The organism is Roseobacter insulae, from assembly GCF_019375555.1.
Lineage (GTDB): Bacteria > Pseudomonadota > Alphaproteobacteria > Rhodobacterales > Rhodobacteraceae > Roseobacter > Roseobacter insulae.
In genome coordinates this window covers 1-230686 of sequence record NZ_JAHXDN010000006.1, presented here as the reverse complement: position 1 = coordinate 230686, position 230686 = coordinate 1, and the positions used below count along the sequence as shown (strand labels likewise).

General features: G+C 60.8%; 198 protein-coding genes and 1 pseudogene (1 of these 199 cut by a window edge). 77 read left to right on the top strand and 122 right to left on the bottom strand.

Going from position 1 to position 230686, the window contains the following annotated elements; genetic code table 11:
• Positions 1 to 1048 carry the 3' portion of a beta-galactosidase gene (locus KX928_RS20325; protein ID WP_219506327.1) on the top strand. The gene continues 851 nt to the left of window position 1, outside the view, so the window shows 1048 of its 1899 coding nt (coding positions 852–1899); its start codon lies off the left edge, out of view; its stop codon occupies positions 1046 to 1048.
• Here the strand turns inward: KX928_RS20325 and KX928_RS20320 are convergent.
• From KX928_RS20320 to KX928_RS20295, 6 genes are all read right to left on the bottom strand, one after another.
• Positions 1045 to 1974 (bottom strand): glucokinase, encoded by a 930-nt coding sequence (locus KX928_RS20320; RefSeq protein ID WP_219506325.1) that lies wholly within the window; start codon positions 1972 to 1974, stop codon positions 1045 to 1047. The genes KX928_RS20325 and KX928_RS20320 overlap by 4 nt on opposite strands.
• A 12-nt stretch (positions 1975 to 1986) precedes the next feature.
• On the bottom strand, positions 1987 to 3291 hold the full coding sequence (gene xylA / locus KX928_RS20315; RefSeq protein ID WP_219506324.1) for a xylose isomerase: 1305 nt from the start codon (positions 3289 to 3291) through the stop codon (positions 1987 to 1989).
• Positions 3288 to 4727, bottom strand: coding sequence for a xylulokinase (gene xylB, locus KX928_RS20310; protein ID WP_219506323.1), 1440 nt, complete (start codon positions 4725 to 4727; stop codon positions 3288 to 3290). Before xylB ends, xylA begins: the two co-directional genes overlap by 4 nt.
• Positions 4728 to 4731: 4 nt before the next feature.
• Positions 4732 to 5496: an ATP-binding cassette domain-containing protein gene (locus KX928_RS20305; RefSeq protein WP_219506322.1), complete on the bottom strand. Its 765-nt coding sequence runs from the start codon at positions 5494 to 5496 to the stop codon at positions 4732 to 4734.
• Positions 5497 to 5507: 11 nt separating this feature from the next.
• Positions 5508 to 6830 (bottom strand): sugar ABC transporter permease, encoded by a 1323-nt coding sequence (locus KX928_RS20300; RefSeq protein ID WP_219506321.1) that lies wholly within the window; start codon positions 6828 to 6830, stop codon positions 5508 to 5510.
• Between the two features lie 131 nt (positions 6831 to 6961).
• Positions 6962 to 7990, bottom strand: coding sequence for a substrate-binding domain-containing protein (locus KX928_RS20295; RefSeq protein ID WP_219506320.1), 1029 nt, complete (start codon positions 7988 to 7990; stop codon positions 6962 to 6964).
• A 202-nt stretch (positions 7991 to 8192) separates the two neighbouring features.
• Here KX928_RS20295 and KX928_RS20290 point away from each other — a divergent pair, with 202 nt between their 5' ends.
• Both KX928_RS20290 and KX928_RS20285 read left to right on the top strand, forming a co-directional pair.
• Complete coding sequence (locus KX928_RS20290; RefSeq protein ID WP_219506319.1) at positions 8193 to 9452, top strand: ROK family transcriptional regulator; 1260 nt, start codon at positions 8193 to 8195, stop codon at positions 9450 to 9452.
• Positions 9449 to 10921, top strand: a complete 1473-nt coding sequence (locus KX928_RS20285) for a CRTAC1 family protein (protein WP_219506317.1) — start codon at positions 9449 to 9451, stop codon at positions 10919 to 10921. Before KX928_RS20290 ends, KX928_RS20285 begins: the two co-directional genes overlap by 4 nt.
• On the opposite strand, the gene KX928_RS20280 is transcribed toward KX928_RS20285, so the two are convergent.
• The 24 genes from KX928_RS20280 to KX928_RS20165 form a co-directional block, all read right to left on the bottom strand.
• Positions 10918 to 12225, bottom strand: coding sequence for a cytochrome-c peroxidase (locus KX928_RS20280; RefSeq protein ID WP_219506315.1), 1308 nt, complete (start codon positions 12223 to 12225; stop codon positions 10918 to 10920). The genes KX928_RS20285 and KX928_RS20280 overlap by 4 nt on opposite strands.
• Positions 12226 to 12381: 156 nt before the next feature.
• Positions 12382 to 14013, bottom strand: coding sequence for an alpha-D-glucose phosphate-specific phosphoglucomutase (locus tag KX928_RS20275; protein ID WP_219506314.1), 1632 nt, complete (start codon positions 14011 to 14013; stop codon positions 12382 to 12384).
• Between the two features lie 11 nt (positions 14014 to 14024).
• Complete coding sequence (malQ, locus tag KX928_RS20270) at positions 14025 to 16034, bottom strand: 4-alpha-glucanotransferase (protein ID WP_219506313.1); 2010 nt, start codon at positions 16032 to 16034, stop codon at positions 14025 to 14027.
• Positions 16034 to 18121 carry a glycogen debranching protein GlgX gene (gene glgX, locus KX928_RS20265; RefSeq protein ID WP_219506312.1) on the bottom strand — a complete coding sequence of 696 codons (2088 nt, stop codon included), beginning with the start codon at positions 18119 to 18121 and terminating at the stop codon, positions 16034 to 16036. Before glgX ends, malQ begins: the two co-directional genes overlap by 1 nt.
• 5 nt (positions 18122 to 18126) lie before the next feature.
• Positions 18127 to 19581: a glycogen synthase GlgA gene (gene glgA / locus KX928_RS20260; RefSeq protein ID WP_219506311.1), complete on the bottom strand. Its 1455-nt coding sequence runs from the start codon at positions 19579 to 19581 to the stop codon at positions 18127 to 18129.
• Position 19582: 1 nt separating this feature from the next.
• Positions 19583 to 20842, bottom strand: coding sequence for a glucose-1-phosphate adenylyltransferase (glgC, locus tag KX928_RS20255; RefSeq protein ID WP_219506310.1), 1260 nt, complete (start codon positions 20840 to 20842; stop codon positions 19583 to 19585).
• Between the two features lie 39 nt (positions 20843 to 20881).
• Positions 20882 to 23080, bottom strand: coding sequence for a 1,4-alpha-glucan branching protein GlgB (glgB, locus tag KX928_RS20250; RefSeq protein ID WP_219506309.1), 2199 nt, complete (start codon positions 23078 to 23080; stop codon positions 20882 to 20884).
• 13 nt (positions 23081 to 23093) lie between these two features.
• Positions 23094 to 25517: a glycogen/starch/alpha-glucan phosphorylase gene (locus KX928_RS20245; protein ID WP_257883979.1), complete on the bottom strand. Its 2424-nt coding sequence runs from the start codon at positions 25515 to 25517 to the stop codon at positions 23094 to 23096.
• Between the two features lie 92 nt (positions 25518 to 25609).
• Positions 25610 to 26539: a carbohydrate kinase family protein gene (locus KX928_RS20240; protein ID WP_219506308.1), complete on the bottom strand. Its 930-nt coding sequence runs from the start codon at positions 26537 to 26539 to the stop codon at positions 25610 to 25612.
• A gap of 105 nt (positions 26540 to 26644) precedes the next feature.
• The gene (locus KX928_RS20235; protein WP_219506306.1) at positions 26645 to 28165 is read right to left on the bottom strand and encodes a mannitol dehydrogenase family protein; all 1521 of its coding nucleotides are present in this window, start codon (positions 28163 to 28165) and stop codon (positions 26645 to 26647) included.
• Between the two features lies 1 nt (position 28166).
• Positions 28167 to 28940 (bottom strand): L-iditol 2-dehydrogenase, encoded by a 774-nt coding sequence (locus KX928_RS20230; protein ID WP_219506304.1) that lies wholly within the window; start codon positions 28938 to 28940, stop codon positions 28167 to 28169.
• Entirely contained in the window at positions 28937 to 29935 is a 999-nt protein-coding gene (locus tag KX928_RS20225) for an ABC transporter ATP-binding protein (RefSeq protein ID WP_219506301.1), read from the bottom strand. Before KX928_RS20225 ends, KX928_RS20230 begins: the two co-directional genes overlap by 4 nt.
• Positions 29936 to 29947: 12 nt before the next feature.
• Positions 29948 to 30778: a carbohydrate ABC transporter permease gene (locus KX928_RS20220; RefSeq protein WP_219506299.1), complete on the bottom strand. Its 831-nt coding sequence runs from the start codon at positions 30776 to 30778 to the stop codon at positions 29948 to 29950.
• A gap of 10 nt (positions 30779 to 30788) precedes the next feature.
• Positions 30789 to 31655, bottom strand: coding sequence for a carbohydrate ABC transporter permease (locus KX928_RS20215; protein WP_219506298.1), 867 nt, complete (start codon positions 31653 to 31655; stop codon positions 30789 to 30791).
• 114 nt (positions 31656 to 31769) lie between these two features.
• Positions 31770 to 33074, bottom strand: coding sequence for an ABC transporter substrate-binding protein (locus tag KX928_RS20210; RefSeq protein WP_257883978.1), 1305 nt, complete (start codon positions 33072 to 33074; stop codon positions 31770 to 31772).
• Between the two features lie 112 nt (positions 33075 to 33186).
• A complete protein-coding gene (locus KX928_RS20205; protein WP_219506296.1) occupies positions 33187 to 34137 on the bottom strand; it encodes a sugar-binding transcriptional regulator in 951 nt (316 codons plus the stop codon).
• Positions 34138 to 34153: 16 nt separating this feature from the next.
• Positions 34154 to 34861: an HAD family hydrolase gene (locus KX928_RS20200; RefSeq protein WP_308342415.1), complete on the bottom strand. Its 708-nt coding sequence runs from the start codon at positions 34859 to 34861 to the stop codon at positions 34154 to 34156.
• An 82-nt stretch (positions 34862 to 34943) separates the two neighbouring features.
• Complete coding sequence (eda, locus tag KX928_RS20195; protein ID WP_219506293.1) at positions 34944 to 35585, bottom strand: bifunctional 4-hydroxy-2-oxoglutarate aldolase/2-dehydro-3-deoxy-phosphogluconate aldolase; 642 nt, start codon at positions 35583 to 35585, stop codon at positions 34944 to 34946.
• Between the two features lie 30 nt (positions 35586 to 35615).
• The gene (gene edd, locus KX928_RS20190) at positions 35616 to 37421 is read right to left on the bottom strand and encodes a phosphogluconate dehydratase (protein ID WP_219506291.1); all 1806 of its coding nucleotides are present in this window, start codon (positions 37419 to 37421) and stop codon (positions 35616 to 35618) included.
• 50 nt (positions 37422 to 37471) lie between these two features.
• Positions 37472 to 38479: a type I glyceraldehyde-3-phosphate dehydrogenase gene (gene gap / locus KX928_RS20185; RefSeq protein ID WP_219506290.1), complete on the bottom strand. Its 1008-nt coding sequence runs from the start codon at positions 38477 to 38479 to the stop codon at positions 37472 to 37474.
• Between the two features lie 221 nt (positions 38480 to 38700).
• Positions 38701 to 39345, bottom strand: coding sequence for an AAA family ATPase (locus KX928_RS20180; RefSeq protein WP_308342414.1), 645 nt, complete (start codon positions 39343 to 39345; stop codon positions 38701 to 38703).
• Entirely contained in the window at positions 39342 to 40118 is a 777-nt protein-coding gene (locus tag KX928_RS20175; protein ID WP_219506520.1) for an ATP-binding cassette domain-containing protein, read from the bottom strand. Before KX928_RS20175 ends, KX928_RS20180 begins: the two co-directional genes overlap by 4 nt.
• Positions 40118 to 41191: an ABC transporter permease gene (locus KX928_RS20170; RefSeq protein ID WP_219506288.1), complete on the bottom strand. Its 1074-nt coding sequence runs from the start codon at positions 41189 to 41191 to the stop codon at positions 40118 to 40120. The genes KX928_RS20175 and KX928_RS20170 overlap by 1 nt, the downstream gene beginning before the upstream one ends.
• 125 nt (positions 41192 to 41316) lie before the next feature.
• Entirely contained in the window at positions 41317 to 42345 is a 1029-nt protein-coding gene (locus tag KX928_RS20165; RefSeq protein WP_219506286.1) for a sugar ABC transporter substrate-binding protein, read from the bottom strand.
• A gap of 191 nt (positions 42346 to 42536) precedes the next feature.
• Here KX928_RS20165 and KX928_RS20160 point away from each other — a divergent pair, with 191 nt between their 5' ends.
• Positions 42537 to 43736 carry an ROK family transcriptional regulator gene (locus tag KX928_RS20160; RefSeq protein WP_219506519.1) on the top strand — a complete coding sequence of 400 codons (1200 nt, stop codon included), beginning with the start codon at positions 42537 to 42539 and terminating at the stop codon, positions 43734 to 43736.
• Between the two features lie 3 nt (positions 43737 to 43739).
• Here the strand turns inward: KX928_RS20160 and KX928_RS20155 are convergent, their stop codons facing one another.
• The 9 genes from KX928_RS20155 to glpD form a co-directional block, all read right to left on the bottom strand.
• Entirely contained in the window at positions 43740 to 44891 is a 1152-nt protein-coding gene (locus KX928_RS20155) for an iron-containing alcohol dehydrogenase (RefSeq protein WP_219506283.1), read from the bottom strand.
• The gene (glpK, locus tag KX928_RS20150) at positions 44888 to 46375 is read right to left on the bottom strand and encodes a glycerol kinase GlpK (RefSeq protein WP_219506282.1); all 1488 of its coding nucleotides are present in this window, start codon (positions 46373 to 46375) and stop codon (positions 44888 to 44890) included. Before glpK ends, KX928_RS20155 begins: the two co-directional genes overlap by 4 nt.
• Positions 46376 to 46468: 93 nt before the next feature.
• Entirely contained in the window at positions 46469 to 48190 is a 1722-nt protein-coding gene (locus tag KX928_RS20145) for an ABC transporter substrate-binding protein (protein WP_219506280.1), read from the bottom strand.
• 72 nt (positions 48191 to 48262) lie between these two features.
• Complete coding sequence (locus tag KX928_RS20140; RefSeq protein WP_219506278.1) at positions 48263 to 48535, bottom strand: DUF2160 domain-containing protein; 273 nt, start codon at positions 48533 to 48535, stop codon at positions 48263 to 48265.
• 15 nt (positions 48536 to 48550) lie between these two features.
• Positions 48551 to 49432: a carbohydrate ABC transporter permease gene (locus KX928_RS20135; RefSeq protein ID WP_219506275.1), complete on the bottom strand. Its 882-nt coding sequence runs from the start codon at positions 49430 to 49432 to the stop codon at positions 48551 to 48553.
• A complete protein-coding gene (locus KX928_RS20130) occupies positions 49432 to 50304 on the bottom strand; it encodes a carbohydrate ABC transporter permease (protein ID WP_219506272.1) in 873 nt (290 codons plus the stop codon). Before KX928_RS20130 ends, KX928_RS20135 begins: the two co-directional genes overlap by 1 nt.
• A complete protein-coding gene (locus KX928_RS20125) occupies positions 50304 to 51389 on the bottom strand; it encodes an ABC transporter ATP-binding protein (protein ID WP_219506270.1) in 1086 nt (361 codons plus the stop codon). The genes KX928_RS20130 and KX928_RS20125 overlap by 1 nt, the downstream gene beginning before the upstream one ends.
• Positions 51389 to 52477 carry an ABC transporter ATP-binding protein gene (locus tag KX928_RS20120; protein ID WP_219506269.1) on the bottom strand — a complete coding sequence of 363 codons (1089 nt, stop codon included), beginning with the start codon at positions 52475 to 52477 and terminating at the stop codon, positions 51389 to 51391. The genes KX928_RS20125 and KX928_RS20120 overlap by 1 nt, the downstream gene beginning before the upstream one ends.
• Before the next feature lie 14 nt (positions 52478 to 52491).
• The gene (gene glpD / locus KX928_RS20115) at positions 52492 to 54111 is read right to left on the bottom strand and encodes a glycerol-3-phosphate dehydrogenase (protein WP_373274814.1); all 1620 of its coding nucleotides are present in this window, start codon (positions 54109 to 54111) and stop codon (positions 52492 to 52494) included.
• Positions 54112 to 54390: 279 nt separating this feature from the next.
• Between glpD and KX928_RS20110 the strand changes: the two genes are divergently transcribed.
• A complete protein-coding gene (locus KX928_RS20110; protein WP_219506266.1) occupies positions 54391 to 55170 on the top strand; it encodes a DeoR/GlpR family DNA-binding transcription regulator in 780 nt (259 codons plus the stop codon).
• A 10-nt stretch (positions 55171 to 55180) separates the two neighbouring features.
• On the opposite strand, the gene KX928_RS20105 is transcribed toward KX928_RS20110, so the two are convergent.
• The 19 genes from KX928_RS20105 to bhcA form a co-directional block, all read right to left on the bottom strand.
• Entirely contained in the window at positions 55181 to 55951 is a 771-nt protein-coding gene (locus KX928_RS20105) for a creatininase family protein (protein WP_219506265.1), read from the bottom strand.
• Positions 55948 to 56580, bottom strand: a complete 633-nt coding sequence (locus KX928_RS20100) for an NAD(P)H-dependent oxidoreductase (RefSeq protein WP_308342412.1) — start codon at positions 56578 to 56580, stop codon at positions 55948 to 55950. Before KX928_RS20100 ends, KX928_RS20105 begins: the two co-directional genes overlap by 4 nt.
• Positions 56577 to 57983 carry an FAD-binding oxidoreductase gene (locus tag KX928_RS20095; RefSeq protein WP_219506263.1) on the bottom strand — a complete coding sequence of 469 codons (1407 nt, stop codon included), beginning with the start codon at positions 57981 to 57983 and terminating at the stop codon, positions 56577 to 56579. Before KX928_RS20095 ends, KX928_RS20100 begins: the two co-directional genes overlap by 4 nt.
• On the bottom strand, positions 57980 to 59245 hold the full coding sequence (locus tag KX928_RS20090; protein ID WP_257883977.1) for a cytosine deaminase: 1266 nt from the start codon (positions 59243 to 59245) through the stop codon (positions 57980 to 57982). The genes KX928_RS20095 and KX928_RS20090 overlap by 4 nt, the downstream gene beginning before the upstream one ends.
• Positions 59242 to 60099 (bottom strand): ABC transporter permease, encoded by an 858-nt coding sequence (locus tag KX928_RS20085; protein ID WP_219506261.1) that lies wholly within the window; start codon positions 60097 to 60099, stop codon positions 59242 to 59244. The genes KX928_RS20090 and KX928_RS20085 overlap by 4 nt, the downstream gene beginning before the upstream one ends.
• Positions 60096 to 60881, bottom strand: coding sequence for an ABC transporter ATP-binding protein (locus KX928_RS20080; protein WP_219506259.1), 786 nt, complete (start codon positions 60879 to 60881; stop codon positions 60096 to 60098). Before KX928_RS20080 ends, KX928_RS20085 begins: the two co-directional genes overlap by 4 nt.
• Before the next feature lie 60 nt (positions 60882 to 60941).
• A complete protein-coding gene (locus tag KX928_RS20075) occupies positions 60942 to 61943 on the bottom strand; it encodes an ABC transporter substrate-binding protein (RefSeq protein WP_219506257.1) in 1002 nt (333 codons plus the stop codon).
• Positions 61944 to 62138: 195 nt separating this feature from the next.
• A complete protein-coding gene (locus tag KX928_RS20070) occupies positions 62139 to 62933 on the bottom strand; it encodes a hypothetical protein (protein WP_219506255.1) in 795 nt (264 codons plus the stop codon).
• A gap of 3 nt (positions 62934 to 62936) precedes the next feature.
• Positions 62937 to 63320, bottom strand: a complete 384-nt coding sequence (locus KX928_RS20065; RefSeq protein ID WP_219506253.1) for a hypothetical protein — start codon at positions 63318 to 63320, stop codon at positions 62937 to 62939.
• 91 nt (positions 63321 to 63411) lie between these two features.
• Entirely contained in the window at positions 63412 to 64344 is a 933-nt protein-coding gene (locus KX928_RS20060; protein WP_219506251.1) for a dynamin family protein, read from the bottom strand.
• Entirely contained in the window at positions 64341 to 66419 is a 2079-nt protein-coding gene (locus KX928_RS20055; RefSeq protein WP_219506249.1) for a dynamin family protein, read from the bottom strand. Before KX928_RS20055 ends, KX928_RS20060 begins: the two co-directional genes overlap by 4 nt.
• 170 nt (positions 66420 to 66589) lie before the next feature.
• Entirely contained in the window at positions 66590 to 67732 is a 1143-nt protein-coding gene (locus KX928_RS20050) for a GTPase domain-containing protein (RefSeq protein WP_219506246.1), read from the bottom strand.
• Positions 67722 to 68567 carry a PP2C family protein-serine/threonine phosphatase gene (locus KX928_RS20045; RefSeq protein WP_219506244.1) on the bottom strand — a complete coding sequence of 282 codons (846 nt, stop codon included), beginning with the start codon at positions 68565 to 68567 and terminating at the stop codon, positions 67722 to 67724. The genes KX928_RS20050 and KX928_RS20045 overlap by 11 nt, the downstream gene beginning before the upstream one ends.
• Entirely contained in the window at positions 68551 to 69720 is a 1170-nt protein-coding gene (locus KX928_RS20040) for an FHA domain-containing protein (protein WP_257883976.1), read from the bottom strand. Before KX928_RS20040 ends, KX928_RS20045 begins: the two co-directional genes overlap by 17 nt.
• Before the next feature lie 91 nt (positions 69721 to 69811).
• Positions 69812 to 71485, bottom strand: a complete 1674-nt coding sequence (locus KX928_RS20035; protein ID WP_219506242.1) for a serine/threonine protein kinase — start codon at positions 71483 to 71485, stop codon at positions 69812 to 69814.
• 252 nt (positions 71486 to 71737) lie between these two features.
• Positions 71738 to 72715, bottom strand: coding sequence for an iminosuccinate reductase BhcD (gene bhcD / locus KX928_RS20030; RefSeq protein ID WP_219506240.1), 978 nt, complete (start codon positions 72713 to 72715; stop codon positions 71738 to 71740).
• An 85-nt stretch (positions 72716 to 72800) separates the two neighbouring features.
• Complete coding sequence (gene bhcC, locus KX928_RS20025; protein ID WP_219506238.1) at positions 72801 to 73964, bottom strand: 3-hydroxy-D-aspartate aldolase BhcC; 1164 nt, start codon at positions 73962 to 73964, stop codon at positions 72801 to 72803.
• 12 nt (positions 73965 to 73976) lie between these two features.
• Positions 73977 to 74948, bottom strand: a complete 972-nt coding sequence (gene bhcB / locus KX928_RS20020) for a beta-hydroxyaspartate dehydratase BhcB (RefSeq protein ID WP_219506236.1) — start codon at positions 74946 to 74948, stop codon at positions 73977 to 73979.
• Positions 74949 to 74962: 14 nt separating this feature from the next.
• The gene (gene bhcA, locus KX928_RS20015) at positions 74963 to 76153 is read right to left on the bottom strand and encodes an L-aspartate--glyoxylate aminotransferase BhcA (protein WP_219506235.1); all 1191 of its coding nucleotides are present in this window, start codon (positions 76151 to 76153) and stop codon (positions 74963 to 74965) included.
• A 204-nt stretch (positions 76154 to 76357) separates the two neighbouring features.
• Between bhcA and KX928_RS20010 the strand changes: the two genes are divergently transcribed.
• The 7 genes from KX928_RS20010 (at position 76358) to KX928_RS19980 (ending at position 83210) form a co-directional block, all read left to right on the top strand.
• On the top strand, positions 76358 to 77206 hold the full coding sequence (locus tag KX928_RS20010; RefSeq protein WP_219506233.1) for an IclR family transcriptional regulator: 849 nt from the start codon (positions 76358 to 76360) through the stop codon (positions 77204 to 77206).
• A 301-nt stretch (positions 77207 to 77507) separates the two neighbouring features.
• Complete coding sequence (locus KX928_RS20005; protein WP_219506232.1) at positions 77508 to 78602, top strand: TRAP transporter substrate-binding protein; 1095 nt, start codon at positions 77508 to 77510, stop codon at positions 78600 to 78602.
• Positions 78603 to 78709: 107 nt separating this feature from the next.
• Complete coding sequence (locus KX928_RS20000) at positions 78710 to 79300, top strand: TRAP transporter small permease subunit (protein WP_219506230.1); 591 nt, start codon at positions 78710 to 78712, stop codon at positions 79298 to 79300.
• Positions 79301 to 79330: 30 nt separating this feature from the next.
• Positions 79331 to 80698 carry a TRAP transporter large permease gene (locus tag KX928_RS19995; RefSeq protein ID WP_219506229.1) on the top strand — a complete coding sequence of 456 codons (1368 nt, stop codon included), beginning with the start codon at positions 79331 to 79333 and terminating at the stop codon, positions 80696 to 80698.
• Positions 80695 to 82035 (top strand): amidase, encoded by a 1341-nt coding sequence (locus KX928_RS19990; RefSeq protein ID WP_219506227.1) that lies wholly within the window; start codon positions 80695 to 80697, stop codon positions 82033 to 82035. The genes KX928_RS19995 and KX928_RS19990 overlap by 4 nt, the downstream gene beginning before the upstream one ends.
• 17 nt (positions 82036 to 82052) lie before the next feature.
• Positions 82053 to 82247, top strand: a complete 195-nt coding sequence (locus KX928_RS19985; protein WP_219506226.1) for a hypothetical protein — start codon at positions 82053 to 82055, stop codon at positions 82245 to 82247.
• 3 nt (positions 82248 to 82250) lie between these two features.
• Positions 82251 to 83210 (top strand): 2-hydroxyacid dehydrogenase, encoded by a 960-nt coding sequence (locus KX928_RS19980; RefSeq protein ID WP_219506223.1) that lies wholly within the window; start codon positions 82251 to 82253, stop codon positions 83208 to 83210.
• 3 nt (positions 83211 to 83213) lie between these two features.
• Here the strand turns inward: KX928_RS19980 and KX928_RS19975 are convergent, their stop codons facing one another.
• From KX928_RS19975 to dctP, 5 genes are all read right to left on the bottom strand, one after another.
• Entirely contained in the window at positions 83214 to 84728 is a 1515-nt protein-coding gene (locus KX928_RS19975; protein ID WP_219506221.1) for a malonate--CoA ligase, read from the bottom strand.
• Positions 84729 to 84738: 10 nt separating this feature from the next.
• Positions 84739 to 85983 carry a malonyl-CoA decarboxylase gene (locus KX928_RS19970; protein WP_219506219.1) on the bottom strand — a complete coding sequence of 415 codons (1245 nt, stop codon included), beginning with the start codon at positions 85981 to 85983 and terminating at the stop codon, positions 84739 to 84741.
• Positions 85980 to 87296, bottom strand: a complete 1317-nt coding sequence (locus tag KX928_RS19965) for a TRAP transporter large permease (RefSeq protein WP_219506216.1) — start codon at positions 87294 to 87296, stop codon at positions 85980 to 85982. Before KX928_RS19965 ends, KX928_RS19970 begins: the two co-directional genes overlap by 4 nt.
• Complete coding sequence (locus tag KX928_RS19960) at positions 87296 to 87844, bottom strand: TRAP transporter small permease (RefSeq protein WP_219506214.1); 549 nt, start codon at positions 87842 to 87844, stop codon at positions 87296 to 87298. The genes KX928_RS19965 and KX928_RS19960 overlap by 1 nt, the downstream gene beginning before the upstream one ends.
• Positions 87845 to 87907: 63 nt before the next feature.
• Positions 87908 to 88894: a TRAP transporter substrate-binding protein DctP gene (dctP, locus tag KX928_RS19955; RefSeq protein WP_219506212.1), complete on the bottom strand. Its 987-nt coding sequence runs from the start codon at positions 88892 to 88894 to the stop codon at positions 87908 to 87910.
• Between the two features lie 133 nt (positions 88895 to 89027).
• Here dctP and KX928_RS19950 point away from each other — a divergent pair, with 133 nt between their 5' ends.
• Positions 89028 to 89684 (top strand): GntR family transcriptional regulator, encoded by a 657-nt coding sequence (locus tag KX928_RS19950; protein WP_219506211.1) that lies wholly within the window; start codon positions 89028 to 89030, stop codon positions 89682 to 89684.
• 2 nt (positions 89685 to 89686) lie between these two features.
• Here KX928_RS19950 and KX928_RS24150 read toward each other — a convergent pair whose 3' ends face one another.
• The 8 genes from KX928_RS24150 to KX928_RS19915 form a co-directional block, all read right to left on the bottom strand.
• Entirely contained in the window at positions 89687 to 89815 is a 129-nt protein-coding gene (locus tag KX928_RS24150; protein WP_257883975.1) for a hypothetical protein, read from the bottom strand.
• On the bottom strand, positions 89812 to 90993 hold the full coding sequence (locus KX928_RS19945; RefSeq protein WP_219506209.1) for a formate dehydrogenase subunit gamma: 1182 nt from the start codon (positions 90991 to 90993) through the stop codon (positions 89812 to 89814). Before KX928_RS19945 ends, KX928_RS24150 begins: the two co-directional genes overlap by 4 nt.
• A gap of 84 nt (positions 90994 to 91077) precedes the next feature.
• On the bottom strand, positions 91078 to 91674 hold the full coding sequence (fdh3B, locus tag KX928_RS19940; RefSeq protein WP_219506207.1) for a formate dehydrogenase FDH3 subunit beta: 597 nt from the start codon (positions 91672 to 91674) through the stop codon (positions 91078 to 91080).
• Positions 91675 to 91688: 14 nt separating this feature from the next.
• Positions 91689 to 94571 (bottom strand): formate dehydrogenase subunit alpha, encoded by a 2883-nt coding sequence (locus tag KX928_RS19935; protein ID WP_219506205.1) that lies wholly within the window; start codon positions 94569 to 94571, stop codon positions 91689 to 91691.
• Positions 94572 to 94670: 99 nt separating this feature from the next.
• Positions 94671 to 94862, bottom strand: coding sequence for a twin-arginine translocation pathway signal protein (locus KX928_RS19930; RefSeq protein ID WP_219506204.1), 192 nt, complete (start codon positions 94860 to 94862; stop codon positions 94671 to 94673).
• 53 nt (positions 94863 to 94915) lie between these two features.
• Complete coding sequence (locus tag KX928_RS19925; protein WP_219506203.1) at positions 94916 to 95524, bottom strand: TorD/DmsD family molecular chaperone; 609 nt, start codon at positions 95522 to 95524, stop codon at positions 94916 to 94918.
• The gene (locus KX928_RS19920; protein WP_219506202.1) at positions 95521 to 96123 is read right to left on the bottom strand and encodes a DUF3306 domain-containing protein; all 603 of its coding nucleotides are present in this window, start codon (positions 96121 to 96123) and stop codon (positions 95521 to 95523) included. The genes KX928_RS19925 and KX928_RS19920 overlap by 4 nt, the downstream gene beginning before the upstream one ends.
• On the bottom strand, positions 96120 to 96695 hold the full coding sequence (locus tag KX928_RS19915) for a DUF3305 domain-containing protein (protein ID WP_219506201.1): 576 nt from the start codon (positions 96693 to 96695) through the stop codon (positions 96120 to 96122). The genes KX928_RS19920 and KX928_RS19915 overlap by 4 nt, the downstream gene beginning before the upstream one ends.
• A gap of 323 nt (positions 96696 to 97018) precedes the next feature.
• Here KX928_RS19915 and KX928_RS19910 point away from each other — a divergent pair, with 323 nt between their 5' ends.
• Positions 97019 to 98971, top strand: a complete 1953-nt coding sequence (locus tag KX928_RS19910) for a 4Fe-4S binding protein (protein ID WP_219506200.1) — start codon at positions 97019 to 97021, stop codon at positions 98969 to 98971.
• On the opposite strand, the gene KX928_RS19905 is transcribed toward KX928_RS19910, so the two are convergent.
• Positions 98965 to 99696, bottom strand: coding sequence for a c-type cytochrome (locus KX928_RS19905; RefSeq protein WP_219506199.1), 732 nt, complete (start codon positions 99694 to 99696; stop codon positions 98965 to 98967). The genes KX928_RS19910 and KX928_RS19905 overlap by 7 nt on opposite strands.
• A 107-nt stretch (positions 99697 to 99803) precedes the next feature.
• On the opposite strand from KX928_RS19905, the gene KX928_RS19900 reads away from it, so the two are divergent.
• From KX928_RS19900 to KX928_RS19885, 4 genes are read left to right on the top strand one after another with little or no spacing between them, the layout of a single operon-like run.
• Entirely contained in the window at positions 99804 to 100004 is a 201-nt protein-coding gene (locus tag KX928_RS19900) for a DUF6494 family protein (RefSeq protein WP_219506198.1), read from the top strand.
• Positions 100005 to 100010: 6 nt separating this feature from the next.
• Positions 100011 to 101078: an Mrp/NBP35 family ATP-binding protein gene (locus KX928_RS19895; protein ID WP_219506197.1), complete on the top strand. Its 1068-nt coding sequence runs from the start codon at positions 100011 to 100013 to the stop codon at positions 101076 to 101078.
• On the top strand, positions 101075 to 101779 hold the full coding sequence (locus tag KX928_RS19890) for a biotin/lipoate--protein ligase family protein (protein ID WP_219506195.1): 705 nt from the start codon (positions 101075 to 101077) through the stop codon (positions 101777 to 101779). The genes KX928_RS19895 and KX928_RS19890 overlap by 4 nt, the downstream gene beginning before the upstream one ends.
• Positions 101776 to 102273, top strand: a complete 498-nt coding sequence (locus KX928_RS19885; RefSeq protein ID WP_219506193.1) for a DUF6505 family protein — start codon at positions 101776 to 101778, stop codon at positions 102271 to 102273. Before KX928_RS19890 ends, KX928_RS19885 begins: the two co-directional genes overlap by 4 nt.
• 143 nt (positions 102274 to 102416) lie before the next feature.
• Here the strand turns inward: KX928_RS19885 and KX928_RS24145 are convergent.
• The 3 genes and pseudogenes from KX928_RS24145 to KX928_RS19875 all read right to left on the bottom strand — a co-directional run.
• Positions 102417 to 102581, bottom strand: a pseudogene (locus tag KX928_RS24145) (dihydrofolate reductase family protein); the annotation flags it as partial.
• 15 nt (positions 102582 to 102596) lie between these two features.
• Positions 102597 to 102944 (bottom strand): dihydrofolate reductase family protein, encoded by a 348-nt coding sequence (locus tag KX928_RS19880; RefSeq protein ID WP_257883974.1) that lies wholly within the window; start codon positions 102942 to 102944, stop codon positions 102597 to 102599.
• A gap of 330 nt (positions 102945 to 103274) precedes the next feature.
• Complete coding sequence (locus KX928_RS19875; protein WP_219506191.1) at positions 103275 to 104621, bottom strand: IS1182 family transposase; 1347 nt, start codon at positions 104619 to 104621, stop codon at positions 103275 to 103277.
• Positions 104622 to 104729: 108 nt separating this feature from the next.
• Between KX928_RS19875 and KX928_RS19870 the strand changes: the two genes are divergently transcribed.
• A complete protein-coding gene (locus KX928_RS19870; RefSeq protein ID WP_219506189.1) occupies positions 104730 to 105386 on the top strand; it encodes a hypothetical protein in 657 nt (218 codons plus the stop codon).
• Positions 105387 to 105623: 237 nt separating this feature from the next.
• On the opposite strand, the gene KX928_RS19865 is transcribed toward KX928_RS19870, so the two are convergent.
• The 12 genes from KX928_RS19865 to KX928_RS19810 all read right to left on the bottom strand — a co-directional run bounded on the left by KX928_RS19865 (position 105624) and on the right by KX928_RS19810 (position 117233).
• Positions 105624 to 106430: an ABC transporter substrate-binding protein gene (locus KX928_RS19865; RefSeq protein ID WP_219506187.1), complete on the bottom strand. Its 807-nt coding sequence runs from the start codon at positions 106428 to 106430 to the stop codon at positions 105624 to 105626.
• Complete coding sequence (locus tag KX928_RS19860) at positions 106427 to 107143, bottom strand: ATP-binding cassette domain-containing protein (protein ID WP_219506184.1); 717 nt, start codon at positions 107141 to 107143, stop codon at positions 106427 to 106429. The genes KX928_RS19865 and KX928_RS19860 overlap by 4 nt, the downstream gene beginning before the upstream one ends.
• Complete coding sequence (locus KX928_RS19855) at positions 107137 to 107841, bottom strand: ABC transporter permease (RefSeq protein ID WP_219506182.1); 705 nt, start codon at positions 107839 to 107841, stop codon at positions 107137 to 107139. The genes KX928_RS19860 and KX928_RS19855 overlap by 7 nt, the downstream gene beginning before the upstream one ends.
• A gap of 80 nt (positions 107842 to 107921) precedes the next feature.
• Positions 107922 to 109901 carry a thiamine pyrophosphate-dependent enzyme gene (locus KX928_RS19850; protein ID WP_219506180.1) on the bottom strand — a complete coding sequence of 660 codons (1980 nt, stop codon included), beginning with the start codon at positions 109899 to 109901 and terminating at the stop codon, positions 107922 to 107924.
• Entirely contained in the window at positions 109891 to 110175 is a 285-nt protein-coding gene (locus tag KX928_RS19845) for a hypothetical protein (RefSeq protein ID WP_219506179.1), read from the bottom strand. The genes KX928_RS19850 and KX928_RS19845 overlap by 11 nt, the downstream gene beginning before the upstream one ends.
• Entirely contained in the window at positions 110175 to 110936 is a 762-nt protein-coding gene (locus KX928_RS19840) for a hypothetical protein (RefSeq protein ID WP_219506178.1), read from the bottom strand. Before KX928_RS19840 ends, KX928_RS19845 begins: the two co-directional genes overlap by 1 nt.
• Positions 110933 to 111994 (bottom strand): Rieske 2Fe-2S domain-containing protein, encoded by a 1062-nt coding sequence (locus tag KX928_RS19835; protein WP_219506177.1) that lies wholly within the window; start codon positions 111992 to 111994, stop codon positions 110933 to 110935. The genes KX928_RS19840 and KX928_RS19835 overlap by 4 nt, the downstream gene beginning before the upstream one ends.
• Positions 111991 to 112368: a hypothetical protein gene (locus tag KX928_RS19830; protein ID WP_219506176.1), complete on the bottom strand. Its 378-nt coding sequence runs from the start codon at positions 112366 to 112368 to the stop codon at positions 111991 to 111993. The genes KX928_RS19835 and KX928_RS19830 overlap by 4 nt, the downstream gene beginning before the upstream one ends.
• Positions 112365 to 113975, bottom strand: coding sequence for a glutamate synthase-related protein (locus KX928_RS19825; RefSeq protein ID WP_219506175.1), 1611 nt, complete (start codon positions 113973 to 113975; stop codon positions 112365 to 112367). The genes KX928_RS19830 and KX928_RS19825 overlap by 4 nt, the downstream gene beginning before the upstream one ends.
• Positions 113976 to 114164: 189 nt before the next feature.
• Positions 114165 to 115679: a tripartite tricarboxylate transporter permease gene (locus tag KX928_RS19820; protein ID WP_219506174.1), complete on the bottom strand. Its 1515-nt coding sequence runs from the start codon at positions 115677 to 115679 to the stop codon at positions 114165 to 114167.
• Positions 115676 to 116167, bottom strand: coding sequence for a tripartite tricarboxylate transporter TctB family protein (locus tag KX928_RS19815; RefSeq protein WP_219506173.1), 492 nt, complete (start codon positions 116165 to 116167; stop codon positions 115676 to 115678). The genes KX928_RS19820 and KX928_RS19815 overlap by 4 nt, the downstream gene beginning before the upstream one ends.
• 91 nt (positions 116168 to 116258) lie before the next feature.
• Positions 116259 to 117233, bottom strand: a complete 975-nt coding sequence (locus tag KX928_RS19810; RefSeq protein WP_219506171.1) for a Bug family tripartite tricarboxylate transporter substrate binding protein — start codon at positions 117231 to 117233, stop codon at positions 116259 to 116261.
• Positions 117234 to 117382: 149 nt separating this feature from the next.
• On the opposite strand from KX928_RS19810, the gene KX928_RS19805 reads away from it, so the two are divergent.
• Together KX928_RS19805 and KX928_RS19800 are read left to right on the top strand one after the other, a co-directional pair.
• Positions 117383 to 118294 carry a LysR substrate-binding domain-containing protein gene (locus KX928_RS19805; RefSeq protein ID WP_219506169.1) on the top strand — a complete coding sequence of 304 codons (912 nt, stop codon included), beginning with the start codon at positions 117383 to 117385 and terminating at the stop codon, positions 118292 to 118294.
• A complete protein-coding gene (locus KX928_RS19800) occupies positions 118291 to 119034 on the top strand; it encodes a sulfite exporter TauE/SafE family protein (RefSeq protein WP_219506166.1) in 744 nt (247 codons plus the stop codon). The genes KX928_RS19805 and KX928_RS19800 overlap by 4 nt, the downstream gene beginning before the upstream one ends.
• Positions 119035 to 119085: 51 nt before the next feature.
• Here the strand turns inward: KX928_RS19800 and KX928_RS19795 are convergent, their stop codons facing one another.
• From KX928_RS19795 to KX928_RS19770, 6 genes are read right to left on the bottom strand one after another with little or no spacing between them, the layout of a single operon-like run.
• Positions 119086 to 119754 carry a fumarate hydratase C-terminal domain-containing protein gene (locus KX928_RS19795; protein WP_219506165.1) on the bottom strand — a complete coding sequence of 223 codons (669 nt, stop codon included), beginning with the start codon at positions 119752 to 119754 and terminating at the stop codon, positions 119086 to 119088.
• Positions 119751 to 120707, bottom strand: coding sequence for a fumarate hydratase (locus KX928_RS19790; protein ID WP_219506163.1), 957 nt, complete (start codon positions 120705 to 120707; stop codon positions 119751 to 119753). The genes KX928_RS19795 and KX928_RS19790 overlap by 4 nt, the downstream gene beginning before the upstream one ends.
• Positions 120704 to 122461: an L-aspartate oxidase gene (locus tag KX928_RS19785; RefSeq protein WP_219506161.1), complete on the bottom strand. Its 1758-nt coding sequence runs from the start codon at positions 122459 to 122461 to the stop codon at positions 120704 to 120706. Before KX928_RS19785 ends, KX928_RS19790 begins: the two co-directional genes overlap by 4 nt.
• Before the next feature lie 3 nt (positions 122462 to 122464).
• The gene (sdhC, locus tag KX928_RS19780; RefSeq protein WP_257883973.1) at positions 122465 to 122803 is read right to left on the bottom strand and encodes a succinate dehydrogenase, cytochrome b556 subunit; all 339 of its coding nucleotides are present in this window, start codon (positions 122801 to 122803) and stop codon (positions 122465 to 122467) included.
• Positions 122800 to 123141 (bottom strand): succinate dehydrogenase, encoded by a 342-nt coding sequence (locus KX928_RS19775; protein WP_219506157.1) that lies wholly within the window; start codon positions 123139 to 123141, stop codon positions 122800 to 122802. The genes sdhC and KX928_RS19775 overlap by 4 nt, the downstream gene beginning before the upstream one ends.
• 4 nt (positions 123142 to 123145) lie before the next feature.
• Positions 123146 to 123874 (bottom strand): succinate dehydrogenase/fumarate reductase iron-sulfur subunit, encoded by a 729-nt coding sequence (locus KX928_RS19770; protein WP_219506156.1) that lies wholly within the window; start codon positions 123872 to 123874, stop codon positions 123146 to 123148.
• 124 nt (positions 123875 to 123998) lie between these two features.
• Between KX928_RS19770 and KX928_RS19765 the strand changes: the two genes are divergently transcribed.
• Positions 123999 to 124787 carry a nitroreductase family protein gene (locus KX928_RS19765; RefSeq protein WP_308342403.1) on the top strand — a complete coding sequence of 263 codons (789 nt, stop codon included), beginning with the start codon at positions 123999 to 124001 and terminating at the stop codon, positions 124785 to 124787.
• Positions 124788 to 124796: 9 nt separating this feature from the next.
• Here the strand turns inward: KX928_RS19765 and KX928_RS19760 are convergent, their stop codons facing one another.
• Positions 124797 to 126113, bottom strand: coding sequence for an aspartate aminotransferase family protein (locus tag KX928_RS19760; RefSeq protein ID WP_219506155.1), 1317 nt, complete (start codon positions 126111 to 126113; stop codon positions 124797 to 124799).
• A 115-nt stretch (positions 126114 to 126228) separates the two neighbouring features.
• Between KX928_RS19760 and KX928_RS19755 the strand changes: the two genes are divergently transcribed.
• From KX928_RS19755 to arsJ, 7 genes are all read left to right on the top strand, one after another.
• Positions 126229 to 127092: a MurR/RpiR family transcriptional regulator gene (locus tag KX928_RS19755; protein WP_219506154.1), complete on the top strand. Its 864-nt coding sequence runs from the start codon at positions 126229 to 126231 to the stop codon at positions 127090 to 127092.
• A 33-nt stretch (positions 127093 to 127125) separates the two neighbouring features.
• Positions 127126 to 128094, top strand: a complete 969-nt coding sequence (locus KX928_RS19750; RefSeq protein ID WP_219506153.1) for a TAXI family TRAP transporter solute-binding subunit — start codon at positions 127126 to 127128, stop codon at positions 128092 to 128094.
• A gap of 116 nt (positions 128095 to 128210) precedes the next feature.
• The gene (locus KX928_RS19745; RefSeq protein WP_219506152.1) at positions 128211 to 130829 is read left to right on the top strand and encodes a TRAP transporter permease; all 2619 of its coding nucleotides are present in this window, start codon (positions 128211 to 128213) and stop codon (positions 130827 to 130829) included.
• On the top strand, positions 130826 to 131257 hold the full coding sequence (locus KX928_RS19740; protein WP_219506151.1) for a universal stress protein: 432 nt from the start codon (positions 130826 to 130828) through the stop codon (positions 131255 to 131257). Before KX928_RS19745 ends, KX928_RS19740 begins: the two co-directional genes overlap by 4 nt.
• A 108-nt stretch (positions 131258 to 131365) precedes the next feature.
• Positions 131366 to 132214 (top strand): arsenate reductase/protein-tyrosine-phosphatase family protein, encoded by an 849-nt coding sequence (locus KX928_RS19735; RefSeq protein ID WP_219506150.1) that lies wholly within the window; start codon positions 131366 to 131368, stop codon positions 132212 to 132214.
• Positions 132211 to 133209, top strand: a complete 999-nt coding sequence (locus KX928_RS19730) for an ArsJ-associated glyceraldehyde-3-phosphate dehydrogenase (protein ID WP_219506149.1) — start codon at positions 132211 to 132213, stop codon at positions 133207 to 133209. Before KX928_RS19735 ends, KX928_RS19730 begins: the two co-directional genes overlap by 4 nt.
• Before the next feature lie 2 nt (positions 133210 to 133211).
• Positions 133212 to 134465 carry an organoarsenical effux MFS transporter ArsJ gene (gene arsJ, locus KX928_RS19725; protein ID WP_219506498.1) on the top strand — a complete coding sequence of 418 codons (1254 nt, stop codon included), beginning with the start codon at positions 133212 to 133214 and terminating at the stop codon, positions 134463 to 134465.
• Here arsJ and KX928_RS19720 read toward each other — a convergent pair.
• On the bottom strand, positions 134462 to 135130 hold the full coding sequence (locus KX928_RS19720) for a DNA-3-methyladenine glycosylase I (RefSeq protein WP_219506147.1): 669 nt from the start codon (positions 135128 to 135130) through the stop codon (positions 134462 to 134464). The genes arsJ and KX928_RS19720 overlap by 4 nt on opposite strands.
• A gap of 223 nt (positions 135131 to 135353) precedes the next feature.
• Between KX928_RS19720 and modA the strand changes: the two genes are divergently transcribed.
• From modA to modC, 3 genes are read left to right on the top strand one after another with little or no spacing between them, the layout of a single operon-like run.
• Positions 135354 to 136139, top strand: a complete 786-nt coding sequence (modA, locus tag KX928_RS19715; protein ID WP_219506145.1) for a molybdate ABC transporter substrate-binding protein — start codon at positions 135354 to 135356, stop codon at positions 136137 to 136139.
• Positions 136136 to 136828: a molybdate ABC transporter permease subunit gene (modB, locus tag KX928_RS19710; RefSeq protein WP_219506143.1), complete on the top strand. Its 693-nt coding sequence runs from the start codon at positions 136136 to 136138 to the stop codon at positions 136826 to 136828. The genes modA and modB overlap by 4 nt, the downstream gene beginning before the upstream one ends.
• Positions 136825 to 137922 carry a molybdenum ABC transporter ATP-binding protein gene (modC, locus tag KX928_RS19705; protein ID WP_219506495.1) on the top strand — a complete coding sequence of 366 codons (1098 nt, stop codon included), beginning with the start codon at positions 136825 to 136827 and terminating at the stop codon, positions 137920 to 137922. Before modB ends, modC begins: the two co-directional genes overlap by 4 nt.
• 1 nt (position 137923) lies before the next feature.
• Here modC and KX928_RS19700 read toward each other — a convergent pair whose 3' ends face one another.
• From KX928_RS19700 to KX928_RS19690, 3 genes are all read right to left on the bottom strand, one after another.
• A complete protein-coding gene (locus KX928_RS19700; RefSeq protein WP_219506141.1) occupies positions 137924 to 138589 on the bottom strand; it encodes a D-lyxose/D-mannose family sugar isomerase in 666 nt (221 codons plus the stop codon).
• A 131-nt stretch (positions 138590 to 138720) separates the two neighbouring features.
• Complete coding sequence (locus KX928_RS19695) at positions 138721 to 141012, bottom strand: molybdopterin-dependent oxidoreductase (protein ID WP_308342400.1); 2292 nt, start codon at positions 141010 to 141012, stop codon at positions 138721 to 138723.
• A complete protein-coding gene (locus KX928_RS19690) occupies positions 141013 to 141663 on the bottom strand; it encodes an SGNH/GDSL hydrolase family protein (RefSeq protein WP_219506139.1) in 651 nt (216 codons plus the stop codon). It abuts the gene before it with no gap.
• Positions 141664 to 141826: 163 nt separating this feature from the next.
• Here KX928_RS19690 and KX928_RS19685 point away from each other — a divergent pair, with 163 nt between their 5' ends.
• The 3 genes from KX928_RS19685 to KX928_RS19675 are packed head-to-tail and all read left to right on the top strand — an operon-like array spanning position 141827 to position 144785.
• Positions 141827 to 142855 carry an aldo/keto reductase gene (locus KX928_RS19685; RefSeq protein WP_219506137.1) on the top strand — a complete coding sequence of 343 codons (1029 nt, stop codon included), beginning with the start codon at positions 141827 to 141829 and terminating at the stop codon, positions 142853 to 142855.
• Between the two features lie 25 nt (positions 142856 to 142880).
• Positions 142881 to 144041 (top strand): M24 family metallopeptidase, encoded by a 1161-nt coding sequence (locus KX928_RS19680; protein WP_219506135.1) that lies wholly within the window; start codon positions 142881 to 142883, stop codon positions 144039 to 144041.
• Positions 144042 to 144785 (top strand): maleate cis-trans isomerase family protein, encoded by a 744-nt coding sequence (locus tag KX928_RS19675; RefSeq protein WP_219506133.1) that lies wholly within the window; start codon positions 144042 to 144044, stop codon positions 144783 to 144785. It abuts the gene before it with no gap.
• 2 nt (positions 144786 to 144787) lie between these two features.
• On the opposite strand, the gene KX928_RS19670 is transcribed toward KX928_RS19675, so the two are convergent.
• Both KX928_RS19670 and KX928_RS19665 read right to left on the bottom strand, forming a co-directional pair.
• Complete coding sequence (locus tag KX928_RS19670; protein ID WP_219506130.1) at positions 144788 to 145501, bottom strand: response regulator; 714 nt, start codon at positions 145499 to 145501, stop codon at positions 144788 to 144790.
• Positions 145498 to 147729 carry an ATP-binding protein gene (locus tag KX928_RS19665; protein ID WP_219506128.1) on the bottom strand — a complete coding sequence of 744 codons (2232 nt, stop codon included), beginning with the start codon at positions 147727 to 147729 and terminating at the stop codon, positions 145498 to 145500. Before KX928_RS19665 ends, KX928_RS19670 begins: the two co-directional genes overlap by 4 nt.
• Before the next feature lie 288 nt (positions 147730 to 148017).
• Between KX928_RS19665 and KX928_RS19660 the strand changes: the two genes are divergently transcribed.
• The 7 genes from KX928_RS19660 (at position 148018) to KX928_RS24260 (ending at position 153772) form a co-directional block, all read left to right on the top strand.
• Entirely contained in the window at positions 148018 to 148257 is a 240-nt protein-coding gene (locus KX928_RS19660) for a DUF1127 domain-containing protein (RefSeq protein WP_219506126.1), read from the top strand.
• An 88-nt stretch (positions 148258 to 148345) separates the two neighbouring features.
• Complete coding sequence (cysK, locus tag KX928_RS19655) at positions 148346 to 149449, top strand: cysteine synthase A (protein ID WP_219506124.1); 1104 nt, start codon at positions 148346 to 148348, stop codon at positions 149447 to 149449.
• A gap of 67 nt (positions 149450 to 149516) precedes the next feature.
• Positions 149517 to 149666, top strand: a complete 150-nt coding sequence (locus KX928_RS19650) for a hypothetical protein (protein ID WP_219506122.1) — start codon at positions 149517 to 149519, stop codon at positions 149664 to 149666.
• Positions 149667 to 150029: 363 nt separating this feature from the next.
• A complete protein-coding gene (locus KX928_RS19645) occupies positions 150030 to 150878 on the top strand; it encodes an alpha/beta fold hydrolase (protein ID WP_219506120.1) in 849 nt (282 codons plus the stop codon).
• A 33-nt stretch (positions 150879 to 150911) separates the two neighbouring features.
• Positions 150912 to 151283, top strand: coding sequence for a group I truncated hemoglobin (locus KX928_RS19640; protein ID WP_308342398.1), 372 nt, complete (start codon positions 150912 to 150914; stop codon positions 151281 to 151283).
• Positions 151273 to 152307, top strand: coding sequence for an adenylate/guanylate cyclase domain-containing protein (locus tag KX928_RS19635; protein WP_219506117.1), 1035 nt, complete (start codon positions 151273 to 151275; stop codon positions 152305 to 152307). The genes KX928_RS19640 and KX928_RS19635 overlap by 11 nt, the downstream gene beginning before the upstream one ends.
• Before the next feature lie 22 nt (positions 152308 to 152329).
• Positions 152330 to 153772: a sensor histidine kinase gene (locus KX928_RS24260; RefSeq protein ID WP_219506115.1), complete on the top strand. Its 1443-nt coding sequence runs from the start codon at positions 152330 to 152332 to the stop codon at positions 153770 to 153772.
• A 1-nt stretch (position 153773) separates the two neighbouring features.
• Here the strand turns inward: KX928_RS24260 and KX928_RS19625 are convergent, their stop codons facing one another.
• A complete protein-coding gene (locus tag KX928_RS19625; RefSeq protein ID WP_219506113.1) occupies positions 153774 to 155333 on the bottom strand; it encodes a winged helix-turn-helix domain-containing tetratricopeptide repeat protein in 1560 nt (519 codons plus the stop codon).
• A 154-nt stretch (positions 155334 to 155487) separates the two neighbouring features.
• Between KX928_RS19625 and KX928_RS19620 the strand changes: the two genes are divergently transcribed.
• A complete protein-coding gene (locus KX928_RS19620; RefSeq protein ID WP_219506111.1) occupies positions 155488 to 156456 on the top strand; it encodes a homocysteine S-methyltransferase family protein in 969 nt (322 codons plus the stop codon).
• A gap of 203 nt (positions 156457 to 156659) precedes the next feature.
• Here the strand turns inward: KX928_RS19620 and KX928_RS19615 are convergent, their stop codons facing one another.
• Both KX928_RS19615 and KX928_RS19610 read right to left on the bottom strand, forming a co-directional pair.
• Complete coding sequence (locus tag KX928_RS19615; RefSeq protein ID WP_219506109.1) at positions 156660 to 158603, bottom strand: vWA domain-containing protein; 1944 nt, start codon at positions 158601 to 158603, stop codon at positions 156660 to 156662.
• Positions 158596 to 159144 (bottom strand): RNA polymerase sigma factor, encoded by a 549-nt coding sequence (locus KX928_RS19610; protein ID WP_308342397.1) that lies wholly within the window; start codon positions 159142 to 159144, stop codon positions 158596 to 158598. The genes KX928_RS19615 and KX928_RS19610 overlap by 8 nt, the downstream gene beginning before the upstream one ends.
• A gap of 276 nt (positions 159145 to 159420) precedes the next feature.
• Between KX928_RS19610 and KX928_RS19605 the strand changes: the two genes are divergently transcribed.
• The 7 genes from KX928_RS19605 (at position 159421) to KX928_RS19575 (ending at position 171375) form a co-directional block, all read left to right on the top strand.
• The gene (locus KX928_RS19605) at positions 159421 to 163815 is read left to right on the top strand and encodes a hypothetical protein (protein ID WP_219506105.1); all 4395 of its coding nucleotides are present in this window, start codon (positions 159421 to 159423) and stop codon (positions 163813 to 163815) included.
• A gap of 262 nt (positions 163816 to 164077) precedes the next feature.
• A complete protein-coding gene (locus KX928_RS19600; RefSeq protein WP_308342395.1) occupies positions 164078 to 165193 on the top strand; it encodes a LacI family DNA-binding transcriptional regulator in 1116 nt (371 codons plus the stop codon).
• Positions 165194 to 165213: 20 nt separating this feature from the next.
• Positions 165214 to 166566 carry an ABC transporter substrate-binding protein gene (locus KX928_RS19595; RefSeq protein WP_219506103.1) on the top strand — a complete coding sequence of 451 codons (1353 nt, stop codon included), beginning with the start codon at positions 165214 to 165216 and terminating at the stop codon, positions 166564 to 166566.
• 67 nt (positions 166567 to 166633) lie between these two features.
• Positions 166634 to 167878, top strand: coding sequence for a carbohydrate ABC transporter permease (locus KX928_RS19590; RefSeq protein ID WP_219506101.1), 1245 nt, complete (start codon positions 166634 to 166636; stop codon positions 167876 to 167878).
• 2 nt (positions 167879 to 167880) lie between these two features.
• On the top strand, positions 167881 to 169089 hold the full coding sequence (locus KX928_RS19585; RefSeq protein WP_219506488.1) for a carbohydrate ABC transporter permease: 1209 nt from the start codon (positions 167881 to 167883) through the stop codon (positions 169087 to 169089).
• 4 nt (positions 169090 to 169093) lie between these two features.
• A complete protein-coding gene (locus KX928_RS19580) occupies positions 169094 to 170359 on the top strand; it encodes an MGH1-like glycoside hydrolase domain-containing protein (protein WP_219506100.1) in 1266 nt (421 codons plus the stop codon).
• Positions 170359 to 171375, top strand: a complete 1017-nt coding sequence (locus KX928_RS19575) for an ABC transporter ATP-binding protein (protein WP_219506099.1) — start codon at positions 170359 to 170361, stop codon at positions 171373 to 171375. The genes KX928_RS19580 and KX928_RS19575 overlap by 1 nt, the downstream gene beginning before the upstream one ends.
• 66 nt (positions 171376 to 171441) lie before the next feature.
• Here KX928_RS19575 and KX928_RS19570 read toward each other — a convergent pair whose 3' ends face one another.
• Positions 171442 to 172698 carry a urate hydroxylase PuuD gene (locus KX928_RS19570; RefSeq protein WP_219506098.1) on the bottom strand — a complete coding sequence of 419 codons (1257 nt, stop codon included), beginning with the start codon at positions 172696 to 172698 and terminating at the stop codon, positions 171442 to 171444.
• A 93-nt stretch (positions 172699 to 172791) separates the two neighbouring features.
• Here KX928_RS19570 and KX928_RS19565 point away from each other — a divergent pair, with 93 nt between their 5' ends.
• Complete coding sequence (locus KX928_RS19565) at positions 172792 to 173697, top strand: LysR family transcriptional regulator (RefSeq protein WP_219506097.1); 906 nt, start codon at positions 172792 to 172794, stop codon at positions 173695 to 173697.
• 5 nt (positions 173698 to 173702) lie between these two features.
• Here KX928_RS19565 and uraH read toward each other — a convergent pair whose 3' ends face one another.
• On the bottom strand, positions 173703 to 174056 hold the full coding sequence (uraH, locus tag KX928_RS19560) for a hydroxyisourate hydrolase (protein ID WP_219506096.1): 354 nt from the start codon (positions 174054 to 174056) through the stop codon (positions 173703 to 173705).
• A gap of 144 nt (positions 174057 to 174200) precedes the next feature.
• On the opposite strand from uraH, the gene puuE reads away from it, so the two are divergent.
• Positions 174201 to 175610 (top strand): allantoinase PuuE, encoded by a 1410-nt coding sequence (gene puuE, locus KX928_RS19555; protein WP_219506095.1) that lies wholly within the window; start codon positions 174201 to 174203, stop codon positions 175608 to 175610.
• Between the two features lie 53 nt (positions 175611 to 175663).
• Here the strand turns inward: puuE and KX928_RS19550 are convergent, their stop codons facing one another.
• Entirely contained in the window at positions 175664 to 176503 is an 840-nt protein-coding gene (locus KX928_RS19550; RefSeq protein ID WP_219506094.1) for a bifunctional allantoicase/(S)-ureidoglycine aminohydrolase, read from the bottom strand.
• 121 nt (positions 176504 to 176624) lie between these two features.
• Positions 176625 to 177569 (bottom strand): LysR family transcriptional regulator, encoded by a 945-nt coding sequence (locus KX928_RS19545; protein WP_219506093.1) that lies wholly within the window; start codon positions 177567 to 177569, stop codon positions 176625 to 176627.
• 125 nt (positions 177570 to 177694) lie between these two features.
• On the opposite strand from KX928_RS19545, the gene xdhA reads away from it, so the two are divergent.
• From xdhA to guaD, 5 genes are all read left to right on the top strand, one after another.
• Positions 177695 to 179155, top strand: coding sequence for a xanthine dehydrogenase small subunit (gene xdhA / locus KX928_RS19540; RefSeq protein ID WP_219506485.1), 1461 nt, complete (start codon positions 177695 to 177697; stop codon positions 179153 to 179155).
• Positions 179156 to 179168: 13 nt separating this feature from the next.
• The gene (gene xdhB, locus KX928_RS19535) at positions 179169 to 181487 is read left to right on the top strand and encodes a xanthine dehydrogenase molybdopterin binding subunit (protein ID WP_257883968.1); all 2319 of its coding nucleotides are present in this window, start codon (positions 179169 to 179171) and stop codon (positions 181485 to 181487) included.
• Positions 181474 to 182286, top strand: coding sequence for a xanthine dehydrogenase accessory protein XdhC (xdhC, locus tag KX928_RS19530; RefSeq protein WP_219506089.1), 813 nt, complete (start codon positions 181474 to 181476; stop codon positions 182284 to 182286). Before xdhB ends, xdhC begins: the two co-directional genes overlap by 14 nt.
• Before the next feature lie 82 nt (positions 182287 to 182368).
• Positions 182369 to 183970 (top strand): xanthine/uracil/vitamin C permease, encoded by a 1602-nt coding sequence (locus tag KX928_RS19525; RefSeq protein ID WP_219506087.1) that lies wholly within the window; start codon positions 182369 to 182371, stop codon positions 183968 to 183970.
• A gap of 63 nt (positions 183971 to 184033) precedes the next feature.
• Positions 184034 to 185332 (top strand): guanine deaminase, encoded by a 1299-nt coding sequence (guaD, locus tag KX928_RS19520; RefSeq protein ID WP_219506085.1) that lies wholly within the window; start codon positions 184034 to 184036, stop codon positions 185330 to 185332.
• A gap of 6 nt (positions 185333 to 185338) precedes the next feature.
• Here the strand turns inward: guaD and KX928_RS19515 are convergent, their stop codons facing one another.
• The 6 genes from KX928_RS19515 to KX928_RS19490 all read right to left on the bottom strand — a co-directional run bounded on the left by KX928_RS19515 (position 185339) and on the right by KX928_RS19490 (position 191887).
• Positions 185339 to 185527 carry a DUF2783 domain-containing protein gene (locus tag KX928_RS19515; RefSeq protein ID WP_219506084.1) on the bottom strand — a complete coding sequence of 63 codons (189 nt, stop codon included), beginning with the start codon at positions 185525 to 185527 and terminating at the stop codon, positions 185339 to 185341.
• 2 nt (positions 185528 to 185529) lie between these two features.
• On the bottom strand, positions 185530 to 187155 hold the full coding sequence (locus KX928_RS19510; RefSeq protein WP_219506081.1) for an FAD-dependent oxidoreductase: 1626 nt from the start codon (positions 187153 to 187155) through the stop codon (positions 185530 to 185532).
• Positions 187156 to 187201: 46 nt separating this feature from the next.
• Positions 187202 to 188152, bottom strand: a complete 951-nt coding sequence (locus tag KX928_RS19505; protein WP_219506079.1) for an MBL fold metallo-hydrolase — start codon at positions 188150 to 188152, stop codon at positions 187202 to 187204.
• An 88-nt stretch (positions 188153 to 188240) separates the two neighbouring features.
• A complete protein-coding gene (gene maiA / locus KX928_RS19500) occupies positions 188241 to 188876 on the bottom strand; it encodes a maleylacetoacetate isomerase (protein ID WP_219506070.1) in 636 nt (211 codons plus the stop codon).
• Positions 188873 to 190234: a homogentisate 1,2-dioxygenase gene (hmgA, locus tag KX928_RS19495; RefSeq protein WP_257883967.1), complete on the bottom strand. Its 1362-nt coding sequence runs from the start codon at positions 190232 to 190234 to the stop codon at positions 188873 to 188875. The genes maiA and hmgA overlap by 4 nt, the downstream gene beginning before the upstream one ends.
• A 252-nt stretch (positions 190235 to 190486) precedes the next feature.
• Entirely contained in the window at positions 190487 to 191887 is a 1401-nt protein-coding gene (locus KX928_RS19490; RefSeq protein WP_219506068.1) for a pyridoxal phosphate-dependent decarboxylase family protein, read from the bottom strand.
• A gap of 441 nt (positions 191888 to 192328) precedes the next feature.
• Here KX928_RS19490 and hpaR point away from each other — a divergent pair, with 441 nt between their 5' ends.
• The 6 genes from hpaR (at position 192329) to KX928_RS19460 (ending at position 199565) form a co-directional block, all read left to right on the top strand.
• Complete coding sequence (gene hpaR, locus KX928_RS19485; RefSeq protein WP_219506065.1) at positions 192329 to 192790, top strand: homoprotocatechuate degradation operon regulator HpaR; 462 nt, start codon at positions 192329 to 192331, stop codon at positions 192788 to 192790.
• A 322-nt stretch (positions 192791 to 193112) separates the two neighbouring features.
• On the top strand, positions 193113 to 193871 hold the full coding sequence (locus KX928_RS19480; protein ID WP_219506063.1) for a M12 family metallopeptidase: 759 nt from the start codon (positions 193113 to 193115) through the stop codon (positions 193869 to 193871).
• A gap of 1 nt (position 193872) precedes the next feature.
• The gene (locus KX928_RS19475) at positions 193873 to 195090 is read left to right on the top strand and encodes a S1 family peptidase (protein WP_219506061.1); all 1218 of its coding nucleotides are present in this window, start codon (positions 193873 to 193875) and stop codon (positions 195088 to 195090) included.
• Positions 195091 to 195094: 4 nt separating this feature from the next.
• The gene (locus KX928_RS19470; RefSeq protein WP_219506059.1) at positions 195095 to 196456 is read left to right on the top strand and encodes a peptidoglycan-binding domain-containing protein; all 1362 of its coding nucleotides are present in this window, start codon (positions 195095 to 195097) and stop codon (positions 196454 to 196456) included.
• A gap of 46 nt (positions 196457 to 196502) precedes the next feature.
• Positions 196503 to 198308, top strand: coding sequence for a di-heme-cytochrome C peroxidase (locus KX928_RS19465; RefSeq protein WP_219506057.1), 1806 nt, complete (start codon positions 196503 to 196505; stop codon positions 198306 to 198308).
• Between the two features lie 9 nt (positions 198309 to 198317).
• Positions 198318 to 199565 carry a cytochrome P450 gene (locus tag KX928_RS19460; RefSeq protein WP_219506055.1) on the top strand — a complete coding sequence of 416 codons (1248 nt, stop codon included), beginning with the start codon at positions 198318 to 198320 and terminating at the stop codon, positions 199563 to 199565.
• Here KX928_RS19460 and KX928_RS19455 read toward each other — a convergent pair.
• Positions 199553 to 200443, bottom strand: a complete 891-nt coding sequence (locus KX928_RS19455) for a LysR substrate-binding domain-containing protein (RefSeq protein WP_219506054.1) — start codon at positions 200441 to 200443, stop codon at positions 199553 to 199555. The two genes, KX928_RS19460 and KX928_RS19455, sit on opposite strands and share 13 nt — an antisense overlap.
• Before the next feature lie 105 nt (positions 200444 to 200548).
• On the opposite strand from KX928_RS19455, the gene KX928_RS19450 reads away from it, so the two are divergent.
• The 7 genes from KX928_RS19450 (at position 200549) to KX928_RS19420 (ending at position 207781) form a co-directional block, all read left to right on the top strand.
• The gene (locus tag KX928_RS19450) at positions 200549 to 201148 is read left to right on the top strand and encodes an amino acid synthesis family protein (RefSeq protein ID WP_219506052.1); all 600 of its coding nucleotides are present in this window, start codon (positions 200549 to 200551) and stop codon (positions 201146 to 201148) included.
• A complete protein-coding gene (locus tag KX928_RS19445) occupies positions 201120 to 201932 on the top strand; it encodes an alpha/beta fold hydrolase (RefSeq protein WP_219506050.1) in 813 nt (270 codons plus the stop codon). Before KX928_RS19450 ends, KX928_RS19445 begins: the two co-directional genes overlap by 29 nt.
• A complete protein-coding gene (locus tag KX928_RS19440; RefSeq protein ID WP_219506048.1) occupies positions 201922 to 202821 on the top strand; it encodes a flavin reductase family protein in 900 nt (299 codons plus the stop codon). Before KX928_RS19445 ends, KX928_RS19440 begins: the two co-directional genes overlap by 11 nt.
• Positions 202822 to 202825: 4 nt before the next feature.
• Positions 202826 to 203860 carry an LLM class flavin-dependent oxidoreductase gene (locus KX928_RS19435; RefSeq protein WP_219506046.1) on the top strand — a complete coding sequence of 345 codons (1035 nt, stop codon included), beginning with the start codon at positions 202826 to 202828 and terminating at the stop codon, positions 203858 to 203860.
• A gap of 16 nt (positions 203861 to 203876) precedes the next feature.
• Positions 203877 to 205358 carry an aldehyde dehydrogenase gene (locus tag KX928_RS19430; protein WP_219506044.1) on the top strand — a complete coding sequence of 494 codons (1482 nt, stop codon included), beginning with the start codon at positions 203877 to 203879 and terminating at the stop codon, positions 205356 to 205358.
• A 106-nt stretch (positions 205359 to 205464) separates the two neighbouring features.
• Entirely contained in the window at positions 205465 to 206076 is a 612-nt protein-coding gene (locus KX928_RS24255; protein WP_219506043.1) for a lasso peptide biosynthesis B2 protein, read from the top strand.
• Complete coding sequence (locus tag KX928_RS19420; protein WP_219506042.1) at positions 206069 to 207781, top strand: asparagine synthase-related protein; 1713 nt, start codon at positions 206069 to 206071, stop codon at positions 207779 to 207781. The genes KX928_RS24255 and KX928_RS19420 overlap by 8 nt, the downstream gene beginning before the upstream one ends.
• A gap of 11 nt (positions 207782 to 207792) precedes the next feature.
• Here KX928_RS19420 and KX928_RS19415 read toward each other — a convergent pair whose 3' ends face one another.
• Positions 207793 to 207942, bottom strand: coding sequence for a hypothetical protein (locus tag KX928_RS19415; RefSeq protein ID WP_219506041.1), 150 nt, complete (start codon positions 207940 to 207942; stop codon positions 207793 to 207795).
• 223 nt (positions 207943 to 208165) lie between these two features.
• On the opposite strand from KX928_RS19415, the gene KX928_RS19410 reads away from it, so the two are divergent.
• The 6 genes from KX928_RS19410 to KX928_RS19385 all read left to right on the top strand — a co-directional run bounded on the left by KX928_RS19410 (position 208166) and on the right by KX928_RS19385 (position 212964).
• Positions 208166 to 209149 (top strand): alpha/beta fold hydrolase, encoded by a 984-nt coding sequence (locus KX928_RS19410; RefSeq protein ID WP_219506040.1) that lies wholly within the window; start codon positions 208166 to 208168, stop codon positions 209147 to 209149.
• Positions 209150 to 209173: 24 nt separating this feature from the next.
• Positions 209174 to 210664, top strand: coding sequence for an FAD-binding oxidoreductase (locus KX928_RS19405; protein ID WP_219506039.1), 1491 nt, complete (start codon positions 209174 to 209176; stop codon positions 210662 to 210664).
• Entirely contained in the window at positions 210661 to 211068 is a 408-nt protein-coding gene (locus tag KX928_RS19400; RefSeq protein ID WP_219506038.1) for a hypothetical protein, read from the top strand. The genes KX928_RS19405 and KX928_RS19400 overlap by 4 nt, the downstream gene beginning before the upstream one ends.
• A complete protein-coding gene (locus tag KX928_RS19395) occupies positions 211065 to 212108 on the top strand; it encodes a hypothetical protein (protein WP_219506037.1) in 1044 nt (347 codons plus the stop codon). Before KX928_RS19400 ends, KX928_RS19395 begins: the two co-directional genes overlap by 4 nt.
• Positions 212098 to 212403, top strand: a complete 306-nt coding sequence (locus tag KX928_RS19390) for a hypothetical protein (RefSeq protein WP_219506036.1) — start codon at positions 212098 to 212100, stop codon at positions 212401 to 212403. Before KX928_RS19395 ends, KX928_RS19390 begins: the two co-directional genes overlap by 11 nt.
• 180 nt (positions 212404 to 212583) lie before the next feature.
• Positions 212584 to 212964, top strand: a complete 381-nt coding sequence (locus KX928_RS19385) for a VOC family protein (RefSeq protein WP_219506032.1) — start codon at positions 212584 to 212586, stop codon at positions 212962 to 212964.
• A gap of 128 nt (positions 212965 to 213092) precedes the next feature.
• Here KX928_RS19385 and KX928_RS19380 read toward each other — a convergent pair whose 3' ends face one another.
• The 7 genes from KX928_RS19380 to KX928_RS19350 form a co-directional block, all read right to left on the bottom strand.
• Positions 213093 to 217769, bottom strand: coding sequence for a hypothetical protein (locus KX928_RS19380; protein WP_219506031.1), 4677 nt, complete (start codon positions 217767 to 217769; stop codon positions 213093 to 213095).
• A 17-nt stretch (positions 217770 to 217786) separates the two neighbouring features.
• Complete coding sequence (locus tag KX928_RS19375) at positions 217787 to 222049, bottom strand: hypothetical protein (protein WP_219506029.1); 4263 nt, start codon at positions 222047 to 222049, stop codon at positions 217787 to 217789.
• A gap of 434 nt (positions 222050 to 222483) precedes the next feature.
• Complete coding sequence (locus KX928_RS19370; protein WP_219506027.1) at positions 222484 to 223557, bottom strand: DUF1513 domain-containing protein; 1074 nt, start codon at positions 223555 to 223557, stop codon at positions 222484 to 222486.
• Position 223558: 1 nt separating this feature from the next.
• Positions 223559 to 224539: an imelysin family protein gene (locus tag KX928_RS19365; protein ID WP_257883965.1), complete on the bottom strand. Its 981-nt coding sequence runs from the start codon at positions 224537 to 224539 to the stop codon at positions 223559 to 223561.
• Positions 224539 to 226068: a di-heme oxidoreductase family protein gene (locus KX928_RS19360; protein ID WP_219506025.1), complete on the bottom strand. Its 1530-nt coding sequence runs from the start codon at positions 226066 to 226068 to the stop codon at positions 224539 to 224541. Before KX928_RS19360 ends, KX928_RS19365 begins: the two co-directional genes overlap by 1 nt.
• An 85-nt stretch (positions 226069 to 226153) precedes the next feature.
• A complete protein-coding gene (locus tag KX928_RS19355; protein WP_219506023.1) occupies positions 226154 to 227413 on the bottom strand; it encodes an imelysin family protein in 1260 nt (419 codons plus the stop codon).
• Between the two features lie 321 nt (positions 227414 to 227734).
• Positions 227735 to 228763 carry an extracellular solute-binding protein gene (locus KX928_RS19350; RefSeq protein ID WP_219506020.1) on the bottom strand — a complete coding sequence of 343 codons (1029 nt, stop codon included), beginning with the start codon at positions 228761 to 228763 and terminating at the stop codon, positions 227735 to 227737.
• Between the two features lie 422 nt (positions 228764 to 229185).
• Between KX928_RS19350 and KX928_RS19345 the strand changes: the two genes are divergently transcribed.
• A partial coding sequence (locus KX928_RS19345; RefSeq protein ID WP_219506018.1) for an SLC13 family permease occupies positions 229186 to 230686 on the top strand: 1501 nt, incomplete at its 3' end.

Genomic DNA, 230686 nt, shown 5'->3' with positions numbered 1-230686 from the left:
GGCGCGGTACCTGCACCAGGGCGACCCCGACATGCAGGCGTTTCATCACGACCTCTACCGGGCGGTCGGCAGGGAGGGGCGCTGGTGGGTGATGGAGCAGCAACCCGGCCCGGTGAACTGGGCGCCGCACAACCCGGCCCCGCTGCCCGGCATGGTCCGGTTGTGGAGTTGGGAAGCCTTTGCGCATGGTGCCGAAGTCGTCAGCTACTTTCGCTGGCGGCAAGCGCCCTTCGCGCAGGAACAGATGCATGCCGGGTTGCTCAGGCCCGATGACGTGGCCGCACCGGGGTTGACCGAGGCCGCTCAGGTAGGACGCGAGATCGCCGAGATGCCCGAGGTGTCGCGGGGCACGGCACCGATAGCGCTGATCTTCGACTACCCGTCGGAATGGACGTGGGCCACCCTGCCACAGGGTGCAGGGTTCAGCTATTTCCGTTTGATGCTCGATGCTTACCGGGCTCTGCGCAGGCGCGGGCTGTCGATCGACATCGTCCCGTCCAGCGTGAGCGACCTCGCCGGCTACAAACTTGTTCTGGCGCCCGGGTTGGCCAAGATGCCCACGGCCCTGACAACCGCGCTGACACAGACCGTGGCGCTTGTCGGACCCCGCAGCAACCTCGTAACCGACGAGTTGTCGATACCGGTACCAATGGGCCCCGATCTGCCCGGGCTGGATGTGACCGTTGCGCGGGTAGAGAGTTTGCCGCCATCTGCCCGGCGGGCGGCGCGCGGGGGCGGATCGGTCCATCACTGGGTGGAGACACTGGAAGGCGGCGCCCCCACGTTGTTCGAAACGGTGGATGGGGCGCCCGTGGTCATGGGCAACGACAAGCTGAATTATCTTGGCGCATGGCCGGATGCCGCCTTGTGGGATCGCATCATTGTGCATTTGGCCGAGGCCGCGGGCGTCACGACATGCGCCCTGCCCGACGGCCTGCGCCTGCGCGATACCGAAACGCATCGGTTTGCGTTCAACTACGGTCCGGAAGACACCGACATCGACGGCCGGAAAATAGCCGCCGCCGATGTTGCGTGGTGGCCGCTCTAGGTCACGGCCTGCGCATAGGCAAGGCAACCGAGCAGTGCGGCTTCGTCCTGCGTGATCACCGATACCGGCAGCGGCGACATCCTCTGCTTCACCGTGGGCTGATCGCGCAGCATATCCACAAATGTCCTGCGCGCCGGGCTGCCCAGAAGACCGCGCACCACAGAACCGGCCAGATATATGCCCCCGGTGGGCATATAAAGCAGTCTGAGATCCTGAATGAACGCGCCCAGCATCCGCGCGTAGGTTTCCACCGATGCGGTGGCCGATGCGTCGCCTGCATTGGCCGCCGCGATAACATCGCGTGCGTCGATTTTTGGCTGATCCGTGGCCGCGGCGTGTAATTCGGCCAGACCCGGCCCGCGCACCGCATCCTCGGCGCAGCGCACCCAAGGTGCGGGCTTGCCAATATACTCCAGCATATGCTTTGCGACGCGGGTGGGCAGGCTGCCCAGGCCAGCCTCGGCGCGCAGACAGACGGTCCGATCACCGACGCGCAGAACCGGGCTGACGTTGAACCCGGTGCCCGCGCCGATCACGAGGCGCTGATCATTGTCGGAGGCAGGCGCCTCCAGAACCACGTCGGTGCCGTCGGGGCCAAGACTGTCAAGCGCATACCCCAGCGCACTGAGATCGTTGAGCAAATCCACCCGGCCCGCCCCATGCCGACGACCTAGCTGGCGCACATCGAAATCCCAGCCACGATTGGTCAGCCGCGCTGAGTGTCCGGTCACCGGCCCGGCCACCGCAACTGTCAGCGCTTGCAGGTTTTTCACGTGAGCGTGCGCAAGATAAGCCTCCAGGGCCGCGTCGAAATCTGCGTAGTCATCGTTTTGGTACCTGCGCGTCAGTGATGTATCGATGGCCCCATCGCGCGCGCAGGCAAAGCGAACATTAGTGCCGCCAACATCTGCCAGAATTAGTGCCATGCGTATGCGCCCTCAGACAAATCGGTTCACGTAGTTCTCTAGTACTTCCTGCCGGCCCGAACGCGGCTGAGGATCAATCTCGCCCGCCGCGACCGCCGCTTCGATGTCTTCAAGCGTCGCGCTGCGCAGCCAGCCCTGAGCTACATTCTGTTGCCAGCCAGCGTAACGCGCATCCCGCGCCGCTTCCAGACCACCGTCTTCCAGCATCCGGGCAGCCGCTTTCAGCCCCCGTGCGCAGACGTCCATCGCTCCCACATGGGCGGCAATCAGGTCAGCCGGATCAAGGCTCTGGCGCCTGAGCTTGGCATCGAAGTTTGTCCCGCCCGTGGTGAACCCGCCCGCCTTGAGCACCTCGTAATAGGCGAGCGCCACTTCGGGCACGTTGTTGGGAAACTGATCGGTGTCCCAGCCGGATTGGTAATCGTTCCGGTTCATATCGATCGATCCGAAGAGGCCCAATGCGGAGGCCATCGCCAGCTCGTGCTCGAAACTGTGGCCGGCGAGGATGGCGTGGCCCTGCTCGATGTTCATCTGAACCTCGCCCTCCAGTCCGAATTCCTTGAGGAATCCATAGACCGTGCCGACGTCGTAGTCATATTGATGTTTCGTCGGCTCCTGCGGTTTGGGTTCGATCAGGATCGCGCCCTCAAAGCCGATCTTGTGCTTGTAATCGACAACCATCTGCAGGAAGCGCCCGGCCTGCGCGCGTTCGCGCTTCAGATCGGTGTTGAGCAGCGTCTCGTAGCCTTCACGCCCGCCCCAGAGAACATAGTTTTCACCCCCCAGCTTTTGCGTTGCGTCAATGCAATTCTTCACCGTCGCAGCAGACCATGCAAAAACCTCCGGGTCCGGGTTCGTTGCGGCACCGGACATGAACCGACGGTGCGAGAAGAGATTGGCCGTGCCCCACAGCAATCTGGTTCCCTGCGCCTGCATCTTTTCGCCCAGATAGTCGATAATCTCTTCGAAGTTGCGATTGCTCTCGGCAAAGCTCGCACCTTCGGGCCGGATGTCGGCGTCATGCCAGCAGTAATACGGCTGGCCGAGAATCTCGAACATCTCGAAGGCCACATCGGCCTTCAGCCGGGCCAGCGCCATCGTGTCGCCAAACCACGGGCGCTCAAATGTCTGCCCGCCAAAGGGATCCCCGCCGGGCCAGGCAAAACTGTGCCACCATGCCACCGCAAAACGCAAGTGATCCTCCAACCGCTTGCCGGCGACCACTTCATCCGGGTTGTAGTGACGGTAGGCCAGTTGATCCGCGGGCGCATCCGGAGAGTATGTGACGGGCGAAATGCCTGCGAAAAAGTCGGTCATAGGGCCTCCTTGAGGGCGTGATATGCTGCGCGATACCGAGCGTGGCGCTCGACGAAGGCGTCTTTCAGTTCGGTCCGGGGGGTGATGGTGCGTTCTGTTGCAGGTGCGGTGGCAAGTTCGACACCGCCCCCAAGGGCCGCCATTTGGCCTAACCGCGCGGCACCGAATGCGCCGCCAAAATCACCGGCGGTCGGAACATCGATGGGGGTGTCCAGCACCGTCGCCAGCATCTTGAGCCAATGCTCGGACCGGCTGCCCCCGCCGACGGCTACCAGCGTGTCTATCCGGGTGCCGGTGCTGCTCAGCGCATCGTAGCTGTCCTTGAAGGCAAAGCTGACCCCTTCCAGCACGGCGCGCGCGCCCGCGGTGGTGTCGGTCGCATGGTCCAGCCCCAAAAAAGCACCGCGCGCCGTCGCGTCGTTATGTGGCGTCCGTTCGCCGCCCAGATAGGGAAGAAACAGGGTATCAGAGGGCGCCTGCAGCGCGCCCAGACCAGCCGTCAGACTGCCGGCCTCCGACTGCACCAGCCGCGCATACCAGTTCAAGGCATCCGTGCACGCAAGGATCACCCCCATCTGGTGCCAGGTGTCGGGCAGCGCGTGGCAGAACGTATGCACAGCGCTTGGCGCGTCGGGCTGATAGGCCGCGCTTGCCGCGAAAAGAACGCCGGAAGTGCCCAGGGACAGGAAGGCCTGCCCAGGCTTCACCACCCCCATGCCAACCGCAGCCGCCGCATTGTCGCCCGCACCGCCCGCGACGACCACGCCGGTCGGCAGACCCCACCGCGTCGCCAGAGCCTCTCGCAAGTGGCCAGAGACCTGCGCGCCTTCCACAAGCCTCGGCATGTGGTCGCGGGTCAGACCGGAGGCGGCCAGCAGCGGGTCGGACCAGTCCCGCCTGCCGGTGTTCAGCCAGCTTGTCCCCGCAGCATCCGACATCTCCGACACCGCTTCCCCGGTGAGCCACAGGCGCAGGTAATCCTTGGGCAACAGCACCTTGCGCGTCCGTCCGAAAATCTCGGGCTCGTGCAACCGCACCCATTCGACCTTGGGCGCGGTGAATCCGGGAAAGACGATGTTCCCGGTGATGTCACGCCACTGCGGGTCCGCATCAAAGGCCGCCGCTTCCGCATGGCTGCGCGTGTCGTTCCAGAGCATACAGGGCCGCAAAACCTCATCTGCGCCATCCAGCAGCGTAGCACCGTGCATATGGCCGCTGAGACCGATGCCGCGCACCGCGCTCAGATCATTTTGCGCGGCCAGCGCCGTCATCACCGTTTCGGTTGCCGCGAGCCAGTCGGCCGGGTTCTGTTCCGACCAGCCGCTGTGCAAGCGCTCCACCGAGAGAGGCGCGCTTGCCTCGGCAAGAAGGAGTTGGTCCTCGTCGATCAGGACGCCCTTCAGACTTGATGTGCCAAGATCCAGCCCCAGATACATTCCGCTATGCCGCCTTGTCAGGCTTCTTGCCCATGATGATCATGCTGAGGATATCATCTTCGGTCACATCTTCCACACGCTCCGTCCCGATCAGCTTGCCGTTTTTCATGACCGACACACGGTCACAGAGCTCCAGCATTTCGCGGGTGTCGTGCGAGATCAGGAAAATACCCAATCCCTGCTTTTTCAGTTCCTGGATCAGTTCCGCCACCATCTGGGTTTCATGCACGCCCAGGGCTGCCGTGGGTTCGTCCATGATCAGGATCTTGGCGTTGAAATAGACCGCTCGTGCAATCGCAACGGACTGACGTTGCCCGCCGGAAAGTGCGCTCACCGGTTCCTTGAGCTTTTTGAAATTGGGATTGAGACGCGCCATGATCTTTGCCGTCTCGTTCTCCATCTTCGCGTCATCCACAAAGCCCAAGCCGGTGACCAGTTCGCGCCCCAGAAACAGGTTGGAGGCCGCATCAAGGTTATCGGCCAGCGCCAGCGTCTGGTAGATCGTCTCGATGTTGAAGTCGCGTGCATCCCGCGGGCTGTTGATCTCGGCATGTTCGCCATTGATCAGGATCTCGCCCCCGTCCTTCTGATAGGCACCGGCGAGGATCTTGATCAGCGTCGATTTTCCCGCCCCGTTATGGCCCAGCAGGCCCACAACTTCACCGGGGTAGAGGTCAAGGCTGACATGGTCGACCGCGCGAATCCCTCCGAAAGAGATGGAGATATCCTTGAGCTGAACAAGCGGGGTGTCTGTGCGTTGAGTTGTCATGGTCTGTCCCCTCACTTGGATTTGCGGCGATAGAGAATGTCGAGGTACACGGCCAGAACGAGGACCGAGCCAACGACAATCTGTTGCATTGCGGCGTCAAAGCCGATGAGCACCATGCCCGTTTGCAGCGATTGCATCACGAGCGCACCGAGGATGGCACCGTAAATCGTGCCGACGCCTCCGGCGAGCGATGTGCCGCCAATCACTGCCGCGGCGATGACGTAGAGCTCATCCAGCGTGCCAAGCGCGTTGGTGGCCGAGCCCAGGCGCGCGGAGGCGACAACCGCAGAGAGCCCGGCCAATGCGCCCATCAGGGCAAATATCTTGACCGTCATCCAGCGGGTGTTGATGCCCGCCAGTTCCGCGGCCTCGGGGTTGCCGCCGATGGCGTATACATACCGTCCGAAGCGGGAGCGGGACATCAATATCGTCATGAAGATCGCAACCGCCACAAGGATCAGGACCGGGATCGCAAACCCGTGCGAGATGAACAGCCCTTCCGCGGGTATTTCTATCTCGTTGGCAGCAGCATACCTGCGCACGATGCCACGGGGCCACGGGTAGGCGTTGACCAGCATCACGGCACCGATCACGGCACCGCAGCCGACGACAGCGATAAAGCTTTCCGCCCAGACCGGGCGTTGCGTGATATGAAAGATACGCCGCTTGCGACGCCCCAGCACGACCAGCCCCAGGACAGCCGCACAGCCCAGAAGTCCGACAATCCAGCTTCCGGTAGACCCGATGGCTCCGTAGGGTCCGCCGCCCAGCAGGGCGAAAGTGGGATCAACGGGAGAGATCGTCTCGCCGCGCGCCACAAGGAAGGCGGCGCCGCGCCAGACCAGCAGCCCGCCCAGCGTCACGATGAAGGCCGGGATCTTGCCATAGGCGATCAGCGCCCCGTGAAAGGCGCCGATGAATGTGCCGCAGACAATGCCGACCAGAACCGCGATGATCCAGATCACGGGATGCCCGAGACCCAGATATTGCGGCAGGACATTGACCTGCACGACCCCCATGATAATTGCGCAGAAGCCCAGAACCGACCCGACGGAGAGGTCAATGTGCCGGGTAATGATGACGAGCACCATGCCCGTGGCCATGATCCCGATGGAGGCCGTCTGAACGGACAGGTTCCACAGGTTGCGCGGGGTCAGGAAGAATCCGCCGCCACGGAACATCTGGCCGTAAAAGTGAAACCCGATCCAGATCAGCGCCAGCGCGCCCAGCATGCCCAGCAGGCGGGTGTCCAGCTCCGTCTCGCGAAAGAAACGGGCCACAACGCCTTCTTTCGCCGGTGTTGAACTGGATGGTTGCGTTGTTTGGTCGGTCATGGTTCAGCGCCCCTTGCAGAAACAGCTTCTCCACGCTGCGCCCAGATGCGCAGGGACATGCCGTTTCGCTGTGTAGAAGTGGTAAGAGACCGGGCGCAGTCATTGTCCGCGCCCGGCAGGATCACTGCAGATCAGCAGCCGGCAACGCCGTCCATTGCACCTGCGCAGGCTTTTGCCTGATCAATGTGACCAGCGTCGATCGCCTTGCTCAGGTTGTCCTTGGTGATCGGTGTCGGATCAAGGAAGATCGCGTTCATTTCAACGCCCTTCTCACCACCGGACCATTTTACCGCACCGTCGATGTCGGCCAGCGCCGTGCCGTCCGCCAGCGCCAGCGCGATATTGGCCGCAGCCGCACCCAGTTCGCGAGAGTTCTTCCACACTGAAACCGTTTGTTCGCCGCGCGCAACACGGTTCAGAGCCGCGTGGTCGCCATCCTGGCCCCCCACCGGCACGCTGAGCCCCTGCGCCGCAAGTGCCGCAATTGCACCGCCGGCCATGCCATCGTTCTGCGACAATACCGCATCCACCTTGTTGTCGCTGGCGGTCAGGATCTGCTCCATGTTTTTCTGAGCATTATCCGGCTTCCAGCCATCGGTGAAGGCCTCGCCGACGATGTTGATCTTGCCCGACGCGACATCATCGCCGATCACTTCCATCATGCCTTCGAGCAGGAAACCGGCGTTCGGGTCACCCTTATCACCCTTGATGATGGCGAAGTTGCCCTCGGGCTGCTTTGCAACGATGGTTTCCGCAATGATCCGGCCAACACCCTTGTTGTCGAACGTCAGGTAGAAAGCGCGCGGGTCTTCGATCAGACGGTCATAGCCCACCACCGGAATACCTTCGGCGTCCGCTTTGTCGACGGCCGGACCCACGGCATCCTTGTCAACCGACAGGATGATCAGCGCATCCGCGCCCTGCGCGATCAGCGCTTCAACGTCGGTGAGCTGCTTTGCGGCTGACGCCTGCGCATCAGCGGACATGTAGGTTGCGCCCGCCGCGTTCAACGCCGCCTTGATGGCCGCTTCATCGGTCTTCCAGCGCTCTTCCTGAAAGTTGGACCAGCTTACGCCGACCTTCAGCGCGTGGCCGTCCGCGTATGCAGCTGTTGCAAGGGCGGCCGACATGGCGGCGCCCAGAAAAGTGATCTTCTTCATTGTATCCTCCCAATGGGACAGTTCTGTTGACTGTTGATGCCGGTTTCAGATCTGGCATGCGTAAAAGGATTGACTGTTTTAATTCAGCTGTCAAAATAAATTTATGCTCGAAGTGCAAAAATATCGGTCATCGACGGGGTTTCTTGATAAATTTCGCTCATTCCAGCCAATTTGCGTGCTTTTATTTTTGAGGGCTGAATAAATGAATGTCGAAATTACGCAGTCACAGGTCGCAGAAAGCCCCGATGGATGTGGGCCGATTCGCCCGGAATCCGAAGCGACGGGCACCAGCCTGAGATATCGCGTCTTCGAATGCGTGCGCTCCGCAGGACAGATTTCACGGATCGATCTGGCCAAGAAACTGAGGGTCAGCCCCGCCTCGATCACGGCGCTGGTCGGAGAGCTGCTGGACCTCGGCCTGCTGCAGGAAAGCAGCGACACGACCCGCAGCAGCACACGGGGCCGCCCGCCCGTCGCCCTCTCCGTGCAACCCGATGCCGGATACGTGGTGGGCATCAAACTGTCTCGGGCTCATCACACGGCCCTGTTGGTGGATGCGGCGGGGCAACCGCTGGCGCAGGCCAGCCTCGCCTGCACGCCGCGCAAACGAACCGCCGCCCAGATGTTGCAGGAAACCGGGCAGGTTCTGGACGCACTTCTCGACGACGCCAATCTGGCTCGTACCGACATCGCCTGTATCGGTCTGGGGATGCCGGGGATGATTGATCATGCCACCGGGCAAATGGTGTGGTCTCCCCTGCTTACCGACGTGGATCTGCCGCTCAGACGGCTGGCCGAGGATGCCTTTGGTGTGCCGGTCGCGGTGGATAATGACACCAACCTCGTTACGCTTGCAGAACTCTGGTTTGGCAAGGGCCGGGCCATGGCCGATTTTGCCGTTGTCACCATTGAACAGGGTGTCGGCATGGGGTTGGTGATCAATCATCGTCTCTACCGCGGCGCCGGCTCCCTGGGAATGGAACTGGGGCACACCAAGGTCCAGATGGATGGCGCCTTGTGCCAATGTGGGCAACGCGGTTGCCTGGAAGCCTATATCGCCGACTATGCACTTGTGCGCGAAGCCTCAACTGCGCTGGATTCCACAAATTATGACACCGCCGCGCCGGATGTCATGTTGCAACAGCTTTACGAGCAGGCGAAAGCCGGTAACGAGGCCGCACGGGTGATCTTTCGGCGGGCCGGACGGTTTCTCGCGCTCGGGCTGGCCAATGTCGTCAACCTGTTTGACCCGCCGCTGATCATCCTGTCGGGCGAGCGAATGCAATATGATTACCTATATGCGGACGATGTGCTGCGGGAAATGCACGCCTTGGCGCTCAACCGCGATGCTGCACCTCAGAAGATCGAAACCCACGCCTGGGGGGACCTGATGTGGGCCCACGGTGCCGCCGCGCTGGCCTTGTCGGAAATCGCCGATGCGATGGCGGAGCGGCGGTCATGAGAGCCCTTGCCTTCTGTCTGATCGCGCAAACGGCCAGTGCCGGTGTGCTGTTCGAAGACGTCTCCGCCAATCTGCCCGCCCATAGTTACACCGGCGGATGGGAACATTTCGTGGGCGGCGGGGTCGCCGTCTTTGATTGCAACGGTGACAGTCTGCCCGACATATTTGCTGCCGGGGGTGACAGCCCTGCAACCTTGATGATCAACAGGGGAGAGATGCAGTTTGACAGCGCCGTGCTTCCGAACATGACGTCGGCGACAGGGGCTTACCCTTTGGACGTGGACGGCGACGGGCATCTTGATGTCATGGTGCTTCGGGTTGGCGAGAACCAGCTTTTGCGCGGTGATGGCGCCTGCGGCTTCACCGCTGAGAATGATGCCCTGGGGTTTGACGGAGGCGAGGCGTGGTCCACCGCTTTCTCCGCCACATGGGAGCCCGCTGGCCCGGTGCTGGCCATCGGTAACTACGTGGACCGCGAAGACCCGGAAGGGCCGTTTGAAGCCTGTGACGACAACACCCTGCATCGCTGGACCGGTGCGGGATTCGCGGTCACACGCCTGTCACCGGGATATTGCGCCCTCTCCGTCCTGTTCGCCCGCGATGCGAGTGGACAGAAACGGCTGCGCATATCCAACGACCGCCATTACTACGTGCACGCCGGATCCGAGCAGTTGTACGATCTGGGCTTGGCGCGGTTTCTCGGGCCGGACGACGGGTGGGAGACCATCAGGCTCTGGGGCATGGGCATTGCCAGCCGCGACATCACCGGGGATGGCCGTGCGGAGGTTATGCTGACGTCGATGGGTGACCAGCTCATGCAGATTGCGGGCGAGGACGGGCACTACACGCGCGCACCCTACGGGCTGGGCACCTACGCGCAACGCCCGCATCTGGGGGATGACGGGCGCCCTTCGACGGGCTGGCACGCGGAATTTGCCGACGTCAATAATGACGCGCGCCCCGATCTTTTCATCGCCAAGGGCAACGTGGATCAAATGCCCGGCCTTGCCATGGAAGACCCCAACACGCTGTTGATCCAGCAGGCGGACGGCACCTTTACCGAACGCTCAGTGGAGGCGGGTGTCGCCACGCTTGACCGGTCGCGCGGGGCGGCGCTGGCTGATCTGGACGGCGATGGCCGGCTTGATCTGGTGGTGATGAACCGACGCGCGCCCATGGAGCTTTACCGCAATGTCACCGAAGGCACCGGCCACTGGCTGGCCGTCGATCTGCGGATGCCCGGCGCAAACACCCGCGCCATCGGCGCGCTGGTGGAACTTTCCGCAGGTGGCATCACGCAAACCCAGGAGGTCACGGTCGGCGGCGGTCATGCAGGTGGGCAAGCCGGTCCGCTACACTTTGGCCTGGCGGATGCAGACACCGCACAGCTGCGGATCACATGGCCTGACGGGGTGGTGACGGAACACAAGACGGATCAGACCGACCGGATCATCACGCTCACTCCCTAACGGTCGACGGGCAGCCCACTGGGCACCGCCTCCGGCACGCCCAGCCTTCCCTTGAGGGCAACGGGATCGCTCAGCGCGTCGAGGAAAGCGACAAGGGCCGCGATCTGCGGTTCCTTCAGCGAGATTGGCCTTGCCGTCACAGCCGCCCGCAGGGCCTGCTGTTCACGCGCGTCATTGATGTGTCGCCAATCGTCCGCACCCGCCAGAGGCGGCAAGAGGACCGAGTGCGGATCAAACCGATCCAGCGCGTCGGCGGGCGCCGCGTGATCGCGGATGAAAGCCGTCAGATCGTTGTGACTGCCGGTATGCCCATAAGGGCCGGTATGCACGACATTGCGCAGCGACGGTGTGCGGAACGCGTAGGCATCCGCTTCGCGCCCCGTCACGCGCATGCGGCCAACATCGCGCGCGTGGGTTTCAAATCTCGCCGCCTTGCCCGGCCCGAACTGCGGCACGCCCATTGCATGGAAATCGTGATCGGTCTGGAATTTCCCGGCGTGGCAACTGCTGCACTGCGCGGCGCCGTAAAACAGCTCCATACCCGCCTGCGCCTGCGCCGAAAGCACGGCCTCGCCGCGCAGGTAGCTGTCATAGGGGCTGGTGTCGGATCGCCACTCGAAGGCGACAAAGGCCGCGATCGCGTCGGATATATCGGTGAATGTCAAAGCTGTCGCGCCGGGAAACGCGGCCTCTATCAGGGGGGCATATCCCGGCGTGTCCGCAACCCGCGCGCTGAGCTTTGCCCAGGCGCCATCCGGTCCCGTGATCCGTCCCTGCCGCACCGCCTGGCTTACATCGTTCTCGCTGTAATGACCGGCCATTTCATCCGCACTCAGAACCGGGAACATGGTTTGCGCAGACAGCAGGCTGGCGAAGCCCTGGGTCATCTCCGCGCCCATGGGGGTGCGCAAACCACCTGGCTTTGACGGGTCAACCTCGATCCGCCCGTCGTGAAAAAGGCGGGTAAATTCATGCGCCCCGAGGTTGAAAAGCGCGGGTGCGTTCCGTGGTATCCGCTGCTCGGGCGTGTTGTCTCCGGTGGCATGGCGGTCGGGGCCGAGACCCACGCCGCCTTCCCCCAAGGCCAGCGCAACACCATCCGCGGTCGCAAACTTCGGGTGGTGACAGGTGGCGCAGGAAATATTCCGGTTTCCGGACAGGATGGGGTCGTAAAACAACATCTGCCCAAGACGCACCTGCGCCATATCCAAGGGCGCATAGTCAGCGTCCGTGACAGGGTCGGGACTGCCAGCCGCAACGCCGCCCGCAAGACCCAGAGCTAAAATCTGCCCGATTATCCGCATCAGTGTAACCCGCGTTATTTGCCCGTTCCCATCGAAGAGTTGCGCCGGAAGACGCTGCCGTCGCATCTGCCTGGCCCGAACCCGACAGGCGCGAAGCCGACCCGATGCAAATCAAACCCGCGACGGGCGGAATTTACAAGGGGCCCCATCTGCGGATCAGGTTTTCACATCCGGCTCAATCCGCCCGATCAGCGACTGCATGTCGGTGATCTCGATCACCGCGTCGCGCACCGGGGCCAACGCCATCTCCGGCGAGAGATCATGCGCCTGGCTGGAAGGTGCATATTGCTCCAGATACACACGCAACGTGGCCCCTTCCGTGCCGGTGCCCGACAACCGCAGCACCGCGCGCCCTTCACCGGCAAAGGAGATGCGCAGACCCTGGTTGTGACTGACCGATCCATCGACCGGATCGTGATATGAAAACTCATCCGCCGCGGTCACCTCAAGACCCGCGGGCGTTGCCCCCACGAGGCTGCCCAGTCTGTCACGAACGCCTTGCATCAGGGCATTCGCCGCCTCGGCCGGAACGGCCTCGTAATCGTGACGGGAGTAATAGTTGCGCCCGTAGGTCGCCCAGTGATCCGCCATGATCTCTGACACGGACTGGCCCCGTTCGGCCAATATGTTCAGCCATAACAGCACCGCCCACAGCCCGTCTTTCTCGCGCACGTGATCCGACCCCGTGCCGGCGCTTTCCTCGCCGCAAAGCGTCACTTTCCCGGCATCCAGCAGATTGCCAAAAAATTTCCAGCCCGTTGGGGTTTCGAAACTGGCAATGCCCAGCTTTTCCGCCACTTTATCGCTCGCGGCACTTGTGGGCATCGACCGCGCCACCCCGGCAAGCCCTGCCTTGTATCCGGGCGCAAGATGCGCATTGGCTGCCAGAACCGCAAGGCTGTCAGAGGGGGTCACATATGCCCCCCGCCCGACGATCATGTTGCGATCTCCGTCGCCATCCGAGGCAGCTCCGAAATCGGGCGCACTGTCTGACATCATTTCATCCATCAGGGTCTTGGCCCAGACCGGGTTCGGATCAGGATGGCCGCCGCCGAAATCTTCGCTCGGCGCAGCGTTGATCACGGTGCCTTCCGGAGCACCGAGGGTCCCTTCCAGAATTGCCTTGGCATAGGGTCCCGTGACCGCATGCATTGCGTCGAACCGCATGCGGAAACCGCTATCGAACAGCGCCCTGATCTTGGCGAAATCGAACAGACCTTCCATCAGGTCGCGATAGTCGGATACCGGGTCGACGATCTCCACCTGCATATCGCCGATGGCGCACATCCCGACCGTCCCCAGGTCGATATCGGGAGCATCCGTGATCCGGTACCCGGTGATGCTCTGCGTCTGCTCGAACATCAAATTCGTGATGTTTTCCGGTGCCGGGCCGCCGTTGCTCACATTGTACTTGATCCCGAAGTCGGCATCGATCCCGCCCGGGTTATGGCTGGCTGACAAGACAAAGCCGCCATGCGTGCCGCGTTTTCGAATGAGGTGCGATACGGCTGGAGTCGAGACAAGCCCGCCCTGTCCCACGATCACCTTGGCCGCACCATTCGCGGCGGCCATTTTCAACATGGTCTGGATCGCGTCGCGGTTGAAAAAGCGGCCGTCCCCGCCCATCACGAATGCCTTGCCCTGTGCCCCGCCAATCGCATTGAACGTCGCCTGCACAAAACATTCCAGATACCCGGGTTCCATGAACACGCGGGTTTTCTTCCGCAGCCCGGATGTGCCCGGTTTCTGCCCTTCGAACGGCCCTTTTGAAACGGTCTGAATGTTCATGCGACTTCCTTTCAACTCTTTGCTGGCGGGCGACCGCGTCCGGCCTTGGCCATCAGTTTCGCCGTCTTTCGTAAATTCGGGTGTGCGGAGGTTTCGTCGATGGATACCGGGCTGCGGCGTCGCCAGTTCGGGTGCGCATCAATCGTGCCGGGCAAGTTCTGGGCTTCCCGCACATCGAAGATATCATCCAGTTGCACAGCCATCAGTGCGGTAGGGCTCGCCGCCAGATCAGCATGGACCCGGTCGCGGAACACATCCGCACCGAGATGGTCTGTGTCCGCCGCGGCGACATTCATGAGGTCCGCCTTCTCGCATTGCCGCCGCCCGGTGATCTCTGTCTGTTCAGCGTCATTTATCCAGCCCAGTTTACGCCACCACGCAATGTCCCGGCCCTCCCAGAAGCCCCGGAGCGTGGGGGTATCGTGGGTCCCGAAACAGGCCAGAGACTTCGGGCGCAGGTCTTTTGCCTTGCGAAACCCGTGTTGCGGCGTCTGTTCATACTGCATCACGGTGTAGCCATAAATACCCTGCCCGGCCATGGTGTCACGAAACCCATCTGGCACCAGGCCCAGGTCTTCGCCAATCACGACGGTGCCCGCTTTCTGAGCCTCGATCGCGATGATGGCCATAAGCGCCTGTAAGGGCTGCCGAATGTACCCGCCCGGGCTGCCATCTTCAGGGATCCAGAAACTCCGGTTGAGGCCCAAAGCATGATCGATCCGCAGGATGCCGCAATGGCGCATGGCCTGCGCGAGGACATGTCTGAGAGGTGCGTATCGGTTTTGTGAGAGCATTCGGGGCGCATAGGCCGCGAGGTGCCAGTTCTGGCCGGCCGGGCTGAGATGATCGGGCGGGGCACCAAGCGAAACACCCCGGGCGATCGAGCCGGAGGCGGCCCATGCTTCGGCACCATCCAGCCGCGCGCCAACCGCCAGATCGAGATAAAGCCCAAGGGCCATGCCGCTGTCCCTGGCGCGTTCTTGCGCGCCCGACATCTGCCGCTGCGCGACCCACTGCAGCCACAGGTGAAAGGATTGAGCGTCGGCTGTCAGCGCGCCGCGCGCCGTGTCGGGGGCCGTCAGCGGCTGCGGCCATTTTCGCCAGTCGCCGCCATGGGTTTCACTGAGTCCTTCGAAAAGCGCGAAATCAGCAAGCGCCTGCCCCCCGGACCGGATGAACGCCGCCAGATCTTTTTGACTGTCCGGCGAGGCTGTTCGCTGAAACTGTCGGAAGGCATCGCGCAAGGCGGTGCGGTGGGTTTCAGGATGGCGCGCATAGTCAATAAGCTCACCGGGCGAAGGGCGGCCCGACGCCATATCGTGAACATCGGGAATGTGATCGAGCGCGATGTGAGATGTGTTGAGATACCCGCGGTGGCTGGGCGAGTATGGGCTGATCGTATCCACTGCTGCCCACCCCAGCGCGTGCACCGGGTTGATCCCCAGAAAATCAGCACCCTGTGCCCCTAATATCCCGGATAACTCCGCGAGGTCCTCGAAATCCCCGATACCGCCGTTTCGTTCTGATCTCAGACCGTAAAGCGCGGCCACAACGCCCCATGTCCGCTCACGACCGGCCACGTCAGACACGCAAGGGGCGCGGGCCGGGGCAGCGATGACCGTGACGCGCTGGCGCCTCGTCCCGGATGTCAGCGCCAGATCGTGCAGCCCGGCCGGTAACGCGGGCAGATCAAGTGTCGTTGTGCCGCGCCCCTGCGCCTCCGGTTCGCTGGCGCCTTCCAGAACAAGCTCCCAGGTAACGTCCGTGGCGCAGGTCAATTGCACGGGATGGCCCGCGCGCACGACGACATCCGGCGGCAGCGCTGCATCCGCCGCCTCGGACCGCAAGGCCGCGAGGGTATCGTTTACCTGCGCAGGCGTATCAGCCATCAGACCATTTGCCCGCAACAACGCACGCTGCGTGTCGGGGGTGATTGTGCATATCTCACCGTCAAGGGTCTTGAACTCGGGGAAAACCCCGGCGAGTGCCGCCAATTCGGCAAGGGCGGTATCCGCCACCATCAGCTTGCCGCCCCGATAACAAGCGCGACAATCGCCGGACCATCCACGGTGATATGATCTGCCATCACCGGCGTGCCGGCGGCCGCACCTTCGCTGGTGTCTACACCAATCCTCCAGTGGCGACCCTGCGGCGCATCGGGCAGGCGTACGCGCGCCGGTTCCTCGCCCCGGTTGAAAATGATAAAGACCGTGTCGTCGCTGTCCGACTGCACAGGGGCTTCGGCCGAACAACGCAGGGTGAGGCAGAGGCTCGACAGCCCGGGATCCCGCCAGTTCAGCGGATGACCGTCAAACCCGGTCCACTCGACATCCGGCAGACCGTCAGCCGGGCGCAAGCCGGAATGCAGAAACCGCGATTGCCTCAAGGCAGGGTGCTGCTTTCGAAAGGCTGACAGTGCCGCCACGAAGGCCGCCATGTCTGCATCAGCGTCACTCCAGTCAAGCCAGGCGATCTCATTGTCCTGACAATAGGCGTTGTTGTTGCCCTGTTGCGAATTGCCGATCTCGTCACCTGCCAGAAGCATCGGCGTGCCCTGAGACAGAAAGAGCGTGGCCAACATGTTGCGTTGGCGTCTCTTCCGGGCGGCGTTTATCTTGGCATCGTCCGAGGGCCCTTCCACGCCAAAGTTGTCGGAATGGTTTGCGTTATGCCCATCCTGGTTGTTTTCCTTGTTCGCCTCGTTGTGGCGCTTGGCATAACGGGTGATGTCGGCCAGCGTGAAACCATCATGTGCCGCCAGAAAATTGACGGAGGACCAGGCGCGTCGCCCGCCGCGATCAAATTCACCCGCCGAACCAAGCAGCCGTGCTCCGAGTTCCTGCGCGCTGTGCGCATCCCCCTTCCAGAAGCGCCGCACCGTATCACGGTATGCATCGTTCCATTCCGCAAACTCAGGCGTGAACTGACCAAGCCGGTAGCCGCCCGGACCGATATCCCACGGCTCGGCAATGAGCTTGATGCCAGCGAGGACCGGGTCCTGACGCAGCGCATCGAAAAAGCCGCCACGCGGGTCAAACCCGTGATCCTCGCGGCCAAGAGTTGTCGCCAGATCGAACCGGAACCCGTCGACACCCATGCTCTCCACCCAGAAGCGCAGGGAATCCATTACCATGCGCAGCACATAGGGGTTGGTGAGATTTACGGTGTTGCCGGTGCCGGTATCATTCACGTAGTAGCGCGCCTGACCGCTCAGCAACCGGTAGTAGGAGGCATTGTCGAGGCCCCGGTAGCACAGGGTGGGGCCCCGGTGATCGCCTTCTGCCGTGTGATTGTAGACGACATCAAGAATGACTTCGATGCCCGCCGCATGAAACCGCTGAACCATCTTGCGAAATCCCAGTATCGCTTCCGGGCCAAAGTACCGCAGTTCGGGGGCGAAAAATCCAATCGTGTTGTAGCCCCAGTAGTTTACGAGGTTTTTCTCAAGCAGGAACCCATCGTTCACAAAGGAATGAACCGGCAGCAGTTCCACCGCCGTGACCCCCAGGCGGTGAAGGTGCGCGATCACCGCGTCCGATGCCACCCCTTCGTAGGTTCCCCGCAGGGCTTCGCCCACGTCCGGATGCATCTGGGTCAGGCCTTTGACATGCGCCTCGTAGATCAGCGTATCTTCCCACTTGTGATCCAGTTGCTGCGTGATGCTGGCAAATAACGCCGGGTCGGAGACACGCGACTTTGGCACGTAGGCCGCGGAATCCCTGCTGTCGAAGGACATGTCGGCGTCAGCAGCTGCAGCATTGTACCCCAGCGTTGCGGGGTGGTTGGTCCAGCTGCCATGGATCTCTCGCGTATAGGGGTCCATCAGCAGCTTGTTCGCGTTAAAGCGGTGCCCGTGTTCCGGCGCATATGGTCCGTGGGCACGATAGCCATAAAGTGCCCCGGGCGACAGGCCCGCAAGATGGCCGTGCCAGATATCCCCTGTCCTTTCCGGCAAGGGCAGACGCGCAGTTTCACGGCGGCCATCGGGCGAAAACAGACACAGGTCAATGCCCGTGGCATGCGCTGAGAATACCGCGAAATTCACGCCGCCATCATCAACCTGAGCACCCAATTTCGCCGGGCTGCCAGCCGTCATTTCATAGGCCATGCGGCTCACTCCGCTGATGCCGGGGTATCCGCGAGGCTGGAATAGACATCCAGATAGGTCTGCGCGGACACATCCCACCCCACCGGGTGCCGCATGGCGCGGCGCATGATCCCGGACCAGACCGCGGGCTGGTCGTACAAGTCACAGGTCCGCAGGATCGCCTGCTCAAGCGCCGGTGTCGTTACCGGAGAAAACTGCACGCCGGTTGCGCATCTGGTGGTCAGGGCTGCCTCGTTTGCATCGATGACCGTGTCGGCCAGCCCGCCCGTGCGGGCGACCACCGGCACTGTTCCGTATCGCAGGCCATATAGCTGTGTCAGCCCACAGGGTTCGAAACGCGATGGGATCAGTATGGCATCGCACCCGCCCTGCATCAGGTGCGACAGCGATTCATCATACCCGATGATGACGCCCACCGCACCTGAATGCGCATGGGCTGCGGCTACAAACCCGGCCTCCAGCTCTTTGTCGCCGCTTCCCAGAACGGCTAGCGTTGCGCCGCGTGCGACAAGCGTCGGCAAGGCTTCGAGAAGCAGGTCAAGACCCTTTTGAGTGGTCAACCGGCTGATGACACAAAAGAGCGGGCCCTCGCTGGTTGCCTCCAGACCGAAACGCCGCATGACTTCGTCGCGGTTTTGAGCTTTGCGCTTCAGTGTCCGGGACGAATAGGTCGCCACGAGGCAGCCGTCGTCTTCCGGGTTCCAGATATCCAGATCAATCCCGTTCAGGATGCCGGATAAATCAGCGCCGCGCGCGCGCAACAGGCCCTCCAGCCCCATGCCGTATTCTGGCTGCATCAATTCCCGTGCATAGGTGGGGCTCACCGTTGTGATGCGGTCGGAAAAGGCAATCCCGGCCTTAAGAAAACCCAGCCGTCCAAAATACTCCATCCCGTCGGGCGTAAAAAGCGCCGTGGATAAGCCAAGCGACGTCATCAGGGATGGGTCAAACAGCCCTTGAAAGGCGATGTTGTGGATGGTCAGCACGCAGGGTGGTGTCGCCTGATCCATCTGCCGCAGGTACGCGGGAACAAGACCGGCCTGCCAGTCGTGCACATGCACCAGATCGGGGTGCCAGCCCTTCACGCCATGCGCGGCGATCTCTGCCGCGACAAAGGACAAGGCGCCAAAACGCTGGGCGTTGTCCGGCCAATCCTGACCGTCTGAACCCAGGTAAATGTTGCCGGGCCGATCAAAAAGATGTGGCGCATCCAGCAGCAAAAGGCTGATCCCTTCCGCATCACAGGCCACAAGACGCGCGGGCCCGCCCTGCAGATCATCGCTGCGCCAGACCTCTGACCCCTGTGCCGCCAGTGGTCCGAGTGCGGGATAGGCGGGCAGCATGACACGCGCCTCGACATCCAGGGCGGCCAAAGACTTCGGCACGGCACCGATTACATCAGCCAAACCGCCCGTTTTGATAAACGGGGCGCATTCAGAGGCAACAAAGAGAATTTTCACATCAGGGGTCCAGTTTGTCGATCATCGGTTGGGTGATGAGGCAAATGCCGTTCTGCGTGCGGCGGAACCGTCTGTCGTCTTCCTGCGGGTCCTCGCCGACAACAAGGCCCTGAGGAATAACGACGCCCCTGTCAATCACCACGTTGGTCAGCTGCGCATTTCTGTTAATCTCTACGTAGGGCAAAGCAACAACGCCGTTGAGCTGAGAAAACGAGTGGGTGCGCACACCGGTGAACAACAGGCACCGCTCGAGGCTGGAACCGGAGATGATGCATCCCCCCGACACCATGGACGACACCGCGTGGCCACGCCGACCCTCTTCATTGTGGATGAATTTCGCCGGGGCCGTGAGTTCGGAATACGTCCAGATCGGCCACTCATTATCATACAGGTCGAGCTCGGGCTTGAAATCCGTCAGGTCGATATTGGCCTGCCAAAACGCATCCACCGTTCCCACATCGCGCCAATAGGCCTTTTCTTCGATACCGGAGCGGACGCAGGACCGGCTGAACGGATGCGCGATCGCCTTGCCCTCACGAACGATTTTCGGGATCACATCACCTCCAAAGTCGTGTTTGTAATCCGCGCCTGCCGCGCATTCGTCAAGGACGCGGAAAAGATATTCCGTTTCAAAGACATAGATCCCCATACTCGCCAGCGCGTGATCGGGGTGGCCGGGCATGGCGGGGGGGTCAGCGGGCTTTTCAACAAAATCGAGAATGCGGTCTTCCGTGTCCACCTTCATGACGCCAAAGCCCGACGCCTCCATCCGGGGCACTTCGATGCATCCCACCGTCACATCCGCGCCGCTTTCCACATGGTGGCGGATCATCTGCGCATAGTCCTGCTTGTAGATGTGATCGCCGGCAAGGATCACGATGTACTTGGGACCATATCCCTGGATGATATCCTTGTTCTGCGCGACGGCGTCGGCGGTTCCCTTGTACCAGTTCTCGTTGTCGAGCTGCTGCGAGGCGGGCAGGATATCCAGCGACTCGTTGCGTTCCGCGCGAAAGAAACTCCACCCACGCTGCAAGTGGCGTATCAGGGAGTGGGCTTTGTACTGCGTCGCCACGCCGATGCGGCGGATGCCCGAGTTCACCGCGTTGGAGAGAGGAAAGTCGATGATCCGGCTTTTTCCGCCAAAATACATCGCCGGTTTCGCGCGCCGGTCTGTCAGATCGTAAAGCCTGCTGCCCCGCCCCCCGGCCAAAACGAACGCCATGGTCTGCTGCGCCAGCCGCTGCGTTTCTCTGTCCATTGATCTTCCTCCCTAATTTTTTTATCTCCGGCTGCAGTGTCAGTCGCACTCCAGCTCAAAAAAGAGTGTTGTTAACGGCGGCAAGGTGATCTTGATCGACTGCGCCCTCCCCGACGCGGCAACCTGATCACTGTCGACACCACCCATGTTTCCCCGGCCATCACCTCCGTAAAATTCCGAGTTCGTATTCAAACGCTCAACCCAGCGTCCGTGTTCCGGAACGCCGATGCGGCGCTCGGATCGTTCCACTGGCGTGAAATTACACACCACAAGCATTGGTGAGGCCCCGTCACCACCCCGGCGCACCCATGCCAGCACGCTTTCGTCACCGTTGTTCTCTTCGATCCATTCGAAACCTTCGGGCTTCGCGTCCTGCTCATAAAGGGCAGGATGATCGCGGTAGAGGGTGTTGAGATCACGCACCAGCCGCTGCACGCCGCTGTGTTCGTCAATGTCCAGCAGATGCCAGTCCAGACTGCTGTCATGGTTCCATTCAGCGCCCTGTGCGAATTCACAGCCCATGAACAGAAGCTTCTTGCCGGGATGGCCCCACATAAAGCCGTAATATGCGCGCAGGTTCGCGAATTTATCGGCCCCCTGCCCGGGCATCTTATCGATCATCGAGCCCTTGCCGTGAACCACCTCGTCATGGCTGAGCGGCAGGATGAAGTTCTCGGAGAACGCGTAGTGCAGCCCGAAGGTCATTTTGGAATGGTGGTATTTCCGGTGCACGGGGTCTTCGGCCATGTAGCTCAGTGTGTCGTTCATCCACCCCATGTTCCACTTGAACCCGAATCCGAGCCCGCCCGCATCCGTGGGCGCACTTACGTCCGGAAAGGCGGTGGATTCCTCGGCGATCGTCATGATGCCGTCCACCTCCCCGTAGGTGGTGGTGTTCATGTTCTGCAAAAACGCAATTGCCTCGAGGTTTTCCCGCCCGCCATCCTTGTTGGGAACCCATTCGCCGTCCTTGCGGCTGTAATCGCGGTAGAGCATCGAGGCCACGGCATCCACTCGAAGACCATCCACGTGATGCTCCTGCAACCAGTAAAGCGCGTTCGCAATCAGGTAGTTAGACACTTCCGCGCGCCCATAGTTGAACACCATCGTGTTCCAGTCGGGATGGAAGCCTTCCTTGGGATCGGCATGCTCGTAGAGGGCCGTGCCGTCGAATTTCGCCAACCCATGCGCGTCTTCCGGAAAATGTCCCGGCACCCAGTCGAGGATCACGCCGATATCGGCCTTATGCGCGGCCTCGATAAAGGCGCGAAACTCCGCAGGGGTGCCATGCCGGATCGTTGGCGCAAAGAGGCCAACGGGCTGGTACCCCCAGGATCCGTCAAACGGAAACTCGGAAATCGGCATCAGCTCGATATGGGTGAACCCCATGTCCTTGGCGTAGGACACCAGTTGCTCAGCGTGTTCCAGATAACTCAGCGGGCGGTTGCCGTCTTCCGGCACCCGGCGCCACGACCCCAAATGCACCTCGTAGATCGACATCGGCTGGTCAAAGCGCTGCAGCGCCGCGCGCTTGGTCATCCAGGCATTGTCAGTCCATTCGTGTCCGGACAAGTTGCGCACGACCGAGCCGGTGCGTGGCGGATGCTCCGAGCCGAATCCCACCGGATCGGCCTTTTGCGGCAGCAGGTGGCGATGACTGTCCAAGACCTCGAACTTATAGACGTCACCCTCGCCCACCGCCGGTACAAACGTCTCCCACACACCGGTGTGACCGCGGCGGCGCAACAGGTGGCGGCGCCCGTCCCACGTGTTGAAATCCCCCACGATGGAAACCCGCGCCGCATTGGGCGCCCAGACCGCAAAATGCGTGCCCTCGACACCCTCATGTTTCAGGACATGCGCGCCCAGCACATGCCAAAGCTGGCGATGCGTGCCTTCGCCGATCAGGTATTCGTCCCATTCGCCCATGACCGGGCCAAACCGATATGGATCATCCGCGCTCCATTGATGCCCGTCGCGCGTCACACTCAGGTGATAGGCAAATCGCTTTCTGCGCCGCCCGGCGACGCCCTCAAAAAGACCGGCCGCCCCTGGCACTGGTGCAAGCCTGACAATCGTGCGCCCGGTTTTCGGATCAATCGCGTCAATGCTCTGCGCGCCGGGGACAAAGGCCCGCACCACAAGTTTGCCATCCGCCTCGTGCAGGCCAAGCACCGAGAACGGGTCGCCATGGCAGCCTGCAACGATATCCTGAGCGTCTTGTAATGCGAGTGCCACGCGGGCCTCCTTTCTAGGCCACGTCCTGACGTGACCCTCTTGCCGAGATCAGGCTGGGCGTCTTCCAGATGTCGCGCGCATAGCCGCTGATCGTGCGATCCGACGAGAACCAGCCGACGCGCGCCGTGTTCAGCGCCGCCATGCGGGTCCAAGCCTGCTTGTCCGCGAATGCCTTGTCCACATCGCGCTGCGTGCCGAAATAACTGTCGAAATCGCAGGTCACGAGGAAATAGTCGTGGTTGATCAGGCCCTGTACCAGCCCGGAATAACGCGTCTTGTCATCGCTTGAGAACACGCCGCCTTCGATCTGTTGCAGCACACGTGCCAGGCGGGGGCTGGCCTCCACCGCGCGGCGGGCGTATTCCGGCACTGCACGGCGCGCCGTGACCTCGGCCGCCGTCAGACCGAAGAGAAAGAAATTCTCCGCGCCCACACAATCGCGGATTTCGACGTTTGCTCCATCCAGCGTGCCAATCGTCGGCGCGCCGTTCAATGCGAATTTCATGTTGCCAGTGCCGGAAGCTTCCTTGCCCGCGGTTGAAATCTGCTCGGACAAATCGGTCGCCGGGATCAGGATTTCAGCCATCGAGACATTGTAGTTCTCGGGGTAGACAATCTGCAGGTACTCTCGCGTAGCCGGGTCTGCGTTGATGACTTTTGCCGCATCGTTGATCAGGTGAATGATCTGCTTGGCCACAACGTATCCCGGTGCCGCCTTGCCGCCGAATATCTTGACGCGCGGCGTCCATCCCGCGTTCGGGTTTTCGCGGATTTCATTCCAGAGCGCCACGGTTTCCAGCAGGTTCATCAGCTGCCGCTTGTATTCGTGGATGCGCTTGATCTGCACATCGAACATGGCGTCCGGGTTCAGGGACACGCCATCACGGGCCTGCAACCAGTTCGACAGGCGCGTCTTGTTCGCGTCCTTGGCGGCCTGGAACTTGTCCAGAAACGCCGGGTCCTTGGCATGTACGCTCAACCCGTCCAGCTGCTGCAAATCGTCCGGCCAAGTCGTGCCGATTGTCTCGTTGATCAACTCGCGCAGCGGCGGGTTGCACGAATAGAGCCAGCGCCGCGGTGTAATGCCGTTGGTTTGATTGATGATGCGGCCGGGGTAGTCACTGTGCAGATCGGCAAACACCGTCTCCTTCACCAACTCGGAATGCAGGGCGGAGACACCGTTGACGTGATGCGCCATGATGAAGGCGAGCTCCCCCATCTTCACTTCGCCATGCTCAAGTATGCGGATGTCACTGCCCGTGGCGGCGATATGAGCCGCTTCGATCAGCTGAATGATCCGGTGATGACGCGGCAACACCCTGATGAACAGGTCTTCGGGCCACCGCTCCAGCGCTTCGGGCAGCAGCGTGTGATTGGTATAGGCCAGGCAACTCCGCGCAGTGGTAATTGCCTGCGACACTTCGAACCCGTGCTCGTCGATCAACAGACGCACCAGTTCCGGCCCGGCAATCGCGGGGTGGGTGTCATTCAACTGGATGGCAACGAAGTCAGGCAACGCACGCAGATCGCCGCCCTCGCTGAGAAAGCGGCGCAGCAGATCCTGAATCGAAGCGGAGGTAAAGAAGTATTCCTGCTTGAGACGCAGCTCCTTGCCAGTGTCGGTCGTATCATCGGGATAGAGCACCCGGCTGATCGTCCGGGCCAATGCCTCGGGCGCGCTTGCGGCCATGTAATCGCCGCGGTTGAAGCTGTCGAGATCGAAGGCTGTCGTCGATTTGGCCGCCCACAGGCGCAGCGTGTTGGCCCATTGCGCCTGCCAGCCGACAACCGGCGTATCGTAAGCGGAGGCCACGACCGTTTCGCCCGCACGCCAGACGGCCTTGCCTTCATGCTCTTCGACATGCCCGCCGAAGTTGATCGGGTAGCTGACTTCGGGGCGCTCGAACTCCCACGCATGACGCTGCGCGAGCCACGTTTCGGCCGTTTCCATCTGAGCGCCATCTTCGAAATGCTGCTCGAACAACCCGTGCTCGTACCGAATACCGTAGCCATAGGCCGGAATGCCCAGCGTAGAGAGCGAGTCCATGAAACAGGCGGCCAGACGTCCCAGACCGCCATTGCCCAAGGCGGCGTCGGGTTCATTTGCCACGACGGCGGCGTAGTCCTGCCCGAGAGCCGAAAGCGCCTCTTCGGCAACGGCATCCAAGCCGAGGTTGACCGCGACATCCTCGATCAGACGCCCGATCAGGAATTCCATCGACAGGTAATAAACCCGTTTGCCCCGCGCCTCATACGTCCGGCGCGTGCTTGCAAACCAGGGATCGACCACGTGATCCCGCAGCGCCAGCGACAGCGACATCCGCCAGTCGTAGACCGAGGCATGGCTTTCGTCCTTGCCCAGCGAATGCTTGAGGTGGCGCAGGATTTCTGCACTGAATTCTTGCGGAGAAACATAAGGGATACTCATTGCGGACATCAGATCTCTTTACAGGTTAACGACGAGGCAGGCTCGTCTGGAAGGTCGTTTCAGGGCAATCATACCGCCACCGGGGCAATATCTGCACCGGATCATGACAGTTCATGCGCCCAGGGAGGATTAGCACCGGCGCGCCCGACAGTCACGGCTGCAACACTCGCCCCGAAGGATAAAGCCTCGCTCATGTCTGCGGCTCCGATACGGCGCACGCCGGATGCGTTCAAGAGACCCCTTTCGGACAGTTTCGCCAACACGCCCGCATTGAACGTATCACCTGCGCCGACAGTATCAACAATTGCCACGCGGTGTGCCGGAACGTCAGTCTGGGTGCCATCCGATAAAAAGGCCATCGCGCCCTCCCCGCCGCGGGTAACGATCACCACGTGCGGTCCCTTCGCGCAAAGCGCCCGTGCCCGGCCCGCAAGGTCCTGATCACCGGGCACGATCCAGTCGAGATCCTCGTCGGACACCTTGACGATATTGGCGACGGCAATCATCCGCTCCAGCCTCTCCCGGTAGCGTGTCTCATCCTGCACGAAGGCGGCGCGGATGTTCGGGTCCAGCATGATCAGGCGATCATCCGCCTCGCGCAGGGCCAATGCGGCGTAAAACTCGGCACAGGGTTCGCTGATCAGGCTGATCCCACCGAAGAAAAGCGCAGACACGTCGTCGGGCACATCGGGTAACTGGTTCGGCGTGAGGCTGCGGCCCGCGGTGTTTTCATCATAAAACGTGTATGTCGCCTGCCCGTTGTTCAGCTGTACGAACGCCAGTGTGCTTGGCAGGTTCGAATACACGGCGAGGCTGCAATCGACTTTGCTGTCGCTCAGCGATTGTGTCAGTTGCGTGCCGAACAGGTCGGTTGACAACCCGGTGACGAATCCGGTCGCGGCACCCAGACGGCCCAAGGCAATGGACGTGTTGAAAACGGCCCCCCCTGAGTGCGGCACAAAACAGTTCTGACCTTGGTCGGAGACCGCCGGGATCATGTCGATCAACGCTTCTCCACAACACAGTATCATCTTGGGACTCCCGATTGCTGCAGGCCTTCTAACCCAGGGTACACATCTGCGTTACCGCTAACAGTCCATCATAGTCAATCTCTATGTCCTGTTGCGGCAGCGGGCCTAGTGGCCACCGTGTGACTGCGCAGCTTCAACGGTACAGAATGTGTCGTCATTGAGATACTGGCGCAACGTGTCCTCTGCACCATTGGTCTGGAGCGAGTTCAGGCATACGGCAAACAGGCTGGCGAAGCCGGGATGCTTGCCCACATCGCCGTATATCTCGGATTGCTCCAACCAGACCTGCGGGGTCGATTGCGCCGCCACGGCCGTCGCATGCAGGCTGTCCCAGTTGGGATCGTTGGGTGGGATATCTTCACCCAGGTCCGTGCGCCCGGCGCAGTATCGGCACCAGAGCGCGGCACTCAGTGCCAGACCGACCGGTACATGGCCCTGCGCCAGATTATCGCGGATGGAGGGAATCGTGAATTTCGGCTGCCGGTTGGAACCGTCAAGACAGAGCCGGGAAATCTGGTCCGCAACCCCCTGGTTCTCAATGCGCGTACAGATCAGATCGAGGTACTCGTGAGGCGTGTATCCCGGAACCGCAGGGACCAGATGCAACACGTCGTCCGTCAGCACTTTGCGCAGAAAGGCCCGGATGACGGTCTGCAAAAGCGCGTCATGGGCGAACTCAACACCCATCAGAGCCGCCGGGTAGGCAAGGATCGCGTGCCCGCCGTTCAGAATGCGGATCTTCATCTTTTCAAAGTCATGGATATCCTTTGTGAAGGTTACGCCAACCGCTTCCAGTTCGGGCCGACCGTTCACGAAATCATCTTCCAGCACCCATTGACGGAAGGGTTCACAAAAGACGGGAAAGTTATCTTCGATCCCGAAATGCTGACCCAGCAGGGCGCGCTCGCGGTCACCCGTCGCGGGTGTGATCCTGTCGACCATCGCATTGGGAAAACTGACATTATCAGAGATCCATGCCGCAAGATCCGGGTCGATTGCCTGCGCGATCCCCAGAACCGCTTCGCGCGCGGCATCACCATTGCCGGGCAGGTTGTCGCAGGACATCACGGTAAAAGGCGCCATCCCGGTTGATTTACGCGCCGCCAGCGCCGACACGATCGCGCCGAACACGGTATGCGCAGACCCCGGCGCGGCGATATCCGCGGCGATCAGGGGGTGCGCAAGATCGAACCGACCGGTCGCACTGTCCACGAAATAGCCGCCCTCCGTGACCGTGAGGGATACGATGCGCGTGTCCGGATGCCCCATCTGTGCAAGCAAGGGCGCATTCGTGGCAGGGTCGATTTCCACAAAATCGACCATGCACCCGACGACGCTGGCAGCAAGCTCGGTACCGTCCACTTCGACCACCGAATAGAGCCAGTCCTGCCCGGACAACTCCACACGCATGCGTGCGTCGGGCGCCCGCACCCCGGCCCCGCAAATCCCCCAGGAAGGGTCACCACCCGCGTTGTGCAGGTCTTCAAGGTAAATCGCCTGATGCGCGCGATGAAAGTTCCCCACCCCCACATGCAGGATACCCGGTCGCAAGACGGATCGGTCATACCGTGGCACCGCGATCCGCGGTTGCAGTGATGTCAGCGCGGCGTCTTTCAGCTTGATCATGTCAGCTCATCCAATTCCCGCCATCCACGTTGTAGGTTTGCGCCACGACATATGCCGCATCCTTCGAGGCCAGAAACACCGCCATCCCGGTCAGATCTTCTGCGGTGCCCATACGTCCAAAGGGGACCTCTGAGGCCACCTGTCGCTTCTTCTCGCCCGGTTGCAGGTTTTCGTAGATCGCGAATTTCGCATCCACTTCATCCCAATGGGCACCGTCCACGACACCGGGGGCAATCGCGTTCACGTTGATGCCGTGCTTTACGAGGTTGAGCCCGGCCGATTGTGTCAGGCTGATCACCGCCGCTTTGCTGGCGCAATATACGGCCACCAGCGGCTCGCCGCGCCGCCCTGCCTGGCTGGCCATGTTGATGATCTTGCCACCGGCACCCTGAGCGATCATCTGCGCCGCCACCGCCTGTAACATGAAAAGACATCCCGAGACGTTGATCGCAAAGACGCGGTCAAAGCTGTCGCGGGTAATATCCACGATGGGCGCCATGTCGAACACGGCGGCATTGTTGATCAGTATGTCGATCCGTCCCAGTTGCCTGACCACGTCCTGCACACAGGCGTCAATGGATGACTGCTTGGTCACGTCGAGATGCACCGCGATTGCCTGCGCGCCGAGGCTGTCTGCCGTCTTCTGCGCCGCCGCAAGGTCGATGTCGGCAACCGCAACCATCGCTCCTTCTGCCACATAGGCCCGGGCGAATGCCGCGCCGATGCCCCTTCCCGCGCCGGTGATCAGAGCAACCTTATCGGCCAGCTTGCTCAAATCGTCAGGCCCTGCGGGTCAAATCTGTGGATACGTTCTTCTTGCGGCGACATGAAGATTTTCTCGCCGTATTTCACCTTGAGATCACCGCTGGCACGCACGTTGATCATGCCGCCATCAGCCAGCTTCACGTGCAGGAAGGTGTCAGACCCAAGGTGTTCGGACACGCCGACAACCCCTTCCCACTCGCCACTTTCCGATGAGACATCAATGTGTTCGGGTCGGATCCCGATGCTGTCCGCGTTTCTTTTTTGCGCGGACGGGCCCGTGACGAAGTTCATTTTCGGGCTGCCGATGAACCCCGCGACGAACTTGTTCACCGGGCTCTCATACAGCTCCAGCGGGCTGCCCACCTGCTCGATGTAGCCGTCATGCAGCACCACGATCTTATCGGCCATCGTCATCGCCTCGACCTGATCGTGGGTCACGTAGATCATCGTTGTCGCCAGCGTCTTGTGCAGGTCGCAGATCTCCAGCCGCATGTTGACGCGCAGGGCCGCGTCGAGGTTCGACAGCGGCTCGTCGAACAGAAATGCCGACGGCTCCCGCACAATCGCACGGCCGATCGCGACCCGCTGGCGCTGCCCGCCGGACAACTGTCCGGGACGGCGGTCCAGATAGTCGGTGAGGTTCAGGACCTTGGCAGCGGCATTAATGCGCTTGTCCGCTTCGGCCTGATCCATTCCCGCCATTTTCAGGGGGAAATTGATATTCTTGCGCACCGACATATGCGGGTAAAGCGCATAAGACTGAAACACCATCGCGAGACCGCGCTTGGCAGGTGAGGCGTTCGTAGCATCGGCCCCATCAATGCTGATTGCACCGGACGTGAGGTCTTCCAACCCCGCGATCAACCGCAGCAGCGTGGATTTCCCGCAGCCCGAGGGGCCGACAAAGACCACGAATTCACCGTCGTTGATCTCCAGATCCAGCGGCGGAATGACTTCCACGTCACCGAAGCTTTTCGAGACTTTGCTGAGTGTAATGCTTCCCATGGTTGTATTCCTTTACTTCACCGCGCCGAACGTCAGGCCGCGGACGAGTTGTTTCTGGCTGAACCAGCCCATGATGAGGATAGGTGCGATCGCCATTGTCGAGGCTGCGGAGAGTTTCGCGTAAAACAGACCTTCCGGGCTCGAATAGCTGGCAATGAACGCGGTCAGCGGGGCCGCCTTGGCCGCCGTCAGATTGAGCGTCCAGAAGGCTTCGTTCCAGGCGAGGATGAAATTCAGCAACAGGGTTGATGCGATGCCCGGCACGGCCATCGGCGTCAGCACGTAAAGGATCTCGTTCTTGAGCGAGGCACCATCCATGCGCGCAGCTTCCAGAATTTCACCGGGAATCTCGCGGAAATATGTATAGAGCATCCAGACGATGATCGGCAGGTTGATCAGCATCAGAACGATTGTCAGGCCGATGCGCGTATCAAGGAGACCCAATTTGATGAAGAGCAGGTAGATCGGGTAAAGAACGCCCACCGCCGGCAGCATCTTGGTTGATAACATCCACAGCAGAATGTCCTTGGTGCGCCTGGAGGGAACAAAGGCCATCGACCAGGCGGCAGGCACCGCGATGATCAGCCCCAGAACCGTGGACCCCCCGGCGATGAAGACCGAGTTCCAAAGGAAACGCATATAGTTGGAGCGTTCCTGCACGACCGAGTAGTTCTCAAGCGTCCAGTCGAAGAACAGGAACACCGGCGGGTTGCTGATCGCCTGGGCCTCGGTCTTGAAGCTGGTCAGGATCGTCCACAGGATCGGGAAGAAAATGATCAGGCCGATCGACCAGGCGATTGCGGTGTTCAGAGCTTTGCGATTGTTTGTAACAGCACGTGCCATGTTCAGCTCCTCACGCGTCCAGGTTTTTGCCGACGATGCGCATCAGGAAGATGGCAACGATATTGGCAAGAATGATGGCATAGACCCCGCCAGCCGACCCTAGCCCGACGTTCTGGCTTTCCAGCACGCGTTGAAAGATCAGGTAGGAGAGTGTCTTGGTGCCGAAGGCACCGCCCGTGGTGACGAAGATTTCCGCAAAGATCGACAACAGGAAGATCGTCTGGATCAGCACCACGATGGTGATCGCGCGCGCCAGATGCGGCAGAATAAGATACCAGAAACGGCTCATGAACGACGCGCCATCCATCTCTGCGGCTTCCAGTTGCTCGCTGTCGAGGGATTGAACGGCGGTCAGCAGGATCAGGGTTGCAAAGGGCAACCACTGCCAGCTCACGATCATGATGATTGACTGCATCGACGCCTGGCTGAGCCATTCCACCGGGGCTGCGCCAAAAAACTTCCAGACATAGGCAAAAAGCCCGTTCACGGGGTCCATGAACATGTTCTTCCAGACCAGCGCCGAAACCGTCGGCATGACGAAGAATGGTGCGATCACGAGGATCCTGACGACGCCCTGACCCCACATCGGCTGATCCAGCAACAAGGCCAGGATGATGCCAAGCACGACCGTGATGATCAGCACACCACCAACGATGACCAGCGTGGCCTGCACGCTTGGCCAGAAGGAGCTCGAACCGATAAAACGTGTGTAATTGTCGAAACCGGCCCATCCGAGATCGCCGCCGCGCAGCGGCAGGTATTTACGAAATGAGAACCAAAGGGTCATCGTCAGGGGCACGAGCATCCAACCCAAGAGCAGGATCACGGCAGGCGCCATCATCAGTCTGGCCGCTGATCGGGATTGTTGGGTCGCCATAACACATCTCCTCTGTTGACGGGCACGGTGGCCGTCTGAACATCATCAGTCGAATGGAACAAGTGGTAAGCGTCCGGAGGGCGGCGCACCGCCCTCCGGGATAGGCAGCTGGCCTTACCTGTAGCCGGCTGCTTCCATTGCGTCGTTGGTCAGAGCCTGCGCTTTGGCCAAGGCTTCTTCAACGGTTTGCTGGCCGGCATAGACTGCCGAGAACTCCTGGCTCACTTCGGTCGCAATGCCTGCGAACTCGGGTATGGCGACAAACTGAATGCCGACATAAGGGACCGGCTTAACGGTCGGATTTGACGGGTCAGCCGCATTGATCGAGTCCAGCGTCATCTTTGCGAATGGCACTGACTGGTAGTTGGGGTTCTCATAAAGCGAGGTCCGTGCGCCCGGAGGCACGTTGGCCCAGCCTTCCTTGGCCGCGACCAGCTCGATGTATTCCTTGGAGGTCGCCCACTCGATGAACTGCTTGGCTGCCTCTTCTTTCTGAGTGCCGCCCGGAATTGCGAGTGCCCAAGCCCAGAGCCAGTTAGCGCGTTTGCCAAGGCCGGTATCGGGGGCCAAAGCAAATCCGACTTTGTCAGCAACGGTGGAGTCGTCCGGATTGGTCACGAACGACGCCGCCACCGTGGCATCGATCCACATGCCGCACTTGCCCTGCTGGAACAACGACAGGTTTTCGTTGAACCCGTTAGTTGCATATCCGGGAGGGCCGGATTCCGACATCAGCTCGACAAAGAAGTTCAGGGCGTTGGCCCATTCGGGTTGATCGAACTGCGCATTCCAGTCTTCGTCAAACCAGCGCGCGCCGAAGGAATTGGCCGTGACCGTGATGAAGGCCCCGCCTTCACCCCAACCAGCCTTGCCACGCAGGCAGACCCCGTTGATCTCGTTGTCACGGTCGGTCATGGCTGCCGCCGCTTCGCGGATGAAGTCCCAGGTGGGCGCATCCGGCATTTCCAGACCGGCTTTTTCCATCAGGTCGGTGCGATACATGACCATAGAGCTTTCGCCGTAAAATGGCGCCGCATAGAGCGTGCCGTCGTGCGACAGACCGCTGCGCATCGCGGGCAGGATGTCATCGACATCATAGTCTTCGGACAGGCCATCGAGAGGAACAAGCCACCCATTAGCGCCCCAGATCGGTGCTTCGTACATACCGATTGTCGTGATGTCGAACGAACCGCCCTTGGTCGAGATATCCGTCGTCACCCGCTGGCGCAGCACGTTTTCTTCCAACGTCACCCATTCGACATCATGGCCGGTTTTGGCGGTGAAATCATCCGTGTACCCCTGCATGCGGATCATGTCGCCGTTGTTCACGGTAGCGATTGTGATTGTTTCTGCCGCCGCGGCTGTAGACAGCGCTGCAATAGCGCAAGCGCCCATAAGGCGGCTTACTGTGTAGATCATTAGTTCCTCCCAAAACATCATATGAGCTTTTGCCCATTGCAGTGACAATTATTCACAATTGCGCGTGCGAGAGTCAACCAGATTCTTCATGCCATGCCGCTTTTCGGTTGAATTATGCCAGCAGATGCAGGGCGCTGGTCTCGTCTGTGATCAAGCCGGTGATCAGCTGACCTTTCAGCGCAGCGGCCAGCGCTTTGTATTTATTCTCGCCGGCAGCGATACACACGACGGGCGTGCCGGCCGTATCCGCGCGCACGCCGTTGATCCGCGCGTTGGAGCCGCCCTCCAGATATTTGCCGTCCCCATCAAAGGCCCAGCCGACGATCTCTCCAACGGCCCCGCGGGCCAGAAGCGCATCTATTTCTTCCCTGTCGATAAAGCCGTCAATGATCATCGGAGCCGTATGAGACACGTCGCCGATCCCCACGAAAGCCATGTCGCACTCGCGGGCCAGTTTCAGCGCGGTCTGCACGTGACGCAAACCCATGTGAAAATCGCGGTCGGCTTCGCTCTCTGCATTCAGCGGCAACGCCAGCGGATAGTGGCGGGCGCCGATCCGGTCAGCCAGCCGCATGATCACCTGATAGACCGTCGCAGAACCGTCTCGCGCCGCATTGCCAATCAGGGACACGAGCTTGTGTTTCGGCAGGTCGAGCACAGGCATTTCGTCGACAACCTGGCGCAGGGTCCGCCCCGTCCCCAGCGAGATCACCAGCGCGTCGGTGTTTTTCAGCACGCGCTCGATCTCCTTGGCAGCCACCGGCGCAATGGATTTCACCGGGTCCATCCCTTCGGGCAAGGCGGGGGCGACGCGCGCCAGTGACAGACCGAAACGCGCTTTCAATGCGCGCTCCAGTTCAAGGCAGGCGGCTATCGGGTGGTTGAGGCGCACGCCAATCAGCCCATCCGCGACGGCCCGGGCCACCAGACGCTGGGCGCGCTGACGCGAAATGCCCAGTTCCCGGGCGATGTGGTCCTGCGTCATCCCACCGAGGTAGTACATCCACCCCGCGCGCGCCGCGAGGTCAATCGCCAGTTCCTCTGAGCCTGGTTTCGCCGCCATAGCCTTCTCCGTTCGATCAGCGCATTATGCCCGGCACGTGCTCGAACAAAGCCTCAAAATTATCGATTCTCAGGTGCGGACCTTGTGGAAAACCGGCAACCTCGATCTCAGCGCGGTCCATTTTGCGCATATGTGACCCGCCTGTAAACCACACTGCCTGCATTCCCGCCGAAAGGGCCGCTTCGAGCCCGACGCCGCTGTCTTCGATCACCATGCATTTGTCCGGCGCGACCTGCATCTTGTCGGCGACGTGCAGGAACAGGTCCGGCGCCGGTTTGCCCGTGGCAACTTCGGAGGCCGTGAAGATGCGCCCTTCAAAGCGCGGGCGCACGCCGGTCAGCTCCAGCGACCGGTTTACACGAACCGGGCTGCTGGACGTGGCAATGCAGTGCGGGATGGCAAGACGGTCAAGAAGCCGTTCAATTCCGTCCACGAGCGTGAGTTCGGTCTCGAAGGCTTTGAACAGACGTTGCCGGTACGCGCTTTCGAAATCCTCGGGCAATTGCACGGAAAACAACTCATAGACGCTGCCGGTCACGGTCGGAAAGGAGCGCCCCAGGAAGTGTTGGCGTACGAACTCGGTATCGATGTTGATACCCCATTTGGCCAGAAGTCCGATGAGTGTGCTTGCGCTGATGACCTCACTGTCGATCACCACGCCATCACAATCGAGGATCAGCAGGTCCGGCGCCTCGAGCATCTTGATGTCTGTTTCCTGCTGCACGCGCCGCCCCCTCTCCGCCGGGGCAGCTTTGACAAAAAACATCGGAATTTCAATACCCAAGGACGAAGCGCGGTGGCGGGGCTTATGCTCCCAGCAGGCGAGCCTCTTTCGCCAGGGCTTCGATTCCGGCCCAGTCTCCCGCGGTGACCATCGCGGATGGCGCGACCCAGCTGCCGCCGGCGCAAAGCACATTTGGCAGCGACAAGTAGCTGGCGGCATTCTGCGGGCTGACGCCCCCGGTCGGGCAGAAGGAGATTTGCGGCAAGGGCGCACCAATCGCCTTGAGCGCCGGGGCGCCGCCCGAGGCTTCTGCCGGAAAGAATTTCAGCATGTCGTAGCCGCGCTCAAGAAGACGCATCGCCTCTGTTGCCGTTGCTGCCCCGGCTAGCAGCGGCAGTTCCTCGGCCTCACAGGCGTCGATCAGGGCGTCCGTTGCCCCCGGTGAAACGCCGAAGGTTGCACCAGCGGCCTTTGCGTTCTTTACATCCTGAGGGGTCACCAGCGTTCCCGCACCCACAACCCCGCCAGACACCTGCGCCATTTCCGCGATGACGTCCAGGGCGGCCGGGGTGCGCAGCGTAACCTCCAGCGCGGGCAACCCGCCCGCAACCAGCGCTTCGGCAAGCGGCCGGGCATGGGTGACATCGTTCACTACGAGAACCGGCACGATCGGGGCCAGTCCGCAAATCTCTCTGGCCCGCTTGCTGGCGTCCTGGGGGGTCATGCGCTGTCCTTTCCTAAAAATGCGGCAGTCTTAAAAAAATACGCTGGCGCCGGTGTCGGCGGTGCCGACCGACCGCCGGAACTGGGCAAAGAGTTCACGCCCAAGACCAAACTCATTGGCGCCCAGGTTGGCGCGCACGGGTTCCCGATCCAGCACGCCCGGGGTGACGATTTCCAGATCACCCGCAACCGCATCCACGCGCAAGATGTCCCCATCCTGCAGTTTGGAAATCGCCCCGCCATCCAGCGCCTCCGGGCTGACGTGAATCGCCGCGGGAACGGATCCCGAGGCCCCGGACATGCGCCCATCCGTGACCAGTGCGACATTGATCCCCCGCGCCTGCAGGTTTTTCAGCAGCGGCGTTAAGCTGTGTAATTCCGGCATGCCGTTCGCCTTCGGCCCCTGAAAGCGAACCACCACAACCGTGTCTTCGTTGATCTCGCGCGCCTTGCAGGCCGCCTTGACCTCTTCCTGATCGTGGAACACGCGCACCGGTGCTTCGACAATCTGGTGCTCAGGCTTGACTGCGGAGACTTTCATCACCGCATTGCCCAGCGTCCCGCTGAGGCGTTTGAGGCCGCCGGTCGGCTGAAATGGATCAGACGCCGGGCGCACGATCTTGAGGTTCAGGCTTTCCTGCGTCCCCGGTTCCCAGACAACCGCGCCCTCCTTCAGTTTGGGCTCCTGCGTATAGGCGTCAAGCCCGCCGCCGCCCACCGTTCGGGTATCGGGATGCAGCAGCCCGGCAGTCAGCAACTGGCCGATCAGATATCCCAACCCGCCTGCGGCATGAAAATGGTTCACATCCGCGAGGCCGTTGGGATAGACCCGAGCAAGCAAGGGCGTAACCTCGGAGATATCCGAGAAATCCTGCCAGTCGAGGATGATCCCGCCGGCCCGCGCCATGGCAACCAGATGGATCAGAAGGTTCGTCGATCCGCCCGTGGCATTCAGCCCGACAATACCGTTGACGAAGGCTTTCTCGTCCAACACGTCGCAGACAGGCAGATAATTGTCCCCCAGATCCGACAGGGACAGGGCGCGCTGTGCGCCCGCCTTGGTCAGCGCATCGCGCATGTCCGTGTTGGGGGTTACGAAACTGGCCCCCGGCAGGTGCAGCCCCATGAACTCCATCAGCATCTGGTTGGTATTCGCGGTGCCGTAGAAAGTGCAGGTGCCGGGGCCGTGATAGGCGGCCATCTCTGCCTGCATCAGGGCATCGCGCCCGACCTCCCCTGCCGCGAATTTCTGGCGTACAATGGATTTTTCTTCGTTGGACAACCCCGATGTCATCGGACCGGCAGGCAGGAACACGGTCGGGATATGACCGAAAGTCTGAGCGGCGATGACCAGCCCGGGCACGATCTTGTCGCAGACCCCGAGGTAGACCGCCGCGTCGAAGGTATTGTGGCTCATCGCGATGCCCGTGGCCATTGCGATGAGGTCGCGGGAAAACAGGCTGAGCTCCATGCCCGGCTCGCCCTGCGTGACACCATCGCACATTGCGGGCACGCCGCCCGCAACCTGTGCGGTTGCCCCCACGTCACGGGCCGCAGCGCGGATCAGCTCAGGATACCGCTCAAAGGGCTGATGCGCAGACAACATGTCATTGTAGGTGGTCACGATGCCAAGATTGGCGGCGCTGTCGTCGACCAGCGCGGACTGGTCCGGCCCCGCCCCCGCATAGGCATGCGCCTGACCACTGCAGCTCAGATGCGCGCGCGCCGGCCCTTTTGACCGGGCGGCGCTCATACGGGTCAGGTAATCGCCACGCGGCCCTTCACTACGGGCAATGATGCGATCCGTGACGCGTGCAATTGTGTCGTTCAAAGTCATCTTGGTTCCTTCCGAGCCTGATGCTCAGTGCTTGGTGCCAGATGGGCCGCTCAGGTCTTCGACAATTCGGCCAGCCGCCGTCCCGTGTCGATCATGCGGTTCGCGAAACCCCATTCGTTATCGTACCAGCTGACAACACGGACCAGGCCATCCTGCGTCACGCTTGTCTGCGGCGCCGCGAAGCTGGAGGAATGCGGATCGTGGTTATAGTCAATCGATACGGTCGGGTCGGTCTCATAGGACAGAACCCCTTTCAGCTCACCTTCCGCCGCCGCTTTCATCGCGGCATTGATTGCCTCCTTGGTCGCCGGTTTTTCCGGAACAAAGGCCAGATCGACAAGAGAGACATTCGGCGTTGGCACCCGTACCGCGGAGCCTTCAAGCCGGCCTTCGAGATGCGGAAGCACCAGGGAGATCGCCTTGGCCGCCCCGGTCGAGGTCGGGACCATGGAGACCGCCGCCGCGCGCCCGCGATAAAGATCCTTGTGCGGAGCATCATGCGACGGCTGATCGCCGGTGTAGGCATGGATGGTTGTCATGTAGCCGGTCTTGATCCCGAACTCCCGGTCGAGGACATAGGCGACGGGCGCCAGGCAGTTCGTGGTGCATGACGCGTTGGAGATGACGATATCATCCTTGGTCATATCCTTGTGATTCACCCCGTAGACAACGGTGCGGTCCGCGCCGGCGCCGGGTGCCGAGATCAGAACCCTACGGGATCCGTTGTCCAGATGCTGTGCCGCCTTTTCACGGCTGGTGAAGAGGCCCGTGCACTCCATTGCGACGTCAACGCCATCCCACGGCAATTCTGCGGGATTGCGGATCGCTGTGACCTTGATCGCGTGACCGTTAACCACAAGCGCGTCACCCTTCACACTGACATCGGCGTCAAACCGACCGTGCACACTGTCATATTTCAGCAAATGCGCGAGCGTTTCAGGCGTCGACAAATCGTTGATTGCGCTGACTTCCACATCGGAAACCTTGTTTTCGACCAGTGCACGCAGCACGCCCCGGCCGATGCGCCCAAAACCATTAATTGCAACTGAGTGAGACATATTCTTCCTCCTGAAATCATTCATTCCGCGCAGGTTCGCGCATTCCGGGACTTGTTAGCGCTAACGAACATATTTGAGTGCAAACTGCAATGGTAGATTTCACCGCAGGTGCGCAATCATGCTCAAGTATAGCTCTTTTCGCCGCGCGCCGCCGCAACTGAATGACGGATGCCGGGGATACGTCGGCAGGCATCTGGTCCAGTCATAGCGGATTACGCGCGTTACTCGTCCTGCCCGACGTTTGCGTAAAGCAGATCACACGGCAGTCTGTTCGCGTCGATCCGCTGGGCATTTTTCAGATCATTGCCTTCCGCGCGGGCAATGGCATCGCTTTTGTCCAGTCCTTCATTCAACCACCGGTCGACCAACCGGCTGCGCAGCACGTGCAGCGGAACATCCAGACGGACGCTCACATCCCAATACTGCGACAGCGCGCGCCACTCTGGCGCATCGAACAGCAGGTAGTTGCCTTCAACGATCACGGTGTCGCAATCATCCTGCAACACCCCCGCACCGGCAATGGCGATGTCGCGCGTTCGGTCAAACAAGGGATAGTAGACAGGCGACTGGCCTCCGAGCGCCGCAACCAGCCTGCACAGACCCTTGGCATCGAAGGTTTCGGGAGCACCCTTCCGGTCCAGCAAGCCCTGAGGTTCCAACAGTCGATTGTCGAGGTGAAACCCGTCCATCGGGACAACCTGCGACGGGCTGCCCGCCCGATCCAGCGCTTCCGCGAGGTGATGGGCCAAGGTCGATTTCCCACTGCCCGGCGCCCCTGCAAGCGCCACAAGGCGCCGGTCGGATTGCCGCGGGGCGATCAAAACTGCGTCGCGCAGCGCCGACAGTGATTCCAGCGTCTGCGTCACGCGGCTGCGTCTTCCGATGGCGGCTCCTTTGCGCCGGTCATGAAAGCCACTGCGTCAGACATTGTATAGTCCTTGGGGTCGATCACACACAGACGCTTGCCCAACCGGTGCACGTGAATGCGGTCGGCAACCTCGAACACGTGAGGCATGTTGTGGCTGATCAGGATAATCGGTATCCCGCGCGATTTTACGTCCATGATCAGTTCCAGCACCCGGCGGGATTCCTTCACACCCAGCGCTGCGGTCGGTTCATCCAGAATGATCACTTTCGAGCCAAAGGCCGCAGCCCGCGCCACGGCGACCCCCTGCCGCTGACCGCCCGACAGCGTCTCGACGGCCTGGTTGATATTCTGAATGGTCATCAGTCCGAGTTCAGTGAGCTTCTCGCGGGCCAACCGCTCCATCTCCGCCCTATCAAGCTGGCGCATCCACTTGCCACGAAACCCCGGCTTGCGAATTTCGCGCCCCATGAACATGTTGTCCGCGATAGACAGCGCCGGCGACATTGCCAACGTCTGATAGACGGTTTCGATACCCTCGTTGCGCGCATCGATGGGGGATGTGAAATTTACCTTCCGGCCCTCCAGCCAGACCTCTCCGTCATCCGGGATGACCGCGCCGGATACCGCCTTGATCAGGGATGATTTGCCCGCGCCGTTGTCGCCGATCACCGCCAGAATTTCCCCCGGCATCAGGTCGAAATCACAATGATCCAGTGCCGTGACCCTGCCGTAGCGCTTTACAAGATTGCGTCCCTTGAGAATGGGTTCCATCAGACCGATACCTTTCTGATCCATTGATCCACGCCGACAGCCGCGATGATCAGCACGCCGATCAGCAGATAGGTCCACTGCGCGTCCGCGCCCCAGAGACGCAACCCCAGAGTGAAGACACCGACGATGAGCGCGCCAAAGAGCGTGCCCATGATCGAGCCGCGCCCCCCGAAAAGGGAGATGCCACCGATCACAACGGCGGTAATGCTTTCGATATTGGCCAGTTGCCCGGACGTGGGCGAAACCGAGCCGATGCGCCCGATCAAGGCCCAACCGGCAAAGGCACAGATCAGGCCCGCGAGCGCGTAGACGGAAATGAGTGTCCGCTTGACGTTCACACCGGACAGCTCAGCCGCTTCCGGGTCATCGCCCACCGCGTAGACATGTCGCCCCCAGGCCGTGTGTTTGAGCGCATAGGCCAACACAAAGACCAGCACCAACATGAACACCACACCAAAGGTCAGCCGCGCGCCCCCCAACTGGATGGTATTGCCGAAGAACTGCAGCAGCGGTGCCTGCGCCTCAATGTCCTGAGACCGGATTGTTTCGTTCGCCGAATAGAGAAAGTTCGTGGCCAGCACGATCTGCCACATGCCCAGTGTCACAATGAAGGGCGGCAGCTTGACCCGTGCGACCAGCCAGCCGTTGACAAACCCGATAAGCGCCCCGCACAGCAATCCGCAGGCCACGGAAATCTCCACCGGGATACCGTAGCGAAAGGTAAATTGCCCCATGACCACGGATGACATGACCATAATCGCACCCACGCTCAGGTCGATACCCGCGGTCAGGATCACCAGGCTCTGGGCGGCAGCGACGATTCCGACGATCTGCACCTGCTGCAGGATGAGCGTCAGCGCGAAAGGTGAGAAGAATTTCGTGCCCAGCAGCAGCCCGAAGATGACGATGGAGGCCACCAGGACGATCAGCGGCACCAAAGAAGGATTGACATGCAGCAAATGCTGCACGGTGCCGATGAGCCCACGATGGGTATCTTCAAATTCAGCGACGGCCTCGGGTTGCCGGGTGGCTTTCACCTCGAAATCATCGGTTTTCCCGGATGTATCGGACACAGTTACCCCTCCCTGTCAGCAGGCATTTTTGCACCAGCGATTTTTGATAGCTTGCCAGACCTGACATCAAATGTCTCGGTCAGATGCGGCGCGCACCGAAATGCGCGCCGCTGATCCCTGAGCGGTCAGCCCCAGCAAAGATCCTTGCCATCAGCGACAGAGATCGACTCCACGCCACCGGCTGGGGCATCGGTGACAAGCGCCACGCCCGTGTCAAAGAAGTCCTTGCCGGGTGTCGGCTCCGGCTTCACACCTTCGTCGGCCCATTTCTTGATGGCCTCGACCCCAAGCGACGCCATAAGCAGCGGATATTGCTGCGATGTCGCGCCGATCACGCCATCGGCCACGTTCTGCACCCCGGGGCAGCCCCCATCGACAGAAACGATCAGCACGTCGTTCTCGCGGCCAATCGCTTTGAGGGCTTCGTAGGCACCCGCGGCTGCGGGCTCGTTGATCGTGTGCACGACATTGATGGTCGGATCCTTGGCCAGCAGATTTTCCATCGCCCGGCGCCCGCCTTCCTCGTTGCCATCGGTCACATCGCTGCCCACGATGCGCGGGTCAGTTTCGTCGCCGATCACATTCGGATCGGCCAGATCAATGCCGAACCCGTCCAGGAATCCCTGGTTGCGCAGCACATCCACCGTTGGCTGGCTGACGTTCAGGTCGAGCGTTGCGATTTTCGCGCTGTCGGCAGCATCGCCCAACTGCGCGCGCGCCCATTCTCCGATCAGAACACCGGCCTTGTAGTTGTCCGTTGCAAATGTCGCATCCGCGGCGTCGATCGGATCAAGCGGCGTATCCAATGCGATCACCAGAACGCCCGCTTCGCGCGCCTGAGTGACGGCGGAGACGATGGAAGATGTGTCAGACGCGGTGATCAGAATGCCCTTGGCGCCGTCCAGAATGCAGGTTTCGATCGCCTGAACCTGCGTCTCGTGGTCCCCGTCCACCTTGCCTGCGAATGACTTAAGCGTCATGCCAAGCTCTTGCGCCTTGGCCTCGGCACCCTCTTTCATCTTGACGAAGAAAGGGTTGGTGTCCGTCTTTGTGATCAGACAGGCCGTAATGCCGTGACCGTCAGCCAAGGCCGCGCCGCTGGTCGCGCCCAGAGCGCTCAAACCAAGAATTGTGCTGGCGAGAAGTTTTTTCATGTTTTCCTCCCAAGGAAATTTACAATTTCTTTTGTCGAGACGCTGGCAGCGCGCCTTCTCCTGCGGAATCCTCCCCGACAGGACTTCGCTAAAACACATCATTTCAGAACGTGTGTCAATAAATAAATAAACTTGATTTATTAATGCGGTTGGTCAATATTTGCCCTGAAAATAGAGGCATGGACGACCTTATGGATGGCAACAAGGTCAAAGGATTGAGCAGCGGTGTGAATCAGCGCGGCGTGCGCAACTATAACGAACGCCTGCTTCTTTCGATGTTCATGCACCACGGGCCAATGCCCGGCAGCGACCTTGCCCGCATGGCCGGATTATCGCCTCAGACCGTGTCTGTGATTCTCAGAAAACTCGAACGCGACGGACTGCTGGCGCGCGGCGCACCGCAACGCGGCAAGGTTGGCAAACCCTCGATTCCGATGGACCTCGCACCGGAGGGCGTATTTGCCTTCGGGTTGAAAATCGGGCGGCGCAGCGCCGAACTCTTGCTGCTCAACTTCAAAGGCGACGTGATCAAGCAAGTGCATCTCTCCTATCCCTACCCGATGCCGGATACCGTCTTTGGATTTCTGGAAGACGGCATCGACCAGCTGATGGAAGAAATGAGTGCGGCGCAACAAACGCGGATTTGCGGCATCGGGGTCGCGTCGCCGTTCGAGTTGTGGAAATGGCACGACCTCTCCGGCCCTGCAGCCGAAGACTTCAGCTCGTGGAAAGATATTCACTTCGCGGAAGAAGTCGCCAAGTTCAGCACTTTGCCGATCTTTGTCTGCAATGATTCAACTGCCGCCTGCCGGGCGGAACACCTGTACGGTATGGACAAAAACTACCGCGACTACGCCTATTTCTACATCGGATCCTTCATCGGCGGCGGCGTGGTCCTGAACCACACGGTTTTCGAGGGTAATCAGGGAAATGCCGGGGCGCTGGGTTCTTTGCGCAGTACCGGCCCGCTGGGGGAGAGTCGCCAGCTAATTGACGTGGCCTCACTGCATCTGCTCGAAGGACGGTTGGTCGAAGTGGGTCAAGACCCTAAAAAACTTTGGGAAATGCCGCAGGACTGGAGCAGTCTTGGCCGCTACGTCGACCCCTGGGTTGGGGAAACCGCACAGGAATTGGCCAAGGCGGCCTTGTCCATCTGCTCGGTGATTGATTTCGAAGCGATCCTGATCGACGGGGCCTTCCCAGATACCGTACGCACCGAGCTTGTCGAAAGGGTGCGGCGCTACCTGCTGACCCAAGACACCCGTGGTTTGCTGACCCCGCATATCGAAGAGGGCGCCATCGGGTTCAACGCGCGGGCCATCGGCGCCGCCAGCGGGCCGATTTTTTCGCAGTATTTCCTGAACACCAATGCCGGCCTCTCCGCCGTATGACGCTCAAAGCGCGAGCTGCATGGTGCTGACCAGGGCCTGCGTGCTCAGCGTACAGGGGTTGGCCTTCATGGAAGAGGCGCCCGCGGCCTCCGTCGCGATCGCCTCAAGGTCGGTGTCCGCGGTCACCCAAGACCCAAGACGCGCAACCTCCCATTGATCCAAAAGATCCGGCAATTGATCGAATGTATCACGCGAAGGTAGATCAAACGCGCTCGAAAGCCATTCAGCTACTTCCTCAAACCGGGTCATGTCTGCATTCTCTTTCAGCAGTTGCTGTGCATTCGCAGCCAGTACCGGCCCCAATAGCCTGCCGCAGATCAGCCCGTGTGGGGCACCCAGCCGACCGCCCAGCACACCCGCAAGACCATGCACCGCACCCAACCCTGCATTCGCCAGCGCGAGCCCGCCAGACAGGCTGACAAATGCCATGTCGTCTCGGGCCTGCCGGTCTTCACCCGCGGCCAGCCGGACCAGGGCGCGCGCGCCCAGTGGAATTGCCTGTCGACACAACGCATCGGTCAGCGGGTTTGCGCGGGTGCACAGATAGGGTTCGATGACCTGTGTCAACGCGTCAAGCCCCGAGGCCAGCGACTGGGCACGCGGCGCGCCATCGGTCAGGGCCGGATCCACGATGGCGCAGTCCGGCAACATGCGATCATCGCGCAAACTGACCTTTCTCCCGGCATCGGCAACGGCGATCACCGCGTTCTTGGTCACTTCGGCACCGGTACCGGAGGTTGTTGGCACAGCGATAAAAGGTAGACGTTGTGCCGTGAGAGGCTGGCCGCCCCCGACCCCTTCCAGGTGATCCATCACGTCGCCGGTGCCGGGCAGAAGCGCCGCCGCCGCCTTGCCCAGATCAATCGCCGAGCCGCCGCCGACCGAGGCAACGACGTTTACGGCGGCGTCGCGTGCCACCTTCAAAACCCGGGTCAGTTGCTCGACAGTTGGTTCCCCCTCGCAGAGGGTCGGGGTGACCCGCGCGCCCTGATCTTCCAGATCGCGCACCAGTTGATCAACCCAGCGCACCGACCGCCCCCTTACCAGCAAGACGTGCCGCCCACGGGCGCAGATTTCGCCACAGGCCAGTTGCGCCTTGCCGCGACCGAACTCGATACGCCCGGCTGTCAGGAAACGGAAGGCCGCTTGGTTCAAAAGCTCATCGTCGCATCTACCGCGCGCTTCCAGGCGGCGTATTTTGCATCGCGGTCCTCATCGTCCATCTGCGGGGTGAACTGCTGTTCCAGTGCCCAGCTTTGCGCAAAGCCGTGCTTGTCGGGATAAAGACCCGCCCGCTGCCCGGCCAGCCATGCCGCCCCGAGCGCGGTGGTTTCCAGAACCTCCGGCCGATCCACCGGCGCGCCGATAATGTCCGACAGAAACTGCATCGCCCAGTCGGAGGCTGACATTCCGCCATCCACCCGCAATGTCGCCCCTGCCCCCTTGCCCTGCCAATCGGCCCGCATAGCCTCCAGCAGATCGCGGGTCTGATAGCCCACGCTTTCCAGTGCCGCCTTCGCGTATTCTTCCGGGCCCGAATTCCGGGTCAGCCCAAAAACCGCGCCCCGGCATTCCGCATTCCAATAGGGCGCACCCAGCCCGACAAACGCCGGCACCAGTACCACGTTCTGGTTGGGGTCGGCCTTTTCGGCGAGGGGCTGCGTCTCGGCGGCTTCGCGAATGATCTTCAGCCCGTCACGCAGCCATTGCACGACAGCACCGGCCACAAAAATCGACCCTTCAAGGGCGTAGGTCGGTTTGCCATCAAACTGATAGGCGATGGTCGTAAGCAGCCGGTTATTGGAGGTGACCGCCGTTTCCCCGGTGTTCAGAAGGGCAAAACAGCCCGTGCCATAAGTCGATTTCAGCATGCCGGGGTCGAAACAGGCCTGCCCGATGGTTGCCGCCTGCTGGTCGCCCGCAACGCCCAGGATGGGGATTGGACGGCCAAAGAGATCGGGCCGGGTTGTGCCGAAATCCGCCGCACAATCCTTCACGTCGGGCAACATTTCCTGCGGAATATCAAAAAGCTCACAGATCGAGGTGCTCCATCGCCCCTTGTGAATGTCGTAGAGAAGGGTGCGCGCGGCATTGGTGGCATCGGTCACATGCGCGGCACCTCCGGTGAGTTTCCAGATCAGGAAACAGTCGACGGTACCAAACAGCAAGTCGCCGTCTTTCGCACGCTCCCGTGCGCCCTCCACATGATCCAGTATCCATTTGAGTTTCGTGCCGGAAAAATAGGGGTCCGCAAGCAATCCGGTTTTTGCCGTGATCATCTTGTCATGGCCGGCGTCTCGCAGCTCGCGGCAATAGTCAGCGGTGCGGCGATCCTGCCAAACAATGGCGTTGTGAACGGGCTGGCCTGTCGCCCGGTCCCAGACCACAACCGTTTCGCGCTGGTTGGTGATGCCGATGGCGGCAATGTCATCCGGGCCCACACCTGCTTTTTCAATCGCCGCGCGGCATGTCCCTGCCGTGGTCGACCACAAATCGCCGGGATCGTGTTCAACCCAGCCGCTGTCGGGGAAGTGCTGCGGAAACTCTTCCTGTGCGCTGGATTTGATCTTCATCTCGCCATCGAAAATGATCGCGCGTGACGACGTGGTTCCCTGATCAATTGCAAGAATATGGGTCATGGCACTCCCCGGCTGTCAATGATTTCTGTTGGGCAAGTCTGCCCATGAAAAAGCCGGGGCGCAACACGCGCGCCCCGGCCAAATGTCAAAGACTTACTGCCAGGATTTGATCAGCTCATCGTAGCTGACGGTCTGTGGCTCTTCGTCTTCGTTCTCGAGCTTGGCATAGGGTGCGCCCGGCTGGGCAAACCAGTGATCCGCGCTCATTTCCTCGTTCAGGACGGGGCCAAGATCACCCTGGACACCGGCCCGTTCGAGCCGCTCAAGCACTTTTTCCTGATCTGCGCAGAGCGCATCCAGAGCTTCCTGAGGTGTCTTCGCACCGGACATCGCATCGCCGATGTTCTGCCACCACAGCTGCGCCAGCTTCGGATAGTCCGGCACGTTGGTGCCTGTTGGCGACCATGCCACACGCGCGGGCGAGCGGTAGAATTCCACCAGACCGCCAAGCTTGTCCGCGCGCTGGGTGAAGTGATCGCTGTCGATTGTCGACTCGCGGATGAACGTGAGACCAACGTCCGACTTCTTCAGATCCACCGTCTTGGAGACCACGAACTGTGCATAGAGCCACGCGGCTTTTGCGCGGTCCACAGGTGTGCTCTCCATCAGTGTCCAGCTGCCTGCGTCCTGGTAGCCGATCTTCTGGCCTTCTTTCCAGTAGACACCGTGCGGGCTGGGGGCCATGCGCCATTTCGGCGTACCGTCCTCGTTCATCACCGGCAGATCAGGCACAACGGTGGCCGCTGTGAAGGCGGTGTACCAGAACATCTGCTGGGCGATGTTGCCCTGCGCCGGGATCGGACCCGCTTCGCCGAAGGTCATACCGGCAGCGGCTGGCGGCGAGTACTTTTGCAGCCATTCGATGGCCTTGGTCACGGCGTAAACAGCCGCTGGCGAGTTCGTCGCGCCACCACGGGCCACGCAAGACCCGGTCGGCTGAGAGTTCTCGTTCACACGAATGCCCCACTCGTCCACCGGCAGACCGTTCGGCTCACCGACGTCGCCCATGCCCGCCATGGACATCCACGCGTCCGTGTAGCGCCAGCCAAGGCTCGGGTCTTTCTTACCGTAGTCCATATTGCCGAAGACTTCGCCTTCGACGCCCATATGGCTCAGGTCACGACCGGTGAAGAACTCGGCGATGTCCTCATAAGCGGACCAGTTGACCGGCACGCCAAGGTCATAACCATAGGCGGCTTTGAAGTCGGCCTTGTTCTTTTCGTCGTTGAACCAGTCGTAGCGGAACCAGTAGAGGTTCGCGAACTGCTGTGTGGGCAGCTGGTAGAGTTTGCCGTCAGGACCTGTCGTGAACGAGGTGCCGATGAAATCATCGACGTCGAGGCTCGACAGGGTCACATCGGCACCCTCTCCCGCCATCCAGTCGGTCAGGTTGCGCACCTGCTGGTAGCGCCAGTGCGTGCCGATCAGGTCGCTGTCGTTGACATAGGCGTCATAGATGTTCTCGCCCGACTGCATCTGCGTTTGCAGCTTTTCAACCACGTCGCCTTCGCCGATCAGGTCGTGCGTGACCTTGATGCCGGTGATCGCGGTGAAGGCAGGCGCCAGCACCTGGCTTTCGTATTCATGCGTGGTGATGGTCTCCGAGACAACCTTGATCTCCATGCCCTCAAACGGCTTGGCCGCGTCCACGAAGAACTGCATCTCCGCTTCCTGAGCGGCACGGTCGAGCACGGAAAGCCCGGCGATCTCGTTATCGAGAAACGCCTTTGCAGCTTCCATGTCGGCCCAGGCCGGCATGGCCATGCACGCGACCATCGCGCCCACGGCTGTGGTTGATTTTAGTGAAAAGTTCATGTGAGTCCTCCCAAGACATTATTGAACTGTTTTTCAGGCCGCCCGACATCCGCGCGACCCATTCTTCCTGACCTATACCCAGCGGAAAACCGCCACGGCATAGACAAGGCACGCCAGCAGCGCATAGGGCTGCGGTGCGACCTCAAGACCCAGCCAGATCAGGTTGATGAAGGCTGAGCCCAACAGCGTGATGAACAAACGATCACCCCGCGTTGTTTCGATGCGGAGAATGCCGACGCGGGGCGTCTCCGGGTATTTGATGGCGAGAATTGTGAAGGTGATCAGCAACAAGGCTATGACACCAAAGAAAATTGCGGTGGGTATGGTCCATGCCATCCAGGCCATAGTGAAATCCTCCCCTTATACCCGCCCAAGGGCGAAGCCCTTGGCGATGTAGTTGCGTACGAAATAGATCACCAGCGCACCCGGCACGATTGTGAGCACGCCGGCGGCGGCCAACACACCCCAGTCGATGCCCGCCGCCCCTTGGGTCCGGGTCATGATCGCGGCGATGGGTTTGGCGTCGACCGTTGTCAGCGTCCGGCTCAACAGCAGTTCCACCCAGGAGAACATGAAGCAGAAGAAGGCGGCGACGCCGATGCCGGATGCGATCAGCGGTGTGAAGATGCGGATGAAGAAACGCGGGAAGGAGTAGCCATCCAGATAGGCCGTCTCGTCGATCTCCTTGGGCACGCCGCGCATGAACCCTTCGAGGATCCAGACCGCCAGCGGCACGTTGAAGAGGCAATGCGCCAAAGCCACCGCGATGTGGGTGTCGAACAGACCCACCGAGGAATAAAGCTGGAAGAACGGCAGCGCGAAAACCGCGGGCGGCGCCATCCGGTTGGTCAGCAGCCAGAAGAACAGGTGCTTGTCGCCCATGAAAGAATAGCGGCTGAACGCATAGGCCGCGGGCAAGGCCACGACGAGGCTGATCACCGTGTTCATCACCACATAGATCAGCGAGTTGATGTAACCGATGTACCAGCTCTCATCAGTCAGGATCTTCACGTAGTTGGCCAGCGTGAGGTCCCTCGGAAACAGCGAGAAGGTGCCGAGGATTTCGGTGTTCGTCTTCAGGCTCATGTTGATCAGCCAGTAGATCGGCAACAGCAGGAACAGCAGGTAAAGGCCCATCACCACCGCCGATCCTTTGATCTTTGGCGTTCTGCGACGCGCGACCTTAGACTCGCTTGTCGCCATCTGGCCGGGGGCCGATGCCTGGATGCTTGTGTCAGTCATTATACGCCGTCCCGTTTATCGAGGTTGGTCATCACGGTGTAGAACACCCATGAAATCAGCAGGATCACCAGGAAGTACATGATCGAGAATGCCGCCGCCGGGCCGAGGTCAAACTGCCCCAGGGCCATCTTCACCAGATCGATGGAGAGGAATGTCGTCGCATTGCCCGGCCCCCCGCCGGTGACCACGAAAGGCTCGGTGTAGATCATGAAGCTGTCCATGAAGCGCAGCAGGATCGCGATCATCAACACCCCCGCCATCTTGGGCAGTTCGATGTAGCGGAACACTTTCCAGCGACTAGCCTGGTCGATCTTGGCCGCCTGATAGTAGGCATCGGGGATCGACTGCAGCCCGGCATAGGCGAGAAGCGCAACCAGCGAGGTCCAGTGCCAGACATCCATGACGATGACCGTGACCCACGCCGCGACGATATCCTGCGTGTAGTTGTAGGAGATCCCGAGTTTATCCAGTGTGTAGCCCAGCAGGCCGATATCGACGCGCCCGAAGATCTGCCAGATCGTGCCGACCACGTTCCACGGGATCAGCAGCGGCAGGGACATCAGCACCAGACAAAACGAGGCCCAGAAGCCCTTTTTCGGCATGTTCAGCGCCACATAGATGCCCAAAGGGATTTCAATGGCCAGAATGATCGCCGAGAAGGTCAGCTGCCGCCAGAGCGCGTTCCACATGCGCTCCTCTTCCAGCATGTCCTTGAACCAGCCAATGCCGTTCCAGAAGAACTGGTTGTTTCCGAACGTATCCTGAACGGAGTAATTGACCACCGTCATCAGCGGGATCACCGCTGAGAAGGCCACGAGCACCAGAACCGGCAATACCAGGAACCATGCTTTTTGATTGACTGTCTTGTTCATCAGGCGGCCTCCCCCTCTGGCGAGAGGCGCCAGTCGTCTGCGTAGACGTTTATGCCCTGCGGATCGAAGGTGATTTTCTGCGCGTCAGCAGCGATATTGTCGTCTTCGCCAGCGATCGCACTGATCTCATGTCCGCCCACGTCGAGCCGCACGATCTTGTGGCGCCCGACGTCTTCCACCCGAGTGATGCGCGCCGGCACGCCAGCATCACCAGAGCTCAGTTTGATGAACTCGGGCCGGACGCCGACCTGCAGCTTGCCGCCCGTGGCTGCGTACCCGGCTCCCAGGGGCACCTTGACACCGGCGATCCGGGCGACGGCACCGTCGATTTCCGCATCAAAGAGGTTCATGCCCGGCGAACCGATGAAATATCCCACAAACGTATGCGCGGGGCGCTCGAACAGCTCTTGCGGTGTGCCGATCTGGACGACCCGACCGTCATACATGACAACCACCTTATCGGCAAAGGTCAGCGCTTCGGTCTGGTCGTGGGTCACATAGATCATGGTGTGGCCAAACTCGTGATGCAGCGACTTCAGCTGCGTCCTGAGTTCCCACTTCATATGCGGGTCGATCACGGTCAGCGGCTCGTCAAAAAGCAGCGCATTCACGTCTTCGCGCACCATGCCGCGCCCGAGCGAGATTTTCTGCTTGGCATCTGCCGTCAGCCCGCGCGCCTTGCGGTTCAGTTCTTCTTCCATACCGATCATCTTGGCGATCTGATTGACCCGCTCCGCGACATAGGCCGGATCAGCGCCACGGTTGCGCAGCGGGAACGCCAGATTGTCCCGGACGGTCATCGTGTCGTAGACCACCGGAAACTGGAAGACCTGCGCGATGTTGCGCTCTGCTGTGGGCGCGTGGGTCACATCGTGATCGTTGAAAAGAATACGCCCCTGGCTGGGGTGCAGTAAACCGGAGATGATGTTCAGCAAGGTGGACTTGCCGCAACCCGATGCGCCGAGCAAAGCATAGGCCTCACCATCCACCCAGTCGTGGTTCAGTTCCTTGAGCGCGAAATCGTCTTCCGACGTCGGACTGGGCAGATAGGAATGCGCAAGGTTATCCAGGGTGATCTTGGCCATTATGCAGCCTCCGCATAGGGTGCCGCGGCGACAAGATCACCGTTTTGACCGAAAAGATAGACATGTGCCGGGTCGAGGTAGACTTGCAGATCCTGCCCGGGGTCGAGGCTTTGGACACCGTGCACAAGGCCCACCCAACGTTCGCCGTGATGCTCAAGATGCACGAATGTTTCCGACCCGGTGATTTCCGTGACCGACAGCTTTGTCTTGAAAGACATCGTTCCCGCAACATGCGGCGCCAGTTCCAGATGATTGGGCCGGAAGCCGGCCGTATAGGTGCCGTCAGCGAGACTGGCCGCATTTGCGGCGGCCTCAATGGTCTGACCGTCCCCGAACGACAGCGTGCTGCCCTTCTTCGAAATACTCAGGAAGTTCATCGGAGGATCGGAAAAAACCCTTGCTGTGGTTGCGTTTACCGGTCTGCGGTAGACAGAGGGGGTCAGGCCGAACTGGGTGACTTTACCCTCCCACAAGGCCGCCGTGTTTCCGCCCAGCAGCAACGCCTCTTCCGGCTCGGTCGTCGCATAGACGAAGATGGAGCCGGACTTTTCGAAGATCTTGGGGATCTCGGCGCGCAACTCTTCGCGCAGCTTGTAATCGAGATTGGCCAGCGGTTCATCAAGCAGAACCAGACCGGCGTTTTTGACCAGTGCCCGCGCCAAGGCGCAGCGTTGTTGCTGACCGCCTGAAAGCTCCAATGGCTTGCGGTCCAGCATCGGGGTCAGTTTCATCAGATCGGCTGTCTCGCGCACCCGCCTGTCGATCTCGTCACGCGATTGTCCCAGCAAACGCATCGGTGAGGCGATATTCTCGTAAACGGACATCGACGGGTAGTTGATGAACTGCTGGTACACCATCGCAACCTTGCGGTCCTGCACCCGCATGCCCGTTACGTCTTCGCCGTTCCAGATCACCCGGCCCGTCGCGGGAACGTCCAGCCCGGCCATCAGACGCATCAGCGACGTTTTGCCAGACGACGTTGGGCCAAGAAGCACGTTCATCGTGCCCTTCTGCAATTCGATATCTGTTGGGTAGATGTGGGTTACCCCCCCAACAGTTTTAGACACCCCTTCAAGGATTAAGGTCATGTCCGTCCCCCAGTTTATCCCGCTGCCTGTGCGTTGTTCACGGCCGTCTCCGACTGCACAAAGCGCTCCAACTCAGCAATTTCTTCCTTTTCAAGGCGTAGCCCCAACTTGTTGCGTCGCCAAACGATATCTTCTGCCGAACGCGCATATTCGTGATCGATCAGCCATGTCACTTCGCGTTCCGTCAGGGTTGCCCCGAAGGTCTGCCCCAGATCCGCTTGCTGTGCGGCGTCTCCCAGAACACTCCAGCTTTCGGTACCGTAGGCCCGAACAAGACGGCGCGCCCAGAAGGGCGACAAAAACGGATAGTCTTCATTCAGCCGCGCCACGAGCGCGTCGAAGCCGTCAACCGCAAAATCACCCCCCGGCAGGGCAACGCCCGCGGTCCAGTGGCCCAACGTCCCGGGAAAGAACGGCACGATCTTCTCCATCGCGTCCTCGGCCAGCTTGCGATAGGTTGTGATTTTCCCCCCGAATACGTTCAGGATGGGCGCGCCGCCGGTACTGTCGACCTTGAGCGTATAGTCCCGCGTCGCAGCAGTGGCGCTGCTGGCGCCATCATCGTAAAGCGGCCGCACTCCGGAATATGTCCAGACTACATCCTCCGCACTGATGTCGGCCTTCAGATACTGGTTGATGAAATTCAGCAGGTAGTCCCGTTCTTCCGGTGTGCATTCAGGCTTTGTACCCGGATCGCTGTGTTCGGCATCTGTTGTGCCAATCAGCGTAAAGTCTGTCTCATAGGGGATGGCGAAAATGATCCGCCCGTCGGTTCCCTGGAAAAAGTAGCACTTGTCATGGTCGTAAAGGCGGCGCGTCACGATGTGGCTGCCGCGCACCAGCCGCACCCCTTCCGTGGAGTTGATCCGCACCTTCTGCTGAATGATGTCTCCGACCCAAGGACCACCGGCATTCACCAGCATCCGTGCACTCAGGACCCGCTGATCGCCCGATGCCACATCCTCGACGGTCACTTCCCAGACGTCATCGACACGCGCCGCACTGATCACCTTGGTCCGCACCAGAATATCCGCGCCACGCGCTTCAGCGTCGCGCGCGTTCAACACCACCAGCCTCGAATCTTCGATCCAGCAATCGGAATATTCATACGCCTTCTCGAAACGGTCTTCGAGCGGCGCGCCTTCCACGCTGTTTTTCAGGTTTAGCGTCTTGGTGGCGGGCAATATCTTCCGGCCGCCAAGATTGTCATAGAGCATCAGGCCGAAACGGATCAGCCACGCAGGCCGCCGCCCCTTCATCCACGGCATCAGCGTGTTGAGAATACGGGACGTCGGCGTCGACCCCTCAAAGCGCATGTCCTTGTGATACGGCAGAACGAAGCGCATGGGCCAGCTGATGTGCGGCATGGCCCGCAACAGCACTTCGCGCTCGGTCAGCGCATGGCGCACCAGGTTGATCTCGAAGTATTCCAGATACCTCAGACCGCCGTGGAACAGCTTTGTGGATGCTGACGATGTCGCGGAAGCAAGGTCGTTCATCTCGGCCAGCGCGACGCTCATGCCCCGCCCGGCTGCATCACGCGCAATACCACACCCGTTGATGCCGCCACCGACAACGAAGAGGTCATAGATCTTTTGCTGTGATTGCAGTTTCGACACAAGACCCCCCATCATCGCGTTCGAACAACGATCAAAGGGGTAGCGCACAGGGTTCACGCAATCAAGCGATTTTTTTCGTTTACGTTCGTTTTTACTCGAAACCGAATAGCGCAGGTTCGCTTGGATCTGTTGCAAACTGCAATAAACGGCTGAAGCGCAAGCATTTTCGCTGCCCGGCAGACCCCGCACCGGAACCTGCCGACAAGGCGCGGTATCTCAGGGCCAGCAGATACGCTCACGAAATAATTTGCAATTTCAAAGGTTTTTCCGCTAGGCAAAGTCAGGGGGACAGCCATGTCGCAGACTTTTCGCCATCCAGATATTCTCAAAATCGCACAACGCGAGGGTAAAGTAACCGTCGAAGGCCTGGCCGAGCATTTTGGGGTAACGCTCCAGACCATTCGCAGAGATCTGACCGAACTTGCAGAAGCGAACAAACTCGAACGCGTGCATGGCGGTGCGATCCTGCCCTCGGGCACCACCAACATCGAGTATGAAGAGCGGCGAAACCTGAACGAGACGGCCAAGCTGGCAATGGCGCGGGCCTGTGCTCAGAACATCCCCGAAGGCTGCTCGGTTTTTCTCAATATCGGCACCAGCACCGAAGCCGTGGCGCGGGAATTGCTGCACCATCGCGACCTGATGGTCGTGACCAACAACATGAACATCGCGAATATCCTCCTGGACAATCCGGACTGCCAGATCATTGTCACCGGCGGCGCCCTGCGCCGGGCGGACGGTGGTTTGGTCGGCAACCTGACAATTGATACCATTCGCCAGTTCAAATTCGACATCGCGGTGATCGGCTGTTCGGCAATGGATGAAGACGGTGACCTGCTGGATTTCGACATCCACGAGGTAGGCGTGAGCCAAACGATCATCGCGCAGTCGAGAAAGTGCTTTCTGGTGGCAGACCACTCGAAATTCAGCCGCACAGCCCCGGCGCGCATCGCCTCCATGCAGGCGCTCTCTACCGTCTTCACCGACAGACAACTGCCGGGCGATCTGAAGCAGCGCTGCGCCGACTGGGGTACTGACGTTGTGGTCGCGAAACCGGCAAAGCCCGTCAGCTGAACCTCCGGGGTCACGAGGCCGGCAGCGGCGCCTCTTCGATCGTCCGCAACAGAGAGATAAAACCGGCAACCTGATGCTGAGCAGTCGTCGCGCCCTTTTCCGCCGTGGCAAGATGCGCCTCGCCCACCGTGCCTTCGGGGTTGAGGTCGCTTGCGATCCAGCCGTAAGAGACCGGGCCAACCGGCTGCAGGGTCGTGTCTTGGGCTGTTGACCTAAACGCCTTTGCCGCCCGCATGTCAACCGTGTCCGGCCTGAAATGCAGCATCAGCGATGTTTCCAGATCACCGCCGTGAATACCATATTGCAATTCGTTTTCAGAATACGTGCCATCGGGCGTTCCGAACGACCCCCATTGGCACTTGACGGCCAGCATACCCGCCTGCACCCGCAACTCCCGCGTCAGGATTGAGACCAGATCCAGATTGCCACCATGCGAGTTCACGATCGCGATCTTGCGAACACCCGCGCGCGCCACCGACAAGCCGATCTCGGTCCAGACGCTCAGGGCGGTGGTTGCCGTCAAACTCAGCGTTCCTTCTGCCCAAAGATGCTCATTCGATTTGCCCACGGCCTGAACAGGCAGTATGCGCACATCCATGTCCCGTGGCAGGCCATGGCGCAGTTCCTCCAGCATGCCCTGGGCAATCAGCATATCCGTTCCCACCGGCAAATGCGGGCCATGCTGTTCGATGGCCGCTGTCGGCAGCACGGCGATGGTCTTCAGGGGATCGATTTCCCTGAAGTCAGGCGCCCGAAAATCTGCCCAGTCCCGTGTTGTCATGCCTTTGCCTCGCTGCGCGCTGTGACACGCGTGCCGATGAAACGGTCCATTTTCCGCGCGACACGTTCCAGATGTGCCTGCCGACTGGCCTCCGTCGACCTGTCCATCCGATAATGCGCCGCGTACACGGTCTTGCAATTGCGCGCGCAGATGGCCCGCACACCGCGCAGCAATGTCCGTTTTCCCGGTGCCCCGATCAACTGCGTCATGCCCCAGCTCGCACCGCATGTCGTGAATACGCCGAGTGCGGTGACATGCGTCAGCCCCGCACGAATTGCAGCGCTGTGCGCATCCGGCAGCAGGAAGGCCACCTCTGGCAACAAGACCCTGTCCAGCCATCCTTTGAGCATCGCCGGCATGCCGTACCACCACGTTGGATAGACAAAAATCATGGTATTGCACCACAGAACATCCCGCACGTCACCCGCCACCGGAAGGCGGTTGGCCGGTGCTGTTGCGTAGCCATCAAATTCCTGCGGGGTCATGACCGGATCGAATGCACCTTGGTAGAGGTCCCTCACCCGCACTTCGGCCCCTGCGCTGGTCAGCTTGTCCAATACCCGGTCCCTTACGGCGGCGGTGAAACTCGTTTCCTTCGGGTGACAATAGATGACAAGCGCGCGCATCATGACCGGCCCACCTCCCGGATCTTTGCGTAACTGTACATGCGCGTGTAATCCCAGTCAGGCACATCCCATGAAATCATCTTGCCGGGGTTCAGCAAACCCTTCGGATCTGCCTCTTTCTTGAACGCCAACTGCCGATCATCCACGGTCTGCCGCCCCCCTTCTTCCAGAGTGTAGCGATGCGGGTTGAAAACCATGGCCCCGGCTTCCTCGTGCATCCGGATAATCTCATCCAACCGCTCTTCGGTGGTGAATTTCACAAGGCTGAGGCCTGCAAAGACCACTTTACCCGCCTCTCTCATCACCTCAAGATGCTGCAAGACTTCAGGGCTCAGAGCGTCACGCATCTCCTCGATCAGCTTTATCTGCGCGGTCCCCCCGTAGCGAACCTGCAAATAGGTGATCGACGGATCCACTTTCAGCGCCCGCAGGGTGGTATGGTTCCAGCCATACTCGAACACCAGTCCGGGTTTGCGCGCCCACTCCGCAGTGTCGCTCCGGTAGATGACTTTTGCGGCGGGACGACGGCGCAGAAAGGTTTCGAACCCGTCCATGGAATGCGGGGCCACCATCAGGGCAACAAGATGCGTGTCTTGCGTCACATAAGGCGCGACGCGCTGAAAGAAGTCCTTGGCAATGGGCGCTTCGAAAACCGTGGCCAGCTTGATCAGGATGCCGTCTTCATTTGCCAGATCTTCGGCCAGGGCGGCTGCGTCGTAAAAATCATCCGTTGCGACAAACATCTGCACCCAGTCGTATGCGGGAGCGAGGGGCATTTCGAGCTCGGTTATGATCCCGTTGGTGCCGTAGGCGTGGCTGACGCGGGCCAGATCATCGCCGCGCAGTTCCAGCACGCGCGGTTCGGCTTCCATCGTGACGACGCGCAGTCGGATGATGTTGCCAAGGTCCCGCAGACTGCCCCAGGTACAGGAACCGACGCCCCCGGACCCGCCTGCGATAAAGCCGCCGATTGTCGCCGTTGCCCAGGTCGAGGAAAACATGCGGATTTCCTGACCGGAATGCGCCTGACAGGCGGCGTCCAGATCCTTGAGCAGACACCCCGGTTCGACAATAACGCGCCCGGGATGCACTTCCTTGACCTCCGCCATATGGCGCAGATGCAGAATGCACCCCCCCGCCAGCGGCATCGCCTGGCCATAGTTTCCAGTGCCCGAACCGCGCGTGGTGACCGGAACATCGTGTGTGTAACAGGTTTTCAGAATTTCAATGATGTCCGCCTCGGTGCGCGGGCTGACCACGAAATCCGCCATCACGTTGTCCAGCCGCGCCTTCAACACCGGTGAATACCAAAAAAAGTCGCGGCTTTTGGCCTTCACGGCGGCCGCACTGGTTTCGATGTCGAGATGTGACAATGCTGCTTTGGCGGCGGCGATATTGGGTGTCATGTTGACCTCATCAGGTGGTCCAGTTCGGCATAGTCCGGCAACGTCCGGTCGATCTGGCGGCCTGCCCGCAGCACGATACGGTCGGTTTGCGGGCGGGCGAAAAATTCAGTCCACTCGCGGGCGCGGCAAATCACCAGATCCGCCGGACTGCCCGGCGACAGGTCTGGCACATCGAACCCGCAGGCCCTTGCCGGGTTGACGGTGAAAGCGCGCAGCCAGTCCGCGTCGGCATGATCAAGGTGACCGATCCTTGTGGCTTCGCGCATGACCTCGATCATGTCCAGATCACCGTAGGCATAAAACGGGTCCCGTGTATTGTCAGAAGCAAAGGAGACGTTGACACCCCGCGCCTTGAGTTCGTGCACCAGCGTGATGCCGCGCAGCCGCGGCGTTCCTACCTGCCTGTCCTGCAGGTACAGGTTGCACAGGGGCAGCGACACCACGTTGAGGCCAGCGCGCGCAACCATGTCCATGGTCTGCGCCGCCCGATCCGCATCCTGTGCCGCAAGGGAACACAAATGCCCGACCACCACGCGCTTGTCGAAATCCATGTCGAGAACAGTCTGCGCTACCAGCCGGAGAGCCTCTGACGTGGGATCAAGCGTTTCATCAACATGGAAATCCACCTCGAGATTCCGGTCAGCGGCAAGCTTGAGCACCAGGGAGATCCGGTCTGCCAGATCGGGCACGGGATAGGCCACCATGCCCAGAATACCGCCCGTCCGGGCCACCAGATCTGCGGTCCGCGAATAAGGCCCCTCCGCGGTCACCGCGTCACAGCCGACAAGGCAGGCAGCCTGCAGGTCAATACGGCCCTTCCAGCGCGCGCGCATATCCGCGAACACCGGCCAGGAGATCGCATCCTGTGGTGGAATGCTATCGAGATGTGTGCGGATGGCGCGGGTGCCATGCGCATAGGCACATCGCAAGGCAAAATCCATGCGGGCAGCCACGTCCTGCGCGCTCCAGAAGGCTTCGCGGTCCGCACCGGCGGTGCGCAGGGCCTCGGCAAAACTGCCATCAGGATTTGCCGCGCGCGGCCAGATGTGGCCCTTGTCCAAATGTGTGTGCATGTCGACAAAGGCGGGAACAACCATCGCGCCCCTCATGTCCACCGGCTGGCCCGGGGTGGCGCTGATTTTGCCCTCCCGGATATGCAGTGTATGTGCACAAGACGCGGTCTGACCGTCCACGATCCCGGCTGGCAGTGTCAGGTTCCGCAATGTCACCGGACCTTCTGGCAGCGTCAGAAAATCCATCATACGTCCCTCTTGAGCGCGCTTTCGTGCCATTTGCGCAGCAACATGTGGCTCAAGAAGCTCAGACCGGCAAAGACAACCACGCCGGTTACGGCAATCAGCAACAGGGCCGCGAACATCCGCGGGATGTTCAACCGGTACCCCGCCTCCAGAATGCGAAAGGCAAGACCCGACTTCAGCCCGCCGGTACCGGCGACGTATTCGGCCACAACCGCTCCGATCAACGACAACCCGCCCGCGATCCGCAACCCGCCTAGAAAATACGGAAGCGCCGATGGGAGTTGCAGATAGCGCAGGGTTTGCCAGCGCGTCGCACCATAAATACGAAACAGGTCGCGCAGGTTATGGTCTGCGGAATTGAGGCCCAGCGTCGTATTGCTCAGAACAGGGAAGAAGGCGACAAGCCAAGCACACATCAAAAGCCCCGCGATCCGGCTGTCCACATAGATGAAGATCAACGGGGCGATGGCAACGATCGGCGTGACCTGCAGAATGACCGCGTAGGGGTAGAAACTCATTTCCACCAGCCGCGACTGGGTGAAAAGCACCGCGAGGCCAACGCCCCCGATAACCGCGACGGCCAGCGCCATGAGCGTGATCTGAACCGTTACGAGCAAGGCGTCGAACAGGATCGGCCAGTCTTCGATCAGGGTGGTGAAGACGAGGCCGGGACCGGGAAGTATGTAATGCGGAATCTCATTCCAGACGACCACCCGATCCCAAAGGACAAGCATCACCGCCAGTACCAGCACTGGCAGTATCCATCTGCCGGTTTGCTCGAAACGCTTTTGACGGACCCGCAGCAGTTCGTCCTGATCGACCGCCAAAGGCGGGTCACCGCGCTCCGTAATGCTCATGCCGCCTCCCCCATCGCGGTGCGCAGCGCGTCGGTCGCCTGACGTGTATAGCCCGCGTATTCGGCAGAGGTACGAAAATCGTCTGTGCGGGGGTATGGCGCATTCACGCCAAGCTCTGAGATCACCCGCCCGGGCCGGGCGGCCATGATTACAATCCGGTCCGACAGGAAAACGGATTCGAAAACGGAATGGGTGACAAACACGACCGTGCAGCCGATCGCGGCTTTCAACTTCAGCAGATCGTCATTCAGCTTGAACCGGGTGATTTCGTCCAGGGCGGCAAAGGGTTCGTCCATCAGGATCAGGCGCGGGCGGGTCACCATGGCACGCGCAATGGACACGCGCATCTTCATCCCGCCGGAAAGCTCCCGCGGATAGCTGTTCTGAAACCCGTCCAGCCCTACAAGCGCAAGCGCGTCGAGAACAGCGCTCTTGACCTCAGCATATGGTTTTCCGCGCAGCCTGAAGGGCAGCCAGACGTTCTGCGCGACCGTCGCCCAGGGCATGAGCGTCGGTTCCTGGAAGACAACACCCAGATCGTCCACCTCCCTGCCCCCGGACCAGATGATCCGACCGGATGTGGGGTGCAGCAAGTCGGAGATCAGGCGAAGTGCCGTGGACTTGCCACAGCCCGACGGCCCCAGCAGGGAAATGAAATCGCCTTCGCCAACCCGCAACGACATGCCCTTGAGCGCGGTGACGTCGCCGTTGAAGATCTTGTCCACCCGGTCCATGCGCAGCAGTTCCGGTCGCGGGGATATGTGGTCACCCAAGTCAGTCATACGCTCCCCGAACGCGTTCCTTCAACCGGGGGTGCGATACCGCCGCCGTGTACGCACGCCTCAAGGCTTGATGTCTTTTCCGACAGATTTGTTTGTAAACTCAAGGGTGTATGACGCCTTCCAATCCAAACCATCCTCCAGCACGCCAGCATCGACCATCTTGCTGTAAAAATCGCCGATCACCTCGTCCGTCATCGCGCCGATGCCCATGTCCAGTGCCGCACCGCTGTCGACGATACCCTGTTCCAGCATCATTTTCTTGGCAAAATCAATTTTGTCCTGCGTCATGTCCGGGTTTGCCGCCATGATCAGGGCATCTGCCGCGCTGCTGTCTCCATAAAGGTAATTGTACCATCCGGTAAGCGACCCGTCGACAAAGCACTGCACTTTCCCGGGGTCGCTTTCGATCGTGCCCGCCATCGTTTCGATTGTCGTGGCGTAGGATGAATACCCCGCATCGGCAATCAGAAACACATTCGGTTCTATGCCTGCTTCCTTCTTGACCGCATAGGGTTCCGAACTCAGGTACCCCTGCATGCCTTTTTGCTTGTCCGCGATGAACGGCGCCGGGTTGTACGTATAGGGCTGGCGCTGTTCGACGGTGAAACCATGGGCGGCGATCATCCATTGATAGAAGGAGGTAAACCCGTTGTCGCCGATCAACAGCGTCAGGTCTTTCAGATCCTCCCAGCTTTCCGCCTGACCGGGATGGGCCAGAATGACCTGCGGGTGTTTCTGGAAAATCGCGGCCACAGACACCACCGGAATGCCTTCATTAACCGCGTTGAAGGCTTGCAGCATATCGCCGCCCATGTGGAAGTCGATTTTACCGGCAAGCATCAGCGCGCGATTATTGACCTGCGGCCCGCCGGTGATGATCTCGACATCGAGACCGCACTCCGCATAGGTGCCGTCAGCGACGGACTGATAAAATCCGCCGTGTTCGGCTTGTGCCAGCCAGTTTGTCCCGAAGACAACGGGGGCCAGATGTCCGTCGGCATAACTGGTGGACGCGCATAGGCTCAGCGTACAGGCGAGAAAAGGAAGTTTGGAAAAGGTCATGGCAGCCTCCGGGTTGCGTGCATGGCCAAAGCGTCCGAAACAAACCGACCAAAGGGAAGCCTGCTGCGGCCGAATTGACGATGGAAATCCATGTTCGCCCAAATGCTGTGCAATTTCCACGATTTTATGTACAGCCACGGCGCGTCGGGGCTCACTTTCGCTCATGCGGCGCGGCTCGCGGGAAATTTCTGGCCGCTAGTCTGGCGAACCCAAGGCATTGGCCCAACAGGCAATACAAGCCTCCAGCTGCTCAGGATCGCACGCGACCCATAACCGTCTTCCCTGACACCGGACCAGCAGAACAACGGGCGCGTCCGGGCCAAGCCCGGCCCAGACCGTGCAGTGATCGGCCTGGCTGTCTGCCCCGTTGTCCGCCGTGACAGCAGCATCCAAAGCCTGCAATTCCCTGCCCATCGCGGCCTGCCCTGTTATCTGTTCCCCTTCCGCGCCGTCCCGGTCAAAAAGGGCGAATGCAAAGCTGCGGCATTCGGCGATGGCCGTTTCAACCGTTTTAGTCTGCGCGTTCAGTGGCGTCTCGCCCAACAGATGCCGCGACAGATCATGAGATGACACACCGATGACCCCGGCAGGAATCGGGTCGCTGATCAGCGCGGTGCGCACATGCACGTCGGTCGCCGACACGCTGAAAGCCTCAAGCGTTCGGGCAACGGCGTCAGCATCCTCTCCGGTCAGAAAAGATGCATTGCCGAGTGACGAAGGGGGGGCCGTTCCGGCGGACTGGCTGTCAGACACGCGCAGAACGCGCCTTTCCGCGACATCCAGCGCCACCACACCGCCCCGATCATTGGTAAACATCACCTGGCGTCGCAGAACCGTTTCGTCAATCTCCTGCAGGATGGCCTTTTGCACCTGCCCCGCTCCGCCGCGCGAGATCCGTCTGCCCGGGCCGCATATGTCGTCTGTAACAGTGGCCAAACCAGCCAATACGCCTGCCAACCGGGTTGCATCTTCAAGTCCGCTATCGGGCATGGATCAAACCTCCATCCCGATGGCATCGAGCACCTGCACCGCCGCCGCCATAATGTCCGTCACCGGGGCGTCGCTGTCACATAGGATGCACAGGGCTTCCTTGTTGTCGTGTGCCGAGCGTACAAAGCAATACTGCTGCGTACGGTCAAACAGAACGGCTGTCTGCGGCATGCACCGGCTGGTCGAGAACGCGGCGGCGACACGCGTGGCATCGTCACCATTCAGGCTGACTGTTGCTTTCTGACACAGAGCATCTAGATGTTCCTGCGTGGTCTTCTCGCGCGTGCTGGACGACAAAACCATGCCAGTGGACAAATCGGCGAACGCCACGGCTTTGCAACCGGCGAACCGGGTACGAAAGCCATCCAGCCGATCCTTCACCGACATATCATTCACCGTTACCCGATGCACACACGCATTCTGCCTTTTCAGATTGCCTCAGGCATAGCGGCAGAAAATGTGATTCCGGTTAACGATTTCAGGAGAATTTAGGGCTTAAGCTCTCTTCTTCTTCCGGTTCGGGACGTGGTGCAGGGCGGGGCCGGGTTGCTTTGACCACCGGCCTGCGGGGTACGATACGGTCATCACGCTCCGTTTGCGGCGACGCTTCGTCTGACGGTACCGCTTCAGGTGCTTCAGTCGCCTCGCACCCCTGATAGACAAACGGTTCCGTCGGTGCATCCCGGGCGATACGGTCCGTCAACACGCTGATGATGTTCAGAAATTCGTTGACGAAAGGTTCGGCACCGCTCTGGTCCCATAAATCCGGATCATCCTCGGCGTCGCGCGCCTGTGTCAGGGACATCATCAGGCATTGGGCAAACAAATCCTCGGCTTCGGAACGGACGCGTTTAAGCACTTTCTTGCGGTCTTTCTCGGACACAAGCATATCGCCACGTGTCAGCAGCAGCAGTGAGTGTTCCTGTATGTGCGGCGGCACTTTTTCCCAGACAGATGCCTCGCTCTGGCGCCAGGCCTGCGTCGCGGGGCTGCACCAGATCACGCCGTCTGCCAGTGGCAAGATTCGTTCCCAGACAGAGGCCGCCATGTTCGGGTCTGAAATGCCGGGCATATCGATCACGTCGCACATGCGCAGTATCTCCTCCTTGCTCTGAATGCGGATGAACGCGGTTTGCTCGGTTGGAATTTCCTGCAAGGATTCCAGATCGCAAGGCGTTTCATTGCCGTCGAGATCCACGATAACCGCCGGCGCGGAGCCGTAGCTGATCCAGACCGGAGGCAATTGGGTTGCAATCACCTGCACCGGCAAAGGGTCCGACCCGATCATCAGATTTGCCAAGGTGCTTTTGCCTGCGCTGAACTCGCCCATCAGCGCGATGCGCGGCCGGCGCGGCCCCGGCAGATTCTGCACGTACGCAGGGACTTCCGCGGGTGGGTTATCAAGGGTCATGATGCATACTCGTTCAGTGTTTTCAGCGTGTCGGCCAGAAGCTTCTTGTGATCCGGCGGCGCATTTTTCGCGGCCTGTGCCTGCAGTTCCTTCGGGTCGGATTGCGCCATGCGATCGAATGCCTCGAATACGGATGCCTGCTCCGCCAGAAAGACGTCCATCGCGTCACAGGCGGTTTGCCGCACTTCCTGGGCCAGATCGTCGCGCAACTCATCCACAAACGGGTTCGTTTCCGTTTTGATCAATTCGTAGAAGTTCGCAGCATAGGCCTTGTACCCGCGCCGGTGCAGCCACCAGCGTTTCCACCAGCTTCCGTTGAGATCGAGCGCGATAGTGCGGCCCAGTGAAACCGGTGGCGGCACCTGCGGAGCCCGTGGCAATGACACGTCGATCAGCCCGGGGGCAAATCCAAAAGCCTGATGGTACAGGGTCGTCAATTCCGACGCGGCTTCCTGTGTTGCCGCCTCGAACGCCGCTTTGCTCTTGCGGGCGAGCACCTTGTGTGACGATCCCAGCAGCATACGCAGACCCGCGGGATCATAAGTCCAGGGTTCATGGTCACCATATTGTTCCAGATGCACGATCAGGGACGCCGTCGCGCGATCCAGGAAACTGGCCTGCACACGGTTCATGCGTTCGGAAAACTCCTCCAGAATATCGGCAAAAGCCTCGTCCAGCCTCGCCCTGTGCGATTGCGTAATCTCTGCCATGCGGGCGATGGCGTCATCGCGGTTGAGTTTTTCGGGCGCAAGCCCTTCTGTGCCAGCCGCGCTGATCTTGTCTGCGGCCAAAACGGTGTTTGCGAGGTTCAGCCCGCTGGATGCGATACGCTGCAACGTTGCCGCACCAACCCCTTCGGCAATGCGCATCGACAGTGCATTTTGCAGCGACGGGACGCCCGACAGTGCCCAGGCAAGAGTAACGGGGTCGTGCCCTGCGCTATCCTCCAGCACATCGCTCAGATCGGCGGCGGTTGACCAGTTCAGCATCGCGTCCGCGCTGGATTGGGGCAAGGCGTCGAGCCGCCCGTCCAGCGCGTAAGAGGCCCACAGCGCACTGCCAAAGACCACATGAGCGTCCTCGGGACCCTTGTGACGGGCAAGTGTTTCCTGGATGCTTTGTGCAATCTGCGGGATCTGGCTGGCGGGATCCGAAAGCTCGTCGACCCGGTTGACGAATATCACCACATCTCTGGATTTTACATGCGATATCAGCCGGATAAGCGCCAGATCCGTAGAGGAAAGCGCCTGATGCGCGGATAAGACAACAACACAGATGCGGCTGTCACGGATGGACCGGATCGTGATCTGTTCACGCATCATGAAAGTGTCGTTGACACCTGGCGTATCACGCAGACACAACCGCACCGGCAGGGACATGCGCTGCAAGGAAAGATCCGCCGATTTGGTGATATCGGCAAAACGTCCCTGCTCTTCCGAGATATCCGGATCCTCGGCATCCGGTTCCTCGCCAAGACAGACGTAGCGCTCGATCAGGTCTTTATCGAGGTAGCCGTAGTCGCGCTGCTGGCCCAAGAGCATTTCGAATTTCTGGCCGAGCCGGACGCGCGATTTCTCCCGCATCTCAGCAGCTTGCGCCTTAATCTTTTCCAACTCGTCATCGGCCCCGGCGCGGCTGGCCAGTTCGCCGATGCGACCGCCGCCTGAAATCAACCGGTCCCATTCATCTTCGTCAAAAAACTGGAAGGACGCGCTGCTTTCAAAGCCGGGCGTTTCGGGGTGCAGATGCAGCGAGGTGACCACCGATGTCCAGGGATTCACATCCGCAGGCAACAGATCGGACTGCCCGACCATGGCGTTCACAAGCGAGGTCTTGCCCGACTTGATCTGTCCGATCATCGTCACGCTCGGCTCAAAAGCCTCCAGTTGACGCAAGAGACGGTCCGCACGTTTGGCGGTGCTTTCATCCCCGAGGGTCTGCAGCGCCTTCAGCGCGGTGCGCAGGTCGGTTTCGGATTTTGCATAGGCCTGCAGCGGCTCCAGCCCCATGCGCAACAAGTCGGACTGCTTGGCCTCCTGAAACTCCTGACTGGCCGAGGCGTTGAGAACGTTCATATCAGACCGTCCTGCACGGCCCATGCGTCGGGCGCATCGGAGCTGTCGATTGATGTCACAGATGATGGCATAATTGGTTGGCCCCAAGAGAAACTTGCCCTGAAAATACCGGTCAAATGTGTAGTGATTGTGGCCTTTGGCAGGCCCAATTGCTGAGTATCATTAAGGTTTTAATGACCGGCGCGGATATGCAGGTCGCGGGTCAGTTGCAAAATGATGGTTGCCGCGTCGGCCGCCGAGCGCAGGTCGTTTTCAAGGCTCATCAGCACGACCTTGTCACTGGCTTCGTACAGATCGTTCCGCCATGCCTCGAAATCCGGGGCGGTCTGCGTTTGTTCGGAGGCGATCTCTGCCAACTCTTCGGCAAGCGTTCCGCAACAGCCCAGGACGAGATCGGGCTGAACATTCGCGGTGTCCGCAGCCGCTGCGAGCAGTTCGGGCGTGCGGCTGCGCAACAGCTCCAGCGCTTTCTGATAGGTGCGTACATGTGGCGCTGCGGCTGCGCCGTTGGGGTGTGCGCCGTCAGGGTCTGCGTGGCCGGTGTCCGGCTGCGCAGTGGTGCCGTTGCGTTCCAGAAACAGCAGCGCGCTGTCCAAATCCGCACGGCGGCCGGACCTTGACAGATGCAGCAAGGTGGTGGCCAGCGCCTTGACGCCGCTCGCGGCGAACTGATCCTCCGGGAGCGTGCCGGTCTGCGTCAAAACCCGCTGGGCCTGCAGCGTCGAGGTTGGGAAAAAGCTGTGAAACTCTTCGGCGGCGATCGTTTGCAGGGCGGCAATTGTGTCGGGCAGCTGGCCCTTGTCGGCGCAGATATCTGCCTTGGTGAGCACCAGAAAACTGTGATCTTTCACATGATCAGACACTGTCGCCCAGACCGCTGTTTCGCTGGCGCTGAACTCCGCGGTGCACCACAGGACAATATCCGCGTTGGAAACAGCAGCTTTCGCCGCGGCTGAAAAACCCTCGCCCTCCGGCGGGACGGCTGCGTCTGTCAGGGTCGTGAGTTTCAACAAATCGCTGGGCAGGGAGATCCTGCGCGCCCCACCCGGCGCATTGCCAAGATCCGTCACCTCGTCGCCAAAGCAATATGTGGTTGTGACATCCGCGTCCTCCGGGATGGGCTGACGCATCAAGACGCTGCACAGGCTGGATTTGCCAACAGCTTTGGGGCCTATCACCACGACATTTACACCCGCCCCCAGTCGCTCCAACAGGCTCCTTGCCTGTCGCCGCGTGGCTTCGGTCACCCCATCGGATGCAGCGACCGCGGTCAGACGCGCCATCACATCTGTCAGTTCAGCGTCATCCGACACGGCGTATGCCTTCGACCTGTTCGGCGTTCCGGTCAACCGTGCAATCGCCCGCAGGTTCTTTCAGCTTCACGACAGAGAATGAGACGTTGTCGAGATCGGGATCATTCAGCTGGCTCAGGCGTTCCAGCAAACTGTCAGCGATCTTCGCGCTATGGTCGTTCTCGTGGTGGCGCAACACGCCTTCAATTTCGGCATCGGTCAGGAACTGCAGACCATCACTTGCCACGATCATCATGTCCCCGGCGCGCAGCTCTGTCGGGTCGGACGGGCAGTCAACGCGCGGCACGTTTTCGCCAAAGAGCACTGAGGTGAGCGTGTTGCGATCCGGATGGCAGCGGCCCTCTTCATCATCAAGCAAACCCGACTTGACCATGAAATCGATCTGAGGCGCCATGGAGTGATCTTCGTTGAGCTGTCTGAGCTTGCCGTCACGATACAGAAACAGCGGCGAGTCCCCGATTGAAATCCAGTAAAGATGTTTGTTGATGATCACGGTGGCGACCAGCGTCGCGCCCATTCCCTGGGTTTCGGGATAGGTATCCACGTGTTCGCGCAGGCAGGCGTTTGCCGCCATCGCCGCGTCAAACAGACTGGTCCGCACCGAGGCTTCGAAGGCCGCGACGTCGCCACGTTGAAACATCAACTCGCTGAAAACCTCGGTGACCACGATCTTGCTGGCGACATCACCGGCCGCGTGCCCCCCCATGCCATCAGCAAGCACCGCCAGACCAACCTCCGCGCCGCGCGCGAAATCGGCAATAATGGCGTCCTCCTGATAGCTGCGCTGCCCCATGCTCAGGGCCGAGGCGGCATCAAAGTCAAACGGCGGAGGCATCGCTGCTATCCGTCATGTCCCATTTGAAGTCCGATCCGCACAGGGCGACGAAACGTAACGTGGTCTCACCGATGCGCAGCAGGTCCGCGTGGTGCAATTCCTCCGTGCTCAGGACCGGACGGGCATTGCGGCGTATGATGTTCGATTTTCCGCCATGACCGATGTAGAATTTATTCTCTTCTTCGTCGTAGGCGATCGCCGCATGATTGTGACGCGAGATGCTGTTATCGCCGAAATCCAGTTTGATAACCTGATCCTCCCCGCGACCGATCATCGAGGCGCCGCTGAAAATGCTGAAGGAATGGCCGACACCCGGCCCTTCGATGACAACCAGCCAACCGACGGGGAATTTGTCATGCTGCGGCTTTGCAGTTGCGTTTTCAGAAGCGTCGAACGGATCATTGGCCTCACCCTCCGAGCGATTGAACCCAAGAAGCCGCGTCTTTACGCGCCCGGCGCGTCGGCCTGACCGGCCAGCCGCCGGTGCCGGCACACCGGACAAGGGGGCGGTGTTCGACAGATCCAATGGCGCGGGCTCCGCCGCTTCACGTGCGGCGGGTTCCGTTCCCCCACCCAAGGCGGTCATCTGCTGTTGCGCAAAGGCGACGAGGTCCGCCGCACCGTCATCTGCAGGGTTTTCAGCGGTGTCGCCTGCGGGCGATGCCGCCTGTTCCGAACCGACATCGGGCAGCATGTCCTTCCCGGCCTCCGTGTCGGGCGCACCGTCCACGGCGGCGTCCTGCGCGGCTTCCGGGGTCGGTTTCTCTTCCATCATGCGGGTCTGCGCCAGAACCGCCGCGATATCCGCCGATGCGGTTTCCTCTTCAGCTTCTTCCTCTTCGCCTTCCTCTGCCACCGCCACAGGCTCTGCTGCTTCGGGGTCTGTCTGCGCAACCGCGCCGACATCTGCCGGGTCCGGGTCGCTCATGTCATCTTGCGTAACATCATCGATCCTTGCCTCCGCCACGGGGGCGTCGCCCTCCTCCCCAGCCCGGGGCTCCTGGTCAGCCCCGGCGACGATAAACGGATCCAAAGGCAACACCCTGTCGTCGGAGGAATACATAAACGCGTCTCGCAATGCATCTTCGTCCAATGCTTCGTCGCCAGTCGCAGGCCTTGCCTGGTTTTGAAAAACCTTTCGGAAGAGTGTCATGTCATGCCTTTCCAATATCGCCTGTAATGAACAGCCCCGGGACACCCGGAACGGTGAGAAGTAGTTGTTGATCTGTCGGCCTGCGGTCTTGTTAGCCCCCCGCCACAACAGATTGATTGATGGTCCAGTAGCCGTAGTCTTCACCCAGGGTGATGATTTGACCGACCGTGACCGCGTGAATGTTATCGAACTGCAGGGCCGTGTGGCCGAGCAGGAAATAGGCGACAAGGATCACCGGGATGGTCGCCAGCCTGCGCCAGTATGACGACCGGGCGATCGATTTTTCCGCCGCAACCAAGGCGTCCATGTCTTTTTGTGACAGCACCTCGGGCAATTGCTTTCCGGAGCGGGGCGTCGAGACGGTTTCCAGCTTGGAGCGTGAAGATGCCGGGCGGCGCGCGTTGTCCTTCAGGACGCGGCTTTTACTTTTTACCACGGCGGCGGGCGTGATCGACACTTTCTCGGGAACGAGTCCGCCGGGTCTGTCCGGGTCGGTTTCAGTTTCGGTTGACCCGTCCGGCACGACATCAACCGTGTCCCGGTGAGCAAGAAGGTCATCACTCGGCCCGGCATCCGTGGCACTATCATCGGCTGCGGACATGCCCGCATCGCTCCCGTCCACGTCTTCGGTGTCGTAGAGGTCTCTGAAGAACGCTTCGTCATACTTCGGATCAACCGACTTCGACTTGACCACTGCGGGTTCAGGCTTGGCCTCAATCGTTGTTTTGGGAACGTCGGCGGGCGCCTGTGGTTCAAAATCAACCGAGGCGGTCTTGATCAGCTTGCTGATTGTCAGATTGATGGTTTCGTCATCCCGCGCCTTGGCGCGCGCGATCTCAACCCGTTTGCTGTGATCAATCATCAGTATCCAGTCTTCGGCAGACTGAATCCGCTCCGACGGCACGATGTTCATCGCGGTGTCGATTGCCGCGAGAAAAGCGTCGTCATACTCTGGGAAACGCCCCAGAAGCGGCTCGTAAAGGTCGGGTTGGTTCGCCGCGAGCGCAGCCAGACGCGCCTGGCTGTTCGGCGGTGCATTCCCGGTGATCAGGTGGGTCAGTGAAGCGGCAAAGGCGTACAGATCACTGCTGGGGTATTGCTGGCTGCCCGCGACGTAGAATTCCTGCGGGGAATATCCGTCCTTGACCACGAGCACGGCCGAGAGCACCCGGCTTTTCCGGCTGGCCTCTTCGCGGGCGGCGCCAAAGTCGATCAGCACCGGGCGTCCCGACGTATCCACAAGAATGTTGTCGGGAGAGATGTCTCGGTGCAGCAGGTCCTGACTGTGCACGTGAGCGATGGCCTCCAGAAGCGACAAGGTGAGTGAGCGCACCTGTGCGGGAGAGAATCTGGGCGCACCGCTTTCGATGATTTCCAGCAGGTCCTTGCCGTCAATCAGATCCAGCGCCATGTAGGCGGTTTCGTTGTATTCAAACACCTGATGCACGCCGACGACGCTGGAATGGTTCAGCCGGGACAAAGCATGCGCTTCCCGAATGAAAAGCGCCACGATGGAGCGGAAATCATCAACGTAATTGCGCGTGCGTGCGCGCACGGTCTTATTGACACGGCTGCAGAAGGCTTCGGGAAAACACTCCTTGATCACCACGGTCCGGTTCAGACTGTCCTTGGCAAGATAGGTGATCCCGAACCCGCCGCTGCTGAGATAGCGGATAATCTCGTACTGGCCGCTGAGCAATTGACTGCCGGGCGCCAGCGCCTCGCTGTTCACCTCGTCCGCTAGTATCCCTTCGTGAATGCTCATCGCGCTATCTATCTATCGTCCACTGGTGATCACAAAACCTGCCGCACCGATGGATCGGACGCAGGCGTGCTCAGAAAATGGTCGAAATGCTGTGTCCAAAACATGGCTTACAAAGGGAACGGCCGTGCAATGAACAGACAAGTTTAAGCGAATTCTGCCGGTATTCGGTGCCGTCGGGATACGCGTACGCGCCAAGATCCCCTGTAATCACTCAGGATCACAGGGGAAAGACTGCGGCAAAGGTCAGACGTCTTACAGGGCGACCCGGGTGGCCTTGCCGTGTTTTTCCGCCTCGCGCGCGGCAACCGAGGCAACAGCCAGATCCTGCAGGCCGACGCCGGTGCCGTCAAACAGGGTCACTTCGTCTTCACTGCTACGGCCCGGATGATCGCCGTTGATCACAGCCCCGATCGGCGTGATGTCATCCTCTGATATCAGCCCCGATGCGATGGCGTGCTGTGCTTCGCCAAGTGTGACGGATTGCGCGATTTCATCGGCAAAGACCGTCGCGTTGGCCAGAATGGCAGGATCAACTTCCTGTTTGCCCTTGGTGTCCGTACCCATGCAGGCAATGTGCGTACCCGGCTTGATCCAGTCGTTCATCATCAACGGCTCAAACGCCGACGTGATGGTGATAATGACATCCGCCTGTGCGCCCAGTTCTTCTTGTGTGACGGCTTCGAAGGCCAGCCCCAGCTCTTCGGCAACACCGCCCAGTCGCGGTAGCATCTCGGGATGCGGATTCCACGCCACCACTTTCTCAAAATCACGCTGCCGGGCCGCGGACCGCAGCTGGAAAGTGGATTGATGCCCGGCCCCGACCATACCCAGCACCTTCGCTTCCTTGCGTGCCAGATGCGCAATTGACACAGAAGACGACGCCGCCGTGCGCACCGCCGTGAGGTAATTGCCCCCCACCAGCGCCTGCAGCATGCCCGTGTCCGGATCAAAGAGGAAGATCGTGGACTGGTGGTTTGTCAGCCCCTTGTCCATGTTGCCGGGCCAGTACCCGCCCGACTTCACCCCCAGGGTCATGCCCGCCTTGTCGAAGCCCGATTTGAACCCGTAGAGCGCGTCGGCATAGCCGATCGCCTCCCGGATCACCGGGAAGTTGTAGGCATCCCCTCTGGCCATCGCGCCAAAGACGGCCTCCACCGCGGAAAAGGCATCAGCGTCGCTGACCACCTCCGCGCATACGTCTTCTCCTACAATGAGCAATCCTTCAGCCATGGGGGTCTTCCTGTATTCAGTGCCTGCGAGTGACGCGCGCCCGAAGAAGCCGGACGCGCGATGCGTGTAATTTCGTCCGTGAGGATCAGTATGCTTTGCCGCGTGCAGAGACCGGCCAGAGCGTTTCAACCTTGCCATTGCGGACACCGACATACCAGTCATGCACGTTACACGTGGGGTCACAGTGGCCCGGCACGAGCTTCAGCTTGTCGTTGACTTTCAGGACACCGTCCGGGTCCGCGACAACGCCATGCTCGTCAGAACATTTGACGTATTCCACGTCATCGCGGCCAAAGATCGTCGGCAATCCGGAATCCACCGATTGCGCCTTGAGGCCCGCATCGACAATGGCTTTATCCGCCTTGGCATGGCTCATCACGGATGTGAGAATGAAAAGCGCGTTCTCCCACTCTCCCTGATCGATCCGGTTGCCGTCCTTGTCGAGGATACGGCCGTAATCGGCATCCATGAAGGCGTAGGACCCACATTGCAATTCGTTGTAAACGCCGGAATTGCCCTCGAAGTAGTAAGAGCCGGTGCCGCCTCCTCCGACGATGTCGCACTCAAGCCCTTCAGCTTTCAATGTGTCCACCGCGTCCTTCACCTGTGCCACGGCAATGTCGATCTTGGCCTTGCGGTCGTCATAGCTGTCCATGTGCTGCATTGCACCCTGATACGCCTGGATGCCGGCGAATTTCAGGCCCGGCGCGGCATCGATCGCCTTGGCGATTTCAACAACCGCGGGCGTCGTGGTGACACCGCAGCGCCCGGCGCCGCAGTCAATCTCCACCAGGCACTCGATTTCCGTGCCGTGACGGGTTGCCGCCTCCGACAGGTCGGCGACATTCTCAACGTCGTCAACACAGCATATCGTGCGTGCGCCAAGCTTTGGCAGCCGCGCCAGACGGTCAATCTTTTCCGGCTGACGGACCTGGTTGGAAACCAGTACATCCTTGATGCCGCCGCGGGCAAAAACCTCCGCCTCCGACACCTTCTGACAGCAGACGCCGCAGCTTCCGCCCAGCTTTTCCTGCAGCAGCGCCACGTCGACCGATTTGTGCATTTTGCCGTGCACCCGGTGGCGCATGCCGTGATCCCTGGCCCAGTCGCCCATTTTCATAATGTTACGCTCCAAGGCGTCCAGATCCAGAACCAGACAGGGTGTCGCGATCTGAGCTTCATCCATGCCAATCGCGGCCGGGATGTCGTAACCGACTTCATAGTCGTCGAAATTCACTTGCTTGTTCATATCCGTTTCTCCTTAGCCCTTGATCCAGGGCAGTTTGTCCAAATCGACGTTGCCGCCGGTGATGATGACGCCGACACGCTTGCCGCGGAACACGTCCGGGTTGCGCAGAATGGTCGCCATCGGCACCGCGCAGCTCGCCTCCATCACGATTTTCATTCGCTGCCATGTCAGCTTCATCGCGTCGATGATCTCCTGCTCGGAGGCCGTCAGAATATCGGTCACGAAGTGCGACACGAAATGCCATGTATTCTCTTTCAGCGGCACCTTGAGCCCGTCGGCAACCGTGACCGGCGCATCGTCCGCGATGATGTGCCCCGCCCGGAAAGAGCGCGCGGCATCATCCGCCTGATCCGGCTCGGCTGCGTAGATCTCCATGTGCGGGGCCAGGTTGGACAGCGTCAGGCACGTGCCGGAGATCATGCCACCGCCGCCAATCGGAGCAATCACCGCGTCGAGCCGCTCGGCTTGCTCCAGCAGTTCCAGCGAACAGGTCGCCTGCCCCGCGATCACGCGCGGATCGTTGTAGGGGTGCACGAATTCCGCACCGGTGGCGGCCTGCACCTCCGCAAACACCGCCTCCCGGCTCGATGTTGAGGGTTCGCATTCCGTGATGATCCCGCCGTAGCCCCGCACGGCGGCTTTCTTGGCCTCGGGCGCGGTGCGCGGCATGACCACATGGCAGGGAATGCCACGACGCCCGGCCGCATAGCTGAGAGACAAGGCGTGATTGCCGGAGGAATGCGTTGCCACGCCCTTCTCCGCCATTTCATCGCTCAACCCAAAAACAGCGTTCGACGCGCCACGGACCTTGAACGCACCTGCCTTCTGAAAGTTTTCGCATTTGAAGAACAGTTCAGCGCCGGTCAGTTCGTTGAAGTAGGTCGAGGTCAGCACCGGTGTCCGGTGAATATAGGGTTTGATCCGGGCATGAGCATCCCGCACGTGGTCAATCGTGAGGTCTGGTCCTGTGAGTGCATCCAGCATGTATCGAGCCCTCCTTACGCTGCCGACCGGACGAGGGCGGCGCGGTGCCTGCGGAAGTAATCCTGTGCCGCAGCGACACCGCTGCCCAGTTCAACCGGGTATTCCAGGTCCGCCATGGCCATTTCTATGGTGGCCAGGCCGGACAACACCATCACATCGGTGAGGCTGCCCAGATGGCCGATGCGGAATGCCTTGCCGTTCATCTCTCCCAGCCCGATGCCGAAAGACACGCCGTAGGCATTGAAGGCCTGATCGGTCAACGCGTTGCTGTCGAAGCCTTCGGGCACGTAAATGGCGCTCACGGTGTCGGAGTACAGATCCGGGGTGTCGGCAACCAGTTTCAACCCCCATGCATCCACGGCGCGGCGCACCCCTTCGGCCAATCGGAAGTGGCGTGCATAGACATTTTCAAGGCCCTCTTCGAAAAGCATCTTCAGGCTTTCGCGCATGCCGTAGATCAGCTGCAACGGAGGGGTGTAGGGAAACCCGCCCGACGCATTCGCGCCCATCATATCACGGAAATCGAAAAACGTGCGCGACAGCTTGGCATCCTCCATGGCAGCCAGCGCTTTCGGACTGACGCCCAAGATGGCCATACCGGTTGCCAGCATGAAGCCCTTTTGCGAGCCCGACACCGCAATGTCGACGCCCCAGGCGTCCATGTGAAACTCCATCGACGCCAAGGAGCTGACACAATCCACAAACAGCATCGCCGGGTGGCTGGCCGCATCCATTGCGGACCGCACGGCCGCGATATCGGATTTGACACCCGTCGCGGTTTCATTGTGCGTGACGAGCACGGCCTTGATGTCATGGGCCTTGTCGGTAGTCAGAATCGCTTCGAATTTATCGGCTGGTGCGCCTGACCCCCATGAGCATTCGATAATCTGCACCTCAAGCTGGTGACGCTGACACAGGTCGATCCATCGATGGCTGAACATGCCATACCGGGCGACGAGCACTTTGTCGCCCGGACTGAGGGTGTTGCAGATGGCGGCCTCCCAGCCGCCGGTGCCGCTCGCGGGGAAAGTGATGACCGTGCCATCGCGGGTATCAAAGACTTTTTTCGTATCCTCCAACACCGGCGCAAATGTTTCGACAAAATCCGGCGCACGATGGTCGCGCGTCTGAACATGCATTGCCGCTCTTAGCCGGTCTGGAATATTTGTCGGCCCGGGAATGAACACTGGATTTTGGTCTGACATGGCATGATCCTCCTCATCTACCACCGCAAGATAACAGGTAGCCCCAGAAATTCAATTTTCTCGAAAACCATTTTCATTATTAAAATTAAATACACAACACACTGATAGATATCAGTTTTATATTTTCCATAATCAGAATTATTTTTTATTTGAAATTGTTTTTCATTTGTGTGAACAATACAGCAAGCGATTCAGGAGCACGATGTGACCCCGCAGAAGCGACAGCGCGGCAGGCCCAAGTCTCAATTCAAGGAAAGCTCTGCAGGCACCCTGCAGTCGCTGGACCGTGCGCTCGGCGTCCTGAAATCAGTTGCCCGCGCGGAGAGAGCCACGCTGACGGATCTGTCACTGTCAATTGGCGTTCCGACCGCAACAACGCATCGCATCCTGACCACACTGCAAAAACACGGCTTCGTCGCCTTTGACGAAGAGCGTCAGGACTGGGTCATCGGGATCGAAGCCTACCGCACCGGCGTATCCTTCATGAACCGCACTAGCCTTGGTGCGGTCAGCCGCCCGATCATGCGACAACTGATGGAAAAGACGGGGGAGACCGCGAACCTTGCCATCGCTGATGGGCCGGAGGTCGTGTTTGTCGGCCAGGTCGAGACGCTCAATCCGATCCGGGCATTCTTCGCCCGGGGAACCCGCACATCGATGCATGCCTCCGGCACTGGCAAGGCGATCCTGTCTGCCCTGCCCGAGGAGCGTGCTCGAAAGCTCCTGATGTCCATCGGGCTCAGCAGCTTTACTGAAAACACACTTGTGACGCCCGATGCGCTTTTTGACGATCTGGCACAGACCCGCGCGCGCGGGTGGTCGTTTGACCGGGAAGAACGCCACTCGGGAATGTCCTGCATCGGCAGCGTTATCTTCGATGAGCACCAGGAACCTTTTGCCGGCGTGTCCATCTCAGGCCCCAGCACCCGCTTCAACCCTTTGCGGGTACCGGAACTGGGCGCCATGGTCTCAGAGGCGGCACAACAAATCACCGGCCTGATCGGAGGGCGCGCGCCATCGGGCACCCCGAAACCGACGGCACTGACCGTCTGACTACAACAATTGATCGCACGCAGGAGGAGGAAACCACACCAAACCAACAAGAAAAGGCGCCGTTTCACCCGCTGGTTGTACTAAAGTGTTGTTTTTCGGTTTGTTTTTCTTGCCGGATGCCAATGCTCCGCTAGACTTACAGGATGAAATTCGGGGAGGGTTTTTTGCACGAGGGTCCGAGGAGGGAGCCATACTGCAATGAATGACCCACAAGGTCGTCAATTCTTGAAATTTCAGAAGACCAGGAGCGGTTCGCTCGGATATGATTTGGACACATACAGTCCATTCCTAGGGAGGAAATATGACAGACAATCTTAATCGCAGAAAATTCCTGCGCGGCTCGGCCGTTGCAGGTGCAGCGGCCCTTGCAACGCCAGCAATTGCTGACGGGCACGGTGTGACGCTGAAAATGCAAGCCGCGTGGGGCGGCGGTATTTTCCTTGAAAACGCGCAGTCATTCGCAGCGCGCGTCAACGAGATGAGCGGCGGATCACTGACCATCGAAGTGCTGTCGGTCGACGCAGTTGTCAAAACCAGCCAGATGCAGGACGCGGTACACCGCGGGGTTCTCGATGCGGCGCATTACGTGCCGGCTTACTGGTACGGCAAATCGAAGGCCGCGTCGCTTTTCGGCACCGGCCCCTGCTTTGGCTGGTCGAGCCAGGAAGTGCTGGGCTGGGTCTATGCCGGCGGCGGTCAGGAGCTTTTTGACGAGCTGATGGCGGAGTTGCGCCTGAACGTTGTTTCGTTCTTCAACTCACCAATGCCTGCACAGCCCCTTGGCTGGTTCAAGGAAGAGATCAAGGACGCCAGCCAAATGAACGGCCTGAAATACCGTACGGTGGGTCTGGCCGCAGACGTCCTGCTGGAAATGGGCATGTCCGTTGTCCAGTTGCCGGGCGGTGAAATCCAGCCAGCGATGAAATCCGGCCTGATCGACGCGGCGGAGTTCAACAACCCGACCTCCGACCGTGACTTCGGGATGCAGGACGTCTCCAAGCACTACCACCTCGCCTCGTTCCACCAGAGCCAGGAGTTCTTCGAGGTCACCATCAACAAGGACAAGTTCAACGCGCTCAGCGATGACCACAAGGCGATCATCAAGAACGCGTCGATGGCCGAGAACTCGGGCTTCTACTGGGGCAACACCAAGCGCTATTCGGATGACCTGCTGAAGCTGCAGGAATCCGACGGTGTGAACGTTTACCGCACGCCGGATTCGGTGATGGCGGCGCAACTGGCTGCCTGGGATAAGGTCACGGACCGGATCGCGAACGATGATCCGTTCTTTGCCAAGGTGATGGAGTCGCAAAAGGCTTACGCCAAGAACGTGATGAACTACCTCAACCTGAACCAGCCTGACTACAAGCTGGCCTACAACCACTACTTCGGTTGATTTCAGACACGCTGGAAACAGTCCGGGCGCTTTGCCAAGTGCCCGGACGCTTGATGCAATCCGGGTCCACAGAAGGCCCGGGAATTGGTCATACAGGGAAATAGACAATGAAACTTGTTCATTCTATTGAAGGGCTTAGCCTCTGGGTTGGTCGCGCCTTCGGGTGGTGTATCCTGATCCTGACGCTCTCGGTGTCGTATGAGGTCTTCGTACGCTACGTCCTCAACGCGCCGACGGTCTGGGCCTTCGATATGATGATCCAGATGTATGGCGCCTTGTTCCTGATGTGCGGTGCCTACGCGCTGGCTCAGGACACGCATGTGCGCGCCGATGTCGTCTACCGCCTGCTGCCCATCCGCGTGCAGGCAGGGCTTGATTTCGTGTTGTATTTCCTCTTCTTCTTTCCCGGCATCGTCGCCCTGGTCTGGTTCGGCTACGAGATCGCCTCCGACAGCTGGCGCTACAAGGAAGTCAGCTTTAACAGCCCCGCGAGCATCCAGATCTACTTCTTCAAGTCGCTTATTCCGGTTGCGGGCGTGCTGCTGATGATCCAGGGCTTTGCCGAACTGATCCGGTGCGTCATCGCCATGCGCACCGCCGAATGGCCCGAGAGGCTGGCGGATGTAAAAGAGACCGAAGACCTGCTTTCGGAAGCAGATATCGCTGAAATTCAAGCCATCCATCCCGGCAAGCAATAACAACGCTCCCGCAGGCAGAAAGATCATAAGATGACAAATCCCGAAGTCGCCCTTCTCATGCTGGGCCTATTTATTGTGCTGGTGCTCCTTGGGTTCCCGATCGCCTTTACGCTTCTCGCGATGGGGGTGGCCTTTGGCTACTACGCCTATCATCAGGGCGGCCCGATCGAGAGTTTCAGTGATATCTTCAACAACAACATTTTCTACCTGCTCAACCAGAATACCTATTCCGTGATGGAAAACCCGACGCTGGTCGCCATCCCGCTGTTCCTCTTCATGGGGTACGTGGTCGAGCGCGCCAATATCGTCGACAAGCTCTTCTTCTCGCTCTACCAGGCGGCGCGCAACCTGCCCGGCTCGCTTGCCATTGCGGCTTTGCTGACCTGTGCGGTCTTTTCCACAGCCTCGGGCATCGTGGGCGCGGTTGTCACACTGATGGGCCTGCTGGCCTTCCCGGCCATGGCGAATGCCAATTACAACAAGAGCTTCGCATCGGGTGTGATCTGTGCCGGCGGCACCTTGGGCATTCTGATCCCTCCTTCCATCATGCTGATCGTCTACTCGGCAATTGCGGACCTGTCGCCGCTGCGTCTTTACGCGGCCGCTGTGTTCCCGGGGCTTCTGCTGGCGGGGTTCTACATTGTCTACGTGATCGTCCGGGTCTGGTTTAACCCGGCCCTTGCGCCGAAACCGCAGATGGACGACATCCCCCCGCCGCGGGAGATTTACTTGAACCTGCTGGTGAGCTTCGTGCCGCTGACGGTCCTGATCGCGCTCGTGCTCGGCTCGATCCTCGGAGGGCTTGCTACACCGGCCGAAGCGGCAGCCATGGGCGCGCTGGGAGGCATGGTCCTCGCGGTGCTGTACCGTTCGATGACGTGGACCAAGCTGAAGGAAAGCGTCTTTCTCACGGCCAAGGCAACGGCCATGGTCTGCTGGCTCTTCGTTGGGTCATGGACCTTCGCCTCGGTCTTTTCCTATCTCGGCGGCCACGACATTATCGCGGATTGGGTGGGCGGCATGGATCTGGAGCCATGGCAGTTCCTCGTGCTGGCCCAGATCATCATCTTCCTGCTGGGCTGGCCGCTCGAATGGTCGGAAATCCTGATCATTTTCGTGCCGATCTTCCTGCCCCTGCTCGACGTCTTCGGCGTGAACCCCTACTTCTTTGCGATGCTCGTTGCGCTCAACCTGCAAACCTCTTTCCTGACACCACCAATGGCCATGTCAGCCTACTACCTTAAAGGGGTGCTCAAGAAGCAGATCGAGTTGATGGACATCTTCCGTGGCATCATGCCGTACTTGGGGATTGTGATCTTCACGATGGTGCTCATGTACCAGTTCCCCGGCATCGCTCTGTGGTTTCCTGACTACCTCTTCGGCACCTACATCCCGTGAAGATCAAACCCCATACGCTCAGCGCGACCGAGGCGGCGACTTTCATCGCCTCGGGCCAGCTCAAGTCGGTCCAGCTGGTGCAATCCTGTCTTGACCATATCGCCGAGACAGACGGGGCCATTCACGCCTGGGCGCATCTGGACGCCGAGGCCGCACTGGCACAGGCCGCAGACTGCGACAGGCACAGGCAGAGCGGACTGGCCACCGGCCCGCTGCACGGTTTGCCTGTGGGCCTGAAAGACATCATCGATACCCGCGACATGCCCACCCAGCGCGGCACCCCGATCTTCGCAGGGCGCCAGACTGATGATGACGCCCGGATCGTCGAAATGCTGCGCGAGGCGGGCGCGGTGATCATGGGCAAAACCGTCACCACGGAACTGGCCTTTGTGCACGCCAACGAGACCCGCAACCCGCATAACACCCATCATTCGCCCGGCGGTTCCTCCAGCGGTTCCGCCGCCGCGGTCGCTGCCGGACATGTGCCATTGGCCGTCGGCACGCAGACCAATGGATCGGTAATCCGCCCGGCCTCTTTTTGCGGTACTTTCGGCTTCAAGCCGACGCGCGGGACAATCCCCCGCACAGGGGTTCTGCAAACCTCGCAGTCGCTGGACCAGATCGGTACGTTCGCCCGCACGTTGCAGGATACTGCCTTGCTGGCCGACGCCATCAGCGGATACGACCAACGCGATACCGAAAGCTTTGCCCATGCCCGCCCTGACATGCTGCTGGGCGCGACCGAAGACGCGCCGGTCGAGCCGGATTTCGCGTGGTTCAACCTCCCCTTCAACGACCGGCTGTCCGGGGCGGCAAGGGAGGGACTGGACGGGGTGATGGACATCCTTGGGGCACGGGTCACGCGGATGGATCCGGCCAACCAGCTGGGGGAACTGGTGGCCGTGCAGGCGCGCATCCACGAATTCGAGATTGCGCAGCATCAGGCGGATGTTTTTGACACTCACTGGGACGCGATCAGCGACACCCTCAAACCGATCATCACCCGCGCCCGCCAGATCAGCCGAACCGAATACGAAGATGCCCTCGCTGTGAAGACATCCGCGCAGGGCTTCTTTGCGGACTTCTTCCACGAATTCGACGCCATCATCGCCCCTGCCGCGGCGGGGGAAGCGCCGCGGTTCGGTGACGGCACCGGTGATCCGATCTGCTGCACCCTCTGGACGCTGGCGGGGCTTCCTTGCGTCACCCTGCCCCTTCTGGTGGGTGAAACCGGCCTGCCTATTGGTGTACAGTTGATTGGACCGGCACATAAAGATGACCGCCTGCTGCGCAGCGCACGCTGGCTGCAACAGCACATCGCGGCTGCGGCCGCCTGAAAAAGAGGAGATATCCGATGTCATATACCATCAAACTCATCATGGGCCTGATCGGCACCGCCCTGCTTGTGACATTCGTTGGCGGGCTGTCTCAGAGTATCTCCTCTGGCTTTGCGGGGTTCTGGGGCGGCTTTCCCTTCATGGTCATCGCGATCATCGTCTGCGGCATGGCGATTTATGATTACTGGGATGAATGCATCCGGAAGAAGTAACCAATGTCCAAGCCACGCCTCTGGATCACTCGCCGCCTGTCCGACGCGACGCTTGAACGTGCCGCACGAGACTACGACACCGTCGTCAACTACGAGGACACGCCGGGCACCGCGGACCAGCTGATCACCGCCAGCGCCGCGTTTGACGCGATCATTCCCTGTCACTCCGAACATTTCAGCGCCAATGTCGCAGCGCAGTTGCACCCCCGTCTCAAGATCATCGCCAATCATTCCGTCGGAGTGGATCATTGCGACCTGCCGGCGCTTGCGGCGCGCGGGATCACGGTCACAAACACGCCGGACGTCCTGTCGGATGCCACGGCGGAACTGGCAATGTTACTGATGCTGGGGGCGGCCCGTCACGCGGTCGCAGGAGACCGGATTGTCCGCACCGGAGCATGGGATTTCTGGTCCCCTTCCTTCATGGTCGGCAAACAGGTCACCGGTGCGCGTCTGGGGATCATCGGGATGGGCCGCGTCGGCCGCGCCTTTGCCACCAAGGCGCGCGGTTTTGACATGGAAATTCATTATTTCAACCGCAGCCCTTTGCCGGAAAGCCACGCCATGGGGGCGGTGTATCACGACACGGTCGAAAGCCTTTTGGGGGTGGCAGACTTTCTGTCCCTGCACTGCCCTGCCACGCCCCAGACCACCAACCTGATGGATGCGGCGCGGTTTGCCCTGCTGCCGAAGGGAGCGATCATGGTGAATTCGGCGCGCGGCGCGCTGGTGGATGAAACCGCGCTTCTGGATGCCTTGGCGGATGGCCAGCTTGCCGCCGCCGGTCTTGACTGCTTTCAGACCGAACCCGGTGGAAACCCCGCGTTTTCAGCACATGAGAACATCTTCATGCTGCCGCACATCGGATCGGCGACAACCAAGACGCGGGATGCCATGGGGTTCCGGGCGCTCGACAATCTTGACGCGTTCTTTGCGGGCCAAACCCCGAAGGACAAGCTCTAGCGCCTAACTGCTGAACAGATCGGCATAGTCCTGTCGCAACAAGTTCTTCTGTACTTTGCCCATGGTGTTTCTGGGCAGTTCATCCAGCACAATCAGTTTTCGCGGATGTTTGAACCGCGCGAGCTTATCGCCCACTGCCGTCGTGATTTGCCCAAGATCGGGAGCGCCGGATTTCTCTGCGACCACGAATCCGACCACCGTTTCCCCAAAGTCGGGATGTGGCACGCCAACCACCGCGCTTTCCAGCACACCGGGCTGATCGTCCAACAGCACCTCGATCTCCTTGGGATAGATGTTGTACCCGCCCGAAATGATCAGATCCTTGTTGCGTCCCACGATCTGCACGTAGCCCATGTCGTCGATCAACCCGAGGTCACCGGTTATGAAGAACCCGTCGTCGCGCAACTCCTCCCTGGTCTTTTCCGGCATGTGCCAATAGCCCTTGAAGACATTCGGCCCCCGCACTTCGATCTGTCCGATCTCTCCCCGTGGCAGGATCCGGCCCGTCGACGGCTCCGTGATCTTCAGCTCGACCCCCGGCAGTGGCAATCCCACCGTGCCCGCGCGGCGCACACCGTCATAAGGGTTGGAGGTGTTCATGTTCGTTTCCGTCATGCCGTAGCGTTCCAGAATACGGTGTCCGGTGCGGGTTTCGAACTGCGCATGTGTCTCCGCCAGAAGCGGCGCGCTGCCGGAAATGAAGAGGCGCATGTGATCCACCAGCGCCCGGGTGAACCGCGGGTCATCCAGAAGCCGCGTGTAAAACGTCGGCACGCCCATCATGGACGTGGCCTGCGGCAACTGATCGATCATGACATCCACATCGAATTTCGGAACGAAGATCATCGCCCCCCCCGCGAGCAGCGTGATGTTGGTCGCGACGAACAGCCCATGCGTGTGGAAAATGGGCAGCGCATGCAGCAGCACGTCATCCTTGTCAAAGCGCCAGACATCGACCAGCGTTTGCGCGTTGGACAGCAGGTTGGTTTGGGTCAGCATCGCCCCCTTGGATCGTCCGGTCGTGCCCGACGTGTAGAGAAGGGCGGCAAGATCATCGCCCGCCCTCGGGACAGTGTCAAAATGATCGGGCTGTTCGCGGGCGCGCTCATCCAGGCTGCCTGCGCCGTCCGGTCCCAGCGTCTCCAGCAGGGCATTTGCGAACCGCGCGACGGGCATCAGGCCATCGCGTTTTTCAGGATCGCAAATCAGCAAGGCGGCACCGCTGTTCTCGACGAAATACGCGACCTCGCTGGCGGTATACGCGGTGTTCAAAGGCAAGAAGATGATGCCCGATTGCACGCAGGCCGCATATGCCGCCAGCGCCTGCGGAGATTTTTCCACCTGCACCGCCAGCCTGTCCCCTGCCTTGACGCCGAGCGCGGCAAAGGCGTTGGCAAAGCGTGCCGCCATGGCCACAAATTCCGCATGCGTCACAACCTCGCCCGTCAGAAGGTGCAAAAAGGCGGTCTCTTTGCCTGCGTGACGGCCGAAGAGCTTATCATAAAGGGGGTTGGCCATCCGCGTGTACCTATTGCGTTGTTTTCTCAAATTCAGCGGCAAGAGCCTGCACCTGCGCTGACGCCGCAACTTTTCGCTCGGCCGCGTATCCTTCGTGGTTCTGTGCGATGGAGGTCAGGTCGTACAGATAATTCACCATCAGGCCCGAGGACTGCGCCATACCGTTGGGGGACAGATCCGCCCGGGCATGTACATCATGGACATGAGCCCCGTTGCCCAGATGAAAGCGCGCAACCGGGTCGCGAGGACTGCCGTCCGAGCGTTTGGCCCCGAGCAGATAATAGGCCGCCGCCCGACGTTGCGCGGGTGTGTCTTCGCCAACTGACAGGCCGGTTTCGGCCAGCCAGTCGTTCAGCCCAGGGATCGGAGACAGCGTCACGAAGGTCTCGATCCCTGACAGATCGCGTGACAGATCGGCCGCCACCTGTTTGATCAGCGAGTTGCCAAAGGAGATGCCAGCAAGGCCCGACTGGCAATTGGAAATCGAATAGAAAACCGCGGTGTCCGCCGCCACCCCGGAAATCTCTTCGCGCGCGTCCGACAACAGCGCCTGCACCGATCCGGGCACGCCGCGGGTCAACGCGACCTCGACAAAGATCAAGGGTTCGTTCGGCATGGCGGGGTGAAAAAAGGCAAAACACCGCCGGTCGCTGGGCTGGACGCGGCGGCGCAGATCGTCCCAGCTGCCGATGGCATGCACGGCTTCATAGGCGATGATTTTTTCCAGAACCTCTGCCGGGCTCTCCCAGTTGATCGGGCGCAGAACCAGAAACCCGCGATTGAACCACGAGGCAAAAAGATGCTGAAAATCCTGATCGACCGGGGCAAGTTCGGGCCGGGATTTGGCATATCTCAGCAGGTCATCCCGCATCTGCACAAGCTGCGCGGTTGCGCCGGGGATCTGGTTCAGCCTGCGCGCAAGCTCTTGCCTCTTCGGCTCTGACGCGGTGGTGAAGGCGCGGTAATGGGATTTCGACGGATCCTGCTCAAACGCATCCAGCGCGTCGCGCACCGCATCAGGATCCAGACCCAAATCCTGCGCGAGGAACGAAAAAAACGCCTGTTTGCCATCCTCATCCATCGCCGCGTAGCGATCCAGTATATGCCGCGCCGTCACCGAGCCTGAGACTTCGCCGGAACTGCCCAGCAGATCGTGGCAAAGCTCCTCAATACTCCTGCCGGTCAGGTCGGGCTCCAGCGCACTGCGGTAGCGGCGCTCGAAAACTGTTGACAGAAGATCAGCCAGAAAGCTCAAAACGTCGGTCCCATCACTGCATCCGGCAGCCAAGTTGCAAGCCCCGGAAAGAGGCACAAAAGCACAATGGCCACGACCATACACGCCACGAACGGCAAAGACCCCATGAGGATTGTCTTCAGCGAGATATCCGGCGCAATGCCGTTGATCACGTAAAGGTTCAGGCCCACGGGCGGGCTGATCAGGCCGATTTCCATATTAATGGTTAAAACCACGGCAAACCAGATCGGGTCAAACCCCGCGGTCGTGATGATGGGCAGCAAGATCGGGGCCGCCATCAGAATGACGGCCACGGGTGGCAGAAAGAAACCTGCGATCAGCAGGAACACGTTCACCGTGCCCATCAGGACCCAGCGGTTCACGTCAAGCGTGCCGATCCATTCCGCGATGGCCTGCGTGATGAACAGGCTGGACAGCATGTAGGAAAAGACGCCCGCCGCGGCGATGATGAACAGGATCATCACGCTTTCCTTGGTGCTGTCGCGCAGCACGTTCCACAATGCGGACGGCGCCCAGAGCTTATAGATCACCATGGCGATGATCAGGCAGAGCAGCGCACCAACCGCTGCGGTTTCCGACGGCGTCGCGATACCGCCATACATGGCGTAGAGCACGCCGAGGATGATCCCCAGAAACGGTAGGACCCGTGGCAGGATTTCCAGTTTCTCGCGCCAGGTGTAACTGCCCGCCGTCAACAGGCTCGCATCACCCGATTTCCACGTGGAATAGAGCGACCACGCCATGAAGAGCACCACCAGCAGCAGGCCCGGGATCACGCCGGCAAGGAAAAGACGGCCAATCGATGTCTCGGTCGCAATGCCGTAAACGATCATCGTCACCGACGGCGGAATGAGAATACCCAGGGTCCCCCCGGCCGCGATGGATCCGGCGGCGACACCGTCCGGATAGCCGCGTTTGCGCATCTCGGGGATGCCCATTTTACCGATTGCCGCACAGGTGGCCGGGCTGGAGCCCGACATCGCCGCGAAAAGCGCGCAGGCCCCAAGGTTGGAGATAACCAACCCCCCCGGGACGCGTGTCAGCCAACGCTCCAGCGCTTCGTAAAGATCAGCGCCCGCCCGCGTCGATGCGATGGAAGACCCCATGATGATGAACATCGGAATGGACAGCAGCGCAAAGTTATCGAGCTTGCCGAAAAGAATCTCGGGCATCAGCTCAAGGCTGCGCATCCCGTCGAAGATCATCAGGAAGCCCGCGGAAACGATCAGCAATCCAACCGCAACGGACACGCCGGAGAACAGCACGAATATCGTGGACAGGGCAACCAGCGCACCAAGCAGCAAAGGGTCCATCAGCTATCCTCCAGCCCGAAGGGTGCCTCGGTGCCGGTCAGTACGCCCACCAGATCAGCGATCAGTTGCAGCAGCAGCAGGCCGAACCCAATCGGCAGCGCCAGATACGGTATCCACAGCCGGACGCCCCAGACCGTGTCGGACCGCCAGCCCCGATCCCAGGCGAAGTGCCAGTATTCGTAGCCGTACCATAGCATCACGCCGATGATCGCAATTGATACAGACAGCGTGACCACCGCCAGAACACGGCGGCCACGCGGTGGCAGCGCCAAGGGAATCAGATCGACATTCACATGGCCGCGCAGACGTTGCACATAAGGCAGACCGATCAGCGTGGCGGCCACCACCAGATAAACAACCATCTCGGTCTGCCAGACGGTCGAGCCGTTCAGAACGAACCGCACAAAGATCATCTGGCAGGTGATCGCCACCGCAAGCACGATCATCCCGGCAGAGCACCACCCGGCGACCGTGGAAAGAGCGGCCACCACGCGCAGAAACGGATGGTTGCCGACGCGCGCATCAGCGGCAGTATTTTGACCGGCCATGAGGATCGTCCTGAAACATGAAGAAAAAGAAAGGGCGGTGACGTGTCACCGCCCAGTTCGGGATCACTCGACAGCCAGTGCCATGTCGAGCAACGCCTGCCCGTCGGGGACATCTGCAACAAAGGCTTTGTAGGATGTCTCCTTGGCGATGGCCTGCCATGCGGCAAAGTCTTCGGCTGTCATCTGGGCGATCTCAACCCCTGCGTCTTCAAACACTTTGACAGAGGCCGCGTCCTGCTTCTTGGCTTCATCGAGGTAGAATGCCTCGGCTTTTTCCGATGCCGCCAGCAGGGCCGATTGCTGCGCTTGCGACAATCCCTCAAACGTGGATTTGTTCATCAGGACAGGTTGATACATGAACCACAGCGCCACGTCAGAGGCGGGCGTGTAGCATTTGACCTGCTCGTAAATCCGGTAGGACACGAAAGACGACGAAGATGTGTTTGCGGCCGTGAGAACGCCGGTTTGCATCGCGTTGTAAATCTCGGATGATGCCATGGAAGCGATCGATGCCCCTGCCCCTGCCAGCATCTGCTCAAAGGCTTTTCCAGCCGCGCGGGTCTGCTGACCTGCCACGTCCTCCGGCTTGGTGATACACTTATCCTTGCCGACAAATCCGCCTGCCAGATAGCCATGCACGAGCACCATGACGTCATCATCGGCCATCTTCGCTTCCAGCGCTTCCATGAACGGACTGTCGCTCAGACGTGCCGCGTGGTCGTGGTTCTTTACCAGCCCGGGCATGAGCGTCAGGTTATAGGCCGGTTGCTGGCCGCCCGCATAGCTCAATGGCAAGACGGTCATATCCAGTTGGCCCCGGCTGAGCGGTTTATATTGCTCACGCGGTTTGAACAGCGATTTGGACCCGAAAATCTTAATCTCCAGATCGACATCCGCGGCGGCCACTTCGTCAGCGATGATTTGGGCGACCTGGTGCCGCACGTCTTTGTTGGACCATTGGTGAGACAGGCGCAGCTCGGTTGCCTGCGCGGACGCAGCGAATGTTCCAAGGGCAGCGGCAAGCGCTGCCGAAAACAGTTTCATTTTCATTGTATCCTCCCAGAATGCCGGGCGCTCTCTGCCCGGCTCGACCTCCAGCATTGAGTGTCTCGCATTCAAAGTCAATATTATTGTATACAAGAATATGATTGTTGAGCACGCAAATCCGCTCTAGAGTACACCCATGGAAAGTCGCCACGCAGACAGGATCGCCGACGCCTTGGAGGAATTGGTCTTCACCGGTCAGTTCAACGATGGCGATCGCCTGGACGAGATCCGGCTGGCCAAGCAGTTCGGCGTCTCGCGCACGCCGATCCGTGAAGCCCTGCAGCGTCTGGTCGCGTCGGGTATTGCGGAGCAATTGCCCCGCCGGGGCGTTTTCGTGCGCCAGCCCGGCCCGGTTGAACTGATGGAAATGTTCGAAACCATGGCGGAGATCGAAGGTGTCTGCGGTCGATTGGCAGCCCGCCGGATCACCGATGAAGCCCTGGCGGAGCTTGAGGGGGCAAACAGGCTGTGCCGCGAGGCCGTCGCTGCGCATGATACCGATGGCTATTACCGCGAAAACGAGCGATTCCATCACACGATCTATGCGCAATCAGGCAACAGCTATCTGGCCAATCAGGCGTTGCGATTGCACCGCCGTCTGAAACCCTTCCGGCGTCTGCAACTGAGGTTGCGGGGGCGCATGGCGCAATCCATGGCGGAGCATGAAGAGATTGTCGCAGCCCTCAAGGCGGGTGCAGATGATCGCGCTGCCAAGGCGCTGCGCAAACACGTGGGCATTCAGGGTGAAAAGTTCCGCCACCTGATGACGGAGCTTCGTACTGCCGCGCAGTAGAGCTATTCGCCCAAGCGCACCGCCTGACCAGAGGTTTGATCCGCTGCCGAGAACCCGGCGTCGTTCAACAGGTAGTTGGCTCCGACGGCGATGGCCGCCATTGCGATGGCCGCAAAGATGATCTCTCTCATGTCGAGCCCGCCTGGGATTTCTTCTCTTCGACTTCGGCCGTCCAGATGCTGTGGTGTTCACGCGCCCATTGCAATTCGACCTCGCCCTTGCCCATGGCGTCATATGCGCCTTCCATGCCGACGGAACCGATGTAGATATGCGCGATGATGATCGCCATCAGCACGAAGCTGACAATGGCGTGCCAGAGCTGCGCATATTGCATCTCCTCATGCGGGGCGAGGGTTGTCGTCAATTCCCCCAGACCCAGCAATTGCGGCAGCCCCAGGGCATTGAGCTTCTCGAAGGTGACGGCGAACATCGGCAACTCGAACGGGAATAGCAGCGACAGACCGGAGGCGGAGATCGATGCCCCGAGCACAATCACCGACCAGAATATCAGCTTTTGCCCGGCGTTGAATTTCTTGGCCGGCGGGTGGCCGTGCCCGAAAATGCCGCCCCCCTTCAGGATCCAGTTGATATCGGTCCGGTCAGGCAGGTTGTGGATTACCCAGAAGACGAACACCAGAACAAGCGCCAGCATGAAAGCCCAGGACACGTTGTTGTGGACCCATTTCGAGGCCACCGCCAGCGTCGCGAAGGCTTCGTGACCGAAGGCCGGGATCAGCACTTTCCGTCCCGCAAGCGTGATCAGCCCGGTGATCCCCAGCAGGATGAACGATCCGGCCAATAGCCAATGCGCAAAGCGTTCCACGGAATTGAACCGCAAAATTGTCTGGCCGGTCTTTTCCCCATCAATGCGAATACGTCCGCGGATCAGGTAAAAAACCGCCAGCAGCAGCACCATGCCGCCAAGCAACCAGCTGCCATACTTGAGCAGTGGTCCCTGGCGGAATTCCAGCCACCACATGCCGCCATCCTGAATCAGCACATCCGCCGCCGGCCCGCGCGCCTGCGTCGTGATGGCGGCGGAGTTGTAGCGGTAAGCGCGCCACAAATCCGGATCAGATGCCCCTCCGAGCGTTCCAAGCTGCCCACTGATCGGGGCGGCATTCTCCGGGTTTCCGGTCACGCCGCTGCGAAAACTGTCATCGACCTTCAGGCCCTCCTGACGTTTCATGATGTCTTCAAGCGTTTGCGCACCGCCCGTGGCGCTGCGATCAACTGGCGCCACCTCCTGCGCCTGCACGGAGACCGAAAAGGTCATGGAAAACACCAGGAGACACAGAAAACGGAGCATGGGGATATCCTGTTTGGCTGAGACACCCGGGGCGGCCCGATTGAGCCGCCCCAGAGGAATGTCAAGTAAGGCTAGGGGCGGCGGTCAGCCCCCTTTCTGATCGTAGGCAGTGCCCCACCCCCACGCACCGGAGCCAAAGCCACGGGCCACCACGCGTTCGCGGTAGATGCTGGAGACAACGTCGCCGTCACCCGCCAGCAGTGCCTTGGTTGCGCACATCTCCGCGCAGATCGGCAATTTACCCTCCGCGATGCGGTTGCGACCGTATTTGGCGAATTCCGCGGTGGAGTTGTTTTCTTCCGGTCCCCCGGCGCAGAAGGTACATTTGTCCATCTTGCCACGGGACCCGAAGTTGCCAGCCTGCGGGAACTGCGGCGCGCCGAAGGGGCATGCATAAAAGCAGTATCCGCAGCCGATGCAGAGGTCTTTGGAGTGCAGAACGACGCCTTCTTCGTTCTGGTAGAAGCAGTCCACCGGACAGACGGCCATGCAGGGCGCGTCCGAACAGTGCATGCAGGCCACGGAAATCGACCGTTCCCCGGGCGAGCCGTCGTTGATGGTGACGACCTTCCGGCGGTTGATGCCCCACGGCACTTCATGTTCGTTTTTACAGGCTGTGACGCAGGCGTTGCATTCGATGCAGCGTTCAGCGTCGACGAGAAATTTTGCTCTAGCGGCCATTTTTCATACTCCCCTTATGCTGCCCAGATTTTGCAGAGCGTCGATTTCGTCTCTTGCATCTGTGTTACGCTGTCATAGCCATAGGTCTGCGCCGTGTTCGACGCCTCCCCCAGAACATATGGGTCTGCTCCTTCGGGATACTTGTCCCTCAGATCGACCCCTTCGAGATGCCCGCCGAAGTGGAAGGGCATGAAGGCAACACCGGAGGCAACCCGCTCGGTGACCATGGCCATGACCTTGACCTTGCCGCCTTCGGGACCTTCGACCCAGACCTGTTCGCCATCGCGGATGCCAAGATTGTTGGCATCGCGGGTGTTCACTTCGACAAACATGTCCTGTTGCAGTTCCGCCAGCCACGGGTTCGAGCGTGACTCGTCGCCGCCGCCTTCATATTCGACCAGACGTCCGGATGTCAGAATGAGCGGATACTCCTCCGAGAAGTCGTTTTCCTGGATCGACTTGTACATCGTCGGCAGGCGCCAGAACTTCTTGTCTTCGTAGGTCGGATAGTCGGCCACGAGATCGCGGCGGTTGGTATAGAGCGGTTCGCGGTGCACCGGTACCGGGTCTGGGAAGGTCCAGACCACGGCGCGGGCCTTGGCGTTACCGAAGGGCGCACAGCCATGGGCAATCGCCACCCGCTGGATACCGCCCGACAGGTCGGTTTTCCAGTTGGTCTTGGGCCCGGCCACCGCATCAATAGCGGCACGTTCATCCGCTGTCAGATCGCCATCCCAGCCAAGGTCCATCAGCATCTGCATCGTGAATTCAGGATATCCGTCCTGAATTTCCGATCCAGCCGACGCGACCCCTTCGGCCAGCAGGTTATCGCCATCCCGCTCCACGCCAAAGCGCGCCCGGAAGGTCAAGCCTCCTTCGGCCACCGGTTTGCTCATATCATACAGGTTCGGTGTTCCGGGGTGGTTCATCTCCGCCGTGCCCCAGCTTGGCCATGGCAGACCGTAATAGTCGCCATCCGCGGGGCCGCCAACGGCCTGCAGCGTGGTGCGGTCGAAGGTGTGCTGGTTCGCCATGTGCATCTTCAGACGTTCTGGCGACTGGCCGGTGTAACCGATTGTCCACATGCCGCGATTGAACTCGCGGGTGATGTCCTCGATCACCGGCTCTTCGCCCTCCATCGCGATATTGCGGAAGATCTTGTCATGGAAACCGAACTTCTTGGCGAACATCGAGATGATCGTGTGATCGGGCAGCGATTCAAACAGCGGCTCCACCACCTTGTCGCGCCACTGCAGCGACCGGTTGGACGCCGTGACAGAGCCGCGTGTCTCGAATTGGGTACAGGCCGGCAGCAGGTAAACCCCGTCATCACGGTCCTGCAACACGGCAGAAACGGTCGGATAGGGGTCGACAACCACCATCAGATCCAGCTTCTCCATCGCCGTCTTCATTTCTTTCTGACGGGTCTGCGAGTTCGGCGCATGGCCCCAGAGTACCATGGCGCGGGTATTGTCCGGCTGATCGATGTTTTCGGCATCCTCCAGAACGCCGTCAATCCAGCGCGACACCGGGATACCGGTCTGGTTCATCATCTTCTTGCCGTCGAACTCGGCATCCGAGAAGCGGCCCTTGAGCCAGTCGAGGTCTTCTTCCCAGACCCGCGCCCAATGCGCCCAGGATCCATCGGAAAGCCCGTAGTACCCCGGCAGCGTGTTGGCCAGCACCCCAAGGTCGGTGGCGCCCTGTACGTTGTCATGGCCGCGGAAGATATTGGTACCGCCGCCGGATGTACCCATGTTGCCAAGCGCCAGCTGCAGCACGCAATAGGCGCGTGTGTTGTTGTTGCCGTTGGTGTGCTGGGTGCCACCCATGCACCAGATCACGGTGCCGGGACGGTTGTTGGCCAGCGTCCGCGCCACGCGCTTGAGCTGGCTGCCGGGCGCGCCGGTGACGCGCTCAACCTCTTCAGGCGTCCAGCGGGCGACTTCTTCCTTGATCTGGTCCATACCCCAGACACGGGTGCGGATGAACTCCTTGTCCTCCCACTCGTTGTCGAAGATGTGCCAGAGGATACCCCAGACGAGCGCCACGTCCGTCCCGGGACGGAAGCGGACGTATTCGTCCGCATGGGCCGCCGTGCGTGTGAAACGCGGATCGCAGACGATCATCGGCGCGTTGTTCTGCTCCTTCGCTTTCAGGATGTGCAGCAGCGAGACAGGGTGTGCTTCTGCCGGGTTGCCGCCGATCAGGAAGATCGCCTTGGAATTATGGATGTCATTGTAGCTGTTGGTCATGGCGCCGTAGCCCCATGTATTCGCCACACCGGCCACCGTGGTGGAGTGGCAGATCCGCGCCTGGTGATCGACGTTGTTGGTGCCCCAGTAGGCGGCAAATTTGCGGAACAGATAGGCCTGTTCGTTATTATGCTTGGCCGATCCGAGCCAGTAGACCGAATCCGGGCCGCTTTCCTCGCGGATTTTCATCATGCCGTCGCCGATCTCGTTGATCGCCTGCTCCCAGCTGATGCGTTTCCACTCCCCGCCCTCTTTCTTCATCGGGTACTTGAGGCGACGCTCGCCATGGGCATGTTCGCGCACCGCCGCTCCCTTGGCGCAATGGGCGCCGAGGTTGAAGGGGCTGTCCCAGCCGGGCTCCTGCCCGGTCCACACGCCGTTCGCAACTTCCGCGATGACCGTGCAGCCCACCGAGCAGTGCGTACACACGGATTTGATTGTCTGCACAGCGCCGTTTACCGCGGACTGGGCAGAGGCCTGCGTGACCGATCCGCCGGTGGCGGAGATGGCGGCCAATCCCCCGATCGCGAGACCTGATCCACGCAGAAACGCGCGGCGGTCCACTGATTTCTCGGCCACGTCCGTCAGGATGTTCGTCCGTCCTGCACGCTGTGTGACCCCGTTGGTCTTTTTCCTAAGCATTTTTCCCTCCCTTGCTGCCCCGATAAGGTGGCTAGGTGTATTGATGATCCTGAACCGTTGGAAAACGCGCCACTGTCGCGCGGCGCGCGCTGACAGCGTTCAGAATCGCGTGCTGTCCAGATAGGCACGCGTATGTGCCGTATCCTGCATCTTGTCCGAGGTGAGATCGACCGGCGACGCCTCCGCCGTTCCGGTGCCCGCCGCGACCGCAGCTACCGCCGCCGGCGCGGCGGTGCCCGCGAGTTTCAGAAAATCCCGGCGATTTGTGTCGCCCTCTGAAGTCTTTGCCATGTGTCTTCTCCCTTTCGTCTTGTCCTGGACGGCGTCTCGCCCTTTGTGGCAGATCAGACTGCCGTCAATCTGAATGCTTCTTTCTCTATCGACATGAATTCCCGCCCCAGCGAGCCGATCGACGCATAGAGGATCGAGGCGTTTGCGGCTTCCAGATCCGAGTAAAAATGCGTCGCCCATGGGGCAATGTGGTTGTTGAAAAACATGCGCTGCCTGTCGAGCGGTGCAGGCTGGCCAAAGCGCCCCACAATCATGCCGCCCATGATCTCCATCAATGAGGCCATGCTGTCTTCGGGCTCGAACACGTTCTCTGCGCGGGTAATCTGGTGCGCGCCCATATCCTTGCGCAGTCGCGCCAGCGGCTTTTCGTTCAGGAAGCCGGTCAGGTAGTAGCTGGCATAGGGCAGCAGCTCGCCACGACCCAGACCAATAAACAATGCGTTAAATTCACGCTCAACCCCCTTGGGAGTGCTGGCTTTGGCAACCCGCGCCAGACCGGCCACCGCCTGACCCATCGCGCTGTCATCCCCCGAAAGCTCCGACATCTGGTCCAGCAGCATCTGATCCGCCGGCCGCGCAAGCGCCAGTCCGAGGAAGTTGTAGAGGTCTGCACGCAGGCGGTCTTCGGGGGCTACATCCAGGACATCCATCGCGGCACTCATACCGACGCCTCCTCGAACCGAAAGCGCATGCGGCGCGGGGCCTGTTCTGCCGGGGTTTCTTCTTCGGCGCTATACGACAGGGCGGCCTGCGGCGCGCCTGCAGGCTCTGCGGCGGGCTGGGCGATGACACCATCCTCCGGTTCCGGCACGACCTCCTCGGCATCATCCATCTCGGCAGCGACCCGCGCGGCTTCTTCCTGCCGGGCGGTTTCTTCCAGATGCGACAACATGCCTTTGCCGACCTGATATGCTGTCTTTATCGGCCCACCTGCCAGCATGGCGGCGCGGTAATCGTCGTCATATTCGTTCAGCCCGTCGACACAGGCCAATACCGGATTGCTGCGCCACAACGTGCGCAACGCTTTGTTCTGCAAATGCCTGGGCACGTCACGCGCCATGAAGGCCGCGAAATCATCCCCCGCCTGCAAAGTCGCAGGATCGGGCAGCCCAAGTTCGGTGAGCACGTCCGCGTCGTCTTTCCCGGCCAGTTCAGCCGCCTGCGCGGCCTCTGTCGCGGCGCTTTCGGCCCGCGCCTCGGCTTCCGCCTCGGCCTTCGCACCGGCACGCCTGCGCGCCCAGAAAGAAGCCTGTGCCGTCATTCCGCAGCCTCCCTTGGCGTTCTTGGCGCCCGGTAGACGTCTGATGCCTGGGCGATGCGCGCATCGCCGATACCATCCTGTGCGCGGTCCGTGCGCATCTTGTCGCGGCGGCGTTTGACAAACGGTTCCTCAACGTAATGCGCATCCACGAAGGAGGTCACCCAGGCCAACAATGCGGGTGACATTGGCACCCGTTCGATAATTTCTTCCCCGCTGTCGGAATAGTCCTGTGCCTCATAGGGCGATACCGTAACATGCAGAATGCTGAGCGGCGCGTCACCCTCATCCTCTGCCGCGGGCTCGCGCATCACCACGTAGACCGACGGGGCGCGCGCCTGAAGCTCATGCGCATAGGCCTCCGCATCGGAAACATAAAGCCACAGATCAAGTGTCTTGGCATGATACTCGGTTGTATCACCTTCTTCTCTCAGCACTTTCCAGGATGCATCCGGCGCGCCCGGCAGCACTGATGACGCCTTCCAGACCCACTTGGCCCACGCCGTCGCACCGGGCATCCGGCGCAGCACGACGCCCAATCTTAAAGACTGCGAATTTGGATAGACGACTCCCAAGGGATCTCCGTGTGCGCTCTGTTGGTAAAATCACCTTACCAAAACATCCCCATTATCCTAGAAAAAATTGAATGCATTTGCACACATTTGCGTGCCAGCCAGCGCGGGGGTGACATTGCATGTGACCAAGCGCCTGAAATTACAAATCTTTGAGGTTTTTGCATTTATCCCGAACGCAGTGGAAACGAGACGCTGTAGGGGGGGCTCACGCAATTGCGCGGGCGTTTTGATCGAATCCGGTTTACGAAGGGCTACATTCCTGAATAGCTATGCCGTGGCGCGGAACGAATATGACGCGCCCACGACACGGCCCCGGGGGAGATATGACGAAAAAACTGATCCTGTGCGATTGCCTTGGCAGCCAGACACTTGATCCGGAGACCCTGCAACAGGCCACGGGCGTGTCATGCTCAAAGGTTTTGACGCATGCCTGCGGTCAACAGGTGGCGCAGACCGCCAGCATGATCGCGGATGGTGACGCGGTTATTGCCTGTCAGCAGGAATCGATCCTCTTCAAGGATTTAGCCGCCGAAACTGATGCGCCTGTGCCGGATTTCGTGGACCTCAGGGACCGCGCGGGATGGAGCGGCGACGCCGATCGGGCCAGCCCGAAAATGGCAGCGCTGGTGGCCGAGGCGATGCTGCCTCGCCCCGCCGGAAAGTCTGTTGATATCGTCTCGAACGGCGCCTGTCTGATCCTCGGGACCGAAGAGGTTGCGCTAGGCGCCGCACGTGATCTGGCAGATATTCTGGCGGTAACGGTGCTGGTCGATGCCCCCTTCGACACAACGCCCGGCCTGCCGTTCGACGTGGTCAGCGGCAGCCTGAGCCGCGCCAGCGGTAGCCTTGGTGCGTTCAATCTGCGCCTCGACGGCTTTCAACAGATCATCGCAGGGGGACGCGGCGACGCGGAATGGACCCCTGCCCGCGACGGCGCACTGACGGAATGCGACGTCATCCTCGATCTGCGCGGCGGCACACCGCTGTTCTCGGCGCATGAAAAACGCGATGGCTACCTGCGCGCCGACCCCGGCAGCCAACCGGCTGTCGCCAAGGCCGTTCTGGAGGCATCTCAGCTGATCGGGACCTTCGAAAAACCACTGTACGTCCGGCTTGAGGAACCCCTGTGCGCGCACTCCCGCGCGGAGCAGCCAGCCTGTTCCAAATGCCTCGACATCTGTCCGACGGGCGCCATCTCCTCCGCCGGGGAGCACGTGGCCATTGATCCGATGATCTGCGCCGGGTGCGGAGCCTGTTCAGCACTCTGCCCCTCCGGCGCGATCACCTATGACGCGCCGCCCGTGGCGACGCTCTTTGCCCGCATTCACACCCTTGCCAGCACGTTTCGCACCGCCGGCGGGGCCGACCCGCGCCTGATGGTGCACGATGATTTCGGGGCCGAGATGATCTCGCTGTCTGCCCGCTATGGTCGGGGGCTGCCGGCGGATGTGATCCCGCTCTCGGTCACCGCGCTGGCCGGGTTCGGCCATGCGGAGATGCTGTCGGCGCTGGCCAGCGGATTTGCCTCGGTATCGATCCTTCTGGCGCCGACCACCGAAAGAGATGTCATTGAAGGCGAGGCCGCGCTGGCAGAGGCGATTGCCGGCCGACGGGCGATCACGATACTGGATGTAACCGACCCCGACGCCCTGAGCGATGCGCTTTATGATGCGGCAACCGCAAGCTGCGTCGACACGCCGATCCTGCCACTGGGATCCCGTCGGCAGGTTGCACGCCTTGCCGCAAAGGCGTTGCAGCCGGAGGCCGAGGTGATCGCCCTGCCCCCTGCGGCGCCCTACGGCGCCATTCTCGTGGATCAAGATGCTTGCACGCTCTGCCTGTCCTGCGTGTCGCTGTGCCCCTCGGGGGCGCTTGGTGACAACCCGGACAAACCGCAATTGCGGTTTCAGGAAGACGCCTGCCTGCAGTGCGGGTTGTGCAGCACCATCTGCCCCGAAGATGCCATCACCCTTGCGCCGCAGCTTGACCTGACGGACGCCGCCTTTACCCAGAAGGTACTGAACGAGGAAGAACCCTTCGCCTGCGTGGAATGCGGCACCCTTTTCGGGGCAAAATCAACGGTCGAACGGATCACGGAGAAACTGGCCGGGAATCATGCCATGTTCGGCAACCCCGAAGCGGTCCGCATGATCCAGATGTGTGAGAATTGCAGAATCCAGGCCCAGTTTCACTCCCGCGACAATCCGTTTGCCAGCAAGGAACGTCCGCGGGTGCGCACCACGGACGACTACCTGAGCAAGCGCAAGGATCACTGAGTTTGCAAAGGGTCTCCAAGATCGGCGGGCGGCAGCCCGGAGACATAGGCGACGATCGCTTCGAGATCGGCCTGCGTCATCTCCATCGGCACGATGGGGGACGGCAGGCTTGGATCGAAGGGGTCGGTGATGTCCTCGATCTGGGTAAAGCTGGGATGCGGGTTGCGCAGATGGAACGTCGCGAAGCGGTCGTCCCAATCGCTCAGCGTGCGCAACACCGCAAAAGACGGCGTGGCACCCATCCCGTTCATCCGGTTTTTTTCGTTGATCACGTGGCACCGGCCACACATCCGCAACGACAGCTGTTCGCCTTTGACCGGGTCACCGTCATAGTTCAGAACCGGCGCGATGGCCGCGGCCTTGATCTGCGTGGAGAATCGGCTGCCATCCGGCGCGACAAAGCTTTCGATAGTCCGCAAGCCGATGTCCGACCGCAGCCAGTCTGCAAAGCGCTCCGCGCCCGCGCCGCCCTCATGCGCCAACGCCCATCGCTCGCCCAGACCTTCGAACAGCGCGCGCCCATCGGTGGTAAACCGCATCTGGGCCGCTTCGTCCTCGCCGACCCGAGTGATCCGCACGCCCGTCTTCAGCACGAAACGCGGGACAAGGAATTGCGCGAAGCCCGATTTCTCCAGCGCGCCGGGCACCGCGAGCCGCAAGTCTTCTTGCGCCGAGAGCGGCCGCAGGGCACATATCACCAGCAAGATCGCCAAGACCGTCCGCACGTCGCCTCCCAAGTACCGTCCGCGTGACGTTCAGCCTAGAACCCGCCCCGCCAAACCGTCAAGTTTTCAGATAGACAAGCATCATAAGCAGCCAAAAGGAGCCCAAGATGAGCGATGATTTCAACATGTCCATGCGCAAATTCCTCAAACAGGTCGGCGTCACCTCTCAGCAGGCCATCGAAGAAGCCATGCGCAACGCAGGCGACACCACTGGCCAATCATACACGGCCAAGGTTGTGCTGACCGTGGATGGCCTTGATCTTGAGCACACAGTGACGGGCCAGATCACTGGCCGTGAAGACGGGTAAGTCCGAATGAGCCTGACACGGGATGACGTATTGACCGTCCTCAAAACGGTCACCGACCCGGTGACTGAAACGGATATCATGGCCGCCGGACTGGTCAAGGCCCTGACGGTCAGCGACACGCAGGATGTACGCTTCGTGATCGAAGTGCCCCCGTCGCAGGCGCAGCTTTACGCTGATGTGCAGACTGCCGCCGAGGCGGCGGTCAAGGCGATGGCGGGCGTGGGCACGGTATCGGTGGTCTTGACGGCGCATAGTACACCTGCTGCACCGCCTGATCTGAAACCCCAGAAATCGGCGCCGACCGGCCCCCAGAAAATCCCCGGTATTGACCGGATCGTGGCGATTGCCTCCGGCAAGGGCGGTGTTGGCAAATCCACCGTGGCCGCGAACATCGCCTGCGCGCTGGCGGCAGAGGGGCGGCGGGTCGGCCTGCTCGATGCGGATGTCTACGGCCCGTCGCAACCGCGCATGCTGGGGGTTTCCGGGCGTCCGGCCTCCCCCGATGGCAAGACCATCCTGCCCATGCGCAACTTTGGCGTCACGATGATGTCCATCGGGCTGATGACCAACGATGACCAGGCCGTTGTCTGGCGCGGTCCGATGCTGATGGGCGCGTTGCAGCAGATGATGAACCAGGTGCAATGGGGCGCGCTCGATGTCCTGATCGTTGACCTGCCTCCCGGCACCGGCGACGTACAGATGACGCTGGCGCAAAAGGCGCAGGTCGATGGGGCAATCGTGGTGTCCACCCCGCAGGACGTGGCATTGATGGACGCCCGCAAGGGCATCGACATGTTCAACCAGCTCGGCACGCCGATCCTCGGGATGATCGAGAACATGTCGACCCATATCTGCTCCAAGTGCGGCCACGAGGAACATGTCTTCGGTCATGGCGGCGTGGCCTCTGAGGCGGCGAAACTCAATGTGCCGCTGCTGGCGGAAATACCCCTGCACCTCGATATCCGCATGGCTGCAGATGGCGGCGCGCCCATCGTGGTCTCCAAACCCGACAGTCCGCAGGCAGAGGCGTTTCGCGCCGTAGCACGTGCCCTGATCGCAGATGGGAAGGCATGAGCGGCCCCGGTTTTCCACCATTGTTTCAGGGAATGGCGACAGCCGGCGCGGCACCGTTCGCGGTTGCCTGCAGTGAAGCCCGGAAAGGATGCGACGCGGGGTTGGTGACCTATGACGTGACGCTTGAAACCCTGCGCGCCGCGATCGTTTTCGCGCCGGAGGTGCCCCTTGGCGCCGCCTTGGTCATGCTGCCGATCTGCGGTATCGGGTTTCAAAACGCCCTTGGCGCACTGGCCCCGCCCGAAGTGTCGGTGCATCTGGAATGGGGCGGTGGCATCCGCGTGAACGGCGCCAGCTGCGGCGCGCTTGAAATCGCCGCATCGACGGATGATGCCGAAGAGGAGCCGGATTGGCTGGTGATCGGCCTGACCCTGTCGCTCTGGTCGGACGGGACGGATAGTGGCTCCACGCCAGACGTGACGACGCTGATGGACGAGGGCTGCAACGAGGTTGACGCGGTCGATCTGCTGGAAGCCTGGGTCCGTCATACGCTTGTCTGGATCAACCGGTGGGACGACGAGGGTGTGAAACCCGTGCATGACGAATGGACGGGCCTTGCCCATGGCAAGGGTGATACCCTTGCCTTCGGCTGCGACAGCGGCACCTTCCTGGGCGTGGACGAAAATTTCGGTATGCTCTTGCGCAGCAATGACCAGACGGCGATCATTCCGATCACCCGAACCCTGACGGAGGTCCCATGAAACTGGCCCGTGCCATTCATTTCGACGACAGCGACACCCGTGTGTTCCACAGCCCCGCCCGCACGGGGGAGTGGTGCATTTCCGGCGGCTTCGAGTTCTCCAACTGGTCCGAGGGCGATCTGGCCGGCAAGGCCAAGCAGGCGTTTACCAATGGCTGGATGGGGGTGGAAACATTCGGCCGCGCGAGTTTTGTCGCCGTCACCCAGATTGAGGCAAACGAACGCGATGCGATCGCCGCCGCCCTCGCCCGGCATTTCGTGGACATCTACGGCGCCCCGTCCGTTGAGGCGGCGATGGGCGTGGCGATGGAAGAGATCAGCCAGATGATCGCGCTTTGCGAGGATCAGGAATTCAACACGCTGCTGACCGTCACCCGCGAGCTGACCGAGGCCGGTGTCAAGGAAAGCTACCGGATGATCGAGCCGCAGGACGCGGGCATCGAACAATTCGCGATCCACGGATCCCTGGATGACGATGAGCCGCACCACCACTAGGCGAAGACATTGGGCACGCTCTGATGACGCCGGTCAACAGCGAAGTCGGATAAAGCGCCTCGACCCATGTGAAAGCCTTGCGAGCGGAGCGCTGTGCCACCGCAAGCGCACAATATGGTTGGGCGCTTGCGTCTGACAGTCGCCTACAGGGCAAACTCCTCAAGGACATAGCCGTTGTCGTAGCAGTGGGAGGCAACGCGGATAAAGGAGCGGGAGACGCCCTTCTTACCGAACAGGCGAATGCCGCCACCCAAAACAAAAGGTGCCCGCTTCAGAATCACGCGATCGATCAGCCGGTTTTCGAGAAGCGAATCCGCGAACGCTCAACCACCACACAAGTAAACCGGGCCTTTTGCGCGCGCCCTTACATGAGCAATCCCTTCTACCAGCTCACCTGAGTACACGGCGACATCACTGGTCACCGGCTGATCAAGTGTCCGGGAAAAAACAAATGTATCCATATGGGGATTTGGGTTTTTCCCCGCTTCCAGGCCGAATTCATAGCCGAACTCATAGGTGCCTCGCCCCATGATTGCGGTGGCGTAGCCATCCAGTCGGGCTCTGTAGTCAACAACGACCGGACCGCCGGGGGCGAACTTGGAGACGTCTCCGGACGGGCCGGAAATAAAGCCGTCCAGAGAGACGGCCACGTCATAAATAATGGGATGCATGATGTGCTCCGAAAACTGTATCCAGACCAGCCCCTGGGGCTGCACAGACGGTTGGATCTCACTTGAACACTGGCAGAGCACTCCGTTGCTGAGAAATGCGCTGGCCGATCGGATCGAACTTGTCAGTTTGAACGCAACCCGGGACGAAGGATGAAATCACTGCAGCCGCTTCAACAGCCGCTTTCGTGCCTCCGGTCAAAAACGGTCGATTTAGGTGAAAAACTCGGTCTACTACATCTTGTGTTCGGCTGCGGAACAGCCGCTCAACCCGCTGTAGTAGAGGTCAAAAGCAGTGTTTTTGGCCGATGGCCTTTATGGGAGTTTTGGCTCCTAACACGGGACCATTTTGGCAAGGCGTTTTAGGGTCTGGGCAGTGGCGGCGAGGAGGAATTCTTCGTTGGCTCCCTTGAGGCCCCGGAGCCGGAGGTGTTTGAGTCCGAGATGTCGTTTCAGATGGGCGAACAACATCTCGACTTTCTTTCGTCGTCGTCTGCTCTCGTCATAGGCCGCCGTATCACGCAGATCGCGGACGGTTTGGCGGGCTTCTTCGTCCATGTGTCGGGTGACTGTTCGGAATGGCGCGTCGGTGCAGGCCTTCTTGATTGGGCATGTGCCGCAGGTTTCCCGCCCGGCAAAATAATTCTTGATCCTGTCCGCCTGTTTGGTCCGGCGCAGTGGCATCTCATGGCCTTCAAGGCAGGTGTAGGTGTCGCGCTCCGGATCGTATTGGAAATGGCTGATGACGTATTTGCGATTGGTCTGATGCTCGCGATCCAGCACCGGCACATGCGGCGTGACCTTGCGCTTCAGGCGCCAGGCCCGGAAAGAGCCGGTACCGTATGATCCATCTGCCGCCACTCGGTCCGGGCGGAAGTCTTGGCGGTTACGGCTGCGGTCCAGCATCGTCTTGGCCGCGACAATCTCCAGGCCGAGCCGGGCGGGCGTGGCCTCAACGTCCACGATAATGCCGTGATCCGTGTCCACCAGGTAGTTGGTCTCATAGCTGAACCGGCCAGGGCCGTCTTTGAGCGACCAAGCTGCTTCTGGATCGGTCTCAGAGAGGTACTTGGGCGGTTTCTTCTTGGGGCCGGTTTGCGCCTTGCCATCGGCCTCGGCCAGATATGCCAGATAGTCAGCGACCGGGCGCTGCACCTGATCCTTGAGTGACCAGACTCTCCTGATCACATCCGAAGTATCTTTGCGATCCTTGTTCGCATCCACCTCAATGGTGCTGCCGTCGATGGCCGCATCCGTACCACCCACGATACCGAAACCGATGCACTTCTCCACCACGCTCTCGAACAAGCGGCGCAGCACATCGCCGTCTGCAAAACGCCCGTGACGGTTCTTGGAAAAGGTCGAACGATCCGGCACGCGGCCTTCTAGACCCAGTTTGCAGAACCACCTGTATGCCAGGTTAAGATGGACTTCCTCAACCAGCTGCCGCTCCGACCGGATGCCGTAGCGATAGCCGATCAGCAGCATACGCAGCATCAGCTCGGGATCGACTGACGGGCAGCCTGTGTGGCTATAGAGTGCTGCCAACTCATGCCTGATTGTCTCAAAGTCTAAAAGCCAGTGTATTCGGCGCAGCAAATAATCTTGCGGGACGTGATCCTCAATCCGAAACTTGTAGAACAGGTTTCCTGTGTCTCTAACCGCCCCATCATCACCCAATCCTCCTCGCTAATATGCTAAGTGAATCAATGCTTTGGTTGGGAGGCAAGACATCAATACAGCTATTGCAAGTTCGACAGGGTCTCAGATTCGAGTTATCCAGTTCGCATGTTGATCGAAGAAAAAATGCTGACCGCATTCCGAGGGGAAGACGGTCTCTGCCGACTGAAGCCAGAACGCGGTGGTCGGTATAAATACACGGACTATCCGGAACTTCTAGCCGAATTGCATGAGTCAGCGAAGCGACCAAACTTAATGCGGGACGGCGCTCTCAAAACCGTATTCACTTGGAACTACTTCGAAGAGCTGTCCGACCGAGTGGATCACGGCATCGTCGCAATGCTGGCGTTCACGAACCTTGTGCCGGTGTTGCCTATCACAAGGAATTGGATGGCCTTCCAACATCAAGCTGCCGGACACGCATGCCGCCAAACAACCTTCATCGGCACCGTGCTCGAACCCAAACCTGAAATCAAATTGGCATTCATTGAGATTGCACGTGCCAACTTTTACGCCCGCGGAGGTTGGTTCGAAGACGCTCAAACCGATCAAAGGCTAACCGACAGCTACGGGGCCACTATTCACGCTCTCGGCTTGTCCTTTGGCGAACAAGCGCGTGCAGAACTTTGTGAGAGCATCTACCCTGTAGACGCAAATACAAGTTCTATGAGCATCTGCTTCCACGACGTTGGGGATTTGACCTACCTCACCGAAGATGAGCACGCAAAACCGCTGATACTGTTCTTGTCTGCGAACTCAGACTGATTTTCGGTCAACGCTGGAGTTTTTCACCAATATCGGTCGTTTATGTCACTCCGAGCTGGCCGACCAAGAGCACTGAAAAACCTTCCGATGCAATTCCTAGTCGAAACTGTCTTTGAGTTGGTCACGTTCCTGGCAGCCGGAAAACGCCGACACCTGAGCGACTGCAGCAATCGTGCACTTTGGGCTCTAGGCCCTTGGTGCGCCCAAGCTGTCCCGTTGACAGCCGGGGCGCTCTGCTTACTCAGGTTTGGCGTTGAAGATAAAGAGCGTCTCGCCGTTGATGGTGTAGGCATTGATCAGCTCCGCTGCACGCGGGCTGGTGAGCCAGTTTTCCAGCTGCACGGCCAGATCGTTGCGCACATGGGCATGTTTTTCCGGGTTCACGGCGAGAAAGGCGTATTGATTGAACAGCGCGGCATCCCCGGCGTAGAGCAGCGCAAGACTGGCCTTGTTGCCGAAATTCAGCCAGCTGGCGCGGTCGGCCAGAATATAGGCGTCCAGCCCCGCGGCGGTGTTGAGGCTCGCGCCCATACCGGCCCCCACAGCCCGATACCACGCGCCAAATGTTTCGGGCGCCAGATCGGCGGCCCGCCAGAGCGCGATTTCCTTCTTATGTGTGCCGCTGTCATCACCGCGGCTGACGAAGGCGGGCTTGGTCACGCCAATGCGTTTCAAAGCTTCTGCGGCGGACCCTGATTTGGCCACACCGGCCGGGTCGTCCCGCGGCCCGATGAAGACGAAATCATTGTACATGATCTCGCGCCGATAGGTGCCATAGCCTTCGGCCACGAATTTTTCCTCGGCACTGCGCGAGTGCACGAGAATCGCGTCAACGTCCCCGGCCTGTCCCAGACGCAGCGCCTGCCCCGTGCCCACGACGAGCAACTGCACGTCCAGATCGAGGTCCTGCTTGATGGCGGGCAAAAGCACGTCCGCAAGGCCCGAATTCTCAAATGACGTCGTGACCGCCAGCTTGATGTCCTCCGCCAGCGCGGCGGTACCCATGAATGCTGCGGTCAAAAGTGCAAATGCGCGCGTGATCATGCGATGATGTCTCCTCTGAAAAATGCCTGCAATTCGGCGGTTTGCGCCGCGCCGAAGAAGCGCGAAGCCGGACCCCTTTCATGCACAACGCCATGCAGCATGAAGACTGCATCACTTGCAAGGCGTCTGGCTTGACCCAGATCATGTGTTGTCATGATTATGCGGGTTTTTTCAGACAGGGCGGTTTGCAGAATGCTTTCGATGTCGCGTGTCGAGGCACCGTCGAGGTTGGCGCAGGGTTCATCCAGAAACAGCACATCGGGCTTGCGGATCAAGGCGCGGGCAAGGGCCAGTTTTTGTTTTTCGCCCCCCGACAGCCGGGTGGCCTGCAGGCTCAGGCGGTCCGCAAGTCCGATCCGTTCGGCCCAGTGGCGGACACGCGCATTCACCTGTGCGCGCGGGGCGTTGAGCAACCGCAGCGGATATCCCAGATTGTCGGCCACGGTCCGGCGCAACATGATCGGCGTCTGGAAGACATAGGATTGCCGGTGCCGCGCCTCCTCCTCCGGCACCGCCCATGTCGCCGTTCCGGTGCTGAGCCGCTCAACCCCGTGCATGACGCGCAGCAGTGTGGTCTTGCCGCTGCCATTCGGGCCGATGATCATCGTGAGCCCGTCGGGATCCAGGGTCAGGTCAACCGGACCGAGCAGGCGTTTGCCGCGCCGGCGTACCGCCACGTCCTTGAGCGTCAAAGGCAGAATTGTGCTCACCACCGTCCCTCCCGTTCGGTGCGCGACAACCAGTGGATGCAGATGTTGATGCCGATGGCCAGCGCGATCAGCACAAAGCCAAGGGCCAGCGCGAGCGCGAAATCGCCCTTGCCGGTCTCCAGCGCGATGGCGGTGGTCAGCACCCGCGTGGCATTGTCGATATTGCCACCCACGATCATAATTGCGCCCACTTCGCCAATCGCGCGCCCGAACCCCGCCAGCGAGGCGGTCAGCAGGTTGCGCCGCCCATCCCAGATCAGCGTCTTGATGCGTTGCCAGTTGGAGGTGTTCAGAGAGATCAGCAGATCATGATATTCCGCCCATAGTTCGCGCATCGCCTGATGCGTGATGGAGGCAATCAGCGGCGTGATGATAATCACCTGCGCAATGATCATGGCCGTCGGCGTAAACAGCAGACCAAACACCCCGAAAGGCCCGGATCGCGACAACAGAATGTAGACAATCAGACCAACCACCACCGGCGGCAGACCCATCAGCGCGTTCAGCAGCGAGATCGTCAGCCGCCGGTAGCGAAACCGCCTGATCGCGAGGAACGTGCCCAACGGCAACGCCAGCACCGAGGCAATCACCAGCGCAGACAGGCTGACCTGAAGGGAACGCAGACTGATCTGCATCAGGTCCTGATCCAGGGTCACCACCAGCCAGAACGCGGAAACCAGCCCTTCGTAGATGTCATTCATGTTTCAGGCCGGTTCATGTGCAACGCGTTCAGACTTTGGTTGCATCGTCCTAAGACATGCCCGGTCTTTGCGCAATCAGATCAGACCAGATCCGCATCCGTCATGATTTCCACCAGCGCAGGCCCATCGTGATCGAGCGCCTCGCGGATCGCCGCCTCGATGTCGGCCGGATCGGTCACCTTGACGCCATGCCCACCGCAGAGACGTGCAAACGCCGCAAAGCCGGGGTTTTGCAGATCGGTCTCCCAGACCGGCCATTCGCCGGAACGCTGTTCCTTGGAAATTTTACCCAATTCGCCATTGTGCAACAGGATATGAGTAATATTCATGCCGTATTTCACCGCCGTGGTGAACTCCATGGGGTATTGGCCAAAGCCCCCGTCACCCGAAATCGATACGACCTTGCACCCTTTCAGCGCGGCCTTGTCCTGGGTTGCTGCCCACGCCCCCATGGCCGCCGGCAGCCCGAACCCGATGGAGCCAAGATAACCCGACATCAGCACGCGCTGGCTGCCCTTGGTCTCCAGATAGCGGCCGAAGGAGTAGGTGTTGTTGCCGACGTCCACGGCAAAGATGGTGTTGTCCGGCACAAGGCGGCCCAGGGCCTCGAAGATCGCAAAGGAGTGGATGCCCTTGCCAAGGTCCTCCTGCAGGCGCTGCTGTTTCTCGCGCCGCCAGATGTCCCACCGGTCGGCCAGTTCCGATATCTGGTCGTCAGCCCCCGGATTTTGACAGTCCGCCCGCGCGATGGCCTCGCAAAAGGCGCCGACATCGCCCCAGATGGGCAGCGCGACAGGATGGAATTTGCCCAATTGCATGCGCTCGTGATCGACCTGAATGATTTCCTTGCTGCGCTCGATCCCGGTGTGATTGGAAAAGCTGGTGCCGAGCGCGATGATCAGGTCCGCCTCGTTCATGAACCAGCTGGCAATTGGCGTGCCGGAACGGCCCAGCACACCGCCCGCGCATCTGTGACTGTCCGGCAGCAGCCCCTTGGCCTTGAACGTCGTCAGCACCGGCATACCCATTTGCTCGGCCAGCGACGCGATGTCATCGCGCATCGGATAGGCGCCGTGGCCCACGATGATGATCGGGCGCCTGGCCGATTTGATCATTGCCGCGGCCTTGTCGATCTCGCTTTGGGCAGGGATCACGGGTGCCGCGGTAACACGGCCCTCGGGCGCGCTGGCGGGCTGATCGGATGGATTGGTCTGCACATCATCGGGAAAGATCAGATGTGCCACATTTTGTTCCACGATCGCCGTTTTGCAGGCGAGCGCCGCCAGTTCCGCATGGTTGGAACTGCCCAGTACCGGTTGCGAAAAGCTGGTCACGGCCTGAAAGGCCGACAACAGGTCGATATCCTGAAAGGCCCCCGGCCCCATGACCTGTGTCTGCACCTGCCCCGTCAGCGCCAGCACCGGCGCGCGGTCGACCTTCGCATCCCACAGACCGGTCAGCAGGTTTGTCGCACCGGGACCTGCAATTGTCAGACAGGCCGCGGGCGTGCCCGTCAGTTTGCCATAGGCGGAGGCCGCAAAGGCGGCGGCCCCTTCGTGGCGGATACCGAAATATGTCATCTTGCCGTCACCGACAGCGAGCCGGATGGCATCCGACAGACCGAGGTTGGAATGCCCGACCATGCCGAAAACCGATTGCACACCCCAGTTGCTGAGCGTTTCAACCATCACATCCGTCACCGTGCGTTCATGCGGGGGCTCGGGTGCGATGCCGACGAAAATCTCGCCTTCGCGGATCTCGACCGGGTACATATCCTGACCGCTGTCCTCGTGCCCGCCCGGCGGCTTGCCGGTCAGCGGGTCGAAATCCCACCCGTGCCAGGGGCAGCGGATCCAGCACTTGTCATCGACGCCCTTCTCGATGGATCCCTCGCCCAGCGGCCCGCGCTGATGCGGGCAATGGTTGTTCATCGCCGCCCATTGGCCATCGAAATGCACCAGGCAGATCGACGTGGTCCGCGCGGTGACGGTTTTGACCCGCCCTTCGGGCAGGTCATCGATATGGCCCACACTGATCCAGTCACGTGTTTCATCCGTCATCGGGCTCTCCTGCGTCGGTTGGCTTGGTCAATAGGTCATAAAGCTTCTGGGCAACGGTCAGCAGCGCGAAGCAGCCAAGCGCCCAGATCAGCAACTCGAAGGGCGCGGCATCGGTGCCCCGCAGCCAGACGCTGACCAGGTCTCCCTGTGGGCGCAGGGCTTCCTGTCCCAAAAGGCCGTCACGGCTCCACAGTGACAGGTACCAGAAGCGCGAGAGGTAAAACATCACCGCAGCCATGCAGATGACGATGGCAAGCATCAGCACGCGGCGCATCAGTCCAGTACCTCCAGCGTTTCGGGGTCGATACGCAACACCAGCAGATCGCCGCGGCGTTCAACTTCGCCTTCCAGCGAGACGAATTGCGCCACGTAGTGATAGGCGCTTTCGGGAAAATGGCCGCCGTCCGGCCCGGTGATCAGAAGAAACTCGTGCCCGTCCACCGGTTGGCTTGAGACAAAAACCGGTGGCACTTTCCCGATCAGGCAGAGATTGGCGCAGGCTTTATGCGCCAGCCCGCGCCCGGGGCGCATCGCACCGGCAAGGCATTTACCATCGCAGATCTCACCCGCCAGTTTCCAGCGCCCCAAGGGTTCGGTGGGCAGTTCCGGCGCAACGCCCTCGGCCGGGCCGAGGCCGTTGCGCCCGCCGCGCAGTTGCATCATGTCCAGATCGCCCCGCTGCAGGAGCACGCCGGAGGCCCTGGCCAACTGCCCTTCCAGCGGAATCGCGCGTCTCTCGACATTGGTCTTGCCGCCCCCCGCCAGCATCAGCGTGTGACCCGCCGGGATACGCTCGTTGCCTTCCGTCACGCGCAGCAGGGGATAGGGCGTCAGTTCGACCACGCCGGTGACCGTCTGGCGACCGTAATCGAACCGAAAGGCGCCCTCGCCCGGATCATCCTGCGCCACCCCGAGCGCCAGACCAAAGCCCGCCAACCCGGAAATGAACAGCACACAGACTGCCAGTAAAAGACCCCGCAGCCCCTTGGGAACCGGCAGGTAGCCGACGAAAAAGGGTGTGTCCTTGTCGCTCATGCTGTGCCTCCCGCTTTGGGTGCGATCAGAGGTTCAACATAGGTGCCGGGCGGGTTTGCCTTTGGGTCTACCAGCACATCGGTCCCCTCGATCTTGAGATTATAGGTCGGCACTTTTTCAGTGAACGGCGCCGGCGAACGGCCGGAGGTGACGTCATATTGGAAACCGTGCCACGGGCAGGTAACCAGACAGTCGATGATCCTGCCTTCGCCCAGGGGGCCGTTCTGATGCGCGCAGGCGTTCGAGATCGCACTGAGCTTACCGTCATTCAGATAGACGGCCACGCGGTCGCCATTCGCCAGCAGCCTGATCTTGGCGAACCCCTCCGTCATCTCAGAGACATCGCAGACCGGAACCCAGTCGGCGGCCTCTGCGCTGAGCGCCTGATCAGCCCGCCGTTCGTGCAGCGCCGCCAAAAGGTGCAGACCGCCCACCGCCGCCGCTCCGCCGATGAAGATCACGGTAAAGACGTGGTTCTGCTGGTCCTGCAAGATGCCGAAAGACACATGGGCCACCACCGACAGGTAGGCCGGGTAGATCAGGTAATGGATGCGTTTCCATACCGGCGGGCTCAGAAATTTCATCCAGAAATCATGGCTGGTGGCGGCGAGCAGGATCAACGTGAAGAGGCTGAAAATGCCGAAGGCTTCGAACGGGAACCCGGCAAGCTGGCCATAGCTGGTGTTGGCAAAGAGCAGCGCCTCGTTCTTGTCGGACATTGAGAAGGCAAAATACCAGTCAAGGATGTAACCGGCGTGGGTCAAGGCAACAAAGACCGTCATCACGCCGAAATGGCGCCGGTTGTACAGCAGCGGCAGGTACCGTTTGTCGAGCCGCGCCAGCGGGCCGATACACAGGATCACGGTCAGCATGACAAAGGCGCAGGCCCCGAAGGCCCGCGCGTTATGCACCTGCGGGTTGATCGGACGCTCATGGCTCAGCAGACCCGGCGCGGCGTAAAGGAAGATGTAAAGAAACAACGCCACCCCCAGCAGCATCACGGCATCGTAGATGTACTTGTTGGAGTTCCACTGGACGGGGATGTATTTGACGCTCATTGGCTGACCTCCGCCGGGGCAGAAAGACGCTCGGGCGCGATGTCAGCCGGCCATTGCTGACGGATGCTCAGGCCCGTGACAATGATCGCACAGATGCCAAGCGGCAGCATCCACCCCACCGCGAAATGCGCCCTGCGGGGGGGATCGTAACGGCGCGCCCAGACCTCGCGCCCGGTCTCGTAGAGATACCAGCGCCACAGGACCAGCGGCCAGATCACCAGAATGCCGGGGATCAGAAGGGGCCGAAATATGTAAGCCTCCCGCGCGTCTTCATCGATCCGGTCCATGCCGACGGTCAGGAAAACGCCCGCAACCAACGCGCCGATGCTTCCCCAGATCCGCAAGCCCATCAGGATCATTTCTGCCTGGTTCATGCAGCGCCTCCAAACGCAACACCGGAAATTTCGGCCATATCCTTCTTCCACGTGGTCAGGTCGCTCTGGGTGAAGTGCGACAGGTGGCTGTGCCCGCAGGCCCGCGCCATGACCTGCATCAGCTCCACTGACGCCTCAAAGAAATTGGCCAGCTGTCGCGCGGATTTATCCACGATGATCCGGCTGACCAGATGTGGCTTTTGCGTCGCGATGCCCACCGGGCAGTTGTTGGTGTGGCAGGCCCGCATGGCCAAGCAGCCGATCGCCTGCATGGCCGCGTTGGAAACGGCGATCGCATCGGCACCCAAGGCCATCGCCTTGATGAAATCGGCCGGTTTGCGCAGGCCGCCGGTGATCACCAGCGATACGTCGTTCCGCTCCAGCCGGTCGAGGTGGGCGCGGGCACGGGCCAGGGCGGGGATCGTGGGGACAGAGATGTTGTCGCGGAAGATGACGGGGGCGGCACCGGTACCGCCGCCGCGACCATCAAGGATGATATAGTCGACCCCCACCTGCAGGGCTGCATCGATGTCTTTTTCGATGTGCTGCGCGCTCAGCTTGTAGCCGATGGGAATCCCGCCCGTACGGTCGCGCACCTCATCCGCAAACTGCTTGATCTGCGACGGGTCCGTCCAGTCGGGGAACCGCGGTGGCGAGATGGCATCCTGCCCATCGTCCAGGTTGCGCACTTCGGCGATCTTGCCCGTGACCTTTGCGCCGGGCAGATGCCCGCCGGTACCGGTCTTGGCCCCCTGCCCACCCTTGAAATGAAAGGCCTGAACCTTTTCCAGCTTGTCCCAGCTGAATCCGAACCGGGCGGACGCCAGTTCATAGAAATAGCGCGAGTTGGCTGCCTGCTCTTCGGGCAGCATGCCGCCTTCGCCGGAACAGATACCCGTGCCCGCCATTTCGGCCCCCTTGGCGAGCGCAACCTTGGCGGGTTCCGACAGCGCGCCAAAGGACATGTCCGACACAAACAGCGGGATTTTCAGGCGCAGCGGTTTTTGCGCGTTTGGACCGATCACCACCTCCGTCCCGACCGGGTCATCATCCAGCAGCGGCGCCTTTGCAAGCTGCGCCGTCAGAATCTGGATATCGTCCCAATCCGGCACCTCAGCCCGCAACACGCCCATCGCATCCACCACGCCGTGATGTCCGGTCTTGCTGAGCCCGTCGCGGGCGTATTGCTGGATCAGCCCGGTATAGGGCTCGCCCGTGTCGCCGTGGCTGGGGTCCGCATAAAGCCCCAGGTACGTGTTGCGGTCATACGGCTGCGGGTTGTCGTATCCCCACCGGATGATTTCATCCGCATCGACCATGATGTCGTCGCCTTCGACCCATGAGCTGAACTTCGGCAAGGCCTCGTCATTGGCATAGGATGACACGCCGCTGTCCAACCGGTAGTCCCAGTTGTGCACGCCGCAGATCAGGTCCTTGCCGCGCACGTGTCCATCCGACATCAAGGCGCCGCGATGCAGGCAACGCCCATAAAACACCGACACCTCATCGTCAAAACGGACCACGACCAGATCCACCTCCCCCACAAGCGCATACTGCGGATCACGGTCGGGCAGAGCACTGAGTGTCGCGATGGAAGTGGGCGTCATAACTTGTCCTTCACCTGTGATCGTCCGCCGGTGGTCTGCGCGAAAGCCACGCTGTGCAACCCCGCGTTCTTCGGGCCAAGGTGCATTGTCAGGTTATATCTCGCCAAATCACGTTTTCCAGATTCCGCGCGCGGTGCGCGGATATTCGCAAATTGTTGTTTTATTGCGTCACTCTGCGAGGCCGAACAATCAGTCGTCAAGATCACCCGAGAGCACCGCCGCCCCGCGCACCGCGCGCACACCGGCCCGCGCTATGGCGATGACCGTCAGCACGGTAAGTGTCCAGAAAAACCACGTGATCGGACCCCGCAGCAGGATCATCGGATCGCTGCCGGACATCAGCATCGACTGGCGGAAATTGTCTTCGAGCAGGGGCCCGAGAATGAAGGCGATCAGGAACGGTGCCGCCGGGATGTGATAGCGCACCATCAGGTACCCGACCCATCCCATCACGAACATCACCCCGACATCGAAAATGTTGTTGTTCACCGCGAAGACCCCATAGATGCAGAGTACCAGCACAGCGGGGATCAGGATGCGTTTGGGGATGTCGGCGACATATTTGAACCCGCGAATAGCAACGGAGCCGATGAGGAACAGAAACACCGAGCTGACGATCAGCCCGATGAAGAGACCATAGATGATGTCGACGTTCAGAATGAACATCATCGGGCCGGGCTGCAGCCCGTGGATCATGAAGGCGCCGATGATGATCGCGGTGATCACGTCGCCCGGCACCCCCAGCGCCAACAGCGGGATCAGCGTGGCCCCGGCAACGCCGTTGTTGCCCGCCTCTGCGGCGGCCACGCCTTCGATCTCGCCCTTGCCGAAGTTCTCTTTGTTCTTCGAGGTGCGGCGCGCTTCGGAATAGCTCAGGAAAGCGGAAGGCGCGGCGCCAATGCCGGGGATCGAGCCCAGAAAGACGCCGATGAAACTGCCCCGGACGATGGATTTGAAGCTGCGCCGGTATTCGGCGAAACTCACCCAGTTCTTGCCCAGACTGCGCGCCTTGCCCACATGCGCGGTCGGATTCCAGACCATGGCGAGGATTTCCGGGATCGCGAAGAGACCGATGAGAACGGCGATGAAATTCAGCCCGCCCATCATGTTCGGATCGCCGAAGGTAAACCGGTTTGTGCCATAGACAAGGTCAAGCCCGATGGTGGCCAGCAACAGCCCCAGAAGCGCCGACAAGGCCCCGCGCAGCAGGCTTTCGCCGGACACCCCGGCGATGATCGTGAGCGAAAACAGGATCAACGTGAAGAACTCCGGCGGGCCAAAGCTTAGCGCAAAGGAGGCAAGCCATCCGGCGAACAGGATCAGCGACAGGTTGGAGATCACATCCGCCGTGCAGGACGCCCAGAGCGCCATGCCAAGCGCGCGCCCCGCCTCGCCCTTCTCCGCCATCGGATAGCCATCGAGGATGGTTGCCGAAGACGCGGGCGTGCCCGGCGTTTTGATCAGAATGGCGGGAATGGAACCACCGAAGATGCCGCCCTTGTAGACCCCCAGAAGCAACAGGATGCCGGTGATCGGCTGCATGGCGAAGGTGAAGGGCAAGGTAAGAGCAACCGCCATCGTGGCCGACATGCCGGGGATCGCGCCGCCGATCACACCGATGGCAACCCCGGCAAAAAGCGCAAGGAAGGATTCGATGTTGCCAACAAGGGCGAGACCCGCGGCAATACTGTCCAGAAAGCTCACGGCAACCTCAGGATCTCGCCCTGCGGGATCGCAACCCCGGCAATGTGGGCAAAAAAGGCATAAAGCACGAGCGGAATGATCACCGCACAGACCACGGCGGTGACGGGATGCCGCGTGCGGACCAGAAAGGCGGAGGCGAGGAACACCAGCATGCAGGTCAGCACCATGCCCAGACGCGGCAGCAAGACCATCGTAACCACCATAATGGCGGCCATTCCTGCAAGGCGCAGCCAGGCCAGACCCGGCGTGTCGCAGGGGGCGTCGACCCGCGGGCCGTCAGGTGCCATCCTCACGCCCGAAAATATCAGACCCAAGCCAGCCAACCCGGTAAACCCGGCCAGCGCATAGGGCCAGAAGAGCGGCGAAAGGATGATGTTCCCCACATTGCTTGGCGAGGAGACCCACTGCGGAATGGCGTAGATGATCAGAAAAATGGCAACCAAAAGGGCGCCTGTTCCCAGCCGCATCTGCACCTGTCGCTGCGTCATATGCTCCCCTCGTGCCCGTTCCGGGTCTCATGAAAAACGCCGGGCTGTTGCTCGCCCGGCGTTGCTGTCTGCGTCAAGGCCGGTCTTCGCCCTAGCCTTCAATCCTCATGCCTAATTCGTCAACAAGTTTCCGGAAGGTGTTGTACTGGCCTTCGATGAAGGCATTGGCGTCTTCGGGGGACATCAGTTCAATGACCGAGCCGCGGGCCGTCATCTTTTCGAGGAATTCGGCATCCTGCGTGGCCGCGGCCATCCAGGTACCCCATTTGTCGGCCACATCATCGGGCAGCCCGTCCGGGCCGGCGATCCCTGTCCAGCCGACCAGTTGATGCAGGGCGGGCTTGCCCAGATCTGCGGCGGTCGGGACGTCAAACCCTGCTACAGGTTCCTTCGTCGTCACCATCAGGGGCACCAGTTGCTTATTGGCCACGAAGCTCGAAATGGCCGATGAGTTGGTGCACAGGAATGTCGCGGTGCCATTCAACACCGCCGTTGCCGCGGCCCCGCCGCCCTTTTGCGGAATATGCGTTGTCTGGGTCAGCGGTTCCTCGACGCCGAACTCCTTCAGCACCATGACCGCCGCCAGATGCAACAGCGATCCGACCCCGGAGGAGGAATAGGTCACACCGCCTTCGTTCACCTTGGCAACCAGATCATCCATCGATGTAATGCCCGATGACGGGCTGACAGCACAGGCGACCGGGTTGATTTCATATACTGTCACGAAGCGAAAATCATCGAGGCCGTAGGGAAGCGTTGCCTTCATCGCCGGGTTCACGGAATGTGATCCGACCCGCGCAAACAGCATCGTATAGCCATCTTCCTTTGCATTCTGAACCGCAACGGACCCCGTTGCCCCCCCCGCGCCGGTCACATTGGCCATGACAAGCGGTTTGCCGACGGCAGCGCCCAGCGGTTCCGCGATTGTACGGGCAGAGATGTCCGTGGCCCCTCCGGCACCGTATGGAATGACCATGTTGATGGGCCGTTCAGGATACTCTGCAAAAGCCGCGCCCGCGAGGCCAAGGCTCACGGCACAGACCGCACTGATTGATTTGATTGACATTGATTTCTCCCCGTTCGATCGATCCTTTTGAGCCGTGGGGCCAATGCCGCGCACGCTCTTGCACAATTGGTAACGTTAAGGCATGCTTTAAAGAAGTAATAATAAATTACACATTGCGTTAGTATTGCTAACAAAAAAGGCACGGAGTGATGTCGATCCGCATCCTACGCACCCTCATCGCCGTGCATGATCACAAGACGTTCAGCGCAGCGGCGGATGCCGTCTGTGTCACCCATGCCGCGGTCAGCCAGCAGATGCGAACGCTTGAGGAGAACTGGGGCATTCAGCTTTTCGACCGGTCGCGAAGAACCCCGGAGCTGACCCCGCTTGGCCGCGCGCTGGTGGTCAAGGCGAAAGAGGTCGTCAGAGCCTATGATCAGATGCTGCCGTCGGTGCTGGGGGAAAGCGGCGTCAGCGGTGACGTGGCCCTGGGCGCGCTGCCGACAACGCTGACGACGCTGGTGCCTTCGGCGATCTCCATGTTGGTGCATACCTACCCGCAAGTGCGGGTACGTCTGTTTCCCGGCCTGACCACTCAGCTGATCTCGCAAGTGGAACGGGGGGCGCTGGATGCGGTGTTGGTGTCGCGTCCGCAACTCTTGCCGGCAGGCGTCGAGTTTCTCGAAATTGCCGAGGAGCCGTTGCAGCTGATCGCCTCTCTTGAGACTGACAGCGATGACCCCTACGAGCTCATCGCGCGGCATCCCTTCATCAGATTCAACCGGGATGCGGTTGTGGGCCACATGATCGAAAGCTGGCTGCAAAGCAAAAACATCCGGGTCAACGAGGCGATGGAGTTGGATGGGCTGGAAGCCATTTCCAGCATGGTCTTCGCCAATCTGGGCGTGGCCATCGCCCCCAAAAGATCGGTGCAACCCTACCACCCGCTGCCGCTCAAGAGACTGTCGCTGGGTGATGATGCGCCGGTCCGCAGACTGGGTTTGCTCTTTCCGCGTGACACGGTGCATGGGCGCGTTCTGTCCGAACTGCATAGCGTGTGCCTGCGGGCCGTCGCAATCGGCGCGTTCGGCGCAAGGACCGAAGCGGACACCGCCGGATGACATCGGATCAGCTCCTCTATCTTGTTGTCGGATCCATTGCAGGTGGCTTCATAAACGGATTAGCTGCTTTCGGTACATCCCTGTTCGCACTTGGTTTTTTCCTGACCGTGATGCCCGCCCTGGAGGCTGTGGCCATCATCGTCGTCATCTCCGTGGCAAGCGGTCTGCAGGGCCTGTGGATTGTCCGCAGGTCGATCCGGAACAACCCACGCAGGCTGGCCCGGTTTCTGGTGCCCGCCATTGTCGGTATTCCGCTGGGCATCGCGTCCCTCAAGCAGATTGACGCGAGCGTTCTCAAACTGCTGATTGCCTTCTTTCTCATTCTCTACGGCGGATTTTTCACGCTCAGGCGCACGCTGCCGAAGATCAACCATCCCACGCCGATCATGGACTGCTGCGTCGGTTTTCTTGCCGGCATCCTGGGGGGAGCGGCTTCCTTGTCCGGCGCCTTGCCCACCATGTGGTGCGCAATGCGCGCCTGGCCCAAGGTCGAAACACGCGCTGTCCTGCAGCCCTTCAATGTCACCGTCCTGGCACTGACGGCGATCATGCTGGCGTTCAATGGCGCCTATCAGACCCGCACGCTCATCTTTCTTGCGATCGCGGTACCAACCGCGATGATCTCTGCCCAGGTGGGAATTTTCGTGTTCCGCCGACTGAGCGATGATACCTTCAGGCGTCTGCTGATCGCGATCTGCTTTGTCTCGGGTACCGTCCTGTTGCTCAGGGAAATGCTGTAGCGCCGGGCCTTTCGGCGCGTCAGCGACGGATCGGCCCTGAAGCTGCGCCGCCTAGCCGATCACTTCATCTGACCGGTCATCGGTTTCGCCGTACCGTTTCAGCACCGCAGGCTTCGTGCCCTCATAGACCTTGTCGAGATTCTGCACGATCTTGGCGTTTTCCCGCTCGAAAAGGCACGCGCCCTGCAGGTCGGACGCGACGATAAACGGCCCCATGCGGCGCGCACGGATCACCCACATGGCCTGCGCGATGCCAAGCTCCTCATGCCAATGCACGGCCTCGACGGTCTCGACACCGCGCCCCAGCAAAGCCCCGGTTCCGTAGCCGACCGTCGACAGGTAAACAGCCCCGTTTGGCACAAAGTACTCCTTGTAGTCCTTTGAAGACATGCCGCCTTTTCCGATGATCAGGCGCGCGCCGGTCTTCGCCATCCACTCCGGCAGCCACTTGGCAAAACGGAAACTTGCCGTGGCCGTGACCGCGCCCAGATCAAAGGACCCGTCCTCGCGGATCACGGCGGCGGGTGAGCAATGAAAATTCGCGGCGCTCTGTGATGGCAGTTCCATCGGGATGTTCGCCTTGTCCTCCAGCGCGCGCATGTAGACCCCTTCGCGCGCCGTGTAGATCAGCCCATCCAGATAGACGATGTCGCCCAGCCGCAGGTCAGCGATGGCCTCTGCACTGGGGGTTGTGGAAAGCGTGACCTCGCGGATTTTCATTCTGCGACCTCCAATCCCATTTCCCACTCAACACTGTCACGGCGTTGGTAATCCGTGAACCAGTCCGGGTCTGTCCGGTGCTCGACCCGCCCATCCGGAAACAGACGCGCCACCGCGCGACGGGACGACAGACAGAAGGCATGCACAGACATCTGCATGCCGCCCGTATGGCAGTAACCAACTTCAATGTTACAATCTATCACCATGTTTTTGCCGACGAATCCCATGGCCCCCATGCCAATCGAGTTGCCCAGTTCCTTGAACTCCTCCTCCATCGCGGCAATTTTCGGGTCCGAGTTCCGACTGCCCACCGTGCGCAGCACCGAGGCGCGTTTGCCCAGCACCATACAGGTGTCCTTGGAGCCTCCGAGGCCAATCCCGATAATCGCAGGCTGGCAGGCGAGGCCGCGCTTGCCAAAGGCGACGAGACTGTCGAGGTAGAACCGCTTGATGCCCTGGATACCATCGGAGGGAAACAACATCCGGTAATCCGTGCCAAAGAGCCCGCCTTTGTGCACCGTGATCAGATCAACCCACTCTCCCCCGGGCTCGAACCCGTATTCGATCTCCGGCGCTCCGATCCCGACGTTGTTGTTATGGTCGGTCCGCCATAGGGGGTGCACACGATTGGGCCGGAGCGGCACGCCCGAGGTTGCGTTGGCGGTGGCGCGGCGCAGTGCCGCCTCCAGCGCGACCGGCCCCCCCTCGATGCGCGCGTCGTTGCCCATCTTGACGTACCACCGCGGCACGCCGGTGTCGCCGCACATGGCGCGACGGTCTTCCTTTGCGGCCTCGTAGTTGTCCAGCATGGCCTGCAAGACGAAGGAGGATAAGTCGCCATCCTCCGTTTTCGCGGCCGCCCGCAACCCATCCAGATAGTCCTGCGGGATCTCGATGGCGGCTTTGTCCATCAGCGCCTCTGCGGTTTTCTGTATCAGGTCAAGTGAGATCATTGCGCCGCCACCAGAGTTTCGGGTTCGCCGTCCGGCAAGATCGTCTCGCCGGGTTTAACGATAGAGAATTCAACAGCTTCACGTGTGACATTCACCTTGTCGCCGGCCTGTTGTGCGATCGTGAAATAGGACGCCTTCATATCGCCCGGCGCCGGGTAATCCTCGCGGAAATGCGCCCCGCGGGAATTCTCCCGCGCCAGCCCCGCCCTTGCGATCACGTCGGAGACATCGCACAGGCTGGCCATGTTCAGCCAATCATGCCACGTCAGATTGAACGCCAGATTGTCCGACGCCACGCCAACCTGCATCAGATCCTGCCGGATACCGGCGATACGATCAAGGCCACGGCGCATGCTGTCGGCGGTCCGCATGACCCCGACATCCTCCCACATCGCTTCCTGCAGACGATTGCGCAGCGGTTGCACCAGATCGGGCGTTTGCCGCAGCGGATGCACCGCCCTGTCGTATTCTGCCATCAGCACCGCGTCATCCGGGTCGCGCAGGCACCTCATCGACCGGATGTCTTTGCCCATCGTGTCACCGGCAATCCCGCCGTAGACGGTCGAATTCGCCACACCGTTTCCGCCCAGGCGATTCGAGCCATGCGCCCCGCCCGCATCCTCCCCTGCAACGTAAAGCCCTTCCAGAGCCGTGCGCGTATCAACATCGACCATGACCCCGCCCATGAAGTAATGGGCCGTGGGCACGACTTCGACGAGGCCACCCGCCAGATCGAACCCGCTGTCTTCACACCGCTTGACCATACCCGTGAACTTCTTGCGCACGGTGTCAGGGCCAAGATGGGCCATCGAGATGAACATTCCCACCTGATCGGGGTCGTTGCTTTTACGCATCTCCGCATAGATCCCGCGGCTGACGACATCGCGCGTGGCGCGCTCCCCCTTGTCATCGTAATCGAACATGAACCGTTGCCCGGCAGCGTTCAGCAACTGCCCGCCCGCGCCCCGCAGGCCTTCTTCGAGCACCGTGCCGGTCATGCGGCTGTGCTCCCCCGCCAGAAGACCGGTGGGGTGGAATTGCACCATTTCCATGTCGCGCAGCGGCAGCCCTGCCCTCAGCGCCATTGCCAGCCCATCCATCGTCTTGTCACCGCTCGGCGTGTGGTATTTGTACATCGTCGGGCCGCCACCTGTTGCCATCAGAACCGTTTTGGCGCGCACGAACCGGAAACGCCCCGTGCGCATGTCGATCATCAACACACCGGCCAGCGCGCTGCCGTCTTTTGTCGGGATCAGACCGATTGCCCGATGCTCCTGCAGCTTTTCAACCGGCCGGCTCAGCACCTGCTCCATCAGGCGATTGATGATTTCGATACCGGTCAGGTCACCCTTGTGCACCGTTCGGTCCGCCGTCTGCCCGGCAAAAGCCTTCTGGTGCAGCGTCCCATCAGGGTTCCGGTCGAAAAAACATCCGATCTCGTTTTCCAGCTCGCGAATGCGTACCACAGCCTGCTCGCAAAGCCGCCAGGCCATCTCCTGGTTGGGCAGCCATTTGCCGCCTTCGATCGTATCCATGAAGTGACGCGCGACCGTGTCGCCTGTGCCGAGAGCCACATTGTAGCCGCCCTGCACCATGCGCGTGCAGCCGCATTTGCCGATAAGCCCCTTCACCGCGATGGTGATCCGGGTGCCGGTTGGGGCCGCCTGTTGCGCATGCAGTGCCGCGAAAAGGCCCGCGCCGCCCGTCCCGAGGATCAGGATATCGGTGTCATGCCATTCAATGTCTCTCGTCATGCGTCACACCACCTGAAGAAAGAACGTGCCTGACACAAGGAAGGCCACACCCACCGCGCCGGCCGCCAGTGTCTTTTGTGGCGCGGACCACGGCAACCATTCCATTGCCATCAGCCGCAGACCGCCAAAGACATGTACAGCCAACAGAAACACCAATCCGAACTCTGAAATTTTTACAACAGGTTGCTCGGCGAAGCTCAGAAATTGGTTCAGCTTCTGGGGCTGTGTCAGCGCCCAGGAAAGCACCCAGAAGTGCAGCGGCAGAAAGAGCGCAAGGCCCAGCCCGGACACCCGATGCAGAACATAGGCCAGCCAGAGCGGATGCGCGCGGGAGGGTCTCATACGGCCCCCGGCCATGTCACCGCAACAAGTGCTTGCGCGCCCAGGCTCAGCAGCAGCAGGCCGATGCCCCATGTCACGCTGGTCAGTCTGACGCCGCGCAGACCGAATGTCTCGTGCACGATCACGCGCAGCCCGATCGCCGCATGCACGGATACTGCCAGCACAAAGGAGCCATAAAACAGAAACCAGAAAGCGGACCCCTGCGTGCGCCCCAATATCTCCTCGGCGCTCAGACCGCCCTGTACCGCATAGATCATCACCGCGATATGGCCCAGCGTCAGCGGTGCCATGACCAGCGCCGAGATCCGTTGCAGCATGTAAAGGCGCAGGTCGAGCATGAGGTTATCCGCCCTTGCGCCAGAAGCGTCGCGAGGTTTCCCGTTTCAGCCCGGCGATGGCTGACATCGGGTCGAGATCATTGGGGCAGAAAACCGTGCAACTGCCCATCGAATGGCAATTATGGCACCCGCCGGAGCCTGACACGGCGTCCAGAATACCGGCCCGCCTGTCGTGCTTTGAATCGTTGAAGAGTGTCCATGCCCGCTGGAGCGCGGCTGGCCCCAGATAATCGGCGTTTCCGGTAACCGTGTCACAGGCGGCATAGCAGATCGCGCAGTTGATGCATTCGATACCGGCGCTCGCGGTAACCCGGGTGCTGTCTTGCGGATCGACGGGGGGGATCGGATCGTTGCGACCGGCAGTGGGAGCATGCGCGCCGCCGGCGGCCACCCACTTATCAAAGAAAACATCCATGTCGGCAGCCAAGTCTTTGATTACTGGCAGATTACGCAATGGCGCAATCTCCACCCGGCGCCCCTGCAACACTTTCCGGACGTGCGTTCGACATGTCCATCGCGGTCGTCCATTCACCATCATCGCACAGGATCCGCACATCCCCACGCGGCAGGCAAACCGATAGGTCAACGTGGCATCCGCATAGTGCTGTATCCAGGAGACGACATCCAGAATGGTCTGGTTTTCCTCGGCAGGCACCTCGTAGCGCTCAAAATCGCCACCCGAAGACGTTCCGCGCCAGACAGAGACTTCCAAAGTGTCTTTTTGACCGTCCAATCGGCGTTCCTGACTTGTCGAAGATGGCGTTGCATTTATGATATAACGGCCAGCAATGCTAACGAGAAGGAATATGTTCTTATGCTTTCTGTAAGAATCTCTTACGAAATGGGAACCTTGCCCGGTGGCTGAACCTTCCTTGAAGACACTGTTTGCAGATCGCTTTGGTCAGGCCCCGACGGTGCCGGAGGCGCTGCGAGAGCACCGGATTCTGAATAACATCGCCCGCCGGAGTTCGTGCCGCGCTTTTGCTCCGCAGGGTCCTGATACCAATACGCTGGAGACGTTATGCGCCGCAGCGCTCTGCGCGCCCTCCAAGAGTGATCTGCAGCAGCGCGATATCGTCATCGTGTCGGATGCCGCGGTTCTGCGCCAGCTGAAATCACTTCTGCGCGCGCAGGCATGGATCGAAGGAGCGCCTGCGATGGTCGTGTTTCTGGCAAATAACCGGCGGCAACGACAAGTGCAGGATCTGCATGGGCAACCCTTCCCCAATGATCACCTCGATGCCTTCTTCAATGCCAGTCTGGATGCCGGGATAGCCCTTGCCTTCTTCATGGCTGCCGCCGAGAGCGCGGGACTGGGGTGTTGCCCGATCAGCACCATTCGCAACCATCTTGATCAGGTTGCGGAACTGCTGGAACTGCCGGACCATGTTTTCCCCGTTGCGGGGCTTGCGGTGGGATATCCGGCGCAGGCGAGCGCCGTCAGCCCCCGCTTGTCCTTGAACGCCACGGTGCATCACAACCGGTTCCACGAGACCAGGCCAGAACAGATCGTCGGCTACGATGCGAGGCGGCTGAAAGACGACAAATCGCCCGGCTGGTCGGAAGCGAAAGCCAAAATGTATGCCGCCCCGCAGCGCACCGACTTTGCTGAGTTCATACGCCGCATTGGTTTCAAACTGGATTAGGAACCGCTTCTAAAGCACTTCATCAAATGTTTTTTTCAGCTTCGATACGATCTCGTCGACATGCGTGTCTTCCATGATAAACGGTGGCGCCAGCAGAACGTGATCGCCGCTCTGCCCATCCACAGTGCCCCCCATGGGATAGCAGGCCAAGCCGTTGGACATCGCCGTTTGCTTGATCTTCTTGTTGACCCCGTCCGCGGCCGCAAAGGGTGCCTTCGTGCCGCGGTCCGCCACGATCTCCAGCCCCAGAAACAGGCCGCAACCGCGAATATCTCCGATATGCGGGTGCTGTCCGAATTCCGCCTGCAACGCACCCTTCAGTTTTGGCCCCATACCGGCGCATCGGTCCACCAGCCCGCCCGTCAGTTTTTTGACAACCGCATTGCCGGCCGCGCAGGCGGTCGGGTGGCCGATGTAGGTATGCCCGTGCTGGAAAAACCCCGAACCGTCGGCAATGGCCTGATGGATCCCGGCAGTGCACATCATCGCGCCGATGGGTTGGTAGCCCGCGCCCAGCCCCTTGGCGATGGTCACGATATCCGCGGTGATCCCCTCCTGCTCATGGGCAAAAAGACTGCCCGTGCGCCCCATCCCGCACATCACCTCGTCCAGGATCAGCAGGAGGCCGTATTGGTCGCAGATTTCGCGCACCCGTTTGAAATACCCCTCCACCGGCGGCACGGCACCCAGCGTCGCCCCGACCACCGGTTCGGCGACAAATCCGATGACAGTCTCCGGCCCAAGGCGCAGCACTTCGGTTTCCAGCTCGTTGGCGACACGCTGGCCATAGTCAAAAGCACTCTCCCCCTCCTGTTGTCCGCGATAAGCGTAACAGGGAGATATCAGCGAGGTTTCCACCATGATCGGCGCAAAGGCCTGCTTGCGCCAGACGTTGCCGCCGGTCGCCAGAGCGCCAAGGGTGTTGCCGTGATAGCTTTGCCGCCGCGCGATGAAATGCCGCCGCTCCGACTGGCCGATTTCCACAAAATACTGACGCGCCAGTTTCAGCGCCGCTTCGATCGCCTCGGATCCGCCGGAGACGAAGTAGACCTTGTCCAGATCGCCCGGTGCTTCATTCACCAGCCGGTCCGCCAGTTCCTCTGCCGGATCGGAGGTAAAGAAGCTTGTATGCGCGTAGGCCAGTTGCGCCACCTGCGCCTGAATCGCCGCGATCACATCCGGGTCGCCATGTCCCAGACAGGACACCGCCGCCCCGCCCGAGCCATCAAAATATTTCTTCCCCTCGGCGTCATAAAGGTAAACTCCCTTGCCGGTGGACGCGCGCCGCATGGGTGTTTTTGAGTGTCGTGCAAAGACATGAGACATCGGTATTCCTCCGCTGGGGCCTGCCTCTTTTGAAACACATGGCGCTTTCGTTGACAATGCGGTGAAACAAATGAATCATCTCCGAGGGATTCGTAACGATTTTGGGGGCGTGTGTGTGGCGGAGCCACTCGATATCAGGATATCTGCAAGCTACGACGACCTGAGCGGCAAGCTGAAGCAGGCCGCCGATTATCTTGTGGAAAACCAGATTGACGTGGCAACCCGGTCACTGCGCTCGGTTGCCGAGCAAAGCAATATCGCACCCGCGTCATTCTCGCGCCTCGCCCGCGCCCTTGGGTATGATGATTTCGGCTCGCTGCGGGGCGACATTCGCACCTCCATTGATCGTCGCGTCAACGCCGGGTCACAGCGGGCGCGTCAGCTCTCCACCCTGCAACAGGATGGGAAGGCCGATTTCGTCGCGGCCTATGTCAGCGCCTGCGCCGACAACATCCACACATTGGCCGACGGGCTGAGCGGCACACAGTTGAAACAATCGGTCGCCAAACTGCAGAAAGCCCGGAGCGTGCTGGTGTTCGGGACGCTCAGTTCCACCGGTGTGGCCGAACATCTCAACTACATGGCCAGCCTGTTGTTCGATAACTGGAGCATGGCGGGGCGCATGGGCTCGTCGCTGGGTGCAGGGCTCGCGGGACTGGATGAAACCGATGTTCTGATCCTGATCACGCAAACCCCCTATTCGCCCCGGCCCGTCCGGGCGGCGGAACTGGCGCGCGACAACGGGGCCTTCGTGGTGGTTATTACTGACACGCACGCCTGCCCCGCGCTCAAACATGCGTCCGCCAGCTTTATAATTCCGTCCAGAAGCCCGCATTTCTTTTCGTCTTACACCGCCACTTTGTTTTTCGTGGAAACGCTGATCGGGATGCTTGCCCAGATCGGCGGCGAACGATCACGAAAACGCATTGCGGAGGTGGAAATAAGTAACCGCCGTTTACAAGAAATATTAGACGGCTAATCTACCACCAATAATCCAAAAAGGGAGACAACAATGTTCAATGGATTAAAAATGACGGCCGCTGGTGCGGCACTGGCGATGTTGACGGCGCCGGTGGCAATGGCCGAGGAATTCATCACCATCGGTACCGGTGGCGTGACCGGGGTTTACTACCCCACGGGTGGCGCGATCTGCCGTCTGGTGAACAAGGGCCGGAAAGAGCACGGCATCCGCTGCTCGGTCGAATCGACTGGCGGGTCGGTCTACAACATCAACACGATCCGCGCGGGCGAGCTGGAGTTCGGAGTGGCCCAGTCCGACTGGCAGTACCACGCCTACAAGGGCACCTCGCGCTTTGAGGAACAAGGCCCGTTCGAAGACCTGCGGGCGGTGTTCTCCGTGCACCCCGAACCCTTCACCGTGGTGGCCCGCGCAGATGCGGGTATCACCAGCTTTGCCGATCTGAAAGGCAAGCGCGTGAACATCGGCAACCCCGGATCAGGTCAGCGTGGCACCATGGAAGTGGTGATGGAGAAGATGGGCTGGAGCACATCCGATCTGGCCTTGGCGTCCGAGCTGAAGGCGGCAGAGCAGTCCGCGGCGCTGTGCGACAACCAGATCGATGCGATGATCTACACCGTGGGTCACCCGTCGGGTTCCATCCAGGAAGCGACAACGGCCTGCGATTCCGTGCTGGTTGAAGTGTCCGGTGCCGAGATCGACGCGCTGATTGGCGACAACTCCTACTACCGCTCCGCCAAGATCCCCGGTGGCATGTACCGCGGCACCGATAGTGACGTGGCCACATTCGGTGTGGGCGCAACCTTCGTGACCTCTGCTTCTGTATCGGAAGATGCGGTCTACGCGGTTGTCTCGGCGGTCTTTGACAACTTCGAGGATTTCAAGAAGCTGCACCCCGCATTCGCCAACCTGACAGCGGAAGAAATGGCGACGGCAGGTCTGTCCGCGCCGCTGCACCCCGGTGCCGCGAAGTATTACAAGGAAAAAGGCTGGATCGAATAATCCGGCTTTAGCCAGTGCAAGGGGCGGTCCGCCGCCCCTTGAAGCCCGCCACCGGGCACACCAAACGACAATAAAGCCGCATAAAAAATAACGTGGCGCGTCAGGGAGACAGTTAAATGGCAGATAAGACAAGCGGCGGCCGTGCGCTGACCGAAGAAGAACTTCAGGACCTCGTCTCCTCGTCGGACGCAGGCGCCCGCAACCCGGCCGGGTCCGTCGGCACCTTTCTGGCGATTGTCGCAATCGTCTGGTCGCTGTTTCAGGTCATGCTGGCCTCGCCGCTGTCCAATCAGTTGCTGCCGGGTTCCGTGATCAACAACTCGCGCCAGATCCACCTGGCCTTTGCCATTTTCCTCGCCTTCATGGCCTACCCGATGCTGAAATCCAGCCCGCGCCATTACATCCCGGTCCACGACTGGCTTCTGGCGCTGGGGGGCGCGTTCATCGCGCTCTATGGCTATATCTTTTACGACAAGATCGTGAATTCCGGCGGCCTCGCCGATGACACCGACAAGTGGTTTGCGCTGGTTGGCCTGATCATCCTCTTTGAAGGCGCGCGCCGCGCACTTGGGCCTGCCATGGCGATCATTGCCACGATCTTCCTGCTCTACGTCTTCTTTGGCGCCTCACAGGCGGTTCCGGACGTGATCCGCTGGAAAGGCGCGAGCTTGCAAAAGGCGATGAGCCACATGTGGATCACCTCCGAAGGGGTCTTTGGCATCGCGCTCGGGGTCTCGACGAAATTCGTCTTTCTCTTCGTGCTCTTTGGGGCCCTGCTCGATAAGGCGGGCGCGGGCAACTACTTCATCAAGATGGCCTTTGGCGCGCTGGGTCACCTGCGCGGTGGTCCGGCAAAGGCCGCCGTGGTCGGCTCTGCTGCGACCGGCCTCATCTCCGGGTCGTCCATCGCCAATGTGGTCACCACCGGCACCTTCACCATCCCGCTGATGAAACGCGTGGGCTTCTCGTCTGAGAAAGGCGGAGCGGTCGAGGTGGCCTCTTCGGTCAACGGCCAGATCATGCCACCGGTCATGGGGGCTGCGGCCTTCCTTATGGTGGAATACGTCGGCATTTCCTATGTCGAGGTGATCACCCACGCCTTCCTGCCCGCGACGATTTCCTACATCGCGCTGGTCTATATCGTGCATCTCGAAGCGGTGAAGAACAACATGCCGACCCTGGGCGATCGCGAAGTGTCCATGGTGAAAACCGTTGTCGGGATGCTCTCCTTCTTCCTTGTCTTTGCCGGGCTTTGCTATGGCTCGCAGTTCCCGGTCGAGGCTGTGACCGCCTGGGCACCGAGTTCCGCCGGGCTGATCATGACCGCGATTGTCTGTGGCGTGTATATTCTGCTGCTGGCGCTGGCCGCACAGGTGCCAGACCTCATGCCGGATGATCCGAACGCCGAACATGTCGAATTGCCGGTTATCGGGGAAATCTACAAGGCGGGTCTCTACTATCTGCTGCCGATCATCGTGCTGGTCTACTTCCTGATGATCGAACAGAAGTCCCCCGGCCTCTCAGCCTTCTGGGCCACCATGCTGCTGTTCTTCATCCTGCTCACGCAGAAACCGCTCAAGTCCATCTTCCGCGGTGAAAACGATATGGTGAATGCGTTCCGTGATGGTGTCGTGGACCTGCTGCAGGGCCTCATCGACGGTGCGCGCAATATGATCGGCATCGGCCTTGCGACGGCCACCGCCGGTGTGATCGTGGGCACGGTGACGCTGACCGGCGTGGGACAGGTCATGGCCAACCTGGTGGAGTTCCTGTCGGGCGGCAATCTGATCCTGATGCTGATCATGGTGGCGCTCCTGAGCCTCATCTTGGGCATGGGACTGCCCACCACGGCGAACTACATCGTGGTCTCGTCGCTGATGGCCGGGGTGGTTGTCGAACTGGGCGCGCAATCGGGGCTGATCGTGCCTCTGATCGCGGTGCACCTCTTCGTCTTCTACTTCGGGATCATGGCGGATGTGACGCCGCCCGTGGGGCTTGCCAGTTTCGCCGCTGCCGCCGTCTCGGGCGGGGACGCGATCCGTACCGGCTTCATTGCGTTCTTCTATTCCCTGCGCACGGTCGCCCTGCCCTTCGTCTTCATCTTCAACACGGACTTGCTGCTGATCGATGTGGGATGGGCCCAGGGGATACTGGTCTTCATCACGGCGACCATCGCGATCCTGGTCTTCACGGCAGGCACCATGGGCTACTTCCTGACCCGCAGCCGCATCTACGAAAGCGTCGCCCTGGTGTTCATCGCCTTCATGCTCTTCCGTCCGGATTTCTTCATGGACCGCCTGCAGCCTCCGTTTGAGGATATCGCCCCGGCCAACTTTGCCGAAAAGGTGGAGAGCGCGCCCGTGGGGCGTGAATTCCGGGTGATCGTCAGCGGCCCTGACTTTGACACCGGCGAGACCAAGGAAACCACGCTGCTGGTGCCCATCGGTGACGAAGCTGAAGGCACCCGGATGGAGGCTTACGGCCTGCTGACCGTCGAAGAGGGTGACGAGATCACCTTGGAAGAGCCGCTCTTTGGCACACCCTATGCGGAGACCTTCCAGGGCTATGACTTTTACGGCGACGAATTCGTGACCGTCAAAGCCGTGAAGGCCCCGGCAGATCAGATGCCCAAGGAATTGGTGTTCCTGCCGGCGCTGTTGTTCCTCGGGCTGATCATCCTGCTGCAGCGCGGCCGCGCGGGCAAAGAAGAAAAACAAGAAGGAGTCCCCGCATGAGCCGTTCTGTACTTTGTGCGATTGATGTCAGTCACAAAGGCCGCGATGCCGCTGTTCTGAAAATGGCCAAGAAACTCGCCGATCTGGATGGGGCGTCGCTGGACGTGGTGACGGTGGTGCCGGATTTCGGACAAAGCATCGTCAGCACCTACTTTGAGTCGGATCACCACGAGAAGGCCGTTGCCGAAGCCCGGCAACTGCTGAGCGACGAGATCACCGCAAGCCTCGGGGCGGACACCGACGCCATGGTGCGCCATGTCGTGGCGACGGGGAGTGCATACGAGGAAATCCTGCATGTCGCGCAGGAAACCGATTGTGGGCTGATTGTGATCGGGGCGCATAAACCCGATTTCAAGGATTATTTACTCGGGCCCAATGCTGCCCGTGTCGTGCGCCACTCAAACTGCAGCGTGCATGTCGTCCGATAGGGCGACCTGCTTTTGACAATGACAGCGCACCCGACGCCGGGTGCGCTGTTTCTTTTTGGGGGGCCGAATAGGGGTTGCATCAACCTATATTTCCAATATTCATGAATTATGGAAATAGAATCCCTTACCCGCCTGTCCGCCCTTAGCCACCCGCAGCGCCTGAGCGTATTCCGGTTGCTGATGCGCCGCTTTCCGGACGCGGTGCCCGCAGGCGAAATCGCCGCGGCACTGGACCTCAAGGCGTCAACCACATCTGTCTACCTGTCAGTTCTGAGCGACGCGAGACTGATCACGCAGCAGCGCCTCGGAACGTCCCTGCGGTACCGCGCCCATACTGCGGCAGCGGCCGAGCTTATTGACTACCTGTTCACCGATTGCTGTCGTGGACGGCCGGATCTGTGCCCGCCGTTCTCACTTTCCCCCCAAAAAGGAGCGCTGACGATGACTGACACCCCCTACAACGTTCTCTTTATCTGCACGGGCAACTCCGCAAGATCCATTTTTGCGGAATCGATATTGCGCGATCTGGAAGGATCTAGGTTCGCAGCTTACTCGGCCGGGACCAGGCCCGGTTCCGATCTGAACCCCCTCGCGATGGAGATGCTGACCTCGAAAGGCCATGACACATCGATATTGCGGTCCAAGCATATTTCCGAATTCCAGACCCCCGATGCCCCGAAGATGGATTTCGTGTTCACCGTCTGTAATCGCGCCGCGAACGAGGAATGCCCGGCATGGGAAGGACAACCGATCAGCGGCCACTGGGGCCTGCCGGACCCGGTCAAGGCCGAAGGCAGTCTCGCGGAACGTCGTCTGGCTTTCCAGCAGGCCTACGGCGCCCTTAGTAACCGCATCAAGGCCTTTGCGGCCCTGCCCATCGAAACTCACAACCGCATATCGCTGCAAGCCGCCGTCGACAGAATCGGCGCGGATGAATTGGAAGGAACTCCTGAATGACTGTTTACGCCCTTAACGGAATGGGTCGCATTGGCAAGCTTGCCCTGCGGCCATTGCTCGAACGGGGCGCAGAAATTGCCTGGATAAACGATGCGGTGGGCGACCCCGCGATGCACGCACATCTGCTGGAATACGACACCGTTCACGGGCGCTGGCCCGCCGCGTTTGATGCAGACAGCGAGAGCCTCACCATCGACGGCATGCGGCTGCCGGTTCACGGCGAAACGAGGCTGGATCGCCTGCCACTGGAAGGCATCGATGTGGTCATCGACTGTACCGGCGCCTTCAAGACCGACGCAGCACTGGCCCCTTACTTTGCCGCCGGTGTGAAGAAGGTGGTGGTTTCCGCGCCTGTCAAGGACGGGCCGACGGCCAATGTCGTCTTTGGCGTAAACAACGATGTCTACGACCCCACCCGGCACAGCATTGTCACCGCGGCCAGTTGCACTACGAACTGCCTCGCGCCCGTGGTTAAGGTGGTCCATGAGAACATTGGCATAAAACACGGATCTATCACCACAATTCACGATGTGACGAATACCCAGACGATCGTGGACCGTCCCGCCAAGGACCTGCGGCGGGCGCGGTCTGCGCTGAATTCCCTGATCCCCACAACGACCGGAAGCGCCACGGCGATCACCCTGATCTACCCGGAACTCACCGGGCGTCTGAACGGGCATGCGGTGCGGGTGCCCCTGCTGAACGCCTCGCTCACGGATTGCGTTTTTGAACTGGAACGCGCCACCACGGTGGAAGAGGCCAACGCCCTCTTTGAGGCCGCGACAAAGGGACCACTCAAGGGCATCCTTGGCTACGAGACCAAACCGCTGGTCAGCGCCGATTACACGAACGACCCCCGCTCGGGCATCGTTGACGGGCCGTCGACAATGGTTGTCAATGGCACACAGCTCAAAGTCTATGTCTGGTACGACAACGAGTGGGGCTATGCGAACCGGCTCGTCGATGTGGCCTTCATGGTAGGCAAGTCGTTGTGAGCATGCCGCGCGCGGGCGCCGCCTATGTCGCCGTGACCGCCGCCTACTGGGCGTTCATGCTGACCGATGGCGCGTTGCGGATGCTGGTTCTGCTGCATTTCCACACGCTCGGGTTCTCGCCGGTGCAGCTTGCGTATCTCTTTGTGCTCTACGAGATCGCCGGGATCGTGACCAACCTCAGCGCAGGCTGGATTGCCGCGCGCTTTGGCCTGACCTCCACACTCTATGCCGGTCTGGCGCTGCAGGTGGCCGCGCTGATCGCGCTGGCGCAGCTTGATCCCGCGTGGACGATCACCGCCTCCGTGGTGTTCGTCATGGCTGTCCAGGGGGCGTCCGGTGTTGCGAAGGACCTCGCGAAGATGAGCGCAAAGTCCGCCGTGAAGCTGCTTGCCCCGACCGCGCGGGGCGGGCTTTTTCGGTGGGTTGCGCTGCTGACGGGTTCCAAGAATGCGGTCAAGGGATGTGGCTTTCTGATCGGCGCTGTTCTGCTCGGCGTGGTGGGTCTCAAGGCTGCGGTCCTGGGGATGGCAGCCGTTCTGGCGGTGATCCTGGTGGCGGTAGTTCTGAAGATGCCCTCGGGCCTGCCGGTGGGCCGCAAGGATGCAAAATTCCGCGACGTCCTCTCCGGAAATGCCAACATCAACTGGCTGAGTTTCGCGCGCGTGTTTCTTTTCGCGGCGCGCGATGTCTGGTTCGTCGTCGGCATTCCCATCTATTTCTATGCCGTGTTGTCGGACGGGACGGAGGCGGGCAACCGCACCGCGTTTTTCACGATCGGCAGTTTCATGGCGCTGTGGATCATCCTTTACGGGGCGGTTCAGGCAGCGGCTCCCCGGCTGATGAAGGCTGCAACGCGCAGCGAAGACCAGATCATCATGAGCGCGCAACGATGGGGGGCTTTGCTGATCATCGTCCCGGCAGTTCTGGCGAGTCTGAGCTTGGCCACGCCCACCCCAACCACGTGGCTTACCACCGCGCTGATCGTCGGCCTGCTGATTTTCGGCGGTATATTTGCTGTAAATTCCGCCCTGCACTCCTACCTGATCCTCGCCTTCAGTTCCGGCAACCGGGTGACCATGGATGTCGGGTTTTACTACATGGCGAACGCCGCCGGGCGCTTGCTCGGGACCGTCCTGTCGGGGCTGAGCTACCAGATCGGAGGCCTGCCGCTTTGCCTGGGAACCGCCGCGCTGCTGCTGGCGGCAAGCGTCTACGGCGCGTCGCGGCTGCGCCCGCTTGCACCGCAACCGGTCTAACCTGTGCTGGTGGCCAATATCCGGCTGATCTCCTTCAGCGATCGGCCCGATGTCCGGTGCCATTCGGAAAAAGCGGTCTGGACAGCGGTCATGGCGCCCTTTGAGGTTGGCGGTTTGTCAATCACCCCTTCGGCGATCAGCCGGGCCACGACGTCGCGCGACAGAATGAACCCATCCACCCCCATGGAGCGCAGGAAATACTGACCGGTGGTGCCGCCCAGCCGTGTGCCGTTCGATTTCAGATGGGCGAGCAGCCCCGCGAATTCGGTTACATCCCAACCAGCGACAAACGTGCCAAAACCGCCGTGGCTGTCCGCCACCTCGCGGATAAAAACCGCGTTCTCCTGCACGGCGCGGATCTTGGGGCCGTGGCGCACAATCGCCTTGTTGGTCACCAACGCATCAAACCACGTATCATCCATCATCGAACAGCGACCCGGTGCAAACCCCTCGAAAGCCGCTTCAAAACCGGGCCACATTGACTCCACGACTTTCCAGTTGAAACCGGCGTTGAAAATCGCGCGGGTCATCGCGGAGAGCCAACGATCATCAGGCTGCGCTGCCAGTTCCGCCGGTGTTTTCGACGGCGCGAACCCCTCGAAAATCGCCTCGACCGACCCCTTGCGCCCCACACTGATGGCAAGAATATCTTCCAAGCTGCGCATGTTCCCTCCTTCTTTTCAAGGGGGTACCATAATTGCTGCCGCACCGGCGCGATACAGCGATTGCATCACAGCCGGTTGTGCATAAAACGCACCCCCGAAACCGACCTGTGCAGGCGGATCGCGCCGGATGCGCGCAGGCCCGTGCAGGAGATGACGCTTGCAAGACCGGGACCCCAAGGCGATATGTTCACAGAGAAATGCAAACAACGAAGGGCCTGTTTGAATGCGGCACAGCTTTGCGTGGCAGTTTTGCGCAGCGCTCTTTCTGAGCGCGGGTCTGAGCGCTCTGGGTCCCGGTAGCGCCCGCGCGGATGACGTTACGGTTTTTGCTGCCGCCAGCCTAAAAACCGCTCTGGACGCAATTGCAGGCGCATTCGAGGCCGATACCGGGCACGTGGTGACAGTGTCTTATGCCGGAACCCCGGTTCTGGCGCGTCACATAGCGCTCGGAGCGCCTGCCGATATCTTCATCTCGGCCAATCCCGACTGGATGGACTGGGCAGAGGCGCGCGGCAGCCTTGTGCCCCAAAGCAGGCAGGACCTGCTGACCAACGATCTCGTGCTGATTGCCCATGGCACCGACGAGGCAGTCGATCTCAAACCAAGCGCATTGGTGGCGCGTCTCGGGGACGCCCGCATCGCGATGGCGCTTGTTGATGCGGTACCTGCCGGGATTTACGGCAAATCGGCGTTGTCGTATTTCGGTGTCTGGCACATGCTTGAAACGCGGATTGTGCAAACCGACAACGTGCGGGCAGCCCTTGCGCTGGTCGCCCTTGGCGAGGCCAAATTCGGCGTGGTCTATAAATCTGACGCCATCGCCGAGCCGCGTGTCAGCGTGATTGCGACCTTCCCGCCATCGAGCCATCCACAGATCACCTATCCCGCAGCGTTGATCGAGGGACGCGACACGCCTGCTGCTCGGGCGTTTTTTGACTATCTGCGTGTTCCGGCATCGCGCGACATGTTTGAGCGACAGGGCTTTGCCGTGGTCAACGGGGCGTCATGACAGACTGGCTCGGCCCCGATGAGTGGCGCGCGGTCGCCTTGTCCCTGAAGGTGTCCTTCTGGGCGACCTGTCTCAGCCTGCCTTTTGGTCTATGGGTGGCGCATCTTCTGGCACGTCGCGACTTTGCCGGCAAACAGGTGATCAACGGGCTTGTCCATCTGCCCCTGATCCTGCCGCCGGTGGTCACGGGCTACCTGCTCCTGACCTCCTTCGGCACCCAGGGTCCGGTCGGTCGCCTGCTGGAACCTTTCGGAATTGTCTTTGCCTTTCGCTGGACGGGGGCCGCACTTGCGGCGGCGGTGATGGCGTTTCCGCTGATGGTCCGCGCGATGCGGCTGTCCATCGAGGCGGTAGACCCCAAGCTGGAGCAGGCCGCCGCGACACTTGGCGCCTCCCGCGCCTGGGTTTTCGTGACGGTCACCCTGCCGCTTATCCTGCCGGGCATCCTCGCGGGCGCGATCCTCGCATTTGCCAAGGCAATGGGGGAATTCGGCGCCACGATCACTTTCGTCTCCAACATCCCCGGTCAGACCCAGACCGTCCCTTCTGCCATCTATGCGTTCCTGCAGGTCCCGGGCGGTGAAAGCTCGGCATGGCGCCTCGTGATCGTCAGTGTCATCATCGCCATGTCAGCGCTGTTGATCTCAGAGTGGCTGGCCAGACGGGCCAACCGGCGGGTGGCTGCGTGACGCTTGGTGTCATACTTCGCCACCGGTTCGAGGGTTTCGAACTGGATGTGGCGTTTGACGCGCCGCCGGGGATTACCGTGTTGTTCGGTCGCTCCGGCACCGGCAAGACAACTATCATCAATGCAGTAGCCGGGCTTCTTAAACCGGATGAAGGGCGCGTCGCGACAGAGGACTGGGTGCTTTTTGACACCAGCACCAACCATTGGGTGCCCCCGCATAAACGCCGGTTGGGATACATTTTTCAGGATGCGCGCCTGTTTCCGCATCTGACCGTGCGCCAGAACCTCGCCTATGGGCAGTGGTTTGCGCCAAAATCGGCACCGCGCGAAGATATGAGCCGGATCGTGGACATGCTCGGGCTGGGTGACCTGCTTTCAAGGCGGCCTGCGGCCCTGTCGGGTGGCGAAAAACAACGCGTTGCCATTGGCCGCGCGCTTCTGGCCTGCCCCCGCCTCATTCTGGCGGATGAACCTCTGTCCTCTCTCGATGAGGCGCGCAAGGCAGAGATCCTGCCATATTTCGAGCGCCTGCGTGACGAGACCAAAGTGCCGATCCTGTACGTCAGTCACGCGGCGACCGAAGTGGCCCGCATCGCGACATCGGTTGTTGCGCTGGACAAGGGGCGGGTCACCGGTCAGGGCCCGGCGGCCGAGGTGCTCAGCGATCCTGCCGTCACCCCGCTGGGCGTGCGTGCCGCCGGTGCGATGATCACGGCGCGGGTCACGGCGCATCATGCTGACGGGCTGAGCACGTTGCGGGCGGAAGGCAGCGATTTGCTGATGCCACGCGTGACGCAACCAGAAGGAACGGATGTGCGGCTGTGGATCGGTGCGCAGGATGTCATGCTGGCAATCGTCCGGCCCGACGGGATTTCCGCGCTCAACATTCTGGATGTGACGATCCGGGACCTCAGGGTCGGCACCGGGCCGGGTGTGATCGTGCAGCTGAGCTTTGGACGCTCGGTGCTGCTCGCGCGGGTAACGCGCCGGTCTGCGGAGGCGCTGAACCTTCACCCCGGACAGAGTGTCTTTGCCGTTCTGAAGGCGGTATCCTTGCCCAGAGACGCGGTAGGCGATGTGATGAACCGGACCTGAGCTAGTAATCGGACACCAGCAAATGCAGCGGTGGTTCGTTTTCGGTAATGTCGGAGAAACGTCCGATCGGCATTTCGAAGACGTTGTCCGTACGGTCGTCGTTCACGGTGGAGACTTCTCCCACCAAACAATCGCCCTTTTCCGCCCAGAACGCATGCCACACGCCGGGCATCAGCGTCACACTTTCCCCCGGCAATAACCGCAGGTGAGCCCCCGCCTGCAGCCTTCGTTCAACGCCGTCACAGGGCACTGTCACATCCGCCGCCCGGTCGATATTGCCCGCCGCATCCGGCGCAAACAGTTCGATGATCAACTCGCCGCCGCCCCGGTTGATAATATCCTCGGCCTTGATGTTGTGCCGATGCATCGGGGACAACTGCTTTTCCCGCGTGATCATGATCTTCTCGGCGTAGAGCATGCCACGCCCCTGCCCGAGGTCTTCGACCGTACCGTTGCGGGTTGTGAACAGAAACAATCCCATCTCGTCAAAACGTCCCTCACCGTAATCGGTGATGTCCCATCCAAGACCCCGCGCACGCAGCGGTGCGGCCTCGACGCTGCGCATTCTGTCGGGGTCCCAATAGGCAAAGGGCGGCAGAATGTGACCGAAACTGCGAATGAAGGCATCCCCTTCCTTGAGGATTTCATTGACGTCGGAACGGTTCATCTCAAGTCTCTTTCGCAGATTCTGAACGGCGCAAAACCGGGGTGTTCTGGCTGAGCCATCCTATGCCAGAAGCCACGCAAATACTCAAGATAGCGCTAACTGCGGTGCCGAAGCCCGGCCGTGGGGCGCGCTCAGGGCGAAAAACGTGGCGGATCATGCGCCAGAACATCAGGTACCACGCCTTCGAAGCGCGCAACCTGAACCGTTGCGGAATGCGCGGCGGGACCCTGGCTCAGGGAAGATGTGCGCAGATCGTGGGTCAGAACGTTCGGGTTGCCATGGCGGTCCCGATGCTGCTCTGCATCGAAATCGGGATCATACCATGCGCCGGTCCACAAGAAGGCGCAGCCTTGAAGAATGGCGTCGCTGACCACCGCGCCCGCGAGGCAGCGTCCGCGAGCATTCCATATCTCGACCACGTCGCCATCGACGATACCTCGCGCTGCGGCATCGCCGGGGTGCAGGATCACCGGTTCACGTCCCCGTATTTTCCGGCTGAGACTGAACGCGCCATTGTCCAGTTGCGAGTGCAGGCGCGTGCCGGGCTGGCCCGACAGCAGGTTGAGGGGATAGAGGGCCGAGGGCTGATCGCGGGGCGGCATCCAGCTTGCGTGGCCGTGACAATCGTTGAGGGCAAAACCGGCAATCGCATGCGAGAACAGCTCGATACGGCCGCTTGGGGTTGGCAGCGGGTGTGCGACGGGATCGGCCCGGAAATCCGCCAAAAACACCTGATTTGCCGAGGGGTCGGGCAATGTCAGCACGTCACCGGCCAAGAAGGCCTCCCAATCGGGAAGTGATACGCCATGGCGGCGCGCCTCGGTCTGCGTAGTTGTCCAGATTTCCCGGGTCCAGGCCTCGATGTCGCGCCCTTCGGTGAAGTGATCGGCCGTGCCCAACCGCGCCGATAGATCGGCATAGATGTCATATTCGATACGCGCCTCTCCCGGTGGTGCAACATGCGCGGGCATGGGCACAAGCGCATTGTCGGACTTGCCGGCGCCGAAATCCGTCCGCTCCTGCGGTGCGGCGACCGGAAGCACGATATCCGCATGCCGCGCGGTTGCCGTCCAATTCAGCTCGTTCACGATCACCGTCTCCGGTTTCTGGAACGCCCTGCGCAACTTGTTGAGATCCTGATGGTGGTGAAACGGGTTGCCACCGGCCCACCAGACAAGCCGGATGTCTGGAAACTGCCGCTGCGCGCCATCATAATCATATCGCGCGCCGGGGTTCAGCAACATGTCCGAAATCATCGCCACCGGAACGAATTTATCCACTGCGTTGGTCCCCTGCGGCAGCGTGCCCGACCGGAAGGGGCGTTCGATATTGCCGATATTGGCGTTGACCCCGTAGCCGATGGTATAGCCACCGCCGGGCAGACCGATCTGGCCGAGCATCGCGGCAAGGGTCACGGTCATCCACAACGGTTGCTCGCCGAAATCCGCGCGCTGCACGCCTGCCGCACAGGTAATTATTGTCCGCGAATGCGCCATGTCACGGGCCAGCGCGATGAGGCGTTCTGCCGGAATGCCGCTAATATCCCCGGCCCATTGGGCATCTTTTGGCACTCCGTCGTCCCTGCCCAGAATGTATCGCTCAACACGGTTGAAACCGATGGTATAGCGATCCAGAAAATCCCGGTCACACAGACCCTGCACCAACAGGGAATGCGCAAGGCCCAGCATGACGGCGGTATCTGTTCCGGGGCGCGGCGGCAGCCACTCCGCGTCAAGCTCGGCGTCGGCATCTCTTTTCATAGGGCTGAGATTGACGAACCGGACACCCTGCGTGTGACAGGCCGCGAGGTTGTCCCGCATCCTGTGTCGGGCCACGCCACCGTCCGACACCTGGGTATTGCGCCCCGCCATGCCGCCGAACATCACCACCAGATCACTGTGTTCCGCAATAACCGACCAGCGCGTGGCTTGCGCCACATGATCACGGTACGGCCCCACGATGTAAGGCATCAGGACCAGCGCCGCGTTGTAGCTGTAGTTGCCTTTCGAGCGCACAAACCCGCCCTGACAATTCAGAAACCGTTTCAGCTGGCTTTGCGCGTGATGCACCCGGCCGGCGCTTGACCACCCGTAGGATCCGGCAAAGAGTGCGCCATTGCCATGCAAGTCGCGCACCCGCGTCAGCTCTGCTGCAACAAGGTCGAGCGCCCTGTCCCAACTCACCTCGACAAAACTGTCCTCGCCGCGGGTGCCACCGCCCGGGCCATTTTCCAGCCACCCACTGCGAACCGCAGGCCGCAATACCCGCGCGCGACCGTTCAGGCTGCTAGCGATGTTCTGGTTGATCAGCGACGGATGCGGGTCATCGGGATGCGGGTGCACGGCGACAATACGGTCAGCGTGGGTTTCGACCACACCGGCGCCCCAATGGCTGGCCGTCAGCCTGTGCGGCCTGCGCGGCACTCAGACCCTCAATTCAGCTTTGACAGCATCCGCCATCGCCAGCCCGATATCGTGATGTGACTTCGCATCCAGATGAACGCCATCCACGGGATCAACCTGCGCCACCTGCGCAAGATCGATGCAGCCCACGCTCAATTCCCTGGCGACCTTCCGCAGGTGGCGCGGCAACTGTCTGGATTTTTCGGCCGCGCCGGCAAAACTGTCGACGAAAATGCCGGTTTCCAGCACCGGCACCGGGGCTGCCAGAAGGACCGCAGGTGCCGTGCCGTCCGGTCCGCTGTCGCATCTGCGGATTTCCTTTGCCAGCCGTCCAAGGCCAGCGGCGATGTCAAAGGCCGACGCGCCAAAATGCGATTTCAGATCATTGGTCCCCAGCATCACCACAACAAGATCGATGGGCCGGTGGCTTTCAAGAATGGCATGTAACGATCGCAGCCCGTTTTTGTGCAGACCGTCGATGGGGTCGTCAAAGACAGCCGTGCGTCCCGGATGCCCCTCCGCAATCACCTCCCAATCGGCGCCCAGGGCCTGCGCCATGACAGACGGCCAACGCTCCGCCCCTGCAAGCCGCGGGCGGTTCGCGTTTGACCGCATCGCCAAGGTGCCATGTGTATTGCTGTCGCCAAAGCATAATACGGTGCGCGGTGCCATCGGGCAGGTCTGTTCCTTGTCGGGGGCGACAGGTCGATCAGGCGTTGCGCGTGACGACCGGCACCACATTGGCGGTCACTTCTGCACGACAGTAGGTTTTGTCCCCTGTTCAGGCAAAGGGAAACTGCGCTAAGTATCCCCCGATCACCGAGGGAGAGACATCATGGCTTTGAAAACACGACACTGGGACCGCATTGGCAACGGTGGGCTCACCTTCACGGAAATAGGCTTTGGCACGGCACCGCTGGGAAATCTTTACAAAGCGATATCTGACGAGGAGGCGCGCGCGACGCTGGACGCGGCCTGGGAGGGTGGCGTGCGTTACTATGATACTGCGCCGCTTTACGGGATGGGATTGTCGGAAACCCGGCTGAACCCCTTTTTACGCGACAAGCCGCGTGAGGACTACGTGCTGTCGACCAAGGTAGGGCGCCTGATGCAGCACTGCGCGCCGGAGCACCGGTCCGGGGTCGGCAAGTGGTTCGAGGTGCCGCAGCGCCGCGAACAGTACGATTACACCTATGACGGGGTCATGCGGTCGGTGGAGCATTCATTCTCCCGCCTCGGCGTGGACCGGATCGACATCCTCTATGTGCATGACCTGTGTATCTTCTCGCATGGTTCCAAGGAGGTCTCGGACATGCGAATCGAAGAGTTCTTTGGCGGGCGCGGGTATGATGCGATGATCTCGCTGCGCGATCAGGGCATGATTCAGGCCATCGGCGGCGGCATCAATGAATGGGAGGTCTGCCAGACTCTGGCGGAACGCGGCGATTTTGACCTGTTTTTGCTCGCAGGGCGCTACACGCTTCTAGAGCAGAAGGCGCTGGACAGCTTTCTGCCGCTTTGCGAGGCGCGCGGCATCGGCATCGTTACCGGCGGCCCCTACAACTCGGGCATTCTTGCCACGGGCGCAAAACCGGGGGCGTATTACAACTACGAACCCGCGTCACAGGACATCATGGACCGCGTCAATGCCATCGAAGCGGTCTGCACCGACCACGGGGTGCGCATGGTTGACGCGGCCTTCCAGTTCCCGCTGCTGCATCCCGCGCATGTGGCGGTCGTTCCCGGTGGCCAGGGTGTGAGTGAAATGACGGCAAATCTGCAGGCGGCGGCCGCAGACATTCCCGGCGCACTCTGGGACGATCTGAAAGCCAGGGGATTGATGCGCGAAGACGCACCGACCTGATCACAGGCAAGGCGCAGAAAGGGTGATGACAGTGCAGCGTGGGTTCCCGACGTCCGAGTACGAAGCAAGGGTCGGTAAGGCCCAACGGCTCATGGCGGAGGCCGGTCTGGCAGCCCTGTTGCTGACGACCGAGCCCGAAGTGCGGTATTTCACCGGCTTTCTCACGCGGTTTTGGGAAAGCCCCACCCGCCCGTGGTTTCTGATCCTGCCGGCCGCGGGCAGGCCTGTTGCCGTTATTCCTTCCATCGGCGCCCATCTGATGGGTCAAAGCTGGATCACCGATATCCGAACCTGGCGGTCACCCGATTATGGTGACGATGGACTCTCGCTTTTAACTGATGCCTTCAAGGAACTGGTCCCACCCAGCGGTAAAATCGGCGTGCCCAGCGCGCTGGAATCGCATCTTCGCATGCCGCTTTCGGATTACGCGCGGCTTCAGGATGCGCTTGGGCCGGAACGTCTCGTCGCTGACAAGCTGATCATGCGCCGCTTGCGATCGGTCAAAACCGATGCGGAAATTTCCAAGATCTGTCACGCCTGCACGATTGCCGATCGCAGCTTTGCGCGGGTCCGCGATATTGCACGAACCGGGGTCACGCTTGACGAAGTTTTTCGCCGCTTTCAAATGCTGTGTCTGGAGGAAGGGGCCGATTGGGTCGGCTACCTCGCCGGCGGCGCAGGCCCGGGCGGCTATGGTGACGTCATCACGCCTGCCGTCTCCCGCGAACTTGCGTCGGGCGACGTGCTCATGCTGGACACAGGCGTCGTCTGGGACGGCTACTTCTGCGATTTTGATCGCAACTACGCGGTCGGATCGGTACCTCGGGACGTCGATGATGCCTATGCGCGGCTGATCGAGGCCACCGACGCCGCTTTCGAGATCGCCCGGCCCGGCGCCACGGCGGCCGATCTTTTTCATGCAATGGACAGGATCGTCAGCGGCGGCGAGGGTGGCTCTGACGCAGGGCGGTTGGGGCACGGGCTTGGCATGCAATTGACCGAATGGCCGTCCTTGATCCCGCAGGATGATACCGTGCTGGAACCCGGGATGGTGCTGACACTTGAGCCCGGCATCGAGATTGCGCCGGGGCAAACGCTCGTCCATGAAGAGAATATCGTTGTTTCGGGCACGGGTGCAGAATATCTTTCCGCGCCTGCTCCCAGAGACCTGCCGAGGCTGATGTAAATGACCCCTGCCCATGCCTACACGATGACACAGACCACTCCGCCGCAGATCGGCTTGGTGGTCCTGCAATCCGACGAGACACTGGAAGACGACATGCGGCGGCTCATCCCCCATTCGGTGCGGCTGCTTGTCACCCGCCTGCCTTCCGCCCGCGAAGTCACTTCTGAGACGCTGGCCCGGATGGAACACCATCTGAGCGATGCGGCAGCGCTGTTTCCGCGCAATCTGGCTTTTGACGCCGTTGGATATGGCTGCACGTCCGGCACCGCGCAGATCGGCGTGGAGCGCATAGCGACCTGTGTGCGGGATGGGACACGCACCGCCGCCGTGACCGAACCTGTTTCAGCGCTTCTTGCCGCCTGTGCCGCGCTGGGGGCAAAGCGGATTGCGCTGTTATCCCCCTATATCGAGAGCGTGTCGGATACCCTGCGCCGGGTTCTGGCGGACAACGGTATCGACGCGCCTGTTTTGGGCACCTTTGCGGAAGCCGAGGAGGCAAAGGTCGCGCGCATAGACGGCCCATCCATTCACGCCGCCGCCCTGCAGACGCTGGAGAATGCACAGGCGGATGCGCTTTTTTTGTCCTGTACGAACCTGCGCACGCTGGACGTCGTCCCCGATCTGGAACGGGCCGCAGGGATTCCGGTGATCTCCAGCAACCTTGTCCTGGGCTGGCACCTGCTGCAATGCGCAGGCGTTATCGGTGCGGACGTCCTGCCCGGCGATCTGCTTAAAGGCGCTTGAATTCATCCATCATAGATGTATCCGATACCGCGTACCGTCCTGATAATAGAAGGTTTTTGCGGATTGGCTTCGATTTTGCGCCGCAGCCGGGATATCCGGATGTCGATGCTGCGATCAAACGGATCCCAAGAGCGGTCATGCGCCTGTTCCAACAATTGATCCCGGTTCAATACACGTGACTTGTTCTCAGAAAACACCTTGAGCAAGCTGAACTCCATCGCGGTCAGCGGGATGTCGTCCCCGTCTGCGGAAAAGAGCTTGGCGGCATCAATATCCAGCGTGAACGTGCCAAACCGGACCGTGCGTCCGCCTGCCGAGCTCCCGGGGGTCGCAGCCGCCGGGGCCTGCTTTCTGCGCAGCACGGCCTTGATGCGGGCCTCGAGTTCGCGCAGATCCACCGGCTTGGCCAGATAGTCATCAGCGCCCATTTCAAGCCCGAGAATTCGGTCAATCACTTCACCGGCGGCGGTCAACATCACGACCGCCACGTCGTTTTCCGGCCGCAGGCTGCGCAGGATCGACAGGCCGTCTTCGCCCGGCATGTTGATGTCGAGCAAGATCAGGTCAACCGGGTGCGCTTCGATCCCTGCACGCAGGGAGTCGCTGTCTTGCGCCAGAACCACGGCAAAGCCCCTGCGTTTGAGGTATTCTTCCAGCATTTCACGCACGTCCGGCTCGTCGTCACATACCAGAATTGTAGGGATCTTGTCGGTCATGCGTCGCCTCCGGCTGCTTGCAGAATACCTGCCACGAATGATCTCAGCTCGTTTGGCGAGACAGGTTTTTCCAGAAACGGGCTTTTCGCTTCCTTGAGAAAGGTCTGGGAGGAGGTGCCCATCGTATCCCCCGTGACGAATCCTATCCTGTTGATAAGATGCGGAAAATCAGCTTTGATCGCCTCGAAGAAGCCGCGCCCGTCTATTTCCGGCATGTTCAGGTCGCTCAGGATCAGATCATAGGGGCCGCTTCCCAAAAGCTCGATGCCCCGTTTCGCCTTGTTGGCCACGTCAACCTCGTAACCCGCGCGCATCAGGATTTCGGCATTAAGCTCGGCCACGTCGATTTCATCATCAACGATCAGAACCTTCGCCGCTTTCGGCGCATGTGTGGGCACCTGAGCTTCTTTCTGGTCGCCGCTGCGCTTTTCGTGGTGAGCAGGAAGCTCGATCACGAAACGCGTGCCGTCCGTGAACTTCTTGTCGATCCAGATATTTCCGTTGTGAGACAGCACGATACGGTGGCACAGGGTCAACCCGATCCCGGTGCCGTTGCCCACGTCCTTGGTTGTGAAGAACGGCTCGAAAACACGGCTTTGTTGCGCCTTCGGGATCCCGGGGCCATTGTCCTCAACGGTAATCACGATATCACCGGACTGATCATTTTTCCGCGTGGCGACCACAACCCGGTCGCCGGTATTGCTGCCATGCATGGCTTGTGCAGCGTTCAGCAGCAGGTTCACTACCACCTGCGTCACCTGATCACCGTCCGCCATGCATGTCGGCAAATCCGGTGACAAGTCGCAGGTAATATCCAGCGTATTGCCAAGATCGCCGTATCTCGCGACGTCAACGGCAATCTGGATGATTTCATTGATGTCCGCTTCTTCGGTGCGCGATGGCTGTTGTCGCGCCATGGACAGAAATGTTTTGACGATCTTTGCACACCGCTCCGCAGCGCTGCCAATCTTGGTCACCTGGCGCAGAACATCCGGATCGGCAGTGTCTTCGCGCAGCATCAGCGAATGACCGACAACAACGGACAGCGGGTTGTTCAACTCGTGGGCGACGCCTGCCAGCAACTCCCCCAGGGCCGACATTTTCTCGGTCTGGTAGATTTTCTCTCTTTGCGAATTGAGTTCCGCCTCGATCTTCAATTCCTCTGTCAGATCGCGCGAGTGGGACACAATCGCGTCCCGCCCGTTATAGCGGATCAGGCGGGCCGAAACAGCACACCAGAACGGCTTGCGATGCCGATTGTAGTACTGGGCCTTGAACTCCTTGACGGTTCCGTTCTCGTATAATTCCTGAAGGTAGCGATCACGATCCGCGGGATCGACATAATAGTCTTCGATGGAGACAGCATCGCCAAACAGCGCTTGCGTTTCGGGGCTGCAGAACAGCGTCTCGCCGGTGTCGACATAGATCATCCGGATCGGGGCCGGACAGGCCTGCAACACCTGGCGGATCAGAGCGTCCCGCTCCAGCTGTTCCGTAATGTCGGTAAGGGCCGTCACCACGAAATCGCGTCCCGTAAACTCCACGATCCGGCCGGCAAACGATGCCTCGAACGTGGTGCCGTCCTTGCGCTGACAGGTAACATGGCTTGCTCCCGTGGCATCACCCCGCACCAGTGCCTCGATGAAGGTCTCATATGCCTCTTTGCTCGGGTGGTGCTCGACCGCGAATTTGGTTTCCCCGAAGATTGCCCGCGCTTCCTGCGACCGATACGTGATCTTGCCATCGTCCAGATGTGACATCACGATCGCCACGGGGCTGGTGTCCATCACGGTTGCCAGCAGGGTTTCGCGGTCGTGCACCATGGTATCGACCGCATGATGCTCGGTCACATCGCGGCGCATCACGACATGGCCGCCGTCGGACGTCGGCTGGAACCTGACCTGGTAGGCCCGACCGTCGGAGTGCTCGGCAATGACATCGCGGTCAAAATTGACCCTGTGATGCGACGCGCGATTCAGAAACGCCTGCGTGTCGTCAAACCGGTCGTCATATTCGCCCCGCTCAAGGCAGGCGGTCAGCATGTCGTCCCAATGCACCCCGGGCACGATCACATCCGCGGCCCGGGGAAACTGATCCACGTAGCGTTGATTGCAGGCGACGAGGATCATGTTCCGGTCAAAAACCGCGACACCTTCCGTCAGGGCTTCCAATGCGTCACGCAGCGGTCGGGGATCTTCGTGATCATTGGAGCTGACGGCCTTGTTCATGATGGCACAGTATCCCCGGATTGTTTCAGTTGATTTTCCCGCATGCGCTCAAATGTTTCAATTGTTTCTGCCCCTGCCCCGCGACCCGCTGCGTCACGCTCACCAAGTGGTTGAAAACGGGGTGACTTTTGAACCTCACAGCGCACCCGTCAGAAAAACGAAACTGAAACACGATCGGGCCGGTGCAGACATCCGACTGCAACATCACACGGGCAAAACAAGCCCCATCGCAACACAACAAATCAGACCATACGACCGGTGGTTCGCCACCAAAACGGAGTGAGTGCCATGACTGTGACCAGTTTTTTGCCAAGACCCATATCCTTCAACGCGGCTGCCGACGCGGTTGCTGCCGCGGTTAAGGTCGTCAAAACAGTTGCTCAGATCGCAATCGAGCCCGGCGTGTCAAATGACGTCACGCGCCTTGATGACCGGATGCTGAGTGACATCGGTCTCAACCCGGAATGTGTCATGCGGCCGAGCGATCGGGAGGCTTTTGAGGCAATCGCCCACCGCCCCTTCTGGTAAGGCCACGGGGCTGTTCACGGTGCCCGTCCGCCGCCCCATCGCCCGGATGATTGCCGCATTGGAAACACGTTTTCAGAAAGAGAAGATCATGACGAAGAGACATAATTCGATACTCGACACCATCGGGAACACCCCGGTAGTCCGCATCAACAAGCTGGGCCCCGACAACGTCGAGATCTACGTGAAGCTTGAAGCCTTCAATCCCATGGGGTCCGTTAAGGACCGGCTAGCAATCGGTGTCATCGAAGCGGCCGAACGCGACGGATCGCTGAAGCCCGGCCAGACGGTTGTCGAGGCAACCAGTGGCAATACCGGCATTGGCCTTGCGATGGTCTGTGCGCAAAAGGGATACCCGCTCGTGGTGACCATGGCGGAAAGCTTCAGCGTTGAACGGCGCAAGCTGATGCGATTTCTCGGTGCGAAGGTCGTGCTGACACCTGCGGCCGAAAAGGGCACCGGGATGGTCAGAAGAGCAAAGGAACTTGCCGAAATGCATGGTTGGTTCCAGTCTCGCCAGTTCGAAAACCCTGCGAATGCCGCCTATCACGAGGCGACCACGGCCGTTGAAATCGCCCGTGATTTTCAGGACATCGGACTGGACTACTGGGTCTCGGGATTTGGCACGGGCGGCACGATCAATGGCGTCGCCCGCGGCCTCAAGCGCCTGAGCCCGGGCACGAAGATCGTTGTCGCCGAACCCGATAACGCAAATCTGCTGGCGAGCGGCGAGGTCCAGCCTTTCAATCCGGATGGCAGCCCTGCGGCCAGCCATCCCGGGTTCAACCCCCATATGATGCAAGGCTGGTCGCCCGACTTCATCTCCAAATTGACCCATGACGCCCTGAAGGCAGGCGATATCGACCAGCTGAAAACCGTCGCTGGCACACAGGCGGTGGCGATGGCCAGGGCGCTGGCGCGTGAGGAAGGGATATTCTGTGGCATCAGTGGCGGTGCAACCTTTGCAGCCGCCGTCGATCTTGCCAAATCCGTACCCGACGGCGCCAGGATTCTTGCCATGTTGCCCGATACTGGCGAACGCTACCTCTCAACCCCGCTGTTCGAAGACATCCCGGCAGAGATGACCGATGACGAAAAAGAGTTGTCGATGTCCACACCGGGCGCGCTTTTCGATGTCACGGCGCCGGACAGGCAGGCAGACGATGCGAGCATGCCCGCCGGTATCGCCCTCTGACCAGGGTCGGGCGGGCGCGCCTGCCCCTCCCCCCCGCTACTCAACTCCAGCAGAAAAGGAGCGTGCCATGGCCCGCTTTTACAACAGCAATCGCCACGCCGCAGCCCAGATGGCACAACATGCCGGGCAGAAATATCCCACACCCGGGCCGCGCCAGATGCCGCGCGAGGCGCGGGAATTCCTCGAAGAATTCGGTGTGTGGCCAACCTCCGGCTAGGCGCTACGCCGCAGCCGATGCCACCCCGGCTGCGGCATTGATTTCCGGCATCGCATCAGATTGCCTGATCGGAGCCGTCCCCCCATCGTGGTAGTTTCTCGTATGTCTTCAGACACCCGGTCCCCGTTGGGTATGACCATGCGGGACCGCTTCCCGTGCAAACGTATGTTTCGTCGCGGCGGATACCACCGGTTGGCGAATATCCCTTAGAACCCGAAGCGCGGCGCGGCGACGCCCCATCGGTCGGGCACGGACACCAGGACGCGCCTGAAACACTTGAAACACAAGAGGCGCGGTTCAGACATCGGGTTGAAATGCAGCGACGGTAAAAAACGACAACCAAAGAACGAGAAGGATCAGGAAATGACTTTCGTGTTTGCACCCGCCTCTCCCGCAACCGCAGGGACCACGCCAACGCAGGAAACGGTTGTCGCGCTGCATGGCTCTGCCAGCGCGCCATCGCAATGGCGTCACCTCGCAGCCGGGCTGCAGCGTGACCTCACCGTGGTGACACCCGCCTTGCCCGGATATGGCGATGACCACGATCAATCAACCGGCAGGCCGCAAATCCTGGCGCAAATCGCCAAAAAGATCATGCAGGACGTGGCGGTCCACGCGGACCCCGTCCATCTTGTAGGCCATTCGTTCGGGGGGGCGGTCGCGTTGAAGATGGCGAGCATGTTCCCCGACAAGGTGCGCAGCCTGACGCTGATCGAGCCCGCCGCGTTCAACGTTATCTGGAACAGCTGCGGGATATCGACGCCCAAGACGGCGCGCTTTAACCAGACCGTTCGGCAATCCCGGGTTGCCTTGAAGGCCGGCAATGCCACCGAAGCCATGGCGATCTTTACGGATTTCTGGAACGGAAGCGGCTTCTGGCACCGGATCGGCGCGGACCAGCGCCCCAGGATGACCCGGCATGCAACGCAAATCCACGACGATTTCGTGGCCCTGGTGTCAGACCGGTTCACGCCCGCAGACGCCGCCCGCGCAGGCTGCCCGGTTTTGTGTATTTCAGGCGACAGGTCGCCTGTCGAAATCAGGGATATCACGTCCTTGCTGGCACAACAGCTTCCCTGTTTTCACCACGAAACCATCACCGGTGCTGGCCATATGGTGCCGATCACCCACGCCGATATCGTCACGCCGATGATTGGTGAGTTTCTTGCCAAAGCAGGTAACGAATGTCAGAAATATAGGTGCGCGGCCTGAATCTGGCCGCGCAAGATGTCCAAGGTGAACACTGTGGCGCAATCCCTCTTCGACAAATATGGCGGTTTTTCAACCATCAGCCGAATAGTGATGTCCCTCTACGACCGGCTGCTGGACGACGATACCGTTGGCCCGTTTTTTGACGATGTCGACATGCCGAAACTGGTGGATCATCAGACCAAGTTCATCTCGGCGCTTCTGGGGGGGCCTGCCTCTTTCTCAGATGATCATATCGAACGCGCGCATCGCCACCTGACGGTCAACGACGCACAGTTCGATCAACTGAAGGTCCTGGTCAACGAAACGCTATCTGACTTCAATATCGAAAAACAGGACATTGAAACCGTCCTTGACGCCTTCGAGCAACGTCGCGGACTGCTGGTGAGGGCCGACGATGTCAATTGAAGCGATCAATGAACAATTGCTGCGGGCCATCGGTGTCGGGGTTGCCCTTGTCGATCTCAGCACCATGACGCTGGGCTTTCGCAACGATACCTTCGCGGAATGGTTCGGACCACAGGACAATTCCTCGAAACTGGGTGAGCTTTTCCCGGCCATCGACATGGACGAGATACAGAAGAGCCTCAGGACGTCCGGCCGGTACACCACCGAGGCGTCTTTCAAGCTGCGTCGCCGCACGATGACCGTCGCGATGGAATTCAACCGCGCCGCACAGCAGGGCGGCTCGATCGCCGTTCTGGTCTGCCAGAATATCACCCGCATCAAAGAGCTGGAATCGATGATCGACAGCTATTCGGTCATGGTCGAACGCAACACCCGGGAAATAAAGCGCGAGAAGGATCAGGTCGAAAAACTGTTGCTCGATATGATGCCGCGCTCCGCGTACGAAGAATACAAGTCTTTCGGCATCGTTGCCCCGCGCGTCTTTGAGCCTGTGTCCGTGCTGGCGCTGGATTTTGTCGATTTCGACGCGCTGATCGCCAAGCACGAACCCGGCGTGATCGTCAGTGAGCTGAATGATATCTACAGCGCGCTGGACCGTATCGGCGAGCAGTTCGGGTGCCAGCGCATCCGCACCCACGGTGACAGCTATATCTCGGTTTCAGGCGTCCCGGACGCCGAGCCCGAGCACGCGATGGCGGTCGCCAACGCGGCGGTCAGGTTTCTGCGGTATCTCAAACAGCGCAATGACAGCCATCCGATCCGATGGCAGCCACGTGTCGGCCTCGCCGCGGGCGAGGTTGTGGGGTCCGTTGTCGGTGTCCAGCGCTATATCTACGACGTTTTCGGCCCGGCAGTATCCCGCGCGCTGTCGCTTCGCCGGGTCGCCGCGCCCATGTCCATTCGGGGCGATGCCGCGATCTCCGAATTTCTCGACGACACTTTCGATTTCCAGGACTGCCCCGCGGTCGACGGCGTGAAGTCGATCTGCGTGTCGGAACGCAGCGCCGCGCCCGCCGCGGGCTGATCGCGCTCCGATGCCCGGCCCGGTGACGCCCCTCCTGCTTGAAACCCTAGCCGGTCTGAATGACGGCGTGGCGTTGTTTGACGCGGATGCGCAGCTGCTCACGGCCAATCGCGCGTTCCGCGATATGAACCCCAAGCTCGAAGACCTGCTGAACGAGGGCACGTCCTGGGACATTCTGCTGCGCGAGGCGGAAATCAGGGGCATTTATCCAAAGGATGTGTGCAAGCGCCTGACGATCATCGAGGCGGACCTGCTGGGCACATTGGATGACGGTCATCAGGTCATTACCCCCGCGGGTCCGGGTCATTCCTTTGTCATTCGGCTCTCCGCCAGATCGGACGACGGATTCATCCTCACCCAGACGGAAAGGCTTGAAGATGAGGGAGCAAGGGATGCCGAGAGCGAGGTCGAGGTCCTGCTCAGCAAGGTGCTGGAAGCCTGCCCCGCCTGCCTGACCATGTCGCGGATCGGCGATGGCCAGATCATTTATCGCTCGCCCGCCGCGACGGCGTTGCTGGGACAGGCCAAGAGCAGCTTCTCACATTTCGCCAAACGCGCGGAGCGTGCGGATTTCATCACCGCGCTGTTGCCGGATGCCCGGGTCGATGACATGCGCGTGACCGGCATACGCGCGGATGGGTCCGAATTCCCGGCCGGGATTTCCGCGCGGCTGATCGAGTACCGTGGCGAAGACGTGATCGTGTCCAATATGGAGGACCTCAGCAGTATTCTTGCCGTGCAGGCGGAGCTTGCGCAGAAAAGAACGCAGGTCTTTCAGGCCGAAAAGATGTCCGCGCTGGGAGAACTGCTTGCAGGTGTCGCGCACGAGCTGAACAACCCGCTGTCGATCATCGTTGGCAATACCGAGATGCTGAAAGAAGACCTCGACGGCACGCCGCATACAAGTCGGATCGACAAGATGGGCGGTGCGGCAGAGCGATGTGTCAAGATCGTTCGCTCCTTTCTGGCCATGGCCCGGCAGGAACCCCTGCACCCCAAACCCACCTCTGCCGGGGAGATCTTCAGAACTGCGCAGGATGCAATCGGCACGCTGGTCAGCGAACATCCTGTGGAGGTCTTGATTGACCTGCCCGACGACCTGCCGGACATGATGGTGGATGAACTGCAGATATCACAGGTGATGATCAACCTGCTGACCAATGCGGTACATGCCATTCAGGACAGCGGCATCGGCGATAAGATCACGGTGACGGGCTTTGCCGCGCCGGGCTCGGGAAGCGTCACGCTGATCACTGCCGACAACGGCCCCGGCGTGGACGACAAGATCGTCACGCGCATTTTCGACCCGCTGTTCACCACGAAAGAGGTCGGCAGGGGCACCGGTGTCGGGCTGGCGTTTTGCCACCGGGTTGTGTCGGCCCATGGCGGAACCATTGAACTGATACCCAAGGGCACACCCGGGGCGACGTTCAGCGTGACGCTGCCTCAGGCGATGCGGCGGTAGGTCAGAGCCCCACGCGATCGGAAAAGCGCCTGACCAACCCGTGAAACTCCGCATGGGACGCGGGCACCAGCCGCTCCAGACTGTGGTACGCAAGCTGCGGATTGCGGCGCTTGGCCTCTGTCAGCCATCGGGCGGAATTGGGCGCATCGCCGTTGAGCCAGTGGCTCATCGCCGCGAAGACCGCCATCCCGGCATGTGCACCCGGAGAATGCGCCGCAATCTCCGCCCATTTCACGGCCTCCGGCAGATTCTCCCTTGCGATGTTCACCCACATCTTTCCGCCGGTCATGCCGGGGCGCATCGGATCAAGCGGGCTGAGCGACAGCGCGCGGTCGGTGTTTGCCATGCCGGTGTCGTAATCACCTGAAAAGATATTTGCCCAACTGGCACCGTAATAGCCCAACGCATAGTTGGGACTGGCCTGGGTTGCACGCTCGAACCAGGGTTTGCCGCCCTCGGTATCGCCGTCAAGCCAGTGACACCGCCCCATCATGAAATTTGCGAATGGGTCCCTGGGCTGCAACTCGATTGCACGCTCCGCCGCCCGCAGCGCCGCCAGCCGCTGCTTTTCCACATCGTCCTCGTACCGCATGAACCCGGCCTGGAAATGAACGAAGGCAAGGCCCGCATGGGCGCGACCAAGCGTCGGCTCAAGCGCGATGGCGCGTTCGAACATGGATTTGGCAATCAGGTTGCCTTGACCACTGAACTGGTAGATCTTTTGCAAGCCCACGTGCATGGCAGACCAGGCATCCAAATTGCTGGCATCTGAGAATTGAACGCGGGCCGCTTCGTGTTGCGGAATTTCCAGCTCGGCGACGGAAATCACATGGGCGACAATCTCTGCCCGCAGTTCCTGCAAACGGTCAAGCCGGGCCTGCTTGCGCATCGCCCAAACGACATGCGCGGTGCGGGTGTCGGACAATTCGACATCGATCACGACATCCTGCGCAAGGATTTCGACACTGCCGGTCAGGCAGTACCGTGCGCCCAGGATATCGCCGAGTTGCCGAACGTCGGTCCCGCTGCCGCGAAACCGGAATGTCGATCCCTGCGCGATGACCTTGAGCCACCGAAGACTGGAAAGGGAGGCGATCAGCTCTCTGGGAATGGCCTCGCCGATTGCGGGCACTTTTTCCGGGTCCCCGATGAGATCAAAGGGCAGCACGGCAATCGACGGGGCGGACTGCCCCTTGTCCTTTTCGGCGCCGATGTCCAGGATTTCCCCATCACCGGAGCCTTTCGCCGGCGCCACCATTTTCACGTCGGCGACGAAGCGAAACCCCTTGCCGCGCAAGGTACGGATCACTTTCTGCGCCTGCCCGTTGTCGCCAAGGAGTTGCCGGAGCGACTTGATCCGGCTTGTCAGGGCGGATTCCGAGACAAACCGCCCGCGCCAGATCTTTTCGAGCAATTCGTCCTTGGTGATGAAGCGGTGATGATTGCTGATCAGCAGGACCAGAAGGTCGAACACCTGCGGCTCCGCGCGCAGCATCTGCCCGCCGCCGGTGATCTCGCGGCGGTCCGTGTCTACGCAAAAATCGTCGAAGTGATATGTCATCTCAGTCTGATTCGGTGCTTTTCCACCAAGACCTAGTGTAATTGCACGCGGTCTTCAGTGAACCTCCACACACTCTCCACCCCATCTCCAAGCTCTTGGCCGGCACCTGCGTGTAAGCAGCGATCATCGTAGTTTTTTAAATGGAGATTATGTCGTGACACACACAACCGGCTACCGTGCCCATTTGCCACAATTGGACGGCGCTCTTTTTCTGACCGATGGTGGTATCGAAACCACCCTGATTTTCGAAGACGGATTTGACCTGCCCCACTTTGCCGCGTTCACGCTGCTGAACGACACCAGGGGGACCGGCGCGCTGAAGGCCTATTTCCAAAAATACCTCAACATTGCCGTGCAGAAAGACATGGGCTTCATCCTCGAAAGTCCGACGTGGCGCGCCAGTGCCGATTGGGGAAAACTGCTCGGGTTTAACGAGGCGCAGATGTCAGCTGCCAACGAGGACGCGATCTTTCTGATGCGGACCCTGCGCAACGCGAACTCCGATGCGACGCAACCGATTGTCATCAGCGGGTGTATCGGGCCGCGCGGCGATGGCTATGACCCCGGCGACGTTATGACAGCGGATGCGGCACAGGCCTATCATAGCCTGCAGGCCCGCGCCTTTGCCAAGGCGGGCGCGGACATGATCACCGCAATCACCATGACCAACACGCCGGAAGCAATTGGCCTGACCCGCGCGGCGGTCGCCGAGGGCATGCCCGTGGTGATCTCCTTCACCGTGGAAACCGATGGCAAGTTGCCGACAGGGCAGCCCTTGGGTGACGCGATCGAGCAAGTCGATGCAGAGACCGGCAACGCCCCGGCCTACTACATGATCAACTGCGCCCACCCCGATCACTTTGAGCCAACGCTGCGCCGTGGCGGGGATTGGCTGCACCGTCTCAAGGGGCTTCGGGCAAATGCTTCGCGGATGTCGCATGCCGAGCTGGACGAAGCGGAGGAACTGGACGCCGGTCAGCCGGACGAACTGGGTCAGGACTACCGCCGGCTTCAGAGCATCCTGCCCGGTCTCGCCGTTGTGGGGGGTTGTTGCGGAACCGACCATCGGCACGTCGATTGCATCAGCAGTGCCTGCACGCATAAGGCGCATGAACCCGCCTGAATAAAGCGCAGAGCCCTGATCTGAAAGCTCTTCGGGCACAACCCCGCGCCGTGGCACTGGCACCGGCGCGGGTTCCTTTTTGCGGCGGACTCATCGCCGGTGCTGGGCCGCGCCGTGTGGCAGGTGCGATACCCCGCCCATCGCCCGACCTTCCGGGCAATGCGCAAGATGACGACCGGGCGCTTTGCGCCGCCCGATGCCGGTTACTTCTCAGACAGCGTTTGCGCCAGGCGCATCAGGGTGACTGCCTCGGCCCGGTACCCAAAGGCATCGCTGCCCCGGGACCGCGCGGCCAGATCAATCGCTTCCTGGTATCCCCACTGTCCCAGGTGGTCGCCACCACGCAACAACTGGCCAAACCCGGCGATCGCGGCGGCAAACCGCGCGTCCGTGTCAGGTGTGACGGTGTCCTTGGTCACCGGCAGCTCCAGCAACCGGCTCGATTGACTGCCGGGTGCCTTGTAGCGCAGTTTGACAAAAGCAATCTCGTCCGAGGCCGGATCGCCTGTTATTTGACCCCCGCCATACCGCAGCGGTTCAGAGAGGGCGGCCGCTGATCCCACGGGCGTGATCTCGTAAAGCGCGGTCACCTGGTGCCCGGCACCGATTTCGCCGGCGTCGACCGCATCATTGTTGAAATCCGTCCGTGCAAGGCGACGGGTTTCATAACCGATCAGGCGATATTCGGACACCTGTGCGGGATTAAATTCAACCTGTACCTTCACGTCATTCGCTATCGGGAACAGCGCACCGGACAATTCATCGTTCAGCACCTTTTGCGCTTCGGACAGCGTGTCAATGTAAGCCGCATTGCCGTTCCCGTTCTGTGCGAGAGCCTGCATGACGCTGTCTTTCAGGTTACCACGCCCGAAGCCCAGAACCGACAGATACGTTCCCGCGTCACGTTTCTGCGCGATGTAGCTTTTAAGCGCTTCCGGATCAGAAATGCCGATGTTGAAATCGCCATCCGTGGCGAGGATGACGCGGCTGACCTCCCCCTCTTCGGTCATGGTCTCGGCGATCGAATAGGCCTGCTGCAATCCGGCCTGCCCGGCGGTCGAGCCCCCAGCGGACAAGCCTTGCAAGGCCCCGAGAATGGCTGCGCGGTCGTTTGCCGGGGTTGGTGCCAGCACTTCGCCGGCGGCGCCGGCATAGGTCACGATGGCCACTTCATCCTCCGGAGCCAGCGACGTCAGCATCAGGCCGAAGGACTGGATGAGCAGCGGTAACTTGTCCGGGCTGTTCATCGAGCCCGAAGTATCGATCAGAAAGACGAGATTGAGCGGCGGCCTGCGGTCGCGCATCGGCAGTTCGCCCTGCAGACCGATGCGCATCAATTGCGTACCGCTGTTCCATGGCGTCTCGAAAACCGAGACCGAGGGCGCAAATGCCGCGCCGTCACGTTCAGGGCCGGCATAATCATAGGGGAAATAATTGATCATTTCCTCAATGCGTACGGCCTCTGCGGGCGGCAAGCTGCCTTGCGTCAGCGACGACCGGATGACGCTGTATGACGCGGTATCCACGTCGATTGAGAAGGTCGAAACACTGTTTTCCGCCGTCACCGTGACACCGTGTGCCACATCATTGGCAAACCGTTCGGAACTGGCCACCGGACCTTGGAGCCGAGAAATCTCGTCCCCGGTCCGCATGGAGGCAGGAGCTCTTTCAAACGCGAGAGGCGCACGCTTCAGATTTGACAGCGCATCAAACGTCGCCGCCTGTTCCTCTATCACGACGGGGGCCTCGACAACCGGTTCTGGCGGTGCTGAGACAATGGATCGGTCGGCTGCGTTATCCACCGCTGCCCGGTTGCGCGTTTCGGATGCCGGGATGGGCGCGGGCGGGGCATTGCTCAAGTCCAGATTGGGCAGCACAACAAATGCCGCCAGTGATGCAACGGCAATCGACGAGGTGGCGGCAAGCGCCATGGGGGTGTTCAACCGGGTGATCATATTCCTAAATCCTCTCAGAAATCCCCGCGCATTGGGCGCAGGGTCCTGAGGTAGACGCGCCGGGTCCGTCGATCCTTGGGCGGCGTTAAAGGTTTTCAGGGCCAGTTCCAGATCTCGCGCACGTTTCGTCGCGGATGGCGTCGGCGTCGCCTGGTCAAGGGCACGCTTGAGTGTTTTGATCTCATTATCCATCTGCTGTCTCTTTCTGTGCCAGGTCACGCAGGTGTTTCTTCACCTCGGACATGCGCCATGAGATGGTGCCTTCCGACACCCCCAGAATTTCACCCGCCTGCGCATGGGTCAGATCCTCACCCACGGTCAGCGCGGCCGTGTCGCGCAAAACCGGCGACAGGCCGCCCATCGCTGACCACAACCAATCCTGGGCTGCCGCTTCCTCGGACGCTGCCTGCCGCAGAGCCAGTTCCCGCTCGCCCCACCCCAGTGCGGCCTTTGCCTGCGTGGCATCGCGCCGCCGTTTGTCATGACAGGCATTCACGATCACGCGGTAGAGCCATGTTTTAAGCTGCGCCTGCCCGTGCCACTGCGCTATTTTCCGCGCCAGTCCAATGCAGATCTCCTGTGTAAGGTCTTCGGCGTCCTGACGATGGCCCGAAAACCGGAAGGCGACGCGGAAAATCAGATCGTAGTGCCGATGAATCAATGCGCCAAAAGCCGCCCGATCTCCGGCAGCGGCTTGGTGCGCCAACTCAGCATCTGAAACTTGCAATCGCATATCCCTCTTTAGACGCAGGTCTTCGGGCGATCCTTGGACAGGATCGATATTTTCTTCCAAGCACGAAACCTGTTCCGCCAGCAAACTGAATTATCTCGACAAAATGCACCCCGCGCTGCTGTCGGTGCGCCGGATTGTTTTGAAATGACCCGCGTCCCCGCTGGATCGCCGCCAAGCGCCTCGCGGCGTCACACTCCGCCAAAGTGCGCGACGGTGACTTTTGTGGTAAGGTTTTTTCCATCATTGGTTGAAGCATTTTTTGAACAGGAATTATTTATGTCGATTGCGGTGCCCTATGCCTCCCTTCTTGAACGTCTTGGATTGCGCTCGGCCCGGGGCTTGATGAATTACCAGCCGATCATCGCCGCGCGGTCCGTTGTCCGCCTGTCACGCGAGGGCGCCAGTTCCGCCGAAGCGCTGGCGCCGTTCATAGATGCCCGGCGCGCCGCCGCTGCCAAGGCGCGACATCCATCGGATTTTCCCATCGAAGTTCTGCACGGCATGTCTGTCAGGGATGCCGAAACGCTCAAGGAGGCGGGTATTCTGACATTGGCGGATCTCGCAGGATTGCCGGACGCGCTGAGTGACCTGCTGGACAGCGCCTTTCCGGCGAACGGATTTTCCGAACCCCCCTCCGCCCCCGCCGAGCTATTGCCGGAAATGGCTGGCGGCGGGCATGTCAACAAGCGCTTTACCAGCTGGGTCGTGGATCGCGATCTGCGCGACCTGGGGTTGCAGGTCGATATCGACTGCCTGCCCGCTGACCTGATTGCGCCCTCGCCACGGGGTCAGATCGGCCCCGGCCCTCTGGCCACCACTCTGATCACGTCCGACAAGCTGCCCTGCCCGGTCCTGCGGCTGGGGTACATGGCCGGGTACCAACAATCGTGGCACGCGCTTGGCACGGCGCTGGGTGAGGTCGTGCACACGCTGAGCCTTGCGCCGGGCGAAAGCCGCAACGTGGCGGTTGTTGACTGGACCCGCCGAAGCCAGGCCGCCCGCAAAGAGGCGACCGAGGCCGGAGAGACGCTGCGCAACCGCGAACAGCATCACCGCGCGCTGGATGAGGTGGCGCAGGCCGTCGCGGAAGAACAGCAGTTTGGCCGAACATCGGCCATGGCAGGCTCCATGGTGACCGCCGGATCCTTCGTGATGGCCGGCGCGGCCGTGGGCGGCATTGCGGGTGGCCTGATCGGAACGGCCGTGGAACCCGGTGGCGGCACGGCTATCGGCGCTGCCGTTGGTGCCGGTGCGGGCGTGGCGGCCGGCAGCCTGCTGTTTTCCGGTGCAACCGCACTGGGTGTCATTGAATCCGAAAGCGCCGGAGAGCGTGACGTGATGGGCGAAACCAGCCAGCGCATTCAGCAGAGCACGGCGCAACAGGCCAGTTTCGTGCGCTCGCTTCGCTCCGCCGTAGTGGTCACAGACGAACAATCGGAAAGCCAGAACCTGATGTCGTCGAATGTCACAAACTACAATCACATGCACGCCCTCAACATCACCTATTTCGAGGTGTTGCAGCGGTATCTGGTGCACACCGGCCCGTTTGAAATGCGCCCGCTGCTGGTGCTGCCCTTCGCGCCGATCCTGTTTGATGGCGACACGGCAGACCGCTACTGGACCTCATTGCGGGTCAGCTTCGACGGCGACATGCGGACATGGGGCGACGCGCTGTTTTTGGCACCGGCCCTGAAACAACCGGTGCCGACCCCTGTTCCGGCCACACCCGACGCCCCGGAGCCGAAACTGTCAGACCTCAAGGTCAGCAACGCGATGCTGACGGTGACCCTGGATTTCCCGATCACGCTGGCCGAGCTGCTGATCAACGATGTGACACAGCTGGCATCGCTCTTTTCGCTTGTCGAAACCTCGCTCGAAACCCAGGGCGGCCAGAGACACGGATTGAAGGACGTCAGCAATATCGCGCAGATCGCGCAGAACCTGATTTTGAGCGGTCGGCAGGTCACCATGTCGTTCGGCCTGCCGGCGGGCGCGTCGATCAGCGGGGACTTGCGCGGCATTTTCGTGCGCCTGATCCACAGGGAGTCCTTTACCGACGCCGCAAGCGATATGTTCGAAAAGCTGACCGGGCTGGAGACCGGCGTCACCGTGAATGCGAAGGTCGAGGTCGATAACATGATCGTCTCGGGCCCCAGCTTTCTGGAGACCCATGCCAACCGAACACTGCCCATGCACCCGCTCGACCGTGAGGACAACATATTTACCGGTCTGTTTGATTTTGATCCTGTGACGGCGCTGCGCGCGGAGTGGCACGCCTATGACACTGAGGTCGCCGACATCGCGCAAATAGAAGCCGACAATGCCGCGGCGGACCATGCTTATCAGACATCCATAGCCATGCGCGACGACTGGCGCGATCAAATCGTCGATCACCTGAACAGGCACCGCTATGCCTTTACCCGGCAGATTTTCACATTGGCGGCCGGTCCAGCGATTACACGGCTGCTCGATGCCATCCAAATCAGGTCGGGTGCGGGCGATGGCGCGACCGTGCCCTTGCATGAAATCGCGGACACGCGGCCTCTGGGGTTCACCGATGGCGCCATTGTGTTATGGCTCAAACAGGATCTGGCGCGTGACAGCGCCTTGCTGACGGGCTTCAAGGACCTGGTTGCGAAATACGGTGCCGATGCCGTCGCCTCGCTGGGCACGCTGATCAAGCACCACGCCGTTATTGCCAAGAAATTCGCCGATGCGAAAGAAAAAGCGGGCAAGGCCGGCTTGGTGTATCTACCCTCGTCCGGCGTCTTTGCGGAATCAATTCTGGGCCGCGCGAACGGTGCTGAATATGTCGTCCCCGACCGCTATTGGAACTGGCAGGACAGTCCGATCCCCCATCAGGCCCCTGCGATCAGCCCGCTGTCGCTGCAAAGCGGTTTCCAGACACCCTCCGGCCTCGACCCCAACGTGCAGGCGCCACATTTGCAACCCGCCGGCGCACCCAGCTTCCCCGCCGCAACCGGCCTGCAAAACATCCTTGCCGCCGTGCGCGACGGCAATATGTTCCGCGATATGTCGAAATCCGACCAGCTGGTGTCGACAATGTCCAGCCTGAACGAGCTTGCGGGTGAAATGGGCAAGGCATCCGCGGAACTGACAGGGGACGCGGCAGAACAAGCCCTCAAAGCGTCGGTGCAAATCGGCGAGGCGGCGGCCAAGCTGGCGCAGCAACTGCACAGCCAGTCGATGCGACAAGTGGCCGATCCCCCCAAGAATCCGACAGAGAAGGCAGCCTCGACCAAGGCGGTCACAGATGCGATCAAGGAAGGCAGCAAGAACGAGGACGAGGGCGTCGGCAAGAAGACAGCGGCGGCTACCGGTGACGGCGAAGGCATCCCGGTAGCGGAGGATGATGGCGGCAGCGGGTCAGGCGGCACCTCGGGCAGCGGCAGCGGACCCGGCAGCGCGCCACCGACGACCGGCGGGTCGGGCGATCCCTCCCCGCCGCCCGTTCAACCCTTTGACCCGTCACCGGATTCCGGCGCGCCCGACGGGCCACATTCCGATTCACCCGACGGGGACGAGACCCCCCCCGTCTTTACCCCCGGTGACATCAGCGCGCGCGGTCGGGAAGCGCTGCAGCTGATCGCCGATGAGCTCGACGAAAACGGCGCGGATTATGATCGTGACAAGGTCACACAGGAGCTGCGGCGCTGGTTCGACGAGGCGGTCGGCCTGCGCATCGGGCAGGCAATAGATGACCCGGGCCCCAGGACAAACGATGCCGCGCGGGAGTTCGTGACCTGGTACGATGCCGTGGCTCAACTCGGCCTTGAGACCACCGACGCGCTGTCCGCGCGCTACAGCCTTGCGCGCGAACGCCTGACCAAAGCCTATGATGGCAACCTTGAAAAAACGAATGAGAAGCTCAAGAACAGCTCAAGCATTCTGAGCGATCTCGAAACCTTATCAAAGGATTACGCGGAGGCGCTGCAGCTGGGACTCGACCCGGAGTTCAGCATCGCCGACCTGAACATAAGTGTTCAGATTGACCCGGTTGATGTGCCGCAAGACGGTATCTTTCCGCAAAACAAGGTCGATCTGACGGTCGGCGCTGCCCTTGTGCGTGCCGATGGCACCAAACAACGCGATCACACGTTCGACGTGGAAATCCGGTCGTTCGAGATGGCGGGTCAGACCGTTCTCGCCGGTCAGACCCGTGCGGATGCGCCCTTCGCCGCACAGGTCGAGTTTGCTCCCTTTGTCGGCAAGGCCGAGGCATGGCAGACCGGCGATCTCAATAATCTGGTGCTGACGGTCAACGTCGGCCTGGCCGGCAGCAATCTGGTGACCGCAACAACCGAGGTCGTCGTCAAGGGCGGCCTCACGCTGCTGTCTCTTGGAGGCTGGAACACGGCGCATGATGAACCCGCTTTCGAGATCAGCCCCTCTGCTGCCAATGGTCAGGACGTTGTGATGCAGTATCAGCTTGCGCGTGGCCGTCATTTCAAGACCGGGGCACGGGTCCACTTCGAACTGGAAGGCGCGGGATCGCTGAACCTGTCGCAGGCGATGTCGGGAGAGAATGGCATCGTGCAGGTGATCTACAGCCCGCCCGATGATCTGACAGGTGCCGCCTCGATCACCGCGACATGGACCGAGGACGGGATGGAAACGCTCTCACTCGATGAGATTTCGCTGGAGAGCTGACGCGGGCCAAGGGTCGGTTTTGCCCTGCCTGATACCCCTGCCTTACAGCAGGCGGGGTGCTTTTGCCTGCTGCAAACTTGTATTTTTTAACCCGATTGGCGACGGCCGAAGAGGACCGTTTCCCTCATGAATTGCGGGCACATTGGCGTTTTTTGGCTTCGGTTTGCCGCCAGTGATTTTGCCCATACCGAGCGGAATGGGGCCGAAACCTCTTGCCGAAACCGGTTTCGGAGATCAGCCTGAGTCGTATGGGAGGATTCGGGTGACCGTCCAAATCAAATCAACAGTCGATCAAAACCGGCAGATGCGCGTCACGATATCAGACGTCTCTGACGCCTTGGGGCTGACGAAATCCACGGTGTCCCGAGCAATGAACGACTACCCGGATATTTCTGAGGGCACGCGCCTGAAAGTCCGTCGCATGGCCGAAAAAATGGGCTATCACCCGTTGAGCCATGCGCAGGCCATTCGCACCGGTCTGACCAAGTCGTTGGGCCTGATCATACAGATGGCCGACCATGATGCGCATCGTCCGTTTCTGGCGGAGTTTCTGGCCGGTTTGAGCCAGGGCGCGAGCGCCGAGGGATGGACACTGACCATCGCCGCCTCCGACAGTGCAAGTGCCACGGAGACGGTTTTCAACGACATGATCCGCAACCGCAAGGCAGACGGGTTCATTCTGCCGCGGGCAATGGTTGTTGATCCCCGCGTCTCGCTTTTGCGGAACGCGGGCGTGCCATTCGTTCTGTTTGGCCGATGCCCGGATCAGACCGGCTGTGCGTGGTTTGATGTTCTGGGCGAAGACGCCATGGCCGATGCAGTGGTCCATCTGGCAAAGCTGGGGCATGAGCGCATCGGCTTTATCAACGGCGGCATGCAGTACACCTACGCCCCGCTTCGGCGCGATGGCTACCTCAAGGCCATGCAAGCGGCCGGGCTGACGCCCGCCGTGGCGCATATGCGCGAAGGCGCGGTGACGGAAAAGATGGGTGCGGCCTACGCACGGGACATCCTGCGCAGGCCGCATCCGCCGACAGCAATCGTCTGCGCGGTCGACAAGGCGGCACTTGGCGTTTACAGCGCCGCGGCGGAATTCGGTCTGAAGATCGGTTCTGACCTCTCCGTCATATCCTACGATGGCATCCCGGAAGGCGCGCATGCCACGCCGCCGCTGTCCACCTACGCGGTCGACTACACGGCCTCGGGTCAGCGGCTCAGCGCCCTGTTGATCAGGCGCATCAAGGGCGAGGCCCCCGAGGCATTGCGGGAAACCGTCAGGGCAACGTTCCTTGACCGCGGGTCAGCGGGACCGCCGCGACTGACGTCCGATGAGCTTATGCGCAAAATTGCTGCCGGAGGCCAAGGCAAAACGATCTGAAATTTCTAAGGGAGGAAACCATGAAACTGAACAGAAAAGCCGAGATGCTGATGGGCGCCGCAACCGTGCTCATCATGTCAACGCTCACAGCCAGTGCAGAAAACCTGCGCTTCTGGACAACGGAAGAACAGCCCGAACGCCTTGCGCGTCAGGAACAAATGGCCGCCGATTTCGCCGCTGCCTCAGGCCATACGGTAGAGGTGATCCCAGTCACCGAAACTGATCTGGGCACCCGGGCCACGGCCGCGTTTGCCGCCGGGGATCTGCCTGACGTGATCTATCATCCGCTGCAATACGCGCTGCCCTGGGCCGATGCCGGCATCCTGGATACGGACGCGGCAACCGATGTCATCGAAAACCTCGGCGAGGACACTTTTGCACCCGGTGCCCTGGCGATGGCCGCAACCGGTGACGGTTTCGCATCGGTGCCGGTGGACGGCTGGACGCAGATGCTGGTGTACCGCGCCGACAAGTTCGCGGAAATGGGGCTTGAGCCACCATCGACCTACGCCAACGTGCTGGCCGCCATCGAAAAACTGCACAACCCCCCCGCCATGTATGGTTTCGTCGCTGCGACCAAGATCGATGAGAACTTCATGAGCCAGGTGCTGGAGCATGTATTTCTGGCGAACGGCGTTTCACCTGTCGGGCCCGACGGGGTCCAGCCCCTGGATGAGGCGAAGACAGTTGAGGTACTCGATTTCTACAAGGCCATCGCCGAAGCGTCTCCGCCCGGTGATCTGTACTGGGATCAGTCGCGCACGCTGTATTTCTCCGGCAACGCCGCAATGATCATCTGGTCGCCCTTCATTCTGGACGAACTGGCAGGTCTGCGGGACAGCGCCCCGCCCACGATCAACGATGACCCGCAAACACGCGATCTGGCGGCGGCAACCGGCGTTGTGACCAATTTCTCCGGCCCGTCCAATCCTGACGGGGCGGCATGGGGTGACGTCCGCTACTTCGGGATCACGTCTGATGCCGAGACCGATGCCGCGATGGAGTTTGTGCAGTTCTCGATGAACGAAGGCTACGGACAGACCCTGGCCATTGCGCCGGAAGGCAAGTTCCCGGTGCGCCGGGGCACCGCAGATGATCCGGCCAAGTTCAGCAATCTCTGGGCGGGTCTCGATGTCGGCGTGGACCGCAAGGCACCGCTGGGCGACCTATATGAACAGGCGATGATCGACGAGATCGTCGGCGGTCTGGACGTGGCACAAAGATGGGGTGTCTCCGATGGCCAGCTGGCGGCAGCATCCAAGATCATCAACAGCCAGGTTATCAACCGGCTGGTGCGCGAATACATTGACGGCGAACGCGATGCCGCTGCCACGGTGGCAGAACTGAACAAGGCTATCGCCGCCGTCAACTAGGGCGCAAAATCACGCGGGGCGGTGCGCCGCCCCGTTCCCTTCGCACATCAATCGGAGCATGTGACCGATGACCGAAGCCGTCCCCCCGAAGGGCACGGGTCCACTGGCGCGCATCGAGGCGCGACTGGCATGGGGCCTGCTTGCACCAACGATCATTGCCGTCGCGCTTGTCGTTATCCTGCCCTTGCTTGCAATCTTCTGGATCAGTTTCAAGCCTGTTGCCCTGGCTGACTTGCGCGCACCCGAAGTTGTTCTGCGCGAAGACATCCGCGGCGACGACGAGGCGGTCGGTGATCAGGCGAACATCCGCTACCGGTTGCGCAACTCGTCCCAGGACCAGCCGATCCGCGGCGTTACCTTCACCGACAGGCTGCCGGAGGGTCTGACGGTGACCGAGCTTGACCCGCGCTGCACGCTGGAGGGGCGCGACCTGTCCTGTGATCTGGGCGACTGGGAAGGCGGGTATCGCGAGAACCTGATGATCCCGGTTACGGTCGGACAAGCCTATCTGGACAACGCCGAGCGCCCGAAAGACAGCCCCGCCACAACCACCGGCAGGGCCTCCAACGTGCTGACAAACGCCACATTCACGCTGGATAACTTCGCCCGCGTTTTCGATGGGTCAGAGTTCTGGTCGGTGCTGTGGGTAACGCTCTTCTACACGGTATTCGGCACGGTCGGCGCCCTGCTTTTCGGGCTTTTTGCGGCCCTCCTGCTCAACAAGTCATTTAGGGGTCAGGGCATTCTGCGCGGGCTTTACCTCTTTCCGTATGTGTCCCCGATCATCGCGGTTGCCTTTGCGTGGATCCTGCTCTTCGATCCGTTTTCCGGCAGTGCGAACGCCTTGCTGATCCAGATGGGCGTCACGCAGCAATCCATCAACTTCTTCGGCGAACGCCCCCTGGCATTGATCATGGTCACGGTCTTTGAAATCTGGCGCTACTTCCCGCTGTCCTTCCTGTTCATTCTGGCACGGATGCAGTCGATCGACTCCGATATGTACGAAGCCGCAGACATGGACGGCGCATCCCCGTTTCAGAAGTTCTGGTCGCTGAGCGTACCGCAATTGCTGGGCATCCTGTCGGTGCTGTTCCTGCTGCGCTTTATCTGGACCTTCAACAAGTTCGACGACATCTTCCTGTTGACGGGTGGGAACGCGGGCACCCGCACCCTGACCGTGAACGTCTATGAACAGGCCTTCGCGATTTCCAACATCGGCGCGGGCGCCGCTGTGGCCGTCGTCATCTTCGGCTGCCTGCTGCTCTTCAGCTTCCTGTTCTTTCGCTACATCAGCCAGGAGGAGGGTTTGTGATGATGGATCTTATCCGCAGAGGGTACGTTACCGCGCCCGTTCTGGGCGTGATGTGGACCTTCGTGATTGCCACCACCGTCGCCATTTCCATGAGCTTTGCGACGGGAGCCGCATTCCGGCCCATCGGGTCAGGCGCACTGATCTGGGGCATCGCCCTTGGATTTGGCTGCCTGCCCGGTCCGAACTGGAAGGCCGCGGTTACGGCCCTCGTGGTTGCCGCGGCCACCATGGCCGGGTTCGGCCCCATCGCGACCGGCACTGGCGTCTCCATCTTCTCCTCTTTGCTCGGGGCGCTGGCAACCGCAGGTTTTGCAGCTCTGGGCCTGCGGATCATGCTGGACGAGGTGGAAATGGGGCCGATCAACCGCCACACGTTCGAAGCGGCGGTGATCAGGTTCTGCACCGGTTTCGGCTATATCTTCTTTACGGCCATCGTGCTGATCCCCTTTTACGTGATGGTGCTCACCAGCCTGAAAAATCAGGCAGAGCTGATCCAGAACCCGCTCGATTTCTCGATAGATCTGTCCAAGGGCACCGAGCTCTTCCGCTCCTACAACGAGCTCTTCATGCAGTTCGATTTCGGCGTCTACCTGCTGAATTCGTTCCTGATTTCGGTACTCACCGTGTTTATCACGCTGCTCTTTGCAGTGCCCGGGGCCTATGCGGTGGCGCGCCTGCGGTTCAAGGGGCGGGCGGCCTTCTCGCGTTCGATCCTGTTGATCTACATGGTGCCGATGATCGTTCTGGCACTGCCCATATACATTGCCTTTTCGATGACCGGCCTGCGCAATTCGCTGGGGGGTATCATCCTGATCTACCCGGTCACGACAATCCCCGTCGCGCTTTACATGTTGCAGGGATATTTTCGCGGCCTGCCCGCCGAGGTCGAGGAAGCCGGCCTGATGGACGGGCTGTCGCGGCTCATGGTGATCTGGAAAATCACGCTGCCCCTGTCCCTGCCCGCGATGGCATCGGTGTCGCTTTACGTCTTCATGATCGCGTGGAACGAATTCCTGCTGGCCTTCATGCTGCTGGACGATCCCTCGAAATTCACCCTGACGCGGGGCATCGCCTCGCTCAACTCCTCCGAAATTCCGCGCCAGCACCTGATGGCAGGCTCCGTGATCGCGACAGTCCCGATCATGGCCATCTTCCTCGGGCTGGAACGTTTTATGACCAAGGGCCTCACCGCCGGCAGCGTCAAAGGATAGTGACATGACAAACCTCGATGACCAAGCCCGCGCCATTCTGCGGCAAAACGACATGGGCGGCTACACGCTGCCAACCCACGGTCTCTACCCCTACCAGTGGAACTGGGACAGCGCCTTTGCGGCATGGGGGTTCGCCACATTCGACAACGCCCGCGCATGGGATGAGCTGGATACGCTGATGGCCAGCCAGTGGGAGAGCGGGATGATCCCTCACATCATCTTTCATCAGCCGGACCCGGGCTATTTTCCCGGGCCGGACGTGTGGCAAACCGGGCAAAGCCCGGCAACCTCGGGCATTTCGCAGCCCCCCATCGCCGCCATCATGGCGCGGCTGATCTTCGAAATGGATGAAGACGCCGGGCGCGAACGCCTGCGCGCGCTTTATCCCCGACTGGTAGACTGGCATCGATGGTGGCACGAGGTTCGCTGCACCCATGGCCCTGCCGCCATTGTTCACCCCTGGGAAAGCGGGCGCGACAACTGCCCGGACTGGGACATCGGCATGGACGGCGTCGATGGCTCCGGTGTCGGCCCTTATGAAAGACGGGATCTGGGCCATGTACATGCCGATATGCGCCCCACCAAGGAGGACTACGACCGGTATATCGCCATCGTCGAATTCGGACGTGGTGTTGGCTGGAACGATGCAAAGATCGTCAGCGACGGGCCTTTCCTGATGGCCGATCCGGGCATAACATTCATGTTGTTGCGCGCCCACGACGATCTGGCCGTGCTGGGCCGTGCGCTGGGTGAGGATGTGTCGGAAATCGAGGGCTGGGCCACCACCTTGCGATCCGCTTTGCCGCTGATCTGGAACGATGCGCTGAACGCTTTTGATGCCCGCAACCTGCGCAACGGCGCGTTCGCGAATATTCTCGGGTCCGGTGCCTTTCTGGCCTATCTCGCCGGTGCCGGGAACCCGCAGCTGGAAACCCAGCTCCTGCGCGCCTGGGATGCAGTCAATTACGGCGTGCCCTCGGCGGATCCAGAAACCGCCTCGTTCAATCCGCGCAAATACTGGCGCGGCCCCACCTGGCCGGTTGTCAATGCCCTGATCGCCATCGGCCTGAATGCTGACGGGCGCTCGGATCTGGCGGAACGCCTGAGGGCCGAGACGGCGGAGCTGATCCGGACCCATGGGTTTTACGAATATTTCGATCCCGTTGATACAACCCCCTGCGGCGGCAAGAACTTCACCTGGACAGCGGCCATCTGGCTCACCTGGGCCAGTCATTCGCCGCAGGAAAATGCCGCGAAAGGAGCTGCATGATGCCCTCGATCACTCTCAAAGCTGTCGAGAAATGGTTTGGTGAAGTTCAGGTCATCAAGGGCGTGGACCTGGAAATCGAGGAAGGCGAGTTCGTCATCTTTGTCGGCCCTTCGGGCTGCGGAAAATCCACCCTGTTGCGGATGATTGCCGGGCTGGAGGAAACCAGCCGCGGGCAGATCATGATCGGCGAGCGTGACGCCACGGCTGAGCCGCCGTCCAAGCGCGGCCTGGCGATGGTCTTCCAATCCTACGCGCTTTATCCGCATATGTCGGTGCGCGACAACGTCGGCTTCCCGCTGAAATCGGCCGGGCTGCCCGCGGCGGAAATTGCCGAGAAAGTTGACGAGGCTGCGCGGGCACTGAAGCTGGGAGACTACCTCGACCGGCGGCCCAAGGACCTGTCCGGCGGTCAGCGTCAGCGGGTGGCCATTGGCCGCTCAATTGTTCGCGACCCCACTGCATTTCTGTTTGACGAACCGCTGTCGAACCTCGATGCCGCCCTGCGGGTCGAGATGCGGTATGAAATCGCCAAGCTGCACCAGACGCTCGCCACGACGATGATCTACGTAACCCACGATCAGGTCGAAGCGATGACCCTCGCGGACCGCATCGTGGTTCTGGAAGCGGGGCGCGTGATCCAGGTCGGCTCCCCGCGCGAGCTTTATGAAAGCCCGTCAAACCTTTTTGTCGCGCAATTCATCGGATCGCCCCGCATGAACGTGATGCCGCTGGCGACAACCACGGTGACCGGCGCCCCGGCAACCGCCGAACATGTCGGTATCCGGCCCGAGCATATCGGCATCGTGGCGAAGGGCGCAGGACAGGTGAGCGGCACGGTCGATGTGCTGGAATACCTGGGCGCGGATACATTCGTTGTGATGGATTGCGGTGACGCCGGACAGGTAACCGTGCGCGTCACCGGCGACAGCGACCTTTCCCCCGGCGACCCGGTGGGCCTGTCCTTTGCCGACGGGCATGCCCGGTTCTTTGACGGCGGTGGACTGGCGGTCAGGTAAGGGCAAATGATCCGGCACTCCTGACATCGCAGGGGCCGTTGCGGCGGACCGGCCGGATTCCGACCCTCAATTCCGGGCCAAGGCCGCCTGATCCCGCCCGGCGCTGCGAAACCACCGGACGATCCTGATACGGTCTTCCGCGGGCAGCCCGGTGATATTGGCAGGTGGCATCGCATGGCTCACCCCTGACTGCATATAGATTTCGCGCGCCGCCCGGGCGATATCTGCGCTGGTTTCCAGATGTACGCCTTTTGGCGCCCAATGCATGCCCTCCCAGACCGGTTCGCGGGCATGGCACATCGAACACCTCCCCAGGACGATATCCTGCACCTCCTCAAAACCCGCCGCATCCGCATACCGCTGCTCGTATGCGGTCAACGCCTGATTTTCGATGGCGTCGTAATCTCCGTCCCATGTCGAGGCCGTCGACAGCCATGCGATCAGAATGAAGATCAGAACGGTCACCGCCCATGTCCAATGTGGCCCGGTCCCGGTCGCGTGCAGGGTGTTGAAATAATGCCGGATGGTCACCCCGGTCAGAAAGATCAGGGCGGCGATTATCCAGCTGTACTCGGTGGCGAAAGCCAGCGGATAGTGGTTGGAGAGCATCAGGAAAACAACCGGCAGCGTGAGGTAATTGTTATGCGTGCTGCGCAGCTTGGCGATCTTGCCGTATTTGGGGTCCGGTATGCGGCCTTCCTGCAGATCCTTCACCACGATCCGCTGGTTGGGCATGATGATAAAGAAAACGTTGGCCGTCATGATCGTGGCCGTGAAGGCCCCCAGATGCAGCAGCGCGGCGCGCCCGGTGAATATCTGATCGTACCCCCACGACATGATGACAAGAACCGAAAACAACAAGAACATCAGGAAGGTCGGATGCTCCCCCAGCCTCGATTTGCACAGGAAATCGTAACAGATCCAACCGATTGTCAGCGATCCGGCCGAGATCAGCACCGCCTGCCAGACGGACAGATCGGCCTTGGCAGGATCGATCAGGAACAGTTCCGCCCCCACCCAGTAGACCACCATCAGAAGCGCCGCGCCGGAAAGCCATGTCGCATAGCTTTCCCATTTGAACCACACCAGATGGTCCGGCATGTTTTCGGGCGCAACGAGGTATTTCTGGATGTGGTAGAAGCCGCCCCCATGCACCTGCCATTCTTCGCCATGCGCCCCCACCGGCAGATGCGGGACTTTCTTCAGACCCAGATCCAGCGCGACGAAGTAGAACGATGATCCGATCCATGCGATGGCCGTCACCACGTGCAGCCAGCGCACCGCAAAGGCAATCCAATCCCAAATGATGGCCAGATCGTACATGGCAAACCCTCCGTTGTTTGCCGCACTCTACCCAAAGGCAAATTTGTTGGCTATATTTGGTATTCTTTATTCTCTCTCAAAAAAAAACGTACAATGTCCTATTTTGAAAACCTCCGAACCTTCGTGCGCATCTACGAATTGGGCACGATGTCGGCGGCCGCACGCGATCAGCGCATCTCGCCCGCGGTCGCCTCGGCCCGGATGTCGCAGCTGGAGGCGCATCTGGGCGTGCGTCTGTTTCAACGGACCACCCGCAGCCTGACGCCCACCGAACAGGGTCGGATTTTTTACGAAGGCGCCTGTAGCGTGCTGGCCGCCGTCGAAGAGGCCGAAGCGGGGGTCGGTGATGTGACCGAGAACCCGCGTGGCACGTTGCACATCGCCGCCCCCCTGGGCGTTGGTCGGCGGTTGATTGCGCCGCACCTCCCTGAATTTGCGGCACATTATCCTCTCGTCAATGTCCGGCTGCGGCTGAGCGACCGCAAGCTCGACCTCACCGCCGAGGGTCTGGATGTTGCCTTCTTTCTGGGCAGACCCGAAGACTCCAGCCTGCGCATCCGCAAGATCGCAGAGTGTAGCCGCGTGCTCTGCGCCAGCCCCGACTACATTGCGGCCCATGGCCACCCGACCACGGGTGCCGAGATCGAACGCGGTCAGCACAACTGCCTGAATTTACGGTTTCCCGGGGCACGGGAATTTCAATGGGAGTTACAGACACCTGATGGCGCGCGCAAATTTGATGTCCGGGGACGCTTTGAAAGCGACGATGGCGACGTTCTGACAGACTGGGCCCTCGCCGGCGCCGGGATCGCCCTGAAACCGGTTTTCGAAGTGGCTGACCACCTGAAAAGCGGCGCGCTGGTGCCGGTCGTCAAAGCAACCCCGCCGTTGCCTGTCCAGATGGCGTGCCTTTATACGCACCGCCGTCATCAGGACCCCAAGGCCCGGCTTTTCATGGAATTCGTGATTGACCGGATGGCGGCTGCGGTGGCCGAATAAGACGGTCAGCTGCCGCGGTAGGTAGAGTACCCGAAAGGCGACAGCAGCAGCGGCACGTGGTAATGCGCGGGCTCCGACATGCCAAAGCGCAGCGGGATCTCATCCAGAAACCGCGGCGTTTCCGCAGGGGTGCCGAGCCGGTCGAAATACGCCCCGCAGCGAAACACCAATTCGTAGGTGCCGATCCGGAATTCATCTTCGGGCAAAATCTGAACATCCGTGCGCCCATCGTCATTGGTCACCAACCGGCGCAAAGACACCCGCTCCGACGCCTCAATCCGAAAAAGCTCGATTTCCAGCCCTGCGGCCGGACAACCCCGGGCGGTATCCAGCACATGCGTCGTCAAGTAACCCGCCATCTGCGACTCCTTTGCTTGTCATCTGCAGTCTGATCCACCCGGCGTGCCAGCAAAAGCCGTCATTTCGCAAGAGTGTTTCTGGTTTTTTTTGATAAAATCCGCCGATTGCCTGATTTATGAAGATAGCGAACACAGGAGCACCCAATGACCCGTTATCCCCGCGACATGATCGGCTATGGCGCAACCCCACCCGACCCGCGCTGGCCCGGCAAGGCCAGGATCGCGGTGCAGATCGTGGTCAACTATGAAGAGGGCGGTGAAAATCATATCCTGCACGGGGATGCCGCATCGGAGGCCTTTCTGTCGGAGATCGTCGGTGCGACCCCCTGGCCCGGTCAGCGGCACTGGAACATGGACTCCATCTACGAATACGGCGCACGGGCGGGTTTTTGGCGTCTACACCGCATGCTGCAGGACCTCCCGGTAACCGTTTACGGTGTCGCCAGCGCCTTGGCGCGCGCGCCCGAGCAGGTGGCGGCGATGCAGGCGGCGGGGTGGGAAATCGCCAGCCACGGGCTGAAATGGGTGGAGTATAAAGACAGCGACCCCGAGGCTGAAGCGGCGGACATGGCCGCGGCAATTCAACTGCATACCGACGTCACCGGAGTGCCGCCTGCCGGGTGGTATACCGGTCGGTGCAGCGAAAACACCGTCCGGCTCGCCGCCGAGACCGGCCAGTTCACCTATGTCGCCGACAGCTACGCAGATGACCTGCCCTACTGGATGGAGATCGGAGAGAGGGACCAGCTGATCATCCCCTACACGCTGGACTGCAACGACATGCGGTTTGCCACGGCGCAGGGGTTCAACTCCGGCGATCAGTTCTTCGCCTACCTGCGCGACAGTTTCGACGTGCTTTACGCCGAGGGCGCTGCCGGGGCCGCCAAAATGATGTCCGTCGGATTGCACTGCCGTCTGGCCGGGCGACCCGGCCGGGCACAGGCGGTCAGACGCTTTGTTGACCATGTAAAGGCGCATGACGGCGTCTGGTTTGCAACACGTGCGCAGATCGCCCGGCACTGGGCCCAAACCCATCCGCATCACCGGTACATGCGCCCGAGCCAGATGGGCCGCGCGGATTTCATCGCCCGCTTTGGCGGCGTCTTTGAGCACTCACCCTGGATTGCCGAAGGCGCCTTCGAGATGGAGCTTGGCCCGGCACATGACACGGCCATCGGCCTGCACAACGCGTTGTCACGGGTGTTTCGGGCTGCGGACGAGGGCCGGCGGCTGGCCGTCCTGACAGCGCATCCCGATCTCGCTGGCAAACTGGCGCAAGCACGGCGGCTCACGACCGAAAGCACCGCAGAGCAGGCCGCCGCCGGGATGGATGCCCTGACCGATGCGGAACGGGCGAGCTTCACCGCGCTGAACGATGCCTATGTCACCAAGCATGGGTTTCCGTTCATCATCGCTGTACGTGATCATGACAAGGCCAGCATTCTCGCGGCATTCAAGCGACGTCTGGAAAATGATCGGGCCACCGAATTTGCGGAAGCCTGTCGTCAGGTCGAACGCATCGCGGCTTTTCGCCTGACCGACCTTTTGCCCTGAAATCAGGTGACGCGGCGGTCCGCCACCCGGCAAGACCACATAACGGACACCGCTCAGACGCCCGCTGGAGCCTTTTGCAGTTTCATGTGCCGGTTGACATCCTTGTAGAGCAGGTAGCGAAACGGACCGGGCCCACCGGCATAACACGCCTGAGGACAGAAGGCGCGCAGCCACATGTAGTCGCCGGCTTCGACCTCCACCCAGTCCTGATTGAGGCGGTAAACCGCCTTGCCTTCCAGCACGTAAAGACCATGCTCCATCACGTGGGTTTCACAAAACGGGATCACCGCCCCGGGCTGAAAAGTCACAATTGTGACATGCATATCGTGGCGCATGTCTGACGGATCCACGAACCGCGTGGTTGCCCACTTGCCGTCGGTCTCCGGCATGACCGCGGGCGTGATGTCCTGCTCGCGGCACACCACGGGCTCCGGATGGTCAAGACCTTCGAGCGCCTCATATGTCTTGCGTATCCAGTGAAACCGGGTCACCGCACCTGTTCTGTTCCACAACGACCAGTCACTGCCTGCCGGAACATAGGCGTAGCTGCCGGCGTCCATCTCGTGGCTTATTCCATTGATCTTCAATGAGAATCCACCATCGACCACAAATAAAACCCCTTGGGCGCCCAGGTCCGGTTCCGGGCGATCGCTGCCGCCGTCCGGTTGAACCTCCATGATGTATTGCGAAAATGTCTCGGCGAACCCGGACAATGGGCGCGACAGAACCCACAACCGCGTCCCGTGCCAAAACGGCAGGCAGCTTGTCACGATATCGCGCATCGTGCCCTTGGGAATGACTGCATATGCCTCCGTGAACATGGCTCGGTCGGACAAAAGCGCGGTCTGGCCCGGGTGACCCCCTGTGGGGAAATAGTGAGATGGTTTCGGCATCCTGTGGCTCCTGCTTGGGGTTCGGCCCGAAACTTGCGCAGGCCCCACCTGCCCACAAGCGCACAGATCGCTTAAGGAGCTTTCGTCAAAATTTGAAAATACCGCCGTGACTGTCGCGCGTCTAACGCCGCGCCGGTCGGTCCAACGGAATGCCGTCCTGCAGGGCGCGCACCTTGAAACGGCAATGCTCGATCATAAAATCGATGAACAGCCTGATTTTCGGGTCCTGCAAGCGGCGGTGCGGATAAAGACACCCGAAAATCGCATCCACCGGCGGCGTCTGTGGCAATACTTCGACCAGGCTGCCGCGGCGCAATTCGTCTGCGACGTCGAAAACCGGTTTGTTCACGATACCCCTGTGGTCAAGCGCCCATGCCGTGAGCACATCGCCATCATCGGAATCGTAGCTGCCGGACGGCTCGATTTTCACCGGTCCATCGCGGGTCTGCAACGTCCAGAAATACTCGGGCGACCGCGGGTAGCGGAGCAACAGGCAGTTGTGCCCGTCACCCGCAAGGTCACGTGGCGTTTCCGGCACGCCGTGTTTCGCAAGATAGTCCGGTGTTGCACATAGCACCCGCGGACAATCGGCGATCTTGCGCAGGGTCAGGGTCGAGTCCGGCGGCGTGCCGACCATCAGCGCCACGTCAAGACGGTCGTCAACCAGATCCACCTTGCGGTCCGACAGGCGCAGGCGGATGGATATGTCCGGGTAGCTGTCCACGAACTGCGGCACCAGCGGAGCCACCACGCGTTTTCCCACCCCAAGGGGGGCAGCGGCCTGAATGACCCCGCGCGGGCTGCCGGCAAAGCCTGCAATCACCGCTTCGGCATGTTCAAGATTTTCCACAATCACCCGGGCGTGGTCGTAAAAACTCCGCCCCGCCTCGGTCGGCGTCAGCTTGCGGGTGGTTCGGTTGAACAGGCGCACATCGAGGCGCCTCTCCAGTTCCTTGATCCGGTTGCTGGCAACCGCAGGGGTCAGGCGCAAGTCACGGCCGCCGGAGGTGATGCTGCCAAGCTCCACAACACGCACAAAAACCTTTAGACTTTCAAGATACGGCATCTTTTCTCATCGATTTTCAATGAATCGTTGAAAAAGCTTACCATTCACAGGCGTTTTTTCGAAGCACGGAATACGGCATGCTAAGAGTGCTCGAACATAGCGGCGAGATTAAGGACACCCGGATCATGCAACCACGTCACGAGATAAACTTTCTGCTGAACGAACGCGATATCAGCCTCAGTGACGTCGCGGCCACGGATACGCTGCTGGATTTTCTGCGCATCGACCGCCGCCTGACCGGCACCAAGGAAGGCTGTGCCGAAGGGGACTGCGGTGCCTGCACGGTTCTGGTGGGCCGGCTGGCAAATGGTGTGCTCTGCTACGAAGCCGTCAACGCCTGCATCCGGTTGCTGGCGTCGCTGGATGGCTGTCATGTCGTAACGGTAGAGCATCTGTCTGGCACCGGCGGCAACTTGCACCCGGTTCAAAAGGCCATGGTGGAGTTTCACGGCAGCCAATGCGGCTTTTGCACACCGGGGATTGTCATGTCGCTCTATGCGCTGTGGATGCAGACACCCGCCCCGACGGAGACAGAGATTGAAACGGCGCTTCAGGGGAACTTGTGCCGCTGCACCGGGTACGCACCGATCATGCGCGCCGCCAAGGCGATCAGCGAGAACGGCGCGCCCGCGCAGGACGCCCTGGTGCTGGAACGCGCCCGGGTCACCAAACGCCTCGCCGCATTGCGGGACGGGGCGCGGGTCGATGTGCGCAAGGGCAACAGCCGCACCATTCTGCCCGCGGACGTCGATGATCTGGCACATGTTCTGATCGAGCTGCCGGAGGCCACGATGGTGGCGGGCGCGACCGACGTCGGGCTGTGGGTCACCAAGTTTCTCAAGGATATTTCACCTGTTGTCTTGCTGGGCCATCTGTCCGGCCTCAAACGTATTGATGTGCAGGACGAGGCTCTGCATCTGGGCGCGGGTGTCAGCTATTCGGATGCGGACGCCGTGCTCTGTGGCGAATACCCCCATCTGCGCAGCTTCTGGGACCGGATAGCCGGCTGGCAAATCCGCAACATGGGCACAATCGGCGGAAACATCGCAAACGGCTCGCCGATTGGCGACACGCCGCCGGTTCTGATCGCCCTTGGGGCTGACATCACTCTGCGGCGGGGGGACGCGCGGCGCGTGCTGCCGATCGAAGACTTCTTCATCGATTACGGCAAACAGGATCTTGCTGCAGGTGAGTTTCTCGAAGGGATCACGATCCCGCGGGCATCCGACGGCGCGCTGCATGCCGCCTACAAGATTTCGAAACGCCGGGACGAAGACATTTCCTCCGTGTGCGCGGCCTTCAACATCACCGTCAAGGATCAGAAGATCACGCAAGCGCGCATTGCCTTTGGCGGCATGGCCGCGACACCGAAACGTGCGTCTCACGCAGAGGATGCCCTGACAGGCCAGGCCTGGCGCGAGGAAACGCTGGTCGCTGCCGCCGACGCGCTGGCCAAGGACTTCAGCCCGCTGACGGACTGGCGGGCCTCTGCAGCCTACCGGTTGAAAGTATCCCAGAACCTGTTCCGCCGCTTTTATCTGGAGCAGTCGGGCACTGGCGCCGATGCCAAGCTGGCGCGGGCCTGAGGAGGGCATGACGATGAAAGACGACACCGTGACATCCGATCCCCGGCACGATTCCGCGATCAAACACGTGACCGGACGCGCCGAATACACCGATGACATCCCCGAGCCTGCGGGCACCCTGCACGCCTATCTTGGCCTGTCAACCCGTGCCCACGCCCGCATCAGAAAGCTTGATCTGGCGGCTGTGAAAACCGCACCCGGCGTGGTGGGTGTGCTGACGGAGGAAGACATTCCCGGCGAGAATGATGTCAGCCCCACCGGTCTGAATGACGAACCGGTTTTCGCGACCGGAAAAGTCGAATTCTGGGGCCAGCCGATGTTCGCGGTTGTGGCCGAGACACGCGATGCTGCTCGTCGGGCCGCGCAACAGGCCGTCATCGCGTACGAAGATCTGCCGCATGTTCTGGATGCGGCGGAGGCGCGCGCGGCTGACTATCCCTACGTGACGGCGCCCCTGAAGCTTGAACGCGGAGATGTGGCGCCTGCCCTCAGGACGGCCCCCCATCGGCTGTCCGGTCAGATGCGCGTTGGCGGTCAGGATCACATGTACCTCGAAGGTCACATCGCCTTTGCCATTCCCGGCGAGGACGAGGATGTCATCGTGCATTCCTCCACTCAGCATCCTTCCGAAGCGCAACATATGGTGGCCAAGGTTCTGGGCGTAAACTCCCATGCCGTGACCGTGAACGTACGGCGCATGGGGGGCGGTTTTGGCGGCAAGGAAACGCAGATGAACCTGTTTTGCGCCGTGGCCGCGATCGCGGCCAAGAAGTGGCGTTGCGCGGTCAAGATCCGCCCTGACCGGGATGACGACATGTCCGCAACCGGCAAACGCCACGACTTCGTGATCGACTATGACGTCGGCTTTGACGAGGCGGGCCGAATAACCGCCGTCGAGGGTCAATTCGCCGCGCGCTGCGGGTTCTCCGCCGATCTTTCCGGGCCAGTGACCGACCGGGCGCTTTTTCACGCCGATAACGCGTATTACTACCCCAATGTGCGCCTGACGTCGCATCCGATGAAGACAAACTCCGTCTCGAACACCGCCTTTCGCGGGTTTGGCGGACCGCAGGGCGTGATCGCCGCCGAACGGATGATCGAAGAGATCGCTTATGCCCTTGGCAAGGATACGCTGGACGTGCGTCGCGCTAATTTCTACGGCACAGACGATCGCAATCTCACGCCCTACCACCAGACCGTCGAAGACAACATCATGCCGCGGATCGTGGACGAGCTGGAGGCAAATGCGGACTACCGGGCGCGTCGCGAGGCCGTTCTGGCCTACAACGCCAGTGGAGGCATCCTGCGCAAGGGCATCGCCCTGACCCCGGTGAAATTCGGCATCTCCTTCACCGCGACCTGGTACAATCAGGCCGGCTCGCTGGTGCATGTCTACAACGACGGGTCCATCGCGCTGAACCACGGCGGAACCGAGATGGGCCAAGGGCTGAACACCAAGGTCGCGCAGATCGCGGCGGACGCCTTCGGTGTCGACTTTTCCCGCGTCAAGATCACCCGGACCACGACGGAAAAAGTGCCGAACACCTCCGCCACGGCAGCCTCTTCGGGGTCTGATCTGAATGGCATGGCGGCGCTGGATGGCTGCGAGCAGATCAAGGCGCGTTTGATCGAGTTTGCAGCGGAGAAATGGCAAGCCAAGCCGGACACGGTGCGCTTCGCCGATAACCAGGTGCACATCGGGTCCGAGGCAGTGCCCTTCGCCGATTTCATCAAACAGGCTTACATGGCCCGGGTTCAGCTGTCCGCGGCGGGATTCTACAAGACGCCGAAAATCCACTGGGACCGCGCCTCGGGCAAGGGCCGGCCGTTTTACTACTTTGCCTATGGCGCCGCCTGCTCCGAAGTCACCATCGACACGCTGACCGGCGAATATCAGCTCGACCGTACCGACATCCTGCACGATGTGGGCCGGTCCCTGAACCCGCAACTGGACATCGGCCAGATCGAGGGTGCCTTCATTCAGGGGATGGGCTGGCTGACCACCGAGGAACTGTGGTGGGACGACGAAGGGCAATTGCGCACCCATGCGCCGTCCACCTACAAGATCCCGCTGGCCTCGGACCGTCCACGCGTGTTCAACGTGGCCCTGCCCGAGTGGTCGGAAAACCGCGAAAACACCATCAAGCGGTCCAAGGCCGTGGGCGAGCCGCCCTTCATGCTGGGCATTTCGGTTTTCGAGGCGCTGTCGATGGCCGTGGCCAGCGTGGCGGACTACAAAACCTGCCCGCGTCTGGATGCGCCTGCGACACCGGAATGCGTGCTGATGGCGGTGGAGCGGTTACGAGAGGGGCGGGCAGATGTCTCTGGATGATTTCCTGGTCCACCACACGGCGGTCATGCACGTTCGTCAGGTCGCGGTGCGAGGCTCCGCGCCGCGCGAAAACGGTGCAGAGATATTTGTCTCCGCCTCCGGGTTCCATGGCACAATCGGTGGCGGTCAGTTGGAATATATGGCCATCGATAAGGCGCGCGCCATGCTGCGCCGGGGCGAGACATCGACGCGCATGAGTGTCCCGCTTGGTCCGGAGATCGGGCAATGCTGCGGCGGGTATGTCGATCTGGCGCTCGACCTGATGCGTCCGGAAGACAAGGCAGCCGCGCAGGCCGCGGAACATGCACGCCGTGACGCCCATCCGCATATCTACGTGCTGGGCGCAGGACATGTGGGGCGGGCCCTTGCAGTGCTCTTTCAGCATTTGCCGGTGCGCTGTATTCTCATCGACAGCCGCGAGGCGGAACTGGCAAGAGCCGATGCCACGGTGGAAAAGCGCCTGTCCGCCCTGCCGGAGGCGGAAATCAGACAGGCCCCAAAGGGCAGCGCTTTTATTGTTCTGACCCATGATCATGCGCTGGATTTCCTGCTGACGACAGAGGCGCTGGCACGGGGTGATGCCGCGTATGTCGGGCTCATCGGCTCCGCCACGAAACGGGCGAAATACCTGTCGTACTGCAGGCAAAACGCCGCGGGCCTCTCCCCCGCGGCGCTGGTCTGCCCCATCGGAGCGACACGAAGTACCGACAAGCGACCTGAAGTGATCGCGTCATTTGTTGTGGCCGAGGTTATGGCCCGGCTCACTGAGCCGAAACTGCATACCGAAATCACCGCCTGAAAGCGGTTTGAAAATTTTGCGACGCACGCACGTCGGGAGGACAGGTGCGCGCAAAAGAGATGTCTTAGGGAGGACACTGAAAATGGCACAAGCCAGCTATAGCTACAAACTCTTCGCGCGCAGCGACTACAGCGCTTTCTGGGCGCTGTTCACCGACAACCTCGTTAATCTGATGGTGCTGTCAGCGGTCTGCCAGTTCGTGTTTCAAATGCCGGCCGAGATCGTCTACGGCCGTATTGTTCCGGGGGCTGCGATCGCCATTCTGGCGGGCGTCCTGGTCTACGTCCTGATGGCCAAGCGGGTTGCGGAAAAGACCGGCAAGGATGTGACCGCCCTGCCCTACGGCATTTCGACACCGGTGATGTTCGTCTATCTCTTTGGTGTTATCGGCCCGATCTACTGGTCGACGCAGGATGCGGTTCTGGCCTGGCAGGTAGGGATCGGCGCGGGTTTTATGGGAGGTATCGTGGCCGCCCTTGGTGCGATTGTCGGCCCCATCCTGAAACGCATCACGCCGCGCGCGGGCATGCTGGGCACCCTGTGCGGCATCGCCATTGTCTTCATCGGCTCGGTTCCCCTGACGCAGGTGTTTGAAAATCCCATTGTCGGGTTTGCGTCGCTCGTGTTCATTCTCTGGGGCCTGATTGGCCGGTTTCGCCTGCCCTTGGGTATTCCCGCAGGCCTGATCGCCATCGGCGTGGGCACGGTAATTGCCATTATCCTCGGCCAGTCCAGCTTCAACATCGATGGTGTCGGCTTCTACCCGCCGCTGCCCTACGTCGGTGACCTGATCGTCGGCGTGCAATACCTCTTTGCCAACCCTGAATTGTTCCTCGTGCTGGTGCCGGTGCAGATCTACAATTTCATCGAAACGATGAACAACGTGGAAAGCGCCGAAGCGGCGGGTGATCACTATCCCGTCGCGGCCTGCCAGGTCACCGATGGCATGGGCACGATGGTCGGCGCGATCTTCGGATCGCCGTTCCCGACCACGGTGTACATCGGTCACCCCGCGTATAAACGCATGGAGGCCCACGCAGGCTACGTGATTGGTGTGGGGGGCGTCATCGCGTTCGCCGCCGTCTTCGGATTTCTCGCCTTCCTTAACGGCCTGATCCCGATTGCAGCCGCCGCCCCCGTTCTTGTGTTCGTTTCCGTCAGCCTGATCACCAACACGGCGTTTTCGGTCAGAACGGAACATATGGCAGCGGTATCCTTCGCGATCCTGCCGCATATCTCCAGCTTCCTGATGATCAAATGGGGGTCGCTCATGAACGCACTGCGCAACACTGGTGTCGAGGGCTTGCCCGGCCTTGGCGATGCGGATCTGACCGCAGCTCTTTTGATGGAAGGCGCGCACTACGAAGGTCATCTGGCCTTGTCGCAGGGTGCTATCATCACCGGGCTTGTGTGGGGCGCCATCGTGGCCTCGATCATTGACGGAAAATTCAGGAATGCCGGCGGGTTCGCCGTGGCCGCCGCGATCATGTCCTCCATCGGTATCATCCATGCCGCCAGCCTGCAACTGCCGCAGCTCGACGGGATCACCATCGGCTACGTGATCGTCGGTGCCTTCCTGCTGGTCTATCCCACACTGGCACCGAAGGAATATCTGGAACATCGGGTCATTGTCCCCGATGAGCCCGATTTCATGAGCACGGATGCGCCGGGCAAACGGGCCTGAGACGCATGGGAGGGCATCCTGTCCGCTGCCCTCCCCCCACTTCACCAAGCGAGGCTTGCCCCCATGACCGACACATTGCTGCGCGGACGTATCCTGACCTTTCATCGCGCACCCGAGAACAGCGCCGACAACAGCGCCTACAGCTACATCGAAGACGGTGCCCTGCTGCTGCGCAACGGGATGATCGCCGCGTCGGGGGCGTTTGACACCATAGCACCTCAGGCGACCGGAGCGCGCGTGACGGATCATCGCCCGCACCTGCTGATGGCAGGCTTTATCGACACGCATCTGCATTTTCCGCAGGCACAAATCGTTGCCTCCTGGGGCAGCCAGCTGCTGGACTGGCTGAACGGTTACGTCTTCCCGGAGGAGGCCCGGTTCGGCGATCCTGCACATGCCACGGCAATTGCCACCCGCTTTTTCGACGTGCTGCTGCAACATGGGACAACCACGGCGGTGGCGTATTGCTCGGTACACGCCGCATCGGCCGATGCCTACTTCTCCGAGGCGGCACGCCGCAACATGCGCATGATCGGCGGCAAGGTCATGATGGACCGCAATGCCCCGGACATCGTCTGTGACACGCCGCAATCCAGCTACGACGAGACGACCGCGCTGATCAGGAAATGGCATGGGCAGGGGCGTGCAGGCTACGCCGTCTCGCCGCGTTTTGCCATCACATCGACGCCCGAACAGATGGAGATGGCCGGGGCGCTCGCCGCCGAAAACCCAGGCTGCCACGTTCAGACGCATCTGTCGGAAAACCGGGAGGAAATCGCCTTTGCCACGTCGCTTTATCCAGACGCCGGAGACTATCTGCACATCTATGATACCTACGGGCTGCTAAGCGACAAGATGCTGCTGGGCCACGCCATTCACCTGTCTGACAGAGAAGTCGCCTCACTTGCCGAGACCGGCGCACACCCGGTGTTCTGCCCGACCTCCAACCTGTTTCTGGGCTCCGGGTTTTTCAACGACGCGCGCCTGCGCGGCGCCGGCGTGACCAATGCCATTGCCACGGATATCGGCGCGGGCACCAGCTATTCCATGCTGCAGACGCTGAACGAAGGCTACAAGATCCTGCAAGTACAAAACCAGAAACTGCACGCCCTGCGCGCCTTTGACTGGATCACCAGGGGGAATGCCGACGTCCTTGGTCTGTCGGACAAAATCGGGACGCTGGATGCAGGCACCGAGGCCGACATCGTTGTTCTGGACGCCTGGGCAACACCCGCGATGCAGTTGCGCATGGACCGTGCCGAGACGCTGGACGAAGAGCTGTTTGTTCTGCAGATCATGGGGGATGACCGCGCCATCGCCCAGACCTACGTGGCCGGCATTCCGCAGAAACCAGCGGCCTGAGACCGTTTAGGTCTTGCTGGCGGCGGCGAGTGCGTCGCGCAAAACCTCGCGATCACCGATGTGGTTGCACAGTATCAGGATGAGACGGGCATTCAGCGCATCGCTCGCGGCCTTGTCGAGACCCTCGTGCGCGGCCAGAAGCTCGTCGTAGAACCCGTCAGGGTCGGCGATGTTGGGAGATAAATTGAGGGTCATGGTCACGCCGCCTTTCCTATCGCCTGTCTCACCGCCTCGGTCACCGCGCGGGTGTCACAGCCTGGCCAGCGGGCGGTGACGTGCTGATCCGGCCTGATCAGGTAAACCGCCTGCGGCTGCGTTCCCAGATATCGTTGCGCGAGCGCGCCCGTCGGGTCATTCCTGTCGGTCGTCAGCGTGACATGGGCAACAGGCACACCGTCAACCTCCGCGATGTCCGGTGCCGAGGCGTTGATCGACAGAACGGTGAAGTGACCGGTCAGGCGGTTCAGCAGAAACCCGCGATCCAGCGGCGCATCCAAGCATGGCGCACCGACGCGCGTTGCCGCCGGACCGCCAAGCGCATCCGGCCCGTTCAGCGGCATCCCGTCATAAACGCAGGGCACCGACAGGCGCCCCGAATTCACCATCGGTCGGGCAAACGCATGCCGGCGCGCCAGATCCAGAACGGCATTCCTGAAGGTCATGCTGGTTTCCGATTTCGGCGTCAGGAAATCCGTGGCGCGGGTCGAATTGAGAATATTCTCATCCGCGCCGTGCACGCGCTCGGCCGAATAACTGTCCAGCAGGGTGTCGGGGGCCAGTCCCTTGATCACCAGATCGAGTTTCCAGGCAAGGTTGTCGGCATCCTGCACACCGGAGTTGGCACCGCGCGCCCCGAAAGGGGAGACCTGATGCGCGCTGTCACCCGCAAACAGCACCCGGCCATGGCGGAATTTTTTCATCCGTCGGCATTGGAAAGTGTAGATCGAGGTCCATTCCAGTTCGTAGTCCGCCCCCGCGCCCAGCATGGCGTCGACGCGCTCGCGGACCCTCGCGGGGTCGAGCTCCGCCTTGCGATCAATATCCCAGCCCAGTTGAAAGTCGATCCGCCAGATGTCGTCCGGCTGCTTGTGCAGAAGCGCTGATTGCCCGCTGTTCTTGAAGGGTGGCTCGAACCAGAACCACCGCTCGGTCGGAAACTCGGCTGTCATCTTTACGTCGGCAATCAGAAAATTGTCCTCGAACACGCGGCCATCGAAACTCAGCCCCATCATGTCCCGGATGGGAGAGCGCGCGCCATCACAGGCGATCACCCAGTCGGCGGCAATCTGGTAGGGCCCGTCCGGCGTGCCGACATCAAGCACCACGTGATCGGCGTGGCGGGTGATGCCGGTGACCGCGTTCCGACCGCGGATGTCGATGGGCGCGCCCTCCTTCTGGGCAACCCGGATCTCATCCACCAGGAATTTTTCGAAGTAGGGCTGCTGCAAGTTGATGAACGCCGGCATCTCGTGCCCGGGCTCCGGTTGAAGATTAAACTCAAAGACCTGATCCGCGCCGTGAAACACCTTGCCGACGTTCCAGACGACCCCCTTGTCCACCATTGCGCGCGCCGCGCCCAGACGGTCCGCAATCTCCAGCGTGCGTTTGGCAAAGCAGATCGCCCGACTGCCCTGCCCCACCCCTTCGTGGTCATCCAGTACCAGAACCGGCGTGCCCTTGCGGCCAAGATCCAGCGCTGCCGCCATGCCGATGGGACCGCCACCAACGATCACCACGGGCACGCGCTGCCGCGCCGCCCCCTGCGTCTGAACCCTTTCGTATGGATAAAGCCTGAAGGCGATATCATACCTGACGTCTACCATTCCACTCCTCCGGCAATCGCGCCGACGCGACGTCGGCGTGGCACCTTTAACCCTGAAGCTCCGCCCACATCTCCAGATCACGCTTGTCCGTCCAGATGCGTGGTGTGTCGATGCCTCGGGCCTCGTCATAGGCGCGGGCCACGTTGAACGGCAGGCAATGCTCGTAGATCGCATAATCCTGAAACTTCGGGTCACAGGCGGCGCGCACCGCGTCCCACGCCTCTTTCAGGGACCCGCCCGAGGCCGCGACACGGGCCGCCGGGCGGTACGTGCTGTCGACGAAATCCCGGGTGTTCTCAATGGCGGCATTGACCAGTTCCTTGCCGACAAGCGCATCGCCGCGACCGGGCGCGATCGCATCCACGTCGTAGGCCCTGATGGCATCAAGCGTGCTGCCCCAGTCCGCGAAATGCCCGTCACCGCAGTAACAGGCCGAGTGATACTCCACGATGTCGCCGGTAAACATCACGTTCTGGTCGGGCACGTGAATGACCGCGTCGCCCGCCGTATGCGCCCGCCCCAGATGTCTGATATCCACCCGTCGCTTGCCAAGATAGACGGTCATGCTGTCCGAAAATGTCGTGGTCGGATAAGTCAGGCCGGGGATGCTTTCATGACCTTCAAAGAGCCGCGGAAACCGCTGGAACTCACTGTCCCAGTCCTCCTGCCCGCGTTCCACCACCATCGCCCGGGCCATGTCCGACATTATGATCTGATCCGCCCCGTAAGCGGAAGCCCCCAGCACGCGCACCGCGTGATAATGCGTCAGAACCACATGGCTGATCGGTTTGTCCGTCACTTCCCGCAGTTTTTCGATCACTTTGCCCGCAAGCCGCGGCGTGGCCTGCGCCTCGACGATCATCACGCTGTCGTCACCGATGATCACGCCCGAGTTGGGGTCACCTTCGGCGGTAAACGCCCATAACCCTTCGCCCACTTCCGTGAAGGAAATGGTTTTTTCCGCCAGATCGCCTGCCGATGCGAATGCCTTGCTCATCAATCGTTCTCCCTTGGTCCGGCCTTGTCTTGCCGGGGATGCGTTCGGTGCGGATGCGCAGGTGCAGCCGCCACGGGGTTTCTTTCTGTCATGCCGGCTGCGCGTCAGGCTGACGGTCCGGGTGTGCCGCCGCTATCGCCGGCACCTTCAGCGCGTTGGTCTCGATACGGGCGAGCCCGGGATAGGCTGTCACGTCCAGCCCCCAGCGATGGGCGTTGTAGAGTTGCGGGATCAGGCAGAGGTCCGCCAGACCCGGCTGATCACCAAATGCAAAAGGTCCGGCGCCGTCCAACTGCTGTTCAAATGCCGCGAAGCCCCGGGCCATCCAGTCCTTCATCCACGCGACCACCTCTTGCTGGCTGTGGCCCATGGATTTCAGGCGCTGGCCGACCTTGAGATTGTTGACCGGATGGACATCGCAGGCGATCCCCATCGCTGCAGCGCGCACCCTTGCCGCCTGAACCGGATCCGCCGGAAGAAGTGGCGGGTCCGGATATACCGCTTCCAGATACTCCAGGATCGCCATGGACTGCGTCAGCACAGTGCCGTCATCGAGGATCAGCGTCGGCACACCCTGGGCCGGGTTGATCGCCTTGTAACCGGGTGCGTTCTGCTCGCCTTCGACAAGGTTGACGGGCACCGTCTCGAAAGGGATCTCCTTGAGGTTCAGCGCTGCCCGGACGCGGTAGGACGTGGTGGATCGCCAGTAAGAGTATAGCTTCATTTCTTGCCCGGCGTGCCGTCGAATTTCTTCTCCAGGCTTTCCCAGCAATCGATGTAGTCATCCTGCAACGGCGCTTCCTCGGCGGCAAAACGCGTGAGGTGCTGGGGAAAGCGGGTCTCGAACATGAAGGACATCGTGTTGTCGAGTTTTTCCGCCTGCAAATCCGCATTGCTGGCCCCTTCAAAGGCATTTTTGTCCGGCCCATGCGGCAGCATCATGTTGTGCAGGCTCATCCCGCCGGGCACGAAGCCTTGCGGTTTGGCGTCGTACTGGCCGTAGATATTTCCCATCAGCTCGGACATGATGTTCTTGTGGTACCAGGGTGGGCGGAACGTATCCTCGGCCACCATCCAGCGCTCGCGGAAGAGCACGAAGTCGATGTTCGCGGTGCCTTCGACGCCGCTTGGCGCTGTCAAAACCGTGAAAATCGACGGGTCGGGATGGTCGAAGAGGATCGCGCCCACCGGGCAATAGGTCCGCATGTCGTATTTCACCGGCGCGTAGTTCCCATGCCAGGCTACCACGTCCAGCGGTGAATGCCCGATTTTCGTCTCGTGGAACTGGCCTGCCCATTTTATGGTCACGGTCGAAGGTGCGTCGCGGTCTTCATAAGCCGCCACGGGCGTTTTGAAATCACGGCGGTTGGCCATGCAGTTCGCGCCAATCGGGCCACGGCCCGGAAGGTCAAACTTCTGCCCGTAGTTTTCGCAGACAAATCCTCGTGCGGGGCCTTCCAGAACCTCCACCCGGTAAAGCAACCCGCGCGGCAGGATGGCAATCTCCTTTGGCTCCAGATCAATGATCCCAAGCTCAGTACAGAACCTCAGACGCCCCTCCTGGGGGACCACCAGCAGCTCGCTGTCGGCAGAATAGAAATAGGCATCCTGCATGGACCGGGTCACGAGGTAGATGTGGCTGGCCATGCCGACCTGGGTGTTCACATCCCCTGCCGTGGTCATGGTGCGCATACCAGTCAGCCAGGTCAGCGACTGTTTGTCATGGGGTACCGGATCCCAGCGGTACTGACCGAGACTGATCACGTCGGGATCAACATGCGGCGCGGATTTCCAATAAGGCAGATCGACTTTCTCATAGCGGTGCGAGTGTTTCACGGACGGCCGGATGCGGTAGCACCAGGTGCGTTCGTTCTGGTGGCTGGGGGCCGTAAACGCGGTGCCCGACAGTTGCTCGCCATAAAGGCCGTAGTTCACTTTTTGCGGGCTGTTCATGCCTTGCGGCAAGGCCCCGGGCAGGGCTTCGGTTTCAAAGTCATTCCCGAAACCGGGCATATATCCTTCATGGGGTCCGGGCAGCGACGGGGCCTGTATCATGCCCTGCGATTGCGTCTGATCGTTCATAATGGCCTCCCCTAAACGGTGATGATGCTGATGTATTGGTTGCTTTTGTAACTAACAAGGCATTTATTGGCACGGCGCACATAGTAGACCACGGATATGCTGCGTAATACAGGTGCGAACACCTGCGTGTCGGCCTGCGGCCATCGGCCCCATTCCGCGCCGGTCTCAGGTGAGCTTTCCAGAGGTCGACATCGCGCGGTTAAACAATTGCTGACAGCATTGCTTACAACGACCGCGCCGGGTACGAAAATATCAGGCCGGATCGTTTGCCAGTTCTATCAAAACCTGCCGCGCCACATCCACATCTTCCTGCGTGGCATCGAATTGCCCCACCTGGAAGCGCACGGCGATATCGCCCCCGATGTTGGTTTGTGTCACGTAAATGCGGCCATCGTCGTTAAGACGGTTCACATAATCGATCTGGGCCTCGTTATCCTCGCCCGCCAGTCGGAAGGTGAAGAGCGACAGCACCGGGTCGGTGACGATGTCAAACCGCGGATGGCCCCGCAGGTCCGCACACAGGCTTTCGGACCAGGCGACATGGTTGCGAATGCGGGTGCGCAGGCCCTCCAGCCCGTAAGACCGTATCAGGAACCACAGCTTCAGCGCCCGGAAACGCCGCCCCAGCGGCACGGACCATTCCGAGTAGTTCACGAGGCCGTCATGCCCGCGCGTTTTCAGGAACTCGGGCTGGATTGCCAGCGTCTGCACAAGGGTGGCCGGGTCTTTCAGAAAATGCGCGGAGCAGTCAAACTGCGCGCCAAGCCACTTGTGCGGATTGAAAACAATGGAATCCGCCTGTTCCACCCCGCGCCACAGGTGGCGGAACTCCGGGCAGATCATTGCCGCGCCGGCCCAGGCCGCGTCCACATGGGTATAAAGATCAAACGCCCGGGCGACCTCCAGCGCAGCCGCAATGTCGTCGCAGGCCCCCGTGCTGGTCCCACCTGTGCAGACGATCACACCCGCAGGCCGGTAGCCGCTGTCGATATCCTGCCCGATCGCAGATTTCAGAGCCTCCGGGTCCATGCTGCGCAAAGGCCCCTGGGTCGGCACGCGCACCAGATTTTCCTCGCCGATCCCGGCAACCCAGATCGCCCGGTCGATGGAGGTGTGCACTTCGGCTGAACAATAGACCCGCAGCCGTGGCTGACCGGACAGACCTTTTTGATTGCCCTGCCAGCCGAGGGCCCTTTCCCGCATGGTCAGCACCGCGGCAAGGGTCGCTGATGACGCGCTGTCCTGTATCACGCCGGTAAACCCTGCTGGCAGGCCAATTGCCTGACGCAGCCAGTCCAGCATCACGGTTTCCATCTCCGTTGCGGCGGGCGATGTCTGCCACAGCATGCATTGCGCTGCGATGGCATTGACCAGCATCTCGGCCAGCATCGACGGGGGGGCTGCGTTTGCCGGGAAGTAGGCAAAGAACCGGGGATGTTGCCAATGGGTGATCCCCGGCATCACGACGCGTTCGAAGTCGGCCATGATGGCCTCCATCTCCTCGGCGCTTTCTGGCGGCATATCCGGTAAAAGCGACGCGATGTCGCCGGGTTGGGTTTGCGCGCGCACCGGACGGTCCCGGATGGTCTTATGGTACTCCGCCGCCCAATCGCTGATCCGGGCACCCCACTGCGCAAAATCGTCCCAGTTCATGACGCACCTGTGGCATTTGCGGCAAAGCGACCTTGCTGCACCGCCACAGTCTCATTGAATGCAACGGGGTGGAAGCTGTCCCGGCGATACTTGCATGCGCCGGTTTTGCCTGCCGAATTTCGGTTCGCTCTATGCTCTCTCACGTGAAATCCCATGTTCATATGTATCTGCACGAATTGTTGCGCCGCGGATGCAGGCCGTGAAGCGGTAGCCGCACGCCCCGATCGGGCGACTGGACAAACCACCGCAGGCCGGGCCGCATCTCGCAGCAAAATATGATTTCAGCCCATGGCGCCCGATTTCCAACCCTCACGAGCAGTCGATCCGATGGTACGGCATGAACGTCCCGCCCCTGCATTTGATTGCCTTGTTAATCACTATAGTTAACTTGTCAAGCACCTTGCCGCTTGTTAAATTCCTCTCTCGAACAGCAGGAACATGATGACCGGGAAACAGCATCAGGAACGTCCGGGCGGCACCCTGCGCAGCACGCACAGGTCCCTGCCGATTGCCCTGCTGCGCGCGCGCGAAACGCTCATGGAACCGCTGCGCGAGATGCTGTCAGACAGTCAGATCAGCGAACAGAAGTGGCGGGTCCTGCGCGTGGTCGAAGAGGATGGCCCGATCGAGCAAACGATGATCGCCGAACGCGCATGCCTGCTGCTCCCCAGCCTGACCCGAATCCTGCGCGCAATGGAAACGGACGGTCTGCTGCTTCGGCAAACCGGCACCGAAGACCGGCGCAAATCCTTTGTCAGCATTTCAGACAAGGGGCGCATGCTCATTCAAAGACACATCGCGAAAAGCAATGATCTTTTCGCTGAACTGGAACGCAAGTTTGGCCGGGAGGACATGAATCAGCTTCTCGACCTGCTCGAAAAGCTGCAAAAGATCCGCCTTTGACTCGCGAAAATCGACGGAATGCGGCGGGTTGCCACCAGCGCTGAACCGCCCGATTGTCGGGCAGAAATATGCCGATGTTCCGGCCATCACTTGCAGGCAAGGGTCTTGGGCATCTCTTTGCAATTTCAATGTATTTTTGATTTGAACGCCCAACTTCCCGCCCACCTGGAGAAAAATTCTCTTTGTGGTTGAAGGTGATGGTGATATCACTTTTTCATAGATTTATTTTTTTTACCAAAGACCTGAGGCGTTTTGCCTGCCTCTGCGGGGTGTGATGGTGCAACTTTTTACGCGTTCTGTGGCAATCATTTCTGTCGTTACCTTGACCCTAGCCTGCGGGGCATGGGCACAAGACACAGTTGTTGATGAGGATGACACGACAGAAGACGTGTCCAGCGTCGGCAGTTTCATTGAAATACGCAAACCCGAAGGCACATCGACGCCGGCGGCAGAAAGACCGCAGGTTGACGACGGCTCGTTCATTGACCGCCTGACGGCCGAGCAGGAAAAGAACATCACCGATCGGGCCTTCCCGCTGGAAGCCGCGATCTGGGAGTTCAGCGAGATATTCGTATGCTGGGAAGACCTCGATCCCGCGTTCGAAGCGCAACGCTCATTGGTTCAAAAAGCGGTGACGGATACCTGGCAGGCAGCCTCGGGCCTGGAGTTTTTCGGATGGGACCAATGCGTGGACGGTGCCGGTGGCATTCACATCGCCGTGCGCGATACGGCACCGCACGTGAAGCAACTGGGCCAGTTCGTCGATGGCATGGACGAAGGCATGGTGCTGAACTTCATCTATGACTTCTGGAGCCCCGGCTGCCAGGCAATGCAGGATTATTGCAACCACATCATTGCCGTGCACGAATTTGGCCATGCCATCGGATTTGCCCATGAACAGAACCGCCCCGATACGCCGGAGGAATGCGACAAGGCCCAGGGCACGGTCGGCGACAATACCAGCATCACGACATGGGATCCCCATTCGGTGATGAACTACTGCAACGCGATTTACGGAAACGACGGTGTGTTGAGCGCGCTCGACGTCGCCGCCGTTCAGTATATTTACGGAAAGGGATAACGTGATCAGAGTTTTTTTCGTGATCTTCTGGGGTTTGTTGGCTGCACCGCTCATGGCGCAGGAGACACCGCATGATATTGTGAAAACCGGCCTGATTTACCTGCAAGCCTCCGGTACGGCGGGCAAGGAAGGTCATCCCAAGCGCGGCGTGAAGGGCGGTGTGATCAGCCAGGGAACCGGCTTTTTCGTCGGCAAAGATGGGTTCATCCTGACAACCAGGCACTTTCTGGACCCGCTGGAAAAAGCCGAGGCGCGCCAGGTCTCCATCACCGCCTCCATCGGGGGTGCCAGTTCTGATGATATCCCGGTTCAGATCGCCTCGGAACTGGATCGCGTGGACCTGCTGCTGCTGAAAGCCAATATGCCATTCGACAAGCCGCCTCCGAACCCTTTGCGGATAGGACGAACGAGCAAATACAACCGCGCCAGTCCGACCGCGCTCTTTACGTCCGGGTTTCATGGCGAAACCTACCGCCGCAAGGAGGTGGAATTCAACGCCTCCGAAAGTGCTGATTTTCCCTATGCTTGGACGGTGAACGTCAAGACAAACAGCGGTCAAAGCGGCAGCCCCGTCTATGACGCCGATGGCAGCGTTCTGGGCATTGTCAAAGCCACCGCCAGCGAAGATGACGAGCTGACGCTGATGATCCCCATCGACTACGCGATGCCGTTGATCGGTCACCTCGAGATTGACCGGCTCAACGAACGTGTGGAACTGCTGATGGACGTGATCGGGGAGTTGACGCGGGACGATCCGCCCCTGCATCTGAGGCTCAAGGGGATCGAGGATAATCTGACCGAATTGAGCAACCGCTTTACGTGGTCGGCCTTTACCGCACCCGACGGCACGCTTCGGATCCGCTATGAAAAGCTGATCGGTGGAGGCGCGCAGGTCGACGGGATCCGCATCAACGTGCGACCGTACATGCGCTTTCTGGAAGACAACGGCGGGACATCCACGCAACCGATCAAACCCCTCAAGCTGACCGAAAACGGCAGTGGTTTTTTCGACCGCAAGGAGCTCGATGAAGAAGAACGCGTCGGAGAGTTTCTGATCCCGAACGTGGAGACGAAGCTGGTCACCCTGAAGGATGTTCTGGGCAATGTCTCGCAGGATGAACCCTACCGGGACCTCGAAGTGACGATCATTCCGACCGTCGGTGAGAAAACGCTCGACACCAAGAAGCTGACTGTCGTTCCAACCTTTGAATGGAAGTGAGAAAATGACCTTTGGGACACGAGATAATCTGGTCGCCGCGGCCCTTGCACTGATCCTGCTGGCCCCTGTTCCCCTTTCGGCGGCTGATGATTTTTCACCGGTTCAGACCTTTGTTCAGCAAGACCGTGCAGCACTGTCAATTGTTCCGGAAAAAATCGCGCTGCACGGGCGTCTTGCTTATGTGCTGGGCACAAATTCCGCAGGCGTCGATGTCATAGAATTGCGTGATGCGGAAACGCTGGAGGCAATCACCAGCGCCCCGATGGACATTCAGGTTGACGACATTCTCGTTGATACGCGTGGCAAGGCGCTCTACGTGCTGGGCAACGATGGGTCATCAACTCAACTGAAGGTGCTGGACCCGAAACTCAACCGCATGGCCGGTCTGTCGATCAAGTCCCGATTGGGGTATCCGACCCTCTCGGCCACGTCCGAAGGCCTGCTGATCATATCCGGCATCCGCACGGATTTCTCGGACGGGTTTGTCGGTGCGGTGGATGTGCGTAATCCCGCCGAACCTCAGACCCGGCGCGACATTTACTCCGGTGAAGCACGCCGCGGGGCGTCCGGCGGGTGGTTCGATGCCGATGCAGGTGCCCTGTTTATGAACGCCGCCTGGGACGCCCGGCTCTTTGCCATCGCAACGGGCAAATCCTACGTGATGAGCGAGTTCGGCGTGCAGACCGCCAGCGGAGAGCTGAGTGACCCCTATGCGGTCACGGCCCGCATGAGCACCGAGGACTGCCGTGCGGGTGGCGCCACCAGCTTCCTGATCGCTGACATGAGCCGGGAAGTGCTGGCACTGGTCGACTACAACGCGCCATTCCAGAGCCTGGACACCCAGTCTTTTGTCGAATTCAACCTCGCGCCGACCCGCGCCAGAACAGAGACATTGCCAGGCACGAACACCCGTCAACAGGCAGGCGTGATTTCAGCGTCCTGCGATCAGGCGGTGATTTTTCTGGGCAGCAGGACGAGTTACGAGGTCGCCCAGTTCGCCCGCAACAAGTTCCTGTCCTCGCTGGAACGCGTCGGCACGATCAGGCTGCCCGGTCGCCCTGTCGACATTGATGTCTCCGATGCGGGTGACTTTGCCCTCGCGGTCTCTGCTGAAAACCGCGCCATCATGCGTTTTGGGACACAATCGAACGGCGGCGGCGCCACGCGGATCATCGGCGATGCGGACGTGCGCCAGTTGCAGCGCATCCTGACGGAAGCCGGGCTGCCCGTGGGGTCGATTGACGGAATCATCGGCGCGAACACCTTGCGCGCGGTGGATCTTGCGGAGCGCAAATTCGGTGTCCAGCTGGACGCCGAGCGCGACATCAAACAGACCGTGGAAACCCTGAAAAAGGCACTGCGATAGCCGAGCAGAAACAGATTAACCAAAGCACTCATTATCAGGACAGCTCATGAAAACTCCCTTTAGCCGCCCCGCCCTCATGGCAATTGCCCTCTCGGTTCCGCTGATCGCTTCCGGCTGCAGACACGACGATCCGGGCAGCGCCAATGTCTCGCAAGGATGGACCAAGGAAAACCGGTCCGACTGGTACTGGGCGACGCAGGGCTCGCGCCTGATCCCCGAGACGTGGTTTGCAGCCCTTGAACAGGCAGGCGGCACGGCGCCGTTCAGCGACATGGATCACCTGACGTCATACGGGTTCATCGCACCGCCACAAAGCACCGGCGTGACCCGTCCCATCGGATTTGCCAAGGACACGCAGGCAGATACGGAATTCAAGAATTCCGGCTTGCGCTGGTACGAAGGCCAGAAGGGCGGCGACAAAACTGCAGAGACATGGATTGGCCTGAACTGCTCGGCCTGCCACACTGCCAAGATCAGTTACCAGGGCACCGAGATGATTGTCGACGGGGGGCCGAGCCTGCTGGATTTCCAGTCGTTCATCGAAGGGCTTGATGCGGCGCTGGAAGAAACCCGCAGCGATGCCGACAAGTGGGCGCGCTTCAACGCCGCCGTTCTGGAGGGCAAGGACACCCCCGCCAACCGCGCGATGCTGGAGCAGGCCTTCGACCAGTTCCTGGCGTGGCAGCGGCTGACCGACAAGATGAACGAGACCCCCGTGCGCTATGGCTACGGGCGGCTGGATGCCGTGGGCCACATCCTGAACAAGATCCTGATGTTCACCGGCGCAGAAGCACGTGACGGCAATCCGGCCAATGCGCCGGTCAGCTATCCGTTTGTCTGGGACATCTGGCGGCAGGAGCGGGTGCAATGGAACGGTGTGGCTGCCAACAGCCGCCTGAACCTGCCCGGCGACACGCTGGAATACGGCGCGCTGGGGCGCAACACCGGCGAGGTGATGGGGGTGTTCGGCGAAGTGCTGATCACGCCCAACCAGGGGGCGGTCGACACCATCAAGGGATACACCTCCTCGGTCAAAGTCAACAACCTGATGCGGCTGGAGCAGATCCTGCAAGTGCTTGAGGCACCCAAGTGGCCGGAGGTTTTCCCGGCGATCGATACCGAACTCGCCGCGAAAGGCGAAACACTCTACCGCGAGAAATGCGCCAGTTGTCACCTGCTGCCCGACATGCAGGAGGAAGGCAAGCCAACCGAGCGGATGATCCCCTTCGAGAAGACTTCGAGGAAAAACCTCACAGATATCTGGATGGCCTGCAATGCGTTCGTCTACAAGGGACCGACGGGTCCGCTGAACGGCACCAAGGACAACAATGGCAACGTGATGGGCGAAACGGCCCCGGTCGCAAACATGCTGGGGGCCACGGTCAAAGGGGCGTTGCTGGGGTCCAAGGGGGATCTTGTCAAGGAAGCGATACCAACCTTCTTCGGCATTCGGCTGCGCCCGGATGTCGATCTGGCGCCCGGCCCCTTCGATCCGCGCGCCGGTGAGCGCACGACCTGTCTGACAGAGAAGGACGTGCTGGTTCTGGGCTACAAGGCGCGCCCGCTGGACGGCATCTGGGCCACCGCGCCATATTTGCACAACGGGTCGGTTCCGAACCTTTATGAACTGCTTTTGCCCGCGGAACAGAGATCCACCAGCTTCACCGTCGGCAATCACGAATATGACCCGGTGAATGTTGGGTATGTGACCACCGGCGGCGACTTCGAACTTGTGACACGGCAGGGCAACCGCGTGGTCGAGGCCGATTCAAACGCCGGCCACGATTACGGTGCGGCCGACTTCTCAGAAGAAGATCGCCGCGCGCTGGTCGAATTCATGAAGACATTGTGAGGGGCCGGAATGACCACCTACCTGCAACAACTCGATGCCGCGGCCCCGGCTGATCGCTGGAAAATCGCGCGCGGATTCCTCTTTGATGAGCCCTTGCCGTTCCATGCGGAACTGCGCGACAAACGCCCGATCTATGCCATGGAGGAGGTCACACTGGCCACGCGATTTGCGGATTGCAACCTGATCCTGCGGCGCCCGCTGACCTTTGGTGTTGACCTCTACAAGCCCAAGCAGGGCAGCTATTTCATGGCCCAGGATGACACCGCCCAGCACTGGCGCGAAAAATCGATCATGAAATCCATTCTGGATGTGGAGGATCTGCCGAAAATCCGTGATTTTGTGCGGAACACGACCGATCAGGCGCTCGACAGCGCGCGGGGTTCGGTGGACCTTGTGCGGCATGTGACCCGGGGGGTGCCGGTCAAACTCGTGCAGGACTGGTTCGGCTTTACCCGGTCCAACCCGGAAAAACTGATCGACTGGTCGTATTGGAACCAGCAGGACGCGTTCTGGAACCAGCCATTCGACAGCGTGGTCGACGGGCTGGATCAGGAAGGCATCATTAAGAACCGCGAACGCGCCGGGGTCATGATGGCCATCTATATCGGACGGCTTGTGTTGCGACGCAGTGCTGCTGTCAAGCTGGGCAGCCGTCGGGATGACCCGGTATCCCGGTTGCTGCGGCTGTCGTTCAGTGATGGCGTGGATTTCAACCTGCGCGACGTGGTTTTCAACGTCGGAGGGCTGCTGATAGGTGCGGTCGAGACGACCTCGCACGGTGTCTGCAACGCGCTCAGCCATCTGACTTCCGATCCCGCGCTGCTCAAAGAAGCGCGCGACGTTGCCTTGGGCGGTCGGCCAGAGGATTTTGACGGTTACGTGTTCGAGGCGCTGCGCTTTAACCCGGCATTCCCCTATTTCTTTCGGGTCTGTCATCGCGACACCGAACTGTCAGGCGGCACACCGCAAGCTGAAACCGTTCGGAAAGGCACAACCGTGCTCGCCGTGACCCACAGCGCCATGTTTGATCCCACGGCGTTCCCGGACCCGGAGAAGTTTGACCCGGCGCGCGATTTCAGTGACACCTACACGTTCGGCCATGGGATGCATACCTGCCTCGGGCGGCATATAGCAGGTGTCATGCTGCCAGAGATCGTAAGGCAGATCCTGCGGCGCAGTGATCTTGATTTCGGCAGCGGCCCCGACTTCAAGGGCAGCGCCGTCCCGCAGGAATGGCATCTGACCTACGCCGCCTGAAGCAAGGCAAGACTATCGTGGAACCATGCGACAAAGGCATCCTGTTCACGCGGGAAAGATGTGGCCTTGCGCGCAAGGTAGTAGCCTTCTTCAGCGGTGCAGGGGTCAAGGGGCACGCAGTGCAGCCGGTTCTCGCACAGGGCCGTCTGGCTGATCAGGGTGTGGGTCAGCGCAACTCCCGCGCCTGAAACGGCAAGATCAACGGCAAGCCCATGCGTGTCGACAAGGATCGATGCCTCCAAGGGCGGCTGTCCGCCGGGTGCCCGCCGTGCAACATCCGCCCAACCGGTCGAGAGGCCGATCGGCTGGATGAGCGGCATACTCTGCAGGGCGGACCAGTCCACCGGATCACCAAGGCGTTCCGCAAGGGACGGTGACGCCACCACGTGCAGCCGGGAAGGCGTCAGCAGTTCCGCCCCCTGCCCCACCACATCCTTTGACCCGAACCGGATTTCGATATCCGCATTCGTGGCAGAAAAATCGTCCGGCCAGACCGTTGTCACGATCTGCAGGGCACTATCCGGATACCGCTTGTGGAAGCTCGCCAGTCTCGGGGCGATGATCCACTGCGCGACGCTGGCGCTGGTGGCAATCGTGAGCTTCGGTTTCGTCAAGGTGGGCTGGAAACGCTCTGTTGCCTGGGTCAGCCTGCCCATGGCCGCCGCCACGTCGGGCACCAGAAGCCTGCCTGCATCCGTGAGCATCAACGCGCGGTGACGCCGCACAAACAGCTGGGTGCCCAGACGATCCTCCAAGGACCGCACATGCTGGCTGATCGCGGATTGGGTAAAGCCAAGTTCCTCCGCCGCCAGCGTAAAACTGAGATGACGCGCAGCGGCGTCAAAGGCCCGGAACCAGGTAAGCGGAGGCAATGACATGACAAGCATATCCTTCACATTAGAGTTTCTAATGAATTCATATCTTTTTCTATCATTTGTCACGCGAAAACGGGCTGGATATTGTCCAGAAAACCGGAGTGAACGATGACACCAGAAATCCGCAAGATCGTGAGTTACCGCGAGGAGGTCTTGATCGAAGGCTTCAAGGCTGCCGCCACACCATGGACGCTTTATGCAGTTGCCGCCGTGATCACGAACCCATGGGCAGGCAAATACGTGGAGGACCTCAAGCCCGTCATCCACGCGTTCGGTCCGGAACTCGGCGCATTGCTCACCGGTAAGATCACCGACATGTCCGGTGGCGGTGACAAAATCGAAGCCTTCGGCAAGGCCGGGATAGTCGGTCTGGACGGGGAGATCGAGCACGCCTCGGGCCTGATCCACACGCTGCGTTTCGGCAATCATTTCCGGCAGGCGGTCGGTGCCACGTCGTATCTGGCCTTCACCAATATTCGCGGTGCCGCAAATACCGCCATTCAAATCCCCTTGATGGACAAGAACGATGCTGGTCGCCGGTCACACTACCTGACCATCCAGTTCTCCATTGTGGATGCGCCGCGCGCTGACGAGGTCGTCATTGCGCTTGGGGCCGCGACAGGTGGCAGACCACATCACCGCATCGGCGACCGCTATCAGGACCTGAAGGACCTTGGCCATGACATGGACAACCCGGCCGCGATCTGACGGCGCAGGCGATCTGAGCTACATCTGCTCAGGCGTCGGCACGCCTTTGGTCTTGGTGCACGGCGTCGGCCTGCGCGCCGAAGCCTGGGCAGGCATGATGCCGATGCTGTCAGAGCATTTCAAAGTCTGCGCAGTCGATATGCCCGGGCATGGCAGCTCGCCGCTCAGCAAGGCAAGCCAACTGCACGACTATGTGTCCCGCGTGACGGCCTTTGTAGATGATCTGGATACGCCCTGCTATATCGCAGGGCACTCGATGGGGGCGATGATCGCCCTGGACGTCGCGGCGGCAAGGGGCGATCGCATCAAGGGGGTCGCGGCGCTGAACGGCGTTTTCAACCGCAGCGACGCGGCGACGCGCGCGGTGCGGGCCCGCGCCGATGCCCTGAGCCATGCGGGGCCTGCGGACCCGACGCCAACCTTGCAACGTTGGTTCGGCGACACGCCGGAAGGTGCCTTGCACGATGCCGCCGAAGCCTGCGCGGCGTGGCTCAAGACCGCCGACCGGCAGGGGTACGCCCGTGCTTACCAGGTCTTCGCCACGACTGACGGCCCTGACGACCGGACGCTGGCAGCCCTGAAGATGCCGGCTCTGTTCATGACCGGTGCGCAGGACCCCAACTCCACGCCTGCGATGTCCCACAACATGGCGGCCCGGTCGCCGCAGGGAGTGGCGATTATCCATGACCGCGCCGCCCATATGATGCCGATGACGCACCCCGGTGACGTCAACGCGGCCCTGATTGGTCAGTTTTCCGGCAAGGAGGTCTCGCGTGCCGGCTGATCCCAACGCCCTGCGCCACGCCTTCGGGCGCTTCATGACCGGTGTCGCGGTCGTAACCACACGCACCGATGAAGGAAATCTTGTCGGTTTCACCGCGAATTCCTTTACCTCCGTCTCCCTGAACCCGCCGCTGTTGCTGGTGTGTCCGGGCAACCATCTGTCCAGTTTCGCCGCTTTCTCGGATGCGCGGCGGTTTGGTGTCAGCATCCTGTCGGAAGGTCAGGAAGATATTTCCAATACATTCGCCTCCGGCAAGGCGGACCGCTTCGGTCTTTGCGACTGGGAGGCCCCGGCACAGGGTATCCCGCTGATCACGGGACGCGCGGCCGGTTTCGTTTGCGAGCGGTTTCAGGTTATTCCCGCTGGCGACCACCTTGTGCTGATCGGGCGCGTGATCTATTTCGACAGTTCCGATCATGCCGGTCTTGGCTATGGGCCTGACGGATATTTCACGTTGGAAAACGAGCGCAAGGCGGAAGCGCTGCCTGTGCCTCACACCCGCGCCAGCGTGTTGCTGGAGGATGGCGACCACCTGTACCTGACAGAAGACGCAGATCTTTTCACCATCTGTGTGCCGACGGATGAAAGCCCCTTGCAGGCGTTGACCAACGGGCTGAAAGCGGCCGGCATCGCGGCGGAGCTGAGCGTTGTCTACGCCGCCTATGACGAAGGAGCCAATGGCCGGCGCATCGTCTTCCGGGGGCATAGCCGGAACGGTCACCCGGCGCTTCACGCCACGCCCATTGACGGCATCGCACAGGCGACGATCCCCGATCAGGCGTTGAAATCCTTGTTGCGCCGCTTTGAGAACGAACACAGGCGCCAGAGCTTCGGCTTTTACATCGGCAACGAACACTCGGGCGATGTTTTCCCCGTCACAGAGAGGTAATCGTATGGAGTTCTCCCTTTTTGCCCATATGGAGCGGCTGAATGCCGAGCAGCCACACGATAAGCTGTATGAAGAGTTCATCGAGCTGTGCAAAATGGCCGATACCGGCGGGATGCGCGCGATCTGGACCGGCGAACATCATGGCATGGAATTCACCATTGCGCCCAATCCGTTTACCACCATCGTCGACCTGTCGCACCATACCACGAACGTGCGCCTTGGCACCGGCACCGTGGTGGTACCGTTCTGGCATCCGATTAAACTGGCGGGCGAAGCTGCCATGACGGATCTGATCACCGGGGGGCGGTTGGAAATCGGCGCGGCGCGCGGGGCGTATTCTTACGAATACGAGCGCCTGATGCCGGGCCTTGACGCATGGGACGCCGGTCAAAGGATGCGCGAAACCCTGCCCCTGCTGCCGCAATTGTGGTCCGGAGACTGCGCGCATGATGGCGCGTTCTACAGTTTCCCCGCAACCACGGCGGCCCCCAAACCGGTGCAGAAGAACGGCCCGCCCATCTGGGTGGCCGCCCGTGACCCCAACAGCCATGCCTTCGCGGTCCACAACGGGTTCAACGTGCAGGTCACACCGCTCTGGCAGGGAGACGCCGAAATCGCCTCGCTGATGGGCCGCTTCAACGACGCCTGTGCCTCATATGAAGGCGCCCGCCCGAAGATCATGCTGCTGCATCACACCTATGTCGCGTCTGATGCCGATGACACGCAGCGCGCCGCACGAGAACTGAGCCGGTTCTACAATTACTTCGGCGCGTGGTTTCAGAACAAACGCCCGGTCCGGCAAGGGCTGATCGAAGCGCTCTCGGATGCGGAAATCGCAGCCAACGCCATGATGGCACCCGAGAACATGCAACGCGATCTGACCATCGGGACGGCGCAACAGGTCATTGACCGGATCAAAAGATACGAAGATATGGGGTACGATGAATTCTCGTTCTGGATCGACAGCGGGATGACCTCTGAGCGCAAACGCGCGTCGCTTGCCCGTTTCATCGATGACGTCATGCCTGCCTTTGCCTGAGAACTGGATCACCATCATGAATACCAAACCCCATTATCAACTCTACATCGCTGGTGACTGGCAATCCGGGTCCGGTGGGCAGGTGATGCAATCCGTCAATCCGGCGGATGGCAATGCCTGGGCGACGTTTGACTGCGCGTCCGCAGATGACGTGGACAAGGCCGTTACGGCGGCAAAACGGGCACTTGATGCACCCGCCTGGCGCGACATGACGCAAACCGCGCGTGGCAAACTGCTGTATCGGCTCGCCGATCTTGTCGCCGAGCACGCAGAGCATCTGGGCCGGATCGAGACAACAGACAGCGGCAAACTTGCGGCGGAGACGATGGCGCAGACGGGGTATGTTGCCGACTACTACCGCTACTACGCGGGGTTAGCCGACAAGATCGAAGGCGCAGTTCTGCCAATCGACAAGCCCGGCATGCATGTCTACACCCAGCGCATGCCCATTGGCGTTGTGGCCGGGATCGTGCCCTGGAACGCGCAGATGTTTCTGGCGGCAACCAAGCTTGCACCCGCGCTGGCGGCGGGCTGCACCGTGGTTCTCAAGGCCTCCGAAATCGCGCCGGCACCAATGATCGAATTTGCGAAACTGATTGATCAGGCAGGCTTTCCGCCCGGGGTTGTCTCCGTCATCACCGGCGATGCCGGGAATTGTGCCATCCCGCTGACGCGACACAAGGACGTTGACAGGATTGCGTTTACCGGAGGGCCGGAAACAGCCCGGCACGTGGTGCGCAACTCGGCAGAAAACTTTGCCATGACCACGCTGGAACTGGGCGGGAAGTCTCCGATCCTCGTGTTTGAGGATGCTGACCTCGATTCCGCGGCAAACGGGTTGATCGCCGGTAACTTCGGTGCGTCCGGTCAGTCCTGCGTCGCCGGAACACGCGGGCTGGTGCACCGGCCCGTCTTCGAGGCGCTGGTCCGCTTGATCACCGAGAAATCCCGCAGCCTGATTGTCGGCGACCCGCATGACCCGGCAACGCATCTTGGGCCGCTCTGCACCACGGCGCAGGTCTCGTGCATCGAAGAGACGTTGGGCAAAGCGGTCGCGCAGGGGGCAAAAATCGCCTTCGGTGGCAGCAGGGGTGAGCATGCCAGCCCGCATTACTTCGACCCGACGCTTGTGCTTTGCGAGACGCCGGATATCGAGACGCTCAAGATCGAGATGTTCGGCCCCGTCATGTCGCTGCTGCCGTTCGACACCGAGGAACAAGCGATCGCCCTGGCCAATGCCAGCGATTTTGGCCTGGGGTCCGGCATTTTCACCCAAAGCCTTGCGCGGGCGCATCGGGTCTCGAACCGTATCCGGTCGGGCATCACCTGGGTCAACACCTACCGGGCCATTTCACCGATCGCGCCTTTCGGGGGGTTCAACCAGTCCGGCTATGGCCGCGAGGCCGGACAGGAGGCCATTCTGGACTACACCCGGGTGAAGACAACATGGATCAACACCTCCGACGCGCCGATGACGAACCCCTTCGTAATGCGATAGGGTTTCCCCCCTTGATCGGCGTCGACCTTGCCGTCAGGAAGTGCTGGCCATGAAACGGGACGCGGGCTACCTTGTCCGCAGCTGATTTCAAACGTTCAATTCATTCGTGCTTTATCTTGCTGAGAACGTCCATTTTGCCGAAGTGGAAGACTGCGGTGTCCTGCTCGACATGCGGCAGGATGCCTATCACTTCCTGGACCCGCGCAATTGCGCGGCCTTTGTGCAGGCGCTCCGCGCGGAAGCCACGGAAAACGACGTATCCGCGGCCTGTCTGGCACAACGCCTGCTGTCGAGGACACGCCCGCAGCCGCAGCCCCAATCGCACCCCGCGCCCGCACGGCGCGCCAGCGTGTTTTCCGCCCTGACCACAATGCGGCAGACAACCCGCTGCCATCGAAAAGACGGCATCCTGGCCTGCTGGGCACAAAGTAACCGCGCACCCGCGACAAAATTGCGGGCCACCGGTGGAATCGACCATGCGGTCAATGCCTTCCTGCGTGCCGAAAACCTTTTCGATTTTGGCAGAAGTACGGACGATTGCCTTCTGCGGTCACTCTCGCTGCAACGCTACCTACGGCAGGCAGGATATGACAGCCGGCACGTGATCGGTGTCAAAATCTATCCCTTCAACGCGCATGCCTGGGTCGAATACGCGGACCAACCGTTGCTCAATGATGCCGAAGACATCGCCCCCTACACCCGCATTCTCGTTGGCTGAGCGGCACGTCACCATAGGCATGCAGGCGGGTTGGGCGTCGTGGGAAGTCTTGCGCGGGACATCGGAGACGGTTGGCCCGCTGGACGTGGCTTGGGCGGGGTTCATCGTCAATGCGTCCGAACTGTGTACTCGGTTGGGTCTTTCCGCTTCGGTAAGTCGGTCAGGGCTGCTGGCCACGGCGTGGACGCGCTGGGGTCCGGCGCTTGCGGAACATGTCGAGGGGCAATTTGCCGGCGCGATCATGGAGCGCAAGACCGGCACCATCACATGTTTTCAGGACTACCTGGGGCTGCACCCGCTCAACATCCGGCTGGAAGACGACAGGTGCGATATCAGCACCGATCTTGCCGAGATCGCCACGGCGGACGCTGATCTGGACCATGGCTATACCGCGCTTTACCTCGCGAACGGGATTGTTGACGGGCCGCGCACCCCCTTCAAAGGCATTGTGCGTCTGCAGGCCGGGCACGCGGCGACCCTCGGGCCAGGTCCTGAGCGCCTGCGGTATCACGAGTTGCGGCCCCTGGCCGTCGCCGGACCTGCCCGTGCAGACCCGCGCGACCAGGCGGCACACCTGCACGCGTTGATGCAGGCATCGGTTCAGGCCTATGCACGAGGCGCCAAGTGTCTTGGGTGCGAAGTGTCCGGTGGCCTCGATTCCGCATCCGTCGCCAGCCTGTCGGCCTCTGGCGCGCGACCCCGGGCCTTCACCCGTATTCTGACCGCCCGGAACAACCCTGATATTGCCTGGGCAAAGAAAATCGTTGGTGGCCTGGGCCTTGATTATGCAGTGGTCGATGGCGATCTTCATCCGCCCTTTTCAACCCGATTGGACGTAAGGCTGGCGGAACCCGGAGACTGGGCCATGAATGCCGCGATGAGCATGGCGTATCGCGACAGGATCACCCGGTTCGGCACCGATGTGCTGCTGACCGGGCAAGGCGGCGACGCGGTGTTTTGGGGGGATACCCCCGGCCCGCATTATCTGGCGGATGATCTGACGGGATTGCGTTTTGCCAAACTCATCCGCGGGATCAGGCAGTTGCAATCCACGCCCGCGCATCAGCGGCCCGCACGCCACTGGCTGACCCATTACGCGATCCGCCCGATCCGCTGGCATCGCCGGGGGCAGCGGGTTGAAGGGTACTTGCACGACGCGCCCCTGCCCGCCTGGATAACCGCTGATCTGATTGCGGAAACGGATGTCGCATCCGCGCGGCTTCGGAGCCCGGTCGCCAGGTTGCCGGGCATTGCCCAAACCGCGATGTCAGAGCGTATACAGGCCGTTGTCTCCGCCGTGACACGGCATTCATTTTATCCGCATTACGGCGTTTCGGTGCGGCACCCGCTGCTGCACCTGCCCCTCGTGCGCTTTATGCTCAGCACTCCGGCTGATGTGGTCACGGGCGCCTGGCCCGACAGGCATCTGCACAGGGCCGCCATGCACCGCACGGCGCCCGCCGGTATCATGGACAGGCGGGGCAAAGGTGGTGGCGGGGGGCGATATCTCAAGGCGCTGGCGGCCAACCCGGATGTGGTGACGTCACTGGCACAAGACAGCTTGCTGGTCGCCGAAGGATGTGTCGACCAACAGGCTTGGACGGCAGAACTGCATGCCGCCGCCGCAGGACGTGCTGACAATTTCAGCCAGTTCGCCGCGGCGGTATGCTATGAAATCTGGCTGCGCCAATGGCGCGCAGGCTGAGGACGGGCCGGTTACTTGGTTTTGCGCACGCCGTCGTTATCTTCGTCGTGATAAAACCCGCCACGTGTCAATTCACTGGCGCTGCCCAGATGCGTCAAGACCGCCTTCTTGGCCGGTGTTGCCTGCGCTTCAGTTTCCACCTTGGAATTCTTCAATGTCATATCCCACTTCCCAATAATTTGATAAATGTGCCGGTGACACGGCTTCAGGCTACGGGAATTAGGCGAATTCTGTCAACTTTCGTACGTCTTGCGGCGACGTGCGTCTATCTTCGCGCGGCAGGGTGCCTCGCACGGTCTGAGCGGCACTTGCCCGCCACACCAAATGCGCCGCGGGTGAAGATCGCTCATTTCAAAACGGTGCGCGGGGCGATAAACCAAAACCATGGGTAGCCGTATCGCCAGTCTTGCACTCCGCATCGTTTTCTTCGCCGCGCTTTTGGCGGTTACCGCCCTGGCAATTTTCCATCTGGCCGCAGCCCTGCGTGAAACGGCCGGGCTTGGCGAGGATTTGCCGCCTTCCGGACAGATGGTGACGACCGGCGATGGTGTTTTCTTTACCCGGGCCAAAGGACAATCGGCCCGGCCACAGGTGCTTTTTGCCCATGGAACCGCCGCCTGGTCGGGGTTGTGGGAGCCGACACTGGAGGCCGTGGCCGCCGCAGGATACCACGCCGTCGCCTTCGACATGCCGCCCTTCGGATATTCCGAACATGCAGGTGATACGAACTATGCCAGACAGCGCCAGGCCCTGCGCCTGATCGCATTGCTGGAGACCCTGGGCACAAAACCGATCTTTGTTGCCCATTCCGTCGGGGCCGGCCCCGCGGCCGAAGCGATCATGATGCGACCGGACCTTGTCTCCGGGTTTATCGTCGTTGACGGCGCCATAGGGTTGAATGCGCATGAGACCCCGAAGAGCCTGCCGTTTGTGCTGCGCAACCGGGGGCTGCGCGCCGCCCTTGTCGCGGCAACTGCGGCCAACCCTCTGCTGACGAAACGGTTTTTGCAGGACTTCATGCATGTAAAGGGCGCGGCAACGCCTGACATCGTGGACGTGCTGCAACGCCCGATGACACGGCGCGGGTATACTGACGCCGTGGCCGCATGGGTGCCCGAACTTCTCGTGCCGCCGCGCGATGCGGCCAGCACCCGCCCGGACAACTGGCGAGCCCTCACCGTGCCAACGGCATTCATCTGGGGTGACAGGGATACCGTGACACCTCCTGCGCAGGCGGAAACCCTTCATGCGCTGGTCACTGGATCTCAGTTGCTGATGCTGCCAGGCGTAGGCCACATTCCACAACTAGAAGCGCAGCCGGAGTTCCAGAACGCTCTTTTGGTCGCGCTTGAGCATGTTAGAAGATAGTGAGAACGGGCTGAGAGGGTTCGCATGAACAACCTGACACGAAGAACCCTGTTGATCGGCGCAGGTGGCCTTGCGGGGTGGTCGGCAACCGCTGCCTTCCGGTCGCATCTGCCTGTCTATGACGGCACAAGATCGATTGCGCCGGAGAGTACAGCAGAAATCGTGCTGAACGATGCAAGCGAATTATCCGCAACCCCGATCCACAAGCACATCATCATCAAGGAAGACCCCGGCGCGGCGCTGGTCGACGCGGTGCGGGCCGAGATGAAAGCCGCAGAGGCCGATGGCCGGCCCTTCAACATCGGTGCGGCGCGCCATTCCATGGGCGGGCATGCGATCCCGCGGGACGGGCACGCGATCACCTTCGACAACGGCAGCATCGAGCCGGACAGCGCCAGCGGCATCTACAAGGTGCACGCCGGCGCGCGCTGGTCACAGGTCATCGCAGCGCTGGACCCTCTGGGGTTTTCGCCAAAGGTGATGCAATCCAACAATGATTTCGGTGTCGCCTCGACCTTTTGCGTGAACGCGCATGGCTGGCCGGTCCCGTTCGGCCCTATGGGCGCAACGGTGCGGTCGTGCCGGATGATCCTGCCCTCCGGTGAGCTTGTCACCTGCTCCCCCACCCAGAACACTGCGCTTTTCGGACACGCGATGGGCGGCTACGGATTGACCGGCGCAATCGTTGACCTGGAGGTCGAAATGGCCCGCAACTCGCGGTTGGTTCCCTCTTTCGAGGTCATGCCCGCCACGGCCTTTGCCGCCCGTTTCGATGCGGCGGTGAACGACCCCGCCGTGACGATGGCCTATGGGCGGCTGAACGTGGACCGCTCCTCTTTCTTCTCGGAAGCCCTGTTGATCACCTACCGCGAGACAGAGGACCAGTCCGACCTGCCCGCAGCCTCAGGATCAGGTGCTATGTCTCACCTAGCCAGCCGGGTCTATCGTGGTCAGCTGGGCAACGAACGGATGAAGGCTTTCCGCTGGTGGAGCGAGACCGTCGCCTTCACAGCCATCGGCGACGGCCCTGTGACGCGCAACAGCCTGATCAACGAACCGGTTGTCACGCTGGACGATCGCAACCCCGACAGAACCGATATTCTCCATGAATATTTCATCGGGTTCGACCGCTTCAACGATTTCCTGACCGCCTGTCAGGAGGTCATTCCCGCATCGTATCAGGAATTCCTGAATGTCACGCTGAGGTTTGTGAATACGGACGCGCAGAGCACACTGTCATACGCAACTGTGCCGCGCATTGCCGCCGTGATGTCTTTCAGTCAGGAGTTGACCGCACGGGCCGAAGCCGACATGCAACGCATGACGCGGGCGCTGATAGATCGCGTAACCGGCATGGGTGGTGCATATTACCTGCCCTACCGACCGCACCCGACGGTCGACCAGCTGGTCGCAACGTACCCGAACGCCCCGGCCTTTGCCGCCATGAAACGAGAACTTGATCCCAAACTGACATTGCGGAACAACTTCTGGGATACATATCTGGACGCCCTATGACCCTCTTACAGAAAATTGCCCTTGGCTATTTCGTGGCGCTGATGATCGCCGCGTCGATCAATTACATTCCGGGGTTGACCGATGAAAACGGTCTGGCCTTTGGCATATTCGCGCTCGACCTTTATGACGATGCCCTGCACGTGGCATCAGCGCTCTGGGCGCTTGTCTCGGGACTGGTGTCGCAGAAAGCCGCGCGCAGCTTCCTGATCCTGTTCGGGGCGGCGTATCTTGGCGACGGGGTCTTTGGTTTCTTCACGGGATACGGGTTTCTTGATCTTGGCATATTCACCAATGCGTCGCTGGGGATGGATTTTTCAATGGGTCGGGTCTTGGCCAATCTGCCCCATCTCGCTTTGGGCGGCTTTGGGCTCTGGTCCGGCCTGACGGTCGAGCGCAGCACGTGAGACGGCTTTGGCGCTGGATCACGCGGCTGCTGCTGGCCGGGATCATATGCGTCGTTTTGCTGGTGTCGCCGGTGATCTACGTCGAAACCGCGTGCCGGGGCGATGGGGTGTCCGAGCCTTATGCCGCTGTGCTGCCGCCTGAAGTGCACCGCGCTGAGGCCCGCACGCTCATGACCTATCCGGAATGGCACATCGTGCATGCCTACGATGATTATGCGAAAGTCATCAGCGCCGGTGACCCGCATGATTTCGGTTTCCTGCGCAGCATTGCGGGTTTCTGGCAGTCGCTCTGCGCGCTTACCGAAGCGTCGGCACGACATGGCGGGGTCGATGGCGAAACCAGGCAACTGGTCTACGTGATCGGCGTGAGCTTCTCCGCGGAACTGCTGCTGAAGGCCGCGTATGAGGAGACCGCGGGCCGTGTCATCGCGATGGTCAGAGGCTCACCACGCGCGCCGCTTGATGACCTTTCCGCCCGGCAGGCCGCTGATTACGCGCGCTTCCTGCAGCAAACGCCCTGGTACAAATGGGATTTTCAGCGCGATGCCCAGGCGTTGCAAGATCAGGCAACGGGCGTTCTGCGAGACCGCGAACGACGCTTTGCACTGGGGTTGGAATACGGTGCAAAGGCCGCTTATGCCCGGGTGATCGCCGCAGCCGTCGCCGCGACAGGCGCGGATGCGTTGCGTTTGCGAATGCTCGTTGATGACCTGATGACCGTCACGTCAGATGACATCACCATCGTCGCCGTCCGCCCGGGCGGGGTGGAAATAGAGGTTCCCCGCTACCGCAAGCTCACGCAGCTTCTGGATAACCTCGCCGCGGAAGGCGTTGATTTTATTGAAATCGCGGGAAATGACGACATTCTCTTCACCGCGCTCAGTGACACTCCGACCCATGCGGACGCCATTCACAGCTTTGCCCGGCAAGGCTACGATGACCATCGCCATCTCATCCTTGTGAAAGTGACAGAACTGGCTGATATCCTGCGGACGTTGCCCGGCGCGGGCCTGCAACTGGAACATATCCATGACTATTAGGGGCCTGCTTATGGCCATCCCCGCGCTTTTTGCCGGCTGGCTTTCGGTGTTGGTTGTCGTCGGGCTTTTTACCGATGCGGCACCGGCATCCGTCGTGGTTTTCCCCACTGATGACCTGCTGCAAAACCTGCCGCCCGATGTCGGGATCATCGGGCGATCGATAATCAGCATAACGCTGGTGTCCGAGCAGGCGGGATTTGCGCGCGCCTTGTACAACAGCGGTGCCCTGCTGGTGCTGCCAGCCGGCTTGCCCGGATGCCTGCCTTTGCCCGCAGCGCCGGACATACCTTCGTAACGTGTGACAAGTGCTCTTGCTGAATTAGGCAAAGATCGACTCGCAACACATTGATATTATGATTACTTTCCTGATTTGATCAGCGCTCACGCCGCATGTGTGGACCACGACGCTTGAATTCTCCTCATCTGAATGAAACTATATTCATTCATCTGACACGCGAGGTGCGGGAGTATCACCATGAAGATCGGAAAGCTGGATCACGTCAACCTGCGCACGGATCAGTTGGACGCCATGATTGCATGGTACAGGGATATTCTGGGGCTTACGCAGGGTGCACGGCCGGATTTCGCTTTTCCCGGCGCGTGGATGTATGCGGATGATACTGCCGCCGTCCATCTGGTGAGCGTCGAAAGCGAAGATCGCGTCGGCGCGGAACGCGACCTGAAACTGGAGCATTTTGCCTTCTCCGCAACCGGGGCGGCAGAGTTCGAAGCGCGGCTTCAATCCCACGGCCAACAGTACAAGCGCAACGAAATTGCCGCGATCAACATCGTGCAATTCAATGTCTGGGATCCTGACGGAAACCACGTGCATATTGATTTCCTGCTGGACGAGTAGACCCTGCCCCGGGTCGCGCAACGACGCATCAACGGTAAGCGTCTGATGTCACCGTGTCAGACCCATCGCACATCGCCCGACGCCTGTCCGTTATTTGGAGTGGTCAGCCTTGTGGACGCGTCGAAGGTTCACTGCGGCAGATCAAAGATGGTTGCGTAAACCAGTCGCTCTTCAACAATGCGGCGTTGGCCCACGCGGATGCCTCCCCGCTCACCGACAGTGTGGTCGGTATAGTACCGTTCGAACTCTCGCAACATCAGCCGCGCTGGTTGGCGTCCCGTGTCGGGAATACTCGCCTCCGGGCTCCAGATCGGCGGATCAAGCAGATCCGTCACCGTCCCGAGCCCCCCAATGGCGCGCGCCATTTCCGCGCTGAGCGTGACGGCACCGCTGGCCCGCGTTGCAATGGTGCGCGATGGCCGTGCCGCGACCGCCGTTCTGCCGAAGATGCCGTCCGGGTTCAGGCCGGGTGTTACGGTGAACCCGCCGGTGGCGCCGCTCACAACAGCGCTGTCCAGCGTGGTTTCATCCTGCCATGCCATGTCGCTGTCAATCTCCGGATCGCGGGTTTGCAACACCAGCTCGAACCGGTTGCGCCCGGTGTCAAACGGCCCGTCGGCGGGCGACATACCGACCAGCGGGGATTCAACGTTGAATTTCATCGGGCCACCGACCGGCGCGGCGCCGTGTACCCTGACGGCCACGGTGACGCCATCGCGGCTGAAAACGGCCCGCCGGCGCGGCAATACCTGTGCAAATTCTGCCGAGACCACGTTGGAGACCTTCTGCCCCGGCAACGCGTTTGGCTGGAAGCGCACCAGCGCCAGCCGCACGAACGGCATGTAGGTCGCACCGGCGTCCAGTTCGATGTCGCAATACCACAGTCCGCGCCCGCTATCCCAATGTACCCGGTGCCCCACGATCATGACCGAAGGATCGTCTGGAAACTCCTGCAGCCGGACCTGCTCACTGTGCACCCGCGCATCGAAATCACTGCTGCGGGTGCGCGATTTGGGGAGCGTGGTTTCCCACAAAGGGTCCAGCCCCCATTGCGTCACATGGGTCTGCATCTTGTCGGGGATATCCGTGAAGGGCCCGCTTTCCGCGTGCAGCACAACGCCCAGCAGCTCGCCATCACCTGATGAGAACCACGGGCGGTCCAGCCAGACGCGCAGGCCGTTGCCCAATCGTGTGATATCCGCACCCTTCGCAGTGTCCTGCCGCCGCCAGCGGAATGTTGGCACCACATAGAGGACGCGGGGGTCGTTGGGTGCCTCACTCGCGAGGACGATCTTATGTGTTCGTTCCGCGGACAACTCGCGCAACACGGGTGCACCTGGGTCGTCATCCGCGCCGATGGCTACCGCGTCACCTTCGGGCACCGGTCCCAGCCGCGTCACCAGTTCCGGTTTGGCATAGAGTGCGGGCGGCAAATATTCGCGAAACCGCGTGGTGGCCTGCAGCCGGTAGGATACCAGCCGGAACCTGGTGTCACCGAATTCCTGCACGTCTCCGCGCGCACGGGGGCGCTGCGGATCAACATTCTGCGCCGCTACCACGGAGGCGAGGTGAAACGTGTTCGGATGGTTTTCCGCCAGCTGGATTTCCGAGAGCTGCCCTTTGCGCGCAACGCGCTCCGGCGCTGGCCGGTTCAGATCATCGGTCCATTCGTGCCATTCCGCCCGAATTTCGAATTTGCCCGTCGAGGGCCCGTGCAGGCGTATCTGGCGGCAGATGATCCGCGCGGATTGCGCACCAACCTCGCGCTGGATCGAAAGCTTGATCATCTCCGGCAGGCAGACCGGTTGCTGCGTGGCGTGCACAAGTGTCAGCGTCCGGAAGGGCGTCAGCATCCAGTGACAGCCCAGCAATCCCATGTCCCGCACAAAGGCGGGGTCCTGACTGTCACGTGCCCAGTCGATGATACCGAATGTATCCACGTGGTCGAGATGCGCAAAACTGGAGTATCTGAGCCGCGCAATCCGGCCTTTCGGCAAAAACAGTGTGAGAACCCGTTTGTCGTCATCCCATTGCGGCGCACCATCATCGGCAAAAACTTCGTCGCATGGCAAGTCTGTCACCTCTGCCGGGCGTTCAGCCAGTACGATCCTGAAACCAAGACTGTCCGGCCAGTCCTTTGCATGGGTGATCAGCATGACCAGCTCGCCGTTGGGTGCTTTCACAACGGCACAGCTGGGACCGATCACGCCGGGCGCCGTGACGCCGGGGATATCGGCCCCGGGCAGACCACGCAGCGCAACTCCGGCTGCCGCCCCATCGGGCAAATAGGGCGGCACGATCTGGGCTTCGCGGTGGATCACGTATTGTCCAGGCGCCATCCTGTCACCAACCGGGTTTTCCGGGGTTGGCAAGGCGGGGGGAACATCCTTGGTCTGCGCAATATCGGCCAGTTTTGTCGGCGTGATCAATTCCACGCTCGCGCCCGGCCCGCCATCATAGAGCGTACCCTCCTCCCGCGCGGCAATCTCGTATCCCTTCTTGATGTCGTTCCATGCTCCGAAATAGGGATCAAACAGACCGTGGGTCTCGCATTGCTGTTGCGAGGATTTTGGCGGCACAACGTGACGCTCGTTCCGGGCGGTATATTCAAAGTCCTGCGAGGCCGGGGTCGCTATCGACGTGCTGAAATCAGGCGTGGAGAGGTACTCCTGCGGGGTTGCGTCGTAATTCGAACGGATCACCAGACGCTCAAGGGATTCCCCCTCGCTCAGCCGCGCCCGGCCCATGATGGCGGGCGGGTCAATCGGCTCGAACCGCCAGTATCCGACCGCATCGCTCGCCTGCTCCAGCGGGTCCAGCGTCGGGTCGTCCAGATGAAGGCTGTTGCCCGCGACATCGACGTAACGCGCGCGCATCCGGTAGAGCTGGCCAAATCGCAACTTGGGTAACGTCCCCTTTTGCACCCGGTAGGTGACGGCCAGATCGTTGCCCTTTTCGGCCTTGTCGGTCACCACTGCCGGGGTCTCCGATTGCAACTGGGTGCCCTCGACCGTTCCCGCCCGAATGGTGCGGCCCGGGCGCGGCGCTGACAGGCTCCAACCGGTCCAGCGAAAGAGCGATTCATGCAGGTAATGGTCATCTCGATTGGCCGTGTCCGATTCAGACTGTGTGGTCGACGCGCCCGACACATGGCCTTCGTCCGATCCCAGTTCAAAGGTCTGGCCGGTTGAGATTACCTCGTATGTTCCGATCCGGGCGTTCAGACTGTGCCAGGGTCCGGCCGCGTCCTCCTTGGGCACCGGTGCCACATCGACCCGGTAGCCACGCATCAGATCTTCGGCAAAAAACACGATGTCGGGCGCATTGCCCGCCTCGACGGCCTGGTTTTTCTGCGCCGCCGCAGCCGCATCAAGTGCAACCTTCTCCGCCCGCCCGTGCTGGGAAACGCCCAGCCCGCCGGACCGCAGGGCCGCCACCGGCTGCCGATCGCCTGTGGTATAGGTGACCAATCCATCCGGCTGGTTGAAATCGAGATGCTTGGCGACAAGGTTCTGCGTGGAAAGCGTGAAGTCGACCGTCTTGAGCGCCGCCCCATCCGGATCAACCTGATAGATGTCGAACAGCCCTTCGTGTTCCTTGTCCACCACACCCCAGCCGTCATTACTATATTCCAGCCGCAACAATCCGCGGACCAGATCGTTCCCGCGCGGGCGCGCCACAAAGCGGTCCTCATCGAGGTAATAGGCGGTGCGCGGGAACCCGTCGTCACTGTCGTCACGATCATCGGCCCATTTGACCGCGAGAGCCATGTTACCCACGGTCGGTGCCGCACCCGCAACGAGCAGCCCGTCGGGATCATCCACGGCAAAATCGAGTACGACACCAAGGACACGCTGCAATTGCGGGTAGCTTCCATAGGAGGCAAGAATCCGGTGAAAATCATACGCCGGCACCTCCGGCGGCGGTGCGACATTCTCGAATTTCGGATAGCGCAGTCCGCACTCTTGCTCAGGCACGGTTTCCCGGCGGTAAAAACGGTTCGCCTGATACATGGCGTATTCGGCCTGGCTGCTGAATTGATCCATCAAGGCGGCGTCCGGTTGCGCGATCAAGGGCCCGGTGGGGCCGGAGGGTCGCGGATTGTACCAGTCCGGCGGCAACGCGCGCTGCGCGCTTGAACTGCCGGTGCCGGGCAACTGCCCCTCCTCCGCGCCGATCTGCGGCACATTCAGGGTGTAAACGCTGCCTTTGCCAAAAACCTGACTGGTCAGGCGTTCTTCGGTCTGATTCTCCGCCCCGCCGAAGAACCGTGAAAACCCAGGCAGCGGCACTTCCACCGTACGGTCCGAAAACGTGATCGTGCGCGTCCGGGTACCGGCATCTGTCAACATGCCTTTCAGATCCGGATGCGCGTCTTTCCACGGCAAAAGTGTCGGATGATTTGAAGCCGCCTGCACAGCCAGTCGCGTGTAGTGCCTACGCAGGTATCCAAGCATGTTGCGCACCGGGAAGGACCGCAAGTTCACATCGCTCATATCCCTGAATTCGAAACCTGCAACGGGCGTGACATCGCTGAACAGCGTCTGCCACAGGTCACTGCGCGGCATGGTCAACCGGTGCAGTTTCAGGGTAGCCGTGGCAATCCGCAGGCCAAACCGTGCCTGCTCAAGCTCCTTGGGCCAGTCCAGAAATAGCGGGAAGGCCGCAAGGCTTTGTTCGGCCGCCGTTTCAGGTGTCAGGCGCGGGCTGAGAATGGCCGAGACGCGCAGCTTACCTTCGTGTTCGCCGCCCGATGCCACGCGGCCGTTCGGCGTGACTGTCCAAAGGAGCGTTCTTTTCGCCATGTCTCACTCCCTCCTGATCAGGCAAATGCCTCAACGTGGTCGCGCCACGCGTATTCGACGTCATCGCCTGTAATCGCGGCCAGTTCCTCTGCAAGGCTCAGCTCGGGCCTGAACCCCAGCATTTGACGAAGATTGGGGTCACCGTTGGAGCCTGCGAATTTGCGTTCGCACGATACCGTGACGCTGCCGGAAAAGATGAACACCGAAATCTCGATGGTCAGCGACGCCTTGCCCACGCATTTGCCGGTCTGGAATTCGTATCGAAGCTCCAGGTACAGCTCCAGCGAGGCGGTGATCAGCCCCAGCACGTCAACATGCCCCGCGAGCCGGAAATATCCCGTCAGGGAGGCCTCGTCCTGTTCCATGCGGAAATAGATGCCCGCCATCACCGACACCCCGCCCGAGGCGACGCCAAGGTCAATCGAGATGGACGCCCCAAATTCGAAAGACGCTTCCAGTATCTGCACGCCATTGGGGTCGATGGTGATCCCGAAGAACCCGCCACCGCCGAACATATAGACCGTCAGCAGGAAGGGCTGTTCCCGCGTGCAGAAGTTGAAGCGCACTGACAGCGGTTGCCCGATGAACGGAACCGTGAATCCGGCGCCAAGGCTGAGGTTGTTGATGTTCAGGATACCGCAGGTGATCCCCGGCAGCGCAATGGAGAAGCCCGCATCAATGCCCTGCGGCGTAATGTCGAGAAACGGCGGGTCGCTGAAGCCATCCAGCGGGATAAGATCGCGCAGCGTTTCAACAAAGCTCAGAACACCGACAAACTTGATGTCCGTAAACTGAACGTCGACGTCCATCTTGGCGGCGCTGTCGATGCGGAATTCGATCTTCTCGAAAATCAGTTCGATGAAGCTTGCCGGGGCAATCAGCACAAGGTCAAAGTGCTTTAGCCCGCAGACGACAGAAATCTTTGGCGATGCGCTGCCGTTTTTCTTGACCTTCGCCTCGACCGCGACGGAAAACCCCTTGGGATCGTTGGCGCGGAAAATCGGATCACCCGACGGGAAGCTGCCGATCTTCGGGTTCCAGTCAAACCGGATTGTCAGCTCGTCACCGGTCAGCATGTCGATCAGTTCGAGCAGGTCACTTGCGACCCCGAATGATTCTTCGACAAGTTGCAGCGCATCAAGAATTGCGGTTTTGGGCGCACCATTCAGCAGGTCGATGTCTGAAAGGGCTGGTCTGAACGCACCGATTGCCGTTTCAACCGCGCCCACGCGCGCGGCCAGTTCACCCGGGTCCTCAAACAGCGCCCCCAAGGCTTCGGGTTGTCCGACAATGGTGTCAAGCGCATCGAAGAGACCTTTGCCGGCCGCCGCAAGCGCAGGCAGTTTTTCCAGATCCGCGAGGAAGTTATCCGCCGTTTGTGCGGTTGACAGCAGCTGCTGGCGGAAGCCGGCGGGCAAGGATGCCCCGCCCACTTGTGCCTGCGCCGCCGTTTGCAGCGCAACGATTGCAGCACGCGCCTGGGTGATCGTGCCAGGCAGGGCACCGAAATCGGGTAACGGTTGCCCGGCCTGCAGCGTCTGATCGACCAGCCCGGCGATCTGCGCCGCGACGGCCTGCAGCCGCGTTTCCAGCTCCGATAGGGCCGCGGCCACCTGCGCGGCCTGGGCTGCGCTAAGCCCGATTGTCTGCTGAATGTGATCCGTCAGCGTGCTCAGATAACCCGTCAATGCCGCAGTGGCGATATTGGCCGGTTGCGACACGATCTCGGCTGCGAAGGAAATCAACCGCACCAGCCCGTTGATGAAACTCTCGACCTGGGTCGAGGCCTCGGTCCCGAATTTGGGAATCTGTTCGGGGGTATCCGTCAGGTCGGCGACCTGCTCGATGATTTCAGCCAGCGGAATGCAGCCAAAGATCAGCGGCAGCGGCAGGTCGGTCAGGGTATCGGGAAAGCCGCCGCCGGGCGGGACCAGCCCGTCCCGCGCGAATTTCTGGATATCACCCATGACGGGACCAGCCAGCCGCGACAACGCCTGCGGTTCCAGATTGGGCTGAACAAAACCACCCGACCGATCACCCTGCGCCGAGAAATCAAGCTTTGCCATGCCTGACGTCTTCTCGATCCTGGCAAAGACCTCGCCCTTCTGTTCGAACCCGTGTTCCAAGTAATGCGGGTGGTAAAGCAGCCGGTTCGCCGCCGTGGCACCCGTCAGATGCGAGAGCGCGCCGATCCGTACATCCATGCCCGAGACCACGGGCACGAAGGGCGCGCGTTCAAGGCCGCCTGACGCATTGCGCAGATCAGCATTACCGTTCTCGGCAAAACCTTCAAAGTCCATCTCCTCCACTTCTACCGAGGTGTCTCCCGACTTCAGACTGCTGGCGAGCGCGACACGCTGGCGTTTGATCGGGACAGTCTTGCGAGTGTCGCGCGTTCCGAATTCCTCGACGGCGCGCATGGCGTGGACTTCGGCCAGATCGTAATCAGGCCCGCGAGCGCCGTTCGGCATGAGTTTGAAGGGGGTGGCAAAGGTGTTGTCCATGAAGATCATCGGTATCTCGAAGGCCACGCGACGACCGTCCAGATCGGTACCGACACATTGGAACTTGAAAGGTTCGTCCAGCACCGAGGGCCAGAAAAACTGTTGCAGCCTGCCGTCGATATCCGACTTCTGCGGATCATCAAGGTTGGGGGTGCGCTCTGTCAGCAACTCGATTTTGGAGAACGGAAACTGCAGCGGCAGGTTGGTTTTGCCATCGTTGCTGCGCAAATTGGCACCGCCATACTCCCGGACCTTCTCGCGCGGGACGATGAACATGCGTTGCCGCAGATATGCGGTGTTGCCTTCGACCTGCTCAATCTGCGGCTCTTCATCATCATTCCGAGAGCCATTATGGAATTTTCGTTCGCTGATCTTGACCAGCGTCGCAAAGAAATTCAGGGGGAACAAACAACCGTTGTAGACAACCTTGACGTAGTGATCACGCGCCATGCTGGCGCGGTGAACCCATTCCTGGACGGAGAAGCCGCCCGGTGGGTCCCACGCCCCGCGGCTGTCGAGCCAGCCGCCCAGTGCCGTCATCATCATCAGGTTCGTGTCAATCGGGTTCGGCGTGCCGAGCGAGAAGTTCGAGGACTCATGGGCAATCTGAATCCGGTCGAAGTCGTCCATCGGCATGCGGAATGGCGCGAGGCTGGGTTGCAAAGACGGGATTTCGGTGGCGTTGGGGGTCATTTCCACCGTGGAGCCCTCCCCGGTCTTGGCCCAGATCGCCCGCAGGGTGCGCGCCCGGTCGCGGTGCGGCGGCTCAATCACGTTGCCGCCCTCGTCCGGGGCCACGAGCCGCGAGTGCCAGAGTTCGGTGTGATTAGTCGCCTTGGACGTTACGGGCACTGCGGCATGGCGCCAGCGCGTGTCCTTGTGCGGCGACAGGATCAACCGCCACGGGATTTCGATGGCGGTCGTGGTGGCATTCGGTTTGGACGGCTTCGGTGGCCGCTGCAGGATGCCCGGGATGCGGAACTCCGACGGCAGTCGGGAAACATCGGTGATCCCCGCACCGCCGCCGATCTGGCGACGCAGCAGCGTTGCATTGCCGGGATCCGTTGCCGCAATACGCAAACTGGCTGCCGCGAAACTGGTCAAGGCACCCCGGCGCGCGGGACCAAGGGATGCGAGGGCGGACGTCTGAATAAGCGTATCCGTCCAAGCAAAGCGCCGCCGGATCTGCCGCGCACGCGCATTTGCAGCCACCCTGAGTTCGAGCGACTGAACAGCGTTCAGAATGCCCTCCAAAGTATACGGGATGACAGCGTCATCGGGGACGCGAAACACCAATCTGGACTCATCGGCGATACGTGCATTGATCGTACGTCCGAAAGGTGGCGGCACGGCGGCACTTTCGCTGCCGGGTGGGTCGATTTCAGGCTTCTGGGCGAGTGTCGGATCCTCGACCGTTTCCTCCATTCCTTCCGGGCTCTCCTCGAAAAAGGTTTCTTCGGTGATGGCCTGTGGCGGAAAATGCAGGATCAGGTAGGCAGCACCCGTGCCGGACTTGCGCAGTACCGGCGGTGCGCCGGCCTTGATGCGCAGGTTGCGCAGTTCAATTCTGAGCGCAAGTAAATCCGTTGGGCGAACGACAGGTGTTCCGCGGCGTCTGGTTTCAAAAAGGTTGCCAATGTAGTCGATCGGGCGCGGCACCAAAACGCCGCGATCAGGAAAATTGCGATCTATCGAGACATCCGCACCCGTAAAAACACGACGACGGAATCGTGGCAAACCCCCGACAGAGCCGCCACGAATTGGGCGACGTACCATGATAAATTCCTAAGAAAAGTCCTCCCGTTATACTGGAAAATCCGAGTCGCACCGAGCCTGCTGGCCCCCGATTGGCGAAAAATGGCCGACGCAACCGGCGGGACGCGGGGTGGCGAGCCTCTCGGGCCGGATAACCACGGGTGGCCAGGTGCAGACCAGCGCGACCTCACCGAAGTTATCTAACGGGTTGTTACCACTGCCTCTCGGTGTGAGCGCCGAGATGTCACATCGCCACCGAAGATCCCTCTGGAAGGACATGCCGCGACAGTCCCCTGAGCCGTGCGCCCTTGCGCATTGTCAGTCGCATGCAACTTCGCCGACATCGGATTTACGCAGGTTTTCCCGCCGCCACAGGTTCCTTGCCTGTGCCGTCTTGCCGGTGTTTTGCACCACGATCCGGCAAGTAAGCGACGGGCCGGAGGGTGCCCGGGCGACTAGCGGATCGCGATGAGGTGGTTGTCAAAGGAACGGCGATGCCGCGCCAGCAGGCTGAACCCATGCCGGTCGATCCGGTGCACGCCGCCGAGACCGTCGGTGGCCAATCCGCCCTGACCCGCGCGGGCGATTCCGCAGGCATCGGCGCGGCGCAGCGTCTTGACCGCATGCGACGCGAGATCGGCGACAAGCAGCCGACCACCCCGGGGGAAGGTGATACCCATGTGATGCGTCCCCAGCACGGCAACGCTGCCGGCATAACCCCGCGATCCGCGCAACGTGACTTCCGGCATGTCCAACAATGCGATCCCTGCACCGGGCGTATACAGACCCGCAATCGACGGGCTGTCGTACGGATCCCCCTGCCATTGAAACGCGCAGGCAACCCGCCCGTCGTGAAAAGCTGCGATGTGACGCAGGGAGTTCATGTGCAGCGCAGCGGGTAATTCGGCCGTGTCCTGCACGCCACCGTGAACATCGAGGACCGTCAGGTTTGGTCGCATCGTCTCGAGATTGAGTTTGTCACGGCCACTGTCAGGGTGAGTGTGGATGCCGCCATTCGCAATCACAAGGGTGTCCGTTTCGGGCAGCCGAATGATCTCGTGCGGGCCAATCCCGTTTGACGGTATCTCACCCACCCGGCGGTATCCCGCAGCAGCATCCCAGATGCCGATTCGACCATCCCCGGACGTAATATCATTCTCGGTCGTGAACAGGGTTCGGCCATCGCGCGAAAACACGCCGTGACCGTAGAAATGCCGGCCTTCCGGTGCCTGCATCCGGCGCACTATTCTGCCCGTCGCGCAATCCAACAGGATGGCGAAGGTGCCTGGCCTCCGGGCAAAGGCAACAGCCTCGGCGCGGTCAGGATGTGCTGCGGCGGCATGCCCCCGGGCAGGCAACGGCAGTGCAAATGCCAGCGTACCGTCAGCGCGCAACCCGCACAGGTCATGCGCCCCGCCGGGTCGCCGCGCGGCGGCCAGATGTGTCGGCGCACCTGCCGCCGCCCAGGTCGGCGCAGGCAGGACGGTCGCAGCCAAAGCCGTGGTGATCATCCGGCGGCGCGACGGCATTTCAATCCCCGTCCAGCGAATTGAAGCCGGTGTTGATGCCCAACGCGACACCAACATCCCGTGCGACGACGATCTGCAACTCTCTGACCTTGTGTTGCAGCGCCTCGATCCTGAGCCGCCTGACCGGATCGGACACGCCCGCAAATGCCGGATCATCCAGGGCAGCCACGCGCGCAAGCGCTGCATCAAACGCCGCATTCACCTGCCCCAAGGGGGTGTGCGCGAAGACATTCGTCAGGTCCTTCAATACCGTCAGGCTCAAGATAACGTGCCGCGCACTTCGGTCGGAGCGCCGCGCCTCGGCCCGCTTGGGACGCGGCCTCTCAAAGGTGCCCAGCGGACGACCCAGGCGCTGATCATGCAGGAATTCCAATGCGGTCGAAAGAGAGGTGAAAACGGCCCGTTCTGCATCTTTGCTGTCAGGGAAAGTGGGATTGGACGCGGCACCTGCGGTCACAAATGCTGTGCCGAAAGCCGAGTTCCAGTCCCGCGTCAACGCATCCGCAATGCGTCGGATATTGCGTGTGATGGCATGGGTGAGCCGACAGGCGTAGGCAGGATCGCCTTGCGGTTCAGTCAGCAGCCTTTCGAGCGCGGTGAACCCCTGTACCGCCACTGAGACCTGCGCGAAGGCATCCGGTGTCTGAACCGCTGCGTCCTGATCATGGCTCAACCGGGCCAGCGCCTTGCCCACGCGATCCTTCGGGTCCGGCCAGAAGGCGAGTGACAAAGATGCCCCGCGGGTCTCGACCGGACCGAATTGAACATGGCTGATGCTGACCCACGCGTCGAAAGCCACATGGAATACCGGCAAGACGGACCGCGGGCTGCAATCGTCCCGGGCGGTTTTTTCAAGCGCCTTCGACGCCGCTGCAAATGCCGCGTAGCCGGGCAGGATATGCTGGTCGCGCACGGCCATGAGGTCGGCGACTGCCGGGCCGCCGCCCAGAAGGCCACAACACAGTGCAATCAGACGCAGCATCACAGGCTTTCCAGAAAACGAAGGAGGGCGGCGCGGTCAGCCCGTGGCATTTCAACCACGCGATTTTTCGCAGCCTCGGCTTCGCCACCGTGCCACAGGATGGCCTCCAGCAAGCTGCGCGCCCGCCCGTCATGCAGGAAATACGTGTGACCGGACACCTGTTGCGTCAATCCGATGCCCCAGAGCGGCGGCGTGCGCCATTCCCGGCCGGTGGCCCGCGCCTCGGGCCGGTTATCCGCCAACGCGGGGCCCATATCGTGTAGCAACATGTCCGTGTAGGGCCAGATCAGCTGAAAGCTCTGTTCCGGTTGTCCTTGCAACCGGTGGGTAACATGCTTGGGCCTGTGGCAGGCTGTGCAGCCGGTCTCGTAGAACACGCGCTTGCCCTGCAGCACCTCCGGGTCATCCACATCACGGCGCGCCGGAACACCGAGGTTCGATGCATAAAACGCCACCAGCTCAAGACCGACGCTGGAAATCTCCGCATTGTCATGCGCCGGCGTGTTGCCGTCGGGCACCGTTCGGCATCTTGTCTGCGCGCCGGTGCAATCGCCGTAGCCTTCCGGGTGCAGCGGCGTCGATATGCCGATATCGCCGTGAAACGCGGCAGCCGACTGTTCCCACACGCTGGGTTGTCCGGCCTTCAGTCCGAACCGCCCCAGCATCGGCTTGCCGTAGACGGCGGATGGTACGATGTTCGCGCGTCCCGACACCCCGTCACCATCCCGATCCTCGGGATCGGCCAGAGCCAGGATATCCTGCGCGGGAATGGCATCCAGCAATCCAAGGCCAATCATCTGCGGGGCGACCCGCGGGCTGGTCATGACCTGCGGATGCAAGGGGCCATATCCCAGATCGGTCAGCCGGTATTGCGGCACGCGCAGCGAGGCAGTCTGCCCCTCCGACAGCGCGACCGGGACTTCTGTGTAGGCGACGGTGAACCGCGCCTCTGCCGGGTGCCCCGCAATGGCCAGGTCCTGAACCTGGCTGCCATATGTCGGCTCGGGGGCGGTGGAAATATAGTCTTGAATCTCTGCCATCGCCTCTGCGTGGCCCGGGATCGACAGGCGCACCAGCATCGATATCGCGTTGTCATCCGGTCCTTCGGGCGGATGACCCCTGCCGTCTTTCAGGTGGCAGCGTTGGCATGACCGCGCGTTGTAAAGGGGGCCCAACCCGTCAGAGGCCAGCGTTGACGACGGTGCCGATACCCACAGTTTGCGGAAAAGCCCGTTGCCGACCTTGAAATCCAGCTCCCGTTCGAAGGTGATATTCCCGGATGGCCGGCTGAATGCGTCCGATGTCGCGGAAACGGGCACAGTGGCCGCCCCCGCGGCGTTGGTCTCGAATGTTTCGGCGGCGGTGAAATCGGTTGTTGGCGCGACGATCGCGGCGACGCGTGCCGTTTCAGCCTCGGTGCGTGGCGTAACCGGCAAGTGAAGATCTTCGAGATCCGCGGCCCAAAGTGGTGCGGTGCAGAACACCGCCGCCGCAAGGCACGACGCGAACCTGGCCTGAACATGCTTCATCGATCTCTCCACCGGACCGCGTCGCGGCCTTCGCGCGCATGAGGGCATCAGCCCGGAGGGGGCCGACATCCTCATGCGCATGTCGTTACTGGAACACGGCATCCGGATCATCAAGACTGTCCGATCCCTCAAAGGCGATATCGTCGACGCGCAGCGCTGCGACTACCCGCTCGATGGCACGCGTCTGATCCACCAGCGCGTTCACTGCGCCCATGATCAGCGCCTCGCCCCCCGCATTTCCGCGCTGCAACATCATGTCATAGGCAAAACCCGCCTCGGCCGCTGCCTTCATTTCGGCCATCTCCAGCAGCGTCGCGTCCAGTTTGGCGCGCAGCTCGGCGTCCACGGTGCTGTCGGCCTGTGCCACCAGCGACGACAGCGACGCACCCGATATAACGGTGCCATCGATGGCCGTGTAGCTGCCCAGATACACATTTCGGATGCCGAGCACGTCGTAAAAGTGACTGTTATGGGTGTTGTCGGAGAAACAGTCATGCTCCTCCTCGGGGTCGTTCAGCATGACCCCGAGCTTCATGCGCTCTCCCGCCAGTTCCCCGTAGCTCAGAGACCCCATCCCGGTCAGGATCGCGGAGATGCCGGCTGTTTCATCAGTAAGAAGATGGGCGCGCGCATCACCGCCATCCTGCCACTGGGCAACCATCCATGCCAGATCAGATACCAACAGATCGGTGGCGGCTTTCAGATACTCCCCGCGGCGGTCGCAGTTCCCGCCGGTGCACGCCGCGCCCATGGCGTAATCGGTCCAGGGCCGGGCGCCCGCACCCGCATCGTGACCGTTCAGATCCTGCCCCCACAGCAGGAACTCGATGGCGTGATACCCGGTGGCCACGTTGCTTTCCACCTCATCGGCCTCGTGCAGCCGGCTTTCGAGCAGGGCCGGTGTGATCTCCGTCGCATCGACCGTTTCACCGGACAGGGTGAACTGCGGGGAGGCGATCACGTTGAGCACGGCATAGGCATTTTCGTCCGTCGCCCCTCCGTATGTCGCATCCACATAGTCGATCAGACCTTCGTCCAGCGGCCACGCATTCACCTTGCCTTCCCAATCATCCACGATGGGATTGCCGAACCGGAAAACCTCGGTCTGCTGATACGGCACGCGCGCCTGCACCCATGCCCGCTTGGCCGCAGCGAACGTGTCGGGAGACGGGGCGTCAACCAGGGCAGTCACCGCCGATTGCAGTGTTTCAGCCGATGTCAGGCTGTCCCCGTAGGCGGCAAGCGCGATGGTCGCGTAGGTGTCCAGAACTGCGGCCTTATCCGCGAACGCCGGGGACGCGACGAGCGCCGCTGTGCCCAAAAGGAGTGAGAATTTGGCTGTCATGATATGCGGTCCTCTCTGTGAAAGAGCTTATATCTGTTCAAAAAACTTCCGGCCCCTGGTGGGATGCGATGGCGCCACATCGGGCATGCATCGCCTTGTCCGGCGTGTGGATATCTCCGCTTGCGCTGATCGCAAGGGCAGACATTGGCCCGCGCAGGCGATGACCCCGTTTCGGGTGTCACATCCCTTGCGTGCGCATTGATCCGGGCTGTTCCATGGGAATGGCTGGGAAGGTTTCTGCACAGGTCGTTTCAGCCATTTTGCTGTGACCTGAGGCATGATCAGCAGGCGCGCGGGGCGCCTGCTGCTTTGCGGGCTTCGTTACTTCCAACCCACATCATTGAAGATTTTCTGCGCCTCCGGCACGTTCTTGGCCACCTTCGACAGATCCACGTCATCCGCCTTGAAGAGACCAAGCTGCGCGACGGAAGGGCTCAGCGCCACTCCCGGCACCGCCGGATACTCATCATTCCCTGCGGAGAAATACTGCTGCGCCTGATCACTCGCCAGATACTCCATGAAGAGGATGGCGTTTTCGCGGTTCGGCGCGTGTTTGGCAACACCACCCCCCGACAGGTTCATATGCGCGCCTTCCGCTTCCTGTGCCGGAAACACCCAGCCGATCATGTCAATATCGGCAGACAGGTCGCTGACGTCCTTGCGAAGCGCGCGCGCAAAGTAATACGTGTTGGAGATCGAGATATCGCATTCGCCCGACACCAGCCCGCGCAGCTGATCCGTATCGCCGCCCTGCGGGTCTCTGGCGAAGTTGTCAACCACACCCTGCGCCCAGTTCCGTGCTGCATCCGCGCCGTGGTTTTCAATGATTGCTGCAAGCAGCGTCTGAGAATAGACGTTTGTCGACGACCGATGGCAGACCTGGCCCTTGTATGTCGGATCGGCCAGATCGACGTAAGACCGCGGCGGGTCCGCCACGTCGTTCTTGTCATAAAAGACGATCCGGGCGCGTTGTGAAAATCCAAACCACTGATTGTCGTCGTCCTGCAGCTTGCCCGGCACCCGTGCCTCCAGCGTATCGCTGTCAATGGATTGCAGGACACCGGCGTTCTTGGCCCGCTCCAGACGGGAGGTATCGACCGTCAGCAGGATATCCGCAGGGCTGTTGGCGCCTTCTGCCTGCATGCGCGCGATCAGTTCGTCCGCTTTGCCCTCGATACGGTTGATGGTGATGCCGGTGGCTTCGGTGAAGTCTGAATACAGGCGTTCGTCTGTATCGTAGTGGCGCGACGAGTAGAGATTGAGCTCCCCGTTCGCGGCGGCGGCAACCGGGCCGAATGCGACCGTCGCCGTTGTCAGAGTTGCGGTCAGAAGGTGAGTGGTGCGCGACATGCATGCCCCCATTAGAATTGATTTACAAAAACACTCAGATACTCATTTCACGCGGAAATCAACCTTCCTGAGTATTTTTGTCAGAATATTTTTGCCACTGGTGAATTTCAAAGGAATTTTGACACTGAACCCGCGTTCAGACAGTTCCTTTCGCACGCGCCAGTCGGGCGCACCGCTCGAAAACTGCCGGGTGTCCCTTCCGCATCAGCGAATCGCTGCACGCCGTGAGACCCGCTGAAGGAGCTCCCGGTATCGCCGCGACCGCGCGTGTCACGGGCGCCCTGACCGCCGGGCCGACCGCTGCGATATTGGCGTCGACCAGCCCGGCATGATTGCCACGGTCACGCGCCGCGAATTCTCCTGAAGGATCAAAACATTGCGCGTAGGACAAATTGCCGCAACAATGTCGCCAAGGAGTGAATATGGAAACAATTACCCTGACGCTGCAAATGTCGGTTGTCCTTGGCCTGCTGGCGTTCACCGTCTTCCTGTTCGTTTCAGAAATCGTCCGCATCGATCTCGCCGCCATTTCTGTGATGGTCCTGCTTGGCCTGCTCAGCCAGATCCCTGCCCTGGATGAACTGGCGGATGTCAGTCAACTGTTTGACGGTCTGGCCTCCAACGCCGTTGTTTCAATCATCGCGGTGATGATCATTGGCGCGGGTCTGGACAAAACCGGATTGATGAGCAAGGTCGCCGCCACCATTCTGAAACACGGCGGCAAGACCGAAGCGCGGATCATTCCGATCATTTCCGGCACGGTCGGCGTGATATCCTCTTTCATGCAAAACGTGGGCGCGGCGGCGCTTTTTCTGCCTGTCGTCAGCCGTATTTCGGTCCGCACGGAACTGCCACTCAGCCGCTTGCTGATGCCTATGGGGTTCTGCGCGATCCTCGGCGGGACCATGACGATGGTCGGCTCCTCTCCGCTCATTCTGCTGAACGACTTGCTGTTGAACGCCAACGAAACCCTGCCCGCTGATCAACAGATGGCGCCCTTTGGCCTGTTTTCGGTCACGCCTATTGGTTTGAGCCTGGTTGCGACGGGTATACTTTACTTCACGCTGTTTGGACGCTGGGTGCTGCCGAAAGGTCAGAAATCCGGCGATGCGACAAGCGGCCAATCCCTCAAGAACTATCTCAAGAACATCTACGGTTTGAAAACCGACATCTTCGAGATTTCGGTGCCGGAGGGTCATTCCTGTGTCGGCGAGACGTTCGACGACGTGATGCAGCGCTACCATGTCTACATCATCGGCAGCGCCTATCAGGGAAAACGCTGGTTTGCGCCGGTCATTCAGACGGAGATTTCCGCCCCCTGTCGCCTCGCTGTGCTGGGACGCCGGAAAGTCATCGAGCAGATGGTCGAGGAAGGCGGTTATATCCTGCACGACGAACTGGATGTCTTTGCCGAGGATTACGCGGCCACCACATCAGGCGTGGCAGAGATGGTCATTCCGCCCGGCTCCAGCGTCATTGGCAAATGTGCTCATGACCTTGTGTTTCGCAAAACCTACGGGGCCAGCCTGCTGGCGATCCACCGGGATGAAGAAACGCTGAGCTATGTGGCCACGGATGACCATGAACCCACGGCAGTTGGCGAGGTGCCGTTTCACGCCGGCGACACGCTGGTCATTCACAGCACCTGGGATGCGCTCACACGGCTGACACGGGACCGCGATTTCGTCGTCGTGACAACGGATTTCCCCCACGAAGAGTTGCGCCCCGCCAAGGTGGGATGGGCTCTGGTGTTCTTCATCATCTCGCTCTGCCTGATCCTGTTCACGGATCTGCGGCTGTCGCTATGCCTGCTGACCGGTGCGGTGGGGATGATCATAACAGGTGTTATCGACGTTGATGAAGCATATGGATGGATTCACAAACGAAGTGCAAATTCTTTACGAATACAGAGAGTTGCATGGA

Bases quoted from the DNA above. Each gene is read 5' to 3' on its own strand.
- KX928_RS20320 (WP_219506325.1), bottom strand. From the start codon at position 1,974: ATGGCACTAATTCTGGCAGATGTTGGCGGCACTAATGTTCGCTTTGCC.
- xylA (WP_219506324.1), bottom strand. From the start codon at position 3,291: ATGACCGACTTTTTCGCAGGCATTTCGCCCGTCACATACTCTCCGGAT.
- xylB (WP_219506323.1), bottom strand. From the start codon at position 4,727: ATGTATCTGGGGCTGGATCTTGGCACATCAAGTCTGAAGGGCGTCCTG.
- KX928_RS20305 (WP_219506322.1), bottom strand. From the start codon at position 5,496: ATGACAACTCAACGCACAGACACCCCGCTTGTTCAGCTCAAGGATATC.
- KX928_RS20300 (WP_219506321.1), bottom strand. From the start codon at position 6,830: ATGACCGACCAAACAACGCAACCATCCAGTTCAACACCGGCGAAAGAA.
- KX928_RS20295 (WP_219506320.1), bottom strand. From the start codon at position 7,990: ATGAAGAAGATCACTTTTCTGGGCGCCGCCATGTCGGCCGCCCTTGCA.
- KX928_RS20290 (WP_219506319.1), top strand. From the start codon at position 8,193: ATGAATGTCGAAATTACGCAGTCACAGGTCGCAGAAAGCCCCGATGGA.
- KX928_RS20285 (WP_219506317.1), top strand. From the start codon at position 9,449: ATGAGAGCCCTTGCCTTCTGTCTGATCGCGCAAACGGCCAGTGCCGGT.
- KX928_RS20280 (WP_219506315.1), bottom strand. From the start codon at position 12,225: ATGCGGATAATCGGGCAGATTTTAGCTCTGGGTCTTGCGGGCGGCGTT.
- KX928_RS20275 (WP_219506314.1), bottom strand. From the start codon at position 14,013: ATGAACATTCAGACCGTTTCAAAAGGGCCGTTCGAAGGGCAGAAACCG.
- malQ (WP_219506313.1), bottom strand. From the start codon at position 16,034: ATGGTGGCGGATACCGCCCTTGCCGAATTGGCGGCACTCGCCGGGGTT.
- glgX (WP_219506312.1), bottom strand. From the start codon at position 18,121: ATGGCCTATGAAATGACGGCTGGCAGCCCGGCGAAATTGGGTGCTCAG.
- glgC (WP_219506310.1), bottom strand. From the start codon at position 20,842: ATGGACAGAGAAACGCAGCGGCTGGCGCAGCAGACCATGGCGTTCGTT.
- KX928_RS20245 (WP_257883979.1), bottom strand. From the start codon at position 25,517: ATGTCCGCAATGAGTATCCCTTATGTTTCTCCGCAAGAATTCAGTGCA.
- KX928_RS20240 (WP_219506308.1), bottom strand. From the start codon at position 26,539: ATGATACTGTGTTGTGGAGAAGCGTTGATCGACATGATCCCGGCGGTC.
- KX928_RS20235 (WP_219506306.1), bottom strand. From the start codon at position 28,165: ATGATCAAGCTGAAAGACGCCGCGCTGACATCACTGCAACCGCGGATC.
- KX928_RS20225 (WP_219506301.1), bottom strand. From the start codon at position 29,935: ATGGGAAGCATTACACTCAGCAAAGTCTCGAAAAGCTTCGGTGACGTG.
- KX928_RS20220 (WP_219506299.1), bottom strand. From the start codon at position 30,778: ATGGCACGTGCTGTTACAAACAATCGCAAAGCTCTGAACACCGCAATC.
- KX928_RS20215 (WP_219506298.1), bottom strand. From the start codon at position 31,655: ATGGCGACCCAACAATCCCGATCAGCGGCCAGACTGATGATGGCGCCT.
- KX928_RS20210 (WP_257883978.1), bottom strand. From the start codon at position 33,074: ATGATCTACACAGTAAGCCGCCTTATGGGCGCTTGCGCTATTGCAGCG.
- KX928_RS20205 (WP_219506296.1), bottom strand. From the start codon at position 34,137: ATGGCGGCGAAACCAGGCTCAGAGGAACTGGCGATTGACCTCGCGGCG.
- eda (WP_219506293.1), bottom strand. From the start codon at position 35,585: ATGACCCCCCAGGACGCCAGCAAGCGGGCCAGAGAGATTTGCGGACTG.
- edd (WP_219506291.1), bottom strand. From the start codon at position 37,421: ATGACTTTGAACGACACAATTGCACGCGTCACGGATCGCATCATTGCC.
- gap (WP_219506290.1), bottom strand. From the start codon at position 38,479: ATGTCTCACTCAGTTGCAATTAATGGTTTTGGGCGCATCGGCCGGGGC.
- KX928_RS20175 (WP_219506520.1), bottom strand. From the start codon at position 40,118: ATGGAACCCATTCTCAAGGGACGCAATCTTGTAAAGCGCTACGGCAGG.
- KX928_RS20165 (WP_219506286.1), bottom strand. From the start codon at position 42,345: ATGAAAAAACTTCTCGCCAGCACAATTCTTGGTTTGAGCGCTCTGGGC.
- KX928_RS20160 (WP_219506519.1), top strand. From the start codon at position 42,537: ATGGATGGCAACAAGGTCAAAGGATTGAGCAGCGGTGTGAATCAGCGC.
- glpK (WP_219506282.1), bottom strand. From the start codon at position 46,375: ATGACCCATATTCTTGCAATTGATCAGGGAACCACGTCGTCACGCGCG.
- KX928_RS20145 (WP_219506280.1), bottom strand. From the start codon at position 48,190: ATGAACTTTTCACTAAAATCAACCACAGCCGTGGGCGCGATGGTCGCG.
- KX928_RS20140 (WP_219506278.1), bottom strand. From the start codon at position 48,535: ATGGCCTGGATGGCATGGACCATACCCACCGCAATTTTCTTTGGTGTC.
- KX928_RS20135 (WP_219506275.1), bottom strand. From the start codon at position 49,432: ATGACTGACACAAGCATCCAGGCATCGGCCCCCGGCCAGATGGCGACA.
- KX928_RS20130 (WP_219506272.1), bottom strand. From the start codon at position 50,304: ATGAACAAGACAGTCAATCAAAAAGCATGGTTCCTGGTATTGCCGGTT.
- KX928_RS20125 (WP_219506270.1), bottom strand. From the start codon at position 51,389: ATGGCCAAGATCACCCTGGATAACCTTGCGCATTCCTATCTGCCCAGT.
- KX928_RS20120 (WP_219506269.1), bottom strand. From the start codon at position 52,477: ATGACCTTAATCCTTGAAGGGGTGTCTAAAACTGTTGGGGGGGTAACC.
- glpD (WP_373274814.1), bottom strand. From the start codon at position 54,111: ATGATGGGGGGTCTTGTGTCGAAACTGCAATCACAGCAAAAGATCTAT.
- KX928_RS20110 (WP_219506266.1), top strand. From the start codon at position 54,391: ATGTCGCAGACTTTTCGCCATCCAGATATTCTCAAAATCGCACAACGC.
- KX928_RS20105 (WP_219506265.1), bottom strand. From the start codon at position 55,951: ATGACAACACGGGACTGGGCAGATTTTCGGGCGCCTGACTTCAGGGAA.
- KX928_RS20100 (WP_308342412.1), bottom strand. From the start codon at position 56,580: ATGATGCGCGCGCTTGTCATCTATTGTCACCCGAAGGAAACGAGTTTC.
- KX928_RS20095 (WP_219506263.1), bottom strand. From the start codon at position 57,983: ATGACACCCAATATCGCCGCCGCCAAAGCAGCATTGTCACATCTCGAC.
- KX928_RS20090 (WP_257883977.1), bottom strand. From the start codon at position 59,245: ATGATGGATTTTCTGACGCTGCCAGAAGGTCCGGTGACATTGCGGAAC.
- KX928_RS20085 (WP_219506261.1), bottom strand. From the start codon at position 60,099: ATGAGCATTACGGAGCGCGGTGACCCGCCTTTGGCGGTCGATCAGGAC.
- KX928_RS20080 (WP_219506259.1), bottom strand. From the start codon at position 60,881: ATGACTGACTTGGGTGACCACATATCCCCGCGACCGGAACTGCTGCGC.
- KX928_RS20075 (WP_219506257.1), bottom strand. From the start codon at position 61,943: ATGACCTTTTCCAAACTTCCTTTTCTCGCCTGTACGCTGAGCCTATGC.
- KX928_RS20070 (WP_219506255.1), bottom strand. From the start codon at position 62,933: ATGCCCGATAGCGGACTTGAAGATGCAACCCGGTTGGCAGGCGTATTG.
- KX928_RS20065 (WP_219506253.1), bottom strand. From the start codon at position 63,320: ATGTCGGTGAAGGATCGGCTGGATGGCTTTCGTACCCGGTTCGCCGGT.
- KX928_RS20060 (WP_219506251.1), bottom strand. From the start codon at position 64,344: ATGACCCTTGATAACCCACCCGCGGAAGTCCCTGCGTACGTGCAGAAT.
- KX928_RS20055 (WP_219506249.1), bottom strand. From the start codon at position 66,419: ATGAACGTTCTCAACGCCTCGGCCAGTCAGGAGTTTCAGGAGGCCAAG.
- KX928_RS20045 (WP_219506244.1), bottom strand. From the start codon at position 68,567: ATGCCTCCGCCGTTTGACTTTGATGCCGCCTCGGCCCTGAGCATGGGG.
- KX928_RS20040 (WP_257883976.1), bottom strand. From the start codon at position 69,720: ATGACACTCTTCCGAAAGGTTTTTCAAAACCAGGCAAGGCCTGCGACT.
- KX928_RS20035 (WP_219506242.1), bottom strand. From the start codon at position 71,485: ATGAGCATTCACGAAGGGATACTAGCGGACGAGGTGAACAGCGAGGCG.
- bhcD (WP_219506240.1), bottom strand. From the start codon at position 72,715: ATGGCTGAAGGATTGCTCATTGTAGGAGAAGACGTATGCGCGGAGGTG.
- bhcC (WP_219506238.1), bottom strand. From the start codon at position 73,964: ATGAACAAGCAAGTGAATTTCGACGACTATGAAGTCGGTTACGACATC.
- bhcB (WP_219506236.1), bottom strand. From the start codon at position 74,948: ATGCTGGATGCACTCACAGGACCAGACCTCACGATTGACCACGTGCGG.
- bhcA (WP_219506235.1), bottom strand. From the start codon at position 76,153: ATGTCAGACCAAAATCCAGTGTTCATTCCCGGGCCGACAAATATTCCA.
- KX928_RS20005 (WP_219506232.1), top strand. From the start codon at position 77,508: ATGACAGACAATCTTAATCGCAGAAAATTCCTGCGCGGCTCGGCCGTT.
- KX928_RS20000 (WP_219506230.1), top strand. From the start codon at position 78,710: ATGAAACTTGTTCATTCTATTGAAGGGCTTAGCCTCTGGGTTGGTCGC.
- KX928_RS19995 (WP_219506229.1), top strand. From the start codon at position 79,331: ATGACAAATCCCGAAGTCGCCCTTCTCATGCTGGGCCTATTTATTGTG.
- KX928_RS19985 (WP_219506226.1), top strand. From the start codon at position 82,053: ATGTCATATACCATCAAACTCATCATGGGCCTGATCGGCACCGCCCTG.
- KX928_RS19980 (WP_219506223.1), top strand. From the start codon at position 82,251: ATGTCCAAGCCACGCCTCTGGATCACTCGCCGCCTGTCCGACGCGACG.
- KX928_RS19975 (WP_219506221.1), bottom strand. From the start codon at position 84,728: ATGGCCAACCCCCTTTATGATAAGCTCTTCGGCCGTCACGCAGGCAAA.
- KX928_RS19965 (WP_219506216.1), bottom strand. From the start codon at position 87,296: ATGGACCCTTTGCTGCTTGGTGCGCTGGTTGCCCTGTCCACGATATTC.
- KX928_RS19960 (WP_219506214.1), bottom strand. From the start codon at position 87,844: ATGGCCGGTCAAAATACTGCCGCTGATGCGCGCGTCGGCAACCATCCG.
- dctP (WP_219506212.1), bottom strand. From the start codon at position 88,894: ATGAAAATGAAACTGTTTTCGGCAGCGCTTGCCGCTGCCCTTGGAACA.
- KX928_RS19950 (WP_219506211.1), top strand. From the start codon at position 89,028: ATGGAAAGTCGCCACGCAGACAGGATCGCCGACGCCTTGGAGGAATTG.
- KX928_RS24150 (WP_257883975.1), bottom strand. From the start codon at position 89,815: ATGAGAGAGATCATCTTTGCGGCCATCGCAATGGCGGCCATCGCCGTC.
- KX928_RS19945 (WP_219506209.1), bottom strand. From the start codon at position 90,993: ATGCTCCGTTTTCTGTGTCTCCTGGTGTTTTCCATGACCTTTTCGGTC.
- fdh3B (WP_219506207.1), bottom strand. From the start codon at position 91,674: ATGGCCGCTAGAGCAAAATTTCTCGTCGACGCTGAACGCTGCATCGAA.
- KX928_RS19935 (WP_219506205.1), bottom strand. From the start codon at position 94,571: ATGCTTAGGAAAAAGACCAACGGGGTCACACAGCGTGCAGGACGGACG.
- KX928_RS19930 (WP_219506204.1), bottom strand. From the start codon at position 94,862: ATGGCAAAGACTTCAGAGGGCGACACAAATCGCCGGGATTTTCTGAAA.
- KX928_RS19925 (WP_219506203.1), bottom strand. From the start codon at position 95,524: ATGAGTGCCGCGATGGATGTCCTGGATGTAGCCCCCGAAGACCGCCTG.
- KX928_RS19920 (WP_219506202.1), bottom strand. From the start codon at position 96,123: ATGACGGCACAGGCTTCTTTCTGGGCGCGCAGGCGTGCCGGTGCGAAG.
- KX928_RS19910 (WP_219506200.1), top strand. From the start codon at position 97,019: ATGACGAAAAAACTGATCCTGTGCGATTGCCTTGGCAGCCAGACACTT.
- KX928_RS19900 (WP_219506198.1), top strand. From the start codon at position 99,804: ATGAGCGATGATTTCAACATGTCCATGCGCAAATTCCTCAAACAGGTC.
- KX928_RS19895 (WP_219506197.1), top strand. From the start codon at position 100,011: ATGAGCCTGACACGGGATGACGTATTGACCGTCCTCAAAACGGTCACC.
- KX928_RS19890 (WP_219506195.1), top strand. From the start codon at position 101,075: ATGAGCGGCCCCGGTTTTCCACCATTGTTTCAGGGAATGGCGACAGCC.
- KX928_RS19885 (WP_219506193.1), top strand. From the start codon at position 101,776: ATGAAACTGGCCCGTGCCATTCATTTCGACGACAGCGACACCCGTGTG.
- KX928_RS19880 (WP_257883974.1), bottom strand. From the start codon at position 102,944: ATGCATCCCATTATTTATGACGTGGCCGTCTCTCTGGACGGCTTTATT.
- KX928_RS19870 (WP_219506189.1), top strand. From the start codon at position 104,730: ATGTTGATCGAAGAAAAAATGCTGACCGCATTCCGAGGGGAAGACGGT.
- KX928_RS19865 (WP_219506187.1), bottom strand. From the start codon at position 106,430: ATGATCACGCGCGCATTTGCACTTTTGACCGCAGCATTCATGGGTACC.
- KX928_RS19855 (WP_219506182.1), bottom strand. From the start codon at position 107,841: ATGAATGACATCTACGAAGGGCTGGTTTCCGCGTTCTGGCTGGTGGTG.
- KX928_RS19850 (WP_219506180.1), bottom strand. From the start codon at position 109,901: ATGACGGATGAAACACGTGACTGGATCAGTGTGGGCCATATCGATGAC.
- KX928_RS19845 (WP_219506179.1), bottom strand. From the start codon at position 110,175: ATGCGCCGCGTGCTGATGCTTGCCATCGTCATCTGCATGGCTGCGGTG.
- KX928_RS19840 (WP_219506178.1), bottom strand. From the start codon at position 110,936: ATGAGCGACAAGGACACACCCTTTTTCGTCGGCTACCTGCCGGTTCCC.
- KX928_RS19835 (WP_219506177.1), bottom strand. From the start codon at position 111,994: ATGAGCGTCAAATACATCCCCGTCCAGTGGAACTCCAACAAGTACATC.
- KX928_RS19830 (WP_219506176.1), bottom strand. From the start codon at position 112,368: ATGAACCAGGCAGAAATGATCCTGATGGGCTTGCGGATCTGGGGAAGC.
- KX928_RS19825 (WP_219506175.1), bottom strand. From the start codon at position 113,975: ATGACGCCCACTTCCATCGCGACACTCAGTGCTCTGCCCGACCGTGAT.
- KX928_RS19815 (WP_219506173.1), bottom strand. From the start codon at position 116,167: ATGACGCAGCGACAGGTGCAGATGCGGCTGGGAACAGGCGCCCTTTTG.
- KX928_RS19810 (WP_219506171.1), bottom strand. From the start codon at position 117,233: ATGTCAATCAAATCAATCAGTGCGGTCTGTGCCGTGAGCCTTGGCCTC.
- KX928_RS19805 (WP_219506169.1), top strand. From the start codon at position 117,383: ATGTCGATCCGCATCCTACGCACCCTCATCGCCGTGCATGATCACAAG.
- KX928_RS19800 (WP_219506166.1), top strand. From the start codon at position 118,291: ATGACATCGGATCAGCTCCTCTATCTTGTTGTCGGATCCATTGCAGGT.
- KX928_RS19795 (WP_219506165.1), bottom strand. From the start codon at position 119,754: ATGAAAATCCGCGAGGTCACGCTTTCCACAACCCCCAGTGCAGAGGCC.
- KX928_RS19790 (WP_219506163.1), bottom strand. From the start codon at position 120,707: ATGATCTCACTTGACCTGATACAGAAAACCGCAGAGGCGCTGATGGAC.
- KX928_RS19785 (WP_219506161.1), bottom strand. From the start codon at position 122,461: ATGACGAGAGACATTGAATGGCATGACACCGATATCCTGATCCTCGGG.
- sdhC (WP_257883973.1), bottom strand. From the start codon at position 122,803: ATGAGACCCTCCCGCGCGCATCCGCTCTGGCTGGCCTATGTTCTGCAT.
- KX928_RS19775 (WP_219506157.1), bottom strand. From the start codon at position 123,141: ATGCTCGACCTGCGCCTTTACATGCTGCAACGGATCTCGGCGCTGGTC.
- KX928_RS19760 (WP_219506155.1), bottom strand. From the start codon at position 126,113: ATGTCTCATGTCTTTGCACGACACTCAAAAACACCCATGCGGCGCGCG.
- KX928_RS19750 (WP_219506153.1), top strand. From the start codon at position 127,126: ATGTTCAATGGATTAAAAATGACGGCCGCTGGTGCGGCACTGGCGATG.
- KX928_RS19745 (WP_219506152.1), top strand. From the start codon at position 128,211: ATGGCAGATAAGACAAGCGGCGGCCGTGCGCTGACCGAAGAAGAACTT.
- KX928_RS19740 (WP_219506151.1), top strand. From the start codon at position 130,826: ATGAGCCGTTCTGTACTTTGTGCGATTGATGTCAGTCACAAAGGCCGC.
- KX928_RS19735 (WP_219506150.1), top strand. From the start codon at position 131,366: ATGGAAATAGAATCCCTTACCCGCCTGTCCGCCCTTAGCCACCCGCAG.
- KX928_RS19730 (WP_219506149.1), top strand. From the start codon at position 132,211: ATGACTGTTTACGCCCTTAACGGAATGGGTCGCATTGGCAAGCTTGCC.
- arsJ (WP_219506498.1), top strand. From the start codon at position 133,212: ATGCCGCGCGCGGGCGCCGCCTATGTCGCCGTGACCGCCGCCTACTGG.
- KX928_RS19720 (WP_219506147.1), bottom strand. From the start codon at position 135,130: ATGCGCAGCTTGGAAGATATTCTTGCCATCAGTGTGGGGCGCAAGGGG.
- modA (WP_219506145.1), top strand. From the start codon at position 135,354: ATGCGGCACAGCTTTGCGTGGCAGTTTTGCGCAGCGCTCTTTCTGAGC.
- modB (WP_219506143.1), top strand. From the start codon at position 136,136: ATGACAGACTGGCTCGGCCCCGATGAGTGGCGCGCGGTCGCCTTGTCC.
- KX928_RS19700 (WP_219506141.1), bottom strand. From the start codon at position 138,589: ATGAACCGTTCCGACGTCAATGAAATCCTCAAGGAAGGGGATGCCTTC.
- KX928_RS19690 (WP_219506139.1), bottom strand. From the start codon at position 141,663: ATGGCACCGCGCACCGTATTATGCTTTGGCGACAGCAATACACATGGC.
- KX928_RS19685 (WP_219506137.1), top strand. From the start codon at position 141,827: ATGGCTTTGAAAACACGACACTGGGACCGCATTGGCAACGGTGGGCTC.
- KX928_RS19680 (WP_219506135.1), top strand. From the start codon at position 142,881: ATGACAGTGCAGCGTGGGTTCCCGACGTCCGAGTACGAAGCAAGGGTC.
- KX928_RS19675 (WP_219506133.1), top strand. From the start codon at position 144,042: ATGACCCCTGCCCATGCCTACACGATGACACAGACCACTCCGCCGCAG.
- KX928_RS19670 (WP_219506130.1), bottom strand. From the start codon at position 145,501: ATGACCGACAAGATCCCTACAATTCTGGTATGTGACGACGAGCCGGAC.
- KX928_RS19665 (WP_219506128.1), bottom strand. From the start codon at position 147,729: ATGAACAAGGCCGTCAGCTCCAATGATCACGAAGATCCCCGACCGCTG.
- KX928_RS19660 (WP_219506126.1), top strand. From the start codon at position 148,018: ATGACTGTGACCAGTTTTTTGCCAAGACCCATATCCTTCAACGCGGCT.
- cysK (WP_219506124.1), top strand. From the start codon at position 148,346: ATGACGAAGAGACATAATTCGATACTCGACACCATCGGGAACACCCCG.
- KX928_RS19650 (WP_219506122.1), top strand. From the start codon at position 149,517: ATGGCCCGCTTTTACAACAGCAATCGCCACGCCGCAGCCCAGATGGCA.
- KX928_RS19645 (WP_219506120.1), top strand. From the start codon at position 150,030: ATGACTTTCGTGTTTGCACCCGCCTCTCCCGCAACCGCAGGGACCACG.
- KX928_RS19635 (WP_219506117.1), top strand. From the start codon at position 151,273: ATGTCAATTGAAGCGATCAATGAACAATTGCTGCGGGCCATCGGTGTC.
- KX928_RS19625 (WP_219506113.1), bottom strand. From the start codon at position 155,333: ATGACATATCACTTCGACGATTTTTGCGTAGACACGGACCGCCGCGAG.
- KX928_RS19615 (WP_219506109.1), bottom strand. From the start codon at position 158,603: ATGGATAATGAGATCAAAACACTCAAGCGTGCCCTTGACCAGGCGACG.
- KX928_RS19610 (WP_308342397.1), bottom strand. From the start codon at position 159,144: ATGCGATTGCAAGTTTCAGATGCTGAGTTGGCGCACCAAGCCGCTGCC.
- KX928_RS19605 (WP_219506105.1), top strand. From the start codon at position 159,421: ATGTCGATTGCGGTGCCCTATGCCTCCCTTCTTGAACGTCTTGGATTG.
- KX928_RS19595 (WP_219506103.1), top strand. From the start codon at position 165,214: ATGAAACTGAACAGAAAAGCCGAGATGCTGATGGGCGCCGCAACCGTG.
- KX928_RS19590 (WP_219506101.1), top strand. From the start codon at position 166,634: ATGACCGAAGCCGTCCCCCCGAAGGGCACGGGTCCACTGGCGCGCATC.
- KX928_RS19585 (WP_219506488.1), top strand. From the start codon at position 167,881: ATGGATCTTATCCGCAGAGGGTACGTTACCGCGCCCGTTCTGGGCGTG.
- KX928_RS19580 (WP_219506100.1), top strand. From the start codon at position 169,094: ATGACAAACCTCGATGACCAAGCCCGCGCCATTCTGCGGCAAAACGAC.
- KX928_RS19575 (WP_219506099.1), top strand. From the start codon at position 170,359: ATGCCCTCGATCACTCTCAAAGCTGTCGAGAAATGGTTTGGTGAAGTT.
- KX928_RS19570 (WP_219506098.1), bottom strand. From the start codon at position 172,698: ATGTACGATCTGGCCATCATTTGGGATTGGATTGCCTTTGCGGTGCGC.
- KX928_RS19565 (WP_219506097.1), top strand. From the start codon at position 172,792: ATGTCCTATTTTGAAAACCTCCGAACCTTCGTGCGCATCTACGAATTG.
- uraH (WP_219506096.1), bottom strand. From the start codon at position 174,056: ATGGCGGGTTACTTGACGACGCATGTGCTGGATACCGCCCGGGGTTGT.
- puuE (WP_219506095.1), top strand. From the start codon at position 174,201: ATGACCCGTTATCCCCGCGACATGATCGGCTATGGCGCAACCCCACCC.
- KX928_RS19550 (WP_219506094.1), bottom strand. From the start codon at position 176,503: ATGCCGAAACCATCTCACTATTTCCCCACAGGGGGTCACCCGGGCCAG.
- KX928_RS19545 (WP_219506093.1), bottom strand. From the start codon at position 177,569: ATGCCGTATCTTGAAAGTCTAAAGGTTTTTGTGCGTGTTGTGGAGCTT.
- xdhA (WP_219506485.1), top strand. From the start codon at position 177,695: ATGCAACCACGTCACGAGATAAACTTTCTGCTGAACGAACGCGATATC.
- xdhB (WP_257883968.1), top strand. From the start codon at position 179,169: ATGAAAGACGACACCGTGACATCCGATCCCCGGCACGATTCCGCGATC.
- xdhC (WP_219506089.1), top strand. From the start codon at position 181,474: ATGTCTCTGGATGATTTCCTGGTCCACCACACGGCGGTCATGCACGTT.
- KX928_RS19525 (WP_219506087.1), top strand. From the start codon at position 182,369: ATGGCACAAGCCAGCTATAGCTACAAACTCTTCGCGCGCAGCGACTAC.
- guaD (WP_219506085.1), top strand. From the start codon at position 184,034: ATGACCGACACATTGCTGCGCGGACGTATCCTGACCTTTCATCGCGCA.
- KX928_RS19515 (WP_219506084.1), bottom strand. From the start codon at position 185,527: ATGACCCTCAATTTATCTCCCAACATCGCCGACCCTGACGGGTTCTAC.
- KX928_RS19510 (WP_219506081.1), bottom strand. From the start codon at position 187,155: ATGGTAGACGTCAGGTATGATATCGCCTTCAGGCTTTATCCATACGAA.
- KX928_RS19505 (WP_219506079.1), bottom strand. From the start codon at position 188,152: ATGAGCAAGGCATTCGCATCGGCAGGCGATCTGGCGGAAAAAACCATT.
- maiA (WP_219506070.1), bottom strand. From the start codon at position 188,876: ATGAAGCTATACTCTTACTGGCGATCCACCACGTCCTACCGCGTCCGG.
- hmgA (WP_257883967.1), bottom strand. From the start codon at position 190,234: ATGAACGATCAGACGCAATCGCAGGGCATGATACAGGCCCCGTCGCTG.
- KX928_RS19490 (WP_219506068.1), bottom strand. From the start codon at position 191,887: ATGAACTGGGACGATTTTGCGCAGTGGGGTGCCCGGATCAGCGATTGG.
- hpaR (WP_219506065.1), top strand. From the start codon at position 192,329: ATGACCGGGAAACAGCATCAGGAACGTCCGGGCGGCACCCTGCGCAGC.
- KX928_RS19470 (WP_219506059.1), top strand. From the start codon at position 195,095: ATGACCTTTGGGACACGAGATAATCTGGTCGCCGCGGCCCTTGCACTG.
- KX928_RS19465 (WP_219506057.1), top strand. From the start codon at position 196,503: ATGAAAACTCCCTTTAGCCGCCCCGCCCTCATGGCAATTGCCCTCTCG.
- KX928_RS19460 (WP_219506055.1), top strand. From the start codon at position 198,318: ATGACCACCTACCTGCAACAACTCGATGCCGCGGCCCCGGCTGATCGC.
- KX928_RS19455 (WP_219506054.1), bottom strand. From the start codon at position 200,443: ATGTCATTGCCTCCGCTTACCTGGTTCCGGGCCTTTGACGCCGCTGCG.
- KX928_RS19450 (WP_219506052.1), top strand. From the start codon at position 200,549: ATGACACCAGAAATCCGCAAGATCGTGAGTTACCGCGAGGAGGTCTTG.
- KX928_RS19445 (WP_219506050.1), top strand. From the start codon at position 201,120: ATGACATGGACAACCCGGCCGCGATCTGACGGCGCAGGCGATCTGAGC.
- KX928_RS19435 (WP_219506046.1), top strand. From the start codon at position 202,826: ATGGAGTTCTCCCTTTTTGCCCATATGGAGCGGCTGAATGCCGAGCAG.
- KX928_RS19430 (WP_219506044.1), top strand. From the start codon at position 203,877: ATGAATACCAAACCCCATTATCAACTCTACATCGCTGGTGACTGGCAA.
- KX928_RS19415 (WP_219506041.1), bottom strand. From the start codon at position 207,942: ATGACATTGAAGAATTCCAAGGTGGAAACTGAAGCGCAGGCAACACCG.
- KX928_RS19410 (WP_219506040.1), top strand. From the start codon at position 208,166: ATGGGTAGCCGTATCGCCAGTCTTGCACTCCGCATCGTTTTCTTCGCC.
- KX928_RS19405 (WP_219506039.1), top strand. From the start codon at position 209,174: ATGAACAACCTGACACGAAGAACCCTGTTGATCGGCGCAGGTGGCCTT.
- KX928_RS19400 (WP_219506038.1), top strand. From the start codon at position 210,661: ATGACCCTCTTACAGAAAATTGCCCTTGGCTATTTCGTGGCGCTGATG.
- KX928_RS19390 (WP_219506036.1), top strand. From the start codon at position 212,098: ATGACTATTAGGGGCCTGCTTATGGCCATCCCCGCGCTTTTTGCCGGC.
- KX928_RS19385 (WP_219506032.1), top strand. From the start codon at position 212,584: ATGAAGATCGGAAAGCTGGATCACGTCAACCTGCGCACGGATCAGTTG.
- KX928_RS19380 (WP_219506031.1), bottom strand. From the start codon at position 217,769: ATGGCGAAAAGAACGCTCCTTTGGACAGTCACGCCGAACGGCCGCGTG.
- KX928_RS19375 (WP_219506029.1), bottom strand. From the start codon at position 222,049: ATGGTACGTCGCCCAATTCGTGGCGGCTCTGTCGGGGGTTTGCCACGA.
- KX928_RS19370 (WP_219506027.1), bottom strand. From the start codon at position 223,557: ATGCCGTCGCGCCGCCGGATGATCACCACGGCTTTGGCTGCGACCGTC.
- KX928_RS19365 (WP_257883965.1), bottom strand. From the start codon at position 224,539: ATGCTGCGTCTGATTGCACTGTGTTGTGGCCTTCTGGGCGGCGGCCCG.
- KX928_RS19360 (WP_219506025.1), bottom strand. From the start codon at position 226,068: ATGAAGCATGTTCAGGCCAGGTTCGCGTCGTGCCTTGCGGCGGCGGTG.
- KX928_RS19355 (WP_219506023.1), bottom strand. From the start codon at position 227,413: ATGACAGCCAAATTCTCACTCCTTTTGGGCACAGCGGCGCTCGTCGCG.
- KX928_RS19350 (WP_219506020.1), bottom strand. From the start codon at position 228,763: ATGTCGCGCACCACTCACCTTCTGACCGCAACTCTGACAACGGCGACG.